This window comes from Paenibacillus sp. F4 (genome assembly GCF_002894905.1).
Classification (GTDB): domain Bacteria; phylum Bacillota; class Bacilli; order Paenibacillales; family Paenibacillaceae; genus Paenibacillus; species Paenibacillus polymyxa_B.
On sequence record NZ_POVS01000012.1, the window covers coordinates 254 to 206,716 of the forward strand.

136 protein-coding genes, 1 rRNA gene, 7 pseudogenes and 1 riboswitch (1 of these 145 running past the window's edge) are annotated in these 206,463 nt (G+C 43.5%); of the genes and pseudogenes, 118 read left to right on the forward strand and 26 right to left on the reverse strand.

From position 1 onward, the window contains the following. From rrf to C1T21_RS12490, 4 genes are all read left to right on the forward strand, one after another. Positions 1-72: ribosomal RNA gene (gene rrf / locus C1T21_RS12475) — 5S ribosomal RNA — on the forward strand (it extends 52 nt beyond the left edge of the window). Between the two features lie 274 nt (positions 73-346). Next, a complete protein-coding gene (locus tag C1T21_RS12480) occupies positions 347-1,198 on the forward strand; it encodes an alpha/beta fold hydrolase (protein WP_103048491.1) in 852 nt (283 codons plus the stop codon). A gap of 273 nt (positions 1,199-1,471) precedes the next feature. Beyond that, the gene (locus tag C1T21_RS12485; protein WP_103048492.1) at positions 1,472-2,197 is read left to right on the forward strand and encodes a YjjG family noncanonical pyrimidine nucleotidase; all 726 of its coding nucleotides are present in this window, start codon (positions 1,472-1,474) and stop codon (positions 2,195-2,197) included. Continuing rightward, positions 2,194-2,739 (forward strand): GNAT family N-acetyltransferase, encoded by a 546-nt coding sequence (locus C1T21_RS12490; protein WP_103048493.1) that lies wholly within the window; start codon positions 2,194-2,196, stop codon positions 2,737-2,739. The genes C1T21_RS12485 and C1T21_RS12490 overlap by 4 nt, the downstream gene beginning before the upstream one ends. 133 nt (positions 2,740-2,872) lie before the next feature. Here the strand turns inward: C1T21_RS12490 and C1T21_RS12495 are convergent, their stop codons facing one another. Further along, on the reverse strand, positions 2,873-5,149 hold the full coding sequence (locus C1T21_RS12495; protein WP_103048494.1) for an alpha-galactosidase: 2,277 nt from the start codon (positions 5,147-5,149) through the stop codon (positions 2,873-2,875). 82 nt (positions 5,150-5,231) lie between these two features. Continuing rightward, complete coding sequence (locus tag C1T21_RS12500) at positions 5,232-6,218, reverse strand: LacI family DNA-binding transcriptional regulator (RefSeq protein WP_103048495.1); 987 nt, start codon at positions 6,216-6,218, stop codon at positions 5,232-5,234. Positions 6,219-7,379: 1,161 nt separating this feature from the next. Between C1T21_RS12500 and C1T21_RS28465 the strand changes: the two genes are divergently transcribed. The 11 genes and pseudogenes from C1T21_RS28465 to C1T21_RS12545 all read left to right on the forward strand — a co-directional run bounded on the left by C1T21_RS28465 (position 7,380) and on the right by C1T21_RS12545 (position 17,931). Then, entirely contained in the window at positions 7,380-7,769 is a 390-nt protein-coding gene (locus C1T21_RS28465) for a HAMP domain-containing protein (protein WP_374703724.1), read from the forward strand. Further along, positions 7,735-9,138 carry an ABC transporter permease gene (locus tag C1T21_RS12510; protein WP_258012441.1) on the forward strand — a complete coding sequence of 468 codons (1,404 nt, stop codon included), beginning with the start codon at positions 7,735-7,737 and terminating at the stop codon, positions 9,136-9,138. The genes C1T21_RS28465 and C1T21_RS12510 overlap by 35 nt, the downstream gene beginning before the upstream one ends. Positions 9,139-9,331: 193 nt before the next feature. Continuing rightward, the gene (locus C1T21_RS27970; protein ID WP_258012442.1) at positions 9,332-9,793 is read left to right on the forward strand and encodes a hypothetical protein; all 462 of its coding nucleotides are present in this window, start codon (positions 9,332-9,334) and stop codon (positions 9,791-9,793) included. A 212-nt stretch (positions 9,794-10,005) separates the two neighbouring features. Beyond that, positions 10,006-11,040 carry a TolC family protein gene (locus C1T21_RS12515; protein ID WP_258012443.1) on the forward strand — a complete coding sequence of 345 codons (1,035 nt, stop codon included), beginning with the start codon at positions 10,006-10,008 and terminating at the stop codon, positions 11,038-11,040. A 108-nt stretch (positions 11,041-11,148) separates the two neighbouring features. Further along, positions 11,149-12,621 (forward strand): efflux RND transporter periplasmic adaptor subunit, encoded by a 1,473-nt coding sequence (locus C1T21_RS12520; RefSeq protein WP_103048497.1) that lies wholly within the window; start codon positions 11,149-11,151, stop codon positions 12,619-12,621. After that, entirely contained in the window at positions 12,618-13,355 is a 738-nt protein-coding gene (locus C1T21_RS12525) for an ABC transporter ATP-binding protein (protein ID WP_103048498.1), read from the forward strand. The genes C1T21_RS12520 and C1T21_RS12525 overlap by 4 nt, the downstream gene beginning before the upstream one ends. Then, a pseudogene (locus C1T21_RS12530) lies at positions 13,352-14,565 on the forward strand (ABC transporter permease). The gene C1T21_RS12525 and the pseudogene C1T21_RS12530 overlap by 4 nt, the downstream one beginning before the upstream one ends. A 65-nt stretch (positions 14,566-14,630) precedes the next feature. Continuing rightward, positions 14,631-15,572 carry a polysaccharide deacetylase family protein gene (locus tag C1T21_RS12535; protein WP_103048499.1) on the forward strand — a complete coding sequence of 314 codons (942 nt, stop codon included), beginning with the start codon at positions 14,631-14,633 and terminating at the stop codon, positions 15,570-15,572. Between the two features lie 40 nt (positions 15,573-15,612). Further along, a complete protein-coding gene (locus C1T21_RS27975) occupies positions 15,613-15,789 on the forward strand; it encodes an RNA polymerase sigma factor (RefSeq protein WP_258012445.1) in 177 nt (58 codons plus the stop codon). 140 nt (positions 15,790-15,929) lie between these two features. Continuing rightward, positions 15,930-16,088: an RNA polymerase sigma factor gene (locus tag C1T21_RS27980; protein WP_258012452.1), complete on the forward strand. Its 159-nt coding sequence runs from the start codon at positions 15,930-15,932 to the stop codon at positions 16,086-16,088. Positions 16,089-16,329: 241 nt separating this feature from the next. After that, positions 16,330-17,931, forward strand: a complete 1,602-nt coding sequence (locus C1T21_RS12545; protein ID WP_103048500.1) for an alpha-amylase family glycosyl hydrolase — start codon at positions 16,330-16,332, stop codon at positions 17,929-17,931. A 332-nt stretch (positions 17,932-18,263) separates the two neighbouring features. On the opposite strand, the gene C1T21_RS12550 is transcribed toward C1T21_RS12545, so the two are convergent. The 4 genes from C1T21_RS12550 to C1T21_RS12565 all read right to left on the reverse strand — a co-directional run bounded on the left by C1T21_RS12550 (position 18,264) and on the right by C1T21_RS12565 (position 22,720). Continuing rightward, entirely contained in the window at positions 18,264-19,046 is a 783-nt protein-coding gene (locus tag C1T21_RS12550) for an HAD family hydrolase (protein WP_103048501.1), read from the reverse strand. 29 nt (positions 19,047-19,075) lie between these two features. Then, complete coding sequence (locus C1T21_RS12555) at positions 19,076-20,125, reverse strand: zinc-dependent alcohol dehydrogenase (protein ID WP_103048502.1); 1,050 nt, start codon at positions 20,123-20,125, stop codon at positions 19,076-19,078. A 35-nt stretch (positions 20,126-20,160) separates the two neighbouring features. Next, the gene (locus C1T21_RS12560; RefSeq protein WP_103048503.1) at positions 20,161-21,399 is read right to left on the reverse strand and encodes an aspartate aminotransferase family protein; all 1,239 of its coding nucleotides are present in this window, start codon (positions 21,397-21,399) and stop codon (positions 20,161-20,163) included. Positions 21,400-21,511: 112 nt separating this feature from the next. After that, positions 21,512-22,720, reverse strand: a complete 1,209-nt coding sequence (locus C1T21_RS12565) for an MFS transporter (RefSeq protein WP_103048504.1) — start codon at positions 22,718-22,720, stop codon at positions 21,512-21,514. A gap of 490 nt (positions 22,721-23,210) precedes the next feature. On the opposite strand from C1T21_RS12565, the gene C1T21_RS12570 reads away from it, so the two are divergent. The 14 genes from C1T21_RS12570 to C1T21_RS12635 all read left to right on the forward strand — a co-directional run bounded on the left by C1T21_RS12570 (position 23,211) and on the right by C1T21_RS12635 (position 77,483). Next, positions 23,211-24,119 (forward strand): AraC family transcriptional regulator, encoded by a 909-nt coding sequence (locus C1T21_RS12570; protein ID WP_103048505.1) that lies wholly within the window; start codon positions 23,211-23,213, stop codon positions 24,117-24,119. A 117-nt stretch (positions 24,120-24,236) separates the two neighbouring features. Next, positions 24,237-25,301 (forward strand): Gfo/Idh/MocA family protein, encoded by a 1,065-nt coding sequence (locus C1T21_RS12575; RefSeq protein ID WP_103048506.1) that lies wholly within the window; start codon positions 24,237-24,239, stop codon positions 25,299-25,301. A gap of 670 nt (positions 25,302-25,971) precedes the next feature. Continuing rightward, the gene (locus tag C1T21_RS12580) at positions 25,972-28,563 is read left to right on the forward strand and encodes an alpha-amylase family glycosyl hydrolase (RefSeq protein ID WP_258012446.1); all 2,592 of its coding nucleotides are present in this window, start codon (positions 25,972-25,974) and stop codon (positions 28,561-28,563) included. Positions 28,564-28,905: 342 nt separating this feature from the next. Further along, positions 28,906-29,934: a helix-turn-helix transcriptional regulator gene (locus C1T21_RS12585; RefSeq protein ID WP_103048507.1), complete on the forward strand. Its 1,029-nt coding sequence runs from the start codon at positions 28,906-28,908 to the stop codon at positions 29,932-29,934. 136 nt (positions 29,935-30,070) lie between these two features. Further along, positions 30,071-30,865, forward strand: coding sequence for an SDR family NAD(P)-dependent oxidoreductase (locus C1T21_RS12590; protein ID WP_103048508.1), 795 nt, complete (start codon positions 30,071-30,073; stop codon positions 30,863-30,865). A gap of 91 nt (positions 30,866-30,956) precedes the next feature. Next, positions 30,957-31,259 (forward strand): putative quinol monooxygenase, encoded by a 303-nt coding sequence (locus C1T21_RS12595; RefSeq protein WP_103048509.1) that lies wholly within the window; start codon positions 30,957-30,959, stop codon positions 31,257-31,259. A gap of 526 nt (positions 31,260-31,785) precedes the next feature. Next, positions 31,786-32,313 (forward strand): GNAT family N-acetyltransferase, encoded by a 528-nt coding sequence (locus C1T21_RS12600; protein WP_103048510.1) that lies wholly within the window; start codon positions 31,786-31,788, stop codon positions 32,311-32,313. After that, complete coding sequence (locus C1T21_RS12605) at positions 32,310-33,020, forward strand: SAM-dependent methyltransferase (RefSeq protein WP_180984583.1); 711 nt, start codon at positions 32,310-32,312, stop codon at positions 33,018-33,020. The genes C1T21_RS12600 and C1T21_RS12605 overlap by 4 nt, the downstream gene beginning before the upstream one ends. Positions 33,021-33,473: 453 nt before the next feature. Then, on the forward strand, positions 33,474-34,259 hold the full coding sequence (locus tag C1T21_RS12610; protein WP_103048511.1) for an S-layer homology domain-containing protein: 786 nt from the start codon (positions 33,474-33,476) through the stop codon (positions 34,257-34,259). Between the two features lie 625 nt (positions 34,260-34,884). Then, positions 34,885-36,105 (forward strand): ACP S-malonyltransferase, encoded by a 1,221-nt coding sequence (fabD, locus tag C1T21_RS12615; protein ID WP_103048589.1) that lies wholly within the window; start codon positions 34,885-34,887, stop codon positions 36,103-36,105. Next, positions 36,080-42,166: an aminotransferase class III-fold pyridoxal phosphate-dependent enzyme gene (locus C1T21_RS12620; protein ID WP_258012447.1), complete on the forward strand. Its 6,087-nt coding sequence runs from the start codon at positions 36,080-36,082 to the stop codon at positions 42,164-42,166. The genes fabD and C1T21_RS12620 overlap by 26 nt, the downstream gene beginning before the upstream one ends. 711 nt (positions 42,167-42,877) lie before the next feature. Then, the gene (locus C1T21_RS12625) at positions 42,878-51,745 is read left to right on the forward strand and encodes an amino acid adenylation domain-containing protein (RefSeq protein ID WP_483874464.1); all 8,868 of its coding nucleotides are present in this window, start codon (positions 42,878-42,880) and stop codon (positions 51,743-51,745) included. A 23-nt stretch (positions 51,746-51,768) separates the two neighbouring features. Further along, complete coding sequence (locus C1T21_RS12630) at positions 51,769-56,394, forward strand: non-ribosomal peptide synthetase (protein WP_103048513.1); 4,626 nt, start codon at positions 51,769-51,771, stop codon at positions 56,392-56,394. 56 nt (positions 56,395-56,450) lie between these two features. Continuing rightward, positions 56,451-77,483, forward strand: coding sequence for a non-ribosomal peptide synthase/polyketide synthase (locus C1T21_RS12635; RefSeq protein ID WP_180984584.1), 21,033 nt, complete (start codon positions 56,451-56,453; stop codon positions 77,481-77,483). Positions 77,484-77,762: 279 nt separating this feature from the next. Here the strand turns inward: C1T21_RS12635 and C1T21_RS12640 are convergent, their stop codons facing one another. Then, positions 77,763-79,148: an MFS transporter gene (locus C1T21_RS12640; protein ID WP_103048515.1), complete on the reverse strand. Its 1,386-nt coding sequence runs from the start codon at positions 79,146-79,148 to the stop codon at positions 77,763-77,765. A gap of 111 nt (positions 79,149-79,259) precedes the next feature. On the opposite strand from C1T21_RS12640, the gene C1T21_RS12645 reads away from it, so the two are divergent. Beyond that, positions 79,260-80,147: a LysR family transcriptional regulator gene (locus C1T21_RS12645; protein ID WP_103048516.1), complete on the forward strand. Its 888-nt coding sequence runs from the start codon at positions 79,260-79,262 to the stop codon at positions 80,145-80,147. Positions 80,148-80,316: 169 nt separating this feature from the next. Here the strand turns inward: C1T21_RS12645 and C1T21_RS12650 are convergent, their stop codons facing one another. Continuing rightward, entirely contained in the window at positions 80,317-81,159 is an 843-nt protein-coding gene (locus C1T21_RS12650) for a helix-turn-helix transcriptional regulator (RefSeq protein ID WP_103048517.1), read from the reverse strand. A 149-nt stretch (positions 81,160-81,308) separates the two neighbouring features. Between C1T21_RS12650 and C1T21_RS12655 the strand changes: the two genes are divergently transcribed. The 3 genes from C1T21_RS12655 to C1T21_RS12665 all read left to right on the forward strand — a co-directional run bounded on the left by C1T21_RS12655 (position 81,309) and on the right by C1T21_RS12665 (position 86,602). Beyond that, positions 81,309-83,369, forward strand: coding sequence for a beta-galactosidase (locus C1T21_RS12655; RefSeq protein WP_103048518.1), 2,061 nt, complete (start codon positions 81,309-81,311; stop codon positions 83,367-83,369). Between the two features lie 263 nt (positions 83,370-83,632). Then, on the forward strand, positions 83,633-84,562 hold the full coding sequence (locus C1T21_RS12660; protein WP_103048519.1) for an ArsR/SmtB family transcription factor: 930 nt from the start codon (positions 83,633-83,635) through the stop codon (positions 84,560-84,562). Positions 84,563-84,841: 279 nt separating this feature from the next. Next, positions 84,842-86,602: a glycoside hydrolase family 2 protein gene (locus tag C1T21_RS12665; RefSeq protein WP_103048520.1), complete on the forward strand. Its 1,761-nt coding sequence runs from the start codon at positions 84,842-84,844 to the stop codon at positions 86,600-86,602. Positions 86,603-86,754: 152 nt separating this feature from the next. On the opposite strand, the gene C1T21_RS12670 is transcribed toward C1T21_RS12665, so the two are convergent. Continuing rightward, positions 86,755-87,096: a winged helix-turn-helix transcriptional regulator gene (locus tag C1T21_RS12670; RefSeq protein ID WP_013310350.1), complete on the reverse strand. Its 342-nt coding sequence runs from the start codon at positions 87,094-87,096 to the stop codon at positions 86,755-86,757. Positions 87,097-87,202: 106 nt separating this feature from the next. Between C1T21_RS12670 and C1T21_RS12675 the strand changes: the two genes are divergently transcribed. Beyond that, positions 87,203-88,117 carry an arginase family protein gene (locus tag C1T21_RS12675; protein WP_103048521.1) on the forward strand — a complete coding sequence of 305 codons (915 nt, stop codon included), beginning with the start codon at positions 87,203-87,205 and terminating at the stop codon, positions 88,115-88,117. Between the two features lie 233 nt (positions 88,118-88,350). After that, positions 88,351-88,455 (forward strand): DUF6254 family protein, encoded by a 105-nt coding sequence (locus C1T21_RS27565; protein WP_023988604.1) that lies wholly within the window; start codon positions 88,351-88,353, stop codon positions 88,453-88,455. A gap of 212 nt (positions 88,456-88,667) precedes the next feature. On the opposite strand, the gene dapA is transcribed toward C1T21_RS27565, so the two are convergent. Beyond that, complete coding sequence (dapA, locus tag C1T21_RS12680) at positions 88,668-89,549, reverse strand: 4-hydroxy-tetrahydrodipicolinate synthase (RefSeq protein WP_103048590.1); 882 nt, start codon at positions 89,547-89,549, stop codon at positions 88,668-88,670. A gap of 102 nt (positions 89,550-89,651) precedes the next feature. Here dapA and C1T21_RS12685 point away from each other — a divergent pair, with 102 nt between their 5' ends. The 4 genes and pseudogenes from C1T21_RS12685 to C1T21_RS12700 all read left to right on the forward strand — a co-directional run bounded on the left by C1T21_RS12685 (position 89,652) and on the right by C1T21_RS12700 (position 92,943). Next, a complete protein-coding gene (locus C1T21_RS12685; RefSeq protein WP_374703725.1) occupies positions 89,652-90,533 on the forward strand; it encodes a LysR family transcriptional regulator in 882 nt (293 codons plus the stop codon). A 351-nt stretch (positions 90,534-90,884) separates the two neighbouring features. Beyond that, positions 90,885-91,458 (forward strand): annotated as a pseudogene (locus tag C1T21_RS12690) (SDR family oxidoreductase); the annotation flags it as partial. 163 nt (positions 91,459-91,621) lie between these two features. After that, positions 91,622-92,644, forward strand: coding sequence for an NADH:flavin oxidoreductase/NADH oxidase (locus tag C1T21_RS12695; protein ID WP_103048522.1), 1,023 nt, complete (start codon positions 91,622-91,624; stop codon positions 92,642-92,644). Positions 92,645-92,754: 110 nt separating this feature from the next. Beyond that, complete coding sequence (locus tag C1T21_RS12700; RefSeq protein WP_146032489.1) at positions 92,755-92,943, forward strand: oxidoreductase; 189 nt, start codon at positions 92,755-92,757, stop codon at positions 92,941-92,943. Between the two features lie 327 nt (positions 92,944-93,270). Here C1T21_RS12700 and C1T21_RS12705 read toward each other — a convergent pair whose 3' ends face one another. Further along, complete coding sequence (locus C1T21_RS12705) at positions 93,271-94,368, reverse strand: GerAB/ArcD/ProY family transporter (protein WP_103048523.1); 1,098 nt, start codon at positions 94,366-94,368, stop codon at positions 93,271-93,273. Positions 94,369-94,543: 175 nt separating this feature from the next. Here C1T21_RS12705 and C1T21_RS12710 point away from each other — a divergent pair, with 175 nt between their 5' ends. From C1T21_RS12710 to C1T21_RS12740, 8 genes are all read left to right on the forward strand, one after another. Continuing rightward, positions 94,544-96,067, forward strand: coding sequence for a spore germination protein (locus C1T21_RS12710; protein WP_103048524.1), 1,524 nt, complete (start codon positions 94,544-94,546; stop codon positions 96,065-96,067). After that, a complete protein-coding gene (locus C1T21_RS12715; RefSeq protein WP_103048525.1) occupies positions 96,054-97,277 on the forward strand; it encodes a Ger(x)C family spore germination protein in 1,224 nt (407 codons plus the stop codon). Before C1T21_RS12710 ends, C1T21_RS12715 begins: the two co-directional genes overlap by 14 nt. A 5-nt stretch (positions 97,278-97,282) precedes the next feature. Continuing rightward, positions 97,283-97,513, forward strand: coding sequence for a hypothetical protein (locus C1T21_RS12720; protein WP_023988612.1), 231 nt, complete (start codon positions 97,283-97,285; stop codon positions 97,511-97,513). A 103-nt stretch (positions 97,514-97,616) separates the two neighbouring features. Next, entirely contained in the window at positions 97,617-97,763 is a 147-nt protein-coding gene (locus C1T21_RS27330; RefSeq protein WP_179085971.1) for a hypothetical protein, read from the forward strand. 310 nt (positions 97,764-98,073) lie between these two features. Then, positions 98,074-98,484, forward strand: a complete 411-nt coding sequence (locus C1T21_RS12725) for a MarR family winged helix-turn-helix transcriptional regulator (RefSeq protein ID WP_023988613.1) — start codon at positions 98,074-98,076, stop codon at positions 98,482-98,484. A gap of 74 nt (positions 98,485-98,558) precedes the next feature. Beyond that, positions 98,559-100,322 carry an ABC transporter ATP-binding protein gene (locus C1T21_RS12730; protein WP_103048526.1) on the forward strand — a complete coding sequence of 588 codons (1,764 nt, stop codon included), beginning with the start codon at positions 98,559-98,561 and terminating at the stop codon, positions 100,320-100,322. Continuing rightward, positions 100,315-102,165 (forward strand): ABC transporter ATP-binding protein, encoded by a 1,851-nt coding sequence (locus C1T21_RS12735; protein WP_103048527.1) that lies wholly within the window; start codon positions 100,315-100,317, stop codon positions 102,163-102,165. Before C1T21_RS12730 ends, C1T21_RS12735 begins: the two co-directional genes overlap by 8 nt. A gap of 120 nt (positions 102,166-102,285) precedes the next feature. Beyond that, positions 102,286-102,594, forward strand: a complete 309-nt coding sequence (locus C1T21_RS12740; RefSeq protein ID WP_025723019.1) for a hypothetical protein — start codon at positions 102,286-102,288, stop codon at positions 102,592-102,594. 435 nt (positions 102,595-103,029) lie between these two features. On the opposite strand, the gene C1T21_RS12745 is transcribed toward C1T21_RS12740, so the two are convergent. Further along, positions 103,030-103,923: a LysR family transcriptional regulator gene (locus C1T21_RS12745; RefSeq protein ID WP_103048528.1), complete on the reverse strand. Its 894-nt coding sequence runs from the start codon at positions 103,921-103,923 to the stop codon at positions 103,030-103,032. Positions 103,924-104,268: 345 nt separating this feature from the next. Between C1T21_RS12745 and C1T21_RS12750 the strand changes: the two genes are divergently transcribed. The 3 genes from C1T21_RS12750 (at position 104,269) to C1T21_RS12760 (ending at position 108,144) form a co-directional block, all read left to right on the forward strand. Continuing rightward, the gene (locus tag C1T21_RS12750) at positions 104,269-104,709 is read left to right on the forward strand and encodes a DMT family transporter (protein ID WP_023988632.1); all 441 of its coding nucleotides are present in this window, start codon (positions 104,269-104,271) and stop codon (positions 104,707-104,709) included. Positions 104,710-104,730: 21 nt separating this feature from the next. Then, positions 104,731-106,176, forward strand: coding sequence for a glycoside hydrolase family 1 protein (locus tag C1T21_RS12755; protein ID WP_103048529.1), 1,446 nt, complete (start codon positions 104,731-104,733; stop codon positions 106,174-106,176). Positions 106,177-106,281: 105 nt separating this feature from the next. After that, a complete protein-coding gene (locus C1T21_RS12760) occupies positions 106,282-108,144 on the forward strand; it encodes a beta-glucoside-specific PTS transporter subunit IIABC (protein ID WP_103048530.1) in 1,863 nt (620 codons plus the stop codon). 350 nt (positions 108,145-108,494) lie between these two features. Here the strand turns inward: C1T21_RS12760 and C1T21_RS12765 are convergent, their stop codons facing one another. Together C1T21_RS12765 and C1T21_RS12770 are read right to left on the reverse strand one after the other, a co-directional pair. Continuing rightward, the gene (locus C1T21_RS12765; RefSeq protein ID WP_103048531.1) at positions 108,495-109,409 is read right to left on the reverse strand and encodes a dihydrodipicolinate synthase family protein; all 915 of its coding nucleotides are present in this window, start codon (positions 109,407-109,409) and stop codon (positions 108,495-108,497) included. Between the two features lie 213 nt (positions 109,410-109,622). Next, positions 109,623-110,267: a YczE/YyaS/YitT family protein gene (locus C1T21_RS12770; RefSeq protein ID WP_103048532.1), complete on the reverse strand. Its 645-nt coding sequence runs from the start codon at positions 110,265-110,267 to the stop codon at positions 109,623-109,625. 114 nt (positions 110,268-110,381) lie between these two features. Between C1T21_RS12770 and C1T21_RS12775 the strand changes: the two genes are divergently transcribed. The 4 genes from C1T21_RS12775 to C1T21_RS12790 all read left to right on the forward strand — a co-directional run bounded on the left by C1T21_RS12775 (position 110,382) and on the right by C1T21_RS12790 (position 112,315). After that, a complete protein-coding gene (locus C1T21_RS12775) occupies positions 110,382-110,834 on the forward strand; it encodes a MarR family winged helix-turn-helix transcriptional regulator (RefSeq protein ID WP_103048533.1) in 453 nt (150 codons plus the stop codon). Positions 110,835-110,859: 25 nt separating this feature from the next. Then, positions 110,860-111,378, forward strand: a complete 519-nt coding sequence (paiA, locus tag C1T21_RS12780) for a spermidine/spermine N(1)-acetyltransferase (RefSeq protein ID WP_103048534.1) — start codon at positions 110,860-110,862, stop codon at positions 111,376-111,378. Between the two features lie 84 nt (positions 111,379-111,462). Continuing rightward, positions 111,463-111,561, forward strand: a riboswitch (guanidine-I (ykkC/yxkD leader). Positions 111,562-111,655: 94 nt separating this feature from the next. Then, the gene (locus C1T21_RS12785; protein WP_103048535.1) at positions 111,656-111,997 is read left to right on the forward strand and encodes a DMT family transporter; all 342 of its coding nucleotides are present in this window, start codon (positions 111,656-111,658) and stop codon (positions 111,995-111,997) included. Positions 111,998-112,000: 3 nt separating this feature from the next. Then, positions 112,001-112,315 carry a DMT family transporter gene (locus C1T21_RS12790; protein ID WP_023988641.1) on the forward strand — a complete coding sequence of 105 codons (315 nt, stop codon included), beginning with the start codon at positions 112,001-112,003 and terminating at the stop codon, positions 112,313-112,315. A gap of 102 nt (positions 112,316-112,417) precedes the next feature. Here the strand turns inward: C1T21_RS12790 and C1T21_RS12795 are convergent, their stop codons facing one another. Continuing rightward, positions 112,418-113,053, reverse strand: a complete 636-nt coding sequence (locus C1T21_RS12795; RefSeq protein ID WP_103048536.1) for a helix-turn-helix domain-containing protein — start codon at positions 113,051-113,053, stop codon at positions 112,418-112,420. Positions 113,054-113,105: 52 nt separating this feature from the next. Between C1T21_RS12795 and C1T21_RS12800 the strand changes: the two genes are divergently transcribed. Next, a complete protein-coding gene (locus C1T21_RS12800; protein ID WP_180984585.1) occupies positions 113,106-113,564 on the forward strand; it encodes a flavodoxin family protein in 459 nt (152 codons plus the stop codon). A gap of 309 nt (positions 113,565-113,873) precedes the next feature. On the opposite strand, the gene C1T21_RS12805 is transcribed toward C1T21_RS12800, so the two are convergent. Then, positions 113,874-114,779 carry a LysR family transcriptional regulator gene (locus tag C1T21_RS12805; protein WP_103048538.1) on the reverse strand — a complete coding sequence of 302 codons (906 nt, stop codon included), beginning with the start codon at positions 114,777-114,779 and terminating at the stop codon, positions 113,874-113,876. 136 nt (positions 114,780-114,915) lie between these two features. Here C1T21_RS12805 and C1T21_RS12810 point away from each other — a divergent pair, with 136 nt between their 5' ends. Next, complete coding sequence (locus C1T21_RS12810; RefSeq protein WP_103048539.1) at positions 114,916-116,064, forward strand: epoxide hydrolase family protein; 1,149 nt, start codon at positions 114,916-114,918, stop codon at positions 116,062-116,064. A 667-nt stretch (positions 116,065-116,731) separates the two neighbouring features. Here the strand turns inward: C1T21_RS12810 and C1T21_RS12820 are convergent. Beyond that, a pseudogene (locus C1T21_RS12820) lies at positions 116,732-117,025 on the reverse strand (carbohydrate-binding protein); the annotation flags it as partial. A 343-nt stretch (positions 117,026-117,368) separates the two neighbouring features. Between C1T21_RS12820 and C1T21_RS12825 the strand changes: the two are divergent. The 11 genes and pseudogenes from C1T21_RS12825 to C1T21_RS12875 all read left to right on the forward strand — a co-directional run. Further along, on the forward strand, positions 117,369-118,352 hold the full coding sequence (locus C1T21_RS12825; protein ID WP_023988754.1) for a LacI family DNA-binding transcriptional regulator: 984 nt from the start codon (positions 117,369-117,371) through the stop codon (positions 118,350-118,352). Between the two features lie 200 nt (positions 118,353-118,552). Next, positions 118,553-119,788: an MFS transporter gene (locus tag C1T21_RS12830; RefSeq protein WP_103048541.1), complete on the forward strand. Its 1,236-nt coding sequence runs from the start codon at positions 118,553-118,555 to the stop codon at positions 119,786-119,788. Positions 119,789-119,799: 11 nt separating this feature from the next. Next, positions 119,800-121,281, forward strand: a complete 1,482-nt coding sequence (locus tag C1T21_RS12835; protein WP_103048542.1) for a glycoside hydrolase family 32 protein — start codon at positions 119,800-119,802, stop codon at positions 121,279-121,281. A 717-nt stretch (positions 121,282-121,998) separates the two neighbouring features. Further along, complete coding sequence (locus tag C1T21_RS12840; protein ID WP_103048543.1) at positions 121,999-122,967, forward strand: LacI family DNA-binding transcriptional regulator; 969 nt, start codon at positions 121,999-122,001, stop codon at positions 122,965-122,967. Between the two features lie 312 nt (positions 122,968-123,279). Next, positions 123,280-124,230, forward strand: coding sequence for an ABC transporter permease (locus tag C1T21_RS12845; RefSeq protein ID WP_258012448.1), 951 nt, complete (start codon positions 123,280-123,282; stop codon positions 124,228-124,230). Positions 124,231-124,243: 13 nt separating this feature from the next. Then, a complete protein-coding gene (locus tag C1T21_RS12850; RefSeq protein ID WP_103048545.1) occupies positions 124,244-125,140 on the forward strand; it encodes a carbohydrate ABC transporter permease in 897 nt (298 codons plus the stop codon). Between the two features lie 124 nt (positions 125,141-125,264). Further along, the gene (locus C1T21_RS12855) at positions 125,265-126,890 is read left to right on the forward strand and encodes an ABC transporter substrate-binding protein (protein ID WP_103048546.1); all 1,626 of its coding nucleotides are present in this window, start codon (positions 125,265-125,267) and stop codon (positions 126,888-126,890) included. Positions 126,891-126,914: 24 nt separating this feature from the next. After that, a complete protein-coding gene (locus tag C1T21_RS12860; protein WP_103048547.1) occupies positions 126,915-129,383 on the forward strand; it encodes a PfkB family carbohydrate kinase in 2,469 nt (822 codons plus the stop codon). Continuing rightward, on the forward strand, positions 129,380-131,653 hold the full coding sequence (locus tag C1T21_RS12865) for a GH32 C-terminal domain-containing protein (RefSeq protein ID WP_103048548.1): 2,274 nt from the start codon (positions 129,380-129,382) through the stop codon (positions 131,651-131,653). Before C1T21_RS12860 ends, C1T21_RS12865 begins: the two co-directional genes overlap by 4 nt. 190 nt (positions 131,654-131,843) lie before the next feature. After that, the gene (locus tag C1T21_RS12870) at positions 131,844-135,860 is read left to right on the forward strand and encodes a GH32 C-terminal domain-containing protein (protein ID WP_103048549.1); all 4,017 of its coding nucleotides are present in this window, start codon (positions 131,844-131,846) and stop codon (positions 135,858-135,860) included. A 633-nt stretch (positions 135,861-136,493) separates the two neighbouring features. After that, positions 136,494-136,687, forward strand: a pseudogene (locus C1T21_RS12875) (IS3 family transposase); the annotation flags it as partial. A gap of 176 nt (positions 136,688-136,863) precedes the next feature. On the opposite strand, the gene C1T21_RS12880 reads toward C1T21_RS12875, so the two are convergent. Then, positions 136,864-137,739, reverse strand: coding sequence for a LysR family transcriptional regulator (locus C1T21_RS12880; protein ID WP_103048550.1), 876 nt, complete (start codon positions 137,737-137,739; stop codon positions 136,864-136,866). Between the two features lie 133 nt (positions 137,740-137,872). On the opposite strand from C1T21_RS12880, the gene C1T21_RS12885 reads away from it, so the two are divergent. The 6 genes from C1T21_RS12885 to C1T21_RS12905 all read left to right on the forward strand — a co-directional run bounded on the left by C1T21_RS12885 (position 137,873) and on the right by C1T21_RS12905 (position 142,243). Next, positions 137,873-138,718 (forward strand): alpha/beta fold hydrolase, encoded by an 846-nt coding sequence (locus C1T21_RS12885; RefSeq protein ID WP_103048551.1) that lies wholly within the window; start codon positions 137,873-137,875, stop codon positions 138,716-138,718. A 390-nt stretch (positions 138,719-139,108) separates the two neighbouring features. Further along, complete coding sequence (locus C1T21_RS27985) at positions 139,109-139,426, forward strand: YbfB/YjiJ family MFS transporter (RefSeq protein WP_258012449.1); 318 nt, start codon at positions 139,109-139,111, stop codon at positions 139,424-139,426. Continuing rightward, positions 139,423-139,821: a YbfB/YjiJ family MFS transporter gene (locus C1T21_RS27990; RefSeq protein ID WP_258012450.1), complete on the forward strand. Its 399-nt coding sequence runs from the start codon at positions 139,423-139,425 to the stop codon at positions 139,819-139,821. Before C1T21_RS27985 ends, C1T21_RS27990 begins: the two co-directional genes overlap by 4 nt. 75 nt (positions 139,822-139,896) lie before the next feature. Beyond that, a complete protein-coding gene (gene murI, locus C1T21_RS12895; protein ID WP_103048552.1) occupies positions 139,897-140,685 on the forward strand; it encodes a glutamate racemase in 789 nt (262 codons plus the stop codon). 38 nt (positions 140,686-140,723) lie between these two features. Further along, a complete protein-coding gene (locus tag C1T21_RS12900; protein WP_103048553.1) occupies positions 140,724-141,815 on the forward strand; it encodes an NAD(P)H-dependent flavin oxidoreductase in 1,092 nt (363 codons plus the stop codon). A gap of 35 nt (positions 141,816-141,850) precedes the next feature. After that, positions 141,851-142,243, forward strand: coding sequence for a tautomerase family protein (locus C1T21_RS12905; RefSeq protein ID WP_013371236.1), 393 nt, complete (start codon positions 141,851-141,853; stop codon positions 142,241-142,243). A 596-nt stretch (positions 142,244-142,839) separates the two neighbouring features. On the opposite strand, the gene C1T21_RS12910 is transcribed toward C1T21_RS12905, so the two are convergent. Further along, complete coding sequence (locus C1T21_RS12910; protein WP_103048554.1) at positions 142,840-143,391, reverse strand: GNAT family acetyltransferase; 552 nt, start codon at positions 143,389-143,391, stop codon at positions 142,840-142,842. Between the two features lie 238 nt (positions 143,392-143,629). Beyond that, positions 143,630-144,091, reverse strand: a complete 462-nt coding sequence (locus tag C1T21_RS27335; protein ID WP_180984586.1) for a hypothetical protein — start codon at positions 144,089-144,091, stop codon at positions 143,630-143,632. A 1-nt stretch (position 144,092) separates the two neighbouring features. Between C1T21_RS27335 and C1T21_RS12920 the strand changes: the two are divergent. The 10 genes and pseudogenes from C1T21_RS12920 to C1T21_RS12965 form a co-directional block, all read left to right on the forward strand. Continuing rightward, a pseudogene (locus C1T21_RS12920) lies at positions 144,093-144,371 on the forward strand (tyrosine-type recombinase/integrase); the annotation flags it as partial. Between the two features lie 1,783 nt (positions 144,372-146,154). Further along, positions 146,155-146,457, forward strand: coding sequence for a PTS sugar transporter subunit IIB (locus tag C1T21_RS12925; protein ID WP_034095039.1), 303 nt, complete (start codon positions 146,155-146,157; stop codon positions 146,455-146,457). A 14-nt stretch (positions 146,458-146,471) separates the two neighbouring features. After that, complete coding sequence (locus tag C1T21_RS12930; protein ID WP_103048555.1) at positions 146,472-147,725, forward strand: PTS transporter subunit IIC; 1,254 nt, start codon at positions 146,472-146,474, stop codon at positions 147,723-147,725. A gap of 22 nt (positions 147,726-147,747) precedes the next feature. Further along, positions 147,748-148,413: a ribulose-phosphate 3-epimerase gene (gene rpe / locus C1T21_RS12935; protein ID WP_103048556.1), complete on the forward strand. Its 666-nt coding sequence runs from the start codon at positions 147,748-147,750 to the stop codon at positions 148,411-148,413. After that, positions 148,410-149,462: a galactitol-1-phosphate 5-dehydrogenase gene (locus C1T21_RS12940; protein ID WP_103048557.1), complete on the forward strand. Its 1,053-nt coding sequence runs from the start codon at positions 148,410-148,412 to the stop codon at positions 149,460-149,462. Before rpe ends, C1T21_RS12940 begins: the two co-directional genes overlap by 4 nt. A 9-nt stretch (positions 149,463-149,471) precedes the next feature. After that, complete coding sequence (hxlB, locus tag C1T21_RS12945; protein ID WP_103048558.1) at positions 149,472-150,035, forward strand: 6-phospho-3-hexuloisomerase; 564 nt, start codon at positions 149,472-149,474, stop codon at positions 150,033-150,035. A 162-nt stretch (positions 150,036-150,197) separates the two neighbouring features. Then, positions 150,198-152,255: a BglG family transcription antiterminator gene (locus tag C1T21_RS12950; RefSeq protein ID WP_103048559.1), complete on the forward strand. Its 2,058-nt coding sequence runs from the start codon at positions 150,198-150,200 to the stop codon at positions 152,253-152,255. 48 nt (positions 152,256-152,303) lie between these two features. Continuing rightward, positions 152,304-152,777 (forward strand): PTS sugar transporter subunit IIA, encoded by a 474-nt coding sequence (locus C1T21_RS12955; RefSeq protein ID WP_103048560.1) that lies wholly within the window; start codon positions 152,304-152,306, stop codon positions 152,775-152,777. A gap of 56 nt (positions 152,778-152,833) precedes the next feature. Continuing rightward, positions 152,834-153,037, forward strand: a complete 204-nt coding sequence (locus tag C1T21_RS12960; protein ID WP_103048561.1) for a hypothetical protein — start codon at positions 152,834-152,836, stop codon at positions 153,035-153,037. Between the two features lie 149 nt (positions 153,038-153,186). Beyond that, positions 153,187-153,783 (forward strand): class I SAM-dependent methyltransferase, encoded by a 597-nt coding sequence (locus tag C1T21_RS12965; RefSeq protein ID WP_103048562.1) that lies wholly within the window; start codon positions 153,187-153,189, stop codon positions 153,781-153,783. Between the two features lie 277 nt (positions 153,784-154,060). Here C1T21_RS12965 and C1T21_RS27995 read toward each other — a convergent pair whose 3' ends face one another. Together C1T21_RS27995 and C1T21_RS28000 are read right to left on the reverse strand one after the other, a co-directional pair. Continuing rightward, positions 154,061-154,240 carry a hypothetical protein gene (locus C1T21_RS27995; RefSeq protein WP_258012453.1) on the reverse strand — a complete coding sequence of 60 codons (180 nt, stop codon included), beginning with the start codon at positions 154,238-154,240 and terminating at the stop codon, positions 154,061-154,063. Next, positions 154,200-154,415: a PfkB family carbohydrate kinase gene (locus C1T21_RS28000; RefSeq protein ID WP_246772706.1), complete on the reverse strand. Its 216-nt coding sequence runs from the start codon at positions 154,413-154,415 to the stop codon at positions 154,200-154,202. The genes C1T21_RS27995 and C1T21_RS28000 overlap by 41 nt, the downstream gene beginning before the upstream one ends. Positions 154,416-154,938: 523 nt before the next feature. Between C1T21_RS28000 and C1T21_RS12975 the strand changes: the two genes are divergently transcribed. From C1T21_RS12975 to C1T21_RS13000, 5 genes are all read left to right on the forward strand, one after another. Beyond that, positions 154,939-155,913, forward strand: coding sequence for a cation diffusion facilitator family transporter (locus tag C1T21_RS12975; protein WP_103048563.1), 975 nt, complete (start codon positions 154,939-154,941; stop codon positions 155,911-155,913). A 2,207-nt stretch (positions 155,914-158,120) separates the two neighbouring features. After that, positions 158,121-158,438, forward strand: coding sequence for a thioredoxin (gene trxA / locus C1T21_RS12985; protein WP_023988721.1), 318 nt, complete (start codon positions 158,121-158,123; stop codon positions 158,436-158,438). A 245-nt stretch (positions 158,439-158,683) separates the two neighbouring features. Then, on the forward strand, positions 158,684-159,349 hold the full coding sequence (locus C1T21_RS12990; protein WP_103048564.1) for an ArsR/SmtB family transcription factor: 666 nt from the start codon (positions 158,684-158,686) through the stop codon (positions 159,347-159,349). A 575-nt stretch (positions 159,350-159,924) separates the two neighbouring features. Beyond that, positions 159,925-160,254, forward strand: coding sequence for a thioredoxin family protein (locus C1T21_RS12995; RefSeq protein ID WP_103048565.1), 330 nt, complete (start codon positions 159,925-159,927; stop codon positions 160,252-160,254). Between the two features lie 418 nt (positions 160,255-160,672). Next, positions 160,673-161,635: a zinc-binding dehydrogenase gene (locus tag C1T21_RS13000; RefSeq protein ID WP_103048566.1), complete on the forward strand. Its 963-nt coding sequence runs from the start codon at positions 160,673-160,675 to the stop codon at positions 161,633-161,635. 128 nt (positions 161,636-161,763) lie between these two features. Here the strand turns inward: C1T21_RS13000 and C1T21_RS13005 are convergent, their stop codons facing one another. Beyond that, positions 161,764-162,732 carry a LacI family DNA-binding transcriptional regulator gene (locus tag C1T21_RS13005; RefSeq protein WP_103048567.1) on the reverse strand — a complete coding sequence of 323 codons (969 nt, stop codon included), beginning with the start codon at positions 162,730-162,732 and terminating at the stop codon, positions 161,764-161,766. Positions 162,733-162,881: 149 nt separating this feature from the next. Beyond that, a complete protein-coding gene (locus tag C1T21_RS13010) occupies positions 162,882-163,550 on the reverse strand; it encodes an ArsR/SmtB family transcription factor (protein WP_103048568.1) in 669 nt (222 codons plus the stop codon). 997 nt (positions 163,551-164,547) lie between these two features. Here C1T21_RS13010 and trxB point away from each other — a divergent pair. The 9 genes from trxB to C1T21_RS13055 all read left to right on the forward strand — a co-directional run bounded on the left by trxB (position 164,548) and on the right by C1T21_RS13055 (position 171,893). Next, on the forward strand, positions 164,548-165,477 hold the full coding sequence (trxB, locus tag C1T21_RS13015) for a thioredoxin-disulfide reductase (protein WP_103048569.1): 930 nt from the start codon (positions 164,548-164,550) through the stop codon (positions 165,475-165,477). Between the two features lie 98 nt (positions 165,478-165,575). Then, positions 165,576-166,064, forward strand: coding sequence for an OsmC family protein (locus C1T21_RS13020; RefSeq protein WP_103048570.1), 489 nt, complete (start codon positions 165,576-165,578; stop codon positions 166,062-166,064). A 28-nt stretch (positions 166,065-166,092) separates the two neighbouring features. Beyond that, a complete protein-coding gene (locus tag C1T21_RS13025) occupies positions 166,093-166,434 on the forward strand; it encodes a thioredoxin family protein (RefSeq protein ID WP_103048571.1) in 342 nt (113 codons plus the stop codon). A 562-nt stretch (positions 166,435-166,996) separates the two neighbouring features. Beyond that, positions 166,997-168,058 carry an NADH:flavin oxidoreductase gene (locus tag C1T21_RS13030; protein WP_103048572.1) on the forward strand — a complete coding sequence of 354 codons (1,062 nt, stop codon included), beginning with the start codon at positions 166,997-166,999 and terminating at the stop codon, positions 168,056-168,058. A gap of 419 nt (positions 168,059-168,477) precedes the next feature. Next, positions 168,478-169,134: a carboxymuconolactone decarboxylase family protein gene (locus C1T21_RS13035; protein WP_023988731.1), complete on the forward strand. Its 657-nt coding sequence runs from the start codon at positions 168,478-168,480 to the stop codon at positions 169,132-169,134. Between the two features lie 24 nt (positions 169,135-169,158). After that, positions 169,159-169,887 carry a DsbA family oxidoreductase gene (locus C1T21_RS13040; protein WP_103048573.1) on the forward strand — a complete coding sequence of 243 codons (729 nt, stop codon included), beginning with the start codon at positions 169,159-169,161 and terminating at the stop codon, positions 169,885-169,887. 62 nt (positions 169,888-169,949) lie between these two features. Beyond that, a complete protein-coding gene (locus C1T21_RS13045) occupies positions 169,950-170,465 on the forward strand; it encodes an OsmC family protein (protein ID WP_103048574.1) in 516 nt (171 codons plus the stop codon). Between the two features lie 268 nt (positions 170,466-170,733). Further along, entirely contained in the window at positions 170,734-170,991 is a 258-nt protein-coding gene (locus tag C1T21_RS13050; RefSeq protein WP_103048575.1) for a YciI family protein, read from the forward strand. Positions 170,992-171,377: 386 nt separating this feature from the next. Further along, the gene (locus C1T21_RS13055; RefSeq protein WP_103048576.1) at positions 171,378-171,893 is read left to right on the forward strand and encodes an OsmC family protein; all 516 of its coding nucleotides are present in this window, start codon (positions 171,378-171,380) and stop codon (positions 171,891-171,893) included. A gap of 294 nt (positions 171,894-172,187) precedes the next feature. Here the strand turns inward: C1T21_RS13055 and C1T21_RS13060 are convergent. Beyond that, positions 172,188-172,578 (reverse strand): annotated as a pseudogene (locus C1T21_RS13060) (GerAB/ArcD/ProY family transporter); the annotation flags it as partial. Positions 172,579-172,651: 73 nt separating this feature from the next. Between C1T21_RS13060 and C1T21_RS13065 the strand changes: the two are divergent. From C1T21_RS13065 to xerS, 11 genes are all read left to right on the forward strand, one after another. Next, a complete protein-coding gene (locus C1T21_RS13065; RefSeq protein WP_258012451.1) occupies positions 172,652-174,373 on the forward strand; it encodes a sensor histidine kinase in 1,722 nt (573 codons plus the stop codon). Positions 174,374-174,484: 111 nt separating this feature from the next. Further along, positions 174,485-176,056, forward strand: a complete 1,572-nt coding sequence (locus C1T21_RS13070) for a response regulator (protein WP_103048594.1) — start codon at positions 174,485-174,487, stop codon at positions 176,054-176,056. A gap of 304 nt (positions 176,057-176,360) precedes the next feature. Then, complete coding sequence (locus C1T21_RS13075; protein ID WP_023988741.1) at positions 176,361-177,281, forward strand: ABC transporter permease; 921 nt, start codon at positions 176,361-176,363, stop codon at positions 177,279-177,281. Between the two features lie 18 nt (positions 177,282-177,299). Beyond that, positions 177,300-178,229, forward strand: a complete 930-nt coding sequence (locus tag C1T21_RS13080) for a carbohydrate ABC transporter permease (RefSeq protein ID WP_103048577.1) — start codon at positions 177,300-177,302, stop codon at positions 178,227-178,229. A gap of 76 nt (positions 178,230-178,305) precedes the next feature. Then, positions 178,306-179,835: an ABC transporter substrate-binding protein gene (locus C1T21_RS13085; RefSeq protein WP_103048578.1), complete on the forward strand. Its 1,530-nt coding sequence runs from the start codon at positions 178,306-178,308 to the stop codon at positions 179,833-179,835. A gap of 336 nt (positions 179,836-180,171) precedes the next feature. Next, positions 180,172-181,902, forward strand: a complete 1,731-nt coding sequence (locus tag C1T21_RS27340; protein WP_180984587.1) for a glycosyl hydrolase 53 family protein — start codon at positions 180,172-180,174, stop codon at positions 181,900-181,902. 669 nt (positions 181,903-182,571) lie between these two features. Beyond that, entirely contained in the window at positions 182,572-185,592 is a 3,021-nt protein-coding gene (locus C1T21_RS13095) for a glycoside hydrolase family 2 TIM barrel-domain containing protein (protein ID WP_308411640.1), read from the forward strand. Positions 185,593-185,724: 132 nt separating this feature from the next. After that, on the forward strand, positions 185,725-187,797 hold the full coding sequence (locus C1T21_RS13100) for a beta-galactosidase (RefSeq protein ID WP_103048579.1): 2,073 nt from the start codon (positions 185,725-185,727) through the stop codon (positions 187,795-187,797). Between the two features lie 470 nt (positions 187,798-188,267). Continuing rightward, a complete protein-coding gene (locus C1T21_RS13105) occupies positions 188,268-188,450 on the forward strand; it encodes a hypothetical protein (protein ID WP_103048580.1) in 183 nt (60 codons plus the stop codon). Positions 188,451-189,023: 573 nt separating this feature from the next. Continuing rightward, positions 189,024-189,155 (forward strand): efflux RND transporter permease subunit, encoded by a 132-nt coding sequence (locus tag C1T21_RS27025; protein WP_146032491.1) that lies wholly within the window; start codon positions 189,024-189,026, stop codon positions 189,153-189,155. Between the two features lie 80 nt (positions 189,156-189,235). Next, positions 189,236-190,306, forward strand: coding sequence for a tyrosine recombinase XerS (gene xerS / locus C1T21_RS13115; protein WP_103048581.1), 1,071 nt, complete (start codon positions 189,236-189,238; stop codon positions 190,304-190,306). Between the two features lie 530 nt (positions 190,307-190,836). Here the strand turns inward: xerS and C1T21_RS13120 are convergent. Beyond that, positions 190,837-191,640: a Shedu anti-phage system protein SduA domain-containing protein gene (locus C1T21_RS13120; RefSeq protein WP_103048582.1), complete on the reverse strand. Its 804-nt coding sequence runs from the start codon at positions 191,638-191,640 to the stop codon at positions 190,837-190,839. 342 nt (positions 191,641-191,982) lie between these two features. Here C1T21_RS13120 and C1T21_RS13130 point away from each other — a divergent pair, with 342 nt between their 5' ends. From C1T21_RS13130 to C1T21_RS28470, 10 genes and pseudogenes are all read left to right on the forward strand, one after another. Next, a complete protein-coding gene (locus C1T21_RS13130) occupies positions 191,983-195,759 on the forward strand; it encodes a hypothetical protein (protein ID WP_103048583.1) in 3,777 nt (1,258 codons plus the stop codon). A 188-nt stretch (positions 195,760-195,947) separates the two neighbouring features. Then, on the forward strand, positions 195,948-196,241 hold the full coding sequence (locus tag C1T21_RS13135; protein ID WP_025723560.1) for a hypothetical protein: 294 nt from the start codon (positions 195,948-195,950) through the stop codon (positions 196,239-196,241). Positions 196,242-197,727: 1,486 nt separating this feature from the next. Further along, on the forward strand, positions 197,728-198,366 hold the full coding sequence (locus tag C1T21_RS13150) for a hypothetical protein (RefSeq protein WP_025723561.1): 639 nt from the start codon (positions 197,728-197,730) through the stop codon (positions 198,364-198,366). Positions 198,367-198,546: 180 nt separating this feature from the next. Beyond that, complete coding sequence (locus tag C1T21_RS13155) at positions 198,547-200,178, forward strand: tyrosine-type recombinase/integrase (protein ID WP_025723562.1); 1,632 nt, start codon at positions 198,547-198,549, stop codon at positions 200,176-200,178. Next, positions 200,175-201,680 carry a hypothetical protein gene (locus C1T21_RS13160; RefSeq protein ID WP_103048584.1) on the forward strand — a complete coding sequence of 502 codons (1,506 nt, stop codon included), beginning with the start codon at positions 200,175-200,177 and terminating at the stop codon, positions 201,678-201,680. Before C1T21_RS13155 ends, C1T21_RS13160 begins: the two co-directional genes overlap by 4 nt. Positions 201,681-201,717: 37 nt before the next feature. Beyond that, complete coding sequence (locus C1T21_RS13165) at positions 201,718-202,224, forward strand: hypothetical protein (RefSeq protein WP_103048585.1); 507 nt, start codon at positions 201,718-201,720, stop codon at positions 202,222-202,224. A gap of 25 nt (positions 202,225-202,249) precedes the next feature. Then, positions 202,250-203,923, forward strand: a complete 1,674-nt coding sequence (locus C1T21_RS13170; protein WP_103048586.1) for a site-specific integrase — start codon at positions 202,250-202,252, stop codon at positions 203,921-203,923. Positions 203,924-203,962: 39 nt separating this feature from the next. Then, on the forward strand, positions 203,963-204,535 hold the full coding sequence (locus C1T21_RS13175; RefSeq protein ID WP_025723565.1) for a hydrolase: 573 nt from the start codon (positions 203,963-203,965) through the stop codon (positions 204,533-204,535). A 105-nt stretch (positions 204,536-204,640) separates the two neighbouring features. Beyond that, positions 204,641-206,077, forward strand: a pseudogene (locus tag C1T21_RS13185) (MFS transporter). 293 nt (positions 206,078-206,370) lie between these two features. Continuing rightward, a partial coding sequence (locus C1T21_RS28470) for a carbohydrate-binding protein (protein ID WP_374703726.1) occupies positions 206,371-206,463 on the forward strand: 93 nt, incomplete at its 3' end.

Below are 206,463 nucleotides of genomic sequence, written 5' to 3' on the forward strand. Positions count from 1 at the left end.
ACGACCGTTAAGCCCTCCAGCGCCGATGGTACTTGGACCGCAGGGTCCTGGGAGAGTAGGACGCCGCCAAGCAAATACAAGTATGACGTTAACATAAAAAACCGCGATTATCGCGGTTTTTTTGTTTCCAAAAAGATATGCTTGTCAAAAATCCAGTATGAATCCCTTAAGTCAAGAAAAGTAAGACAAAAGTAAACCAGTTTTGTTTTTGAAAAAAACATGTTAAACTTTTCTCATAAAAATTGTACTTTCTGAGGTGAGTTGAAGTGTTGGAACGTTCTATGGAGAATACAAGGGAATTACACAAAGGAAAGGGAGTGATTAAAAAAAGAAAAGGAGATTATAAATGAGCACTTATCAAACAGTTATTAGTGATGGATTTAAGCTGAAATATGCTATAAAAGGTAATGGAAGGCCGATATTGGTGATCGGTAGTAGTGTATATTATCCTCGCTTATTTTCAGACCATTTATATAAAAAGTTTCAGTTTATTTTTCTGGATCATAGAGGGTTTGCAAAACCGACTCGAGCTTTAAAACCAGAAGACTATACTTTGGATAAAGTTATTAATGATATAGAAACAGCAAGACAATGCCTTCATCTAAATGAATTTATCATATTAGGACATTCCGGGCATGCCTTTATGGCTTTGGAATATGCTAAACAATACCCGGACTATGTTCAAAAAGTTGTGCTATTAAATTCAGCACCTACGAACAGCCAGGAAAGACAGCGGCAAAGCTTTTCATTCTTTTATGAAACGGCAAGTCCAGAAAGAAAGGAACGTTTTGAAAAGGACATTGTTTTATTAGAGGAAGATATCAAAAGAGACCCTGATAGAAGATTTGTTCACATGTGTATACGTATGGGAGCCCAAAGCTTTTATGATTATGCCTATGATGCGGCTTACACGTGGAATGATGTGTACACGAACATGCCTATCATTGATTATTTATGGGGAGAAGCATTCGGAAACATGAATCTGATACAATCCTTGGCGGATGTCCATAAACCCGTATTTATTGGTTTGGGAAGGTATGATTATTTGGTTGCGCCAATTTCTTTATGGGACATGGTCGATGATAGCTATACGAACGTGAAAAAAGTGATTTTTGAACATAGTGGTCATAACCCAATGTTTGAAGAATCTCATTATTTTGATCAAACATTAACCGAATGGATGAATGAAAATCATTAGGATTTTTGCTAAATCATCTCTTAGATGCTCAGTAGCCCGTAAAATGAGAATCACGTTCATTTTACGGGCATTCTTATTGAGCGTTATCTACCTTTTGCTTCGTTGACAAAATACTATGTCTTTGTTATTAGTGACTTGACGGCTTAATTAGGTACTGTATAATAACCAAAAGGTAATAATGTATTGTTAGTTTTTTGTTGTACTTCTATCTGGAACAGCTCAAAGGATCAAGCGGACTGAACAATTTAGTAAAGCAATGATATGGAGGTTGTTATGAAATACGAAATTATTTTGTTTGATGTTGATGACACGCTGTTTGATTTTAAAATGGCAGAGAGTCATGCGCTACATAATACGTTTACCCAATTTGGATTGCCGCAAGGGGCCACGGAGTATAAATCCAGCTATGATGAAATCAACAGTTCGTTGTGGCGAGAGGCAGAGGAAGGACATATTACCTCGGCACAGCTACGGGTCGAGAGGTTTAAGCGATTATTTACTGTTCATGGTCTAGACTTCAATCCAGATGCCTTTAGTGCTGCTTATTTACGTTATTTGGGTGAAGGTGCTTTTTTGATGGACGGAGCGATTGAATTATGTAATGTACTATCCGACTGTCGTTTGGCGATCATTACGAATGGAATCAAAGAGGTGCAAACCTCCAGAATTCAGCTTTCGCCGCTGCGTGATGTGTTTGAGCAGGTAATTATTTCAGAGGAAGTGGGTTGTCAAAAGCCGCAACCTGGTATTTTCGATTACGCATTTACCAAGTTGGCCATCTCAAATAAAAGTAAGGTTCTCATGGTCGGCGATTCTTTAACCTCTGATATTCAAGGAGGGAACAAATACGGAATTGATACCTGTTGGTTCAACCCTTCCAGAAAAACAAATACGTCTGGGATTCAACCTACTTATGAAATAACAAGTTTGATGGAGCTGCCGAATCGTGTACTTTCAAAGTATCCCGTACTGAATCATACATCGGCTGAAATTAGATGAATAATGTCGAAATCAGAAGGCCGGAAATTAAGGACATCGAAAAGTTAAATGAATTGTTTAGAGTTGTGATTACAGACACGTTTGCTAAAGAAGGCATTGGTCATATGCTGGAAGACATAGAGGAGGAAATTGATACTAAGAGGTTATATTTGGAAAGTGACTTGGAGAGTCACGGTGAGCAGCGATATTTCTTAATCGCTGTAGATCGGAATCAAATAATGGGTTCTATTGAATATGGACCAGTAAATGAACTAATAAGTAAATCTACCAATGCTACATTTAAAAATTTGTGCGAGGTAGGAACTGTATTTGTTCACCCTGACTACCAGAAGATTGGGGTAGGGAATTTATTGTTGAAATCAATGTATCTGACGCTGAAGAATAGAGGAGTAGAAGAATTTTGTTTAGATAGTGGATATCGTATTGCGCAGAAAATATGGAAAAAGAAATTTGGAACTCCTGATTATTTATTAAAAGATTATTGGGGAGCAGGCTCTGATCATATGATATGGAGAATCAAAGTCAAGGATGCTATTAAATGATCAATTGCTTGGCAATCTCTTGTGTGTCTTTAATCTACAGGGACCAAAGTTATAAAACAAGGCAGGCCGGAAAATCGGCCTGCCTTGTTTTAATTTTTTCATAGATATTCACCGTTGCTAACTGCATTTGTTATTAGTTAGAGATAGCTTTAAGGCGGAAGGTAGAGCTGGCGAAATCTCCAGAGAGATCGGAGACAACAAGCCCAATTCTCATTAGGCGGTCACCTCCAAAAATTTCGCCATCAAATGCTACGCGGAAGGGGGAAACGCCATATTCCACTAAGATATTACCCGTATGGACTGCAGTGTTGCCCGTCGCTCCGTGTTCGATTACATACTTTTTATCTGGGTCAAGTCCTTTTAGAGTTAGTCGCCGGATGGGCCCATTCGGTTCAGCTAATACGCGGAAGTAAGCGACAAAAGCTTCGGACTGGTCCTCGCTAACGAACATCCAGGCCGTATCGCCTCGGCCCTCAAATGGACTAAGGAGTCGATACATATCTCCCTGCTGTACGAGGGAACGAATTTCCTTATACTGGGCGATTTGTTTGGCAGCTAGCTCCTTTTCTTCCTTTGTAAATGCAGTTAGGTCAAGTTCGTAGCCAAAATTCCCGCTCATTGCCACGTCGCCGCGTATAGCGAGGGAGGTGATTCGTCCCACCTGGTGATTCGGTACATTCGATACGTGTGCGCCCATGGTACTGGCCGGGTAAACGATGCTTGTGCCGTACTGGATAGCCAATCTTTCAATGGCATCGGTATCGTCACTGGTCCATGTCTGCGGCATATAGTAGAGCATTCCGGGATCGAATCGTCCACCGCCTCCGGAACAGCTTTCGAACAAGATGTCCGGGAACTGGGAGGTCAGACGTTCCATCAAATCGTAAAGTCCGAGCATATATCGGTGCGCAGTTTCCTTTTGACGTTCACTAGGAGCGGTAGCCGAAGCAATCTCCGTCATATTACGGTTCATGTCCCACTTGACATAAGTAATTGGAGCGATCGAGAATACGGAGCTAAGTGTCTCATACAAGTAGTCACATACTTCCTTGCGGGAGAGATCGAGCACCAGTTGGGATCGACCTTCCGTCCGCCGGCGGCCTTCCGCATGCAGGCACCAGTCGGGATGGTTACGATACAATTCACTATCAGGTGATACCATTTCCGGCTCAACCCACAAGCCAAACTGTAATCCTTGTTCATTAACCCGTTTTGCCAGGTCAGCAAGCCCGCCAGTCAGCTTGCGACGGTCTTCAAACCAGTCTCCAAGCGAACTGTCATCGTTGTCGCGCTTACCAAACCAACCGTCATCTAGAACAAAGAGCTCAATTCCAAGGGGTCCTGCTTCCTTGGCAATCGCTTCGATTTTGTCGGCGTCGAAGTCGAAATACGTGGCTTCCCAATTGTTCACGAGAATCGGACGTTCTTTGTCACGGTAAGCCCCTCGGCACAGACGTGTGCGATAGAGTCGGTGATAGGTGCGTGACATGCCTCCAAGACCTTCCTCGGAAAAGACCAGTACGGCTTCAGGGGTCTGGAATGACTGACCCGGCTCAAGCCGCCAGGAGAAGTCAAAAGGATTGATTCCGATACTTACACGAGTCTGATTGAATTGTTCTACTTCTGCCTGTGCGACGAAGTTGCTGCTGTAGATTAGACTGAAACCGTAAACATCCCCACGATCTTCAGTCGCATCAGGACGAAGCAGTGCCAGAAAGGGATTCATTTGGTGGCTGCTGGAACCCCGTCGGCTCTCGAGCCGAATGGAGCCGGGTCCGAGATCGCGGCGTTGGATATGTCTTTCACGAACCCAGGCTCCAGGTAAGTAGAGAGCTTGGTAGTTGGAATCGGCGAAGTCGACAGAGGCGCTCATGGCGTGTTCAATATTCATGGTAGCGCTTCCCTTTTGTTCAAAAAGAGTAGACCTAGCAATGGCACTGTGGTTCGCAAATACAGTATAGAGCAGTGTAGTCTTAAGCCCAGAGTATTGATCCTCAAGGATCAAAAAGAGGGTTGTGGCTTCATCATCCGATTCGGTATAGACGGAAGGAAGTCCCTCGAGCTTTGGTTTACCCGGTTCAATACGGTAACCACTATATTTCAGCTCCGTAGTCCGAGTTCCGTCCGCAAGTGCAACCTGGTAAGCTGGTTGACGAAAGTCGCTTGTTCCATACTGGGGGTATTCCTGAGGAAGCGTGTCCAAAGAAATTGTACGGTTGGAAGAAACGGGAGTGGGAGAGAAGGAGCAACGCTCCCTAAGCTCCAATATACTTGCAAGACTTTGGTCATGATGAAGTTGAGCTCCCCAATAGACATGTGCGGGATATCCTTCTACAAGCTGGATAATATAGCTGCAATCCTTGGACTGCAAATGAAACAAACCAAGCGCCTCGTTAACATGAATGTTCATGATATTCACTCCTTAGGGGGTTATCATTATTGTTTTACGTAAGGATACTGATCAATGACAACAAGACTCTCAAGTACTGATGTTAGCCTTTTTTGCATGAGCTCTCCCGAATGACAAGCTTAGTCCCGATCACGCTGTACGCAGGTGGTTCACGTCCCTCAAACCGTTCAGAGAGCAGTTGCACGGCAGCCTTTCCCATCTGTTCGGGATAAGCACGGACAGTGGTTAGCGGAGGCTGCACGAAGGCTGCCATCTCAATGTCGTCGAAGCCGACAACAGCCATATCTTCGGGTACCTTGACTCCATGTCCATGAAGGGCGCGAAGGGCACCAATAGCGAGCGGATCGCTTGCAGCGAAGCAGGCTGTCGGTCGTTCCTGTTGGGTTAGGAGTTCGTTCATCATGAGATAACCATCCGCGGTACTCCAGGCACCTATACGGACGAATTGAGGATTGTACAACCCCTGTTCCCGCATGAATCGTTCAAAATAATGCGCTCTTCGCTCACCGTCGCTCTTACCGCCGATAAATCCGATTTGTCGGTGGCCAAGCTCAAGTAGATGACCGAGTGCCTGATCAACAGCTTGCCGGAAATGAAGTCGTACAGAATCATACTCCAGCTGTTCATGGTACTGGTCGACAAGGACAATGGTGTTCTTGTCAGGATGAATCTTGAATACCTCTTCAGGGTCAACGCCGCCCACAACAATCAGACCGTCCGCCTTCTGCAGGGTGCCGATGGATGAGCGGCCTCGCAAGGTCTGGCCCAACGTCAGGCCAAGCTCTTCACAGCGCAGTTCGATTCCACGGCGGATCGAAGCGTAATACGGATCGTCTCTTTCCTCCTCAATAGAACACCACAGCAGGAGGGAGACCGTTTTCCCGGCACGTTCCGTATTCTGCTTTAATTGCCTTAGCCGGGTAGGCTTATACCCGAGTTGCTCGGCAACCCCAAAAATTCTGTTTTTAGTGTCTGGGCTTACGGACAGTGACAGATCGTTATTTAAAACCCTTGAAACGGTTGCGGCAGACACACCCGCTTCGCGGGCAATGTCTTTAATGGTTGCCAAAAGAGCTCACACCTTTTTAGTTAATAATTTTACTAAAAATCGACTTTATCCTAACATATCTCTAAAGCACTTTCAAGAAGAACGGTTGAATTTTTTTAACTTTATTTTTGATCTACTACTGTAGAGATTGTTTGTGTTAACATGATGAATATTCTCTTGATGACGGAGGGGTCCTAGTTGAATATTCTGTCACTAGCTCGTAAGTGGTTTGGTCGACTTCGCTTTAAAAGCAAGGTTATAACGGTATTTCTTCCGCTAATTATTGTTTCTCTGCTTATTCTTGGACTGTTGTCCAACCAACTTTTCAGCCGTTCTTTGATAGAACGAACCACCAGCAATGTGGTCGATGAGTCTCAGCTTATCTTGTCTAGGACCGATTACATATTCAGGAGTGTGGAAACGGCGGCCAATATTATGGTCACGAATATTAACCGGATGTATGATTCATACGGTGCCAAACCTTATAATGCCATGGAGCCTATTCAGTTTGGAAACTTGATGCAGAGCCGCCTATCCATTGATTTGTCAATCTTTCGTGAGGTGGATGCCGCTGTATTCATTAATAACGAAGGGACAATTTTCGCCTCTTATACCGAAAGCGGGGATGATCGCAAGATCTATAGCATGCTTAAACGGGTAAGGGAATCTGAAAGTTATGGACAGGCCCTCTGGTTTGATATGGAGAAGATGGATTTCCTAACACCAGAACCGAACTCTCCCGTTTTGACGCTGGGGAAGACGGTCATTAATATAGACACCGGCGAACCCTATGGAACGCTTTTTCTGTTAGTGAAGGAAGAAGGTTTGTCCGATTACTTTCGTTCCAGCGATCCAGATGCGCCCAAATCATATTATTTTTTAGATAACGAAATGCGCGTGGCTGTGGCAGAAGACAATGAGATGCTGATGAATCCGGTGAATCCACAGCTGGGTGAGGCCATCCAACGTTGTGCACCTAATGCATCCCATGGAACGTGCTCATTCGAGTATGAGGGCAATCTGGTAACGGTCACTGATTATAACCGAATGGATTGGAAGTTGGTCAATATTGTTTCTCTTAGCCTGCTTACGGCTGATGTCCGGCAAAATGTTAGATTATCGCTCTTAATCGGCGTGTTATGCCTTGTTTTTTCCTGGCTGGGCGCTAGCTTTCTATCTAAAATGGTCGTTAGCCCTCTCGAACAACTAACTAGGGCCATGCGGACTGTTGTAACCGGTGACTTGCAATCGGTTACAACAGTCCGCACAGAGGATGAGATCGGTACCATTGCTGAAGCGTTTAATTTTATGGTAAGACGAGTTCGGGAGCTGCTGGATGAGGTAAGGCAGGAACAGAACCGTGTAGATTATTCCACAATCGTGCTGGTAACACACGGTGCAATGGAAGCCAGTTATTGTGATCGGGTAATTTTTATTAAAGATGGTGAGTTATATAATGAAATCCACCGTAGTCATAGTCAGCAAATATTTTTTCAGGAAATCATAGATATGCTCTCCTTTTTGGGGGGAAGTAGACATGCACATGAGCTTTCGTCTGTTAGCATGGAATAATCTCAAACGCAATGTACGTGCTTATGTACCTTATTATTTAAGCAGCTCATTGATGATTTCGATTTTTTTCGTATATGCGATATTTATTTTTCACCCGGATGTCTCAAATGCAATCACAGCAGCTAATGTAAAAAAAGGATTACAAGTTGCTGATCTGTTGATTTTTGTATTTTCCTTTTTTTTCGTATTATACACAAACCATATCTTTGTTGCTGCACGTAAGAAAGAATTGGGTATACTGACCATTTTAGGGACACATCACAGACAAATTTATTTTTTGGTCGCATATGAAAATCTAATTATAGGCTTTTTATCCTTAATTACTGGGATTATCGGAGGATTTGTTTCAGCGAAATTCTTTCTACTTTTGGGCTCCAATGTCATAGGAATGTATTTAACGTTTTATTTTCCTTGGAAAGCACTGGCTTTCACCGTGGTGGGCTTTATGTTTTTGTTTATATTGATCTCATTTGTGTCTGTTTTCTTCATACGCCATTTTAAATTACAGCAGCCTTTTAGCAAGGTTCCACAGCTCAAAAAGGATTTAAAAGCTTCATGGAGCCTGTCCCTTCTTGCCATAGTATTAATAGGAGCGGCTGTATATTTGATGAGGATTGATTTTCCACCCTACATTTATCTGGCACCGTATCGTTTGGGGACTCTTTCTTTTTATATATTACACTATTCAGTTGGAGACACATTTAAATATACAATTGTAATGGGATTTATTGGTGTTTACTTATTTTACACTCAATTATGTGTACTATTCATTCAATTGCTTAGAGCTAACAGGAAATGGTCTTGGAGCGGAATACGCTTATTATGGTTATCTGAGATCACATACAAAATTAGGAATAATGCCGGGCTGTTTTCATTAATTACCCTAATTTCTATCATTTCCTGTGTAGGAGCAGCATCAACGTTTGACTCCATGCAGCAGCAAAAAAGATTTCTTAAGGAGCAATCTTATTCATTTGCACTTTCTTCTGATGTTGTAAGTTCTATAGAGCTTGAAAAAGAGATTGACCAAAATCTTTATACGGCTGGGGTGGATTATTCGAAAAGTGAAATACTGATCTTTCCCTTTCGTGAACAGCTCGCACCTGTGATGAAACAATCCAATTATGAGGCTCTTGCTTCCAGGTTTAAGGAACTAAAACAGGTAGTAGCGCTTCGGGATCATCAAGGCTTTTTCATTTTTGATTCAAACGGGATGTCTTTAGAAGAACAGAAAACCTTTTTTGAAAAAAAAGCTAACTTACAATCAAGGAAAATCTCAGATTATGAATATTCAGATTATGAATATTCAGATTATGAATATTTAGATTATGAATACTCAGATTATGAATACTCAGAAGTTGGACCATAGCATAAAGTTTGTTGAAAACATCATCTCTGAACTAGGACGGTTACTTGTTGTTCCAGATCGAACTTACGACCATTTAATTGAACAACGTTATTTCAATGATCCATTGGCATACAAATCTGTTTACTACTTTGTGCCAAAATGGAAGAATGGTCAACTTTCTTTAGATACTTCAGAAACTCAACAGGAGATATGGTTGTATTCCGTGTTGGCCAACAAGGTGAATAAAGGGGTGCTTAACTCTAGAGCAGTGGATTATTTGACATCGGAGATGGATCTGAATATTAGCGAATTTATTGGCGGATTTATCGCCATAATTATGTTGGCAAGCACTGTAAGCCTGCTGTATTTCAGATTGTATGTAGATCTTCAACGGGATGAGGAAATATACCGAGCTTTATCGAAAATCGGACTAAACTCAAGGGAAATGAGACGAGCTGCATCCAGACAAATTGCATTTTTATTTCTTCTGCCATTAGTCGTATCATCCATAGGAATAGTGCTTCGTTTATTTATATCAGAACCATCTGGAATAAATGCAGTACCCTTTCATCTTACGCTGATTCAGATTATGTTGTACTTCTGGGTAATCCAATTCTTTTCCTTTCTTATTGTACGGTTCCTGTACCTTCGTCAATTGGATTTGAAGATGTTATAAGGAACGATAAGCTGTGTGTAAAAAAGTTGCAGAAGGGGAGGGTTGGGTTCCTCCTTTCTGGAATCTCCACGAATTATAGACGATGCAGCTCTCAATTCACGATTTCCTTGGTGGGGAGTCATACAAAGAAATTGTAGTGTAGAGGAAGAACTTAGATTCATATAACAACGTATTTATTATACTTAATGAAACTTAGAAAGAGGGGGATATCTATGAAAAAAAGCATGTTCATTTTATTGTTGTTGGCCTTATCGGCCAGTTCTTTTACAGAGTCCTTTGTTCAAGCAGAGGAGGCGCAGCAGGTTACCAAAGCAAGTGTGAAATTAACACTGAGTCAAGCCCAGCAATGGGCACGGTCTAATAGCTTTAGCTTGAAAGAAGCCCAGCAAACGATAGATCGTAACCGGATTAACCTAAAAAATGCAGGTAAGAATCTGGATTTCATTCCAGCAGGTGCAGGCAACGGTGAAGAGGACGCGGCTAGTAGTTCAGCTTGGAAGGGGTATGCCTCATCGACGGTTTCTTATTTGGAATCCAAGAAGCAAATCGAACTTGCTCAAGATCAGACAGACTACACTGCAATGAAGAATTATTATGACGTACTTCTGGCTGATAACAAAGTAAAGAGTAGTGAGGATGCACTTTCGCTCGCGCTATTGGAAGAAAAAGCTGCTGAAGCGAAGGCCAACCGTGGAAAAATTTCACCAGGTGATCAAAGTACGATTATTCAGACTCGTATAGAGGCTCAAAAGAATGTAGACATTGCAAAGGCTGCACTGCAAAAAGCACTGGATTCGCTAAACACGCAAATGGGGCAGTCGCAAGGTACGGTATATGAACTGGTTGATCGACCGGCTTACCGGAAAATGGATAACACGAATTTGGATACGCTTGTGACGCGTGCAATCTCGGCGAGTCCTTCGGTATGGAGACAGGAGGAGGCTGTCAAGCTGGCAAAAATGGAAGTTAAATATTACACATGGAACTCGGGAACGGACGATTATGAAATTAAACAGATTGATGTAGACTCAGCGGAAGGCGGACTCAAAAATACCAAGGATCAACTGGCAGAATCACTAAAGAGTATCTACTTTAACTTACAGCAAAATGATGAACAATACGAACAAATGCAAAGTAATTTACAGAACGCTATTAAAGTGTTGGACATATCTCGTAAAAAAAAGGGAACGTGGATTTGCCACAGGTACGGAGGTCGCCACGAATCAGTTAAAAGTGAAGCAAATTGAACGGAATAAGGATGAACTCATTGTTCAAATGACAATGCTGCAACATGCTTTAAACAAACCGTGGAGCGTATAGGTTTTAGAAAAAATACATTTTAAGAGGATATAACATTGTCGGAAACAGAAAAGAAAGATGCATTGCAAGTGTTAAGAAGGAAAAAAAGATTGAAAGGGATCATAGGTATTCTTATCTTGATTATTATAGCTGGAATTGGCAGTACTGTTTATATGAATAGAAGTCAGGAAAAACCCGTGGAGGGTCCTGCGAACCAGATCGTACAGGTACAGAAAACAAACATGACCGAATCGCTTAAAGTAACTGGAACCGTTCAGGCTTCTAAGGAAGTCAATATCAATTTTACAAATGTCGAGGGTGCCAAGCTCATTGCTGTCAATGTCAAAGCAGGAGATAGTGTCAAAGCAGGAGATAGTGTCAAAGCGGGTCAGGTTCTAGCACGATTAGATGATTCGGATGCCAGGCTGCAAGTTAAGGATGCCGAATCCAATGTCGCGATTGCCCGAGCCAAGCTGGAGGAAGCCAAACGCGGACCCAAAACCAATGATATCGATCTTCAGAAAGCAAATGTCTTAAAGGCACAGATGGCAATTAAAACAGCTAAGAACGAGATGGAGTTAGAGGAAGCCGCTGCACAAAAGGAGGTAGCCAAGGTGACTTTGGATAAGGCCCAAAAGGATTATGATGACCAGGCTTATCTGGTTCAGAATGATGCGGCAGCAGAAAGTGACCTGGCGACAGCCAAGCAAAATCTGGATAAGGCAAAATTGGATATGAGTAATGCCGAGCTGCAGTACAAGAAGGCACAGACCAAACAAACTGAGGCGATTGAGGAAGCGGAAATGGGCTATAAAACCGCTTTAATACAATTAAAGGCTGCACAGTCCCCACCTGAAGCTTCTAACATCCAATCTGCACAGGCTTCTTTACAGCAGGCTGAAACAGCATTAGAGCAGAAGAAAAGTGTCCTGAGTAAATTACAGGTAACGGCGCCGTGGGAGGGGATCATTTTAAAGGTCAACGGCGATGTGGGTACCAGTCCTACTGCACCTTTTATTGTAATGAATAACTCCAACACAGGGGTTATGAAGGTTCTTGCCAAGGTTAACGAAAGCGATATTGCTAAATTAAAGACTGGACTTCAGGCAACAATGCACTCGAATTCATTCCCGGACAAAAAATTTAAAGGCGAAGTACTCTTTGTTTCTCCAGAACCAGTGACGGAATCCAATGTGACTACATACAAAATTGAATTGTCTTTGGATAGCCAAAAAATAAGGCTGCAACCGGGGATGAACATGGATGTATCCCTTCTGTTAGCTGAACACAAAGATGCGCTGTCTGTGCCATTGTTTGCATTGAGATCTGAAGGTGGTGTGGATGGAGTATATGTGGCGAAGAACGTGGCGAATCCGGCGGATTATGAGTTTAGACCGGTGAAACTGGGTGTCTATACTGCGGATCAGGCCGAAATCAAGTCTGGTGTCAAGGAAGGCGAAACCATTGTTATTCCTCCTCAGAACAGCAGTGCCGATCCGAATGACAGTGGAGGGGGGCAGGCACAATGAGCGAAACTCAATCCAATAAAACCGTTATTGAAATTAAAGAGCTGAAAAAAATGTATGAAGTAGGCGGCCAGGAGATTCAGGCTCTGCGCAGTGTGAACTTATCTATTAACGAAGGTGAGTTTGTTGCTATCATGGGGCCCTCTGGTTCAGGCAAGTCTACCATGATGAATGTCATTGGTTGCCTGGATCATCCGGATACTGGAAAATACTACCTGGATGGGTATTCCATATTGGATGCTCGTGAGAACGAACTTTCGGAGATTAGAAATCAGAAACTAGGTTTTGTGTTTCAGAAATTCTATCTGCTTCCTCGTACTACAGCTTTAGCGAATGTGGAGCTGCCTATGATGTATGCAGGTGTTCCTGCCAAGGAGCGCCGGGAAAGAGCTATAGAGGCGCTTCGAAGTGTAGGGCTTGCAGAACGGATGTACAACAAGCCTAATGAGCTATCTGGTGGTCAGCAGCAACGTGTCTCCATTGCGCGTGCGTTGGTGAATAATCCTGTTATTCTGCTGGCGGATGAGCCTACGGGGGCACTAGATACAAAGACGAGCATCGAGATTATGGAACTCTTCCAAGGCTTGAATGAACAAGGAAAAACCATTGTCCTGGTTACTCATGAGCTGGAAATAGCTGAATATGCCAAACGATTGATTAGCTTTCGAGATGGTAATATTGAGCGAGATGAGCCTATTACGAATAGACGAATTTCATCAAGGATGGTAAGCCTATGAATTTGATGGAAACGATCCGTGTATCAATGAATAGCTTAACCACCAACAAGATGCGCTCATTTTTAACAATACTTGGTATTATTATCGGGGTGGCAGCTGTCTTGCCATTATGGCGATCGGAAACGGCTCGAAGGCCAGTATTAAGGAGGAAATCAATAAATTAGGGAATAACGTGCTTATGGTTGCTCCAGCCATGCCAATGACCGAGGAAGAAGCAAATACGGACAACTTGACCTCCTTTACGTGGACAGATGTCGAGGCATTGGAACAAAAGAGTTCGATTGCAGCAATGATGCCCCATATTTCAAGCAATTTAAAAGCTGTATGGGGTCGATATAACTATAATGCAACCATTGTAGGGACATCTGCTTCATTTTATAGAGCCAAAAAGCTTTCCTTTGCCGAGGGTAGAACATTTACCAACGATGAGATGGATAAACGCATGAATGTCGCCATTCTTGAAAGCCAAGCGGTTCAACGTCTTTTTGGTGGAGATACCCAAAATGTATTGGGACGAACCTTTCAAATTAAACAGATTCCTTTCAAGGTAATTGGAGTATTAAATACTCAGCCAGTAACGAAATTAAGCTACAGCACTAATGAACAAATTTATATCCCTGCTACAACCATAATGAACCGTCTGGGTGAGAAGAACATTACAGGATTGGACGTGTCCGCCAAGTCACCAGCTTTGATGGATCAGGCTCGTTCAGACATATTGGAAAGCTTGCGTTTAACGCACCAGCTAAAACCCTCGGAACCGGATCAATTTCAAATTATGAGTCTTTCAGAAGCAGCAGGTGCAGTTTCCGGTGTAGATAATATCATGACCAGCTTGCTGGGTGGTGTAGCCGCGATATCGCTCGTGGTAGGGGGAATCGGAATTATGAATATTATGATGGTTTCAGTTATAGAGCGTACAAGAGAAATAGGTATTCGAAAAGCCATTGGTGCCAAGCCGAGAGATATAATGATTCAATTCCTGTCTGAAGCGGTCATCTTTGGTCTATTAGGAGGTACAATCGGGGTTGTGACAGGCATAGGAGCGTCCAAGATACTTGAGGCAACTGCACATATGACCATTGAATTTACGATCTCGCCGATCCTATATTCGTTTCTTAGCTCTGCGGGCACAGGCATCCTATTTGGAGTATACCCGGCTTATAAAGCAGCAAGTTTGAAGCCTATAGATGCACTGAGATATGAATAATTATATTGGCACATGGTCGCAAAATGAAACGTCAATAGCTTCTAGATTTTGGAGGAACATATATTATGGAAAAAAGCTATACGCATAATAGAACCAGAGCTCATCGGATGAAGAGAAATAGAAGAAGACTACTGTTTATTATTATCATTTGTATTGTTCTAATTATTATAAAACTCTTTGACATGTTCAGTAGTAAACCACAGCCAGTAAAAACAATTGGATTTGCAGAAAAAATAGAATCAGTATCAACCGACAAATTAAATAACGAATCCAAAGGGAGCGAATCCCATCTAAAAAATGCTTCGGGTGTTGAAGATGCAGCATTTGTTGAAAAGTACTTGAATCAGCAAATGCAAGGGCACCGGCCTGAGGGGATAGACGGTAAAAAAGTAGTCTATTTATCTTTTGATGATGGTCCATCGGTTACCGTAACGCCTAACATATTAGATATTCTTAAAGAAGAAAATGTGAAAGCAACGTTTTTTGTGGTAGGAAAAGCAGTAGAAGAAAATGAAGTGACTAAAAAAATAACAAAAAGAGTGATTAAGGAAGGACATGCTATCGGAAATCACACCTACTCACATGACTACAGTTATTTGTATCCTAATCAGACTGTGAATTCGAGCATTTTTATGAATGATATTGAAAAAACAAATCAAGTTTTAAAACAAATATTGGGACAGAATTTTTCCACACGAGTGATTCGATTTCCAGGCGGCCATATGACATGGCAGAGAAATGATCCCGATGGTATGGAAGTACTGGACAAAGCTCTACAGGATAAGGATTATCATCAGATTGACTGGAATGTGTTACCTAAAGATGCAGAAGGTGCACCTAAGAATGCTGAACAATTAATTAGCGAATTCATGAGAAATATGGGGACTAGAGAAAAAGCAGTGGTACTCATGCATGACACTTATGGGAAGGAAGAAACAGCCAAAGCCTTGCCTGAAATCATAAGATATTTAAAAAAGCAGGGATATGAATTTAAGACTATCAAGTAAAGTACCGATTCCAGTCAAAACAGAAAGGATACGCAATAATATGGATATTAAAGATGTGGAGGATCTATATTTATCTTGCAAATCAGACCTCTTGGGCTATCTACTGAGGATATTGCATAACAAACAGGATGCCGAAGATTTGTTGCATGAGTGCTTTATTCGGTTTATAAGAGCTTCCCTGACTTGCCCCAAGATCGTATTCGGTTTTACCTTTTGAGAATTGCCAAAAATTTAGCTATAGATTTAATCAGAAAACGAAAAAAGATGGAGGAATACATTTTACGTAAGGAGCTGTTCCACTATCACTGGGATATCCTCGATTTTGAAATTCAGGAGGAGGTCAATCGAATTCTTTTGATGGCAAGTAATATCGAGCAAAGGACGGTACTTGAATTGCGTTTAGTCCGAGGATACTCCATAAAAGAAACGGCTAGAATCTTAAACAAGAGTGAAAATTCAGTGAAGTCTTCGCTGCACAGAGCTTCAAAACGCATTAAATTAAGATATATTTCCTGAACTGATTTGGACGATAGCAGACAAACTTTTATTCAGCAAATCGAAAGTACTGAATCTAAGAAAAAGAATGATTTTTTAAAGAGGAGTAGACATAGAGTCTGCTCCTCTTTTCGCTTGATACAGAGATATAACAATAAGATCGATATTTTCCACCATAATAGATAATAAATATCCCCTTTTTTTGGATTGTTTCTATTTATAATAAAAGCGCACCCACAACAATCAAAGGAGCTGATTTGTTTTGACACGTAACAAACGCTTAAGAAGATTGTCCACCGCCATGTTAACGGTGCCTATGCTCACGATGTTCGCTTCAGGTGCGATGGCAGAGCAGGAAATGAACGGACATAAGCCTCCGGTTTCTACTGGAAGCGGCGTATTTTATGAAATTTATATCAATTCTTTTTATGATTCGAATGGAGACGGACACGGTGATTTGAAAGGAATCACACAAAAACTTGATTACTTAAACGATGGCAAACCCCATTCGGGTAAGGATTTGCAGGTCAGCGGCCTCTGGCTTATGCCCCTAAATCCATCTCCAAGCTACCATAAATATGATGTAACTGATTACTATCAGGTGGACCCGCAGTATGGGAGTCTAAATGATTTCCGCACCTTGATGAAAGAAGCGGACCGAAAGGGCGTCAAGGTGATCATGGACCTTGTTATCAATCATTCGAGCAGCGAGCACCCATGGTTTAAGGAGGCCAGTGCCAACCCACAAAGCAAATACCACGACTATTACGTATGGGCGGATGAGAACACAGATCTGGAAGAAAAGGGCTCGTGGGGTCAGCAGGTATGGCATAAGAATCCGAATGGCGAAGGGTATTTCTACGGTACATTCTGGTCGGGCATGCCAGATCTGAACTTTGACAATCCCGAAGTCCGCAAAGAAATGATCAAAGTCGGCAAGTATTGGCTGCAGCAGGGTGCAGACGGGTTCCGGCTTGACGCGGCGATGCATATTTTTAGAGGACAGACGAAGGATGGTGCAGATAAGAACATCGCCTGGTGGAATGAATTCCGTTCCGAGATGGAGAAGGTAAATCCAAATGTATATCTGGCAGGAGAGGTATGGGACAAACCGGAGACCATAGCTCCTTATTACGGACCGCTCCACTCCCTGTTTAATTTTGATCTGGGTGGAACGATTTTGAACTCCGTGAGAAACGGCCGGGATCAGGGTATCGCGACATTCGCCGAGAAAACGCTGAAACTGTACAAATCGTATAATAAGGCGGCACTCGATGCTCCGTTCCTGAGCAACCATGACCAGACCCGTGTCATGAGCGAACTGGGCGGGGATGTGCGCAAAGCCAAGCTGGCCGCTTCCATTCTTTTGACGCTTCCGGGTCAGCCGTTCCTCTATTACGGGGAAGAAATCGGTATGAAGGGAGAGAAGCCTGATGAGTATCTTCGTGAGCCTATGCGCTGGTACAAGGGAGATGGCCCTGGTCAAACGACGTGGGAGAAACCCAAATACAACACAGGCGAGGTATCGGTGGAAGCGCAGCTGAGGGACGATGATTCCCTGCTGGAAAGCTATCGCACACTCATCCGTCTGAGGGAAGAACATGAAGCATTACGCAGCGACAGTCTGCAACCTATACAAACAGGTTCTGCCAGCGTGACCGCATTTAAACGTACTTCAGGTAAAGAAACAATGTATGTATATCATAACCTGTCTGGAGAGCCGGTTACCTTGCAGATAAAAGATTTCGATAAGGGTAAATGGAAAGTGGTCTTCTCCACCTCAAAGGAAGTGAAGGTGAAGAAAGGAACAGTTACAATTCCGGCTTACAGTTCTCTAATTACCGAAGAAGACAAAAAGAGCTGAATATACGCAAAATTACCGTTTAGATGAAGCAGGGTATATATCGATGAATCCAGTTTGGGGTGTTAACAGCACCCCATTTTTCTATATGAGTTTTGCTGCATACGAATAGAGGATTTAAAACCGTCAGGAGATCAGTTATATGTCAAAAAGATAGTTTTTACGACGGTTGTGTGTTGAATCGGGAAACTAGTCGTTTCAACTAGACCACTTCGATGTAAAGCACGCCCCTTGGAGTACACACAGGGAAGGATAAATGACATTCTCCAGTGTATATTCCAAGGGGCATTATTTAATACCCTCAATCATAGTAAAGATCGGACGATTCCATATGATTATAAAGGGGGGATGCCTTCCGGTACATTTCGGCTCTTGCTCTTAGCAAGCAACTGCTCATCGAACGGCAGATTCTCTTTGATCGCCCACAGGTCGTCATAGCTGAGAATCCAGCGATCGGCTCTGGACAGATCCTGTCGGCCGGAGCCGGGGTTGTGAAAGCCGATGCAGTGCATTCCGGCACTTTTGGCTGCCTGGACACCGTTCTGTGAATCCTCAATAACGATGCAATGGGCCGGTGCAATGCCTAGCTGTTCGGCGGCGTATAAGAAAATGTCCGGTGCCGGCTTACCCTGCAATACCTCTTCACCGGTGATTCGAATGTCGAAGTAACGGCCAAGTCCTGTCTTTTCCATAATGAGATCAATTAGCACCCGTGGAGAGGAAGAGGCTACCGCGACCGGAATCCCTTTCTCTTGCAGCCAGTCCAGCCACCGTTCCAGTCCGTCGATCGCCACAAGGCCCTCGTGTGCAATCATCGTCTGCATCACATTTTTTCGGTGATAGGACAGGGCCTCTTCCACCGTATTGGTGAGCTGATGTCTGTCCAGTACCTGACGCCACATAGATTCGAGTGTCACTCCAACATAGGTATGGTGCTCTTCTTCCGTCATGGACGCACCGAAATGGGCAAAGGAATTGCGCTCGATCTCAAAATAAATCGGTTCGCTGTCTACTAGGACCCCGTCCATGTCGAAGATGACTGCCTTGACCGGAACGGACGCTGATGGGCCTCCCAAGCATTCATTATTTGGTTGCGCATCATGATGAACGGTTGTCATGTCCATTCTCCTCCTTGTTCGTATCTGGATTAGTTACCGGAGCCGTTCGATTGCAGCACAACCTTGATTGCCTGTGAAGAAGGCTGAAGGGTCCGCTCGTTAATATTGCATCCGAGGGTCAGAAAAGCCTCACGGTAGTCTTCCAGCGGATAGGAGTGGGTAATGATTTTTTTGGCGGGAACGATCTGCTGCTCAATCAGGTAATGAGCCGTGGAGAACGTTCCCAGTGAATCAATCGAGCCGATGATTTTGAGGCTACGGTCAACTACCTCTTTCGGATTGAACGTGCTTGTCCCATCTCTCAGCCCCACCAGCATCAGATATCCGCCGCTCGTAAGCTGGGACAGTACCTGTGTACCGACCACGCCTGTGGTATCCACAATCATGTCTACCTGATTTTTTAACGGTGCCAACTCATGAATGGCTGATTCCAGTGTGGCGTGCACGGACCACCGTTCAGGGGCCACGGAATCCGCTATGGCGAGCCGTTCCTCCGAGATGTCAACGAGGCAGCCTGTGACACCTTTGGAAGCAAGAGCATAACTGTACAGAATTCCAATTGGGCCTGCACCAAGAATGATGGTTGTGAAGTTCGGCAGCAGGTGAATCTGGTTGATTCCGGTCAGCATACAGCTCAGCGGTTCGGTCAGTGTTGCTTCTTCGTAGCTGATATGATCCTTCAGCTTGTACAGAAAACGATCCTCCGTCACATAATAATCGGTGAACGTCCCGTCGGCGCTGACTCCGGTCTCGGTTACGGATTTATGTGTGCAATGATTCTGTCTTCCGGTTCGGCACATATCACATTGACCACAGTAGTACGTCGGATCAATCACGACCCGGTCCCCGGGCTGCATTGAACTAACGGCTGATCCTACAGCGATGACTTCCCCCGCTGATTCGTGGCCTAGGATAGTGGACGACACGGCATGATATTTGCCACTGATGATGCCTAAATCCGTACCGCATACGCCTGTCGCCCGGATCCGGACGAGTACATCGTTATCTTTTTTAATCTCCGGGACAGGTCTTTCCTCAAGTGCGACATCCCAAGCTGATTTGTATACCAGTGCAAGCATAAATAAGTCCTCCTTTTTGCCTATTAGGCAGATAGTTAGTGAAGGGTGGCCAGAACCGCGTCAAGCCGTTTAACAATTTCGACAATCTCATCTTCTGTAGCCGTGAGGGAAGGTCTCACTTTAACCACATTGCCATAACCGTAACGGGAACCTCTGAGAATTAATTGCTGTTCGTCAAATGCACGATCGATAATCCCATTGCTTTTCACTGCATCCGGGGCATCGTCCTCGTCGACAATTTCCAGTCCCCACATCAGTCCGACGCCACGAGCCTCACCAATGCAATCGTGCTTGTCGGCCATCTCCGTCAGCAGGGTTCCGAGCAGGCTTCCTTTGGACCGAACGGTTTCCAGAAAACCGGGCTCAGATACAACCTCCAACGTGGCTTTGGCTGCCGTAACCGAGATTAGATTGCTGCCTGAGGTGAAGGAGTGCTCGTGCTTCTCGAGGACATTAAGACGAGACTGCATCAATACCGCTGCTACCGGTACACCAATGCCGCCGAGACCCTTAGCGAGAGTAATGATATCTGGTTGGATATCAAACAGTTCACTTGCGAACATGTAACCTGTCCGCCCAATCCCAGTCTGCACCTCATCAGCGATCAGGATCAGCCCGTACTCGTTGCACAGCTGACGGAGGCGCTTAAAATATCCTGCAGGTGGGATGATATTGCCTCCGTTGCCTAGGATGGGTTCAATAATCATGCAGGCCACAGAGCCTGAGCTTGCATACTCAATGGCATCCGATATGGCTTCGACGCATTGATAGCCACACTTGTCAGGCGAAGAATTAAACGGGCAGCGATAGCAGTAGGGAGCAGGTACATGCAGGGAATTTGCTGCGGCCGAGTTGGGAAATTTCCTCCGCCGGAAGGCGTTGCCGGATATGCCTGTTGCGAACTGGGTCTGCCCATGATGGGATAAATACAGGCTGATTATATCGAGCGCACCGGTATATTTCTGGGCTAGCTTCACAGCGCATTCGTTCGCCGTAGAGCCAGTAATATCTCTCATCCATCCCGCGTCGATGCCGTTCGGCGTATACTGGATCAGATGATCTAGGACTTCCTCGACGTAAGGCTCGGTAAAGGATGAGGACATGTGGGCAAGATTGGCGACTTGTTCCTGTACTTTGGTGACGACATGAGGGTGATTGTAACCGAGTGAGAGATTGAAGGTGCCAGATACGCCATCTAAATATTCCTTACCCGAATCGTCAATCAGAGTAATGCCTTTTCCGTATCTGAAGCGTTCTTTGGTTAAGGTATGCACGATGTTCCCCTCCATATCAGATATACATTCTTATTAAGTACATCCTTAAAAAATGTACTGCCCTGCTACTACATAAAGCGGTGGGCCTCACCTCCCCCAAGAATAAAGAATCTCATCCTTCCTTGCCCTGATGGACAAGGGAGTCAACTACCCGTCTACTCCTGCCATTCCATAGATGCGAGAGAATGACCGCAAGCAGCAAAATTAGGCTGAAAGCCGCCAAAATCCAAAGGGTAGCCGTCACCGACCATTCGCTCATGCTCCAGCCTGTTACATATTGAAGCACTGCTCCGCCAATTCCGCCTGACGCAATCAGAATGCTGGTCGTTCTCTCAGTCATTCCCGGAATCAGCACGTTCGCATAGACGAGGGCAATACAGAAGAGACCGGACATGAATAACCCTGCACCAAAAATCAGAAGGTATGTAGCCCACTGACTGGAGACAAACGCCATTGCGACCAGAAAGCAGAAAGTTCCGATTCCGCTCCACAGCAGGAAAGGAATATATCCTGCTGACTCTGCAATCTTCCCTGAAAACATGCGGCCGATGATCATCGCAATCCAGAGTATGCTAACACCCAACGAAGCTACGGATTCCCGAATCTGCAGGGTCTCGATCAGAATAGAGGGCAGGAAGTTCATGAGCCCCAGTTCAAGCCCCATGTAAACAAAGAAGAATACAATGAATATTCCCAGTAACACACGGTGCTGTACCGAGTACCGGGCTTGTTCGACCGATCGCTCAGAGGTTTGGAGATCCGCTTGGATAAGGTGGGAAGAGGAGGAAGCAGGCATGGTAATCCAGAACAGTCCCAGAATAAATGTCAGAAGGGAGATGGTGTAGAAGGTCAGATACCACATTCCAAGCCAGATATACAGGCTTACCACCGCGGGAATGAGCAGTGCACCAAGTGCAAAATAGACATCCAGCTTGGACATGGCTACGGCTTTCTGTTCTTCGGTGAACTCAATCGTGAACGCTCCGATGGACGACTCAATGATGCCTGAGCCGAAGCCAACCCAGATGGTCATCACGATAACCCAGGTCCATGAGGGGAGTACACCCAAGAAGGCATACCCTGCTACGATACTAACCAGGGCAATGGACAGCATAGACTTGCGACCGATGTGTAGAGCCATGAAGGGGGAGAACAGAACGCCGACAAGAAATCCGAAAAACTGAAGGAACAACAATAATCCGCCATCGCTGTACCCACGTCCATAGTAAGGCAGTAGAACCGGCAGTAATGCTCCAAGCACCACACTAGTAATGCCGATTAACAGATAGAAAGCACAACTTAAAGCGAATAGTCTCTTCAAGGTCCGTCCCTCCATAAGTCTATATTTTTTATATGGATTCTGTTGCTTTACTAGATTATACCTTTTTCTTGGAAATGTACATACGTATTTATATAAAAAATGTAAAAATAATCGTTCGACAATTTTACACGTATTTGCTTAATCCAGTTAAGGCGAACCCTGTTTATCTGAAGAAACTGCATGCGGAAGGGAGAAATAAGATCAGCCCAAATTGTTTTCGGGCGCCAAACCGCTCATAATTGAGGCATAACTTTGTGTTTGCAAAATTAGGTTAGTAAAGATACCTAACAGTTGTTTTTCTTAATAAAACTATGATTGATAGGGTAGGAAAATGAATGTTAACCGCTTACAATTCAAAAGGGAGAGGGAATTTTATTCGAAAGTTGAGAAGGAGAAAAATGAAGAGGAGAAGAAGGAATGCAGTGCAGCATAATTATCAATAGTCATGTGTACGGCTTTTTTGAACTTTAAACAAAAGGAGTCTACCAAAATGAATTTTTATTTAGAAATCCCGGAGCTTGACCGACATTTTCCTTTCCGGAGTTTTATTAATAAAGGCGACGTGCTTTGCTATCCTCATTGGCATAAAGAAATTGAAATTATTTATGTGACCCAGGGAACCCTTGATCTGGGAATTAACGATATTTCGATACGCATGAAACAAGGTGAAGTTCAGTTTATAAATGGGGGTGATGTTCATTATTTCTTGGCTTCTCCCGACAGCGAACGGATGGTTATTCAATTTGATCTGAGCTTTTTTCAAGAGGTTTCCACATTAAGTGATCAGAAACGCCCTCTTAGATATATATTTACGGAGATGGAGCAATCAAGCTGGAACTGGCCAGAAGAAACAGCAGCTAAAATGCTTCCTCTGATTCAAAGCATTTATGATGAGAACGTCAACCACCACGAAGGTCATGCCTATATGATCAAAGCCAAGTTGTTTGAGATGTTGACTCTTATTATGCGTGAAGTGCCAAGAAGCATGACGCCAAGGCTTCCTGAAATCTCTGAAAGACCCTTAACACAATCAAAGGACACCCTTTATAAACTGGAACGTATTTTTGAGTATGTGGAATGCCATTATCATGAAACCATTTCGCTGAAGAATGTCGCTGATTATATGGGGTTCAGTCCCTATTATTTCGCCAGGCTATTTAAGAAGAATACGGGGATGACCTTTGTAGCATTTTTGAATGATTACAGACTGAATAAGGCAAAATGGATTTTGTTGAATGAAAACAATCCGATCACTGAGGTCGCAGAGGCAGCAGGGTTCAGTAGTGTAAAGACGTTTCATCATCTCTTTAAGGAAGCAACAGGAACATCACCATTGAAATACCGCAGGACAATATTCGGGAATAAAACAGCAAGAAATGAGGAGGAAAGCTTTTCATGAGATTTGTATGATAGAGCTATCCGACGAAGGGAAGGGAGAGTTACGAGAACATTAAAACTTATTGATCTATGAGCAACCACTTGATATGCGGTGGGCTTAAATCAGGAGTGGAGGAAGATGAAAATGGGCAATCGTATATACAATGTAGTCATTATCGGTTATGGAGGCATGGGAAGCTACCATGTTCAATTGATCGAATCTAATCAGCAACTTGCCGTTGGCGGTGTATATGATATTGTCGATTACCGAATGGAACTGGCTGCGGCTGCCGGCTATAAAACATACCCTAGCCTGGATGCCGTTCTGGCCGATCAGGCCGTGGATATTGTTTTGATAGCAACACCTAATGATGTTCATAAGGAAATCGCGATCCAAGCACTACAAGCCGGAAAACATGTCATTTGTGAAAAGCCGGTTACGATAACGAGCGCGGATTTATTGGACATTGTTGAGGTGGCGAAGAAAGAAAATCGTGTGTTTACAGTACATCAGAACCGTAGATGGGATGAAGACTTCCGAATTATCAAAGATATAATTGGCAATAAGACCGTGGGTGATCTTTTCCACTTGGAATCGCGAGTTCAGGGGGCTAATGGCATCCCAGGTGACTGGCGGCAACTAAAGGCGTATGGAGGAGGAATGCTACTGGATTGGGGAGTACATCTGTTGGACCAGCTGCTTCAGATTACGGACAGCAAAATAGAAAGCGTAGCTGCTACCCTTAGCTATATTTTGGGGACTGAAGTGGATGACGGCTTTACCAGCTTTATTGAGTTCAAGGACGGTCTGACCGCAGTCATTGAAGTGGGTACAACCAATTACGTAAAGCTGCCGCGCTGGTATATTAAAGGAACTGAAGGAACCGCAATGATTAGAGATTGGGATTTGAGTGGAGAGATCGTCACCCGAAATCCAGATGTCGCTCACGTGGAACCCAAGCCGATTCAAGCAGGTCAAGGATTGACGAAAACGATGGCGCCGCCGTCTGAGGAATCCACCCTTAAATTCCCGATTGAGAAAATACCTGCTGCTGCAGAAAGCTTTTATGAGAATTTTGTCTCTACCATCGAAGGAAAAGCGGAGATTGCGATCAAAAATGAAGAAGTACACCGTGTATTGGTGCTGATTGAGACGATTTTTGAGGCGGCAGCAACCAAAAGCGTGATTCGAAGAACTATTTAAATCCGCTCTTTTTTTCGATCCATCATAAGAGAGAGATATAGGATCCTGGAGAGAACCAAACAGTATTGATCTACTGAAATTTTGGAATGCATTTTAGTAATCAGTAAACCTTTGAAATGGTGAGCAAAATAATTTTGCCCACCATAAAACACAAGCGAGCATCGCTCCACATCCGCATTCTATTGCTTGATCATTTTTAAGTTGCTGAGATTTCGAATAGGTTTAATTTACACGTAAAGAGAAAAAGAAGCTTTTACATAAAATCCGCTATGTCCTCCTTATAAATCAACATATTCCACTCTAAATTCTTCCATATAAAACATAAAATAATCCATGAAAGTGCTAGCATAATCATTTGTATGAGAAAAGAGAAGGGAGAGATCGTTTATTGTAGTGTGCGACCAGAAGAATATAGATGAAGGGACGTAGAGAATGAGGAGTTATAAACGAAGATCCTGGAAACGCTTATTTTTACTCATGATCACGGGAATACTTGTATTAACATCAGTAAGTGTTGTTACGCCGATCAATGCTGATGATTTGCCTAAAAACGTTACAGGTACATCAGTAAAGCTTTCATGGAAAGCCTCCGAAAACATCGCCGACGGTAGTAGAGTATCAGACTACGATCTCTATCGCAACGGTTCTCTCATCAAGCAAAATATCTCCGATGCAACATCCGAAAAACCTTGATTTGACAGCCCTTCCAGACAACCAAGCGATAGTTTACTATTTTAAGAAAAGCCGTGGCTGGAGCGATGTAAATATCCATTATGCTCCCGATGGTTCATCCTGGACATCCCCGCCGGGTATCAGCATGAATGAAAGCGCTTGCTTGGATTGGGCCAAAAAAACTATTGATCTTGGCTCTAAAACATCGATGAAAGCAGCATTTAACAACGGCTCTGTCTGGGATAATAATAAAGGCGCTGATTATCATTTAGTTGCTGGTTTAAGTACTATCAAAGACGGCATTGTCACAACAACAGGAGCTAAGAATCCGTGTAACCCTCCAGTTATTGATTTAGAAGCACCTTCTATACCTCAAGGATTGACAGCCAATGCGGATCGACTACGAATCCAATTAGAATGGGATCCTTCTGTTGATAATGTTGGTGGAAGTGGGATCGGCGGGTATGAGATCACTCGCACAGGAGGAACTAAAGGCAAAAAGGTCTATACGACGACCCGTACTACCTTCCAAGATTCATTATTGGAGGCGAAAACGACATATACGTATACAGTTAAGGCATACGATAAAGCAGAACCAGCCAACAAATCGGAAAGTAGTATTGAGGTAAGTGCAACAACAGGAACTTCACCACCTCCTGCTTCAAAGGGAAGCCCGATCGGAACAGATATGCGTGAAGATTCAATTTACTTTGTGATGACTGCCAGATTCTATGATGGGGACCCTTCGAACAACCGAGGTGGTGCGAATCATGTTTCAAGTGGCAATGCAGCCAACAATGATCCAATGTTTAGGGGCGATTTTCAAGGGTTAATCAATAAACTGGATTATATCAAGGCTCTTGGCTTCTCAGCGATTTGGATTACACCAGTTGTATTGAATCGATCTGACTATGACTTTCACGGCTATCATGGTTACGATTTTTTTCGAGTGGATCCCAGGTTAGAGTCACCTGGTGCAACATACCAGGATTTGATTAATGCTGCACACGACAAAGATATTAAAATCATACAGGATGTTGTGTACAACCACTCTAGCCGCTGGGGTGCAAAAGGTTTATTCACGCCAAAGGTATTTGGTATTCAAGATAATCAGTGGAGCTGGTATTATGACGAACCTCAAGAAGGAATCGAGTATGATGGCCTTCAGCAGAATAACGTAGGTAAGCCGTATAACGGTGACCTATGGTCAACGAAGGAACCAGAGGGCAACACATGCCGGAATTGGGGAATCCCAATTAACTCAAAAACATACAATTGCCAATGGCCAAACCCCACCACTGGCATGTTTCCTTCACAGTACTATCACAGTTGCTGGATCGGCAATTGGGAAGGGGAAGATTCACGGAGTTGTTGGCTGCATGAGGATCTGGCTGACTTTAATACAGAGTCAAAGCCTGTCCAAGATTATTTAATTGAAGCGTACAATCGATTTATAGATATGGGTGTGGACGGCTTTAGGATAGACACCGCTGTGCACATTCCTCGCGTTACCTGGAACCGTCATTTTCTTCCTGCAGCGCAGGAGCGGGCCATTGAGAAGTTTGGTGAAAAAGGACGTAATTTCTATATGTTCGGTGAAGTAGGCGCTTTCGTCAACGATAAATGGAACCGAGGTTCTGTGAATCATTCGGCTCAATTCTTCACCTGGAAGGAACGCAAAGAGTATAGCACCAATGATGAAGCAGCTGCGCTGAAACAATATCAACACGAAAATAATCTTGGTACAGCCAATCAGCCTTTATCCGATAATGCATTCCTCAAAGGGAATTTGTATCATGAACCGGACCATTCACAATCCTCCGGGATGAATGTAATTGATATGAGGATGCATATGAATTTTAGTGATGCGAATAACGCATTTTGGAATGGCAAGGATTCGGATGACAGTTATAACGATGCGACCTATAACGTAGTGTATGTAGATAGCCATGATTATGGACCTAACAAGTCATCGACTCGGTATATGGGGGGCACGGCTGCATGGGCTGAGAATATGAGTTTAATGTGGACTTTCCGTGGAATTCCAACATTGTATTATGGCTCAGAAATTGAATTTCAGGCAGGCAAGCCAATCGACTGTGGTCCAACGTGTCCATTAGCAACCACAGGACGTGCTTATTATGGAGATCATATTGAAGGTACAGTAGTAGCCTCCGATTTCGGACAGGTAGCTTCTGCTTCAGGTTCGGTTGCTCAAACCCTGCAGCACCCACTAGTAAAGCACATTCAGCGACTGAATCAAATTCGAAGAAGTATTCCTGCCTTGCAGAAAGGTCAGTATTCTACGAAGGATGTAAGCGGACAAATGGCGTACAAGCGACGTTATACGGATTCGTCGAAAGGCATAGACAGTTATGCTTTAGTTACTGTTAGTGAATCAGCTGTTTTTCGGAATATTCCTAACGGCACTTATAAAGATGCCATCACTGGAGACGTCAAAGAGGTCACGAATGGGACGCTCAATCTGACAGTTTCGGGCAAAGGAAACTTAAGGGTATATGTACTTGATCTCCCGGGTAATCCTACTCCCGGTAAGATTGGTGAAAACGGACCTTTCTTGAAACCTTAATTTTTAAATATAAGAAGCATGGAGGGAACGACATTCCTAGGAGTGTCGGTAATTTGAGGTTTTAAAAACACACTCATAAACATATGGGTGTGTTTTTTTTGGTGTTGAGGATGAGTCGTTCATGCCATTAACAAAAATTTATCATGATTAAGTAATTCGCCATATTCCTCTTCATTGATTGAAAATATCATAGATAACAAGAAGATGTAACATTTTCCGCAGCGTAGTACGTTAATGTAGACACCTTAACGTACTTAAGAGTATTCTTATGTGTACTTAAGAGGGACCCCATCGCAACCAAAACTAATGAATATGTAAGTAGATAAAGGAGGCCCCGTACGTATGAAGTCTCATACCTCTGACCGTATTAAAATCCCGCCAGGATTGTGGGCAGGATTATGTCAATTAGGGTTTGGCGCCCACGATGTAGCTCGCAAAGCACGACTGCCGATCGCCATTATTACTGAACCAGTAGTCACCACCACCCAATATTTCGCGATCTGGCAGGCATATTCTGATCTCATGGGTGACACTGCCCAAGGAATCATCAAGCTTGCAACCGTCTTTGATACAGCGAAGTATCCACCGACTGTCTTAGCGACTTACCACGCTCGGGACTACCGCGACGCTCTAAACCGAATGGCTCGGTACAAACAACTGTGTCCCCCGGAAAACCTACATATCACTGAGGAGGGCGAGCACTGTACAATTGATCTGGAATGGCTGTCTCCCGAGCAATCTGGTCCGCCGATGCTGGTTGGTATCACGCTGGCTTGTCTTCTGGAGATTGGACGCCGGGGCACAGGTCAACCTTTGACAGCGCAGCTTGTTGAATTTTCGCACTCCATGGGCGATGTACAAGCCCTTGAAGCTTACTTTGGCTGTCGTATCCGGATTGGTGCAAAATGTAACCGATTGACGCTACACCGAAGAGATCTGGACCGCCCCTTTGCCTCGTACAACGAAGAGTTGCTGGAAATCCTGACTCCTGTTCTGGACCGATCGTTGAATGAACAGCAGCGCAGCCGCTCAATTACTGAGATGGTCAAATGGATCATGAAACGTAGCCTTACAGGAGGGCGTCCTGACATTCAGGCTGTGGCGAAGGAGCTCAGTATGAGCGATCGTACCTTGCAGCGCCGGCTTACTGACGAAAATACGAGCTTCAAGTTTCTATTGACACAAGCTAGGCATGAGCAGGCACGAGAGTACTTGGCAGACCCCTCGCTCGATATTAAAGAGGTGGCATTCTTGATTGGATATGAAGACCAGAACTCGTTTTATCGCGCCTTCCGCCTATGGGAGGGGGATACACCTTCAAATTGGCGGACTGAACATTTAGGTACAAACTCGATATCAGAAGCACGCTAGGACTGCCTAATTAGTTTTATCATTTGGCGTGTTAAACAAGAACTTTGGCGCAATATGCTAGTTACTGGACAATCCAGACAAGATAATATAATCACTATCCGGAGCACAAGACTATTTTAAAAAGGAGAAGTGTATTATGGATATGGGATTAAACCATAAAACAGCTTTAGTTACAGGATCAACGAAAGGCATAGGTAAAGCAATTGCCATTGAACTAGCCAAAGAAGGTGTTAATGTACTAATTAATGGACGAAATTATGAAGAGGTAGAACGAACTGTAAATGAAATTAAGTCAGATTTCCCAGCTACCTCCCCTCAAAATGCTACAGCCGATATTGTAGATATTGGACAAAGAGAAGCCTTATTTGAAAAATACCCCGAAATTGATATTTTAGTTAACAATATGGGTATTTATGAAATTATGCAATATGAGGACGTAGACGATGAAGTATGGGAAAAATACTTCCGCACTAACGTTCTTGCTGCAAATGGATTATCAAAATTTTATTTACCTAAAATGTTGAGAAATGGTTATGGTCGCATTATTTTTATTGCGAGTGAAGAAGCAATTATGCCTTCAGGACAAATGCCTCAGTATTGTATGACAAAATCTATGTTGTTGTCATTGTCAAAAAGCTTATCTAAATTAACAATAGGAACAGAAGTTACAGTCAATACGATCATGCCAGGACCAACACTCTCTGAGAATGTACACCAAATAATTGAGAGTATGTATCCTCATGAAGATATGACTTTTTCAGAAAAAGAGAAAGATTTTATGGTTACAAACCTGCCTCAATCTGAAATACAGCGATTTATCAAGCCTATTGAAATAGGTAGACTAGCTACATTTGTATGTAGTCCTTATGCATCTGCATTTAAAGGTTCTCCAATCCGTATGGATGGAGGAATGGTACCGACTATCTTTTAGCGCTTGTGGAGAAGCTTGCTGAAATTAGCGCTGACATTGCGGAACATTATGATAAGATGATCAAATATCACTCGAGGGTAGGATGAGGATCATGAACCATTTTGCTATGTATGGAAAGTTGACGGCACGTCCAGGGCAAAGGGACACTCTTGCAGACATCTTGCTAGAAGCGGCCGATCTGTTGAAGTCGAATAATGACTGCTATTTGTATATAGTCAATGTGTCAGACGACGACCCGAATGCGGTGTATGTGACCGAACTGTGGAAAGATGCAGATGCCCATGCAGCCAGTCTTAAGAATGAAGAGGTACTGGCGTCGATACAACGCGGCCGACCGTTGATTATCGGAGCGGAGCCCATTAAACTGCGTGCTCTAGGGGGAAAAGGCCTGTAGGGTCATGATGCAATTGCTGCTACTACAGCAGCCGATCACTCGGTTGCTTTTAAGCTAACCAGCAGGATTGTCCTAATGAAACGCTTTTGTAACATGTGAAAGGTTGGCAGATAAAATTGGCCCTGGTATAATAAGGGTAATTCACTAAGGAGAGATTTTTTTGTCTGGAGCTGTTCTTTACTAATCCAATTCCATAAAAAGAGGTTTTCATGCACCTACTATTCGTCTGCCCAATTTTTGTATTACGGGTGGGATTTGAAAGCTTCGGAATTAGTTAAGAACAACGGATATTACCAGATCCTTAGGGATACCTGTTATAATGAGTCCAATCCGTGCTGGTTCAGCGCGGATTTTTTTGTGGCTCAAATAGCAGGTGATATGAGGGTAGGAATGACGTATGTTCATTCCTGCCCTTTTTTAATTTTTTGCAAAGGGGGATAGAAGGGAATTACTCCAATTTGGTCAAATACATCCAGACTTCTTGAATGAAAGAATCAATCTAAGTAAATAGAAAGGTGGACAATACATGAAACTTCAAACGAATCGGCTCATATTAAAAACACTTGATCTTAATTTAATCGAAGCAGCAGCCCGACGTGATATAGGTGCTATTGAAGCTTTGGGTTATAAAACCAGTGATGAATGGCCGGGTCCTGATTTCTTTGAAGCTTTACCTTATTTTCGAGAACTTTTGATAAAAAATAATGGCACTAGAGGTTTTGACTCTTGGATCATTGTGGAGAAGGGTACCCAAGAAATTGTTGGAGGGATTGGTTTTTTAGGAGATCCTGATCAGAACGGTATGATTGAGATCGGTTTTGCAACGAATGAAAGCCATCGCCGCAAAGGCTATTGCTATGAAGCTAGTCAAAAATTAATAGAGTGGTCCTTAAATCATGAAGAAGTTCAAATCATAACGGCAAGATGCGTACCTGACAATATCAGCTCTAAGAATTTGTTATTGAAGTTAGGGTTCGAAATTGATCACAAAGATGAAGAATTGCTTTATTGGAAATATGAAATGAAGAAAGTAGGAGGGGGTCAGCAGAAATGATCCGTCGAGATCTAGATGACGTAGATTTCATAAGAGCAAATTTAATGGGGCCTAGTTCGATTATCATGCTCGAGGAGCTATCGGAAAATTTGCCTTTGCAGAAAGGAATGCGAGTGCTGGATTTGGGCTGTGGGACCGGACTTACTTCTATCTATTTGGCGCAAAAGTTTGGCATAACCGTGTTTGCTGTCGATTTATGGATTAGTGCAACTGAAAACTATAGAAGATTCAGAGAGTTTGGTTTGGAAAGCCAAATTATCCCCATCCCTGCAGATGCCTGCCACTTGCCTTTTGCGGAACAATACTTTGATGCAGTTATAAGCGTAGATGCGTATCAATATTTTGGAGCGAATGAGCAGTACTTAGATGACCATCTTGCGCCGCTAGTTAAAGAAGGAGGTAAATTGGCTATAGCGATGCCAGGGATAAAGATGGAGTTTGATGGGGTTATACCCGTGGAACTGCAGCCGTTCTTGTCACTTAGTGAGGTTGATAATCAGTGGCATACATGCGATTGGTGGCGGAAATTATGGCAACAGTCGCCAAATATTTACGTTGAATCGGTAAGAGAAATGAGATGCTTCTCGAAAGCTTGGTATGAATGGCTTCAGTGCAACAACGATTATGCACGTGCTAATAATGCATTGCTGAATGCAGATGACGGGAAGTATATGAACCTAATCTCGCTGATTGCTACTAAGAAATAGCGATATCCAGGGACAAAAGTTCCCAGTCCTATGGGCTGGAATTCGCTAAAGACTGAGAACGATAGTTCAACTCTACCAAAAACAGCCGAGCACTCGGCTGTTTTTTAACTAACGGGCAGAGTACACTAATGCAGATTCCTCATCGCATGAAGCGGTTAATTGATGCCAGGGTCGGACTTACAGGCTTAGGTCGAAAGAGTAATACGGGAAAAGTTGGCCCATGAAGGCCTCCACAAGCTTTCTCAATTCCCGACGGGTCTAACTGAATATGGAGAAGCATTAGAACTTGTATCCATAGCATTTTTCAAACACTGTTTGTCGATATTCCAAAATACTGTTTAACAGTACTTTTTCTTCTCTCTAATATCATCATTTTCTTTTGAAATGCCGATATAAAATTGAGTCTAGAGAACTATTTCATACATAAATTTTACCTAAAGGAAGTGTAAAGAGATGTTGAAAAAGAAATGGCTTATCACCCCGTTGGTTGCGACGACACTGTTTTTCGGTCAATCTGCATTCGCTGCAAACACGTTTTCTGATGTGGAAGGAACAAAATATGAATGGGCTGCCGAATCGATTCGTTCCATGGTCGACAAGGGCGTTGTCAAGGGCTATGCAGATGGGACCTTCAAGCCAAGCAAAACCATAACGAAAGCAGAATTTGTACATATGTTTCACAAGCTTTTTCCAGAAATCGATCATTCTTCCGGCGAACCTTCCGACTTTGTGGATGCGCGTAAACACTGGGCGAATAAAGATTTTGCAGCAATATTCAACGGGGACTATGTTTGGCCGTATGCTGAAAGTGTTAGCGGGAAATATCCAAATTATCAATTCTATGTCAAGCCTGACAAACCATTGACCCGCTGGGATGTGATGATGATTGCCTCTCTTCGGACGGATTATACCAATCAGACGCTTCATCCTGAGATTGAGGAAGTGATTTCCGCAGCTGCGCAGTACAAGGATATGAAAGTTCGTCAGGCGAATTACAATGACAATTTCTCGGCCTACTATCCGGTGTTGTACATCGACAAGACTGGAGAAGAGTACGATTATGATGGAGATTTCCAAGATCAAAAGGCAGAAGCATTCTACACCCTAACCAAGATGGGGGTCCTTACCGCTAATGAAGGATACCTTCACCCGAAAGCGCTAGTCACACGCGCCGAAGCTGTTACCATTTTACAGCGTTTGAACGAAGCCACAACCAAGTCAGTGGATGATCGACACTAGCCGCTTGCGTATTGTAGTCATCAAGGAAACTGCATAAGGAGATAGACTGCTTTGGAGTTTTCTGCTCATTTAGTTACGTATCTATGACGACACCTAACCGTCGATTACTGTCGAAGGACAACAACTATGTATAAGAAGTCGCCGAATTGGCGGCTTTTTTGGTTTAACGATAGATGCCAGTCAATAGTTTAGAATATGAAATTTTCATGTAAATTCATTTAAAAGCTGAAAACAATTCCTTTTTTTAAACAAAAGAGGGTATTCTTTTTGTTTATAAAATATATGTAGTATATATCACTGTACTTTAATTCATTTTAATGTTTATAATAAATTAATAGCTTTAATCTATGTCTTACACTCATCTATGATGCTGAAGTTTCTAAGTATCAACTCTGAACTTCCAGCACACTCCATTTTTCTACACTTCCAAGTCTACTTACACACTTTTATTTCTAACTACATCATGAAACTCAAAAACGATTTACTTTAACATGTCGATTACTGTTTGTGGCAAGACATTTTGTTGTTTTTGCTGTATCTATCTTAAATACATAGGAATGTGAACATCTGAATCCCATAAAACATTTGTTTTACCGCTTTTTTATGGTGAGGAAAGGGGTTGGACATGAATCGCATGACTTTGCTTTTTTCGGGACAAGGGTCTCAGTATATCGGGATGGGATCGGCATGGTATGGTGGTTTTTCAGAGGCAGATCACATCTTTGAAGAGGCTGCTGATATTTTGGGGTATGATTTGAAAACTTTATGTATGGAAGGACCCATCTCCCAATTATCGAGAACATCCTACACCCAGCCGGCACTTCTCACGATCAGTGTAATCGCATTCAGACGTTACATGCACGATGTTGGGATTATTCCCGAATTTTCGGCAGGGCATAGTTTGGGTGAGTATTCTGCATTGGTAAGCAGCGAAGTCCTGTCGTTTGGCGATGCTTTGCGGGTGGTACAAGAACGGGGACGCTTTATGGAAGAAGCCTCAGAGGCCGGAGTGGGTTGCATGGTTGCTGTTCGTGGGGCTGATTTAAACCTGCTAGAAGAGCTGTGCGATCATTATGCCGTAACCAGTCAGCCTATTACCATCGCATGTTATAACTCTTCCTATCAATACGTCGTTTCTGGTCATCATGCCTCTGTTGCTGCGTTGGCGGAACAATTAGAGCAACGCGGGTTCCAAATTACCCGTTTGCAGGTAAGCGGCCCTTTTCACAGTCCGCTTATGCAGCATGCTGCTGACCGATTAGCATTGGAGTTGCAAAAATATACGTTCCATGAACCACGGTGGCCTGTCATTTCTAATGTTACAGCACTGCCATATACGGATGCCAACAGCATTCGTCAAGGCTTGCATTTGCAAATGGTCCGTCCAGTGCGGTGGATACAAACAATGCAGTATATGGAGAAACATGGGGTGAAGCAGGGAATTGAATTAGGACCGCGAACGGTACTGAAAAACTTGGCTAAGGAAACAAACATCGCTTTTGAGGTGCTTTCCTTGGACAGAGACTTGGATCGGATTGAACTGGAACGTCGTTTTTCGATCCGTGATTGGTTGGTCAAACCGCTGGCGGTGGCGGTGTCCACACCCAATGCGAATTGGAATGAGGATGAGTATCATAAGGGGGTTATTTTGCCTATTCGCAGGTTGGAGGAGTTACTCAAAAGTATAGAATCGGGCAAATCTTCTTCTGCTTATGAACTAAGACGCGAAGCGCTGGAGTGTATTCGCCTGATATTGCAAACCAAACAAGTATCTGCAGGAGAGCAGGAGGAAGTTTTAGACCTTTTGAGGAGGGATCAGGATGGAGCAGTTTCAAACTTTAATTGAAATCATTCAGGACCGAGCCAGTAGAGCTGAAAATGGAATTATTTTCATTTCGGGTGATACACAGGAGGAGTATGTAAGCTACAGTCAACTTCTGGAGCAAGCACTGCAGGTACTTCATCAATTGCAGGAAAAAGGAGTAGAGCCTGGCAATAAGCTAATTATGCAAATTGAAGACAATCATACCTTTGTGAATGTGTTTTGGGGCTGTCTGCTCGGGGGAATCGTCCCCGTACCTGTAAGTATCGGAAATAATGATGAACATAAAATGAAGCTGTTTAAAATCTGGAGTACCCTTACTTGTCCTTACATGATTGCGGATCATAAAGTATTAGAGCAGCTAGAAAAGTATTCTCACCAGCATGAGATGCTGGATTTCTTTGATTCTGTAAAAAAAGCGACCTTTTCTAGTCATGATTTTGATTATTCCGATCAGAACAAAGGGACCATACATGAATCCAGACCGGAGGATTTGGCGTTTATTCAATTTTCCTCTGGTTCGACAGGTGATCCTAAGGGAGTCATGCTGACGCATGAGAATCTCGTATACAATATTCGGGATATCGCCAGTCAAACGGGAATGACTTCAAGTGATACGTATCTGGGCTGGATGCCACTCACACATGATTTGGGATTGATCGCTTTTCATTTAACTTGTGTCATCGCCCATGCCAAGCAGCTTATTATGCCAACAGCTCTTTTTATAAGACGTCCTTCATTATGGCTAAAAAAGGTGTCGGATCATAAGGTGACTCAAATCTGTTCTCCTAACTTCGGCTATAAATTTTTCCTTGATCAATATAAATCTAAAACAGCGGATAACTGGGATTTGTCAAGTGTTCGCATGATTTTAAATGGGGCTGAGCCCATATCGGTGGAGCTTTGCCATGTTTTTATGGAAGCCATGAGTGTACATGGATTAAAAAAAAATATCATGTATCCTGTATACGGCTTGGCAGAGGCAAGCGTAGGTGTTTCCACTCCACCTTTGGATAAAGATAATTTTGTTACCATTCATTTAAATCGGCAGCAGTTGCATGTAGGTGAACCTATAGAAGAAGTAGATTCATCCGATAAGCGTTGTCTTACGTTTGCGGATTTGGGCTACCCCATGGCCAGCACTTCCGTTCGCATTTGTGATGAGCAAAATCAGGTGCTAAAGGACAATGTAATCGGATACACCCAAATTCGCGGCAAAAATGTGACTGCCGGGTACTATAACAATCCCGAGGCTACCGCAAAGGTCAAGACAGAGGATGGCTGGCTTATTACCGGAGATTTGGGTTTTATGAGAAACGGACGACTGGTGATTACAGGCAGAGCCAAGGATATTATTTTCGTGAACGGCCAGAACATTTATCCGCATGATATTGAAAGGATTGCAGAGGAACTGGACGGGGTGGATCTGGGGAAAATAGCTGTCTGCGGTGTACATGATGCACAAACTAGACAGGACCGTATTGTTGTTTTTGTGATGCACACGAAAAAAATAGAGTTATTTTTGCCACTAGTCCAAAGGCTGAAAAGCCATTTGAATTATCGGGGAGGATGGCATATTCAAGATGTAGTTCCAATCCGCCGTATTCCCAAAACTACTAGTGGAAAGGTTCAGCGCTACAAGCTGGCTCAGAGCTACGAGCAGGGAGAATTTGATGTAGTTTTGGCATCCCTGACCGAGGCCGCTCGAAATATACAGGAAGCGAACCATGCCCCTGTACCTCAAGGTGAGATCGAGCAAAAACTGATTGGGATTTGCCAAGCTATTTTAAATGTACAGTCAATTGGGAAGGAAGACAGCTACTTTGATATTGGCGTAACTTCCTTACAACTCGTTCAGATCGTGGACCAATTAGAGGAACAACTCGGGATTCATATTGAGGTAACGGACTTCTTCTCTTATCCGACTATCGCCAAGCTAGCTGGATATATATCCAGTCAGGGCTTAGGTCATAAGGTGAACACAGAACCGCAGTTTGAATCCAAGGAGGAGTCGGAGGACCGGGATATCGCCATCATCGGCATGTCAGGTAAGTTTCCTCAAGCGGAAACATTGGAACAGTTTTGGGCGAATGTGGCATCAGGCGCTGACAATATCGGCCCGTACAGCGACGAAAGAAGCAAAGATGCCGAAGATTTCATTTCTCATCTGAATACGGAAGGACGGAATATGCAAATCGCCGAAGGTGGCTATCTGGATGAAGTAGACAAGTTTGATTACTCCTTCTTTAAGTTGACTCCACGGGAAGCCTCACTCATGGACCCGAATCAACGTTTATTTCTGCAAACTGCTTGGAGCACGATTGAGGATGCGGGGTATGGAGGGAAGCAGCTGGCTGGCAAAAAGGTCGGTGTGTATGTCGGTTTTTCCAAAACCAGCTTTGAATACGAGCGTTTGTTGTCCGAGGTGGAACCAGGCGCGCTGCCGAACTTTGCCATTGGTAATTTATCGTCCATTATTTCCAGCCGGATTGCGTATTTGCTTGATTTAAAAGGTCCAGCACTGACCATTGATACGGCATGCTCCTCGTCACTCGTGGCGGTACATCTGGCGTGTAAGTCGATTTTGAATGGAGACTGCGAGATGGCTTTGGCCGGTGGAGTGAAGACCATTTTGCTGCCGTTGAAAGCTGGCATTGGTATGGAATCCTCCGATGACCGGGCACGAGCATTCGACGATCAGTCGGACGGCACAGGCTGGGGCGAAGGCGTTGGAGCCGTTCTCTTAAAGCCGCTTCGCCAAGCGGAAAAAGACGGAGATCACATTCTGGGTGTGATTAAAGGAAGCGCGATTAATCAGGACGGCAGTACGATTGGAATTTCTGCGCCTAATGCACTGGCTCAATCAGAAGTCATTTCGCAGGCGTGGCGTGATGCACGGATTGATCCCGAGACAGTGAGTTATATTGAAGCTCACGGTACCGGCACCAAGCTAGGCGATCCCGTTGAGATTAAGGGCATTACCCAGGCTTTCCGCAGATTTACACAGCGCAAGCAGTTTGTGGCGATAAGCACGGTCAAAACGAATATTGGGCATTTATACGAAGCTGCTGGGATTGCGGGATTGATCAAATGTGTGCTGTCGATGAAGCATCAGCAGATTGCACCGCTCGTTCATTTTCGCACACCCAACCGGAACATCCATTTTGAAGAATCTCCGGTGTATGCCAACACTAGACTGAGGGAATGGAAGACAGACGGATTCCCGAGAAGATGCGGGGTGAGTTCCTTTGGCTTCAGCGGGACAAACTGTCACGTGGTGCTGGAAGAATATATAGCGAAAAAGGGTGCGGACCAAGAAACCACCGACCGAAAAAATGGATCATCGCCATTGCTGCTGACACTGTCGGCGCGAACTGAAGGAGCTTTAAGTGAGTTGATTGCACGGTACGTGGATCGCTTTGAACGTGAGGAAGAATTGCCGATGGAGGATGTCTGCTATACGGCTAACAGGGGCAGAAGCCACTTAACATACCGAGTGGCTGTGATAGCAGAAGGAGCGGAGGCTCTGAAAGCAAAATTACTTCAGCTTCATGAGCAGGGCAAGGCCATTGAAGGTGTATACATTGGAAAAGTAGATAGCAGTGGTGGTACAGAAACAGCCGTCGGAAGCTCGGACACTTTGCAAGCACTGGAGCAAGTAGCAGTGAAGTACGTACAGGGGGCACAGATAGACTGGGACACGATATACGCAGGTCATCCGTACAAAAGGGTTTCTCTGCCTACGTATCCGTTTGAAAGAAAAAGGTGCTGGATTCATGTACCAGAACAGGTTCGAGCGGAGCAGACTGCACCCTATAAAAATACAATAGTAAGGGAGTCTGAAATTATGGAGAATGAGTATTCGACGTCAGCGTCGTTTACGGAAAAGCATAAATATTCCATTCAACAAAAGCTAGCGAAAATGATCGGTAATGTGTCACAACTTAGTCTTGAGGAACTGGAACCGCGAACACATTTTCTAGAACTAGGGCTGGACTCCATTAATTTGTCCCAGGTCCGCCACAGCATCAAGGATACATTCGACCTGGATGTCCCAATGAATAAATTTTTTGAATCGCTGACCACGCTCGAACTGTTGACTAGTTACGTCGCAGATCAGGTAAGTATTTCCTATTCAGACGAGGCAGCGGTGGGTGCTGTGGAAAACCAACCGAAAATACCCCTTCATCGGGTAGAAGCTACTACGGTATCAACCTGGACAGGGCAGGATTCCAGCGCAATTGGTACATCGTCTCATGGAATAGTTACGTCCGGGCAAGAGCCATTTCAAAGCACAACAGTAATAGCGACTTCTGCGAGTGTCGAGCAGATCTTGCAGCAGCAGCTGCACGTGATGTCACAGCAGCTTGATGTGCTCCGAACTCAACCGACTCCTCCGACCTCCGTTTCCCAATCATTTCAACCGGAAAGGGATTTGCCGTCAGCAAATAGAGAAAGCGCAGAGATTGAAACCAAACAGGAAGTCGCAACTGCATTAGCTACTGTACCACCGATACTAGCTGTTCCGAAGAAAGCGGGCCATGAAGCAAAACCGTTTACGCCTTATAAAAAGCTGGAGGTCAAAGCCCATGAATTGCTTTCACACCGACAAGAACAACATCTGCAAGAGCTGATTGAGCGCTATACTGCTCGGACGCGAAGCACCAAGCAGTACACTCAGCAGTATCGGTCTGTCTACGCGAATAACCGTAATGTAGCTGGCTTCCGGCCTATTTTAAAGGAAATGGTCTATCAAATTGTATCTCAACGTGCAGACGGGTCCAAAATTTGGGATTTGGATGGGAATGAATATGTAGATTTGACCATGGGCTTTGGTGTTAATCTGTTTGGACACAATCCAGCCTTTATTCGTGAAAAAATTGAGGCAGAGCTAAAGAACGGCATGTGTGTCGGACCCATGTCCAACATGGCAGGACAAGTCGCCGAGAAGATTTGCAAGCTGACCGGTGTAGAACGGATCGCCTTGTACAATTCCGGCACCGAGGCGGTTATGGTTGCCCTCCGTTTGGCGCGTGCTGCCACCGGGCGAGCTAAAGTAGCCATTTTTGCCGGCTCCTATCACGGTACATTCGATGGTGTGCTTGCGTTGGGTAGTGCAGGCAATAATAAGGAGAAATCCACACCTTTGGCGCCTGGCATCTTGCAGCATATGGTGGACGATATCGTTGTACTTAACTATGGAACGGACGAATCGCTGGATTATATACGTACACATGGGCAGGAGCTGGCTGCTGTGCTAGTGGAGCCGGTGCAAAGTCGTCGTCCTGATTTTCAGCCGAAGGCCTTTTTGCAGGAGGTTCGTAAAATCACGGAGCAATCCGGTACAGCTTTTATTTTTGATGAAGTGATTACAGGCTTCCGAATTCAACCGGGAGGCGCTCAAGCGTGGTTTGGTGTACAAGCTGACCTTGTGACCTACGGTAAAGTTATTGGCGGAGGGATGCCAATCGGTATCGTAGCAGGGAAAGCCGCCTTTATGGATGGGATTGACGGTGGCACCTGGAGCTTCGGAGATGGTTCCTATCCTCAGAATGAGCATCGGCGAACCTTTGTAGCCGGTACGTTCTGTCATCATCCGCTGGCGATGGCGGCATCCCTAGCAGTGTTGGATTATTTGGAAAACCACGGCGAACAGCTGCAAAATCAGTTGAACAGCCGTACTTCGGCGTTGGCAGTAGAGTTAAATAGTTACTTTACCAATGAGCAGATACCCATGAAGATTGTTCACTTTGGTTCACTATTTCGCTTCGTACTCAAGGGTGATCTGGAGCTTTTCTTCTATCACATGCTGGAAAAGGGTATTTACATCTGGGAAGGGCGGAACTGCTTCTTGTCGACCGCTCATACGGAGGAAGATATTGCGCGAATCATACAAGCTGTCAAGGACAGTGTAGATGAGCTGCGTAAAGGGGGATTCTTGCCTGATCTGACCCCGAACGGGAAAGGCCCAGGTCCAGGTAAGCAAAGTGTGTCTATAGCCGACCCTTCAGAAGTATCGACAGTGGACGTGGATGAAACGGTCATCCCACTAACCCCAGATCAAAGGCAGTTCTGGTTCGCTTAATGTCAAGAAACGAAGTGGCTTCTTGACATGCGAACGTATATTAATGTGAGACGTTAAGTGAATTGGCCACTCCCGTATTGATTTTGCCGAAAAATTGAGTAAAGTGCACTTCGACGTCTTTACGCTCCAAATTTGATAAAATGTCAGGTTCTATTCTTAGGACTTGGCATTTTTAGTAGTATAGGCATCAGTTATGAAAGAGTCGGTCGGAGAGGAAGAAAATCGCAATTGGGCCGTGAGGCTGCGCTGAATCGACAGGAGTCAACAAAGGTCATATTTTTCAAGTGGTTGTAATCGCTCGCAAAGGGCAGAGCAACCATATTCAAGCCTTTGAGTCTTTAATTTGAGCTTTAAGTGTCATAAATTTTAAAGTTTATGAGGATGCATGTCAGCGAGTAAAAGAAAAGATTTGAGTTTTTAAGAATCAATACTGGAAAAAAACTATATCTTGCATAATAAGTTGAATAAAAGAATTTAGCCATTAATGGTTTAATAAAACAAATTAGATCCTCGTTTTACCAGATGGATAATTATATTTTATTAGTATAAGGATGGTTCCTTATACAGTGGACCGTTCATATTTACCTTCCTATGAGAACTTTATCTTGTACCCCTAGCTAGGTTATATCGTGCTTTTTAGGCTAGCGTCACAGTTGGAAAGGATAAAATTAATTCCTTGAATACCCCATAGTAAAGGAGTCTGAAAAGATGGTGAATGAGTATTTTTCGACGGAATCTGCTTCCAATCCGCAAAAATCTACGATTACTAATAAACTGTCAAAAATAATCGAAAGTGTATCCCAACTCAGTCCAGACGAATTAGAGCCGCAAAAACATTTTTTAGAACTGGGTTTAGACTCTATTCTTCTATCTCAGGTTAGACACAGCATTAAAAGTACGTTTGGCTTGGATATCCCGATGAACGAGTTTTTTGAATCACTGACTACGCTGGAGTTGCTGACAAACTATATTGCTGATAGGGTAGCCTCGACCTCTGAAGAATTGTTCCAGAATTCGGAGGAGCCTCAGCTGGCTGCGTCGTCTAGTATCACTTCTTCGGTACCTTCCGTTTTGTCGGGCTGGAGTCAAAAATCTACTATCCCTATAGAAGGCCCCGCACCACAAGAAAGCAAGCTATCAAATAAGGATGTATTTGCGGGGAGAGAACGAATTTTAGAAATGCAACTTCAACTCATGTCGCAGCAGATGGAAATACTGTGTCAATCTAGGCTTGCACCAGTGGCAATGCCTGAATCGCTTTCACTACAAACTGCTGTCGAGCCTCAGACATCCGCGATGAAGGAGATAGCTGCCACAGTTACTTCTGTTTCCCCCGTACAGGCTTCTGTGTCAGCTGTTTTGCCAGACAGAAAAAAATCGAAAGCATTTGTTCCTTATCAAAAAATAAATGTACAGGCCCATAATTCACTTTCACTTAGGCAGGAAAAGCATCTGCAAAAGCTGATTGAACATTACACGATGCGCACACGAAAGACCAAAGAGTATACTCAGCAATACAGGTCTGTATACGCCAATAACCGGAATGTGGCCGGATTTAGGCTTGCTCTCAAGGAAATGGTGTATCAGATTATATCCCAACGTGCAGAGGGTTCTAAAATTTGGGATTTGGATGGTAATGAATATATTGATTTGACGATGGGGTTTGGGGTCAATTTGTTTGGTCACAACCCATCCTTTATTCGTGAATCGATAGTAAAGGAAATACATAACGGGATGTGCCTTGGACCGATGTCTAATATGGCCGGGCAGATTGCCGAAAAAATTTGCAAAATGTCAGGCATGGAACGAATTGCGCTATATAACTCGGGGACAGAGGCGATTATGGTGGCTCTTCGGTTAGCACGGGCTGCCACCGGGCGGGATAAAGTGGTGATTTTTTCTGGTTCCTATCACGGTACCTTTGATGGAATATTGGCATTGGGGGGGACAACGGATGACAGGGAACAACATTCCACTCCTCTGGCACCTGGAGTACTACAGCACATGGTGGACGATGTCGTTGTGCTCAGCTATGGAACGGACGAGTCACTCCAATATATCCGCTCCCATGCCCATGCACTGGCTGCTGTTCTCATAGAGCCAGTGCAGAGTCGCCGCCCTGATTTCCAGCCCGCAGCTTTTCTGAAGGAAGTACGCCAGATTACGGAGCAATCCGGGACCGCGTTCATTTTTGATGAAGTAATTACGGGCTTCCGTATTCAGCCGGGGGGTGCGCAGGCGTGGTACGGCATTGAAGCCGACCTTGTAACTTACGGTAAAATCATTGGCGGCGGTCTTCCGATCGGTATCGTGGCAGGGAAAGCATCGTTCATGGATGGAATTGATGGAGGAATGTGGAGCTTCGGAGATGACTCTTATCCACCGCGTGAGCAACAGCGAACGTTTGTAGCGGGAACTTTTTGCCATCACCCCCTGGCTATGGCAGCTTCGCTGGCCGTACTAGAGCGGTTGGAGAAGGACAAGGGGCAACTGAATAACGAGCTGAATAGTCGTACGAAGGCGCTCGCAGCAGAACTGAATCACTATTTTACGGAGGAACAGATACCTATAAAGGTCGTTTACTTCGGTTCCTTGTTCCGCTTCGTCCTTAAAGGTGACTTGGAACTATTCTTCTATCACATGCTGGATAAAGGAATTTATATATGGGAAGGCCGGAACTGTTTTTTGTCAACGGCTCATACTTCGGAAGATATAGTGCGGATTGTACAGGCAATTAAAGAGAGCGTTAATGAGCTGCGCAAAGGAGGATTTCTGCCGGATCTGCACCCTCATGAAAACGATCTAAATAAGGCTTTTTTTCCTGCAACTGCAGACCTTAAGGAATCGACGATTAAGCTGACTCCGGATCAGAAGCAATTATGGTTCGCCTCGGTGTCGGATTTTAAGGAATCGCAGTCGCTTCATGAGACTGTTTTACTGCGTTTCCGGGGTCCGCTACATGTTAAGGAATTTAATGAGGCTGTCCATCGCATCGTTAAACGCCACGAAGCCTTACGCACCTTTATGGGGGAGGACGGAGAAACGCAGATCATCGCCCCAGCAATGGCTGTCAGCATTCCGCTACATGATATCAGCAGTCTTTCTGTAGAGGAACAGAAACATGATATCCGTGCTTGGATGGATAAGGACAGGGAGACCGTATTCCCAATAAGTGCGGGGGAACCTTTATTCCGTATCCAGCTTTTAAAAACGTCGAATGAGAAGCACATCGCTGCATTTACATTTCATCATCTGATTGCAGATGGCTGGTCCATAGGTGTGTTTTTCCATGAATTGGAACGATTTTATTCTGCTTGTGTAAGGGGGGAACGCTGCACGCTTCCCGATCCTGTTCCGTTCCGAGTTTTCGCAGCATGGCAGCAAAACCAGTTAGAGGCAGGTGGAGCAGCTGCCCTTGCTTTTTGGTCGGATGTACTTGCGAAGCCATTGCCAGTTCTTGACTTGCCGTCCCTCCAACGCAACATCAGCTCTCCTTCTTCGCGCGGAGCACGGCACACCATTGTGGTGGATGCGCCTCTGGTGAAGCAACTGAAATCAGTCAGTATTCGGCTTGGCAATAGCTTGTTTGTGACGTTATTGTCTGTTTTTCAGCTTTTCTTGCACAGACTGACAGGCCAAAATCAAATAATAGTAGGTATTCCAACCGCAGGGCAATCTCATATGGGTGTGTCCCCGCTAATTGGCAACTGCGTTAACTTGCTTCCAGTAATTTGTGAGGTAGACTCTGGAGCAACGTTCACGGAATTCACGCAGACGGTCAAGCGAGTAATGCATACGCTGGATGCTTATCTGAATTACAGCTTTGCCGGACTTGCCCAGCTAGGATTAAGCCATTTGCCCATTCTTAAGGTGTTGTTCAATATGGATAGGCCCATTCCGGAGTTTCACTATTACGGACTGGAAACAGAATTGTTGGAACATGAAATATTGTCCTGTCAATATGAGTTGTTTCTGAATGTTACGGAGTCTGGTCAGCAGTTGCGGCTTGATTTTGACTATGCTGCGAGTCTTTTTCAACAAGACACTATGGAAGTATGGGCGCAATACTTTTTACATCTGCTGAGCTCGATTGTGCAGGAAGACGGAATGCGTGTATCTACGCTGTCTTTGCTTAGAAGTACGCAAAGGGAGCGGCTTCTGGAAGTGTGGGCGACACACGCGGATTCTAAAGGGAATTATCCTTGTGTCCTGGACAAATATAAACATCCGTCTCCTACGGGTACCATCGGACAAGTATATTTGGCCACATCCGCTGGTTTACTGGGAACGACGCTGGAATGGGCTTATGTCGAGGTTGGAGGGAGAATTCGACATATTGGTGCAGTTAACCGAGATGTTCTTATTCGCGGGCATCAAGTGAATCTTGAACAGATAGAGAAACATCTTTTGCGAGCACTGGATTTGGATGCCTGTGTTTTGATGGCACGGAAAGACGGCGAGAGCAGTAACTCATCGTATCTAGTGGCTTATATAGTGGACAATAATTCTAATTCGTGGGATATAGCGAAGTTGAAAGAGAGTGTTAGCTCAATACTTCCTGATTATGGGCAACCTCGCTTTTGGGTTTTGATGGATAGCATCCCTCTTTTGGCTGATGGGAAGCCGGATTTTCAATCATTACCGAAACCAGAAGATATCAGGATAGAGGACTCGCAGAAGCAGGTTTCTGACGGTAATATGATTGAGGACAAACTGATATCCATATGTATGGAAGTCTTGAATGTATCTGATATCGGATACAACGATAATTTTTTTCAAATGGGTGGAGACTCCTTAAAAGCGACTGTTATTCTAAGCAGAATTAACAAGGAATTCGAAGTATATATTCCGCTGGTACAAATTTTACATTTGCAAACGATTACACAACTGGCGGCACATGTAAGAGGAGGACAAAAGCGAAAGTTTGAGCCGCTTGTTCCGGCAGATTTACAGCCCTTTTATCCGGTATCTCCCGCTCAAAAAAGAATGTATGTGCTGGATCAACTGGGTGGAGGTGCAGCGTATCATGTATCGGGTCAACTGCATATAGAGGGAGAGTTACACGTTTCCAGGTTCATTGATGCAGTGAAGGAGGTTTTTTCACGGCATGAATCCTTTCGGACGTATTTTGAGATAGTAGACGGGGAAACCGTGCAGAAGGTACAGGATATGCTTTCACTGGACATTCCTGTTACTCCAATTTCCGAAGAGGATGCTAGTCACGCCCATGAACTGTTTATTCAGCCTTTTGACCTGAGTAAGGCTCCTTTAATTCGTGCTGAGCTGTTCGCAATCCATCGTGACCAGTTTATGTTGCTGATCGATATGCACCATATCATTTCAGACGGCTTCTCAATGGCAGTATTAATGGATGAGATCAGCACGCGGTATCAGGGGATGCCACTTGCCCCCATTGACGTGCACTACAAAGACTATGTCGTTTGGCAAAAACAACATTATGCCGGAGACAGCCAAGCAAAGGATGAAGCATTTTGGTTAGACACGTTGGACGGCGAGCTCCCTGTATTGGACCTGCCAACTGACTTTGCTCGTCCGCCAAGTCAGAGCTTCGCAGGGAACAGCCTTACCGTCATTGTGCAATCCAAGCTGACGGATAGACTTAATCAATTGGCAAGAGACACGGGAGCAACGCTCTTTATGGTGCTTTTGGCAGCTTATAATGTGCTGTTAAGCAAATACTCCGGGCAAGAGGACATCCTTGTAGGTACACCGGCAGCGGGTAGAGGGCATGCGGATACGGAAGCGATGATCGGCATGTTTGTGAATACTTTAGTTTTCCGTAATCGACCGCTGGCGTCCCAGCCATTCAGTGCTTTCCTGGAGGACGTCAAACATAACACTCTGCTTGCGTTGGAGCACCAGGAATATCCATTTGACCAACTGGTCGACAAACTGGATCGAGTACGCGATGTAAGCCGCAATCCCATCTTTGATACGATGTTCAGTCTGCAAAATAAGGGAACAGAGGTCATTGAATTCGAGGGACTTCGTTTGCAACCGAATGAGTTTAATGCAGGAGTATCAAAGTTCGATCTTTCATTACATGTAACGGAAACTCAAGACCATTTAACTTTCACCTGGGAGTATTCGACCAGCCTGTTTAAGTTGGAGACGATTGAGAGATTTGCCCTCCATTATATAAAAGTGTTGGAAATCGCAACTCAAGATGTCGGAATTCGCTTGGCTGACATGGATATGCTGACAGAAGAAGATAAGCACTTATTACTATATGAGTTCAACAACACCTCTGCCTATTTCCCACGGGATGCAACGATTCATGGAAGGTTTGAGCAGCAGGTTAGCAGGACTCCAGATGACATGGCAATCATATTCGGAGATAAGTGTATGACTTACCAAGAGTTGAATGAGCTGACGAATCGTTTAGCACGAACGCTGCGGGCGGAAGGAGTGGGACCGGATCAGCCGGTGGGGATTATCGCTCAGCGTTCACCTGAGATGATGATTGGCATCTATGCAATTCTAAAAGCGGGTGGAGCTTATGTACCAATTGACCCGGGATACCCACAGGAAAGAATTCAATATATGCTTGAAGATTCAAGAACACAACTGGTGCTGACACAATCACAGTTTGCAGAACAGCTGAAGCAATATGCGGACTGCAAGGTAATGGTATTGGATTATGCTTCCACGATCATGACTTTGCAAGCGTCCAGGTCGACGGAGCCTATGACCGACTGCATGAGTAGCTGGCATGAAGATGCCTCCAACCTTGCGCCTGTAGCAGAACCAAACCATGCAGCCTATATCATCTACACATCCGGTTCCACAGGGAAACCGAAAGGGGTTATTGTTGAGCACCGCTCAGTCGTGAATCGGCTCTGCTGGATGCACAATAGATATGGCCTGAGCGAAGAAGATACGATTTTGCAAAAAACTGCCTTTACTTTTGACGTATCCGTATGGGAGTTGTTCTGGTGGTCGATGGTGGGCTCTAAAGTAAGCTTGTTGCCAATCGGCGGAGAAAAGTCTCCCGAACAGATACTGAACACGATTAATGCAGACAAGGTGAGCACCCTTCATTTTGTACCCGCGATGCTGCATATTTTTCTGGAATATCTGGAGCAGCAGCCAAGGGAAACGGTGCAAGCAAAATTGAAAACGTTAAAACATGTATTTGCCAGCGGTGAAGCATTGCCTCCTCAGCAGGTGGCGCGTTTCTATCGAATTATGTCAGGGATTGGAAGCGCAAAACTAATTAACTTGTATGGTCCAACAGAAGCTACTGTAGACGTTTCATTCTTTGAATGCGAGCCTGTGGAAGAGCACTCAGTGATCCCGATCGGTAAACCGATTGATAATATTCATTTGTATGTTGTACAGGAAGGTACGGAGCGATTGCAGCCGATTGGAGTGGTGGGAGAACTTTGTATCAGTGGTATAGGAGTAGCCCGTGGCTATCTTAATAGACCGGAATTGACCATGCAGAAGTTCGCTGCCAATCCGTTTAACAGCGGAGCGGAGGATTATAAGCGGATGTACCACACAGGAGATTTGGCGCGCTGGATGCCTGATGGCAACATTGAGTATCTGGGTCGGATCGATCAACAGGTAAAAGTGAGAGGATATCGTATTGAACTGGGCGAGATTGAAGCGCAGTTGCTGTCTGTAGACGGAATCCAATCAGCAGTAGTCATAGCGCGGGAGAACAAAGACGGCTACAAGGATTTGTGTGCATACTTTGTGGCTTCTGAGCCATTAAGTCCGCTGGACGTGCAAAATGCGCTCAAGCAGAAGCTGCCGTTTTATATGATTCCAGCATATGTGGTGCCTATGCAGCAGCTTCCTCTTACGGCTAATGGAAAAACTGACCGAAAAGCTTTACCTGAGCCGGACCGTCATGACTCTTTACAAACGGATTATGTTGCTCCAAGAACTGATGTGGAAAGGGCGCTGGTCGGGGTATGGCAAGACGTTTTGGGATGTGATCATATAGGCGTTCGAGATCATTTTTTTCTGCTTGGCGGCGATTCTATTAAGGCCGTTCAGGTGGCCTCACGTCTGCGTCAGCATGGTTATTCCCTTGACATTTCTCTTTTGATGGAGCACCCGTTCATTGAGGATCTCAGCAAGCTTGTGACAACTTTGTTCCGCTACACAGACCAGAATTCGATACATGGAGAGATTCCAATAACATCGATTCAGCGGCAGTTGAATGAACTGGGTACATTTTACACCTTGCGTACGACAACATCCATGCTATTTGCGGGTAACCCGGACTTCGATGAGGATCTGTTACGGTTTGTGCTGCAAACATTAACTACTCATCACGAGGGACTACGGCTTGGTCTGGCGTCGATCGATGAACCGACTACCCTTAAGTACCGAGATGAAAATGAAGAACTGTTCACACTTGATGTGTTCTCACTTGCAGATGATGACCATCAAGCTAGCAAGCAATTACAGAGCGAATGCTTCCGGATTCAAAACAGTTATGGAATGTTTGAGGGACCCAGAGTACGCGCAGGCTTATTCCGGATGTCGGGCTCCGACCAGTTCTTCCTTTCTGTAGATCCGCTAGTGGCTGATCCCACATCTTGGCGTATCCTGCTTGAGGATTTCACAACTGCCTATGAACAAGCTCTTAACGGGGAACCGATAGTGCTTCCTGACAAAACAGATTCTTACCGCTCTTGGATGCGGTGGCTAGAAGACTATGCAGACAGCAAAAAGCTGGCCAAAGAGAAACTCTACTGGCTGGATAAGGTTAATTTCGATGGCGAATTTATACCGAAGGACCATAAGGCACCTGCAGATTCAGAAACACTTCGTCCAGTAGAACATTGCGTCATACCGCTTTCGGACGAGAAAACAAGCCAGCTGTTGACACGGGCTAACCAAACCTATAATACGGTGACCGCTGATTTACTGCTTGCTGCATTGGGACTGACTATAGCGGAATGGTCCGGACAGTCTAAGATTTCTATTGGATTTGAACATTATGATCGGGAGCAACAAACTGTGACTTCGGACAAACCGGACCTTTCAAGAACCATAGGTCAATTCGGTTCCATATATCCGCTTGTCCTGGATATGGAGCCTGGGGGAGACAGTTCTCTTTTGCTCAGAAACGTAAAGGAGACGGTCCGGCAAGTACCCAACCAGGGTTTAGGATATGGATTACTAAAATATGGTTCTGCAACCTCCGTTAGATCGGAATTTAATGCTAAGTATTACCCGGAAATTGGCTTCCGCTTGATTCATTCTGAATCGGTCAGTTCCTCTCACTTTCATACATCGCCTATGGATGTTGAATTATGGTCCGGCCAGAATTGTAGCGTTTCAGATTTAGCCTATCCCCTCTATCTGGATGGGCGGCTGAAAGACGGTAAGCTTTCCATCTGCATGCTTTATAACCGTCACGCGTTTGAAGCAGATACTATCCGAATGCTTCAGTTGCGTTTTGAACATCATTTGTCGGGCATTATTCAGCATTGTCTGGACCAATCCGGACGGCAACTAACACCATCGGATGTGGGAGCACGTGGTTTGGATCTGGATGAGTTTGAAGACATGAAGCAGTTTTATGAGAATCTATAACGATTCGTACGAGGAGGATATCCATGATCAAAGGACTTGAAATTGAAAAAGTGGTCAACTTGACTCCCTTACAGGAAGGAATGCTCGTCCATGCGCTGATGGAACCAGAATCACAGGCTTATTACGAGCAATTACGTATTTCTATTCGGGGAGATCTGGATTGGAATGCCCTGCAAAAAAGCTTTCAGCTACTGGTTCAGCGTCATGAAACGCTGCGCTCGAACATTTATCATAAATCCGCTTCTCGTTCGCGGCTGATTGTTTTTAAAAAGCGAAACACGGCGATTACTTACGAAAATATGACAGAGCTGACCGGAAAGGAGCAAGCCGACGCTATACGTAGATTTATGGATATGGACCGTAACACCCATTATGATTTGAGCAGGGATATGCTTATCCGGATGGCTGTACTTCAAACAGATAAAGATGCTTATACGGTGCTTTTAAGTTTTCACCATATTATTATGGACGGCTGGTGTCTTGGCATCATAATGGACGAGTTGTTAACGGCCTATGAAGCCTATCGTACAGGCCGTTCCGTTCAATTGCCTGAACCACGACCTTACACCGGGTATGCCGACTGGCTTGAAGAACAGGATCAGGAGGCGGCCAAGGACTACTGGAGTTCTGTCTTACAAGATTACGAACAAACGGCTGGACTTCAGATGCTAAAAACTCCAGCTACAACTTCAGAAAAAGGCGGCTATCTGCTGCAGGAATATAGAACGACGCTGACGGAAAAAGAGACCAGTAGTTTGCGTGCGATTGCTGAATGCAATGGGACCACGCTCAGCAGTCTTTTTCTGGCCGCCTGGGGAATTGTACTTGGTCGTTACAACGGAAGCAAGGACGTAGTTTTTGGCACGGTGGTATCTGGCCGTCCGTCGGAATTGGATGAAGTAGAGCGAATTGTGGGATTGTTCATTAATACCATTCCATTACGAATTAGATTAAATGAAGAAAATAGTTTTGTTGAATTGTTGCGCGATGTCCAGAGAGCCTCTGTCCAAGGAAGGATGAACGGATACTGTTCACTTGCTGAAATCCAGTCGCAATCTGCACTCAAGCAACGCTTGCTTGATCATATCGTTGTATTCGAGAACTATCCACTGGAAAACATGATCGGGAGACGGGACTGGCAAGACAAACTCGGATTCATTATTGAAGACGCCCGGTTATTCGAAGAAATACCGTATGACTTTAATATTGAAGTTGAAGACAAGAAGGCAATGAGTTTCATATTGTCCTATAACGGCAAGGTCTATAGCAGTGAAGCGATGAAGCATCTGGCCCATCATTTGAGGCATGTCTTCCTCCAAATTGCCAGCAATCCAGATGTTTGCCTCCGTGACGTTCGGCTGTTAACAACCGAAGAAGAGGCTACTTTGACGAAAATATGGAGCGGACCCGTTGTCCAGTTTCCTGCACTTACTTTTCACGGGATATTCGAAGCGCAGACGGAGCGTACACCAGAACGAGCGGCCGTCATATATGAAGATACGATGCTCACTTACAGACAACTTAATGATAGAGCAGACGCTCTTGCCCATCTTTTGCAGAAGCGTGGAATTACACGGGAGAGCCTGGTCGCTGTCATGGTTGACAGATCTGTTGAGATGATAGTGGCGGTGCTGGGAATTATGAAAGCAGGAGCTGCCTATGTGCCAGTAGATCCCGTGTATCCAGAAGAACGTATTGAATATATGCTGCGTGACTGCGGAACGACGATTGTGCTTACGCAATCTCACCTGACGGGCTGGCTGAAAACAATGGATTTCATGGGCGAGGTAGTCGATCTCGCTACGTTGCCACTCCAGTCCGAGATGGATTTGGACGAGCAGTATATCTCCACATATGAACCCGGCTCTTTGGCGTATGTCATTTATACATCGGGTACCACAGGTAAGCCCAAAGGCGTTATGGTAGAACATCAACAATATGTCAACACCGCACTCGGTTACAGACACAGCCAAGGGTTTAAAGATTTCCCTGTTAAGCTACTACAAATTGCCAGCATGTCGTTTGATGTGTTTGCATGCGATTTGGCCAAGGCATTTGTCAATGGAGGTACCTTAGTCATTTGTCCTGAAAGCGTGAGAAATGATCCAGCTGCCCTGGCTACACTGTTGGAGCAGCAGGAGATTACTACGTTTGAGACGCCTCCTGTGCTTTTAGCTCTGCTATTGAATTACATCTATGAGCACGGTACAAATATCAGTTCCCTAAAGCTGCTTACTACTGGAGCAGATAGCTTGGCTGTTGCAGATTACCGTAAGATGTTGACCCGATTTGGCAGCAAGATGCGAATTATTAATACGTATGGAGTTACCGAAGCCGCAATCGAATCTAGCTTTTATGAGGACGAGCTGGAAGAATTGCCTCTGTCCGGTATTGTCCCTATCGGCAGAGCTCTACCGAATCATAAGTTATATATTGTTGATAACAAAATGCGTCCGGTCCCTGTGGGTGTAACGGGCGAGCTGTGTATTGGTGGAGCTTCTGTAGCACGGGGATATCTGAACAGACCGGAGCTTTCGGCTGAGAAATTCGTGTCTGATCCGTTCTCGCCCGGTGGACGCTTGTATCGTACGGGGGATCTGGCGCGCTGGAAGCCAGATGGGAATATTGATTTTATCGGGCGAGCTGACTACCAATATAAAATTCGCGGATACCGAATTGAGCCTGGAGAAATCGAATCTATTTTGCTCGAAATGGAAGGAGTACGCCAGGCGGTTGTAGTTGATCGACTGGACACAGCGGGACAAAAGTACTTATGTGCCTATGTTGCAGGTACAGCTGAGAAAGATATGCTGCGAGATAAACTGGCTCAGCAGTTACCAGTCTACATGGTTCCAGCCCAAATCATTGTATTGGAACAGTTACCATTGACCCATAACGGGAAAATAGACCGATCCAATCTGCCCGAACCGGATGAAATAGCACTGTTGGATAGCGTGTATGAGGCACCACAGGATGAATTGGAAAAAACAATCGCTTTGATCTGGGAAGAAGTGATTGGTGTTAAACCAATCGGATTACACAACAACTTTTTCGAGCTTGGCGGGGACTCGATTAAAGCATTGCAAATTGCAATCCGCTTAAATGCCAAAGGCCTGAAAATGGAAGTGAAGGACTTATTCCGTTACCCTGAAATTCACTTGATAGCACCGTTTATAAAAAAAATCACCCGTATCATTCCCCAGGGGATTGTAGAGGGTGAGGTAGAATTGACACCCATTCAACTCGATTTTTTTCAGCATCATCGGAGAGATCGTCACCATTATAATCAGGCGGTCATGCTACAAAATGACGGAGGATGGAATGAATTATGGCTGAAAAACGCTATGGACAAGCTGGTAGCCCATCACGATGCATTACGCATCATTTTTGTGGAAGAGGAAAAGGGAGCCCCCGCCTATAACAGGGGAGTGAACGAAGGTGAGTTCTTTACATTAACGAGCTATGATTTGACACAATCAAGCCAGCCTGAAGAAGAAATCCGACACCTAGGCGATGAGCTGCAAAGCAGTTTGGATCTGCAACGAGGTCCTCTCATACGTTTGGCTTTATTCCGTTTGTCCGGTGAAGATCATCTGATGATCATTATCCACCATCTTATTGTAGACGGTGTGTCTTGGAGAATTTTGCTGGAAGATTTGGGCACCGCCTATGATCAGGTAGCTCGCGGTGAGATACCGAATCTGCCTGCCAAGACTGATGCTTACAAAGAGTGGGCTTCAGGGCTGACCACTTACGCCGAAAGTGTACAAGTACGCCAAGAAATCAGCTACTGGAACAATGTAGATTCACGCAGGATACGTCGATTGCCAAGGGATCATGAAATCGCGGTTAGCCTGATACAAGATCGACGCCTAGCGGAGGTGGTACTCAACAGGGATGAGACAGAAAAGCTGTTGAAGCATGTACATCATGCCTATCATACGGAAATGAATGATCTGTTGCTTACAGCCTTGGGCCTGGCTTTTTATGAATGGAGCGGTTACAACGAAATCCCGATTTTGCTGGAGGGACACGGCAGGGAGGAGATCATTAAAGATTTGGACATCTCTCGTACAGTCGGCTGGTTTACCTCCCTGTATCCCTTTGTAATCGAGGTCAACAGACCCGAGAACTTGGCCTATCAGATCAAAATGGTTAAAGATAAGCTGCGGCGGGTGCCTAATAAGGGCGTCGGTTATGGTATTTTACGTTATTTGACCAAGGACCAGACTAAAGCCGCTTCTCTAGTCGCTGCACCATTCCCGGAAATCAGCTTCAATTATTTGGGACAATTCGACGAAGAAAACAAGACAGACATGCCTTGGCGTATTTCCCGATTAGCAGACTTAGCCAATGGTGAGAGAAGCCCGCGTGCGGAAAAGACGAATACATTTGACATTAACAGCATGATCACGAACGGAATCCTTCGGTTTGAATTTGAATATAACGGGCTTGAATATGGTGTAGCGACGGTAGATCGATTAACGATCGGCTTTAAAAAACATCTATTGAATATTATCCATCATTGTTGCACTAAAGATCAGGCGGAGCGCAGCCCTACGGATTTTACATATAATCAATTGTCTATGGGGCAATTTGAACAAATATCAAGCCGATTATCGGATAAGCTGGGAAATCTGTTGAAATAAACGGAATCCGCAAGTTGAAATTCAAATTCTGCATGGGTAAAGGAAAGGTGAATGATTTGGCACAGGTAAATATTAAAGATATCTATCCGCTGTCCCCGATGCAGGAGGGAATGTTGTTTCATTCCATCCTCGACGCAAAATCAGAAGCTTACTTTGAGCAGACCGTTATTACCTTTAATGAAGTGCTGGACGTTCATCTGGTTCAGCAAAGCTTGCAGCAGCTCATGAATCGATATGATATATTCCGTACCATTTTTATGTATAAAGAAACAGAACGTCCGCTTCAAATTGTCTTGGAGGAACGTGATGCGTTGCCTGTTCATTTCGAGAATATCAGTGCTTTTCCCGAAGCTGAGAAAAGGGAGCGTTTTACGGCCTTTTTAAAGGCAGAGCGCCAAGCGGGTTTTGACTTGGAAAAAGATGTTCCGATTCGGCTTGCTCTGTTTCAATGGGATGATGAGTCTTCCAGACTTGTCTGGAATGTTCATCACATTATAATGGATGGTTGGTGCATGGGAACGGTAGCCCAGGAATTTTTTACTATGTATACTTCCCTTCGGTCTGGAGTGCCTGCGCAATTGGATACGGTATATCCGTACAGCAGTTTTATTCAGTGGCTGGAGCAACAGGACAAGGAAGAAGCGACAGCCTATTGGCGGGGGTATTTAAATGGACTTGAAAATGAAACAATTTTGCCGGGTTATAACCGTCCATTGAATCCAATCTTCGAAGCAGACCGTTACACATGCAAGCTGGGGAAAGAACTGACTCAAGGAATGGAGAGAATAGCTAAACACTACCACACGACAGTCAGCACTGTATTTCAAACGGTATGGGGATTATTGCTTCAAATGTACAACCACAGCCGGGATGTTGTGTTCGGGTCCGTAGTATCCGGCAGACCAGATGAAGTTCCGGGAATTGAAAATATGGTTGGATTGTTCATTAACACAATACCAACACGCATAACCAGTGATGTGGACCAGAGATTCTCAGATCTGCTGATATCTGTGCAAAACTCCAACATCGAGTCTGGGCAGTACCCCTATTCTTCCCTGGCAGATATTCAGAATCACACGGATTTGAAACAAAATTTAGTCCGTCATATTGTTGTTTTTGAAAACTACCCTTATTCAGAGGAGCTTATTCATGCGGAAAAAGGGCCTGATACACTTCAGGTTACCGACGTAGAGGATATTGTACAGACCAACTATGATTTTAATGTGATTGTCGTTCCTGGATCACAGTATGAAGTTACATTTAGTTACAATCGGCTAGTTTACGATGAAAATTGGATTAAGCTAATTGCAGCTCATCTTAAACGGGGACTGGAGCAGATTGTTCAACAGCCGGATCTACTGATTTCCGATTTGGAATTTCTGACGACGGAAGAGAAAAGTCAGGTTTTAGCTCAATTTAGCGGAGTACAGATCTCATATCCTTCTAGTGATACCATTCATCTTTGTTTTGAAAAACAAGTAGAAAAGACACCGAAGACAACAGCAGTTGTCTGTGAGAACTCCAGTCTGACTTATGCTGAGCTGAATGAACGTGCTAACCGATTGGCTCGTACCCTGCGTAGTTACGGCACCACAACTGATCGGCTGGTTGGACTTATCACTGATCGTTCTATAGATATGGTGGTCGGCATCCTCGCTATTCTTAAAGCAGGAGGGGCATATGTACCCATCGATCCGTCATATCCAGAGGAACGTATCCGTTATATATTTGATGATTCCGGTGCAGACCTGCTTTTGACGCAAAGCCATCTTGTGGAAAAGGTCAAAGAGGCCGCCTTTGGAGGAAAAGTCCTGGTATTGGATGAAGATCCAACTGTGTATCACGTGGAAGGATCAAATCTGGAGGCCGTATCAGGAGCAAACGATCTAGCCTACGTCATATATACTTCAGGTACTACAGGACAGCCTAAAGGTGTAATGCTGGAGCACCATGGATTGTGTAACCTGAAGACGTATTTTGATGAAACATTGCAGATAAGTCCGTCAGATCATGCCCTACTGTTTGCGAACTATGCATTTGATGCTGCCTGCTGGGAAATATTTCAGGCGCTATTCTGTGGCGCGACACTTTATGTGCCTACTTCGGAAATCATTCTGAACTACACCCAGTTTGAACAGTACATGGCGGATCATAAAATTACGGTAGCGGCATTACCTCCTACCTACGCCGTGTATCTAAACCCAGAACGAATGCCGGATCTGCGTATTCTGTTCACCGCTGGTTCCGCTTCCTCGATGGAGCTCGTAACCAAGTGGAAGGATCAGGTCGCCTATTTTAATGGTTACGGACCGACAGAAAACTCGGTAGCAACGTCCATTTGGCCGGTGTCGGAGCACCCCGGAGCAATCGATACCATTTCCATAGGACGTCCCGTACCCAACCACCGGGTGTACATGATCGATGCTCTTGGTCATCTTTTACCTGCTGGCATAGCAGGGGAGTTGTGTGTATCCGGCCCAGGACTGGCACGCGGTTACCTGTACCGTCCGGAATTAACGGCTGAACAATTTGTGACCAATCCGTTTGCAGGTGGGGAAGCGGGCTATGAACGCATGTATCGGACAGGCGACCTGGCAAGATGGTTGCCTGACGGCAACATTGAGTACCTGGGCCGGATTGACCATCAGGTCAAAATTCGCGGTTACCGGATTGAACTGGGCGAAGTTGAGGCGGCTATGCTGAAGGCAGGTCGCATGCAAGAGGTCATCGTACTGGCACATGCAAACAGCCAAAACCAACACGAACTGGTTGCCTACTACGTGGCGGAACGGGAAGTGACGGGGAGCGAGCTTCGTAAGCAGCTGAGTGAAGAACTTCCAAATTATATGGTTCCCTCGCACTTTGTTCAGATGGAGCAAATGCCGCTCACACCCAACGGCAAAATCGACCGTAAGGCATTGCCAGCACCGGAACAGATTTCCCGTTCCACGCAGGAATATAGGGCTCCGCAGACAGCAGAGGAACAGGCTCTGGCCAGTGTATGGGAGGCTGTGCTGGGCGGCGGTCCAGTCGGACTGACGGATCAATTTTTTGATCGGGGCGGGGATTCGATTAAGGCGATTCAGGTGTCCTCACGCCTGCTGCAGGCAGGATACAAGCTGGATATCAAAGACTTGTTTAAGTACCCTGAGGTTGCTGAGCTAGCTACGCACCTGCGTGTGTCGGATACCCAATTAGCTGATCAGGAAGAGGTCAGCGGAGCCGTGGCGCTGACACCGATTCAGCAGTGGTTTGTGGAACAAGGGCAGCCTGTGCCGGACCACTTTAATCAGGCGGTTATGCTTCACCGGGAGCAAGGATTCGAGGAAGAGCCGCTACGTCAGGCACTGACGCAGTTGGCGGTGCACCATGATGCGTTGCGGATGGTGTTCCGCAAGGCGGAGCAAGGCTGGGAAGCGTGGAACCGCGGAGTGAAGGAAGGGAAGCTGTATGATCTGGAAGTGGCCGATTTCAAAGACGTGCCGATCGGTCCCGTATTGGGTCAAGCTATAGAAGCCCGGGCTAGTACTATTCAGAGTAGCATCCGACTGGATGAAGGACCTCTGCTGAAAGCGGGCCTGTTCCACTGCGCTGATGGGGACCATCTGCTACTGGCTATTCATCATATGGTGGTAGATGGCGTATCGTGGCGGATACTGTTGGAGGATTTGTCGAATGCCTATGAGCAGGCTGTACGTGGAGAAGCCATACAGCTCCCGACCAAAACAGACTCCTTCCGGGTCTGGTCGGAGCGGTTGTCAGATTATGCCGACAGCTCTGAGATGGAAAGTGAGCACGCATACTGGCAGCAAGTGAATGAATTGGCGGCATCCGAGTCTTTAAGACTTACAGAATTGGATTCTAAAAAAACATTGACCATAAATAACACGGCTACTTTGAACTTGAAATTCACGAAAGAAGAGACTGATCAACTACTGAAGCAAGCCCATCGCGCGTACAACACAGAAGTGAACGATCTGCTGCTGACGGCGCTCGGCATGACATTAAGCACTTGGACTGGCAGTGAGCAGGTTGCAATTCTTCTGGAAGGCCATGGCCGGGAAGATATCATGAAGGATACGGATATATCACGAACGGTTGGCTGGTTCACGAGCCAATATCCGATACTGCTGCGGATTAACGGGGAAGATCATATCTCCGGGAACATCAAACGGATGAAGGAGATGCTACGCGGCATCCCGCATAAAGGGATAGGATATGGCATCTGGAGATATCTCAGCCAGAACGGACCGTCCGGGGCAACATACGCCGAGCCACAGATCAGCTTTAATTATTTGGGTGAATTTGATCAGACGCTGCGGCACAGCGAAACGCGCATGTCACCGTACTCCAGTGGAGCAGATGTTAACGAACAGACCAGAATGCCGTGTTCCCTGGATGTGGGGGGCATTGTAACAGATGAAATGCTTGAGCTGGATATTCGTTATAACACAAAAGCATTACAGGAAGATAATGTAATAAAACTAGCCAGGGAACTCAAGCAGAATGTGCTGGAAGTGATCCGCCACTGTATATCACGGGAGCGTTCTGAATTGACGCCGAGTGATGTGTTGCTTCCGGGTCTAAGCCTGGAAGCATTGGACCAGATGGTGGAGCAGATTCAGCCTGAAGGAGAGCTTGAGAATATATACCCCATGACGCCGATGCAAAAAGGAATGCTGTTCCACAACATGCTGGATTCCCAATCGAACGCGTATGTGGAGCAGTCCACCTTTGAATTGAAGGGAAAGCTGGATCTCGTGGCATTCTCCGCCAGTCTGGATTTGTTGGTACAGCGTCATTCAGCACTGCGTACCAACTTCCGGAGCGATTTGCAGGACGAGCCGTTGCAAGTGGTGTACCGGAATAAACGCGGAGAACTGTACGTAGAGGATATACGTGAGAAGGAGAAGGTGGCGCAAGAGCAATATATCGAGGAATTCGCGCGTCGGGATAAGCAGAAGGGTTTTGATCTGGCAAAGGATACACTAATGCGGGTATCCATCTTACGTACATCAGACGATGCATACCATTTTGTATGGAGCTTCCACCATATCATAATGGATGGCTGGTGTTTGTCGCTGGTTACCAACGAAGTCTTTGGAGGATATACCGCCCTTACAGAAGGGAAGCCACCGCAATTGCCTGTGGTAACACCATATAGCCGATACATCGAATGGCTAGAGGGGCAGAACCGTCAGGAAGCAGCGGAGTATTGGAACGATTACCTGCGGGGCTATGAGGAGACGGCGGTCTTGCCGCAGGCCAAAACAGGGAAGACCCAGGGATATGAGGCCGAATATCTGGAGTTTGATTTGGGTATAGACCTGACAACGGCCCTACTGCAATTGGCAAAGCAAGAACAGGTAACGATAAATACGCTGCTGCAAACGGCCTGGGGCGTTTTGTTGCAAAAGTATAATCGCACAGAGGATGTCGTTTTCGGGAGCGTGGTATCGGGACGTCCAGCGGACATTGCCGGAGTAGAGCAGATGATTGGACTATTCATTAACACGGTCCCCGTCCGTATTCAAGGCGGACAAGCAACTGCATTTACAGAGCTGATGAAGCAAACTCAGCGACAGGTGCTTGCTTCGGGAACATACGAAACCTTCCCACTCTATGAGATTCAGGCACAGGCAGAGCAGAAAGTGGAACTGATTAATCATATTATGGTATTTGAGAACTATCCGGTGGATGAACAAATTGAGCAATTAGGTGAAAGAGAGGAAGCTGATTTTAAAATAACCGGAGCAGGAGCGGTTGAGCAGACGAATTATGATTTTAACATCGTGGTGTTACCGGGAGAGACGCTACGAGTTCATTTTGGTTACAATGCCCAGGTATATGACTATGAAAGGGTAGAACAGATCCGGGGGCATTTGCTGCAACTGCTGGAGCAAATCAAGATCAATCCAGCTGGCCGGATTTGCGAGCTGGATATATTAACCCCTCGGGAACGCGAGCAACTGCTGGGTGCTTGGTGTGACACGACAGCAGCATATCCACGTGAGCAGACAATTCACGGGTTGTTTGAGGAGCAGGTCAAGCAGACACCGGAGCAGGTAGCGGTATATTTTGAAGGAGCACAAGTGACCTACCGTGAATTAAATGAGCGAGCGAACCGTCTGGCGCTTACTTTACGCAGTAACGGTGTGATAGCAGACGGCCTAGTCGGCCTGATGACAGAGCGATCAATTGATATGATTGTCGGCATCTTGGGTATTTTGAAGGCAGGGGGCGCCTACATTCCAATCGATCCGACTTATCCGGAGAACCGCATCCGCTATATGCTGGAAGATTCAGGTACGGAACTGCTGTTAACGCAGCAGCATTTGGTTGAAAAAGTGGAATTTAGGGGCAAGGTCCTGCTGCTGGATGCAGAAATGGACGAAGCCACTGCGGATGCAAGTACGGCTGAAGCAAAAGGAGAACCCGTGTCCGTATATCACAGGGATGGTACGAATTTGGACGCTATATCCGGTCCTCATAACCTAGCGTATGTGATTTATACGTCCGGAACCACAGGTCAGCCTAAGGGAGTCATGCTTGAGCATCGTGGACTCTGCAATCTGCATACGTACTTCAGGGAGACGTTGCGGATCAGCGGCTCGGATCGTGTCGTATCGTTTGCCAGTTATTCCTTTGATGCTTCGATCTGGGAAATGCTTCAGGCGCTCTTCAACGGGGCTACTTTATGCATCCCGACATCAGAAACCATTCTCAGTTATGACAAGTTTGAGCAGTATATGGCGGATCATCGAATTACAATTACGATATTGCCGCCGACCTATGCTGTATACTTGAATCCGGAACGAATGCCGGATCTGCGCATCCTGTTTACAGGCGGCTCGGCTGCCTCACCAGAATTGTTATCCAAATGGAAGGATCATGTGACATACTACAATGCCTACGGTCCAACGGAAAATTCCATAACAACGTCTATTTGGCTTGCACCGGAAGGTCCCGAAGCAGGAGTGTCTATTTCAATCGGACGCCCTGTACCGAATCACCGCGTGTATATGGTCGATGCACATGGGCAGCTTGCACCAGCAGGAATCCCCGGTGAACTGTGTGTATCCGGTCCAGGATTGGCACGCGGTTACCTGCACCGCCCGGAATTAACGGCTGAACAATTTGTGGCTAATTCGTTTGCAGATGGGGAAGCGGGCTATGAACGCATGTATCGGACAGGCGACCTGGCAAGATGGTTGCCTGACGGCAACATTGAGTACCTGGGCCGGATCGATCAGCAGGTCAAAATTCGCGGTTACCGGATTGAACTGGGCGAAGTTGAGGCGGCTATGCTGAAGGCAGATCGCATGCAGGAGGTCATCGTACTGGCACATGCAAACAGCCAAAACCAACACGAACTGGTTGCCTACTACGTGGCGGAACGCGAAGTGACGGGGAGCGAGCTTCGCAAGCAGCTGAGTGAAGAACTTCCAAATTATATGGTTCCCTCGCACTTTGTTCAGATGGAGCAAATGCCGCTCACACCCAACGGCAAAATCGACCGTAAGGCATTGCCGGCACCGGAGCAGATTTCCCGTTCCACGCAGGAATATAGGACTCCGCAGACAGCAGAGGAGCAGGCGCTGGCCCATGTGTGGGAGGCTGTACTGGGCGGCGGTCCTGTCGGATTGACGGATCAATTTTTTGATCGGGGCGGGGATTCGATCAAGGCAATTCAGGTATCCTCACGCCTGCTGCAGGCAGGGTATAAGCTGGATATTAAAGACTTGTTTAAGTACCCTGAGGTTGCCGAGCTAGCTACACACCTGCGTGTGTCGGATACCCAATTAGCTGATCAGGAAGAGGTCGACGGAGCTGTGCTGCTGACGCCGATTCAGCAGTGGTTTGTGGAGCAAGGACAGCCTGTGCCGGACCACTTTAATCAGGCGGTTATGCTTCATCGGGAGCAGGGATTCGGGGAAGAGCCGCTACGTCAGGCATTGACGCAGTTGGCGGTGCATCATGATGCGTTACGGATGGTATTCCGCAAGGCGGAGCAAGGCTGGGAAGCGTGGAATCGCGGAGTGGAGGAAGGGGCGCTGTATGATCTGGAAGTGGCCGATTTCAAAGACGTGCCGATCGGTCCCGTATTGGGTCAAGCTATAGAAGCCCGGGCCAGTACTATTCAGAGTAGCATCCGACTGGATGAAGGACCTCTGCTGAAAGCGGGCCTGTTCCACTGCGCTGATGGGGACCATCTGCTACTGGCTATTCATCATATGGTGGTAGACGGCGTATCGTGGCGGATACTGTTGGAGGATTTGTCGAATGCCTATGAGCAGGCTGTACGTGGACAAGCCATACAGCTCCCGACCAAAACGGACTCCTTCCAGGTCTGGTCGGAGCGGTTGTCAGCCTATGCCGACAGTCCTGAGATGGAAAGTGAGCACGCATACTGGGAGCAAGTGAATGAACTGGCGGCATCCGAGTCGCCCCAACTTCCAGTGTCCCAAGAGCATAGCGATAGGTTTATGCAGCAAGACATGGGTATCGCAAATGTGAGGCTTACGAAGGAAGAGACTGATCAGCTACTGAAGCAAGCCCACCGCGCGTACAACACAGAAGTGAATGATCTGTTGTTGACGGCACTCGGCAAGACGTTAAGCGCTTGGACTGACAGTGAAAAGGTTGCGGTTCTTCTCGAAGGCCATGGCCGGGAAGAAATCATGAAGGATACGGATATATCACGGACGATTGGCTGGTTTACGAGTCAATACCCGGTACTGCTGCGGATTAACCGAGAAGATGATATCTCCGGCCACATCAAACGGATGAAGGAGATGCTGCGCAGCATTCCACATAAAGGAATTGGGTATGGCATCTGGAGATATCTCAGCCAGAACGGACCGTCCGGGGCAACATACGCCGAGCCACAGATAAGCTTTAATTATTTGGGCGAATTTGACCAGACACTGCAGCATAGCGGCATGCATTTTTCTCCATATTCCAGCGGAGCTAATACTCATGAACTGACCCAAATGTCCTGTGTTATGGACGTGGGAGGACTCGTTACAGATGGCATGCTGGAACTAAGTATTCAATACAACAATAAGGCACTCCAACAAAATGCTGCTGAGCAACTAGCAGAGCAATTCAAGCAGAACGTGCTGGAAGTGATTCAGCATTGTGTATCTCGGGAGCAATCTGAATTGACGCCAAGTGATGTGCTGCTTTCGGACTTAAGCCTTGAAGAACTGGACCGGATGGTGGAGCAGATTCAGCCTGACGGAGAGCTTGAGAATATGTACCCCATGACGCCGATGCAAAAAGGCATGCTGTTTCACAACATGCTGGATTCCCAGTCGAGCGCCTATGTAGAGCAGTCCACCTTTGAACTGAAGGGAACGCTGGATCTCGTGGCATTCTCCGCCAGTCTGGACTTGTTGGTACAGCGTCATTCAGCACTGCGTACCAACTTCCGGAGCGATTTGCAGGACGAGCCGTTGCAAGTGGTGCACCGGAATAAACGCGGAGAACTGTACGTAGAGGATATACGTGAGAAGGAGAAGGCGGCGCAAAAGCAGTATATCGAGGAGTTCACGCGTCGAGATCAGCAGAGGGGGTTTGATCTGGCCAAGGATGCACTGATGCGGGTATCTATTTTGCGTACATCAGACGATTCATACCATTTTGTATGGAGCTTTCACCACATCATAATGGACGGCTGGTGTTTGTCGCTGGTCACTAATGAAGTCTTTGGAGGATATAGCGCCCTAGCAGAAGGGAAGCCACCGCAATTGCCTGTGGTAACACCATACAGCCGATACATCGAATGGCTAGAGGGGCAGAACCGTCAGGAAGCAGCGGAGTATTGGAACGATTACCTGCGGGGATATGAGGAGACGGCGGTCTTGCCGCAGGCCAAAACAGGGAAGGCGAAGGGATATGAGGCCGAATATCTGGAATTTGATTTGGGTATAGACCTGACAAAGTCCCTGCTGCAACTGGCAAAGCAAGAACAGGTAACGATAAATACGCTGATGCAAACGGCCTGGGGCGTTTTGTTGCAAAAGTATAATCGCACACAGGATGTCGTTTTCGGTAGTGTGGTGTCGGGCCGTCCAGCGGACATTGCGGGAGTAGAGCAGATGATTGGACTATTCATTAACACGGTCCCCGTCCGTATTCAAGGCGGACAAGCAACTGCATTTACAGAGCTGATGAAGCAAACTCAGCAACAGGCGCTTGCTTCGGGAACATACGAAACGTTCCCACTCTATGAGATTCAGGCACAGGCAGAGCAAAAAGTGGAACTGATTAATCATATTATGGTATTTGAGAACTATCCGGTGGATGAACAAATTGAGCAATTAGGTGAAAGAGAGGAAGCTGATTTTAAAATAACCGGAGCAGGAGCGGTTGAGCAGACGAATTATGATTTTAATATCGTGGTGTTACCGGGAGAGACGCTGCGAGTTCATTTTGGTTACAACGCCCAGGTATATGACTATGAAAGGGTAGAACAGATCCGGGGACATTTGCTGCAACTGCTGGAGCAAATCAAGATCAATCCAGCTGGCCGGATTTGCGAGCTGGATATCTTAACGCCTCAGGAACGCGAGCAACTGCTGGGTGCTTGGTGTGACACGACAGCAGCATATCCACGTGAGCAGACAATTCACGGGTTGTTTGAGGAGCAGGTCAAGCAGACACCGGAGCAGGTAGCGGTATATTTTGAAGGAGCACAAGTGACCTACCGTGAATTAAATGAGCGAGCGAACCGTCTGGCGCGTACTTTACGCAGTAACGGTGTGATGGCAGACGGCCTAGTCGGCCTGATGACAGAGCGATCAATTGATATGATTGTCGGCATCTTGGGTATTTTGAAGGCAGGAGGCGCCTACATTCCGATCGATCCGACTTATCCGGAGAACCGCATCCGTTATATGCTGGACGATTCCGGTACGGAACTGCTGTTAACGCAGCAGCATCTGATGGGAAAAGTGGAATTTAGGGGCGAGGTACTGCTGTTGGATGCAGAAATGGACGATGCCACTGCGGATGCAAGCACGGCTGAGGCAAAAGGAAAAGCTATGTCCGTATATCACAGGGATGGTTCGAATTTGGAAGCCATTTCCGGTCCTCGTAACCTAGCGTATGTGATCTATACATCCGGAACGACAGGCCAGCCTAAGGGCGTAACGCTTGAGCATCGTGGACTCTGCAATCTGCATACGTATTTCAGGGAGACATTGAGGCTCAGCAGTTCCGACCGTGTTGTGTCGTTCGCTAGCTTTTCCTTTGATGCGGCATGCTGGGAAATGCTTCAGGCGCTCTTCAACGGAGCCACTTTATGCATTCCGACATCAGAAACTATTCTCAGCTATGACAAGTTTGAGCAGTATATGGGGGATCATCACATTACAATTGCAACGCTGCCCCCAACCTACGCCATATATTTGAGTCCAGAACGAATGCCAGAACTACGTATTCTGTTTACGGCCGGATCGGCGACCAGTACTGAGCTAGTCACTAAATGGAGAGACCGTGTGACCTATTTTAATGCCTATGGTCCAACGGAAAATTCCATAGCAACGTCTGTCTGGTCAGTACCGGGAGATCCTGAAGCAGGGGTTTCTATTTCAATCGGACGTCCTATACCGAATCACCGTGTGTACATGGTCGATGCACATGGGCAACTTGCACCGACAGGAATCCCAGGTGAACTGTGCGTATCCGGCCCAGGGTTGGCACGCGGATACCTGCACCGTCCGGAATTAACGGCTGAGCAATTTGTGGCTAATCCGTTTGTAGATGGGGAAGCGGGCTATGAACGCATGTATCGGACAGGCGACCTGGCGAGATGGATGCCGGATGGCAACATTGAGTACCTGGGTCGGATTGACCATCAGGTCAAAATTCGCGGTTACCGGATTGAACTGGGCGAAGTTGAGGCGGCTATGCTGAAGGCAGATCGCATGCAAGAGGTCATCGTACTGGCACATGCAAATAGCCAAAACCAACACGAACTCGTTGCTTATTATGTGGCGGAACGGGAAGTGACGGGGAGCGAGCTTCATAAGATGTTAAATGAAGAACTCCCGAATTATATGGTCCCTTCTCACTTCATTCAATTGCAGAATGTACCTCTTACACCGAACGGTAAAATTGACCGTAAGGCGCTGCCGATACCAGAAGGTCGTTTGTCCGACCATGTTGCACCGCGAACGTGGATGGAAATAAAATTGGCAGACATCTGGCAGGATGTGCTGGGTCTACCGCAAGTAGGCATCAACGAAAATTTCTTTGAAATTGGTGGTCATTCGCTACGGGCGACGACACTGACTTCTAGAGTTCGCAAAGATTTAAACAAACCGATGGATTTGCAAAACATATTTGAGGCACCAACGATCGAGCAATTGGCGGTCTTGCTTGAAGAACAGGATCAAATCACATATGCATCCATTCCGGTGGCGGAAAAACGCGACACTTACCCGCTTTCTTTCGCACAGACACGGATGTATGTGCTTCACCAGCTGGATCCGGATGGAATAAGCTATAACACCACATCAGCACTGAGAGTAATCGGTCCGATAGATGTGAACCAGGTGGAAGAGGTATTCCGTCAATTAATTTCACGTCATGCGTCACTCCGGACAAGCTTTGAACTGGTGAATGGTGTGCCGATGCAGCGGGTGCACGATACGAATCAATTTGAGTTGGAATATGCCACAATATCAGAACTGCGGACAGAATCCAATGAACTTATGCTTGAAAATTTAGCAGAAGAACATGCCCGTTCCTTTGTACGCCCATTTGACTTGAGGATGGCTCCGTTGCTACGCGTAAAGCTGGTTAAATTGGGATTGGACGAGGAAGGACAGGAGCCGCAGCACTTATTGATGCTTGATATGCACCACATCGTTTCAGACGGAGTATCCATTGAAATATTAGCTGGTGATTTTGCCCGCTTATATAGCGGTGAAGTATTATCTCCGCTGCGTATTCAATATACGGACTATTCTGTGTGGCAGCATAGCAAAACTCAGCAGGAGCGAATAAAGAGTCAGGGAGAGTACTGGCTGAATAGATTTAGTGGTGACTTGCCTCAACTGGATTTGCCAACTGATTTTGAGCGTCCGGTAACACGATGTACGAAAGGTGACGCTGTTGAGTTTAAAATGGGACAGAAATTGACTCAGTGTTTAAAAGAACTGGCGGTGCATACGGATTCTACGCTGTACATGGTACTTATGGCTGCATACACAGCATTGCTGCATTATTACACAGGGCAGGAAGACATCATTGTTGGTACTCCGATTGCAGGTAGACCGCATGCTGACCTGGAGCCTATGCTCGGTATGTTTGTCGGCACGCTCGCATTACGCAATCATCCTCACGCTGAACAGACGTTTTATAACTGCATTGAGGACGCTAAGACGTGTGCACTGCAAGCATATGAGCATCAGGATTATCCTTTTGAGGAGCTGGTGGAAAAGCTCGACCTGAAACGAGATATGAGCCGTAATCCGTTGTTCGACACGATGTTTGTATTGCAGAATATGGAGAAAAAGGAAGTGAAGTTGGACAAGTTGTTCTTCCGCTCTTTTGACATAGATCAGGTTTCTGCGAAATTCGATCTGACGCTTGAAGTTAGTGAGGAGGAAGCATCTATTCAACTCCAATTTCTGTACGCTACATCTTTGTTTAAACGGGAAACGGTAGAAAGCATGGCAAGGCATTTTGTACAGTTGGTTAAAACTGTTGTAGCCAATCCCAATACTAAGCTGGGCGAATTGACGCTGATTTCGGAAGAAGACAAAGGGATTCTAAAAAAACATAGGGACACCCTAAAGGCTTCTCGCTACTGGAGTACTCTGCTCGAAGGCTATGAAGAAGCACCTCAATTGCCATATGCCAATCTGATGGGACGTAGTCCATATCAGACAGAGCATCTGGAGATTAATTTGGATGTTGAACGAACGGTGGCACTGCAGCGAATTGCACAAAATGAGCAGGTGACGATAAATACGCTGCTGCAGACAGCCTGGGGAATTTTATTACAAAAGTATAACGGTACAGATGATGTGGTGTTCGCTTGCTCCATATCAAGTCCTTTGACAGATAAATTGGATTCGAAGCATTCAATTGGACTGGGTAACCACACCTTACCAGTTCGCATTCGAACCGAAGCAGGAGCTAACTTTATCGGGGTGATGAGAAATGTGCAGCAGCAAACCGATGAATCTGCGGTATATGAACATTTTCCAATGTGTGAAATGGTTACAACGAAAGTGCAACAACTGGCACTTTTTGGACATAGAATGGTCTTTGAGACTACTTTGGAAGAGGCCAATACTGAGCAAGAAAGCTACGATTTAAGCATCATAGTACTTCAGGGAGATACGCTACGAATTGATTTTTCCTACAATGCCCAGGTATATGATCATCAGAGTGTGTCGCAGATTCAAGGACATCTACTGCAGTTGCTGGATCAAATTATAGCGAATCCGGATAGTTTAATTGAGACAATGGATCTGTTGACTAAGCAGGAGCGGGAGCGCATCATCCAGGTGTGGGGAAATACCACGGCAGAGTATTCGCGTGAACAAACAATTCACGAACTGTTCGAGGAACAGGTTTTGCAGACTTCGGATCAGACAGCGGTATATTTTGAAGGTCAACAATTGACCTACCATGAATTGAACGAGCGCGCAAACCGTCTGGCCCGTACTTTACGCAGCTATGGTGTGAAAGCCGATAGTCTGGTTAGTCTGATGACAGAGCGTTCTGTAGAAATGATTGTGGGCATATTGGGAATTTTGAAGGCGGGGGGAGCATACATCCCGATAGACCCAACCTATCCGGAGGAACGCATCCGCTACATGCTGGACGACTCAGGTACGGAACTGTTGTTAACGCAACAGCACCTGACGGAAAAGGTGCTTTTTGGAGGCAAAGTGCTGGTGCTTGACGGTGAACAGGACGGAGTCGCTTCCGATACAAGAAAAGCGGATGTACGCGGGGAAATGCTGCCCGTATATCATCAGAACGGTTCGAATCTGGAGGCTGTATCGGGTCCAAACGATCTAGCATATGTCATCTATACGTCCGGGACGACAGGTCAGCCTAAGGGAGTAATGCTTGAGCATCACGGTCTTAGTAATCTTAAAACCTACTTCGAGCAAAAATTGAGTATTGGCTTGTCCGATCGGGTTGTCATGTTTGCCAGTTATTCGTTTGATACGTCATGCTCGGAAATAATCCAGTCTTTACTATGCGGAGCGACATTGTATATACCTTCCTCCGAGACTATTTTGAATTATGAACGTTTCGAGCAATACATGGCTGCCTGCAGAATTACAATTGCAACGCTGCCGCCAAACTATGCTGTATACCTGAACCCGGATCGCATGCCTGATTTGCGTGTTCTGCTTACAGCAGGATCGGCCTCTACCGCAGAACTGGTGTCCAAATGGAAGGACCGGGTGGCTTATTACAATGCGTATGGTCCTACCGAAAATTCCGTTGCAACGTCTCTTTGGCCGGTATCGGAAGAAAATTCTGAGCTAGGTGGAATCATATCCATCGGACGGCCAGTATCTAATCACCGCGTGTATATGGTGGATACACACGGAAATCTTTCACCTGCAGGAGTCCCTGGTGAGCTGTGTGTATCCGGTCCGGGGCTGGCACGCGGCTATCTGCACCGTCCAGAGCTGACAAAAGAAAAATTCGTAGCCAATCTGTTTGCAGCAGAGGAAGTTGGCTATGAGCGAATGTACCGTACAGGTGACTTGGCACGATGGTTGCCAGATGGGAACATTGAATATTTGGGTAGGATTGACCATCAGGTCAAAATCCGCGGGTATCGGATTGAACTCGGTGAGATTGAAGCGCAAATTATCAAGGTAGACGGTGTTAAAGAATCTATTGTCATGGCTCGTGCAGATCAGCAGGGAGACTATCATTTGGCCGCTTACTACGTAGCTGAAAAAGAAATCAGCGGCAGTATGATGTTGAATTTTCTGAATGAGAAATTGCCGAACTATATGGTACCGTCGTATTTTATACAACTGCAGAACATGCCGCTGACACCGAACGGAAAAATTGATCGCAAGGCACTATCGGCATTCGAGGAACATGCTGATTTGACTGCAGAATATGCAGCGCCGCGCACAGCCATGGAGGTGAAGTTAGCACAAATCTGGAGAGAGATACTCGACATTCCGTCCGTTGGGATTCATCATAATTTCTTTGCCATTGGCGGACATTCACTTCGTGCGACTGCATTGGCCGCAAAAATTCACAAAGAACTGAATATTGAGTTACCGTTGCGTTATGTATTTGACTTTCCAACAATTGAGCAAATGGCGCAGGCTGTTCATGAATTATCTCCAAATCCATTCGCAGCGATTCCTGTTGCCGAATTGAGAGACAGTTATCCGGCATCTATAACTCAAAATAGACTATACGTTTTGAGCAGCATGAATAACTACAATATGTCTGCCATGCTTTTGATGGAAGGAGAACTGAATTTTTTAAGATTAGAAAGAGCGCTTAAGCAATTAATTCAGCGTCATGATACATTGCGAACCTCTTTTGAATTCGTAGATGATAAATTGGTACAACGGATTCACGACCATGTCGATTTCAATTTGGAGGTTATGCAGGGACATGGCGAGAACGAAGCAAGAGCAATGATGAGACAATTTATCAGACCTTTTGATCTTGGGAAGGCACCGTTACTTCGAGCTGCTCTGTTGCAAGAATCTCCACAGCGCCATTGGTTTATGTTTGACATGCATCATGTGATTTCAGATGGTGTATCCATGAGTATATTGCTGAACGAGCTGCCCGCACTGTATGAAGAAAAAACGTTGCCGGCCTTGCGAATTCAATACAAGGATTATGCGGTATGGCAGCAAGGAGACATTGGTAGCTCATGGATGGAAAAACAAGAAGAATACTGGCTCAAGCAAATGAGCGGCGACATTCCGATTTTGGGTATCCCAGTCGACTTTGAAAGACCTGCAACACGTAGCACTTCGGGCAGCACCGTTTCCTTTGCAATTTCATCTCAGGACGTGGACAGTTTGAAACAAATCAGTTTGCAGGCGGGAGCTACCTTATTTATGGTATTACTTGCGGCCTACAAGACCCTATTGTTCAAGTACAGCGGTCAGGAGGATATCGTTGTTGGAACACCTATTGCAGGTAGACAGCATCACGATTTGCAGCCTGTCGTCGGCATGTTTGTCAACACGCTTGCATTGCGGAGCTTTCCTGAAGGGGACAAGTCATTTTACGAATATGTTCAGGAAGTAAAGGACCAGGTGCTTGATGCCTTTGAGCATCAGGATTATCCGTTTGAATTGCTGGTGGAGAAGCTGAATGTACAAAGGGACCTGAGCCGAAATCCGTTATTCGACACTCTTTTTGAGCTAGATAACATGGACTCTGGTACGACGGAATTCCAAGACTTGCAGGTTACTCTGTGCCCAGGCGAACAGAATATGGCAAAATTCGATTTGACACTTACGGCCATGGAAAGCTCTGAAGGTTTGGTTTTCAGCTTCACATATGCCGACAGCCTGTACAAGAGAAGCACGATTAAACGAATGGCCGATCACTTCATCCAGTTGATTAAAGCTGTTGTAGATGAACCACAGACAAAGCTATCTGAAATTGAGATCATTACGCCACAGGAAATCGAAATGATATTGGATGTTTGGGGAAATACCGCGGTGAATTACCCATGTGAAAAAACCATTCATCAATTATTCGAAGAACAGGTAGAGAAGACTCCAGATCAAGTAGCTGTAGTTTTTGGTGGTAGCCAGATCACATATAACGAATTAAATGTGCGTGCAAACCAATTGGCTCGCGTGCTAAGAGCAGAAGGAGTTCAGGCGGATCAATTGGTCGGAATGATTATGGAGCGCTCTATCGAAATGATTGTAGGGATTTTTGGTATTTTAAAAGCTGGTGGGGGATATGTGCCTATCGACCCTGAGTTTCCGCAGGAACGTATGCTCTATATGTTACAAGACAGCCATATTAAGCTTATGGTTGCCATGCCAGAAATGGCCGCGAAGGTACCGTCGGATGTGCTGGTCATTTCACCTGATAGTCACAGGCTATCTGCAGAAGACTGTTCCAACTTGGCTGAAGTTTGTGACCCTGGCCATTTGGCTTATGTGATGTATACCTCAGGTACGACGGGCAAACCCAAAGGAGTGATGATTCAACACTCTAATGTCGTGAATATGACAACCGCATTTAGAGAACAAGTATATAAGAAATACAAATCGCCAATGCGGATGGCATGGCTATCGCCGTATGTATTTGATGCATCAGTGAAACAAATTTTCCCATGCCTGCTTCTCGGGCATGCGCTTCACGTAGTACCGAGAGAGATTAGCACCAATGGTCATCGTTTGGCTGACTATTTCAGATCCCAACGGATTGATTTTACTGATGGTACACCGGCACACATGCATATGCTGACAGAAATGCAAGACTCCGTTGCAGACCTGAATGTACAGCATTTTATTTTTGGAGCAGAGGCGCTGCCCGGTCATCTCGTTAAAACATTTTTGAGCACCCGACCCGGATATCGTCCGCAAATAACTAATGTTTATGGTCCTACCGAGTGCTGTGTAGACACAACTGCATACGACATTGACGGGGAAACGATGACAGCTTGGACACATACGGTGCCGATTGGCAAGCCAATGGCTAACCAGCACGTATATATTATGGATATGAATCGGAAGTTGGTTCCGATAGGAATTGCAGGCGAGATCTACATCGGTGGTGATGGAGTAGGGCGAGGTTATATGGGAAATCGTGAGCTGACAGATGAGAAATTTATAGCAGACCCCTTCAAACCAGGAAAACGTATGTACCGCACAGGAGATTTGGCGCGATGGATGGCAGACGGAAATATTGAATATTTAGGCAGGATGGATCATCAGGTAAAAATTCGGGGTTACCGAATTGAACTTGGAGAAGTGGAAGCGCAAATAATGAACCTGCCTGCGATCCGTAAAGCGGTGGTTATTGCTCGTGAGAATGAATCAGGACAAAAAGATTTATGTGCTTATTTTGTGGCTGATAGCGATCTGACCATTCAGGAACTTAAAGCAGCGTTGGTTCCAAATCTTCCGATGTACATGCTGCCAAGCTATTTTGTTCAATTGGAGAAGATGCCGTTGACCACTAACGGAAAAATTGATCGTAAATCGCTTCCTGCGCCGGACGGAGACATTCAAACAGGTGTTGAATATGCAGCCCCGCGAAACGGCATGGAACGGCATATGGTAGATATTTGGAAGCAGAATCTGGGTGTCAGTATTGTTAGCATTGATGATAACTATTTTGATTTAGGCGGACACTCCCTAAAAGCCATTCAATTGGTTTCACAGGCTCAGGCTGTTGGCATTGAAATAGGGATTAATCAGGTGTTTCAATATCAGACTATTCGCCAAATGTCAGAGTATATGCGAGCAGACACTTCGATGTCGTGTATGCTAACACGTGATATTGCCGAGGCAATCGACATCATCGAAAAAGCTTATGACGTACATGCTCATTTCCAATCAACAGCTGTCGAAGGGCGAGATCAATTAACTTTGCACATAGATCCTTTCGATTCTATACAAGCAGAGGACCTGAAGAAAGTCATTTTGTCACGCCTTCATCCTGACCTTCATCCACATCATTTGCTTCCTTTTGAAGCAGCTGCTCAAGTACCTGACTGTGAAAAGCTGTACACAGATACGATGGTAGATGATGAAGCTGTGAAGCGGCATGCTGAGGAATGGCTGGAACATCTGCTACGGATGAATGACCAATGGAACAGCACGATGCTGGCAGGAGAGCCTTTACAACGCTATGCGCTTGCTCCCGCTCAACATTATCATTTGGAGCATCCGCAATCCTCAGGAGGTGTCATTCCTTTTGATAGTTACCTGCTGGATGTAGAACGGTTATCTGCAATCATGCAACGCCTGATAGAGCGCCATGAACTCTTTAGAAGTGTGTTGGTCCAAACGGATGTCGGATGGGAATGGGAAATGTTGTCCATGAAGGAGCGTATGGACATTCCAATGATAGATTTATCGAACTACGGTTCAGAGATGCAAAATCGTATACTCTCACATATATTGCCTGCATTCTTTATGAACCCTTATGAAACAACCGGAAACTTGTTATATCGTATTGCGCTTGTTCGCCTTAATTTACGGGATCATTTGCTGTTGCTCCCTTGTTCACATCTCATCTATGATGGCATGAGCGGAGAGGTCGTTAAGAGTGAGTTGTACCGTGCATATGATGACATGAGCAATGTAAAAGGGCAACTAGCAGGAAGCTACCGTGATTATGTGAGTCAGGTTCGCAAAGGACCTCAGGGCATGGACGATCAAGAGATTGTCGACAAATTTCGCTTGTCCGCATTTGCTGCTGCTTCGGATGCTGTAGTCCTCGCAATTGATGAGCGCAACCATACAACGGGCACAGATGTGACAGTAGAACTTGCAGATTGGAATGATTCTGACGCAATTGGAGACATGTGGAACTTGGCTATACGCCTAGCTAACCGCTTTTTCCGCAGATATTTGCAAGTGGACGAGATTCCTATTCTTCTCACCAATTATGGCCGGGCATACGAGGAGAAGCAGTATTTTGATATTATAGGTGAATTTATAGACCAAATCCCTGTACTGCTTACAGATGCGGACGAACATGGGCATGAGATCAGAAACAGTATGCAGTTGGCCGTAGCGCGTAACCTGAATTTTCTAAATCTCATATACAATGATGAAATGGCTTCGTTGTATCCGCAGTCTAACCGGTATCTGAAGCATAGCCTGAATAAGCTACCTATTGTCTTCAATTACCTTGGCGAAGCGTCGGATAAATATCAGCTGTTTAAAAATATCGAGCCAGAAGAGAGGGACATCTATCGGGATTCAATCATTTTCTTTACTGTTCAGCATGTGGAGAATGTATTGCAAATCTCGCTGGAACTTCCTTTTGAAGAAAATCCAGAAGCCGTTAAAGCGATGTTGGAAACAGAGCTAGCGAACTTACTAGTAACAGATGGAAATGGAATAATGTCCACCTAATTTTTCACTTTAGAAATTAAAAACAAGCTCCGAGTTCAAAATAGGGAAACTGCCCCAAAGCTTTCAAATGGCTTTGGGGCAATCTAAACAAACCACAAAAGCCGCAAGTCTCCAATAACCCCGGAGATTTACGGCTTTTGTGGTTTGAATGTAGCGAAGTTTTATGTAGCAATGTCGCTGAATTAAAACTTGTTGTAGTAGATCTTTACGCCAAATAAATGACATTTGATGCATGATGATTGGTACCGCGCAATGGTTTGAGATATGAACTTGGTGGACCTACGACTCATGCAATTGCGCTGACTTCCGGTGCTGCCGACTCATGAATACCAAAGACAATGCAATTACCGTGAGGATAATCCCAAGCATTTGAAATCCCTTGAAGCTAAACGTACCTCCCATAACAATAGCTATCAATAATGAAGAGATAATGGTTCCCAGATATCTTGATGTGTTAAATAATCCGGATGCTACACCGATTATTTCTTTTGGAGAACTTTGGAACAGGGCTGCTTGCATACCTACATTGTTCAAACCGTTGCTAATACCGAATGCAGCTAAAGCCAAACACACGCTGATAACCGGTGAAGTTGGATTCAATGTCACGAGCCACACTGACCCCAATGTCATCAGAATTGCGGACACCAGCAATGCCGGTCTGGGTCCTGATTTATCGATCCATCGTCCTGCAATTGGAGAAGTAATTAGCGAGCACAAGCCTAAGCTTAGCATGAGAATGCCTGTTTGGAACTCACTGACATGACGTACCATTTGCAAGTAGGACGGAAGCCCGAAAAAGAGCGAGTAATATAGTATATTAACGAGCATGAATTCAACATTAACCCAAGTCATCGCAGGGTACTTGGCAAATGTACGTAAAGGAATAAAGGGTGATGTCGCTTTTAACTCATGTCGTACGAATATCCCCAGCGCAACGAGACCTATCAGTCCGACAATGACATTTCCTAATGAGATATGTCCAGATGATTTTGCTGAGAGTAATCCAACGAGCAGGGTAACCAAAGCCACTGTGAAGAGCAGAATTCCTAATGCATCAATCAATTCAAACCATTTACGAAAGGACATGTTGCGTGCTACGGATGTTGGCAGTTCGTCCTTAGGAATATTCCTCCAAGCCAATACAAAGCTGGCCACCACAAACGGAATATTGATGAAAAAGATAGCAGGCCAATTCCACCAATGAATCAAGACCCCACCAATAAAGGGGCCAATTGCTGCCGCTCCAGATAGGAATATGGACAAAACAGACAACGCAGTTGCTTGTTTATCTGTAATATGAATTCGAACAATAGCCATTCCAACCCCAACCATCATGCTTGTTCCGATGGATTGCACAATGCGGAACACGATGAGCCACCCGAAATTTGGTGATAATGGAGCTAATAATGATGCAATGAAGGCTACAACAAGCCCGGTAAGAAATATCTTCCTACGACCGAATAAATCGCTGGCTTTCCCCATGACAGGTTGAGCGATGCTACTTGCAATGTAGAAAGAAAAAATAATCCAGGAAACACCTGTAAAATCAAGTTGGAACACATTTTGCAGACTTGGAATAGCAACAGAAACCATCGAAGAATTTAATGGGTTCAATAGTATCCCAAGGCCAACTGAAATCATTAACCACCAGCTGCGAACGCTCATTTCTGGTCCCCCCATAGCGAATTAATGTCATCGTACTTGAAATCGATTATTTATTCCAACGCATTTGATGTTATAATCTCATTGACTTGAGGGAATGAATGGGGGGTCATAATGGAACTTCTTCAACTGCAATATTTTCTGACGGTAGCTCGTTTGGAACATGTGACCGAAGCTGCACGAAGTCTGCACGTTACTCAATCGTCGCTGAGCAAAACGATTCAACGCTTGGAGGAAGATCTGGGGGTTCCTCTATTCGATCGAACAGGGAGGAAACTGCGATTGAATGAGTTCGGAAGCAGATTCCTTCATCGTGCAGAGAGGGCTTTATTTGAATTGGAGCAGGGGAAGCAGGAGCTTAGTGATTTATCCAGCCCGGAACATGGCACTCTCGAATTGGCAGTGACCACCGCAAGCACATTACCCAATATCCTGCGAGAGTTTCGGAAAAAGCGACCCTATATTCAATTTCATGTGCAAATGCTGACCACGCAGGAAATGGTAACGCTTCTTCATAGAGGCGAGGTCGATTTTTGCTTGTCCTCACCTCCAATAGAGGGAGATGACATCGAATGCCAAATCGTGTTTATCGACCCAATCCTTGTAGCTGTTCCAAAGGGGCATCGGCTGGCAGATCGAAGCAGTGTAACGTTGACAGATCTAAGAGATGAATGGTTTGTCGGTGTAAAGAGAGGCTACGGTACTCGCGATTTAGTGGACTCTGTATGCAAATCGGAAGGTTTTGTACCTAAATATGTGTATGAGGGGGATGAACCAGCAAGGCTTAGTACGCTTGTGGAAGCTGAAATTGGCATAGCCTTCATACCAAGCACGGCAAGGAATTCACGGGAACATCTTAAATATCTCCAAGTAGAAAATCACGAATTGGTACGGGAGATCGCTTTATTATGGCACAGGAGTCGGTATATTTCGCGGGCTGCTCTGGAATTCCGTGAGGTAGTTGTAGAATATTTCGGAGCGATATCCAAACAGACAATATAATCCCATATATAAGCGAATAAAAAACATTAACAGAAGCGGTAGCGTAGGACATGTTAACCAAACGTCCTAAGCGGCCGCTTATTCTTTTATTCAACTGCAAAATTTGTAATTTCGATTTGTACGCTGCCATACACACATGCCCAGCTATTGAAGGAGTTTTTAGATTGTACTAACCCATCCTTCTCAGCTGGCGAAACTGCTCCGGCGTGATGCCTGTATGCTCCCGAAATCTCTTGATAAAATAGCTGCTTTGATGAAAGCCAGTTTCCAGTGAAATCTGCTTTACAGTGAGCGCCGTGGATACAAGGAGATGTTTGGCCAGCGTTATTCGGCATTGGAGCAAATATTGAGCTGGGGTGCTGCCCATGATCTGATGGAAGAGCCGGCTAAAATGAAAGGAGCTATAACCTGACGTCGCAGCCATTGTCTTCAAATCGAGCATATCTCGACAGTGCATACGAATATATTCCGCCGTATGACGAATCCTCTCCTGGACGGTGCCGCCGGGAGAGGTACCAAAAATTTGGTGAGAATGGTGGGCGATCTCCAGAAGAACTTCATAAAGCAGGGAAGAGATCCGTACATCATAGTCATGACGGTAAGCTTGGGCAAGTTGCAACATTTCCTCCATTAGCGGCTTTAAACGTTCTGGCCGGTGGAGCGAGAACAGATACGGTTCGTGTATGCTTCGACCTTGTAATAGCGAATCTACGTACTGCCCGTCAAAATGAATCCATCGGGCATCCCAGGGATCCTCGGGTTTAGTTCGATATTGCTGCGTCGTATGCTTGCCGAAAAGAAAGCCCATGCCAGGGGTAAGCTCGATTTCCTTCCCATCATGCACAATAACGCCTTTGCCTGCAAAAATGATATGTAAATTGTATTCTTTCAGTAATCCTGCATTCCTTCGCTCCCCATGATTAGGGAAGTTCTTGTAACGCCCTAATGATTCGGGAAACAGCACACCTTTATTTAAAATAGGCGAAGGAAGATAACAATCTATTTTAATCACGTATCCATCTCCTTGAGTAAGTTAGCAAAAAAGTAATTCAATTAGCAAAATCGAGTTATTCTACTTCTTTTATTCTTATATTACAATAGATACGATTATCAGAGAATCACATTTTTGTACTATCATTTCTACTGAAGGAGAATTGGAGTATGCCGAAATCCTTATCTTTAGATCGCTTTCATTTGGGAGCTTGTTATTATCCTGAACACTGGGACGAATCGTTGTGGTCGGACGATCTCATAAGAATGAAGGAACTGGGCTTCAGCATCATTCGGATTGGAGAATTTGCTTGGTCGATCTTCGAGCCGGAGGAAGGAAAGTTCGAATTCACGCTGTTTGACCGTTTCTTGGAGCAGGCAGACGCGAACGGGATTCAAGTGATCATGGGCACACCAACAGCTACGCCACCAGCATGGCTTACTTATAAGTATCCCGAGGTGCTGAACGTATCTATGGAGGGGGTCACGTTCCAACATGGTCAGCGTCGGCATTATAACTACAGTAGTCCCATTTATTTAGAACTTTGCGCACGTATTACAAGAGAGATGGCACAACATTACAAAGATCATCCAGCCATCATTGGGTGGCAAATTGATAATGAGCTGAACTGCGAGATAAACGTCTTCTATGCCGAGGCAGATCATCAGGCTTTCCGGCGCTGGCTAGAGGCAAAATACGGTACGTTGGAGCAGCTCAACAAGGCCTGGGGTGCTGTATTCTGGAATCAAACTTATGACAGCTGGAAGCAGGTCCATCTAACTCGTCCGACCGTATCTGGGTCAACGAATCCTCATCAGGCTTTGGACGAGAAACGATTTATATCCGATAACACCATTTCGTTTGCCAAGCTACAAGTGGACATACTTCGGTCACTGGCGCCTAATCAGTGGGTGACAACCAACGGTGTATTCGGGCATTTGGATAGCCATAGGATGACGGATCAACTACTTGATTTTTTCTCGTACGATTCTTACCCTCAATTCAGTACCATTTATCCGGACCAAGGGGAGGAGCCATTGCTGGATCGCAAGTGGGGACTTTCTTTAAGTAACGTTAGAGGGATGTCACCAAATTTCTGCGTGATGGAGCAGCAATCCGGTCCGGGAGGATGGGTGAACAGGATGGAGATGCCATCTCCGCGCCCGGGGCAGATGCGATTGTGGACCTACCAAAGCATTGCTCACGGGGCAGACATGATTTTGTATTTCCGCTGGAGAACGGCAACGTTTGGTACGGAAATGTACTGGCATGGAATTAATGATTATCACAATCAGCCGAATCGTCGGATCGCAGAAGCAGGCCGCGTCGGAAAGGAGCTGCAAAAGGTTGGAGGGCGGATTCTTGGCAAACGCTACGTGGCAGAGGTTGCTCTACTTCGCGATTATGATAACGAGTGGGATGGCGAGTTGGATAAATGGTATGGTCCCTTGACAAAGCAAAGTGAGCTCGGCTGGTACAAGGCACTGCAGTATGGACATATACCTTCGGATATGGTTACAATCCGTCCGGGTATGGAATCAGAACAGCTGCGGGAACTGGCCAATTACAAGGTGCTGGTATACATGCATCCGGCGATCCTACGAGACAGTACGGCAGCTATGTTACAGAAATATGTAGAGGATGGGGGCATCCTGATCTTCGGCTGCCGTACCGGTTATAAGAACGAGTTCGGTCACTGCCGCATGCAGCCGCTCCCAGGCCCTGCAGCCGCAATGAGCGGCGTTCACGTAGAGGACTTTACGATGATAAATGGGACGGCATCACCTGTATCGGTGCGATTTAAGGATCAAGAACTTGATTTTTGGGCTCCAGGCTTCAACGATATATTGAATGTTCATGCTGATACGGTAGAAGTACTCGCAGAGTACGCATCAAGCTACTATGAAGGGAAACCGGCCTTGACCGTCAACCGTGTCGGTGAGGGACTGGTCTACTATTGGGGTGCAACTTTTGACTTAGCGTTAGCGGCTGAGCTCCTAAGACAGCTGCCGGTGACATCTCCGCTTGCGGGGTGGTGCCAAGCTCCTTCGACGGTAGAAGTCGCTATTCGTGCGGATCTACAAGAAGAGCTGGTATTTCTACTGAATTACAGCGGAGAAACGGCTCAGATTAAACTGAGTGTTGAGACGGAGGAACTCCTTTCCGGTAGCAGGCTTACTGGTACCGTAACTTTGGAACCGTATGGAGTATGGGTATTAAAGAAAGTTTAAAATAAAGAGAGCATCAGCCGCTGATCTTAGTTCGAAGATCAGTGGCTTTTTATTGCATAAAGCAAGGGAATAACGTGTTGCTTTTGTGTACAGGGTTCGGCTCAATAATCGCTGTCTTTCTTATGGGTTCTTGAACCAGAAAATTCGAAGATGATCGGTATTTAATACAAAAATAATAATTTAATACAATATTATTGACTGTTTCAAAGCATACAAGTAAACTTATTGTAATATAATCAAAGTAAAATGAGATGAGTGATGCAATGCTTGAGCTTAGTTTTGATGATCCGGACAAGCTGGTAACGGTTACGCATGCTTTATCCACCCGTTCCCGAGTTGATATTCTCCGCCTCTTGATTTCCAAAAACCTTAATATTGTAGAAATAGCGGAAGCTCTTCAACTTCCGGTGTCTACGGTAGCCAACAATATCAAGGTTCTGGAGGCGGCTAGACTGATTAATACAGAGCTGCTGCCTGCCTCTCGCGGCGCGATGAAGATGTGCAGTCGCAATTATGATGACATTCATATTGCGCTGAATCTTGAAAAAGCAGTACCTAAAGGGGATGTACAGACCTACGAAGTGGACATGCCGATCGGTCATTATAGCGATTGTGAGGTTTCACCGACGTGTGGTATGGCTGATGCCGACGGGATGATCATACGTGAGGACGAACCGGCGAGTTTTTTCCACCCGAAGCATATCGGAGCCCAGATGATATGGTTCCGCAAGGGCTATGTCGAGTATTTAATGCCGCTCGAAATACCGGCAGAAGCGCGAATAGAATCGCTTGAGCTATCGATGGAAATGTGCTCAGAAGCACCGAACTATGACAACAATTGGCCTTCCGATATTTCCTTGTGGATTAATGGCGTGGAGATTGGCATGTGGACGTGTCCCGGTGATTTTGGAGACAGGCGCGGCAAGCTGAATCCTGCCTGGTGGTATGAGTGGTCTACCCAGTATGGTCTGCTCAAGACCTGGCGAGTAGATAAAGAGAAGACTGCGCTGGATATGGAGAAGGTTTCCTCGGTTACACTGGATCAGCTCAACCTGCAAAACAGCCACAAGTTGCGTTTGCGGATCGGAATTAAGCCAGATGCGGTGCATCAAGGTGGGCTTAATCTGTTCGGAAAGCAATTTGGAGATTATGATCAGAATATTAAAATGACTGTGAATTATGTCATGGATTGAGATATGGGTGAGGTAGATAGGCTTTAGTTGCAGGTGTTCTGTAGCTAAAGCCTTATTCAGTTTATAGTTACATAAAATTAACTTGAAAGCGTTGAGATTAAAAATACATCGCTATATAATCCCCTAAAGATACAAAAATAATGTAACAAATTGATTTTATTGTTTGTATTTCGAAGCGGAAGTAAAGGATGACGATCGGACCTACAGATGATAGCAATACACTGTAAAGTCATCAGGCTAAGGGGACTAATTATATATCAAAGGATAGGTGGAAACTGTATGACTACAAACGCTTATATCAAAAATTATCCAAGGCCGCAATTTGTCCGCAAAGAGTGGCTGGATTTGAATGGGGAGTGGGATTTCGCCTTCGACGACGGCAAAATGGGTGAAAGCGAGCAATGGTATCATCATTTTCCGAAGGGAGCCAAAATCCTCGTACCTTTTACTTATGAAACCAAGGCAAGCGGGATCGGAGTCGAGACCTTCCATCCGGTGGTCTGGTACTGCAGGAGCGTGAAGGTCCCGCAGGAGGCAATAGCGAAAAGGACAATTCTACATTTTCAGGGTGTAGATTATAAAGCGAAATGCTGGGTGAACGGAATTATGGTTGGTGAGCATGAAGGAGGTTATGCTGCGTTTTCTTTCGACATCACACCCTATATCACTTACGACTCGGAGAATAGCATCGTGCTTAAAGTGGAGGATAGTCAGAGCTGCACGCAGCCCCGGGGAAAGCAGCGCTGGGTGGATCAAAACTTTGAATGCTTTTATGTACAGAGCACCGGAATCTGGAAAAGTGTGTGGATTGAATATGTGAATGAGGTAAGAATCAATGAGGTCAAGATAACACCGGATATCGACCGTCATATGATCCGCTTTGACTTTCAGCTCATGGGTATCGAGGGTAAAGATAATTTACATCTGGAGACACGGATTGCGCTGAAAGGACAGCATGTGAAAAAGGTCAGCTTATCTGCCGACAGGCCCTGGATAACGGTAGAGGTCCATGTATTTCATGAAGCGGGTGGTCCATGGAAGCAGTGCTTGTGGTCACCGGAATCGCCAAATTTGTTCGATGTAGAGTTTGCTCTGTATGAGGATGAGAAAGAGAGCGACAGGGTGTATTCTTATTTTGGCATGCGGAAAATATCGATTGAAAACGGGCAGATTCTATTGAATAATGGCCCTCTTTACCAGCGGCTGATTCTGGATCAGGGCTACTGGCCGGAAACTCATCTGACTCCCCCTTCTGAAGAAGCTCTTATCGAAGATATCGATAAAATAGCCGCGATGGGATATAACGGGGTTCGTAAACATGTGAAGCTGGAAGACCCTCGCTTTTTATATTGGTGTGATGTGAAAGGCATGCTCGTCTGGTCGGAAATGGCGTCGACCTTTGAGTTCAATGATCAGGCGGTTAGCCGCTTTACGAAGGAATGGTTGGAAATCGTGCCGCAGCAGTACAATCATCCAAGCATCATAACTTGGGTCCCGTTCAATGAATCGTGGGGCATATCGACCATTGGACATGATGTAAGGCAGCAGCAGTTCACGCAAACCATTTATCATCTGACGAAGACGATTGATCCGCATCGTCCGGTGGTTACCAATGACGGATGGGAGCATACGGTCTCGGATATTTTAACCCTTCATGATTATGTGGAGACGGGCGAAGAGTTTCTGGAGCGATATCAAGACAAGGAAAGCATCGTAAACAACAGCATCTCCTTTAACAATTGGAAATATGCCTTTGCAGAAGGATATGCCTACCGGGGACAACCGATTATCATAAGCGAATTCGGCGGCATTGCCTTCCAAACGGAAAAGGGCTGGGGATACGGAAACCAAGTGGATTCAGTCGAAGCTTTTATCGAACGTTTCCGTGCAATCACCGGAGCAATTAAAGCGACCCCCTATCTCTCGGGCTATTGCTATACACAAGTAACCGATGTACAGCAGGAAGTCAACGGGTTGTTGACGGAAGACCGAAAACCGAAGGTTCCGCTTGAAGTGATTCGGGAAATAAATCTGGCTTGAAGCGATAATTAAGTTAATAGAATTTGCGGAACGGCTGCATGCAGTTATTCAGTCATTGCTGGATTCACTTAACTATAGAGTTTAAACTTGGAATAGCAATGTTGGAAAACAGGACAACTTTTCGCATACAGGATTTTAGTAGAAAACTGGATTTAATTATTTTGGTTTTTTGTTCCCCACTCACATAACCCTTCCAAAACAGGTAATAGCGTTTCTGCTTTATCTGTGAGACTGTACTCGACTTTAGGGGGGACTTGAGGATATTCTTTTCGATTCACCAGACCATCCGCTTCCAATTCTTTTAGTTGTGAACTCAATGTTTTATAAGTAATAGCCCCTATCTGTCTTTTCAGATCATTAAAGCGAACTGTTCGGTTTTCGGCTAGGAGATAAATAATAACCATTTTCCATTTACCACCAATCAGTGAAACTGTATAACCAAAAGGTGTATCTTGAATGTTTTTAACTTTACCTTTAAATTCAGCCATACTCATGTTTACAATATCCTTTCGGGTAGTACCTATCAAAATAGTGCGTACTATGTTTTTATTTGTGTTCAGTTTATACTAACCTTACTTCTGAAGTAAAGGAGAGAAAAACATGACTAAAAAAACAATACGCCTCTTAATGCCACAATGGCAAGGGGGAAACAATCCTAATTACTCCTTTGGAGCCGAGCTGCTTGCTTGGCTAGCTCCGGATAATGATCAACCCCTTATTCATGTTCCAGTTCAAGCTTATAATGGTACTCCGCTTGAAAACGAAAACGGTATGAATGCGAGAAAACAGCTACTTGAACAGTTAGAAGCTGCTCAGCATATCATTGATGCTCATAAGCCAGATCGTATTGTAATGTTTGGTGGTGACTGCTTAGTGGAACAAGCTCCATTTGCCTATTTGAACGAACGATACGGTGGGGAATTAGGTTTAATTTGGATCGATGCTCACAGTGATTTAGTTAGATATGTGGGCTATGATAACGGACATACATTACCGCTCGGAAATCTTTTGGGAGAAGGAGATGAGGAGTTCGCAAAACATGTGAAAATTCCACTAAAACCTGAAAATGTCTTTATCGCGGGATTAGCGGCTCCTACAGAACAAGAAACAGAAGTTATTTCAGAAGCGTTTCAAAGACTAGGTATAGCTCCTGCAGAATCAGACACAGAAGTGATTCAAAGACTAGGGATTAAAACTGCAGGAACCAAAGAGTTAACGAATAGTACTGAATCTATTAGAGAGTGGATTAAAGAAAGTGGCATTAAGCATCTAGCTATTCACCTTGATTTAGATGTGCTTGATCCAAAAGCATTTCGTTCTTTACTGTTCGCCAACCCTGAAGCACCCTATAATTTTTCTCCTGCGGGAACAATGCAAATGCCTCAGCTACTTAATCTGATTAAAGAACTATCTGAAGAAACAGATGTAGTTGGATTAGGTATAACAGAGCATATGCCGTGGGATGCTATTAACTTAAAGAATCTGCTTGGAGAGATACCTATTTTAAATAGGTAAGTTCATACATGGATTATAATAGAACAATGATCTGCTTAATCATAAAAATACACCCCCGCAAATATAAAGTGCGTGAGTTTATTTTTATGATTAAGCGATTTTGACATCCTATATTTGGGATTGTGATATTTAGGAGAAAATTCAACGATTTTAGTTTTATGAATGAACAGAGCTGAGAAATGACAACTTAAGAAAGTAGTATACATCACAATTTCCAAAGGAGGATATCTGTTATGGCTCACCAGAAGAAAAGGAAAGAAGCAGCCTGGAAGTCACGAAAGCAAGAACAGCATCCCCATGGTAAAGTCAAATCGCTCAAGGAGCTGTCCAGCGAATAGGAGTGAGGAGTATACTGCTTGAAAGAGAAGGACTGTCGGTGAAATTCATCGGCAGCCCTCTTTTTGCAATAATTTCGCTTACAGGAAATAATCCCTTTAATGCAAATTCGTTTTTCTGAAGGTTGTCAGTTCCGGCTAAAAATTGAAGCATCTCCTGTCCAGGAGATGCTTCTTCTACGTTATAATTGGCTAGTCTGAGATAAGCTGATTTATCAGGATACGATTGAATTCAGGAGACCCTGCTTCACCTGATCCGACAGTGGCATAAGTGGCAGACGCAATTGCTCGGCAGCAATAATCTCTTGCTGGGTAAGCCACCACTTGATCGCGGCCGGGGCTGGCTCGGCAAATACATGCTGGATCATCGGTTCCAGTAGCATGAAACTGTCTCGCGACCCGTTCATGTCGCCAGCCACAAAACGTTGGTATATATCCACATACTTCTGGATATGGAGATGAGCGGATGCAAGCATACCGCCGGCAGCTCCCTGGCATAGCATGGCATGGAAATAGGCATCCTCTCCGCAGAGGACAGGCTTGGTCTCGTACTGGGTCAATTTTAAGAGCAGATCAAGACCGCCCGTACTGTCCTTGAGCCCAATTACGCCATCCAGGTCCAGCACTTTGCGTATTGTATCTATTGTCATGCGACTACCCGTGCGAACCGGAATCTCATATACTAGCACAGGCAGGCCTACACGTGATACGACACGGAAATGCTCCAATATTCCTTCCTGTGTCGGCCGGTTGTAATACGGAGTGACCACCATGGCTGCATCCGCTCCTAATTCAGCCGCCATTTCCGTCCGATGCACCGTTGAATAGGTATCGTTCGTTCCCGTGCCAATGACGATCGGAATGGTTTTGTTCATGCTCTTCAGAACATCCTGCGTCACATGTACCATCTGCTTCACTTCATCCCAGGATACGGTTGGCGACTCTCCTGTCGTACCGTTAACGACCAGACCCTGGATGTCATGGCCTGCAAGATAGGCAACATACTTCCGGTACGAATCGATGTCCAACTTATAGTCACGCGTAAAAGGTGTAATCAGCGGTATGAAAATCCCATGAATATGTTGTTCGTTCATCATCATCAGTTATCCCTTCCCGTTGAATTAAATCTAATGTAACATAGGAAACAGCATCAGAGTTATCTATAATAAACGATGATTCTAATCAAAATTTTCGATGGGGTGGCCAGATTGGATTTCATTTATCTTCAAACATTTCGGGAAGTTGCCATTCGTGAAAGTTTTACAAGAGCAGCAGAAGTGCTCGGTTACGCACAATCCAGCGTCACGACCCAGATTCAGAAGCTGGAGAAAACGTATCAAGTTAAATTGTTCGAGCGCTACAATAACAATAAGATTCGTCTTACCTCCGCCGGAGAAGAGCTGTTCAAGCTTGCTGGACAAATGCTGGAGCTTTTCGAGCAATCGAAAGAAAAATTGGCCAAGCAGGGCGGGGGCTCCATGACGATCGGTACTATGGATTCCATCGCTTCGTATTTTCTGCCGCCGTATATGCAGGCGACTCGCAAAGAATACCCTGATCTGAACATACGATTGCATACGGATCGCGAAGAGATGATTTTGCACCAGGTGAGGGAAGGGGAGGCCGATGTTGGGTTGATCCTCGCGGACGATTCAAGCAATCCGGCGTTGCAGTGGATTACCATTCGAGAAGAACCGCTTGTGCTGATTGTCCATCCGAACCATCCGCTTATCGCTAAAGAGCGAATCGACCTGAATGATCTGGTGGATGCGGAGTGGATCATGCCTGAGCATACGTGCAACTACAGACAACTGCTGGAGAGAGTGCTTCGAGCAAATGGAATCACCTATCGCGTGAGTCTGGAGCTGGGTAATCCGGAAGCGATCAAACGGAGCATCAAAACTGGAGAGGGTATATCCATTCTACCTCTAATGGCTGCGCTGGAGGAGATTGAACGGGAAGAGCTAAAGGTGTTACCCTTTGAGCATGCTGAGCTCAAGCTGGAAATTCAGCTTGTTCTTCATCCCAAGAAGTGGGTGTCCAATGCATTGAGCTTTTTTATGGAGAGCATGAGAATGTAGATTTTCCTCCACATCAATAATATACAGTACGAGCGCTTCCTAGTGGATACCAGAAGCGCTCAAAGTTTAACGAGCCGAAGAGGATGAGAGCTTAGAATGCAAAGATGAACCAAAGCTAATTCAAATCATCCACGTTTTTTTGAAAATAAGCAATCAATATTTGTATTCAAAACTTGACAGCAAGTAATTTTTTTACTAAATTAAATGCATGCGCATGTTTTTTTAATTTGGTTATGCTAAACCATTCGGTTACTTAATGTTTAATTAGAAGAAGATGATCGACCTTACTGCCCAAGAATGGTGATTTAAGTTAATGGGAAAGGAAAAAATATAATAATGAGGAGTGATTAGATGAAGGTTTTGGTGGTAGGTTCAAATGGACAAATTGGACAACATCTCATCCATTTTTTTGGAAGTAAATAAAGAACACACAGTCCGTGCGATGGTTAGGAAACAAGAACAAGCTGATGCTTATCAAAAACAGGACGTTGAAACGGTCCTTGCAGATTTGGAAGGGGCTGTAGACTCCATTGCAGAAGCCGCTAAGGGTTGCGATGCTATAGTGTTTACTGCTGGCTCTGGTGGAAAAACGGGATATGAAAAAACGTTGTTAATCGATCTTGATGGTGCTGGGAAAACAATTGAAGCGGCTAAAAAGGCAGGTATTGATCGTTTTATTATGGTCAGTGCAATTCAGGCGAATAACCGGAAGAACTGGCATGACAATATCCTCCCCTACTATGCAGCAAAGCATTATGCGGATAGAGTGCTGGAAAGTAGCAGTTTGAACTACACAATCATAAGACCGGGGATTCTTTTGAATGAAATCGGTACGGGAAAAGTGGCTGCCGCGGAGAATATCACCTATGGCAGTATTCCTCGTGAGGATGTAGCAAGTGCCATTGTGGCAGCTTTAGATGAGGATCAAGTGTGAATCCAAACAATAAAGAATTATTTGCACCAATTACTTTGAAGTTTTGAAATCATGCCTAGAGTTGACAAATGAAACAAACATGTTAATGTATATGCTTGTGCATGCATTTTATTGATGCATTTCATAATATAAATCAGAGAGGAGTCTTTCTCACATGAAAAATTTATTTAGTCCCTATACAATTAAAGGTTTGGAATTGAAAAATCGTGTAGTTATGCCTCCAATGTGCCAATATTCGGTTGACAAAAAGGATGGGGTCGCCACAGATTGGCATTATATACACTACGTTAGCCGGGCGGTAGGCGGAGCTGGTTTTGTCATAATTGAAATGACAGATGTAGAGCCAGATGGTCGTATCTCCGATTTTGATCTTGGTTTATGGTCAGATGAGCAGATTCCTGCTCTCAAACGGATTGTAGATGCTTGTCACAGCTACGGTGCCAAAGTGGGAATCCAGATCGCGCATGCCGGACGCAAGGCGGAAGATGCTGAAGTCCCTGTAGCACCATCTGCTATTGCATTTGATGAAAATTCAAAACAACCTCACGCGCTAACAACAGAAGAGGTTAATGGAATAGTTGAGAAATTTCGTGCTGCTGTAGCTCGCGCTGTTAAGGCTGGATTCGACAGCATTGAAATTCATGGTGCACATGGCTATTTGATTCATCAATTTCATTCGCCGCTTACGAACAAACGGGAAGATAAATATGGTAAAGACTTTACCCTTTTTGGTCGGGAAATCATTCAGGCAGCGAAGAGCGAAATGCCGGAAGATATGCCGCTCTTGATGCGTATTTCTGCCAAAGAATACGTAGAAGGTGGATATGGTATTAAGGAAAGCATTGCTTTTGCCAAGGAATATCAAAAGGCAGGGGTAGATATGTTTGATATTTCATCTGGCGGTGAGGGACCTATAGCTGCATGGGGCAGACCAGGAACTCACGCAGCGTATCAAGTCCCCTTGGCAAAAGAGATCAAAGAAGCTCTGGATATTCCGGTGATGGCCGTTGGAAGACTGGAAGATCCAATTTTGGCGAATGCAGTTATCGGAAATGAAGAGGCCGATCTGGTTGCTGTGGGTAGAGGGATGTTGAGAAATCCTTATTGGTCACTGGAAGCCGCATCAAAATTGAAAAAAGAAACTGCAATCCCTACACAGTATACTACAGGGTTCTAAGACCGACTGTATGCATTACTGGTTGATCCTGCTTGAGTCAGCAAAATTCGGGACGGAAGATTGGACGATTTAATTTTGTAGAACTAAAAACATCAGGAGGTTCTTGGATAGTGCCTAACACAAGCATATTGTTCGAAACTACAAAAATAGGAAATATAGTGCTGAAAAATCGATTAGGTGTTGCACCTATGACACGCACGAGTGCTTCTCCAGAAGGCTTTGCAACGGATCAAATGGCACAATACTATGAGATTTTAAGACCGAATGCAACAATAAAGGATTTTGAATTGGTCGATTAAGAAAAAAGTACGTCCTTTAGACCTTCTGTAAAGTATTCTATCAAGGTACTCTACAAAAGGTCTAATTGAATGAACTCTGCGATCACGGAGAGCATGGAAGAAGGTCTGCAATTGTGGAGGGAGAAGTGTGTAAGATTGCCGAATACGCTTTGAATCTGTGGGCGGAATCCATGACCAGACGGTTCATCAAAGTACGGCATGTAGAGCCTGACCTGGCAAGCAATAATAAATATGTTCAGAGGAAGATACATAAGAAGAGATTCAATTTAAGCTCTTACTAAATTAGCCATCCCCCTATGAAATTCCATCTTTGCCCCGAAAGTTACGTTAGTGACTGATACGTTTCCTGATATGATAAACAACGAGCAGGATTAACGGGAAAGCGATGGCATGGGTGAAATCCCAATCTACCCAGTAGGCTGGGATCTCCTTGACGTAGAAAATAATATTTTTTGCAATCAGATGCGACAGTCCGTAAATCAGAAATGCCACTGGAAAGATCAATGGCCGATAGGACTTTAGCTTTAGTAGCTGAGCTGTCCCCAAAACAAATGCGTAAAAGAAAAGCGCTGTTTTGAAATAGGTGCTAATGATCCACGTGGTGGCCATTAAAGCCTCAATCCGCTGCAAAAAATTAGCAATGTTGATTCTCTGGGCAAGAATATAGGCAGCGTAAAATTCGTGTTCTGAGAAATATGCCCCGAGTACTGTTAGGGAGAGAAACAAAATGAGGTTGAGTCCAACAGCCCCGATCAACAAAGAAATGAATATATTGCGGCTCGTATTGCTTTGTTTTTGGACATAGGGATACACCATGAAGAACACACACATTTCTCCAAAGGGATAAAATACACCGAACATAATGGTGTGCAGCATGTCAGGAAACGATGTATTCAAAATAGGATGGATACGCTCTATCTGGACATCGGGGAACAGGAGAACGATTAGGCAAATCAGAAAAAACGCAAAGAAAGGAAAAAAAATCTGGGCTGCTCTGCCCAGCGTTTCAAGACCCAGCCGCAAGCCATACACCAACAGAAAAATCGCCATGAAGCGAATGACCCCGCCGGGTGTCCCTTCGTAAATCTGTGTGCACATGAAATCTTCGATTTCTCTGATATAGGTGGAGGCTGCAATCAGGAAAAAGAATAAATAACTCAACGCTACAGCTCCACCCACCCATTTTCCTAATACTTGTAATGAAAGCTCAATAATCGTTTTAGTTGGATCAATATTTGATGTAGATATCATCAGCTTTACGCATGCAAGTCCTAGTGGAATACTAATCAAGGCGGCAATCCACGCGTCCTCGTGGGCTCCGGTTGTCATTGCCGCAGGATAAACAAGTGCCATTTCCCCGATGAGCGAGAAAAAACCAAGCATTATCATTTGAGCCGTACTGATCCGGTCTTTTTCAAGATTCATGAGATTCCTCCAAATCTGCTGCAAACTGCCCCTCAAGTTTTCTTTTGTCATTTCCATTAGTATGTGATTTTATAACATAATTATTAATTGATAGTTGAAAAGGAATGGTAAGGGGATAATTATCAACTTCTTCTGTCATACTATTTTTAGTTTCATGGAATGCGGAGGTTGTGACATGAAGGATACAATTACTGGCACATTATCACACCGCTTGGAGGACAATTTGGTGCAGTTGGTTCAACTGCTCGGGACAAGCACCGACTTTATCACTAAAAAGCTGGAATTGGATGAGTCTACGCATATCGCTTTGCTTTATATTGATGGTCTAGTGGACACACAGGTTCTGCATAACTCCATATTATTTTCGCTTCAGGAACGCTGTACCCCTGATCAGATGAGAGATCTTGATGCCAATCAGAAGATTGAGCTTTTGCAAAAACGTATGCTGATTGCGGGGGATCTATCCGTCACGCATGACCTTGGGCAATTTGTTCATGAGCTGTTATCCGGTAATATCATGGTGCTGGTTGACGGAACATCCAGCGCCCTACGGATTGGACTGCCTGGATGGGAGGACCGCAATGTAGGCGAACCAAGCTCACAATCAGTTGTACGTGGGCCGATGGAAGGGTTCACGGAAAATATGCGGACAAACACGGCGCTGATTCGGAGGAAAATTAAAGATAGTCAGCTATGGCTAGAAACCTTCCAAATTGGTAAGGTGACTCAAACCAGTGTATCCATTATGTATCTCGCCAACATCGCTAATCCTGACCTGGTGCAGGAAGTGAAGCGCAGATTGGCCAAAATAGATACGGACAGTATCCTGGAGAGCGGATATATTGAGGAGTTTATTCAAGATACGGCTGCTACGCCGTTCCCCACGATCTATAACAGCGACCGGCCAGATACTATTGCAGCGGGAATCCTGGAAGGCAAAGTGGCGATTCTTGTGGATGGAACACCATTTGTCCTATTGGTGCCTACTTTTTTTGTTGCTTTTTTCCAATCTGCCGAAGATTATTATCAGCGGGCCGATATTGCCACCTTGCTGCGGTTTATCCGTTTTCTTTCCTTTTTTATTACGTTGCTTGCCCCTTCTTTTTATGTGGCGGTTACGACTTATCATCAGGAAATGATCCCTACCAATCTGGTTATTAGCCTTGCTGCACAGAGGGAAAACGTTCCTTTTCCCGCATTTGTGGAGGCGATGCTGATGGAATTAACGTATGAGATTCTGCGGGAAGCTGGAGTAAGGATTCCGAAAAATATAGGGCAGGCGATATCCATTGTTGGAACACTTGTCATAGGCCAGGCGGCGGTTGCCGCGGGCTTTATCTCTTCAGCAATGGTTATCATCGTATCCATTACGGCCATATCCAGTTTTGTGATACCAGAGACGGGCATGTCGATCGCTGCAAGAATCATTCGCTTTGTTCTTATCGGACTAGCTGGCTTTATTGGACTATACGGAATACTATTCGGTGTCTTTTTGATTGTGCTGCATTTAGCGGGTCTGCGTTCTTTCGGCATGCCCTATATGAGCCCGATCGGGCCATACCGTTCAAATGATCTGAAAGATTCCATCTTCCGTTTTCCTTGGCCGCTTTTAAAGACAAGGCCAGCAGATAGTATGATTCAAAACCTTGACCGTCAAAGCACAAACAGGCGAAAGGAGTCGGCAGATGAGCCCAAATAACCGTAAAACTGTTCCGCGACTGCTGCTTGCCCTTTTGGTCCCTATGCTGCTCAGCGGGTGCTGGGAAAGACAGGAGTTAAATGAAATGGCCTTTGTGCTGGGAATGGGGCTAGATAAGGCTGAATCTGGCTATAAGGTTACACTGCAGGTAGTTATTCCTTCAGCAATTGCCTCGCAGGCGGCAGGAGGGACGGGAGGGCCCGGGGTGCCGGTGATTGTATCTACCTTCACGGTCCCCACGATTTATGAAGCCCAGCGCAAGTACAGTCTTGAGAGTGCGAGAGCTGGCTACTATGGACATATCCGTATACTGGTGATCGGAGAGGAGCTTGCCCGGGCCGGAATTGGCGAGGCACTTGATATGCTGAAGCGGAGCCGAGAGCCGCGTAATGACTTCTACGCTATGGTCGCCAAAGACACCACTGCCGAAGATGTCCTGAAGGTCCTTACCCCGCTAGAGAGATTGCCGGCAAGTAAATTGTATAATTCCCTGGACAAATCATATAAGTCATCAGCAAAAACAGTCGCTGTTTCTTTGAACAAATTTATTGAAGATTTGCTGTATGAGGGGATTAACCCGGTGTTGACCGGAGTGAAGATGTCCGGCAGTGTTAGTGAGGGCAAAAATAAGGGCAATGTGGAGGATAGCTCGCCCACAGCCAGATTACATTACAGTAATGTAGCCGTATTTCGGAAGGATAAGATGATCGGGTGGTTAAGCGATAACGAGACGATCGGCTACAATTATATCACCAATAACGTTGTCAAAAGCTCAGGTCCTGTAACAGGAGACGACGGACGGCCCATCGTCATTGAAGCACTACATACAGACACCAAACGTAAAGTCAAGATGATTGACGGCGAACCACATATTTACATCCATGTAAAGGCATTGTGTAATGTTGAAGAGGTAATGAGCAAAGATAATCTGGAGGCAGAGCGCGTGATTACAGAGCTGGAAAGGAAATCGGAAGAACGAATTATCTTGCGGATGAAAACCGCAGTTAAGCAAATTAGTAAGCGCTATAATGTTGATATTATGGGCTTTGGACAGTTGATCTACCGTGCCAACCCCCAAGCTTGGGCTAGGCTACAACAGAAAAAAGGGGACAATTATCTAAAATCGCTACCTATCCATTACAAAGCCAGCGTGTCGATTAACCGAATTGGTATTACAGACAAATCTTTTATTGAAGATATCAAGGAGTGAGCGCAATGGTGTTACTGCTTTTTCTGGCAACAGCAGCGGTTTGTGCGGTCATCGATGTACCTTTGCTGACACGAGGAAGCAGGCGCCGTGACCTTCTGGTCTGGGGCTTGTTTTGGATCACGGGCATTGGTGTGGTGGTCTGCTCCTTGTACAAGATCAATGTGCCGAGCCCATTGCTTCTGGTCATGATGATCTATAAACCGGTTAACAATCTGTTTACATCCTGGTTTTATTAGGTTGTAAGGAAATTCACCTTTTGTACCTCGGAAAGCGCTCCGTTCCTAGTACTTTGATCTTGTTGATATCATTGGTCACAGTTGAGTGGCGGGAGATGGTTGCTTGAACAGCGAAATGCTGCTATCAGAAATGCTTTTAAAAATAGTAGTAGTATCTTTGATTTTAATGGTAGAAGTGAATGTTGGTAATAGCAGCAGCAGTCTAAGACTTTATTTTTCAAGTCCTAGTGAGCTGCTGCTTTACTTTTAGAAGCAGTCTCTTACATATCCCCGATAAGCGAGAAAAGCCCAAGTAATATCATTTGAGCCGTACTGATGCGGTCCTTTTCAAGATTCATGAGATTTCTCCATATCTGCTGCAAACTGCTCCTCAAGTTTTCTTTCGTCATTTCCATTGGATTTTTGTGTAGAAAAATTGGTAAAATACAAGCTGGTTACGGAGGATTGTTTGTATTCCATATTTTCTCTAATTGACTTTGTAACCCGACATTATTATTATCTTATACTATAAGATTAATTATCTCATACTATAAGGTATTAGCGAGAAGGTGTTGTGACCATTGGATTATAAAGCATTAGCGACAGAACTATTCGAGTATATCGTCAAATCGCGGAAACCGGCATTAGAGGAACGAGGGCACTTTTCACGTGGCGAAATGGGGATTCTCATTTGTCTGAATTTCAATAAGGACGGGGTTACCTCTGGCCACTTGAGCGAATACTTGTCCGTCAGTACAGGACGGGTGGCAACGGCACTGAAGAGCCTGGAGAAGAAAGGACTAGTTGTACGGCGTACTGATGTCAACGACAAACGTAAGGTGATTGTATTCATTACGGATTCAGGTAAGCAATTTATGATTGATAGGTATAATGAAGGAATCGCATGGACCGAGAATGTTCTTCGAAAGTTAGACGAAGAAGATGCCAAAGAACTGATCCGACTCATTAAGCTTATTGTCTCTAGAAGCTGAATTTCTATGCAGATGCAGGATGCACCATACTTCACCAAACATCAAAGACTATCAGATAAAAGGAGAGCAACAGAATGCTAAAGATATTCAAATATCTCAAGAAAAATGAATGGATGCTCGTGCTTTGCAGCCTAGCTTTCATCGTTGTGCAGGTATGGCTTGATCTGAAGCTACCTGATTATATGGCGGAAATTACGACCAAGCTGCAAACGGAAGGAACGCCTGTGTCCGAACTGCTGATTCCCGGCAGTTACATGTTGTTTTGTGCCGTCGGCAGTATGATTGCATCTATTATTGTGGGCTACTTCGCGGCAAAGGTGGCTGCAGGGCTGGCTATGCGTCTGCGTGCGATGGTCTTTGACAAGACCTTATCCTTTTCGATGGAAGAGATGAACAACTTTTCGACGGCGAGCCTCATTACCCGCTCCACTAACGATGTTACTCAGATTCAAACGGTGGTTGCGCTGGGGCTGCAGGTGATCATCAAGGCACCTATTCTGGCCGTATGGGCTATTGTGAAGATTGCGGATAAAAACTGGCAGTGGACCGCCTCCACAGGAGCGGCCGTGGCTGTTCTGATTTTAATGCTAAGTGTCATTGTTGTTTTCGCTCTTCCAAGTTTTCAGAGAATCCAGCGTCTCACCGATAATCTGAACAGGGTAACACGTGAGCATCTGATCGGACTTCGGGTAGTACGCGCTTATAATGCAGATCAGTATCAGCAGGAGAAGTTCGAGCAGGCTAACGTTGAGTTGACGAATACAAACCTGTTCGCGAACCGATTAATGACGATGATTGGCCCAGGTATGACCTTTATTATGTCAGGTCTGAGTGTCTCTATCTATTGTATCGGCGCTTACCTGATTAACGGGGCGGCCGTACCAGACCGCATCACGTTGTTCTCCAATATGGTCGTATTCTCCTCTTATGCAATGCAGGTGGTTATGGCCTTTATGATGGTAAGTATGATATTCATTCTGATGCCTCGCGCCTCGATCTCTGCCAAACGGATCATGGAGGTTTTGAATACCGAATCCAGCATCGTTAACGGGCATGAGACGACTGGAGAAGAGAGCGTTATGGGGCAAGTGGAATTCCGTAATGTCAGCTTCAAATATCCAGACGCGGAGGAGGCCGTGCTTCGCAACATTAGCTTTACGGCGAAACGAGGCGAGACGGTTGCCTTTATTGGCGCTACAGGCAGCGGAAAAACCAGCGTGATCAATCTGATTCCCCGTTTCTATGATGTGACCGAGGGAGAGGTACTCGTGGATGGTGTGAATGTCAGGAACTATAATCAGCAGGCACTCCATAACAAAATCGGGTATGTCCCCCAGAGAGCTGTACTGTTCAACGGTACGGTTGTATCCAACGTTTCGTATGGCGATAACGGAAGAGCAGGAGCTTCGGAGAAACTCGTTAAAGAAGCCGTTGGTATTGCTCAAGGAACGGAGTTTGTTGAAAAAATGGATGGTCAATATCAGGGTAGAATTTCGCAAGGTGGAGCGAACGTGTCCGGTGGTCAAAAGCAGCGGCTGTCCATTGCGCGTGCCATCTACCGTCAGCCGGAAATTTATATTTTCGATGATTCCTTCTCGGCATTAGACTACAGAACAGACCGGATTCTGCGCTCCGCTCTCAAAAAAGAAACCGGCCACGCTACGACACTTATCGTTGGTCAGCGCATAGGTACTATCAAAGACGCTGATCGGATTATCGTGCTGGACCAGGGAGAGATTGTAGGGAGCGGCACGCATGAAGAGCTGATGACGAACTGCAGCACCTATCAGGAGATCGCATATTCGCAGCTTTCGAAGGAGGAACTCATACATGGATAAGAATGAACACACCGTCGACAGCCAGCAAATGAAAATGAATCAGCGAGGTCCCATGGGTAAAGGACCAGCGGGGGGCAGTGGTGCTGGTGAAAAAGCGAATAATTTTAAAAAGACCATCAGCCAGCTTGTATCCTACAGCAAGGCCTATGTGCCTATGATTATACTCGCTATGGTACTGGGCCTGGTCGGCTCTACCCTCAACGTGATTGGCCCCGATAAGCTCAGTGATATTGCCAACCTGATTCAGGAAGGAATCGTAACCGGGATTGATGTAAGTGCTGTTCAGAAGATTGTTCTTGTATTGGCGCTTTTATATGGATTTGGTCTTATTTTTAACTATTTCCAGGGCTTCATTACGGCAACCGTCTCACAGCGTCTTACAAAGAAGATGCGGACAGAGCTGTCTCGAAAAATCGATCATATGCCTTTGAAGTATTTTGACTCTACGAGTTACGGTAATGTGCTTAGCCGTGTAACCAACGATGTCGATACCATTGGACAAACGTTAAACAACAGTCTCGGCACGCTTGTCAGTGCGCTGGCTACCTTCGTGGGCGCCTTGATTATGATGCTTTATACGAACTGGATCATGACCGTTACCGGAATTATAGCTACGCTGATCGGCTTTTGCCTGATGAGCGTGATTATGAAGCATTCACAGAAATACTTTGTAGCACAGCAAGCGGAGCTTGGCCAGATCAACGGTCATATCGAAGAAACCTATGCTGGTCATAACGTAGTCAAGGTATATAACGGGGAACAAGCAGCCAAGGAAGTGTTTCATGGTATTAACAGCCGCTTATATACAAATGCATGGAAGTCCCAATTCATGTCTGGTCTGATGATGCCAGTCATGATGTTCATTGGAAATTTTGGTTATGTCGCGGTTTGTGTCGTGGGAGCTTTGCTGGTCAACCAACAGACTATAACTATCGGAACTATTGTCGCCTTCATGGTGTATATTCGTCTGTTTACACAGCCCTTGTCGCAGCTGGCACAGGCCGCAACCAATCTGCAGTCGGCGGCTGCCGCCAGTGAACGTGTATTCGAATTTCTGGGTGAAGAAGAATTGGCAGATGAGCGTCACAAGACCATAAAGCTGGACACCGCCAAAGGGGATGTCGAATTCAAACATGTCCGTTTCGGCTATAATACAGATCGTATGATTATCAAGGACTTCTCCATGAAAGCTGAAGCTGGTCAGAAAATTGCCATTGTTGGTCCGACAGGTGCTGGTAAGACCACGCTCGTGAATTTGCTCATGCGGTTTTATGAGCTGAACGATGGAGAAATCTACATTGACGGAACCCCGATCAGCCAATTAACGCGTGAGAATATTCATGAATTATTCTGTATGGTGCTTCAGGATACCTGGCTGTTCGAAGGAACGATTCGTGACAATATCGTCTTTTCCAAAGATCATGTTACCGATGAGCAGGTGGAAGCTGCTAGTAGAGCGGTGGGGCTGCACAGCTTCATTAAAACACTGCCGCAGGGCTATGATACAGTGCTGGACGACAAAGCCAATCTCTCCGCTGGTCAAAAGCAATTGATTACCATTGCAAGAGCGATGATTGAAGATTCACCCATGCTCATTCTGGATGAGGCCACAAGCTCGGTCGATACGCGTACGGAATTGCTGATTCAACAAGCGATGGACCAGCTGACTGTGGGGAAAACCTCCTTTGTGATTGCTCACCGACTTTCGACGATCAAGAATGCGGATCTGATTCTGGTCATGAAGGACGGTGACATTATCGAAATGGGTAACCATGAGGAATTGTTGGCTAAAGGCGGCTTCTATGCCGACCTATACAACAGTCAGTTTGAACATGCATCTTAAAAGTAACTGCTTGAAAGTATAATGAATATCCATATAATTCCAAAGAAATTGACAGCAGCATGTGGACATTATAAGGTATGAAAGCCAGAATTTTTTAATCATAATTGTGGAGGCAGATCAATGAACCAGCGTTTTCGAATCACCCGTTCCATGCAGGAAAGTCCTGTGGAACAATCTATTTCCCTGGAGGAGTGCAAAGATTACTTTGCATCCCAGCCAGACTTTTCGTATTCACGAGTGCTAATCATACAAGGTGCTGAGAGCACCATGTCGATCGAGGGAGATTTTTTCATGTGGAAGTATGCTGATGTAGAAATACCTTTTCGTCATTACATGGGTGATGTGTATGTGGCTATTTCCGATGAGGCTGTCGTGCCTAAGATGATTGAAATTGCAACAGATTTGCAAGCAGATGTGGTGGATGGGTGAAGAACTATTCACTATTCTTATTCTGCTGAAGGTAGTTGACTTCGTAGTATATCTTTACAGCAAATTGACAGTGCTGATTTCTGCCTGCTGACATCGAGTTACATAGATGTCAGCATTTTTGTTAACCACGCAACTGCAGTTGACATAGTAAAGCTACAAAATGATAGACTTCACCCGCTGATCGCCTCTTATTTGACGGTTTTTTTGTTTTAAGAAATCAAGTTCTTGCTCCGAGCCAAGGACAAGAACTTGATTATTCCATTGCCGATTAGATATCTACCTATTTAATGCTCACTATACCGACCATCCAGTTGTCGCAGGAGCAGACGACCTTATTCTGGAGCGGTTGAAGCGAGGTTCGTTGATTGTCAAATAAGAAGCCCTTAGTGAGCTTTTTTTTAGACAATTCTTTAATAAATAACCCAATTTATAAATTTATACTGTGCAGCTTTGAAAAAGCTCAATAAACTTCTGAGCTGCTGAAGAAAGGGGCAGGTCTTTTTTGATAGCAATACTTAAAAATCTTTTAGGTATGATTTCTTGGATGGGCACTATGAATAGCTGTTGTTGATCCAAATCGCTGCGAACAAAATCCTCGATTACACACGATATGCCCAAACCTTTTTTAGCAAATTCAATTAACAGTTCCATGGTACTCAATTCTACTTTAGGTATTACTTTTAAGCCATATGAAGTGAAAAAGTTGTCAATATATTTTCTTGTATTAAGTCCTTTCTGCATGAGAATGATCGGGTAATTTACTACTAGTTCTTTTAAGAATATTGGTTTATCACATATTTCTTTAAATCTCTCACCTACTACAAAACAATCTTGTATTTCTATTTTTCCAATCACCGTCAGAGAATCTCTGCTTCCGTTCAGATTGATGATTCCTATGTCAACTTCGCCTGACTCTAGCTGCTTAATTGTAGAATGAGTAGATTGATCTTTGATATAAATCTCGATATTAGGGTAAGCCAAGGAGAATGTCTCTAGGTATTGCATCAAGAAGTTACTACAAGCTGTTGTGCTTACGGCTATTCTTAGTTGGCCAGCATCTAAATTCCTTAATTCCAAAAATTTTCTTTCAGCCGCCTGTAATAACTCATAGCTTTGTTCTACATATTGAAATAATATCTCTCCTTCCGTAGTAAGGGACACTCCTTGTGCTCTTCTATGGAACAATTGTCCACCTAGCTTATTTTCAAGTAGTTTTATGGACTGACTAACTGCCGATTGTGATGTAAACAGTTCCTTTGCCGCATTAGACATACTTCCAGCTTTTACTGTGATATAGAAGATCTTATAGAGTTCATAATTAATATCCATATAAGTATTTAGTATGCCTCCTATACTTATTATTAATTTTACTTATTATACTGCGTGAATTATACTCGGGTTGTCAATGATTAATCGATAAATTGAGAAGGTGACCAATCTAGTATTCCCATATTTAAGTTATATTATTGACTCACCTGTAGGGATATTCAATCTTCAGAATTTGAGAGGGGATAATACTGTGAGGCGGGATTACTTTTGCAATGGACACACTTGAAACCGTTCTTTTGGTATTTTCTTTTCTCGTGGTTCTAAAATCGGATAAACGATTTATTGAAGCACTTCGTTCAATTTCCGATTGGCTAATTGATCAAAGTAAGAGAAAGGGGAAAATACATGGCTATCATATTCATAATTTTCGCATTATTGGCAGGAATGGCCTTGCCTACACAATTTAGTGTTAATGCGCAGCTAAGGACGGTGGTGGGATCACCTATTGTTGCTTCGGCCATTTCTTTTACAGTAGGTGCCATCTCATTAATAATCATATCTTTTTTTGTAAAAGGATCGTTGTTCAAAAAAGAATGGTTTGAAGCTCCCTGGTGGATGTGGACAGGAGGACTACTGGGTGCTTTCTATGTATTGGCGACAACCATTCTCATGCCCAGAATAGGAGTAGCAGCTACGGTTGGATACGTTTTAGCTGGACAAATAATCGTGTCGGTGATCATTGATCATTTTGGATTAATTGGTGCTAGTATGCACACTTTGAATATTCCTCGATTATTGGGAGCTCTTTTGGTTATTGCAGGAGTCTTTATCGTACAAAAATTTTAAATACATTTGGGGGAAACATACATGAGCAAAATAAGAAAAGACTTTCTGTGGGGAGGAGCTATTGCTGCTAATCAAGTAGAAGGTGCACATCGCAGGGATGGAAGAGGGTTAAGTACCGCTGATATTCAGCCGTTTATTCCAGGAGCTGATCCTATTGATCTACATTTTAATAACATGGATTCAGAAACATACGAAAAATACAAACATGGGACATATTATTTCCCTAAGCGCCAAGGAGTACATTTCTACGAACGATACCGTGAGTATATCGATGCGTTAGCAGACATGCATGTAAAAACATTGCGGTTGTCTATTTCTTGGAGCAGGATTTTTCCGAATGGAGATGAAACTGTTCCAAACGAGCAGGGTTTGGCCTTCTATGATCGATTATTTGAGTACATGAAAGAAAAAAATATTGAGCCGATCGTCACGATTTTCCATTATGAAATGCCTTTAAATTTGGTTGAGCAATATGGCGGTTGGACAAACCCGAAACTGATTGATTTCTTCGTGAAGTATGGGCAAACCGTCCTGCGAAGATATCATCAAACCGTTAAATATTGGATCATTATCAATCAAATTAACCTTGTCCACAAAGAGGCATTTGCCTCCCTTGGCATACTGAAAGATAAAGTTGATCATTACGAGCAGTCTCAGTTTCAAGCGGTTCATCACCAATTCGTTGCTTCTGCAAAGATTACTGAGTTTGGCCACAAGCTAAATCCATCCCTTCAAATGGGAATGATGTTGGCCGATACATTAACCGCCCCTTATTCATGTGAACCTGCAGATGTCGAACTGAATTTCAGACGGAATCGAATGCAATATTTCTACAGCGATGTTCTGATTCGAGGGGAGTATCCAGAATATGCATTGACGTATTTCGAAGACCATGACATCCAGCTGGAAATTACGGAATCGGAGAAAGAGTTGCTTCGGAACAATACAGCCGATTTCCTTGCAGTCTCTTATTACTGGTCAAATACTGTTAAAGCTAGTGAGAATACGATGGACCCTAATTCTACCGTCAAAAATCCCCATTTGAAAGCGAATCGCTGGGGCTGGTCTATAAATGCTTCAGGATTATATCTCTGCATGTCTAAATATTGGGACAGGTATCATGTTCCCATGATGGTGGCTGAAAATGGTCTTGGATTTAAAGATGTTTTAACAGCGGACAATAAAGTTCATGACGATTATCGCATCGAATACCATCAGGAGCATATTGCAGCACTGAAAGAGGTAATACGTGAAGGGGCAGATGTTTTTGCCTATTGTACCTGGGCCCCTTTCGACATTATCAGTGCAGGTACTGCTGAAATGAGCAAAAGATATGGCTTTATTTATGTGGACTATGATGATGAAGGTAATGGAAATGGGCAATTCCATTATAAAGATAGTTTTTACTGGTATAAGCAAGTTATTGATACAAACGGCGAGGATCTTTATAGAACCACCAACGATTAGGATGAGAATTACTAAATGATTAAGGCACCCCCGGACCATTTTGTATCGTTTCAGTAGTACGGTATGTGGAAAATGGTTCGGGCATTTATAATAGGGGGGACAACTATGAGTTATCAAAAATTGGCAAAGGATATTCTGGATGGCGTAGGAGGAAAAGAGAATGTAAATGCGGTGTGGCATTGTGCCACTAGGTTGAGATTTAAATTAAATGATGTGAGTGCTGCAGATACCAAAAAGATTGAAAACACAGACGGGGTCATTACCGTCGTCAATAGTGCCGGACAGTATCAGGTGGTTGTTGGTAATTCCGTTGCTCAAGTCTATGATGCACTAACATCATTACCTGGAATGGCATTACATGTTTTTAGCAACAATGAAAGCGCTTCAGAAAAAATAACTGGGAAATTTAATCCTGTCAGTCAGTTGATGGATTTTGTTTCGGCCGTATTTACGCCATTTCTGGGAGCCTTGGCTGGATCCGGAATTTTGAAAGGCATTCTAGCTTTATTTACAACAATGAACTGGATATCGACCGACAGTGGTGCGTATAAAATATGGAATGCAGCAAGTGATGCCATTTTCTATTTTTTGCCGATTTTCTTGGCATTTACTGCGGCCAAGAAGCTGAAAGTCAACCCATTCGTAGCCGTTTCGTTAGCTGGTGCACTCATTCATCCGTCTTTAGTAGAGATCGTATCCAATTCACAAACGATTGATTTCTTTGGCATACCGATCATACCAATTACGTATACGGCGTCTGTGTTTCCCATTCTGTTGTCGATTTGGGGCCTCTCTTACTTAGAACCTTTGTTGAACAAATTCTTTCCGGAATCAATTCGTAATATGCTAACCCCTCTGGTTTCTCTAGTGATCATGTTGCCTCTAACTTTGGCTGTTATCGGCCCTGTAGGCACAAAGATTAGTGACCTGTTCGCCATGGTATTGTTGGCAATCTTTGGTTTCTCCCCATTACTTGCTGGGTTGGTTTTAGGAGCGTTCCATCAGTCGATTGTCATTTTTGGAGTCCATTGGGCGCTGATTACGCTGATGATAAACAATGTCGCTAATCAAGGATACGACCAATGGTTGCCAATTGTATGTGCAGCCGTACTTTCTCAAGCAGGTGCTGCTCTAGGCGTATTTTTGAAAACCAAGGATGTCAAAATCAAAGGCCTATCGGGTTCTGCAGCAATCACAGCCATTTTTGGTATCACTGAACCGGCAATTTACGGCGTAACCCTTAAATTAAAGCGTCCATTCTACTGTGCAATGATCGCTGCTGGTATTGGGGGCGCTGTCATTGGATCATTTGAAGTACATGCATCCACATTTACATTTCCTAGCTTGTTGGCTATTCCAACTTATTTAGGCCAAGGTTTCATTGGAGAAGTCATCGGATTGATTATTGCATTCTTTGGAGCCGTCATTTTAACTTATTTCTTCGGTGTTTCGAATAAGAGTGTGACGAATTTGAGTGATCAAGCGAATCCAAACGAGGTTGTGGTACCTGTGAATGGCCAAATTGTTCCTTTAAGCAGTGTAAGCGATGAGGTGTTTGCTTCTCAAGCGATGGGTAAAGGAGCAGGGATTGTTCCAGTTAGCGGAATTGTTACAGCTCCGGTAAACGGAACGGTAAGCAGCGTGTACAAAACCGGGCATGCGATTGGCATTGTATCTGATTCCGGTATAGAACTTTTGATTCATATCGGTATTAATACTGTGAAATTAAAGGGACAACACTTTAAACCATTGGTTGAGGAAAATGACAGAATTCGCATTGATGACAAATTAGTTGAGTTTGACTTGGAGCAAATTAAGGCTGCGGGTTATGATCCTACGGTAATGGTTATTGTTACGAATTCATTTAATTATGATCAAGTGCATGTGAATCTGGAGGATCCAAATTCAAAACAGTTATTACATGTGATTCCTGCAAAATCTAGCGTTTCATCTTCAAATTTGGTTTAACACAGGACAGCATGGATTTGATCTTGGAAGTAAATTGAAAAAACGTATAACAGCCAGCTATAGCTATTATAGCTGGCTTTTTTTAGTAGATAGTTCTGTTGTTAACGAAGAAAAGGATTAAGATATTACGAATGCTTGGGTAGTTCAGCAAAGTATTGGACAATAAGGTCTCGAAATAGCCTTATCGACTTCGAGAGGTAATGAGTCTGCTTCTAGGGCAATGTAATTCAAAGCCTCTGGAACACGTTCAGCACCAATTGCAAATGTGAACCACATCTGTTGTTCCTCCAACACTCATAACGAAAAATTTTACAGCAAACGTGCTTAGTAGTCTTCTCTTCGAAAAGGTATTAGCCGAATGGCCAACAGAATGTTTCTGTAGACTGAAGATCCTTTAGTATGAATTCCAAGTGTTCTCTAGCTGATTGATTCAATGGTTGTAAGGGTAAAGGAAGACTGGGACTTGAAGTCAAGCCAATTATTTCTGCTGCTGCTGAAACAACACGAAGGCTACCATATAGATGAAATAACGTCCAAATCGGTTCAAGTAGCGCCGAGAGTTGTTTCGCTTCTTCAGCAAAACCGTCCTGGGCCAAACGGGTCATTTTTAGGCACGCCTTTGGAAACAAACCACCGAAAACCGAGTACCATGCTTCACAGCCTGCATTCAAGCCAGTGACTGCAAATGAATCTCCACTTACTCCTATAGTTACATGGGGAGGAATGGCTGTTCGCAGTTTTCTAATGCGTGCCTTGGCTGCTTCAGCATCAGAAGGCACTCCAGGAATCTTGATAGAACGAACGTTAGGCAGCTCAGCAATCCGACCGTGCAACTCATCACTGAAATGAAAATGCGAGGTACTCGGATTATCATATACACAAAGTGGAATGGAGAGTGAACTGGTCACCTGTTCATAGAGTAAAAATACTTCTTCATTCGTTAGTGTTTGATAGGAGATAGGGGCTAGCAACACTGCGCTTGCTCCTGCTCTTTGTGCATCTTCCGCTAATCGAAGTACTTCAGAAGTACGAATCGCACTTATACTTGTCATTACGGGAATCCCCTCAGATGAATGGACAGCAAGTCGAAGAACACGTAAACGTTCTTCTCGATTAAGATATGCATAATTTCCAGTTGAACCCAATGCACCAATTGAGTCTACACCAGCTGCAACTAATCGTTGAATTAGTGTCACAAATGCTTTTTCGTTAATACCTGTCTCGTTAACTGGGGTGAGTGGAAAAGCAGATAATCCACGGAACATAAAACTACACTCCTTTATTAATTGACCTTCAAAATACAAACACATTATAAAAATGAATTAGACACAATTAAAGTACCAATTGTGAGACAAATAACAGTACCAATTCTTCTAGACAAACTTAAGTACAAAGTACATTTCTGTATCGAAATCAACGTTATGATATTACATCTTTTAACGGATCAGGTTAGTTGAACAAGAAAGATAAAAAGCTTTCTATATAGAATGCTTTTTATCTTTCTCATGAATTAGTGATGTATTAGAGTGTGTTAATATGCGGTCAAGTACTTTTTCAGTAAGTGGCATAAAGTAATTGAGTATTAGCCCCCCTAAACAAACGGTTAACAAAGTTCCAATGCCAATGGGTCCATTTAAAATGAATGCTATGATCAAGAATATAAGATAGATGAATGTTCTCGAAAAAAATAGATTTGTTTTAGTTAATTCTTGTATGATTAATGTTAATCGGTCAACTGGAATTGGTGCAAAATTTGTCTGTAAATATGTTGCAGTTCCTAATCCTACAACAACTAAACCAATTCCAAAACAAACAACTTTGCTGTACCATAGTTCAGGTGTTATCAAATTGTGTAATAAAAAAAGCCACATATCAATACCAATACCCGTTATAAATGCTGTTAACAACCCCAAAACTTCTGGTCTTTGTCTTTTTAAAAGCGAATTACAACATATCAATATTATAGCTATTATGATTTCCCAACTTCCCACAGTAAGCCCCACATTTATGGACAGTCCTACCAAAAGTGCATCAAAAGGTGAAGTCCCAAGGTCTGATTGTATAGTGAACGAAATTCCAAGGGATAATATAAAAATTCCTAATACGAAAAAAACATATTTCACTTTACTCGACCTCTTTAGTATAATTTTATGTTGCAAATGCAATAAAAATAAGGTAAATTCAATATATATCATTTTTATTGCATTTGCAATAAAATAGGTGCGAAGGAGTTAACTATGAAGGAAGTACTTCGTGAAATTGGAATGATCGCAAGGGCATTAGATTCTATAAGTAATATAGAATTTAAAGAATATGACCTTACAAAAGGGCAGTATTTGTACCTTGTGCGAATATGTGAAAACCCAGGAATCATTCAAGAAAAGTTAGCTGAGATGATAAAAGTAGATCGAACAACTGCATCTCGTGCTATAAAAAAACTTGTAATTAATGGATTTATTGAAAAGAAAAAAGATAACCATAACCAAAAAATTAAAAAACTCTTTCCAACAGAGAAAGGGAACAATGTTTATCCTTTTATAAAAAGAGAAAATGATTATTCCAATAACGTTGCATTGGAGGGATTTTCGGAAAGAGAGATAGAAACCATTTTCAATCTTCTTCAAAGAGTGAGAGAAAATATAGGGGAAGACTGGGAATTTGTAAAAAAGGGGAACAAGAGAAATTATTGATTTTCATGAAGGAGCGATACATTAAGTGACTGTAAAAATAATAAAGTGCAGCCGTGAAGATTTACAAATACTCCAGGAAATAAGTATTGAAACATTCAACGATACTTTTAAAGATCAGAATTCACCTGAGAATATGAAAACCTATCTGGAAAGAGCATTTAACTTTAAGCAGTTGGAGGAGGAATTGTCCAACGTCTCTTCAGGAATCTTTCTCATCTATTTTAATGAAGAACTTGCTGGATACTTAAAGGTAAATATGAATGATGCTCAATCCGAAAAAATGGGTGATGAGTCGCTCGAAATTGAGAGAATTTATATAAAAAACAAATCTCAAAAACATGGGCTTGGTAAATATCTGCTAAATAAAGCTATGGAAATTGCGATGGAACATAATAAAAAGAAAATCTGGCTCGGTGTATGGGAAAAAAATGAAAACGCCATTGCTTTTTATAAGAAAATGGGGTTTGTTCAAACTGGCGTACACACTTTTTATATGGGTGATGAAGAACAAATTGATTTCATAATGACCAAAACAATGATATAAGTTTAGGATGATATACGAATTCTTATTATTTTTTATATTGTAATTGATTCACTACTGTGTATAATGTTAACTAAAATTGAATTCAAAAATGTTTTCTAGGGTTCCGCGATGTAATATCGGCTGGTCCGAGAGAAAACTCACAGTCGTTGTACTGTGCCACGGAGGGATAAAAGCCTGGGAGAAAAACTGCTGTATGCAGTATTCTCTCAGGCTTTTTTTATTGCTGCTATAAATCCATACTACATTTGCAGCATTATCAAAAAGGAGGAAGCACAGAATGAACAAGACATGGTTATCTGTTGTAGTTGCGGCATTATTCGAAGTTGGATGGGTCATCGGCCTGAAACATGCCAGCGGCTGGTTAGAGTGGGGGGGCACTTTAGTTGCCATTTTAGTAAGTTTCATACTCATGATTATGGCTTCCCGTACGCTTCCGGTAGGTACGGTGTATGCAGTATTTGTCGGGTTGGGAACGGCCGGCACTGTATTAGCAGAAATTTTGTTGTTTGGTGCTGAGGTACAGGGATCTAAATTGTTGCTAATTGGGGTGCTTCTGCTCGGAGTTGTAGGGCTCAAAATACAGAGCAAAGAGAAGAAACAAGGAAAAGAGGTGCACTAACGTATGAACTGGGTATTTCTTATTTTGGCAGGCGTATTTGAGATGATGGGAGTTCTCATGATTAATAAGCTCCATAAAGACCGGAATTTCCTGTCTGCTTTTTACTTGCTTGCAGGCTTTGGATTGAGCTTCTTGTTTCTATCCCTGGCCATGGAAACACTACCAATGGGAACGGCCTACGCTGTCTGGACCGGTATTGGAGCTTCTGGCGGAGCCATATTGGGCATGATCTTTTACAGTGAACCGCGTAATACCGCGAGAATTCTGTTCATCGCGATGGTACTCGGTTCAGCAGTTGGCCTAAAGCTGGTAAGCTGAATAATGATGGAATTGGAAAAATTAAAGAAAATAGATAGAAAAGACCAGAATGCAGACAAAGTATCGATAAGAAATTTTGTCTGCATGTTTTTTTGCATTTCTTTACCCTTCTATACTCTGATCTTTAGGATCGCCGCGTTGTGTTTTCAGTTTTAGAAAATGAAGAGTCAATTGAAGTTTCAGGCGAATATCACCATCGCTTAGATCAATCTCAAAAAGCTCACGTATCCTGTTGATTCGATAGAACAAAGTATTTCTATGAATAAAAAGTGTTTTAGCAGCAATATTTGGAGTATCCACATATTCAAGATAGGCTTCAAGGGTGGGCAGCAAACTTGTTTTGTGGGCATTGTCATAAGCAATTAACTTTTGGATAACCGGATGGCAGAAGTCAGCGAGATCGTTCTGTTCCGATATGATCTTTCCAATATGCTCGCAGAGATAGTCCTCATACATATACACTGGCTTGTTAGAATTAAGTTGGAAACCAATCTCAATGGCGGTTAGGCATTGCTTATAATATTTTCGCAAAAAAGTTAAATGACTAAAGCAGTCACTTAGCGAAGCAGTTAATCCGTTTACTTGGAGAAATTCCAGAATTCGTTTGTCTTCAGCAATGATTTTACAGGATGAATCAACAAGGGAAATGAGAAATACAATACGTCCTTGATATACGATCCAACGGCTATCCGGAAGTAATTTATGCGAAATCAGTGGGAAAAGCTGAAACTCTCGCATGGATCTGCTTCAGAATCTATGCCTAACAACTATAAACTGCAGGAGGACATTAATGAAAATTTTAGGGATCAGTTGCGGTAGAAGAATGAGTAATTCAGAAATCCTTGTCAAGGAAGCTCTGATGGGTGCTGAAGAGATAGGTGCTGAGGTAGAGCTTATACGTCTTAATGACCTGCAAATTAAACCTTGCACTGGTTGTAATGCTTGTGTAGTGAGCTTGCTTGAAAAGTGTGGCTCAGGAGATTGTGTGATAAAGAACGATGATTTTGGATTTATTGAAGAAAAAATAATGGAATGCGACGGGTTAATTTTGAGCTCAGCCATTTATGAGAAGAGTCCGAGTGGACTGTTGAAGACTCTGAATGACCGGATGGGCCCCTCCCATGACATTGCCTTCCGAATGATTGCCAAGAAGCAACGCGAAGAAAGAGGAATAACTACGGGTAAAGGCCCAGATGAACGAAGCTTTAAACCAAGAGTGGCTTCTCTTATAGCTGTGGGGGGGGAGTGAGTGGGATACACTTGCACTGCCAATGCTCCATCTTTTCACGCTGCCGATGCAAATCAATGTTGTAGACAAAATGCTAGTCAATTGGGTTGGTTTGCCTGGATCGGAGTTTGGAGAAAAGGGACCAGTGATGTTACACGCAAAAAAAAGGGCCTCTTTTGAAGGATCCAGCATGAAGGCCGTCTTTTTAATGTCCTCCGAATACCATTACTCAGATGTCATTTTATTACCTAAAACGATATTTCATGCAGCCAAAGGCAAAAAGAATATTATGATTCGAGTAGATAATACCAATTATCCAACAAATGGTGATCATCTTGATCTTTCGATCCCGTTATCCGTTTCACGTATCGACTTTATAACAAGTTCAGAGAAAGCTTTCACTGTTGGAGATAGCCACTTTTTCTTTTTAATCAGCATATGGGAGTATATCGGATCGAACTTTTCGGAATGACTTACAATTTTAAGTTTTCCTCTATCCACGTCTTCTTTAACTGTAATATAAGGCAAAAAAGAAAATCCAAGCCCACTCATAACGGTTTGTTTAATCGCCTCTATACTCCATAACTCCATGGTTTGAAATGGATGAATATCATGCTTTACAAGATATCTTTCAAACATGGTCCGATAACTACAGCCTTCTTCATTCGTAATAAAAAAATGGTTGGTGTTCTCTCTCTTATATTCATCGAAATGGTCTGGGCCGTCATTGCTGCACACCAGGACAATGTTCTCCTGGGTCAAAGAATAATGGATGCATTTTTCCGGATGTATTTCAGGGTAGACCATCAAAGCCACATCTACGCGTCCACTGATTAAGTCAACCTGGTTTTGTTCACATGTACCGTTGGTAAGGATGAATTTGACATGAGGATATTTCAAAGAGAATTCCCTTATAATCGGACTTAATCTAGAAATCGTTAAAGACTCTGGTGCAGCCACCTTAACAACACCTTTAACTTCCTGGTTACTTCGTATATTTCTAATCTGGTCATGAGTAGCCAGTAGATCTTCTGCCAGAGGTATTAATTCTCTCCCTAATGGAGTAAGTTTCAAATGCCTTCTTTCGTAAGTGAAAAGCTCCCCGCCAATCTCTTCTTCAAGCGACTGTATATGGGCAGTGATCGTGGACTGAGTGTATCCCAATTGCGATGCAGCCCCCGTATAACTTCCGATTTCGATAATCGTCTGAAATGTAATAAGGTGTCTAATTTCCATCGGTGTTCTCTTTAGGTTTAATTTCTATCGATAAAAATGATAATGATTTTGAATATTTCAATTTTATTAATGAACAGATCCATCATACAATAGAATCCTTCTGATCGTAAATAATCTACAAGGGAGGAAACAATGAATGGAACCGTTCAAAATTTCAATTCCAGAGCAACAATTGCACGATCTATCTATCAGACTAAAACAGGTTCGATGGTCTTCAAGTTTCTCTATAGAACCATGGGCTCTGGGGACAGACTATTCCTTTTTGAAGAAATTAGTTGATTATTGGGGCACGGAATACAACTGGCGTGAACAGGAAGCATGGTTAAACCGTTTCCCGCAGTTTATGGAACATGTGGATGGCTTCGATATACACTTTGTGCACGTCCGGGGTGAAGGCACATCCACACAACCACTGTTGTTGACTCATGGATGGCCAGGATCATTTGTAGAGATGTTAGAACTAATCCCTTATCTAACAACTCCGTCGCTATATGGTGGACATGCTGAAGAGGCTTTTGACGTGATTATTCCCTCATTGCCAGGCTTTGCATTTTCGAGTAAACCCACACGACCAGGAGTGGGGTCCAAATACGTAGCCACGCTTTGGGCAAAACTTATGGGTCGTTTGGGTTACGAAAGGTATTTGGTTCAGGGAGGGGATATTGGAGCAGGGGTTTCAACATGGTTAGCATTCATGTACCCCGAACGGGTAAGGGGACTTCATCTCAATTATATTCCTGGAAGCTACAAGCCACCCCTCACTCCGAATACACCATCTGTTAGCGAAGAAGAGCAAGCTTACTTTGACATCGTAGCTGAGTGGTTGGAGCGAGAAGGTGCTTATAGCGCCCTTCATAGAACGAAGCCGGAAACACTGGCTTTTGCACTAAGTGATTCCCCAACCGGTCTTGCCAGCTGGATGGTAGAAAAATTTCAAGGTTGGAGTGACTGTGACGGAGATATGGAAAGGTCTTTTTCACTTGATCATATCCTCACCAACATATCGATTTATTGGTTTACCAATTCGATTGCCTCTTCCATACGAATATATACTGAAGGTACCAAAATGCCACTGCATTTCACCGAAGGTCAGCGTGTTACTGTTCCAACGGGGGTTTCCTTGTTTCCCAAGGAGCTGCCCACGCCTCCCCGAAGCTGGGTAGAACGCGTCTATAATATTACGTACTGGGAGAAAGCGAATAAAGGCGGTCATTTCGCCGCTATGGAAAATCCTAAATTGTTTGCCGAACATCTAAATCATTTTTTTCATTCACTAAGCATCTGATAGTCTCTATCCTTGAGAAGGTTATGAACCACCAGTACCAACTCCAAAAAGGTATAAACAATATAATGGATCTTGAGACGCAATTATCAGAAGTTTCAAATAATTATGATTTTAAAGGAATCAATATATATTGATTATCCAGCAATTAGTCACAAGTAACTTTTGAAGCTACGGGTAAATGAAAAGGAGATTTCTCGTCTTATAAAAAGACGTATGATCCGGTTGTGGGAGTCATCGTTTGCATAGGTGTCATAAACATGGTTTACAATCTCCCAGTTCACGAGATCGAAGGATTTCAAAATGGGAACATCGGCATAGATAAAAGGATTGTTGAATGTGGAAACGGACGATATGCTGTCCATAGAGAGCATTGTCATAAGCAGTGGAAGTACTACTAAGAGTGAGCCTACTTTTTTCAACATATTCTTACCTCTTGATCGTTGTAGTATCGTGATCCTGTTCTCCGAAGAAGTGCAGAGCTATATATGAAGGGACCCATTAAGATAAAAGTATGCTCGAGATTACTGCTGGGAGCTTCCATAGCAAATCCCGAGCACCAGAGGGTGTTTTCCATAGGCTGCACTTGCAAGTCACTGAGGATGAAGTATCCAGACAGTCTCAATCTAGTCAACAATAGGACTAAGACAACTACTGTTTTTACGAGCGATTACAATGAAAATTCAATGAAATCCACGTAAGCATCCCAGGTTCCGTCATCGCTCGTCAAGGTGAGTTTGACCTCCTGATCTCCGGTAGCGTGAGTAATGTTGGACAAGGTTTGGACAGTCGGCGTTTTGCTCGTGAAATAAAAGGAACCTACAGTTGCTCCTCCAATAACCAAGTCCACTTTGGCCGTACGAGCATTGCTTGAAGCCCCCCGTACTGAGATATTATGCGTAGGGTTGGCAAAATACTGTGAGTATGATGCGTAGTCGTCAGTGCCATACAAAGCAACCCCTTCACTTGATAGGTTTATTCTACAAGCCCTTATTTTTTCTGTCCAACTAAGTGTAGCCGATCCATGTACACTTCTCAAATTTCTGAAACCTCAATTCACTAAGAGGGACAGAGAAGAAATTTAGAAGGTTGTTGTAACATATGAAGAGCATGATGTACGAAACATCAGCTAACAATATATTTACGTATTATCCTATTCGTTCTTCTGTCGCCAAAGAGATTCTTATAGGGGGACAAATCTGAAGAATAACCCATAAGATTGCTCCAGCATGTTTTTTCCCATTTAACCATGTTAAAATGAAAAAAATAATTAGAGATATGGCATGGAGAGAAGGCAGGGAGAATCAATGAAACCAAAACTTAACGATGTTGCACAATTAGCTGGAGTTTCACCGACTACGGTTTCTCGCGTACTTAATAATCGTGGCTATATCAGTCAAGAAACGAAGGATCAAGTTCATAAAGCGATGCAGGAACTGAATTATTTACCAAATGATGTGGCTCGGTCATTATTTAGTAAACGAACAAATCTGATTGGATTAATCATTCCAACTACAAGCAACCCATTTTTCGGAGAGCTGACTTTTCATATAGAGAATATTTGTGCGTCATTAGGCTATAAGTTATTGCTTTGTAACAGTTTGAATCAGTTGGATAAAGAAGAATCTTATGTGGATATGCTTATGCGAAATCAAGTTGACGGTATTATCGTTGGTACACACAACCGAGGTATCGTAAATTATGAACAGAAGAATATTGCCGTCATTGCGATCGATCGCTTCCTATCCGATTCAATCCCAGTTGTAGGATCGGATAATTATATGGGTGGAAAGCTGGCGTCAGAACTGCTTATTGAAAAGGGGTGCAAGCATATCTTACACATAAATGGCCCTGTTGAATTAGAGACACCGGCAAGCTTAAGAAGAAAAGCATATGAAGATGTGATGGAGCAGTATGGTCGAAAGGCAATTACCTATGAAGTACATGATCCCTTCCACCAACAGAATCACGATGAACCGATTAAACGCTTGCTCGATGAACATCCTGAAGTAGATGGATTGTTTGCGAGTAATGACTTGGTGGCTGCGTCTTTTATTGCTAAAGCAAGAAGAAGAGGAAAACGTGTTCCTGAAGATATTCGCGTAATTGGATATGACGGAACAGAAACAACCCGCAATCTTCTCCCTGAATTAACGACAATTCAGCAACCAATACAGGAGATCGCGAGATCTTCCATAGAGTTACTTATTAAAGAAATTGAAGGTGGATTCAGTGATGTCCCGCGAGAAACCTATCTACCAGTGAAACTGATTGAAGCTAGTACAGCTTAATACAATTTCCATAGTTCTCAGCATTGTGATATAAGGTGGAGCTATCCTTATTAGAGTAATTGAAATCAAAGAGGAGAGCTCTTTTTCTTTCGGAAATATGTCAAGCGGTTGACATATGAAAGCGGTTGACATATAATCGATCTGTAAATACGGAAGTGCTTTCATTTACATTAAATGTTCAACTTAGAGGAGCGTTCGATATGAGAAAGTCAAAGAGCATGTACTGGAAACTAAGTGCCTATTTCTTCTTTTTCTTCTTTACTTGGTCAGCAAGTTATTCATTGTTCTCCATCTGGCTAGGGCAAGAAATCAGTCTGAATGGTGCTGAAACAGGTGTTATCTTTACTGTAAACGCTATCTTTGCGCTATGTATGCAACCGCTTTATGGCTATATATCTGATAAAATCGGATTAAAGAAGCATATTTTATTTCTAATCAGTTCTTTGCTCTTATTTGTTGGTCCTTTCTATATCTTTATCTATGGGCCGTTACTTCAATACAATGTATTCCTCGGCGCCATTGTAGGTGGATTATACTTGGGTATTTCTTTTTTGGCAGGGATCGGAGCCATCGAATCTTATGTCGAGAAAGTCAGCCGAAAATATGACTTTGAATACGGAAAATCTCGTATGTGGGGCTCGCTAGGTTGGGCAGCAGCAACGTTTTTCGCTGGTCAGCTCTTTAATATCAACCCTAACATTAACTTCTGGATTGCATCCGTATCTGCTGTCATTCTGTTTATCACTATGATGACTATTAAAGTTGAAATGACAGATTCCGAGATGGAGCGAGCAGAATCCGTTAACTTTAAGCAAATCGGCCATTTGTTTGCAAATAAGCATTTGTGGTTCTTCATTTTATATGTTCTTGGTGTTACCTGTATTTACAATGTGTATGACCAGCAGTTCCCGAATTACTTTTCATCGACGTTCTCAACGGTTGCATTAGGCAATCAAGTTTACGGTTACTTAAATTCCCTACAAGTGTTCTTGGAAGCAGGCATGATGTTCCTAGCGCCTTTCATTGTCAACAAAATTGGAGCAAAAAAGGGTCTGATATTGGCAGGGTTTTTGATGGCGTTCCGGATCATGGGTTCAGGCTTAGTTATTGGACCTTATGGAATCTCAGCTATGAAATTGATTCACGCATTGGAACTGCCAATCATGCTGATTTCTGTATTTAAGTACTTGGCTGCAAATTTCGATACGCGTCTGTCTTCGATCTTGTATCTGGTGGGATACCAGTTTACGAGTCAGGTAGGAGCTTCGATCTTCTCGCCAATCGCCGGTATGTCTTATGACATTAGAGGCTTTGCAAATACGTACGTGATTATGGGTGTTTTCGTATTTGCCTTTACAACAATCTCAATCTTTACCTTAAAGAAAGAACCGAAAAGGCTGAATCCCAAGCCTAACAAGCATATTGAAACAGCATAGGAGGAAGAAAGATGAACACATATAATAACAATACGAAGCAAGCTGAGGAAGCATTGAAACAGGCAGAAGCGAAAATGAACAAGCGGTACCGATTAGGTTATCATATTATGGCACCAGCAAACTGGATTAACGACCCAAATGGATTAATTCAATTCAAAGGTGAATATCACGCCTTCTATCAGCATCATCCTTATGATGAGAACTGGGGCCCAATGCATTGGGGCCACGTGAAGAGTAAAGACCTTGTACATTGGGAGCATTGTCCGATTGCATTAACGCCTGGAGATGCGTGTGACCTTGATGGTTGCTTCTCAGGAAGCGCAGTAGATAATAACGGCGAACTGACATTGATCTATACTGGCCATCACTATATTGATCAACCAAACAATATCTTTTTCCAAAATCAAAATGTGGCAGTAAGCACAGATGGCATTCATTTTACAAAACTAAGGCAGAATCCTGTAATCGCTGAACCTCCGACAGATAGCTCGCAGCATTTCCGTGATCCGAAGGTATGGAAGCATGAGGATACATGGTACATGATCCTAGGTAACAGCTCGAAAGAAGATCTGCCGCGTGTTATTCTATATACATCTCCTGATCTTAGAACCTGGACCTATCATGGTGTGCTTCTGCAGGGAGATAAGAATATGGGCTTCATGTGGGAGTGCCCTGATTTCTTTGAACTGAACGGTAAGCATATATTTATGTTCTCCCCACAAGGTATTGATGCGCAAGGAGATAAGTACAATAACTTGTTCCAGACAGGATATTATGTTGGCGAATATAATTATGATAGTAATGAATATAAGCATGGAGAGTTCATCGAGTTGGATAATGGTCATGACTTCTATGCGGTTCAAACTTTTCTAGATGATCAAGGTCGCCGCATTGCGATTGGTTGGATGGATATGTGGGAAGCGGATATGCCGACGAAAGCAGACGGCTGGTGTGGAGCAATGACGATCCCACGTGTAATTACGTTGGGTGACAATAATAAAGTACTGATGACTCCAGTTGAAGAAATGAAGTTACTTCGTCAAAGTAAACATGTTTTGTATCAATATGGCGCTATTTCTGGAAGTTACTTGACGGAAGTTGAAGCGGATCTGCTTGAAGTGAAGGTCGTGTTCGACCTGACGAAGTCAAGTGCAGACCTGGTAGGCTTGAAGCTTCGCGGAACAGGTGAGGAGGAAACAGTTATCACTTATTCTATCCCGGGTCAGAAACTTATGCTTGATTGTTCTAAATCAGGCAAAAAGACGGATGGAGTACGTCAAACAGCCTTCAATGCTGAGGGACAGCTGACATTGCACGTATATCTGGATCGCTCATCCATTGAAATGTTTGCGAATGAAGGGCAAGCTACGATGACAAGTCGCATCTATCCGAGTGAGAAATTGCTAGGCATAGAAATCATAACAGAGGGTGGAGAGGCACTAGTAAATGGGCTGACATATTGGAAATTGAAAGATATATGGCAAGCTGAATAACTCAATGAAAAGGTTGCTTTCTGAGTCCTTGTAATGACTTAGAAAGCAACCTTTTCTTGTTGATCTATACTTAAAATTCTCCGTTTTGCATCCAAACGTACAGACCGTTAGATAAGATGAGTGGAAGAACAGACCCCGATGTACATTGACACAAAGTTCCCTGCTGTATAAAGGAAAGGGGGGTAAGATGTATCGCTTATTAATTGTGGATGATGAAATGTGTATCGCGGATGGAATAAAATCAAGTGTGCAGTGGGAGCGTGTCGACTTTGCGTTGATGCTGAAGCCGATCCTCAAAGATTAATTCCGATTGCGCCGTGCTGGAAGTGGAACGCCTCCATCTATTACGCACATTGTGAATATGCAAAAGAAAGCGCAGCAACAACAATTATTGATTTTCTACAACCTTGCGGGAAGATCCCGAAATACGAATAGGTGCGATTGAAGCACAGACATGAAATTCATATGCGAAGTCGGCAGCGTAGGCATATTTCCGGGACCAAAGTTGATACAGATTTTAGATCGTTCTAATGATGATTCATCACAAGCCTTGGTTTTTCAAGATGCATCATGCAATCTGACAATAGATGTTCATTAAAGTGGCGGCATCCTTTAGGAAGCATGAAAACGGTCAGGGAAAAAAGCGCTTCAAAAAATAATTGAAACGTTTCCAACTTAGTGCTATTATAATTTTCATAAGAGAGATGGGGGGGTTAAATGCCAAGTATTAGAGATGTAGCTAAGATAGCTGGTGTTGCTGTGGGAACGGTGTCCCGCGTTATTAATAACTCGGGCTCTGTAAAACCAGATACACGCAGGAAAGTGGAGAAAGCTATACAAGAACTGAATTATTTTCCTAATGAAGTCGCTCGAAATTTTAAAATGAGGAAATCCAAGATGGTAGCCTTGCTGCTTCCAAGTATCTGGCATCCTTTTTTTTCTGAACTGGCTTATTACATTGAGGATGAGTTGGATCGGGAAGGCTTTAAGCTCATGTTATGTAATAGCGGCGGCAAGCCCGAAAAGGAACTGTATTACCTGGATATGCTACGGCAAAACAAAGTGGCTGGTATTGTCGGCATTACTTACAATGATATAGAAAATAGCGTAAGCAATGACATTCCAATTCTAAGTATTGATAGGCACTTCAACAAAAAAATCACTTGTGTGACCTCAGATAATTATGAGGGAGGCCGTCTAGCTTTGAGGGAACTTGTTAAAGCAGGGGCCCAAAAACCGGCTTTTATGGGAAGCGTCACTTCCGTTTTTAGTGAAACCATGAATCGAAGAAAAGGTTTCATTGATGAGGCAAAAAAATTAGGTGTAGACTATGTTGTATACGAGAAACCAGATCCTATTGTGGACGACGAAGCCTATTTTGGCGAATTTCTATCTAAGCATCAGGATGTGGACGGCATTTTCGCTATTACCGATATGTTTGCCGCCAAATATATAGAAAGAGCAGGTAGGCAGGGGATTCGTATTCCAGAGGATGTAAAGGTCATCGGTTACGACGGCATTCAGGATCATCGTTATTTTCATCCGATATTGTCTACAATCAGGCAACCAGTGGAGGAGATGGCACGTCTGACAATCAGACTACTGTATCAAAAGATCGAAGGTGAAACTTTAGATCAGCAAGTGTATCGTCTCCCCGTTATCTTCAGGCAAGGCGAAACTACATGATTTTAATTGTAAAAATATTAGCTCGTAAAGTCGGATCACAGTCTGGATATGAAAACGTTTCCAATTTTCTTATAGAAAATTGGAAACGTTTCAACTGACAATCAGACTACTCTGTTAAAAGATCGAAGGAATAAGTTTGAATCAGCAAATGTATCGTCTCCCATTATCTTAGGCAAGTTGTTTTTGACTTTAGAAAAACTTCAGCTCATTTGGTGGATTTATGGTATGGATCACCGACTGACGTTTTTCTTATAATAAATTGGAAACGTTTCAAAAATGAAAATATCCTTTTACAAGAAAGGGAGTGTAGTGATGAATTCAAGAACTAGTGAGCTGGATCATTCCACAATCAAGCCAAATCGCAAAATATGGAACCAGATCAAACGTGACTATGAACTGTATCTGTTTTTGCTGCCAATCATTATTATTTATCTCGTATTTAAGTACTATCCAATGTATGGAATACAAATTGCTTTTAAGGATTTTTCACCAAGTCGGGGGATCTGGGGAAGCGAGTGGGTAGGCTTTAAGCACTTTATTGATTTTTTCGATTCCTATAACTTCTGGACGATTATGACGAATACACTTACACTCAGTGTCCTATCGCTTGTGTTTAGCTTCCCAGCTCCGATTATTATAGCGATTATGTTGAATCAGATGCTGGCCAAAAGATACAAGAAAATTGTACAAACTGTAATTTACGCACCACACTTTATTTCTACCGTAGTGCTCGTCGGTATGCTTAATGTTTTTCTGTCTCCAAACAGCGGAATCGTGAATCACATCATCACCTTGTTCGGAGGAGACCCCATTATGTTTTTGGCCGACGAAGGTTGGTTCCGTCCATTGTATATTTTATCAGGGGTTTGGCAAGAGACAGGTTTTGCTACCATCATTTACCTTGCTGCGCTGGCAGGGGTCAATCCAGAATTGCATGAAGCCGCGATAATGGATGGAGCAAGCAAATGGAAGCGCGTAATGCATGTGGATATTCCAAGTATTTTGCCGACGATCGTCATCTTATTGATTCTCGCACTCGGTAACATTATGGGCATCGGTTTTGAAAAGGCTTTCCTTATGCAGAACGATTTGAATTATGCCACTTCCAATATCATTCCGACCTATGTTTATGAAATCGGGATTCAAAAGGCACAATACAGCTTTTCTACGGCAATTGGTCTGTTTAATTCAGTTGTAAATATTATCCTGATAGTCACCGTCAACCGGATCGCCAAAAAGTTGACTGAAACCAGCCTGTGGTAAGGGGGAGTTCATTTTGAATCAATTATTAAAGAGAAAAAGCAAGGGAGACATGTGGTTTGACATCGTCAACTACGTCATGTTGACCATAGTGATGCTGCTTGTATTATTCCCGTTGTATTTTGTGTTGATTGCTTCACTCAGTGACCCCAATCTCATCTACTCAGGAGAAGTATGGTTTTTTCCAAAGGGTTTTACGCTGGATGGATACGGGCGGATATTCAGTGATTCATCTATATGGATTGGTTATGCCAACTCGATTTTATATGCGGGCCTAGGAACATTAATCGGAGTAGCCGTGACCGTATGTGCAGCTTACCCGTTAGCTCGTAAAGGACTGGCGGGAAAATCGGCGATTATGTGGTTTTTACTGATCTCCATGTTTTTTAGTGGAGGGCTGATCCCAACCTATTTGCTGATCAAAGATCTTCACATGCTGAATACGATCTGGGCACTTGTTATTCCTGGAGCAGGTGGTGTGTTCAATGTCATTATCGTAAGGACTTTTTTTCAGTCGACCATCCCGGATGAAATGTGGGAGGCAGCTTCGATTGATGGTTGTTCCAATACCAGATTTTTTTGGAGCATTGTATTGCCTTTGTCTAAGTCGGTTATAGCCGTAATGGTACTGTATCATGTTGTCGGCTTCTGGAATGGTTTCTTTGACGCTTTGATCTACTTGAACGACGAAAACAAGTATCCGTTGCAACTGGTTCTGCGCAACATTCTTGTCCAGAATCAGGCCAACTCGGGCATGATGATAGACGTGGAATCTTACGCAGCGAAGATGCGCGTTACAGAGCTTATCAAATATGGTGTCATCATGGTATCCAGTCTACCATTGCTGATTTTGTATCCTTTCCTGCAAAAATACTTTGTTAAAGGCGTGATGATCGGCTCGATCAAAGGCTAACATTGTCATGGTGCCTGAAAGGGGGAATGTGCAACAGAATTGATAGATCCAGCATTCAGACAAATATATAACAAGGCAAGGGAAGTTTTCAGCTTGTGGAATGACATAAAGGAGGTTATGTTCGATGAAATTATTCAAAAGTGCTGGAATTCTAATGCTGGCTGGAGTGTTTGCACTTAGCGGATGTTCGGGAGGCGGTGGCGAGTCAAAAAATCAGATAGTAAACCCGGATCAGGATGCGAATTTTAATAAAACCGGTCTTCCGATTGTTAAAGAAGCGGTGACATTAAAGATGGTATCCCCAAAAGCTGCTTTAGCGCCGGATTACTCGAAAATGGAAATTTTTAAGCGGCTGGAAAAACAAACAAACGTAAAGATTGATTGGGAAAACATTCCAGACACTGACTTTGCAGAGAAGAAAAATTTGTTGTTGGCCAGCGGAGATTTGCCAGACGCCTTTTACGGAGCCGGATTCACAGATTACGATCTAATCAATTACGGTAAAGACGGAACCATCATTCCGCTGGAGGATTTAATTGATAAATATGCGCCTAATTTGAAAGCGCTTCTCGATCGTCGGCCTGACATTAAATTAGCTATCACAGCGCCAGACGGGCACATCTATGGGCTGCCGTCGTGGGAAGAGAATAAGCTCGATACCAACCCCTTCTTTCACGTCATCAATAAAAATTGGCTCGATAAGCTGGGCCTGAAAGTCCCTCAGACGCTGGATGAATACACGCAGGCTTTGATTGCCTTTAAAACGAAGGACCCGAACGGCAATGGCAAGGCTGATGAAATCCCATTAAGCTTTATGCATATGCAATGGTGTAGTGACATTGCCGGCATATTCGGAGCTTTCGGTCTTCCGGATAATTTGGAACACCGGATCGTACGCGAAGGTAAAGTGATCTTTACCGCTTCGCAACCTCAATATAAGGAAACATTAAAATATATTCATGATAACTGGTATAAGCAGGGCCTGATTGACCCTGAATCGTTCACCCAGGACGCTGCTCAGTATTTAGCAAAAGGCAAAACACCAGATGAAACGCTTGGCTCCTACGTTTGGTGGGAAGTCGAAGAGGTTGTCGGACCAGAGCGTAGTAAGGATTATGCTCTGTTGCCCCCGCTTAAAGGCCCAAATGGAGATCAAATGATCGGCCGCAACAACGGCGGCGGTCCGGGACGAGGTGGCTTCGTGATTACAAAGGAGAACCGTTATCCGGCAATGACGATGCGTTGGATCGATCAACAGTATGACCCTTACATGGCGGCTCAAATTCACTGGGGTCCGTTGGATGTCGTATTCAAGAAGGACGAAAAAGGAAAATTGGTGAACCTGCCGCTTCCTGAGGGAGCCTCCGCAGGTGAATTCCGTCAAAAAGTGGCTCCAGGCACAGGAAATCCGGGCGTCATTACTTTCGATGACTTCGGAAAAGTTGTGGATATGGAACCCCGGGCTCAGAAGCGTGCTGATTATTTGAAGAAATATTACACTCCATATATGACAAAGGAAAACTATCCGAGTATCTTCTTTGAGCCGGATGAACTAGATAAAATCAATCGGATTGAGCCAGAACTTATTAAATATGTAAATACCCAAAGAGGCAAGTTCATCGTCGATGGCGGCGTAGATGAAAAGTGGGACAGCTATGTGAAGACACTAGAGAAGATGGGGCTGAACGAATTAATGGAGATCTATCAAAAAGGGCTGGACCGTTATAATGCAAATTTAATAAATAAATAATCAAAGGATAGGTGGGGAGAAACTGTGCTTGATGTAATAACCATTGGGGAAGTATTGATAGACTTTACTCCATCAGGTCGTACAGCGGGAGGCAACGAGCAGTTTGAATGCAATCCTGGAGGGGCTCCGGCTAACGTAGCAGCTGCTCTATCCCGTTTAGGAGCTAGAGCGACGTTGATTAGCAAAGTTGGGGATGATCGATTCGGTTCCTTGCTGCACGATACCTTGATGAACGGCGGCATCGACGTGTCTGCGCTTTCGTTTACAGATGAAGCCAATACAACGCTGGCATTTGTCCATCTGGATGACAACGGAGACCGATCGTTCAGCTTCTACCGGAAGCCAGGAGCGGATACATACTTGCGCACGCAGGATGTCCCGTTCGATAGGATTGAAAACTGCCATGCACTGCACTTTGGTTCTGTGTCGATGACCCATGAGCCGGTCCGTACGGCAACAAGAGCAGCAGTTGTGAAGGCTAAAGAGGCAGGAGTCCTGCTTTCATTCGATCCGAATATCCGGTTTGCTTTATGGGAGAGTAAAGAGGAGGCGAAACAGAATATCCTTTGGGGCATGAAGTATGCCGACATCCTGAAAATATCGGAAGATGAACTCTGCTTTATAACTGGTACAACTGATGTGGAAAAAGGCTCGTTAGAGCTGCAACAACAATTCGGCATCGCCTGGATCGTCGTAACTTTAGCGGAAAAAGGCTGCTATTACCGGTTGGCTGGTCATGACGGATATGTGCCGGGTTTTCAAGTGAAGGCCATCGATACGACGGGAGCCGGCGACGCTTTTCTGGGCTGCTTGTTATATAAGATACTGGAAGCCGGTATTTCTTTGAATCAGCTGACCAAACAGCAAATCATCAGCATGCTAACTTTTGCTAATTCCGGCGGTGCATTGGTAACCACACGGAAAGGAGCTCTTCAATCTATGCCGACGACAGATGAGATTAAACAGATGATTGAGACAAATAAACAGCACGATGACGATATATTAAGGCCGGGTTTTCATTTTTCACCTCACTCCCATTGGTTGAATGATCCGAACGGATTAGTCTATTACGAGGGAATCTATCATCTGTTTTATCAGCACCATCCTTATAGCAACCAATGGGGGCCAATGCACTGGGGGCATGCCGTAAGCCAAGACTTGGTTCATTGGGAGCATATGCCTATCGCTCTGTTCCCGGATGAGCACGGCGCTATTTTCTCCGGTTGCTGTGTGGTTGACTGGAATAATAGCAGCGGACTGTTCGATGGTTCCCATGGATTGATCGCGCTCTTCACTCATGCAGACATCTGTCCGGAGACCGGACAACCTCGTCAGCGGCAAAGCCTGGCTTACAGCAGCGATACAGGCCAAACTTGGCACAAATATGAGGGGAATCCAATACTCGATGAGCAAGATCTAGTTGACTTCCGGGACCCCAAGGTGTTCTGGCATTCGCAAAGTAAGCGGTGGATTATGGCTCTTGTCGGGGGAGATCACGTTCGGTTTTATCGTTCGGACAATCTGCGTGAATGGTCGTTGTCAGGCAAATTCGGAAAGAGTGAAGGCTCACATGACGGAGTTTGGGAATGCCCTGATCTCTTTGAATTGCCGGTTGATGACAGCGGGCGTTCCAAATGGGTACTTATCGTAAGCATCGGGGACAATCCCAACTGTCCAGAAGGATCGCGCACACAATACTTTATCGGAGAGTTCGACGGATATACGTTCATCAATGACAATCCGGCCAACCATATCCTGTGGCTGGATTATGGCCGGGACAATTATGCCGGGGTCACTTGGTCGGATATAGCTGAGCAAGACGGACGGCGCATGATCATCGGATGGATGAGCAACTGGAAATATGCCAACCAAACGCCTACCGGAGCCTGGAGGGGCGCAATGACTCTGCCTCGCGTCTTGTCATTGACCAGCCGAGACGAGGGCGTAGTTCTGACCCAAATGCCTGTTCGGGAAATAGAGCAGCTGCGGAAAGAAACGCTCTGCTGGAATGAGGTCAAGGTTACGCCGGCAGTGCCGTTTACGCAAAAAATGAATGATGTTCTGCTTGAGATTGAAGCGGATATCGACATTCGTTCCGGGGATGAGGTTCATATTAAAATGAAGTCTTCTGGGCAAAGTGAGACTATTATCGGATATGACCCTGTGCGCCAATGGCTATTCATCGACCGTTCGAAATCAGGCCTGACTGACTTCCACCCGTCGTTTGCGTGCAAGCACGGTGCTAGAATGGTTCCGGAGAATGGAAAGATCAAGCTGCATATCTGGCTGGATCGCAACGCGGTTGAAGTGTACGCGAATGAGGGTTTGGTTGCACTGACGGATCAAATATTCCCTGATGCTCCGATGGATCGTATTGAGATAAGTGTGAAATCAGGGGAAGTTGTACTGAACTCGTTTCATATGCATGCTCTTAACTCCATTCATATTCCCAATGGCCCAACGGAGCAGACATCAAGGAGGGTTGAAGTATGAGCCATGCAACCGATAATCGGGGATTGATCATGTATTGGGCGTTCAATGAAGGAACCGGTACAAGCGCTCTGGAGAGCGTATCCCAAGTCCAGGATAATATCCAGTACGTATTTAACCAAGCGGAGTTTACTAAACCTTGCCCTCCACGGTGGAGACAGGGAGTAATTGGAAATGGGCTTCTGTTCGATGGTTATTCGACTTACATTGCGCATTCGTTCGATGAGGGAAATCAGAACACCGAGCCAGAGTATCGATCAGCGCTAAGCATAGGAGTATGGGTAGCCCCACGCTCCTATGAATGGGGGGATGATGGCAAATTGTCCGCTATTGTGAACCGCTACAACCTGGATCGTAAGCAGGGTTATCTGCTCGGCATGTTCCGTCACGGTTCCTGGTCCTTCCAAGTCGGGCTGGAAGGAGGGGACTGGAAGGAACTTTGGTCGCCGGATGGCCATGAACTGCCCAAGAATGAATGGTCATACGTGAATGCAGTGTTCGATGGGAACCAAGGCGAAATCAAGCTGTATTTGAACGGCAGTGAAATTGCTTCGGCAGCCTTGCCTCGTGGTTCCCGCCTGGCTGAGGCGACGGATTCGGAACTTCTTATCGGCAAGAATAACCATAGCAGCCTGCTGGCGGAAGTGTTCAGCCTGCACATGTTTAGCGGTATCATTGATGAACTCAAGATTTATAATCGGGCGCTGAGTGCGGAAGAAGTGGCCGCTTCTTATCGGCATGTACTGGATACCTTTCACGAAGGAGTCCGGCCGCAATTAAACTATGACGAGATCAAGCTGGACCGGACGCCACTGCTGCTTGACCGGCACAGACCGCAATATCATGTTAGCCCGCCAGCCCATTGGATGAACGAACCCCATGCACCGATCTATTTTGACGGGCAATATCATTTGTTTTATCAGCATAACCCGCATGGGCCGTTCTTTCATCAGATCCATTGGGGACATTGGGTAAGTCAGGATTTGGTGCATTGGCGTGATCTACCCGTGGCCCTGGCGCCTGAAAAGGATCAGCTCGCACCGGACGGGATCTGGTCGGGAAGCGCAACCTATGATGCAGACGGCCTGCCTGTCTTGTTCTTTACGGCAGGTAATGACAGCGCTTCGCCGAATCAGAGCGTGGCGCTTGCCCGAAGCACCTATACCCTTGATGGAAACCCGGATCTGGTTCACTGGGTCAAACATCCGGAGCCGTTGATCGTGCAAAAGAAGGGAATGGGCGCATTTGGGGATTTCCGGGATCCGTTCGTATGGAAGGACGATGACGGCTGGTATGCTCTGGTCGGGTCCGGAATTGAAGGCGGAGCAGCACTGGCATTTGCGTCACAGGATATGCTGAATTGGACGTATAAGGGGCCATTTTTTAAAGCGGATATTCAGAAGTTTCCTTACCTTGGACCCATCTGGGAGCTCCCTGTGCTTCTTCCCCTTGGCAGTGACAAGCAGGGAGTGAACAAACATCTCCTGCTTGTAAGTCCTGTGGGAAAGGGAGCGGATGTCGAGGTGTTCTATTGGATCGGACAACTTGACAAGCAAAATCTTTTGTTCATCCCCGATCAAGAAGAGCCTCAATTAATTGACGTCGGGGATTTCCATTTTACCGGACCGAGCGGAATGGTTGATCCGAAGACCGGCAGAAATATCGTCTTTACGATAGCCCAAGGCGACCGGACGTCCGAGATGGAATATAAATCGGGCTGGGCTCATAACGGCGGCTTGCCGTTAAGCGTGTATTTGAGGGATGACGGACGTCTGGGAATAGAGCCGATTCAGGAGCTTCAATCGCTGCGTGGCGCCAAGCGGCTATCACTTCGGGACCAGTCATTGGCTGAAACTAATGTACAGCTCAGGGATGTTCATGGTGACATGCTTGAGATTCAATTGGAATTCGAGCCCGGCAGCGCCAAACAATTCGGAATCAAGGTCCGTTGTACGCCGGACGGAGAGGAAGAAACTCTGCTGTATTATGATTGGAATCAAGCGATGCTCATGGTCGACCGCTCGAAAACGACGCTGCATCCGGGAGAAAAGTGCGGAGGGGTTCAGGGCGGTAAGCTGGAGCTACTCGGGGAGAATCTGAAGCTTCACATTTATTTGGACCGCTCCATGGTTGAAACTTATGCAAACGGATTGAAAAGCCTGACAACCCGGGTGTACCCGAGCCGTATGGATGCTTTGGGACTCAAGATTTGGGGAGATGGAGAACCATTTGTTAAATCCCTGGAAATATGGGATATGCAGTCCATTTGGTAAGACGATTGCTTAGGCACCGATTACCAATAGGGCTAACCACCAGAAAGTTAAGTAACTTTGCTTTTCTCTAATTGGAAACGTTTCATTTATTTTCTCCTTTCTTCTTGACTTTCAGCTTTGTACTAGGAGAGCATTTCGAAATGAAGTATCGATGTTTGAAAGTGTAAGAAATTTCGAAGGAGGAGCTAGAATGAGAAAGGTGAAAACAGGGGAATATTGGATAGCAGGAATACTTATATGGGCTATGGTGCTCCAGCTTGTTGTTCCAGGAATCTCCGCAGTAGCCGAATCTAGAACTGATGCTGGGAACACGCTCATTCCTAAAAATGACGTGGACTCGTCGGTTACGGATGCGGTTTATCAAATCAAGGATCCGGGATTTGCAACCATCTCTAAGAATCACGCGGGATTGTCAGTTACGGATTCGGTCTATCAAATCCGGAATCCTGGATTTGAAACAGGAGATTTGACGGGATGGACTGTTGTCAAAGGCAAAGCGTTTGGTCCGAATAGCGTATCAAACGAAACAACTTGGTGGGCGGAAAAAATACCATATAACCAGGAAGGCGCTTATCATTTAAACGGCTGGAAGTATGACGAATCTGCGACAGGTGTACTTCGTTCCAGCACTTTCGAGCTGGGCGGCAGCGGCTGGATCAGCTTCAGGCTTGGCGGTGCGAAGAACCCAGACAAGGTATTTATAAATATTGTGGAAGTCGATACGGGACAAGTTATTGCCCGGTACGGAAATAGCGCATTCGCCGACATTGGCTTCCCGGATCCTGCGCAGGGCATGCGGCTTGCCAATATGGTGCAATACAAGGCGGATCTTTCCACACATTTGGGCAAGAAACTGTATGTGGAGGTCGTCGATAATGCAACCTCGGATTGGGGAATAATTTTTGCGGACGCATTCTCCCTGTACCATGAATCGGAGCCAACTGAAGGAATTGTTGCGACGGATATCAAGCCAGATTTCAAACGCTATGAAATCGATAATCCAAGCTTTGAAACCGGAAATCTCGATGGCTGGACGGTTGAGGGAGATGCTTTTGAAGTGACCGACGAAGCTCATGCGAGCAAAGAAGGGAACTTCTATGCCAAATCCTCCGTGCAAGGTAAGGGCTCCATCACCTCTAATACTTTCACGCTTCAGGGAACCGGAACAATTAACTTCACTATTTTGGATATCCTCAAACCGGAAAACGCCTATGTCGCACTTTACGATGCGAATAGCAACACATTGCTTATGAAAACCGGGGATGTCAGTGCGAACGAGAAAATCTCATGGAAAGCGCAGGAACACTACAACAAGAAGCTTTATGTAAAGGTCATCGATCATTCCAATGAAGCCAGCATTGCCGTTGATGGGTTCCAAGCAAGTGGTGTGGGTACCATTTTCTACTTAAACCTTGATGAAGGCGCAGGAAAGAAAGTGTTGGAGAATGTACGCAATCTTAAGCATAATCTGAACTATGTATTTAACAACGCCAGGTATATGGCATCGAAGGATCCAAGATGGACTCCGCGTGGAATAAAAGGCGGTGCCTTGTTGTTTGATGGATACTCGAATTATATTGAGGTCAATGCAAAGGATACTGTGCCTGTAAGCGACGCGTTAACCATCGAAGCTTGGGTTGCACCGCGGAGCTATGAATGGGGAGACGGAAACAAGCTATCTGCGATCGTAAACCAATCCGATCAGGATAAAGCGGAAGGCTTTTCTCTTGGAATGTATCGGCACGGTACATGGTCGATGCAGGTAGGCATTGGCGGCCAGTGGATTCAGGTATGGGTAAAGGATCACCCGTTGGAAAAATACAAGTGGAATTATGTGGCTGCTACTTTCAGTAAAGAAGATGGAAAGATTAAGTTATATCTAAACGGTGAGGAAGTGGCTTCACAAGCAACCCCCGTCAACGTTCCGATCACACCATCTACCGAAAGCCTGATCATCGGAAAAAATAATAAACCAGTAGAGTTGGCAGGGTTGTTCTCCTTCAATATGTTCAGCGGACTCATAGATGAAGTGAAGCTGCATAACAAAGCTCTTACGAACCAGGAGATACTTGCTGGATATGAGAGCGTGAAGGCGCTTCACGGGGGTTCGGTTCCGAAAATTCCGAATGCGGACATTGATGAGGAACCAAGTGTATTTGACGGAGATCAGCACCGTCCCCAGTACCACGCAATGCCTCCGCAAAACTGGATGAATGAAGCACATGCACCGATTTATTATAACGGCAAATACCATTTATTTTATCAACATAATCCGCAAGGTCCATACTGGCATCAAATCCACTGGGGGCATTGGGTGAGCGACGATATGGTGCACTGGGAAAATGTAAGGCCTGCTCTTGCGCCCGAAGCGGGCACCCTTGATCCGGACGGCACGTGGTCAGGCAGTGCAGCGTATGATCGAAACGGCAATCCCGTTCTGTTCAATACCGCCGGCAACGACTCCCTGTCGCCGAACCAAAGAACCGGGCTGGCAACTCCGGCGGATTTGTCCGATCCCTATTTGGAAAAATGGGTGAAATATCCTAAACCGGTAACGGAGCAGAACGGAAAAGGCATCCACAACGAGTTCCGCGATCCATTTGTATGGTACGACAAAGAGGTGGACAAGTGGTATCAATTGGTGACGTCTGGCCTTCCAGACTTCAGCAGCGGCACAGCTTTGGTGTATGTATCCGACGATATGTACAATTGGGAATATAAGGGGCCTTTATACGTTAGTGACAGAAGCCGTTATCCGGAGTTGGGTACGGTATGGGAGCTGCCAGTGTTATTGCCGTTAGGCACGGATAGTACGGGCAAGCAAAAATATATTTTCATGATTAATCCCCATGAAAAGCCGGAGCATGTTCCTCCAGCGAACGATGTGCAAAGAGATGTTGAGGTCTTTTACTGGATCGGGACCTGGGACCGGGATAACTTTAAATTTATTCCTGATCAGGAGGCACCCTCCAAAATGGATGTAGGTGACGGCTATTTAACCGCAGAGAGCGGTCTGGTCACACCTGACGGAAGAACAGTCGTATTCTCCATGGTGCAAAATGTAAGAACACCACAAGCTGAATATCAATCCGGATGGGCTCATAATTTATCTTTGCCAGTTTCCCTAAGCCTCGATAAGCATGATAAATTGCATATCGAACCGATTAAAGAACTGCAGAGCCTTCGAGGGAAAAAACGGGTTGATGCTTCGGACAAAAATTTGGAGAGTGCCAATCAATTGATCCAAAATGTCAAAGGCGACATGCTAGAGGTTGTGATGGAGATTGATCCGCGTGAGGCCCAGAAATTCGGTCTCAAGGTGCGGCGCTCGGAAAAAGGCCAGGAAGAGACGCTCATTTACTACGACAAGACGAACGGGACCTTCAATGTGAATCGAACCAAGAGCAGCATTGATCCGGACGTGCGTGTGGACGGCATTCAAGGAGGATATGTAGATCTTGACGGAGAGAACTTGAAACTCCATATCTTCCTCGATCGCTCGGTCATTGAAGCCTTTGCAAATTACAAGAAGAAGCTGACAACTCGTGTCTATGTAGGCAGATACGACTCCTTGGGCTTGCAGATCTGGGCCGATGGCGATATCACTGTCAAGTCTATGCAAGTATGGGATATGAATGCCTTAACGGGTAAACCGGCTGCTCCGGTCTATGTGCCCGATAACTGGGATAACTCCGTGTATAAGGATATTACAGAGCTGCCTAACCATGATTTTGCTACAGGCGACTTAACAGGATGGATTACGGAAGGAGACGCCTTCCAGAATGTCCATGTGACCAATACCCAGTTCTTCTGGGACACCATTTACTTCAACCCGTCGCATAAAATTCCGGGCGGCTACCATTTATGGGGCTTCAACGAGCAAGCCGGCGGCGACAGCTTGACAGGAGCGCTAAGATCTCAAAATTTCGTCCTTGGTGGGAACGGTAAGATCAACTTCCTTATCAGCGGCGGCCGGGATATAGACCGTCTGTATGTTGCGCTGGTTCGGGCGTCGGACGGCAAAGAGTTATTTAAAGAGACAGCGACCAATTATGAAGAATATCAACGGAAGATTTGGGATGCATCAAATTATATTGGAGAGGAGCTTTATATTAAGGTGGTGGATCAATCCAAAGGCGGATTTGGACATATTAACGTCGATGATTTCAACGTACCGGTTCAGATAAACAAGAAGATCAACAAATAACTGGTTAAAGGTACGTCAGATGGTCAAGGCTGTAGGTCGTACACCATAACTATCAGGCTTTCTTATGAAAGTGCCGTGGGTCGCTTAATTGATGAGGAATCGGATTAGATGAAGAGTAAAAGCAGATTGCTGCTTTTGGTCAAAGTATAGAATAAAAAAAGCACGTTTATGAGGCGACCGATCACCTGTATTCTTCAGGTGACCGGTCCCTAGTTTTTTCTGCAATCGTCTATTGTTGTAGAAGCGAAAATACTGCTTAATCATAGAATCTAGCATCTGATACTACTAACATCTGCGGCTTCTCCAGATAGATTTTCTCGGCTTTAAGATGCGAGAAGAAAAATTCTACACAGGCATTGTCGGAGCCAATACTACAACCATTTCTATAATAATTCGGGGGCAACGAACAGTTCCTCTCGTCTGCTAAACGGATCTTTTACCTGGTCTCGACTGATCTTTCCGATATGAAAAAATTTAGTGGCTACAGCATTATTATTGATTTTTGCTCGATTTCTAATTGGATATGCTTACTTTCCTGAGATTGAATGGGCGGTATGGGATGTCATTTATTTTGACAATGCCAAATCTCATTTTGCTTAAATGGGTGAGGGAACGCTTAAGTAATTTGATAGAATGAAAGAATTAGGATTGAATCAGTGGTTCGCATGAAGAAATATCGTTCCTATAATGGGACAGTAGGTAAGATTGCTCCTAACGTACTTGATCGTAATTTTCAAGCAGAAAAACCCAATGAAAAGTGGGCAACCGACATTACTGAATTTAAGTTGTTTGGAGAAAAGCTTTATTTATCATCTGTGTCAAAATTAAAGGGCATGAGTCCGGTGCAATACCGAGCGCACGCCCAACAGGTTGCTGAAATAATACATGTCTAACTTTAAGGGGTCACTCTACTGCTGGCTGCTTTTACTTTAGGTTGTTATTTTGAGGGGATGTTGACGCTGCTCCAAAATGCAGGATATTGTCGATAACTTTCGATGGCAGGTTAAGTAAGATTAAACCTCTGTCTTGAAATCCGGATAAATTCGGATATAGCTGCAGTTTCATAAGTATCTTTACGACGTATGAATAGAGTCGGAACTTTATAGAATTCTTCCGAGATTTCTTGAGATTGCAAATTATATTGAACCATGGCTCTCTCAATTACTGAGCGAGGTAAAAGGGAGACACCAAGACCGGCGTGGATACATCCGAGGATCCCCTCCAATGTTCCGAATTCCATGATCTTTGCGGGTATAATTCCTTTCAGATGTAACCAGTTCTCGAGTTTTTGACGATAAGAACAACCAGTACGGAAAACCAGTAAAGTCAGATTTCGTAATTGTTCGGGTTGACTGATTGAGGGAAACTGTTCTCCTGATATGAGTGCAAGTTCCTCAACCCCTACCTCAGTAATATCGAGCTCAGCATGATCAACTGGCGCAGCTACGAAAGCTCCGTCCAACTCATATTTCAAAACTAAATGGATAAGTTCTTCCGTCGTTCCAGTTTTTAATGCCAAATCCACCTCTGGATAAGATTTATGGTAATCGGTGAGAATAGATGGTAGCCGAATCGCAGCTGTGGTTTCAGGCGATCCGATCCGAAGCGGGCCTCTTGGGGTTGAGTTATCTGCCACGACTCGTTCCGCCTCTTGAGTAAGAAAGACAATTTTCTCAGCATAGGACTTGAGTGTCTCTCCGGATGTTGTGAGCCGAACCCCTTGCCGCCCACGACGAAATAACGCTGTTTTCAGTTTCTTTTCAAGCTGCTGGATACGGATGCTTATACTCGACTGAACATATTCCATTTTTTCGGCTGCTTTGGTAATGCTTCCTTCGTTCGCAACCGCCAGAAAAATCTGCAAGTCTCGGATGTCCACCGTCATTCCTCCATTTAATTATTGATTATTTTAATATTACCAATCGTATAAGTTCATTTTACACGATATTTGTGAGGAGTTACAATTAGTTTAGTAAGCGGCAGGTCTTATGAAGAAAACAGGAGGTTGTAGTATGACGACTTATCATTCATTAGAGATAGAAGGATTAAACGTATTTTATCGTGAGGCTGGTAATCCGAATAATCCAGTCATTTTATTGCTTCATGGCTTTCCATCCGCAAGTCATATGTTTAGAGAGCTAATACCTATTTTAGAAAAAGACTACTATTTAATTGCTCCTGATTATCCGGGGTTCGGGAATACCTCATCCCCTGACAGAGAAGAGTTCCAGTATACATTTGACCATATTACCGAAATTATCGAAACTTTCATCGATAAACTAGGGCTTGCTAAATATGCGTTATATGTCTTTGACTACGGAGCCCCTATTGGCTTTCGTATTGCCAAGCACCATCCAGAACGTGTAACAGCAATAATAAGCCAAAATGGCAACATTTATCGTGAAGGACTAGGAGAAAAATGGGCGGCACGAGAAGATTATTGGCGTTATCCTACACAAGAAAAAAGGGAAAGTTATAGGACAGCATTTGCGCCTAACACAATCAAGGGCCAATATGTTGATGGAACAAAGGAAAGCCAAGTTTCCCCAGATGGTTATACTCTTGATATTGCATATATGTCCCGGCCGGGAAATGATGAGAAACAATTGGATTTAATTTTTGATTACCAAAATAATGTGAAAATGTATCCGGAGTTTCAACAGTATCTCCGTGAATATCAGCCACCCTTGCTGGCAGTGTGGGGTGAAAATGATGTTTCCTTTATTCCGGCTGGTGCTGAAGCCTTTAAGAAAGATTTACCTAAAGCAGAGATTCATTTATTAGATACTGGGCACTTTGCATTGGAAACACATGCATATGAAATTGGAGAACTAATGTTGAATTTTTTGGGGAAATAATAGAATTTGACGAATCAAAAGTTGGTAAATACCGGATGGTGTCTGCCGTCATTTCTTTGTTTTAGGAATTGATTTTTTTAATGTTAACCAGGATTTATGTTCATATTAATTGATGTATTGAGAGGTAATTTGAATTTTAGAAGGGTGACAGGTCAGTCTCATGGAGAATTCAGGAGCTAACAATGCGAAATTGTTTAATTCCACAAAGACCATGATCGGTGGTTTAGTTATGCTCATTATTGCAATGGGAATCGGACGTTTTTCATATACTCCATACTTCCATTGATGTAATCACAAGCTCATCTATCCGCTACGGAATCCGGATATTTGGCAGGGTTACTTACGCCTGATCTTAGCATTTTCACTTGGAGGGGAACTTGGATCGGGCTTTTGATCATTAGTATCATCCTCATCATACCTGTTTGGTCATTTATCCACGATAAAGAGCCAAAACCTATAACTCAAAATGCTGCATCCCTGAGTTCATCAGCGGAAAATCCATCTATCTTCGGCTGGCTACTTGTTGCTTATGGACTTGCGGGGTTAGGTTATATAGTAAGCGCGACGTTTCTTATGGCGATGGTTAAGCAAATGCCTCATATGTCAATTTTTGCTGACTTTAGCTGGATTATCGTTGGGATAGCGGCGGTACCATCAACAGTGATCTGGTCCTGGTGGGCGAGTAAGTCGGTTACATCAAACCATTGATTATTGCGCTTATCCTGCAAGCTGCTGGGGTCATACTACCTGTATGGCTTCCCAATATATTCGGCGTGACGTTAGGATCTGTCCTTTTTGGTGGCACGTTTATGGGTATTTCCATGCTCGCTCTCGCCGCAGCACGTATGTCTAGACCATTCAGTGGTAATAGAGCAATTGCTTTGATGACAGGATTTTATGGTATAGGTCAAATACTCGGTCCAATCGGAGCCGGAATCGTGTTGGAAATGGCGCATAGCTACAACCTATCATTACTTCTTGCCGCTTTGGTACTTGTTACTGCTGCTATTATATTGCTATCCGTTATAGTCATTTCAAGTCAAAAAGGAGTGGTAGGAAATGAAAACCATGCTCGCATTCATCCTGATCAAGAGCTTAGTTAGATCCTGGGCAGTTTGCATTGGAATCAGATACAAATGGAATTGGTGAATTGATTCCTTTAATTGGAGGAATGAAAAATGCAAATAGGTTTTTTTGATTCTGGTATTGGAGGCATTACTGTATTGCATGATACATTAAAAGTTTTACCTAATGAAGATTATATGTATTACGCAGATACATTAAATGTTCCATATGGGAACAAAACAAAAGATGACATTAAAAAGTATGTTTTAGATGCTATAGAATTTATTAGCCAGCAAAAAGTAAAAGCGATAGTAATTGCTTGTAATACTGCCACAAGCGCAGCAATCGAAGAAATAAGGGCAAAATCCAGTATTCCAATCATTGGTATGGAGCCTGCTGTAAAACCAGCTGTTAAAACAAAAAAAAATATAGATAAACGAATTTTGGTAACTGCTACTGCTTTGACTCTAAGGGAAGAAAGACTTCAAAATCTTATTACTAAATTAGATAACGAACATGTTGTTGATTTATTACCTCTTCCGAAATTAGTTCAGTTTGCAGAAAGTTTTGAGTTTAACGAGCAAATAGTGCTGCCTTATCTTCAAGAACAATTATCTATATATGATTTAAGTAAGTATGAAACCATTGTTTTAGGATGTACTCACTTTTCTTACTATAAAAATATATTTAGAACACTATATTCATCGGATGTTAATATCATTGATGGAAATAATGGAACTGCAAAAAATTTAAAAAAAGTATTGGAAGAAATGAATTCTTTAAATGAAGGCAACGGCAATATTTCATTCTATTGTTCAGGGGTCAAAGTCGAGGATAAGGCTAAATTAAAAGATTTTAATAACCTGTTCAAAAGGTTGGATGCTATTAACGAATATAATTAAAAAATCTGAGATTTTACAATAAAAGGAGGTTTTTAAAGGTGTTTGAGACTGATTTGACGCGTGCTCTTAAAATTCGATACCCGATTTTTCAAGCGCCGATGGCTGGTGGCGTTTCGACACCCGAATTAGTAGCGGCAGTTTCAAATGCCGGTGGGCTAGGTAACCTGGGGGGCGGATACTTAACGCCGGAGCAACTCCGTAGCGAGATCCAAAAGATCAAGCAACGAACGGACCAGCCTTTCGGAGTAAACTTGTTTGTGCCTGAGCAATCAGAAGAGTCGGAAGAAGCCATTTACCGGATGACAGATTATCTGAATAAATACCGCATCAAACTTGGCACTGCTCAAAATCCAGCGATTATGAAGTTTTCAGAATCATTTGAGGAGCAGGTACAGGTACTGTTGGAGGAGCGTGTCCCCGTATTTAGTTTCACTTTTGGCATACCATCTCAAGACGTGATCCAAACCATGAAACAGCATGGGATATTCGTTATTGGAACTGCAACAACTGTGGATGAAGCCAAGCAATTGGAAGCAGCTGGTGCAGATGCAATTGTGGCTCAGGGGAGCGAAGCAGGCGGGCATAGGGGGACCTTCATGAAAGACCCTTCCCATGCTTTGATAGGCACCATGGCTATTGTTCCGCAGATCGTTGACCATGTGTCGATCCCGGTCATCGCAGCAGGGGGAATCATGGATGGGCGGGGACTTGCAGCAAGCCTTGCATTAGGAGCCGCTGCAGTACAGATGGGCACTGCGTTTCTAGCCTGCCCCGAGAGCGGCGCCCACGAAACGTACAAACAGAAAATCCTCTCGACAAATGAGGACTCCACTGAAATTACGCGTGCATACTCCGGAAAAGCTTCAAGAGGCATTCAAACAAAATTTATGATTGACATGCATCGGTATCCAGGAACAATCCTAACTTACCCCATTCAAAACGCGATGACCCAGGACATTCGTCAGGCGGCTGCAAAAGCGAACAACCCCGAGTATATGTCACTTTGGGCGGGCCAGGGTCTTCGGTTAGCAGGCGACCAATCTGCCGCTTCTATTGTAAAACAAACTATTGATCAAGCCATTGTACTTGTCCGGAAATTTTCTTTTATTAGAATGGTTGATGATAAATAGGGAAAAATAATTTTTATTAAAGGGAGGAAGTTAAAATGCCATTACTTCGTTTTGATCTTATTAAAGGACGAGATAAAGCAAGCCTGAAAAAACTTTTGGATGTTGCCCACCAAGTTGTTGTGGAAGCTTTTGATGTTCCTGAGCGAGATCGTTATCAAATCGTTCACGAACACCCGGCGGACCATATGATTATTGAGGATACTGGGCTAGGATTTAACCGTACCGACAGTCTAGTTATTCTCTCGATAATAAGCAAAGCCCGTCCAAAAGAGAAGAAACAAAAGCTCTATTCCTTACTGGCTGAAAGGTTAGAAGCTGAATGCGGCATCGCACCAACCGATTTAATGGTATCTATTGTTGAAAATAATGATGATGATTGGAGTTTTGGACTGGGGGAGGCACAATTTTTGACCGGTAAGTTAAGCTGATTCAACGCTAGCCGTTTCGATCTCAATCGGTAATATAACCAATATTAATCGCCCTTAAATTGGCCTGGTAGGCTAGTTGAAGGGCGATTTCCATGAGTCTTGGTATTGAGATGATAAAATAGGCTTATGGATGTTCAAAAATTACAATTACATACAAAGGGTAGCATCTAAATTTGAGTTTCGATTCTTACTGATGCCGGATATCATCAGAATCTCTTCAGAACCTTCTACGGCTAGATGGAGAACGCGAAACAGACGTTCATTCTGAGTAAGATAAGCATAGTTACCTATTGAGCCTAAAAATAAGGTATCTTGTTGCGGCTTACAATACAGCATCTCTTCCTCATTGACCGAGTATAGGCAAAAGTATCTTGAATTTTGGGGACAAAAGGCTATAATCATAATTTTCCGATAGTAGAGATCTGAATTATCTGGTCTCTAACCATCGGAGGTGTTTTTTTGCATATGGCAAATCCCTTTGTGCTCAATTTTCATTTATAACTGCAAATTGGAAATCTATCGTGTTATTCAGTAGAGCTAACGGTGCACCGCCAATGGTTTAACGGGCAGGGCAAGCAAACAATATGTTTATCCAATCATTCTGATGTGTAACAACCCAATTCATAGTAAGTATTATTGTTGAAATCAAAGCTTTTAATCACGTCAAGACCAAGCTTTTTGGTATGGGCAGCGTATGATCTGTGATTGATGTGGTTTATAAAAGTTATCAATATCGGATATTTTTTACTCATTTGCATTCTGGAAAAATCAAAAACCTTTCGGAGTACTTCCGTACCCCTGTAATCCATATCAATGCAAATTGGCCCATACTGATAAGTGTTTTCTGTAGAAAGCGTAATTCCCTTATATTCTGTATCTTTCAAATCGTCAATCATATATTGAAAAAGAGGCCACTTAGCCCAATACTTCCACGAGGCAGCCATTGCATAAGCAACAATCTTCTTGCCATGACATGCAATTGTAATTCCATTTTCCTTTTCAATTAATTCCTTAAACTGTTCTTCTGTAAATAAGGTTGTAACGAAGCCATCGGGTTTGTCTTTTTCACTAATGGTTGTAATGTGATATTTTTTTTGTAATTTCACTATAGCAGATATATCATCAACAGTAGCATTTCTATAAATCATTGTTATCCTCCTACATGAAATGAGCTAAAAAACTTATACCTCAGCATACATCATATTTGAAACCATTTTAAATGACAATTATTGAATTGTTTATGGGTACAGCGCCTACACATTTGGTTTGCAGTTATTTCATTCATTCCAGTCGATTGCTATCCGCTTCCCGGAACCTTGAAATCAAGGCAGACGTAATTTTTACTAAAGTTATATGAGTGTTTTGGACATTATAAAATATATTTTATCACCCCCGGATTTCTTCCCGTAACGGATCGATATCTTCTGTAATTGCAATATTCGTAATGTCCGCTTGTGTCAATTGAAACAGGAAAGGGAGGCATTTTTTCAGAACCGCTTTTTGTATCATATTCAGTGCAGGCAGGTAGAGATTAAAGAAAATTTCAAAATTTTTTAGATGCAACGCCATATCCGACATCCCATGACCTTCATCCTTGTAAAGCGGGTGTTCTTCGCCATCTTCATCGCGTAGAGGGGGGCGAATCTCCATGGGGTTCATTCTGCCATTGAAGTCGCCCCCCGCATTGATCCAGTCCCCATTCAGGTTCATACACAGTTCCCGATATTCGGTTTCAGGATCGACAAAGATAATCTTAATCAGGATTTCTATACAGATAAGTCGCTGAAATCGCGGCTTTTTTTGTTTTAACGATGCAAGTTCTTGTCCCGAGCTAATGACCTGCGCCATTTTGTTTATTGCAGCACCTGTAGGACGCAAAGGTAAGAATAGACGTTTAACACAACGTTCTATCGAAAAACTTGTTGAGAAATATGCAACAGCATTCGGAAAGCCAGCTTTGACGGTTCATTCTTTGAGGCATTCATTTGCAACGCGTTATCACATAGAGAATAATGATGTTCCAAAATTAAAGAATCAATTAGGACATTCTTCAATACAAACTACAATGATTTATACGCACTTAACAGATGATCAAATGAAGGACGCTGTAAATAATATGGATAAATGATTGAGAAAAAACAGAATTGTGACACAAAGTTTAACCTGTAAAGATAAATAGACACAAACATCAGCTCTTTAAGAGACAACGATGATATACACACATTTAACTGATGACGATCTGAAGACAGCGGTCAATAAAATGGATTTAAATTTTTTCATGCAATAACTTTAAGTTCAATTGTTAACTCAACAACATTTAATGAAGATAAAGTTATTGCATTGGGATAGGAGAAATGATTTATGCTATAACTATAAATTCACTAATGCAATAAAGTTAACTTCAACGGACATCAACGGACAACAAGCTGCTGTCGGATGATAAAAACATTATCTCATTAATTGCTGCGGAAATCGCGGCTTTTTTATTTTATGAGATAAAGTTCTTGTCAAAACCAAATGACAAGAACTTTATCACATCACCGATTTTGACAAGAATATTATCCCATTCCCAACAAAACAATTCGGGTTATTGTACCATTTCACGATAGGAGCTACCCTTGAGTCACGGGCTTGATCGTTCACAGCCGAAAGTGGAAGATCTATAATCTTAGGATCATCATCGGAAGTATTGAGAAGCACATAGACGAATTGAAGACTTTATACATTTTTACAATAAGATACGTGCCTGTTATCTTCTGTCGCAATTTCAAATCGGGAGACAAGAACATGGTCCCATTGAAAGTCACTATTATAGCGGCTTTTTTGTTTTATCGGTACAGGTTCTTGTCCCGATTGCCGTAATGAACACAAACATGATCCAATTAACAATTAGACATTTATCTATACAGTTGTAAAATAGCAAATGTCGTTATGCTTACCTCAGAAATTTCAGAGTAAGACTTTAAATTTCATCAGTGGGGAGACGATTGCCCCTGATCCGCCCCAAATGCTCTTCTACTGCCATCTGCAGGAGCGCTAGAAGCTTTACTACAAAACCGCAGTGAAAGAAACAGACCACTTCAGATTGAAGTAAAAGTAATTTAAGTAATTTAGTTTAAGAAAAAGGAATGCTTAAAGTCGATCTGAAAAATGCCTGTTAGTGGTCGTGGAGCACTTAGTGATTTTAATGCACCTTCATATCTATTCTCTATATTAACTGACCCTCGCATCAAAAACATCGAATAAGATTGATCAAGGAGTGGATTTTGAATAATGATGTCTTTAACCCACAGTAACAACCATCATAAGATTCCAAGTGGTTTTTCGAGCACATTTTAACAACCTGCGAAAATGATCGTCAATCGAATTGATGTAATTTGACATAGGCTTAACAATTAATAAAATTCTTGGTTTCGAGGGGGGATTGGAGAAATGTAGCTGTAGTTCAGCAAACCTGGAGCTGTCATATATACGAGTGAGACAAAATGGAATCAACCCGGGCAATACCAAATCTGCGCTGCTAAGTGTCATTTCCTCCGTTGTGGCAGATGTGGGTTCCTCTCCATAGGACGTCATGTACCAGGATTCATCCTCTCTCACGTCTACATGTTGCAGCTCAGCCTCATCTACCGTTGTACCCATACCGGAGTTGATACGATTGAATTCATTGGAATAGATGGATTTTAACCTGAAAAATATCGAGGGAAAATCATTTTTTCATCACTATATTGTACAACCGGTTGTCTATAAAGTGGGATGTAAACGAATACAACAATTGAATTCATCATGTTATTATGAATCCACAGCAAGAAAGAAGTTAATCCTGCTGAGTAAAAGGAAATATAAAACAATTTGCAAGGAGGATTTTTTCAACCCTAGCTTCGAAAACTAACATACCAGGAGGAATTAACATGTCAAATTCAAAAATTAAAATCGCCGTAGCTTGTGGAAGTGGAGTAGCAACTTCTACTATCGCAGCAGATGGAGTGAAAGAGGTATTAAAAGAAGCAGGAATTGAACATTACGATATCATTAAAACGAGTATGACGGAATTACCGAATATTATTGACAACGTCGATATTGTTCTGACAACTAATAATTTTAAAACCGATGAAAAGCCATATATGAACATCATGGGATTTGTAACAGGGCTTAATGAAGAAAAATTGAAAAATCAATTGGCTGAAAAACTGCTGGATTTAAAAAATAGTTAAGGTGGTAGATCATAATGGATACTGTGCATAATATTATTAAATCTATTACTGATATGGGAGCAACAGCTATTTTACCAATAATAATCACTGTATTAGGTCTAGTTTTTCGAATGAAAGTTGGAAACGCTATCAAATCCGGTCTTTTAGTTGGGGTAGGCTTCTTAGGTTTAACATTAGTTGTTGGCTTGCTCAATTCCTCCCTAAAACCGGCAGTTGATTATTATGCAAAAATCGGTTCTGGATTTACAATTGCAGATATTGGATGGCCAGCTGTAGGGGCGGCATCTTGGGTGCCTCCTTTTGCAGCATTAGCAATCCCTCTTGGTTTAATTATTAATCTAGTATTAGTTCGACTTAGATGGACAAAAACGTTAAATGTGGATATATGGAATTACATGCATTTTCTAATCCCAGGAGCTTTGGCTTACTTTCTTTTTGACAGTTTCTGGTTAGGGTTGGTAGTAACATTGGTGATGTCTGTTATTGCTCTATTTGTTGGTGATTTAATTGCTTCAAAATGGCAAGAATACTTTGGTTTAGAAGGTACAACCTGCACAACTATTATTTATTCAGCTTGGGGTTATCCGATTGCCTGGCTGGTAAATAGAATCATTGATTTCATTCCTGGTTTAAATAAATTAGAGTTTTCTCTGAGTAAAATTAATAAAAAAATAGGCGTTCTCGGGGACCCAGTTATTATTGGATTTATTGTTGGGTTAGTTTTAGGGGCAATTACTAAAAGACCTGTTACAGAGATAGTGACTATGGCCACAGGGATAGCTGGAGTTATGGTATTAATGCCTAAAGTTGTTGGAGTGATGATGGACGGGCTATCCCCAATTGGGAAATCGGCAAAAGACTTTATGATTAAACGCATGGGGAATAACTCCAATCTAAATGTGGGGATGGATATTGCGCTAGGCTTAGGCGATCCGACTACTATTACAACTACAGTCGTTTCTATTCCAATTGTTATGTTATTGGCACTCATTTTACCTGGAGTTCAGTTTTTTCCAATAGGATTGTTAATGTCTGTTACCTATATTTCTGTAATGTGTACGTTAACAAGTAAAGGAAATCTATTCCGTTCTATTGTGTCGACAGTAGTATTTTGTATTATCACATTTTATTTGGCAGGATTTGTTGCACCAGGTGCAACACAGATGCTTAACAGCGCAGGTGTCGAGTTAAAAGGTTTAGGGACAGATGTTACTTTTTCTGAGATATGGAACTTATTAATTTATTGGGCAAGCACTTTAGTTAAATAAAGACTAGAGAAGAGGAAAAATAATGAATCTGATTTTACCTTCAATATTTGCAGCTGATTTAATGAACTTAAAAAGTGAATGCGATGTTTTATATGAAGAAGGATTTCAAGTACTTCATGTAGATATGATGGACGGAAACTTCGTCCCTCATATCGCATTTGGACCAGAACAAATTAAAAATATAAAAAAACAAGTGAATATGAAATTAGATGTTCACATGATGGTATCAGCCCCAGAGCAGCATATAGCGAGTGTGTTGGACACTGGAGCAGAAATGATATCAGTTCACTATGAATCAACTCCTCATATTCGTTTTGTCATTGATCAGATTAAGCAACATGGAAGGAAAGCAGGGATCGTCATTAATCCTGGGACGGACACCTTTTTATTGAAACCTTTTCTAAACATCATTGACTATATTCTAGTTATGTCGATCAATCCAGGAAGACCTAATCAAGTTTTTATGGAAGAAACGATTGATAGAATAAGAGAACTGAAAGTAATGATAGGTCAACGAGATATTCAGATCGAAGTTGATGGTGGAGTCGATGAGAGTATAGCTAGTCAATGTATCGAAGCTGGAGCATCTTTGGTTGTCATCGGATCATATTTATTTTCGAATAACAAAGCACATGTGAAGAATTTGAAAAGTCTAGAACATAGAGAGAGAAAGGATGAGAGAAAATGAAATCATTAAAACTGTATGGTGCCAGAGACATACGTTTTGGAGGAGCGGAAAAACCTCAAATACTGGATGGAAAAGATGTCATTGTAAAAATCAAAGCATGTGGCATTTGTGGATCTGATATCTCTCGATATAAAAAATTGGGTGCAGTCACGCCTGGTCAGGTATGGGGACATGAATTTGCAGGTGTTGTAGAACAAGTTGGCGATCAAGTAACAGATCTAAAAGTTGGAGACCATGTTGCTGGATGTCCAGCACTAATTGAAGAAGATGATTATTATTATCGAGCAGGTCAACCAGCTAGAGCGAATTCATTGCATGCAATAGGTGCTAAGGAACCTGGTGGATTCGCCGAATACATTAAACTCCCAGAGAAGAATTTAGTTAAAGTACCTGATGATTTGGATTTCGAATCAGCTTCAATGGTAGAACCTTCTACTGTAGTTTTACATGGGTATTATCGAACCAATCTATCGGTGGGCGACGATGTGGTCATTGTTGGAGCAGGGGGAACCATTGGGTTGTTTGCTGTTCAATGGGCAAAAATATTTGGCGCGAAAAAAGTAATTGCGGTTGATATTGATGATGAAAAACTTCAAATTGCGAAGGAATTAGGCGCCGATTATACGATAAATTCTCTGAATGAAGATGTTCTGACAAAGGTCGCTGAATATACGGATGGCATGAATGCAGATATTGTAGTTGAAGCAGCTGGAACGCCACATACAGCAGCAACTGTGTTTGGTTACTGCAAAAAAGGCGGCGGAGTTGTGTTCCTAGGTATCCCTTATGCAGACGTTGCGGTGGAAAGATTTTATTTTGAAAAAATCCTAAGAAGTGAGTTAACCGTGTGGGGATCATGGAGTTGTGTATCCGCACCATTCCCAGGTAAGGAATGGGCAACGACTGTTCACTTTATGCACAATAACAGATTAAATACTAAAAAAATGATTACACATCGTATACCGCTTGAAGAAGGTTCAGAAATGTTTGAACGATTAATGGAAAGAAAAGAACTTATCGGCAAGGTAATCATGTATCCAGAAAGCTGAAGGTGACTTATGGACAAATTAATTAAACAAATGGAAGTCATTATGAAAGAATTAGAAAGAAGTATTTCCTTAATGAATGTTGGTGAAAGTGAACAAATTCTGCAGGCCTTGTATAATACAAAGCGGATTTTCCTTGCTGGTTCAGGGAGATCAGGTTTAGCGATCCGTGCTTTCGCTAATCGACTGTTGCACTTAGGTAAAACGGTTTATATTGTTGGTGATATTACTACTCCAAGCATTCAAGCAGAGGATATTTTATTTATTGGTTCTGGTTCAGGAGAAACCGCTGGTCTAATAGTAAATGCAAAAAAAGCAAAGCAATCAGGAGCAAAGGTAATTCTTAATACAACGAATTCGCAGTCGACTTTGGGGAAACTAGCTGATTACATGCTTTTAATTAATGTTGACAATAAAGAAACGGATACTGATTTAATGGAATCTTCTATTCAACCAATGGGATCGGCATTTGAGCAATTAAGTCTTCTCTTGTATGATGCGATTGTTTTGGAATGGGTAGCTACTTTTAATGAAACCTATGATGACATGAAATTAAGACATGCTAATTTGGAATAAACGTTTGATTTGGAGGCAGAACAAAATTTCAATTCTTCACAGAGCGCCTCCAAGAGCAAAGATTAAATTGAGTAATTTGAATACGACCTAAACTTGAAGCCTCTTATAAAATCCTCTGGAGCTGTCAATATTATTATTAACAAGGAAGGAGGAGAGAGAGCCATGCAGCTTGATGATAGAAGCAGCAGCTTGCTGCAAGAATTGTTATCAAATCCAAGTGTGAAGAGTAAGAACTTGGAACATAAGTATGGTTTAAGCCGCAGACAAATCAGTTACAGCCTTGAAAAAATCAATGACTGGTTAGAGGGCCAACGCCTACCAAAAATTGAACGGAATAAACAGGGTGTTTTTATTGTTGATGCTACTCTCTTCTCTGCTGTGCCTAATGAAGTAAACAAGCCTTCGACAAAAAAGTATATTTTTTCTGAAGCAGAGCGAGTAGAACTTATTATTCTGATCCTACTGAGTCGTAGTGAAGAATTATCTTTATTTCATTTTACCAGTTCCATTTACGTAAGCAAGAATACCATACTAAATGATCTAAAAGCAGCACAAGAATTAGTCGAACCTTATGATCTTAGTATCCGTTATTCCCGGTTATCTGGTTACTCAATTGAGGGTGTTGAATTTCAAAAAAGAAAGTTATTGATTGATGTCGTTAACAAAATTCATCACATGTACAATGGGGAAAAATGGGTTCAACAGTTAGCAGAGATCACTGAAAAAGAAGTGCAACAGATTCATGAACGTCTTGAAAAGATTGAAAGCCATCTGAGCTTAAAATTTACAGATGATAAGATGAAAACTTTGCCGCATATCCTACTGATCTTGCTGCGAAGAATCAAACTTGGGAAAACAATAAATTCCTTTCATATTAGCTATGAAGAATTATCGGATACCAAGGAGTACCAAGCGGTTCAAGAACTACTATCGGATTTGGAGCATATACCGACCGAGGAAAGATTATTCATCACACTGCAAATTCTTACGACGAATATTTCCTCATCTGAGCTCCTTGGGGAAGACATTGTATTAGATTTAAATCAGGCATTGAAAAAGATGCTGGAGCGATTCGAGAAAATGTCCTGCATCCTCTTACAAGACAAAAAGCAGTTGTTGCATATGATCATGCTGCATATAAAACCTGCATATTATCGCATTAAATACAAACTTACTATTACTAATCCACTACAAGAAACAATTAATAGTGAATTCATAGAACTGCACCACCTTGTAAAAAAGTCAGCAAAACCTTTAGCTGATTACATTGGCTGTGATATTCCAGATAGTGAATGCACTTATTTAACGATGCTGATAGGCGGTTGGTTAACAAAGCAAGGAGACAGCATTCTGAGTAAAACAAAAGCAGTAGTCGTTTGCGCTAACGGAGTATCCGTTTCTAAGCTTTTACTAATTACTTTGAATGATTTATTTCCTGAGTTCATTTTTCTGGATTCCTTATCTGTGAGAGAATTCAAGATGTATGATTTGGAATATGACATTGTTTTTTCTTCCGTATATCTGCAAACGAACAAACGACTATTTATAGTCAAGCCAATATTACAAAAGGAAGAAAAGATCTCTCTACGAAAACAAGTGATGGAATTATTGCATGGATTCACTCCATCTGAATTAAGTTTGAAAAATATTCTGGAGATCGTTGAGAAATATGCAACCGTTCAGAACAGGCAACTTCTTGCAAAGGAATTACAACAATACTTTACAAGCCATCACTCGTTGTCTTTCAAATCACAACCCGAATTACAAAAGACAAATTTGCATGATCTGATAATGCCGGAGAATATTACATTGCTTCCTTCAGTATCATCTTGGGAAGAGGCTATACGATTAGGGGCGCTACCGCTGGTGCTTCAAGGGAGTATCCAACCTTCTTATGTAGAAGCTATGATCCAACATTACGATGTGGAAGATCCGTATATCATTATTAGTCCAAATGTGGCAATTCCTCATGATAGTCCCGAAAGTGGCGTAAACGAAGTAGCTATGAGCTTGCTCCGCTTAGAGCAAGGCGTTGAATTTGCAAGAAATAGGCCGATAAACATCGTTATTATCATAGCCGCTGTTGATAAACAACAGCACTTAAGGGCATTAGTTCAGTTAATGAAACTTGTTGAAAGTAAAGATGATTGTGAAGCTATCATTCAAGCCCAAAGTGCAATGGATATCCATAGTATCATCAAAAAATATGGTGCGGATTAATAAAAAGATATCTATGTTTTCTGATTTTTATAAAAGGGAGTAATTATTATGAGCGCAAAAACGATAAATGGACTCGTGTTTGATCAGGATTTAATTCAACTGCACGCACATTACGATTCGAGGGAAGAGCTTATTAAAAGCTTTGGTAAAAAGATAGAAGAGAAAAATTATGCCAAAAAAGGATATACAGAATCATTGCTTCAACGTGAAATCGAATATCCGACCGGAATTAACATGGGGACAATTGGTATAGCAATTCCACATACAAATAAAGAATTCGTTAACGAAACTGCTATTGCCGTTGCAGTTTTAGATAATAGCATAGAGTTCGAGGATATGGGGGGATCTGATGAAACTGTCAACGCAGAAATCGTGATGGTACTTGTAGTGAAAAATCCTAAGATGCACATCTCATTTTTAAAGAACTTAACAAGTTTGTTTCAAGAAGAAAAATTCGTTAAACGTTTTCAAAATGCAACTAATCCTGCCGAGATCGAGGCAATACTCTTGAAGTTGCTTTAATAGAGACACATAAAATAATGTTGTAAAATTAATTAAATTTGTTGATGGGATCGGATATGAAATTGCAACATTTAACAATGATGGAAAACTGGATTACAGCCAAATACAGATTATCATCTCAAAGTAGAAGCGCAAGGCAATACACTAAGGTTTATTTGAACAATAAATTAGTTATCGACACAAAAGATCAAACTTATAAAGAAGGAAACTTTGGTCTCAATGTTTGGGATACAACGGCTTTTTTAATGATGTTAAAGTGAAACTAAAACATAAAGATGAATGATTAAGAAAAGTTAAATAATGATATTTGTATCTCTATGGATTTAGTTTGTGTCGCCGCACAGCGACACAAACTTTTTTTAATTATATTGAACAAACCAAACATAACTAAATGATGGGGGCATTATCAATGAATAAGGATGATGAGAAATTACTGCAATATTATCTGGAACTCAAAGATCCGAATGCGGGGGAATGGAACTCCTCTCCACAGTGCCTTCACACACAGTTGGTGACAAGAGATTACGTAAAGAAGACATTCGATATTTTTGATGAAATCCAAGTATGTAATGTTGGTATCGGAACTGGAGATTGGGACGATTACCTTGGATATTGGCTTAAGGGAAGAGGTGGTTTAACCAGCATTGATATTGACGAAAGTATTTGCGAGATATTTGAGTATAGACAACAGAGGGAGCGGCATCCCAATCCATCAAAGGTTTTATGCAGGAGCATATTCGATTCCGATTTGCCTCAAGAAGCCTTTGATATTGTAACCCTAATTGGGTCCGCCATTAATGAAACAGGGGACTTCAAAAAATGCTTAGATTTGTGTTTTATTTTAATCAAGCATGGGGGATATTTGATGTTTATGGCAAGTTTAAAATATACACCCGTTGAAATGTTAGAGGAATACATAAGTAATACTAAATATCATATTGTGCAAAAAAATGTATACGAAGTGTTCCCTGAATATCCGTTTTTCATCAGCAAAATCAGAAAATAATCAGGCTAAGTGTAAATTGACTTACTGCAACCACTCTAATTGTATAGGCTTGGTTGCACAATCTTTGGTACTTCGCGAATAATTTTTCTTTCATTTGCGATATAAAAGTTTTCATTTGTAAAGTGATTATATATATATTCTTACCTTCATTCAGTCATTTTCATCGACCTATCAATTATAAGGACGCGATGCTCTCGCTTCATTTTATTAATCGAGAGCAACAGGATGCGCATCATAAATAATAAGTTTAAATTTTCACCAAGCTTTCCGTCATTCATTAGAAGGTGCCCTGATCAGTAGCATCTTTCCAATGAATGACGGACCTCATCGCTCCAACTTTAGTGCACACGATGGCGCCGACTTTATTGGCAAGTGTCACAAATTCCTGCTGCTGCTTCGCATTGGAGGTAAATGCCTTAGGCTGACTCAGCTGGCTGATTTGCTCCGACGAAGGCATCTCCGGCACCAGTAGAGTCGATCGATTTGACAGCAATACTGCCGATTAACGAATGGGAGGCACCACTTGAGATGAGAGTTCCTTCTTTCCCCAAGGTAACTGCCACCGTCTTGGCTCCCAACCCATGCAAAAGATCCAATGAAGCTTCGCGGTTGCTCACTGGAATCGAACGCAAGTATCGGACAATCCTGCAATAGGTTAACCGAGTGGGAACAAGTTATCAATTCATCCAAGGATGGATTACCAAAGTTAGAGACGTGAGCCGTGGATAATGTGCTGAATCAAATCAGCTTTGAATGATTGGGTATGCATCTAATGGAATGCCACTAGAAAAGTTGTATCGTTGAAAGTTCTTTACCTCGGTTGGTGACGGTAAAGAACTTGCCAACGAGATCTGAAGGGGTTACCTATAAGAGCGATACCTTGCCCCGCTCCGATGCAGTTCGGCATATTTCTGCGTGTTTGTCCCATATAATTTCCACCTTAGGCTTAGATTTTGTTCAATCAAGAATGAGGGTTGACACCTATATCGGGAACAAATATAATAAGGCTAATCAAAACATATGAACAGTTGATCATATGTTTATATCAATTCAATTCGTTTCTTTCAAACTGTATAGAGAGGGAATGAAAAGTCGATCGAAACAGTGGAAAGGTATTATGACAAACCATTCAATTAGTATAAGGAGAGGATAACGGTGTCCGTAAACAATCATGGTCATGACCATGGACATAACCATAAGCATGTACATACCAACAATAAAAAAGTACTCCTGATTTCATTCATCATTATTACGGTGTATATGATTATCGAAGCGGTTGGAGGTGTGATTACCAACAGTTTGGCTCTGCTTTCCGATGCGGGTCATATGTTGTCCGATTCCATCGCTTTAGGGGTGGCTTTGCTTGCATTCACATTTGGCTCCAAAGCTGTAAACACAGGGAAAACATACGGCTACAGGAGATTTGAAATTTTAGCTGCAGCCCTTAACGGTGTTACGTTGATCGGCATTTCACTTTACATTTTTTACGAGGCGATTGAGCGGTTTATGAATCCTCCGGAAGTAGCCACCCTTGGCATGTTGATTATCAGTACCATCGGATTGCTTATAAATCTGTTGGTTGCGTGGATTATGATGCGTGGAAGTGACACCAAGGAAAACCTGAATATGCGCAGTGCCTATTTGCACGTACTCAGTGATATGCTGGGGTCAGTTGGCGCCATTGCCGCAGCTCTTATGATGATGTTTTTTGGCTTGGGCTGGGCAGATCCGCTTGCTAGTGTCGTTGTCGCGGGACTTGTTTTACGTAGCGGTTACTTTGTCACAAAATCGTCCTTGCATGTTTTGATGGAAGGGACGCCCGAAAATGTTGATATGAACGAAATTGTCAATTCGATCCGAAGGGTAGATGGTGTTAAGGGAGTCCATGATGTACACATTTGGTCCATTACAAGTAGCATGAACGCTCTTACTGCTCATGTTGTCGTTAACGGAGAAAAATCGATCTATGAAACCGAAGTGATTCTAAAAAAAATCAAACACATGCTGGAACACAAAGAAATCTGGCACGTGACCTTACAAGTTATGTCCGAACGGCATGCTCACGATAGCTCGATTTTATGTACCGTCAAAGCCGATGTGACGGATGCGCATGCTCATCATCACCATTGATGGACAAGGAATCGTCAACATCAACCGCTGTAGACGAAATGAATTTATTCCCCCACAAGCGGCCTCTCCACTCCATAGTGTGATGAGGCTGTTCTGCTACTTATGGAAACAAAGTCAATCAAATCAAGATGACTTGTATAATGAGTTTTTAATAAAGGTGTCTGGCCTACATTCAAGTTCGGAATTAATTCTTATTAAAATAGTATCTCAGTGTAATAGAAAAAGTACTTTTATCTAACTGGAATGTTATAAAAACTAAGTCTCAAAGGATGTTATAACCCATACTACTGCGAGTATTACGGCAGGCCAGTAAACAAGCCGGAGCTGCTGTTTCGCTTGCTGTTTTTGCAGATCCTATACAATCTCTTGGATAACCGAATGATTTAGGAAGCCAAAGTGAATCTGGCTTACAAGTGGTTCATCGGATTAATCCGAAGGATCCGCTGACAGATCGAGTTTGACCTTAGAGATACGTTCAAGAAATGGATCAAGCGCAGGCCGATCATTGAACACAAAAACGTGGAGGTGAAGAGATTCGGTATGGATACAGCCCCAGGTACTAGGGTCTCTTTCGTATGTGATTACAATCCTACCTCACCAAGTTCGTTGTAAACGCGAAACGGAGGTGAAGCTAATAGAGTAAAAGCAGCCCATCTTCGGGTAGAGGATGGGCTACTTTTTTCGTCTCATTGTATCCATTTTTCCTGTCTGAGCTTTCATAACTATATAAGCGAGGGTTTGCAGGAATCTCCTAATTCGGGCTGTTTTTACGTTATTGATGGTAGGTGAAATGGTGAACCGTTTTTGGGGGAGTGTTGCCCTCATTCAAATCTCTTTCTGCTATTTGGAAGCTACATCCATCGATACTCAGGAAAAGTTTGTCTTTAGCTTTCGGGGATATTTAGATAATTAACAAGCCTGTTTTTTATTGTATTTGTTAAGCTGGGATGAAAAAGTGTCCATCAGTTTTTCATATACGGGTATAATGATGACGAAAATGAAAAGGGAGGAGATTAAGATTAATTATAAAGATATATAATTTACATATTCAGCTTCTTGATATATATGAGAGGAACCAACAGGATCGCCATCCTTATCAAAAGGATATTAATTTTTATAAACGACAGCTTAACTTTTTTTGTGAAAATATTGTACAAAAGATTTTTGTTTTAAACCAACTAATAAAAATTTATGAGAAGAATAGAGAGCCTAAAATTAAGTGGTGCTCAGAGACTTATTATTCAAAACAACATGAGGATATTGAAAAAGTAACAGATTGAAAGATGATAAGACCAGTGGGTGGTTTCATTTCAGCGTAATTGAAATAAGATTTTATATGAATAAATAGACATGCCAAAGAGAAATATTCAAGAAAAGCAAAATCACAGATGAGTTCCCAGTTTGGGATTTGATTCTGTGATTTTTCTTATTTCACGAGCGGAAAAATGTTTGAATTGGAGGCTATTACAAAGAAAATATAACGAAAATTACCGCTAGAAGCAGGCTAAATTGCTGCTCAAGAGCCTGTTTCTACAAGTAGTCACCATAGTTTAGACCTGCAGGAGAAGTTAACCTCGTATGCAAAAGATTAAATCAGATCTACAACAATACAGAAACAACCTCTCGCAAGTATTGCTAAGTAAAAAGGGACGAAGCGGGCTATCGTAAAGCTTAGCAATAAATCCAATTACTAACTCGGGTATCGTTTCTTTGTCCTCTGAGAAATGAATACGAACCCATTTCTCAGAATGCAGGCGAAAATTAGGGAGTTTGATCACTTCATCTGGATCCTAAAATTCCAGTCTGGGTATACCAGATGAACCAAAGCCAGTAGCTCCGTTTTCCTTGGCTGTGGAATAGGGCGGTTATTATCTTTTTTTTCCATATGGGCTTTATTTAATCTTGGCAGCAATATGGTGTGGATTACTTGAGTTTGAAGACACGCCCTAGTTAATTAAAATCTTAAATAAGTTGAATCTTTAGCCGTTGATCTAAATCAAAAGGTCTTCGGATTTTTGGTTTGGTTTAAGAACAAAATAGACTTAGTAGTTTAAACGGGAAAGTAATACAGGTGCTGTAAATTGAACTTAAGTTCTATTCTGAGATATAAAGATTAGATATAAAAACGTTGACTAAATTCAATTTCAAAAGTATAATTCAATTAATCGATTGAATAATTGATAAATTAATTGAGGAGGATTCTATTTATGGGAGCAGTATCTTTAACAAAACAGAATTTTGAATCGAACATTAAAACCGGAGTGACACTAGTCGATTTTTGGGCACCGTGGTGTCCACCTTGTCAAGTGCAACTTCCAATCGTGAACGAGCTAGCTGATGATTTAGCCGGACAAGCAACAATAGCCAAAGTCAACGTTGATGAGGAAATCGAATTGGCTTCACAATTTGGAGTTAGAAGTATTCCAACGCTACTCTTATTTAAAGATGGTAAACTGGCTGAAACAATGGTGGGGATCGAGCAAAAGCAAGCTCTTAGAGAAAAAATTCTAGGATTGCTTAATTAACAGAGTATTCAACAAATCCATTTTTGTAATAATCATTGAAATACATGTGAAGAGAGCGACGGATTTGGATTTTTCTGAACCGTCGTTTTTTTCAATTTATTAAGTGAATTTTTGAGTTAGAATCAAAATGAACGGAAAGTAAATGTTGGATTGCTATTTTATACTTGGACATACTAGTGAGTAATTCGAATGCAGGAAGGCATAACCCGAAAATCCAAGGTATTGCAACAAAGAGGAGGTTCCAAATGGAAAGTAGATGTCCTGAATCGGATATTAAAGAACGTTTATATCAGCAATTTGCTCGAATTGGGAAATGTTTATCCAGTGACAAAAGACTTGAGATTATGGATCTCTTATCAAACGGACCAAAATCTGTTGAAAGTTTGGCTACACAAACTGGTATGAGTGTTGCGAATGTATCCCGTCACTTACAAATTTTGCTGGAAGCGAAATTGGTTAGATTTCAAAAGAAAGGTACTTTCGTCATATATAATATTAGTGATTCATCTGTAACTCATTTTTTGTCCTCTTTATGGAATTTGTGTGAGGACAGACTCTCTGACATAAAACAGATTAAAGATGAGTTGAAAAGGCAATATGTAGGTGTTCAAAGTATCACAAAAAATGACCTCTTGGCAAAAATGAAGCAGGATAACATGGTTCTCATAGATCTTCGACCAGTTGAGGAGTATAACACATCTCATATCCCAGGTGCTATATCTGTACCTTTAGAGCAGTTGGAAGAATACCTAAAAACATTAAATAAAGCTGATGTAGAACTTGCTGCATACTGTCGTGGCCCTTATTGTTCTCTTGCATCTCAAGCTGTTGATTATATTCAAAAACAGGGCTTCACAGCGTATCGAATAGAAGAAGGAGCCCGAGAGTGGAATGCTTACGATGGAGAATGAGGAACGAAATTTTAATAATAGATGCAATTGGAAAATATAATACTTTTAACATTTAAAGTTCGATTTAGAGAGTTGAGCATACTGAAAATTAATCATTAAATTCAACTGTTCAATTGATTTTATGGAATCCCTGAAAAATAGTTTTTTTTGTTAAATTTACTGGCTAATTCAACATTTCTGCTTCTTTCGCGGTGTAAGATGTTATCTTTAAAATCAAACCCAATCCAGGTGCCTGATCATATTAAATGGCTTGACATAAGAGATAATTCCGATTTTGAAAAGGAGCAAGTTCCAGAATCCATCAATATCTCTAGGGCGATTGTCTTTTGTTTGGAGAAAAGATAAGTCTCCCACAGATAGATAGTGTAATTATATTGACCGATCAATATTTTAAAGGAAAAAAAGCGGTACGTATTTTACGAAAATAGGGATTTCATGATTTGTATTTATTAGTAGGTCCAGTTCCTCAATTAAATGAATGGAGTTAGAAAAGTAAATTAGAACAATATTGCATTGAATATTATTGGATCTGTAGCTATTCAGTTCCGAATAACATACAGTAAGGCGGGAGATTAATGATAAATGTCCAAGAAATAACTTCAGTGAATGAAATAGATTCGTTTATTCAAGATAACCGATTAAGTATGCTATATGTATCTCAAGAGGATTGTAATGTATGTCATGCAATTTATCCCAAACTAAAAGAATTACTCAACAACTATCCAGAAATAAAACTTGCGCATATAGATGCTAGTCAGGTAGAGGCGGTTGCAGGCAAATTATTGATTTTTACAGTTCCCACGATCATCTTATTTTTTGATCAAAAGGAATATCTTCGTGAAGGACGGTTTGTTCAGTTTGAACAATTAGAAGCACGATTAGAACAGTTGTACAATGCGGTATAAATTATAAGGCAATATCAACATGAAAATAAAACTATTTAATACGATGGAGAAAGAATGGAGAATCCCGTGATTATTATTGGTGTTGGTTTAAGTGACCTGCGAGCTGTCAATTTACTTACGGAACAAAGAATCTGATGCCCATCAGCAAAAAAAGTAAGGACTATTTTTTATAAAGATTGTTCTGCGGATGCCGATACGGCTATATCCAAAGAGCGTATTTCACTTCAAAATTTTTCACATTAAGCACCTATACCTGTATCTGGAATGGAACATCCAAAAACTAACAAGAAGTTACAACGAATCTATTCATCCGTAATGAAAATAATTAATTCAAATATACAATTAATTAATTGAATGTTTGACCCGTTTAAATTATACTAATGGAATATCACTATTTTAAAACTAAGGAGGTTTATTCATGAAGAAAATGAAAGCCATGCAAATTCCAGCTGCAGGAGAAAAAATGCAGTTAGTTGAGGTACCGGTTCCGCAGCCGGCAGAAGGGCAAGTATTGCTCCGCGTTGAAGCTTGCGGCGTATGTAATGGAGATTCAATGGCCATGGGCGGTGCGGCGTCAGCATATCCCCGCATTCCTGGACATGAAGTGATAGGAATCGTTGATGAGCTTGGATCAGGCTCGTCAAAATGGAAAATTGGAGAACGTGTCGGCATTGGATGGCATGGGGGACATAGCCATGTGACCGGATTAACAATGGACGGTGGATATGCTGAATACATGGTTGCTTATGAGGATAGTTTGTCCAGTATTCCAAATGAAATTTCGGCAATGGAAGCTGCTCCACTAATGTGTGCTGGAGAAACGACCTTTAGTGCCATCAAAAATAGTAAAGCTCGCCCTGGTGATCTGGTAGCGATTCAGGGGATTGGTGGACTGGGACATCTTGCCGTTCAGTTTGCAAGCAAAGCCGGATATCGCACCGTGGCTATTTCACGAGGAAATGATAAAGAAGCTCTCGTACGTGAACTTGGAGCCCATCACTACATTGATTCGGCCAAAGAAGATCCGGCTGAGGCATTACAAGCATTAGGCGGTGCTAAAGTCATCCTGGCAACTGCACCTAACGCGAAGGCCGTTTCCTCTCTGATCAACGGGTTGGGTCAAGACAGCGAGCTCCTCATTGTGGCAACCTCCACTGATCCACTAGAATTGTCAGCGATGGACTTTTTGAAAGGATCTAACACGGTCAAAGGTACGTTAACAGGCGGAGCGGAAGAAATCCAAGCGACGATTAATTTCAGTGTGCTGACGGATATTCGCCCCATGATTGAGTCATATCCATTAGATCGTGCTAGCGAAGCATACGATAAAATGATGTCAGCATCGACTCGATTCCGTGCTGTCCTGAATATTTCCGAGTGATAATATAATTCTATAGGTGGGTAGCCTACGACTCACGGGTTAATAGAACCACTTGTTCAATTTGGACAAGTGGTTTTTTTAATGTACTGTAGGATTTACCATACGCCTGTAATACTAAAGATACTGCGTTATGTCGAACTTCGCTCAACTAACTTGTATGTTAAAGTGTTTAGCCTGTTTTTGGTGTTATTCAACTTATTTTGCAAAACAAGAAATGCATTCTCAGCTTGCTGGTCGATAGGATAGTCAATCGTTGTCAAATCGAGCAAGTGAGCCACCTCTGTATTATCGAAGCCCATAATCCCCAAATCTCCCGGAATGGAAAATCCCAATCGACGCAGGGCTGTCATAAGACCAGCTGCCACTTCATCATTGGCACAAAAAATAGCATCAGGTCGGTCTTCCTGCGATACCCACCATTTAGCAAGCTCCTCCCCATCACGAACTAAAGTTTTATCTTCGAAATGAGGAAATGGATACGCCATGAGATTGTGTTTCTTAACGAATTCTGTATGGGCACGAATGCGTTCCTTTGTATTCAGTCCTTTGGACATCGGATATATGCTAAGTATTTTTCGGTAACCTTTGGAATGAAGATATTCAAGACCTGTCGAATAGGCATGAAATTGATCCATATAGACAGAAGGAAGATTCTCGTTTTGAAGACGTTGCCATATAACAATGGGGCCATACCGGACATAGGATTCAATGACATCCCATTCATTGGACCGTATCAAACACACGATAGCATCTAATTGCTTCCGTTTTAGCATTTCCAGGGCGATAAGCTCCTTTTCAGGTTCTCCATTCGTGATAAAAAGAGTGACGATAAATCCGTTTTTCTCAGCAAAAAGAGTGAATGCACGAACAAAATTAATAATAATGGGACTAAAGGAGATCGTCATTATTCCAATCTGACGAGTTTTACCTTTTTTTAGAGAGATCGCATTAGCATTGGGGACATAATCAAGCTCCTCGATAATTTCTAAAACTTTTTGTCTGGTTAAATCACTTACGTAGCCGTGTTTATTAATTACTCGTGATACAGTTGCTGTGGATACTCCCGCTAAGCGAGCAATTTCTTGAATATTCGCCACTTCTAACCACCTCTTAAGAGAAATCATATCATGTTTCCTAAGTTTGTCTTAACTAAAAAGGACTTCAGAGCCTAATAATATTGGCCTTGAAGTCTTTTAGTTAAGAATTGGAGAAATTCATTGTTCTTCGTCTGTTCTTAGAAGTCAGCTTAGTGTAACTGAAAATGTTCTTGCCACTCATTTAAGCCCTCTTCCATGCGAAAAGCCGTAAAGCCTTCAGATTGTAATTTCTGGGTCGCCAAAGCTGAGTAGACACACAGTGGGCCTCTGCAATATGCGATGATTTCTGTGTTTTTCGGTATCTCTCTTATTAATGCATCTAACTCTTCCATCGGCACCGAAATTGCTCCCGCAATATGATCCATATCATACTCTTCTTTAGGACGTAAATCGACCAAAATTATTGAATCATTATTAATCTTCTCCCTAACTTCATCCATCGTAAGCGTTTGAACGTTATCAAGATTATTTAGGAAATCATCTTTCATTCTACTAATGTCAGGGAGCTGTTTTTCACTGATTCGCCATAAAGAGGAAAGAAATTCGATGATTTCTGGATCAGCCAAGGAATAGATCACATATACTCCTTTTTTTGTGAATTTAACCAGTTTTGCATCGAGCAGAACTTGAAGGTGGCGGGAAACATTCGCAATATTCATGTCTGTGCAGGTAGCTATTTTTTCTACGGTTCTAGAACCATTGGATAGCACATTTAAGATCTCAAGACGCTTATCACTGGATAAACATTTTCCGATTCTAGCCAATTGTTTATAGAGATCTTCCTTAAAAATTTTCGCAGAGTTCAGCATATCTTCCATTATTCTCAACCTCTATTCTTGTCGTATTATAAAACGGGAATCCCCAATTTCAATTCATGCATAGCAGAAGCCTTAGAACACACCTTAAACTATAATCCTTAAATGAAGAATCATAATGAGGAAATTAGATACTAAAAATTTGACTCTACTCACGAAATCGAGCTCTTGGTCATTCAATTGAATATTAAAATTTTAACATGAACATCCCGAGTGGAGTCAAGTCAAAAGGATATACTTTAATAAAATTTATAAGAATACCCTATTTAGAAAGTTAAAAAGAAAGCCTTTCTATTTCATGTATCTCATAAACGCATAGACGACCAAGGCTATAACATATAAGTTTGGGCTAAGCAATTCGTTCCAATCTATTGATAGAGGACCAAAGCACATCTTAGTTGATCTCCATCCGAATGGATTATGATTAAAGGCGCCAAACTTGCCTTCCACAACCACCAACACGTCTTGAACCATCAATTCCGCTGTGCGACTCTGGGGATTTCGACTCCACTCTAGGGGCGTGAGCTGTAGGGTACTGCGAAAGCAGTTCTTCATGAGGAATTTGCTCAATCAGGTCGAGACGATCAGACAAGATTATTTTCTTTTATGACCAAGGCCCGCGGTATCGCCGCGGTGACTGGCAAGCTGCTGCTCGATGACTATTGGGCGTGCAGAACAGCGTCCCGGTAGATCGAATCTGTATATAAAAGAAAATCTTAAATTCTGGATTACATATCTAACATACAACGCATATGAAACATAAACTCTCATAAAAAAGGTTGACACTGCCATTGCGCTCTGTCAGCTTTTTTCATAATGCAAAGATTAGTCAAACATCCGCCCCCAAATATATGTCTACAATGTGTGTCTCATTTGTAGTCATTTTCTATCCGTGTATTGACGAACAGATTTCCTAATGCTATAATTCAATTAATCAATTGAATATTAAAAAAGTCTGTTATAAACAACTGTAAGAACAATCATTTTTGGAGGGATCAATATGTATAAATCTGTAATTGTCGGAACTGGTCCAGCAGGACTGACCGCAGCGATCTACCTGGCTCGTGCTAATATGAATCCGCTCGTCATTGAAGGACTTGAACCAGGAGGACAGCTTACAACAACAACTGAAATCGAGAATTATCCTGGATTTCCAGAAGGCATCATGGGCCCTGAATTAATGGATAATATGCGTAAACAAGCGGAACGCTTCGGGGCTACATTTCTTAATGGTTGGGTAAAGACGGTAGATTTGGAAAAACGACCGTTTAAACTGGAAGTGGAGGGCAAAGGTGAAATCATAACTGAAACTCTGATCATTTCCACCGGTGCCAGTGCGAAATATTTAGGAATACCAGGCGAAACAGAAAATGTAGGCCGGGGCGTGAGTACTTGTGCCACTTGTGATGGGTTTTTCTTTCGAAATAAGGAACTCATTGTAGTGGGTGGAGGCGATACTGCATTGGAAGAAGCAAACTTTCTAACACGATTCGCTTCCAAAGTTACTGTGGTGCATCGTCGAGAAGAACTGAGAGCCTCAAAAATTATGCAAGATCGCGCTCGTTCAAACCCTAAAATTGAGTGGGCTTTAAGCAGGACCCCGCTTGAAGTTGTTGCGGAAGAGCGTGGAGTGACAGGATTGAAAGTCCTGAACAATGTCTCAGGCAAAGAGGAAATCCTACATGCACATGGTGTATTTGTAGCCATCGGCCATCACCCGAATACGGACTTTTTAAATGGTCAAATTGAAACGGATAAGAACGGCTACATCATTACAGTACCCGGCACATCAATGACAAATATTTCAGGTGTGTTTGCTTGTGGAGATGTACAGGATACTCGTTATCGTCAAGCTATTACAGCAGCAGGAACTGGAGCCATGGCGGCTATGGATAGCGAAAAGTTTATCGATTCTTTGGAGAATAATTAAAAACGTGTTAACCGAATAGATCCTTGTGAAATTCTCGAAATCGAAAGATTTTAGTGACAAGTACAAGTGTTAAAATATGGAAAGAGGAGCATATTAAAATGCCGAATCAAAAAGTGAACATGAATACGGTTTGGTTCAAAGACGCGAAAGGTTTTGGTCGTATGAAAGGCGACAATTTACAAACCCAAATTGCTATCCCTGTTATGAAAGGCGGAAGTGGAGAAGGTGCTAATCCACAACAACTCCTGATGTCCTCTGCCATTGCTTGTTATGCTCTGACACTGGCGTACATGCTCGATCGCAAGAAACTACCTGTTGCCGGGTTCTTTATGGACACAGAAGGGGACATAGCTAGAGGGGACCAACTGAGCATTACACATCGTCCGCATGTTGTTTTATCCTCGAGTGCATCAAAGGAAGATATCACTGTGGTCGAAGCATTATTCTTACAAGCAGAAGAAAAATGCCACATTGGTCAGCTGCTTGTCAAAGCAGGTGTGCCGGTAGGTACCGAAGGTAAGGTATCGATTGATGCTGGAGATGATCTGACAAGTAACTATATTGAACAACATCAAATTGAATGGTAAACCATCCATTAAAAAAGGAGAAATTAAAATGAAAAAAGTTACCTCTAAATCAGAATTTGATACAGCTATCCGTTCCCCCAAAATTACAGTTGCTGTTTTTAAAGCAGACTGGTGCCCGGACTGCAAATTTATTGATCCATTCATGCCTGAAGTTGAAGAAAAATTTGCGAATGATCTGGATCTCATTGAGGTGGATGTAGATCATGTAGGCACTGTAAGTGAAGAACAAAATATTATGGGTATTCCAAGCTTTGTAGCCTATGTCGACGGTAAAGAGCTTACTCGTTATGTCAACAAGCTTCGTAAATCACGCGAAGAGATTGAACATTTTCTGCAAAGTGCTGTTGAGGTATATAACAAACGTTCATAAGGGATTTTTCGCTATTTCGTATCAATATAGAAACTACTCGAAGAAGCCGCGTTTACCTCAAAAAGCAATTTGGCATAAAGAACGGTATGACACCAACTTAGAAGGCCTCATTAAAAAATATGAACAAACGATCTCTAACTACATGGATAAACGTACAAATGGAAAAGAAACAAGAGGTTGGAGTCAAGAAGTATCCTTCTTCTATAACCACATTTTTTTTATTATCCTGAAGTGAGAAGAATGTTGCAGCAGCAAGGATTTAATTTCAAGTAATTTCATTGATGGAAGCCCAAATTACATGAAAATCAATCTCTTAGGTTAAACAAGCCCTAAGCTGAAGATGGAGCCGATTTGGATATCTGCTCTAATGGAGGAGAGCTGTCCTATTTAACAGGCTTCTGTGGTGGTGTAGCCATAACTTGGTTCTCAGTTCATTTTATAAACGTTAGAACGAGAGTCTTTTTATATGCACTGTTAGGGATTAGATAAGTTGATTTAATTATTGCTAATATACGAGCGTCTACGTTATAAAATGACAATAATAAAACTTGGAGGTTTTTTTGTGAATAATTCTCAATCTGTTGAAGCTCTTTTTAAACCATTCGAAATGGGAAATCTCAAACTATCTAATCGTATTATATTGGCACCTATGACTCGAAATTTTTCTCCAAATGGAGTGCCGGGGGAGGATGTCGCTGCGTATTATCGTCGAAGAGCTGAAAATGGTGTTGGACTTATTGTGACAGAGGGTACGTTTATCAACCATCCTGATGTTGCATCCGAGGTGCCAGCATGGCAGGAGGACGTACCACACTTATACGGAGAAGAGGCGCTAAACGGTTGGTCAAAAGTAGTTGATGGAGTACACGAGGCCGGTGGGAAAATTTTCTCTCAAATGTGGCATATGGGTGCACGAGGCAACGTTAATAATTACTCAAAACAAGAAATTTCGGAATTGGTTGAAGCTTTCGTACAGGCAGCAGTCAATGCTAAAAAAGTTGGTTTTGATGGCATCGAGATTATGGCAGCCCATGGATTTTTAATCGATCAGTTCTTCTGGGAAAAAACAAACTCGCGTAACGATGAATACGGTGGCGACATTGTCAAACGTGCACGCTTTGCTAGTGAGGTTATCGCAGCTTGCCGACGTGCTGTTGGACCAGAATTTCCAATCGTGTTGCGAATCTCACAGTGGAAATATGATGCCTATACAGCAAAATTAGTTGAAACTCCAGAACAACTAAAACGTTTCTTAACACCATTAGTTGATGCAGGCGTTGACATCTTTCATGCCTCTCTTCGTCGCTTTTGGGAACCAGCTTTTGAAGGATCTGACTTGAATCTCTCAGGATGGATAAAAAAACTGACAGGGAAACCAACAATTACAGTTGGATCTGTCGGTCTTGACGCTGATTTTTTGGATTTCTTTGCTACCGGGGAAGAGGCTAATGGCAAAGCCAACAAGATGGGCGATTTAATCGAGAGATTGGAACGTGAAGAATTCGATTTGGTCGCAGTCGGGCGCGCATTATTGGCTGACTCTGACTGGGTAAACAAAATCCGCGATGGACGAACAGAAGAATTACTTCCGTTTACGCGTGAGGCAATCGAAACATTGTATTAAACGGGAGTATGAAAATTAACGAAGAACCTATATCGATTTGAAATGCACCCCCTAGAATATATTAGATAAACCCTGGGTTTAACCAATGTATTCTATGGGTTCATTTTTTATAGCTATTCGCATGCATATTTTGGAAGGTTGGATATAAAAGATTCATTAAATATCTGGATATTCATGGCTTCCAAGGTGTCCTCCTGTTCGCATAAAAAGGACTTGACTTAAATGCCTACACATTCTATAATTCAATTAATCAATTGAATAATGTTTTCTTGTTTCGACTAAAAGGAGGCATTTAATGAGAGAAACTTGTTGATTCAATCGTAGGATCTATGAAAAAGCGTAAGTAAGGAAAAAATTCTGAGCGTGATGAATAAAAGCTCAGCGTACACTCAAATTTCTAATGAATAGAGGGGTTTTCTATGAGTCATCAAGACAGTTTATTTAAAAAATCGAATTTTAAACGTATTGGAGAATTTAACTCGGTTTCTCCAGAGATATTCAAGGCGTTTGTAGCCTTTGAAAAGTTAGCATTGGCTGAAGGTAAACTTACAGCAAAATACAAGGAACTAATTGCAATTGCTATAGCCCACACCACGGGTTGCCCTTATTGCATTGAGGTTCATGTAAAACAAGCTAAGAAACATGGTGTTTCAAAAGAGGAAATGGCAGAAGCTATAATGGTTGCCACCGCGCTCAAGGCAGGTTCGGCGATGGCTCATGGCGTTAATGCTTTAAATGCGTATGATGGTACCGATGACGACGAGTTATACCGTGCATCTTATATTAATAGACTGCGGGAGTTTACCCAATTAAGTGATTCGTTTAAATCCTTTGCTTCTTTTGATCAGCAAGCGTTGAAAGCCAGCATACTCAGTACCAAGGAAAAAGAATTGATTGCGGTTGCGGTTGCCCATACCACTGGGTGTCCATATTGCATTGATATTCATACGAAAGCAGCTAAAAAAGCCGGAGCAAACAAAGAAGAACTGGCTGAATCGATTATGGTAGCTACTGCTTTAAAAGCTGGTTCCGCTCTTGCTCATGGAGTAAATGCACTGGTTGCATTTGACGAATAACTAAAACTGAGAAGGGGTAGAAACATGAAAATTGAAATCTGGTCTGACATTGCATGTCCATTCTGCTATATTGGTAAACAAAATCTGGAGCGAGCCTTAGATGGATTACCGTATAAAGATGAAATAAGTATTGAATACAAAAGCTTTGAGCTTGATCCGGGAGCTTCTTCGTATGATGGAACAAGTTTTGTAGAAAAATTAACCCCTAAATTTGGCGGAAGAGAACAAGCAAAAGAATTTCTTAGCCACTTAACTCAACAAGCCAAGAACGTGGGATTATCCTTTCAATTAGATAGTCTTAAACCCACCAATACACTGGATGCTCATCGTTTATTAAAATGGGCAAAAACGAATGGCAAAGAAACAACGTTGAATGAAAAATTACTTATTGCACATTTCACTGAATCAAGGGATGTAGGAGATTATGATACACTGGCCGATATTGCAGAAGCGGTTGGATTAAACAGAAAAGAAGCCCTCGGAGTATTAAAAAATAAGGATCTTTATAAAGATCAAGTACGAAAAGATCAAGATGAAGCTCGTAGAGTTGGGATTAGCGGGGTACCGTTCTTTATATTCAACCAAAAATATGCAGTTTCAGGGGCACAGCCGACAGAATCTTTTTCTCAAGTGTTGGAGAAAGTTTGGGAAGAAGAGCATCCGGCAGCTAAGTTTGAAATTCTTTCTGATGAAACCTCTAGTGAAGGACTATGTACTGATGAAGGGTGTGCGATCCCGCCTAAAAAGTCATAAAGGACAAGCCAGGATTCAATTAAATTGGTCTATGAAAAATATAAAATAGAGGAGTCCTAAATATGAGTAAAATGAACGGTGTAGATGTGAATATGCTCGGAAGCTTGGCAGAAAAATATAAGGAAAATCCTGAGGATGCGATTACAAGTTTTGCTTCTACAGTAAAATGGAAAGATGGGTTTTACTCGGAGGCCGAGGTTGGGGACTATAAGCCGGTACCCATTGATGAACCAGAGTGGCTATCTGGAACTGGAAAAGGGCCTAATCCCGTTGAGCTTTTGTTAAGTGCACTTGGCGCTTGTGTAGGTGTTGGATTCATTGCAACAGCTAGTGGTATGGGGATTAAAGTAAATTCGTTGGACGTTGATGTTACTGGCGAAATAGATCTGAACGTTTTCTTTGGCTTAAAAGAGGGGAATTCTGGCTTTGATGAAATAAACGTTCGTTTCAATGTGGACAGTGACGCAGATGAAACGCAGGTTGAAGAATTGGTTGCACAAGCCATAAAACTATCACCTGTGAGAAACACCATTGAAAGAAACGTTAAAGTGAATTCGACGTATACACTTAACAATTAAAACGTAAGCGTCAAACCTAGTACACCTGTAAACCCAACACCAGTCATGAGATCATAGGCATATCTTAACGATTTGCCAGATGACCAGAGCAGAACGACACCAGCAGCAATGGACGGAGCGCATCACGGACTATGAGCCAGTGGCCTCACTGTATGAAAAACGTGAAGATCACGAAACTGTGTACTAATTCAAAAGATTCGTGCTATTAAGAATATAAAGGCTTCATAGACTTGGTAATCTATTTTTCATTCACTTAAGGAGTGATACAATGGCACATTACGCAGCAATCTTGCACATAGTTGACCCGGTAAAAAGACAAGAGTTACATCCTAAGCACCTGGAATTTTTGAACAAAATGAAGGAACAGGGGAAAATTTATGCCATGGGACCTTTTGTTGATGGGGCCGGCGGTCTAGTCATTTACGTTGCAGATTCATTGGAAGAGGCACAGGCGATGGTTGAAAAAGACCCGTATGTGTCGGAAAAAGCGCTTCGCTTGGAACTTCATGAGTGGAAAATGGTATAAATGAACATACATTTCTCTTTTAGGTTTCGTTAAAAAGCCATCAACGCTACTACAATATCAAGAGGCCCCCAGTATAGGGAGCCTCTTTTTTTGGTGCACCTCACAGTCGCATCATTAGGTGGTTCAAATCCACCGGGTACTTTACCCTTTAAAGTGCCGTAGCCGAAGCAGACATCCGGCAATCCAAGGTTTCGGATGGGCAGGGTGGAGAAAGTTTGGGAAGAAGAGCATCCGGCACCTAAGTTTGAAATTCTTTCTAATGAAACATCTAGTGAAGGACTATGTACTGATGAAGGGTGTGCGATCCCGTCTAAAAAGTCATAAAGGACAAGCGAGGATTCAATTAAATTGGTCTATGAAAAATATAAAATAGAGGAGTCCTAAATATGAGTAAAATGAACGGTGTAGATGTGAATATGCTCGGAAGCTTGGCAGAAAAATATAAGGAAAATCCTGAGGATGCGATTACAAGTTTTGCTTCTACAGTAAAATGGAAAGATGGGTTTTACTCGGAGGCCGAGGTTGGGGACTATAAGCCGGTATCCATTGATGAACCAGAGTGGCTATCCGGAACTGGAAAAGGGCCTAATCCCGTTGAGCTTTTGTTAAGTGCACTTGGCGCTTGTGTAGGTGTTGGATTCATTGCAACAGCTAGTGGTATGGGGATTAAAGTAAATTCGTTGGACGTTGATGTTACTGGCGAAATAGATCTGAACGTTTTCTTTGGCTTAAAAGAGGGGAATTCTGGCTTTGATGAAATAAATGTTCGTTTCAATGTGGACAGTGACACCGATGAAGCGCAGGTTGAAAAGTTGATTGCAAAAGCCATAGAAATATCACCTGTGAGAAACACCATTGAAAGAAACGTTAAAGTGAATTCGACGTATACACTTAACAATTAAAACCATGAATACTTGATTGTTTTACTAGAAGCGTAGACATTATGCGAGGAACACATAGCATAATGTCTACTTTTTTTATAATATTAGGATCAGGGTGCTTTCGTTTTCCCTTGTGGCTAAGGACATGTGTGCTCCCTTTTGCCAAACGTCCTACATACGTCAGTAGTTAGTATTTTTAAAACAGCCGACAGGCCGATGTACGAACTATTCTACAGTGGGAGTGGAGAAAACAGATTTGCTGCTCCAGCAGCCGACTTGAGTTATAAGTAGAACAGTAAAGATGGGATAGGTCGTCTACACATTTTGCTTCATTCCCTTCTTTCTGATCACGAACACGATGGAAAGAAGTACCGGAACCAGAAAAAACAAAATGATTCCCATGTATTCGACCGCACCGCTCAGGCTAAACACGTCCATCATACGAACAGGAGTCATTGTGGAGATAAAGATAATCGGAATTAAGCCAAAAATTGCTAACGATATTCAAGACCGAATACCTGTGAGACCCCTAAGGATGCATTGAAGAAAAAACTACAGAAATTACAAAACATTTGCAGCATCCAGATCACCAGCAGCGGAAACTCCAGACGTTCAAAAAGAAATCGGGGATTTCAAAAGTGCGTATTAAATTAATGGTGGGCCAAGTACTTGTCACAGTGGAGTCCATCGATAACCCACCGATCACGGAATCGAAATGCTTGTGGTTAGAACATGGCCAGATTTATTATTAGAACGAGGAATGGGAAAGGAACTTACCGGTGAAATCATATGTGCCTTTTACCTATAAAATGATGGTCCCCTACTTGCTGCTAGTGTTGCTTACGGACGTGTTGATCGGCTATATTTCGTATTCGATGCTTGTTCATTCGCGGACGGAGATGGCTGAGACGAATATTCGGACTGGTATGGAGCAGACAAGGAACAATATTCTTTATCAGATGGACGAAATTCAGCGCATGTCCGATTCGCTGTTCGGCAGCCTAGCGTTCCAGCACGCCATTCAGAAGAAGGGAGATCCACTGGACATTTACTGGACGATGCTGGACGAGATCATCCCGCAGATGACAGCGCCGCTGCAGCTATCTGGGAACGATATTCGCCTTATGCTTTATACACTGAACAGCGATTTGAACATTGTGAGTGGCGATAACCTCGCGGAGCCGATCGCGCAAAACGATTATTATATCCTGCCGTTCGATGAGATTTCCCATTCCGAGTGGTTTCGTTCGCTTCAAGCCACGGAACGGGACAACATCTGGCTGCAAATCGATACTGACAGTAAACTTGGTAATATATCACATTTTCGCCGTTTGGTATCGTATGCTGATTATAAGACCGAAATTGGCTATGTGCGTATCACTATGTCACTCGAAGACCTGTTGGGCGATTTCGTGGCCTTTCCGCTCGAAGAAGGGATTACGCTACGTCTGGTCGACCGTTCCACTGGCATATCGCTTTACCATCGAGGAAAGGCCGAACAGAACGCCTCGCGCGAAGCGTATCTAAGCCTCCTGGAAGAGATCCCGGGTACTGATTTCGTAATCGAGACGCTGGTGCCCAATTCGTACTTGTCAAAGGATGCGGGTAGGTTACAGCGAATCATCATCACCGTATGTGCCATTAGCTTTGTTGTCATGGCCTTCATTGGCTATATCGTCGCCCGCCTTTCCGGGCGTAGGATGTCGAGGATCGTCAACCTTGTTCGTTCGTTCCAGGAAGGGAATTTTCTAAAGCGGATACAATTCTCCGGCAATGACGAGTTTGTACAAATCGCCGATGCGTTCAACGTGATGGCCAGTAGTATCCAAAAATTGATCGATAGCGTCTATATTGAAGGCATCCAAAAGAAACAAGCTGAGCTGGAGGCCTTGCAAGCACAGATCAATCCTCATTTCCTCTATAACACGCTGTCGACGATTGGAAGCTTGGCGAATCTCGGAGAGACGGACAAGGTGACGGAGATGGTGCAAGGGCTCTCCCGTTTTTACCGTCTCACCCTCAACCAAGGCCGTGTCTGCATTGAGCTGGAGAAAGAGCTGGAACAAGTGACGACCTATCTTGCGATCCAAAGGGTAAAATATGCGGACACGTTTACGGTGCATGTCGATGTCGAGCCCGATATTCTGCAGGTGCCGGTCATCAAGCTGATTCTGCAACCCTTCGTAGAGAACGTCTTTAAGCACGCTTGGTTCGGAGATTCTATCGCGATCCTGATTAAGGCGTGTCGTATTGGCGATCTTATCGAGCTTAAGGTCATCGACAACGGCATTGGCATGAAACCCCATACGGTGGAGCGATTGCTAAACAACTCGAGGCAAGAGGGCGGTTACGGTGTCAAAAACGTCGACGAGCGCATCAAACTGTTATATGGAGATCCTTACGGCGTCCAGATCGCAAGTATTTATGGAGGAGGAACGACGGTTCGTATTCTACTCCCGGCTGGGCATCAGGATGGGCAGGGCGGCGAACCACGGCAGTAACCGTGAATTTGTATCCGTTTTCATTGAAGACCGCCATGTTGTCCTTCGGGGGGAAAAGGTATGATACATTCAGGCATAGTGCAAATGAGTGAAATGATCGGAGGCATGTACATGAGTGTTAATCTGTTGCTAGTTGATGATGAAGTGGTCGACCTCAAATGGCTGCGCCGACGCGTCCTCGAGAGTGGGCTGAATGTCCGCGTGGCGGGCACGGCCCATAGTGGTTTTCAGGCATTGAAGCTCATGAAATCCGAACCGATCGACTTGATCTTATCGGACATTCGAATGCCGATCATGACGGGAACCGAATTCGCCCGGAAGGCGAAGACGATCCATCCGAAGGTTAAGATCGTATTTATTAGCGGCCACGAGGATTTCGGCTACGCCAAGGAAGCGATCGAGATCAATGCTTCAGGGTATTTGCTGAAGCCGGTCGAAGACCAAGAATTATTTCGCATACTGACGGAGCAGGTCGCGAAAATTGAGCAAGAACTGGAGCAGGATCGTTCCTTTACGGAAACCCTGTCGCTCGTGAACGAAGAGCTACTCCTACGGTGGTTTGAGGAACGAACGCCCGCGCCGGCCACATCGCACGTTAGTGGCGTGCTCGCGCATTATTTGGAGAAGGGGACGTCCGTGGCGCTCGTGGAAATTGACGACTTAGAATGGAAGATGCGCAACTTTCCGCCGGAAGAGCAACGCGCAGAGATTCGAAAGATCAGCCGGACGATCAAGACATTTGCAGCGGACATCAGGTTCGGTACCGTCATCGAGGGGCAGGGAAACCGATTCGTGATTCTTGCAGCCGTGCCGGAGTCTAGGTTCAATAGCTTGCTTAAGGAGCTTGTCGAACATGTGAATCGAAGCACTTCTCGCACGGTCACGATCGGCGTCGGTCGTTACGCATCCAACGAGACGGAACTCCACGAGTCTTTTCGACAGGCGCTGGCGGCGCTTGGCGCCAAATGGCTGCTCGGCAAAAATCGAATCATTCAAGGAGTGATCGATGCGCATCCTCAAAATACGCCGGGCAAGTGCATGGAAGAGAAGGTCAATCGAATGCTCGAAGCGATCTTGGACTACGACCTGGTCACAATTGACGACTGTTTGATGGAGTTGCTTCAACAGGATGTGACACTGACTGGCAAGGAAGGCGTGTACGCGCTTATCATACGTATGACGTCCAAGCTGCATGCCGATCTTCAGCAGCGAAAAGAAAATTTATACGAGCTGCTGGAATGGGAATCGCGCCAACCAGACGTACTATTTCAATTCGAGACGGTGCATGACATTCTGTCTTGGCTTCGCAGGGGATTCTTCGAGCTGTCTGAGATGCTGTACATCAAGGGACAAAGGCAGATGCGCAAACTAATTGAAGAAATCATGCGATACGTGGAGAATAATCTGGAGAAGAAAATTACGCTTAAGGAAGTCGCGGCGCATTTAGATTTTACTGCGAACTATTTGGGCCAGTTATTCAAAGAGGAGACGGGCACACATTTCAGCGATTACTTGATCGGCCTAAAGACGGATCGTGTGTGCGAGCTGCTCAAAGACCCGACGAAGAAAATTTATGAAATCGCTGATCAGATGGGCTATAAGAATATAATTTATTTCAACCGGAATTTCAAGCAAGTAATGGGCATGACGCCAGGCGAATACCGCAAGAAACACAAAATTTGATAGCTATATGTGTGATTGAGGTCCCGGTCGAATCATGACCGAGGGTCTTTTTTTTCTACGCCTAATCAATGAACTCACTGACCTTATTTTAAATGTTTATTAGATAATTTTGCTTCTTATAAAATCTCTGTCGTTTGGTTCCATCCGCCTTGTTAATCAATGGGGCAGTGTAGTTTTTATGGAGGTAAACGGCACGGTTCGACAGATCGGTGAAAAAGTATAGTTTTTTGTTGCTTGGCTAAATTTTCAAGGCCTATAACGCTCGCCTATAATGGGGACAAAGAGGAGAGAGGAGAGGGAGCATATGAACCTGCATGGATTTTGGAGCGATGTCAGGAAGTATAAAACCCTGCTACTGATGCTCACGCCAGGCGTACTTTTTATTTTTCTGTTCGCCTACGTGCCTATGGCGGGAATCGTATTGGCGTTCAAGCAATTCAACTTCGACGGCGGTGTATTCGGGAGCCCCTGGAATGGTCTCGATAATTTCCGGTTTCTTTTCGAGTCAGGTGACGCCTGGCGCGTAACACGCAACACCGCGCTTTACAATATCGCGTTCATTGTCGTGAACAACGTAGTGCAAATCTTTGCCGCGATCCTGCTGTTCGAGGTGGGGGGGAAGTGGTTTCGAAAGTTGACTCAAACGGTGTTTTTCCTGCCTTACTTCATCTCGTGGGTTGTCGTCGGCGCCATTGCATTCAACTTATTTAGCTACGACTTCGGGTTTATTAACGCGATGTTGACGAAGCTGGGCATGGAGCCGATCGACATTTACAATACCCCCGCGTATTGGCCGTTCATTCTGGTCATCGTATCCACATGGAAGGCGTTCGGTTACGGGACGATCATGTATCTGGCTACCATCACGAGCATCGATACCGAGATGTACGAGGCGGCGGAAATCGATGGAGCCAACGTATTCCAGAGAATCCTTAAAATCACTGTACCAAACCTGTATCCAACAATGATTATCCTGGTGTTGCTGGCGATCGGCAATATTTTTCGTGGGGATTTCGGGATGTTCTACAACATGATCGGCAACAACGGTCTCTTATTCTCAAATACGGATGTCATCGATACGTTTGTCTTCCGCCTGCTGATGAGCTCAAATGAGATCGGCATGTCGGCCGCAGCGGGCTTCTACCAATCGTTGCTTGGCTTCGTGACCATCATGATTGCCAACTACGCGGTTCGCAAATACGATAAAGACCGTGCATTATTCTAAGAGAAGGAGGGAATGCCCATGTCTACGATAAATACGAGCCCAGTCGCCCAAGCGGTAGGCAGAAAACGCGTGTCTGCCGATCGTGTATTGCTCAATATTATCGGCTACGTCTCGCTTACTATTCTGGCTTTATTCTGCATCTTGCCTTTTATTTTGATCGTGTCCTCCTCGTTGACAGAGGAGAAGAGTATTATTGAGAATGGCTTTCAGTTGTTCCCGACGGTCTTCTCGATCGAAGCGTATAGTATTCTGTTCAAATATCCCTCGCAGATGATCCAGGCTTACGCCGTCACGATCGGGGTGACCGCCATCGGGACGCTGGTCGGGCTGTTTTTGACCGCAATGACGGCCTATGTTCTGGCTAGGAAGGATTTCAAATGGCGAGGAACCTTCTCGTTCTACTTCTTCTTTACGACACTGTTCAACGGTGGGCTTGTCCCCTGGTATTTGCTCGTCGTTGAATACTTGCACCTAAAGGATACTTTTCTGGTATTGATTCTTCCCTTATTGATGAATGTGTTCTACATCATTGTCATGAAGACGTTCATGGGCAATATCCCGGAAGCGATTACAGAATCCGCTAAAATCGACGGAGCAGGCGATTTCAGGATCTTTATCGAGCTGATCATCCCTTTGTCGAAGCCGGCACTGGCGACCATAGGATTGTTCATCGCGCTTGGTTACTGGAACGATTGGTATAACCCGCTGCTCTTTATCTCGCAAGAGAATTTGATGCCGCTGCAGTACTATCTTTATCGCATGCTTGGGAATATGGACGGCATGCGCAAGGCGATGATGGAATCGGGGGCGGTTGTCAATTTAAATATCCCGACCGAAAGCTTGAAGATGGCGATGACGATTGTAGCGACAGGACCCATCCTAATCGCGTATCCGTTCATTCAGCGCTTTTTCGTCAAAGGCTTGACTGTCGGTTCAGTGAAAGGATGATCTCAGGGTAACTTGGTTATCGATAGCATGTCCGTTCACATCAACGCCATTATCTGAATTAGGGGGAGTATGGATCATGAAACATAAGAAGAGGAATGCCATGTTGCTTCTTGTCATCGTGTTGTTGCTTAGTACGCTAATTAGCGCATGCGGTGGAAAAAATGGAAATTCAGGGGAGGGGAACGGTACAGACGGCGCGAACGACGGCACGGTTAAACTGAAAATGCTGCTGCTGGGCGCCAAGCCGGCGGATTACGACGAAGTGTTCGGTGAGGTGAACAAACTGCTGAAGAAGAAGATCAACACGACAGTCGATGTCGAATTCCTCGACTGGTCCGATTGGTCGCAGAAATATCCACTCAGGTTCGCAGCGAAAGATGATTTCGACTTAGTGTACACGGCGAACTGGGCATTCTATTCCAATCAGGCGCTAAATGGTGGCTTCTACGAACTGACCGACGAACTGCTGAAGTCCTATGCACCTATGACATGGAAAGCGATGCCGAAGCTCTCTTGGGACCAGGCGAAGATTAAGGGCAAGCTGTACATGGTGCCGAACAACAACCAAGAAATTATGGACAAAGTTCTGCTGATTCGTGAGGACTTACGCAAGAAGTACAATCTTGAGCCAGTCACCAGTCCCGAGACGTTTGCCGCCTACGCGAAGACGATTTCGAAGAACGAAAAAGGGATGAGCGGCTTCGCCGCAGCGGCAGGCGGAGGGTATAAATGGAACGAGCTGGATAATGTGCTGCTCGAGCAGTATAACGAATGGAAACTCGTAGATCCGAACATGCCGTTCGCTTATAAGCTCGACGATGCAACAGGTAAAGTTTTTAACGTTTATGATACGCCGGAATTCAAAAAATTGCTCATTTATTATAAAGACTTGGCCGATAACGGTGGTTGGTCCAAGAACGTTGTCAACAGCAAGAACGATGTTTGGCAGGAAATGAAGGCTGGCAAGGCCGCATCGTACAAACGTAATCTCGGATCTGTGGGCTTCGATTTGGCCGAGGCTCGTCGTACGCTTCCTGATGCCGACATGGCTATCGCCGACCTCACCCCGAATCAGAAGAAGACGGCTTCCATCTCGACGCAGAATGGCATGGCGGTTCATGCGACGACCAAGCATGTAGAGCGTTCCCTAATGGTGATCGACCTATTGCAGAACGACAAGCAAATTCATGATTTAACGATGTACGGCATCGCAGGCAAGCACTACGAGCCGGTCGGCGACGACAAGTTTAAACCAGGCGCGAGCCAAGCGAATTTCACCGGTTTCTCCTACTGGGGGTGGAATTCGGCACTCAATCGGACGGATGCTTCCTACCCTCAGGAAGCGACGAATATGGAAGCTGACTGGAAGAAGAAAGTTTATCACTATCCGCTTGAGACGTTCGTGTTCGACGACCAGAAGGTAAAGAATGAAATGGCTAGCATCGGCAACGTGATGTTACGATACGGCGTTCCGTTAGAGTACGGCCTGGTTCCGGATTTGGAGAAGGGTCAAGCCGAATTGATCAAACAACTTAAAGTTGCAGGCATCGACAAAGTGCAAGCGGAACTGCAAAGCCAGATCGACGCCTTCTTAGCAGGGAAATAATGTAAAGGGGGAGTCATTCCCTCTTTCTTTTTTCAACGAAAGGCGGGTACAGCAATGGCAACTTTCGAATTTTTAAAAGGGATAGATATCTCGTTTGCGGACGAAATCGAAGCGGCAGGAGGTACGTTTTACGAAGACTAGGTGCAGGACGACATGCTGCGATTAAAGCGGAGCGTGTGAGTTGATCAGGTTGCGAATTTGGAACTACCCGAATCGGCGGATTCTGAAATCCAAGTGGACGATCCAGTTGGCGTGGAACGGGATGTGATCCATAGAGGTTTGTGAAAGCGCTTCAATCCAGATGTGTTGATGCAAATAAAACAAGGAGGTAGTACAATGATAAATAGAATAATTGCTATGATTCTTACGTTTGCAATGATTATATCCACGACAGCCTTTATCTTACCGATAAAGGTAAGCGCTTCATCTATCCCTGGCTTGTTCGCCAAAGGCGCAGATATCAGCTGGCTGCCACAATTAGAGGCCCTGGGTTATAAATTCTATAATGATAATGGGGAAGAGCAAGATCTTCTTCAGATTTTAAAGGATCACGGAATTGATTCCATAAGAATACGGGCTTTTGTTGATCCGTCTGATGATCCTTCCAATGGTCATTGCAGTACAGAAGAAGTAGTTGCATTAGCATCTCGTGTAAGCGCCTTCGGATTTAGGGTTATGATTGATTTACACTACAGTGATACTTGGGCTGACCCGGGAAAACAGATAACACCTAAAGCATGGGCCAACGATAATTTAGATCAATTAAAAGTACATGTATCGGAATACACTTCTGAGGTGATGAATGCTCTAAAAGTAGCAGGCGTAGCACCAGAGTGGGTACAAATCGGGAATGAAATTAATAATGGAATGATGCATCCCTTGGGGGAGTATAGCAATACGTCCAACCTCGTTCAACTGATTCAAGCCGGATCGAGGGCAGCCAAAGCGGTTTTTCCTGGGATTAAGGTTATCATCCATAGAGCAAGCGGAGCAGAAAATGGCGTTGAACCGTTTTATGCCGGTCTGGTTGCAGCCGGTCTTAAAGATAGCGATTATGATATCATTGGCTTATCTTATTATCCGGATTCGGTCTTTACTTCCTCAATTAATGAATTAACTGAAAACATGAATAAACTCGCAGAAAAATATAGGAAGGAAGTCATGATTGTTGAAGTCGGGGGGGAAGTTGCCAAGGATGCTGATAGTGTTTATAACATGCTTGTAAATGTTCAAAATAAATTACATGCAGCTCCGAACGATTTGGGAACGGGTGTATTTTATTGGGCACCTGAGGGGAATTATTTTGGGTATCCTAAATCTGCATGGGACCCGGACGGTACGCCCTCATTGGCATTAGATGCATTTATTGACGGTGCTGTTGAAAATAATCGGTATCCTGTGCAATCTTTAGCTCTGGATAAGCACACGGAATCGATTGAAGTAGGTGCTACTAGTAAGCTAAATGCTATCATCAATCCTGCTAATGCAACCTATAAAGGAATTACTTTTACGAGCTCAAATCCTGATATTGTAAGGGTACATCCGTATAATGGGACTATTTCCGGACTTGCTGTTGGGACAGCAACCATATCGGTGGTTTCATATGATGGGGGTTTTACTGACTCTTCCAAAGTTACTGTGGTGCCAAGCACAAGTATGATTCAAAATCCTGGCTTTGAGATGGGATTAAAACCGTGGAAGGTTACTGGGGATACAGACGCGGTTAGTACAGATATTGACGTACACTCCGGCACATTAGCATTACACTATTGGAGATCAACAGCCACAGAATTCAAAGTTTCCCAAACTATCACAGGGATTAAAAATGGCACCTATCAATTATCTGCTTGGGTCTACGGCGGAGGAGAAGAAGAGATATCTGAGATTTTTGCTGGAGGCAAGAGGAATATTTTCACAAATACCGGACAATGGTCTAATCCAACAATAGATAATATTGTAGTTACAAATGGAACTCTGACTATTGGCGCCCATCTAAAATTTCCCGGCGGGCAGTGGGGCAACATTGATGACTTCAAACTTATTAAGAAAGCCGATGCTGTAAAGTAACAAGATCTTTGGATCTAAGCTAAAGACATCGAAATTAAGTTATTGGAAAAGCGGGTCCCCATTCCTTGGAATGGGGACCCGTTTCTTTCGTTTTGACTCATACTATTCGAAAGGGACTTTTTACGAGCAAGAGGCACAAGATTTGAATAGCTGCATGTGTGAGCGAGACCCTAGTTGAATCATGAACGGGGTTCTCTGTTTTTTGCTCTGAGGGAAAATACATGGTTCGACAGATCGGTGAAAAAGTATGGGTTATTGTTGCTAGGCTAAATTCTCGAGACCCATTACGCTATCCTATAATGGATACATAGCGGAGAGAGGAGAGGGAGAGCATGAACCTACACAGATTTGGAGTGAGGAAGAATGAAACCCTGCTTCTAATGCTCACGCTGAGCCTATCGTGATCGGGTATCAGATGTTTCTGCTGGGTTTTCCGTCGATATCATCCTGCCGCATTTCAATCATGCTGGATGAGTTACCGAATACAATAAAATCGTATCGACGGCAGAGGCTTACGACATGGCGCTAGCTCACCGCAGTCACTCCATACCGATCGCTTTGACTGCTTGCCTGCAAGTAGATCAATAGGCATTCATTATAACAAAGCAAGTATCGATTACAAGGACGAAGCGTGGACGAGTGGTGAGCGTAAAGGACGAAAGGGCGTGGATGATTATGGTTAAGATCGAGACGTATTGGGAGGACTTGGGTGTAAGGCAAATCAATCGCGAGGAATCCAGGGCGTATTTTATTCCATATGGGGATACGCGGCGGGCGATGGAGGGGAAGCGAGGGCGATCTCCCTTTTACCAAACGCTGAATGGCAGCTGGAAATTCCGCTATTATGCCAGTGTACAGGGGGTTGAAAACGGGTTTTATGAGGAAAGGGCAGATGTCGGCGGATGGGACGATCTTCTTGTACCTTCCTGCTGGCAAGTGAACGGATACGACCAGCTGCATTATACGAACATCCACTATCCTTTTCCGTATAATCCGCCGTATGTGCCGGACGACAATCCGGCAGGGGTCTATGTCAGGGACTTCAATGTGCCGGTTAGCTGGGAGAAGAAGAAGCCGTTCATCGTGTTCGAGGGCGTGAACTCATGTTTTTACCTATGGGTCAACGGCCGGTTTGTCGGCTACAGTCAAGGAAGCCGGATGCCAGCGGAGTTCGATCTGACGGGCGTCTTGCGAACGGGATCGAACCGGGTTACTGTCATGGTCTTAAAATGGTGTGATGGTTCGTATATAGAGGATCAGGACGTTTGGCGATTTTCGGGTATTTTCCGGGACGTCTATTTGCTCGCACGCGATTCGCATTACATTCGGGATGTCTACAACAAGCAAGAGTTGGCGAGTGATTTCAGCTGGGCCGTGCTGCGCTGCGAAATCGAGGCGATTGGCTCTGTTGGCGTAAAAGCGGAACTACTTGACACGGACGGTAAGCAGGTCGGCTTCCAATCGGCGGCGATCGACGGGAAGGGTATACTAGCGTTCCATGTCGAAGCGCCGGTGCTGTGGAACGCGGAGTGTCCTTATTTGTACCAGTTACTCGTATACTCCGGACAAGAAGTCCTCCGATTCCAGGTAGGCTTCCGCAAAATCGAAATCAAGGACGGCGTCTTTCGAATTAATGGACAGGCCGTTAAGCTAAAAGGGGTCAATCGGCATGACTCTCATCCCGAGCTGGGACAGACCATTCCCGTTCCCCACATGGTTCAAGACCTTGTCTTAATGAAGCGGTATAACATCAACACGATTCGGTCTTCACATTATCCCAACGACTCGAAATTTTTGGAGCTTTGCGACGAATACGGATTTTACGTCATCGACGAGGCGGACTTGGAATGCCATGGAGTGCTGCCCGCGACGGGAACCTACCATGCCCTGACGAAGAATCCAGCCTGGCGGGACAGCTTTGTCGAACGCGCGGAACGGATGATCGAACGGGATAAAAACCATCCGTCCGTCATCATTTGGTCGATGGGGAATGAATCTGGTTTCGACGCCAATCATATCGCGATGGCGGAGTGGGCGAAAGTGCGCGATCCATCCCGTCCGATTCACTACGAAGGCGCCGCACCACGCCATCAAGGCAGCACCGAAACGAGGTGTTTGGACATGGATAGCCATATGTACGAATCGATCGAGTATATTGAGAATTATGCGAAGGACGAAACGGCTACGATGCCGCTCTTCTTATGCGAGTACAGCCATGCGATGGGCAATGGCCCCGGGGATTTGAAGGATTACTGGGACGTCATATATAAATACCCGAAGCTGATGGGCGGCTGCGTCTGGGAATGGTGCGATCACGGGATTTTGACGCGGACGGAGGACGGCACACCTTTCTTCGGCTACGGAGGCGACTTCGGGGATCGGCCAAATGACGGAAATTTCTGCATTGACGGACTCGTGTCGCCGGACCGCGTTCCGCATACCGGTCTGCTCGAGCTGAAGCAAGTCATCGCTCCAATTCGCGTGGAAGCAAAGGCGCTTGAGGAAGGAAAGGTCGATGTCACGAATCTATACGACTTCATCGACTTGTCCCACGTCATCTTCCATTGGAAGGTCGAGAAGGACGGCCAAGTCGCGGGACAAGGCCTGCTCGAAGGGCTGTCGACGCCGCCGCACGCAACGGAAACGATATCGATCCCGGTATGCTGGCCTAAGGAGTCGGAGAGCCGTTATTTCCTGACGATCTCATACCGATTGAACCGCGAGACGTCATGGGGCGACTTGGGGCACGAAATTGCGTTTGAGCAATTCGAGCTACCCGTCATCCGAAAGAAAGTAGACGTCGTTGCCGTTGACCGGCCCAGCATCTTGGCGCGGGAGGAGGATGGGATGCTGACGATCAAAGGCTTCGATTTCGTCCATCACTTCGATTTATGCAAGGGAGCATTCACGGCGATTTCCCGGCACGGCGTGTCGCTTATCCAAGAACCGGTTGTCTTCTCCGTATGGCGTGCGCCAACCGATAACGACCGCTTTGTGAAAGAAAAGTGGCTTGAGGCCGGATTTAATCGGGCGGTCACGAAGGTGTATCGCGTGGATTGGAAGCAGGAGGAAGTCGGTTCGGTCACCATTCAAGTCTCTTTCTCATTGGGCGGCCATAGCGTACCGACCATTCTCTCAGGAAACGCCGAATGGACAGTATTGGCGACGGGGGAAATCGCGCTGTGCGTAAAAGCGAACGTGAAGGAGGACCTGTTGTATTTGCCTCGCTTCGGGCTTCAACTCACGATGCCTGCCGGCATGGAGGAAGTAGAATACTTCGGACTCGGCCCGCACGAGAGCTATATGGACAAACGTCGAAGCGTAAAGAAAGGGCATTACCTGACGACAGTCGATGAGATGTTTGTTCCTTACATTAAACCGCAAGAAAATGGCTCACGATTCGGAACAGAATGGGTCACTGTATCCAATTCACTAGGCATGGGCCTTCGTTTCAAAGGGGATGAGGCCTTCTCGTTCAATGCGGGGCATTACGGCATGGACGATCTTGCGGCTGCGGGGCACCTCTATGAGCTTACCAAGCGCAAGGAAACGTTTATCCATCTTGATTACAAGATGAGTGGGATTGGATCGAACTCTTGCGGTCCGGAGCTGCTCCAGCCATATCGTCTGGATGAAAAGGAAATTGAATTTGGTTTGTGCATCATTCCGGAGTTTAAAGCAGATGAGTAGCTATTCCTGCCCAGCAGCACAAATACGATAAGTTCAAACGGATTCGTTTGATTCCAAGATCTAGCTGCATTTTTGCAGGTAGATGCCCGATTTTGTCCATAGTTCACCATTACACGAGGAGAGATAGACACTATGAAGAACACGCAAGTATTCCCACCCGTCAGCGACAAGCTTCCCGTCATGATGCACGGCGCTGATTACAATCCAGATCAATGGCTTCGTTATCCGGAGGTGCTCGAAGAAGATATCCGTCTGATGAAGCTTTCCGGCTGCAACGTCATGTCGATCGGCATATTCGCATGGGCCGCGCTCGAACCGACGGAAGGCACGTTTACCTTCGATTGGCTGGACCAGATGCTCGAGCGCTTTGAAGCGAACGGTATTTATGCTTGGCTGGCGACGCCGAGCGGCGCACGTCCGGCTTGGATGTCGGAGAAGTATCCTGAGGTTCGGCGGGTCGAAGCGAATCGCATCCGCAACCTGCACGGCATGCGTCACAATCACTGCTATACATCACCGGTTTACCGCGAGAAGACTTCCATCATCAACCGGAAGCTGGCGGAGCGTTACGGCGACCATCCGGCGGTCGTAGGATGGCATATTTCCAACGAATTCGGCGGTGATTGTCATTGCGACTATTGCCAAGACGCCTTCCGGGAGTGGTTGAAAAATAAATACGGCACGCTTGAGGCGTTAAACCATGCGTGGTGGTCGACGTTCTGGGCGCATACGTACCTCGATTGGGGGCAGATCGAATCCCCTGCTCCGCACGGCGAATCCGCGGTACACGGCCAGAATCTCGACTGGCGCCGCTTCGTGACGGACCAAACGATCGATTTCTGCCGGTACGAGATCGAAGCAATACGGAAAGCAGGGTCAGCGTTGCCGGTCACGACAAACATGCATATGTTCGAGGGTTTGGACTACCGTAAATTCGGAGATTTGCTCGACATCATTTCTTGGGACGCTTACCCGACGTGGCATGAGCATCAAGACGACGCCAAACTGGGAGCATTCGTCGCGTTCTATCACGACCTGTTTCGTTCTATCAAGGGGCGACCGTTTCTGCTGATGGAAAGCACGCCGAGCCTGACCAACTGGCAGCCGGTCAGCAAGCTAAAGCAGCCGGGCATGCACAAACTGTCCTCGTTGCAAGCCGTGGCGCATGGCTCGGATTCCGTCCAATACTTCCAATGGCGCAAAAGCCGCGGCTCCAGCGAGAAATTCCACGGCGCGGTTGTGGACCATGTCGGTCACGAGCATACGCGCGTCTTCCGCGATGTCACGGAGCTTAGCCAGACGCTGGCGGGATTGATCGAGGTCGTTGGGACTTCGACGCCCGCGCAAGCGGCAATCCTGTTCGATTGGGATAACCGTTGGGCAATCAAGGATGCACAAGGGCCGCGCAACATGGGTCTCCATTACGAAGAGACCGCGTACGCTCAGCACCGCGCGCTGTGGTCGCACGGCGTGCCAACCGACGTCATCGGCTCCGAGGACGACTTCGCGCCGTACAAGCTGATCGTCGCGCCCATGCTATATTTGTGCCGGGAGGAAACCGGAAAGAAGCTAGAACTTTTCGTCGAGAACGGGGGGACGCTGGTCGCGACGTACTGGTCCGGCATCGTCGACGAACATGATCTTTGCCACCTAGGGGGGTTCCCGGGACCGCTACGTATCACGCTAGGCATTTGGGCGGAGGAGATCGAGGGCTTGTACGACGATGATCGCAACGGCGTCGTATTGGCGACAGATAATCCGCTCGGCCTGGCTGGAACATTTGAATCGCATGAACTTTGCGAGCTGATCCATACGGAGGGTGCGGAAGTGCTTGGCGTCTACACGGACAGTTTCTATGCAGGCCGTCCCGCGCTGACGGTGAATCGACTGGGCAAAGGGCGCGCCTATTACATGGCGACCCGGCTCAAGGACGATTTCCTGAACGCTTTCTATAACCTATTGGCTAAAGAGGCCGGCCTGGAGCGGGTAATCGATACAAAGCTTCCTCATGGCGTTACGGCGCAGGCGCGGACGAACGGAACGGCCGACTTCGTGTTTATCCAGAATTTCGGAGGCACGCCGCAGCGCGTCAAATTGGACGGCCAGTCCTACACGGATATGGAAACAGGCGATGCCGCGGGCGATGCCGTCGAGCTCGGTGTAAACGGCATTCGCTTGTTGAAACGACAAGCGAAATCCTGGTAATAAGGGGAGGCAACTAGTATGACGCAAATGATCAAGGTAAAGAACATCGACAGGTGGAATCTATCCTTTCACCCTTAGGCTCGGCGTACAGATCCGGCAGGTCGACGCATCGGCTTTACGAACTATTATGTGGAAATGGAGGGCAAATGTGTCTTGTTAGTAAAGATGGTGACTGCATAGGGTAAAAGAATACAATCTGAAGCCCCGATTGAAATCAATCGGGGCTTCAGATTGTCGATGAGCATTTCAAATAGTAAAAATTTGGTTCTCCAATCAGCTTCTGCAGGAAGATGCTTTGCCTTAAAACCCGAACATTAAAAAGATGGCCAACATACTGGCTACAACTATATAAAGAAATAGGTAAGGCAGGAAGTTTTATTACAAGATTTCCACCAGGCTCGTGGCCCACTACAACTTCTAGAGCTATCGACATGATCAGGTGTTAACGTTGTGGCGGGGAGGAAATTGTGATGATGGATGCCACGATTGTGCGAGTTCATCAGCATGGATTAGGCACTAAAAGGGGGAAAACAAACAAGCGATCGGACGTTCCCGTGGAAGATGCGTTAGGCAACCCATTTCGCTTTGAATTGACCGGAGACGAGGCGCATGATTCCATCTATGGATACGAAATGCTTAAAGCCATGAACTGACCATGAAACAAGTCTAGCCAACCGGGCTTACGATACGAATGCATTCCGGGCTTTTTTTGGAAGAACAACAGGCCATTCCCGTGATTCCGGGTAAGAAAAACCGCCGAGTACCATCGAAATATGAATATGATCGGGATATCACAAAGAACGTCACTTGGTAGAATGTTTCTTCAATAAGGTAAGAACTACCATCGACTGGCGACTCGCTATGATAAATTAGTAGGTATCTCACTTCATATTACAATGAATAAACAACAGTTTATATAGAAAAAGTACTTATATGTGCAGAGAGGAGTAAAAATCGTTTGAGTTAATGAATTAGAAGGAGAAGGGTAATCTGTGTAGCGAATGCGAATAGCAGACAAAGGGAGTAAAAAAGTCGAGCAAGAATTCCATTTATCCTTGTGCTCGACTTTTTTAGGGCCTTTCTAAAAGCGTATTACGATATTAATTGGTGCGCCGAACCATTAATTCCGCATGAATTACTTCTTCGACAGGCGCGATGTGCTGCCCGTCAGACTCAATGGATCCTATCATCAACTTTGAAGCGGCCTCAGCCAGTTCGTTGATAGGATGCCGGATAGTAGCTTTATTACAGGTATGCCAATCGGCTTTATGAGTATCATGGGTATCATTTCACTTGCCGGTATCGTCGTGCGTAATGGTATTGTATTGATCGAGTTTATTGAAGATGCACGCCCTTGAAGTCTTTATTATTACGTAAAATAAAAATTTGACGAATAATTATTGAGAGATTATAATTACATAAGGAGGTTAGTATACATATGGATAAGCAAATGAAATTACACTATATGAACCGCGTTGATGAGAAACTGTCTGAACTACCTTGGTTCGTTACGGAATTTATAGATAGTAAAAAACGCAAGCTTTCACCTACAACACTTCTTAATTATTGTCACGATTATATTATATTTTTTGATTGGTTAGTTACAGAAAACTTTACCGCAGACAGCCGCAAAAACATTAATTTAGTCACTTTAGAGAAACTAACCATTCGTGAAGTGGAAAATTTCTTATCATTTTTGGAGTATCAACTTGGCAATACTAAGCTAACCATTAACCGTAAATTGTCATCACTAAAATCCTTATTTGATTACTTACAGAACAAGGCTGAAACAAGTGACCTAAAGCCATATATCCAGCGCAATGTTATGGCCAAAATGGATTTAAATGTGGTTAAAGAAAGCCAAGAAACCATTGCCAATCGTATTGATGGGAAAATTCTCAGAGAAGACGATTTTGAATCGTTTAGGCTATTTGTAGCCCATGATTACGGAGAAATCAATAAAGAGAATAAACGTATTTTCAATTTCCATCAATTTAACCGTGAACGAGATACAGCCATTGTTTCCCTCATTTTAGGATCAGGTCTTAGGCTCTCTGAGGTAGCAGGCATTAACATTGAAGATCTGGATATGACTAAAGCTTTAGTGAGGGTTATACGCAAAGGTAATAAAGAACAATATGTGTATTTCAGCAAGCAAGCTCTACTGGATTTAGAAAATTATCTGCAGATCAGAGAATCTAGATATATCCCAGAAAAAAACGAACCCTTTTTGTTTATTGCAGCTCCCATAGGTCGTAAAGGAAAAAGCAGACGCTTAACTCAGCGATCCATAGAGAAACTGATCGAAAAATATGCTACAGCTTTTGGAAAACCAGCTTTAACCGTGCATTCTCTGAGACATTCATTTGCAACGCGTTATCACTTAGAGAATAATGATGTACCCAGATTAAAAAATCAGTTAGGACATTCTTCAATACAAACGACAATGATCTATACACATTTAACTGATGAAGAAATGCGAAACGCGGTTAATAATATGGATAAGTGATGTAAACCTTGATAGAGAACAAAAGTAATTTATAACTACTTGTAATAATAATTTTGTTCTGAAAATGTGACAACAAGTTTATACCTTTCAAGAAGAATGATACCAAAAATATGGAGTTCAAAAATATTATTAGGCTTGTTCCAACAAAAGTCATATAAGAAAAGGGGTAAACTTGTTGTCACTGGACAGGACAACTGTCGGGTGATAAAAACAATATCTCATTAATTGCTGCGAAAATCGCGGCTTTTTTATTTTATGGGATAAAGTTCTTGTCAAAACCAAATGACAAGAACTTTATCCCATTTCCGATTTTGACAAGAATATTATCTCATTTCCGACGAACCAATCATCGAAAGTCTCTATTTTAGCAGCTTTTTTGTTTTATCGGTACAAGTTAGTGTCCGGAGTCGACAACAAAAACTTGTACCGGTTGCTGAAAGGACAAGAACATAGTGTCATTATTGATTTGGTATTTACCTAAACAGCTTAATTCGGCTTATGTGTAAGAAAAGTGGACGTATCGGCAGTTATTAATAAGTTGCTTTTCCAACAACTGCCTTAGCAGTATCATAAAGATTATCATAATGCAGAAGTTCAATCTTTTGTTCCGTTTTGGTACGACGCTTAGTTCGGTAAGTTTTTTCGTTAAAGTCTGCCCGACGGCCTGCAACAACGACGAAATGCATTCTCGTCCTGTCGGGTACCATAAATTCTAAAGGTAATTGTTGTGCCGCGTTCTTGTACTTTAGAATAGCTTCTTGAAAAGATGTATAGTACGATTCGAGCCAATCAGACCAGTCTTTTACTTGACGAATACCCTTTCTGAAAGCATCGCCTAAATCACCGTCACTCAAAGTGATTTTCCCGTACCGTGCTTCTAACTCAACAAAGACGAATTCATAACCGCCTGAATTTTTACCGATTATCAAGAAATCAACTTGGATAGTTGTACCTAACTTAAGCTCTGGAAAGATGAAGGCATCGTGATGACCAAAGTTATAATTTTGTAAAATGGAGGCGATTATGAAATAGGATTTATTCTCTCGAATCCAATTTAAAACTGTTCGCTCAGGCGTTCCATGACTATCTAACATTTCAGCATATTTTTCGCATAAGTAGTTAAGCTCCGACTCGTTTTTCAATTCTTCAATGTCTAGGTAGTTATTTGGAAAAAGGCTCATGAAATGGCGTGCAGCTTTCGGGTACTCTCTGAACAAACTTTTGCGTATCCACTTCCCCCCCAACTTCCCAACCTTCTCCGCTTCCTTTTTCTCATCCCACAGCTTCAATTCTTCATCGGTAAGGTAAGTATAGTCTCGTTCGTATATTTTCATATGTGGTCCTCTTTTTCGATAGTATTAAACATACCTAATTTTAGCATAAGAGCTTTAATTATCATTATATAATCAGCAAGAATTACTGGAGCTAATAGTGTTTGGTTGCTCTCAATACCACGTAAACTAAATTGTTGACCGTTCCCAATAAAACCGGGTAAAGGTTGATAGTTATTTCTGTTGAAAAACAAAGTAAGTATTAAAATCCGTCACTACCAAAAGAATGTTCTCTTCGTGGAACATAGTTCTCGAAGTGTTGAATTTTCAATGGTAATATATAGATTGAGTACAAGTCATAAGCACAAGAAGTCTATACATGTGTATACAAAACGGGGGATAAGTATGCTTGAAATAACAGGTGATGAAATCGCTCAACTTAATGATACCGACCTAAGATCCTTGGTAGGCCTTCTTTGTGAAGCAGAACTGACATCTGCACAAATCACGACAGCAGGAGTGACTTGGGGAGGTAATCAAAATGCTAAAGATGGCGGAATAGATGTGCGTGTTGAAGTGAAATCAATAATGGATAATGATGGTTTCATCCCGAGATCAAACACGGCATTTCAAGTGAAGAAACCTGATATGCCTCGGAGCAACATTTTGGATGAAATGCGGCCAAAAGGAATACTAAGAGAAGTAATAAGAGATTTAGCCGATAATAAGGGAGCTTACATTATTATAAGTAGTCAGGGATCTACTTCGGATTCTGCATTAAGTAGCAGAAAATTAGCCATGCAAGATGCTATTTCAGATTATGCCAACGCTTCACAATTAAAAGTTGACTTTTATGATCGTGAGCGTATTGCCAGTTGGGTAAGAAGCCATCCTTCTATGATTTTATGGGTTAGAGACAAAATTGGACAACCTCTACAAGGATGGCGATCATTTGATAACTGGGCAGACCATTCTGAGAGTGATGATGGAGGATATCTATTGGATGGAACCTCTCGTTTGTCTAACTCATCAAGTATTGCTGCAAAAGGAATGGATTTGTTACAAGGTATTCAGGAACTAAGAACAATTTTAAAGCGTCCTGGTAGTTCTGTTCGGCTAATTGGATTGTCAGGTGTGGGGAAAACACGCCTAGTTCAAGCTTTATTTGATGATCAAGTTGGTGAGAAAGCTCTAAACAAATCACTAGCTTTTTATACAGATCTTGGAGATGCCCCACTTCCTGACCCTAAATCCTTTACTGCAAGACTTAAATCGCTTGGAAAACGGGGAATCTTGATAGTCGATAATTGTCCTCCTGATCTACATAATCAACTAACTAAATTAAACTCAAACAATAGTCTCATTAGTTTAATTACAGTTGAATACGATGTTAGAGAGGATCAGCCCGAACAAACAACTGTTTTCCGGTTAGAACCTTCTTCAATAGAGCTATTAGAAAAAGTAATTTGTAAGAAATTCACGCATATAAACAGTGTAACCTCAAGAAAAATAGCAGAAATGTCTGGTGGGAACGCACGTGTTGCTGTTGCCATAGCAAGAACAATAAAGATGGGAGAAAACATATCCCACCTAAGGGATTCTGAATTATTTAATAGATTATTTCATCAACGACATGATTCAGACTCAAAGTTACTTAAAGCTGCCGAAATCTGTTCACTCGTCTATTCATTTAATATTGAGACGGAAGCAACAAGAAATATTGAAATGACCATTCTTGCTGAATTAGCAGGAATGAGTGTCTTGGAACTGTATCAAAATGTTGCCGAATTAAAGAGGAGAGATCTCGTACAGCAGCGGAGCACGTGGAGAGCTGTATTACCACATGCTATAGCAAATAGGTTAGCACAGAGCTCATTAGAGAATTTTCCACTCCCGTTACTAAGAGATGTTTTTGAAAAGCGTGCTAATAAGAGGTTATTAATATCATTTTCCAGAAGGCTTGGTTATCTTCATCACAATCAAACTGCTCGAAAAGTTGCTCAAGAATGGCTCTCAGATGGGGGACCGTTGGAGGATTTTCGCAAACTCGATAATGCTGCTGTGACTATGCTTGGTAATGTTGCACCACTTCACCCCGAATTAGTCCTAGCACATATGGAGGAAATTTTAGATCAAGATCGAGACTCAACTTTCTTTTCCCGTCATAATGAAAATTTTAGTTACTTTACAAGTTTGTTAAAGTCTTTAGCATATGATGTTGAGTTTTTTGATAGATCTGTTCAATTATTATTTCATTTTGCTTTAACAGAAGATGTTAACGAGAACAAAAACTCGATACGCAGTACATTAAAATCATTATTTTACATTTATCTTTCTGGAACACACGCTACTGTAGATCAAAGATTAAAAATCATTTCTAATCTAATTGAGTCAGATTCAGAGCAAAAAAATGCATTAGGACTTTCCCTTTTAGATGCAGCACTAGAAGCTTGGCATTTTACATCTATTAATAGCTTTGATTTTGGAGCTCACGTCCGAGACTATGGGTACCATCCAACATCTAATGATGAAATCAGATCTTGGTATGAAACATTCATTCAATATGCTGTGTCAATAGTTTTATCAGAAAAAATAATATCTACTGAGATAAAGGCAATCCTCTGTAGAAAATTCAGGGGGATATGGACTAGAGCAAAAGTTTACAATGCGTTAGAATCCGCTGTGAGAGAAATTTCGGCTAAAAATCCATGGTATGGGGCTTGGTATGCTGTTAAAAACACTATAGGGTTTGATTCTGACAAAATGTCAAAAGAAGCTGTATTTCGACTTGAATCATTAGCTACATTACTGGGACCCCAAAATTTATATGATGAAGTAATGCTGCTAACATTGCCCGATCACGGAAGTCTTCTTAACATAGTAGAAGCAAAAGATACTGAAGAGGCATTGACTAAGATTAGAGATTTATCGCAAGATTTTGGCTATAAAATTAGTTCTCAAGAAGATACCTTGAATGCCTTGTTGATACATCTCATGAGTACTAATGGAAGAAATGTATTTCAATTAGGACAAGGCCTGGCCAAAGGGACTAATGATCCCAAAAAACTATGGGCTACAATGGTTGAAAAACTAAGTACGATCGAACACAATAAACGTAATTATCAACTGCTACAAGGCTTTCTGGATTATCTTACTTCAACTGATAACAGCAGCACTAAAGAACTACTAGATGAAGCAATAGATCACGAGATACTTTCGGAAGTTTTCCCAATTCTTCAGATTGTGATAATTGACATAGATGGAATTGAACGTATAAAAAGATCCCTCCAGCTAGGGAAAGCACCAATTTACTTATACGGGAATCTAGCTTACACACACACATCTGAACTAAATAACGAAGACTTATTCTGCGAGTTAATTCGACTAATTAGCTCTAAACAGAATGGATTGGCCGTTGCTATAGATATCTTTAATATGAAATTTCACCAAAACAATAATGAATTGAGTCCAAGAATACTCACTTTGGGCCAAGAATTAGTTTTAGGTTACGATTTTTCTCAAGAAACTAATAGCGATTCATATCAAATATCAGAAATAGTTAAATCATGCTTTCAAAACAAAGATGCTGCTGATAAAGCAAAACATCTAGCTGTAAAACTCTATACTGCCATTGCAGATAATCGTGTTTTTCACACCAACTTTGATTATATTTATAAATCTCTAGTTGAGGCCCATCCGTTTGTATTTTTGGATGTATTTATAGGAGATCATAACGAATTAGATTACTACATCGAACAGATATTCAGTGGACAATTGATGGTGAGTCCATTGAGAAGCATCCCCCATGAAACATTTATTGAATGGTGTAACATCAAAGGAAAAGCACATTATCCTTTAATAGCATCGGCTATTGAACCGTACATGCATGTAGCCGATCAATTGCAATGGACACCCGTAGCAATATTCCTGATCAATCATTATTCTGATCCTTCAGTTATTTTAGAAGAATTTATGCATGTCTTTCATCCAAATCAATGGGAAGGATCACTAGCAGATAAAATGGTAAAACGCCTTCCACTGTTAGAAAGCCTTATGATTCACGAAAATCCAGTTGTCTCACAGTGGGCCAAAAATAAAGAACCGATTTTGAAGAAAGAAATTATCAGAGTCCATGAATGGGAACAATCACGAGAACAGAATCAGAATGAGCGTTTTGAGTAATGATGGAGATATTCGCTATGTTCACAATTTCTTACCATCAAAAAAACTTAGAGCCTACTGATTTAAATAGCTTATAGATTCTGCAGAGGCGTCGCCAGATTGGCGACTTCTTTGTTGTAAACTACCAGTTTCTATATGTAAAAATTTTTAATTGAAAATATATTACTCATATAAAAGAATTGATATGTATGAAAGATAAGCAACTGAGCAATCCATTTGCATCCGGGAGCGGCGGTGTACACTTTGAAGCTCATATCCAAGCTTCTTTTGTTACATTGATGCTTACAGGTGGATTTGCGCCTTGTTTATCGCGATGGCCTGTGGTCGAATTAAAGCTTCAAGGGAAAATCGATGGGTTTAATACCGATGGCTTAATTGTTTTTGTTGAGGAACCTGTTTCGAAGAGAAAAGCTAAAATGCTTACACAAATTAAGCATAACAGGTTAGCTTACTTGGTATATAAGAAACACTTGAATGTCTAAATAGTTCTTTTAAATCATCCGGAATCTTTTTAGTGATAATTGTTCCAGCATTTTGATTCCATGTTTATACAATATCGACAATACGAGGCCAAACCCAATGCGGATATTGTTGATCAAACTATGAAATATGTGAATGCAAAAGCGGTAACACAACATTTCATTAATTGCTGCGAAAATCGCGGCTCTTTTATTTTGGGATAAAGTTCTTGTCAAAACCAAATGACAAGAACTTTATCTCATTATCGATTTTGATAAGAATATTATCCCATTCCCAACAAAGCAATTCGGGTTATTGAACCATTTCACGATAGGAGCAACCCTTAAATAACGGGCTTGATCGTTCACAGTTGAAAGTGGAAGATCTATAATCTAGGATCATCATCGGAAGTATTGAGAAGCGCATAGACGAATTGAAGATTTTATACATTTTACAATAAGAAACGTGCCTGTTGTCTTCTGTCGCAAACCTATAAATCGGGAGACAAGAACATAGTTCCATTGAAAGTCGATAATATAGTGCCTTTTTTGCTTTAACGGTACAAGTTCTTGTCCCGACTCGAGGAGAAGAACTTGATCCCATTGCCGATTTGATACTCATCTAATAAGATTCAAAGGATTTCGAAAGATTCTGGTTCTTATAACTCTTTTCTCTTTTTCTTCGTAGTCTTGGATGGTGGCCGCAGGATAGGCTGGAGGTGCTGCGGAAGCAGTAACACGAGGCTTTGCGCGCCGGCTGCCCGCGACGCAGTTGCGGTTCTCCTGGTGCCGAACCGAGAAGGAGAGGCTCAGTCGCTCATCTGAAGGTTGTCATTTTAAATTTCCAAAAAAATATATCGCATTAGATGACAGTTAATTATTTGTGGATGTAAAATATAACCGACAGGTAATAGGAGTTTACAGTATTTATATCAAGGCTTAAGGTTTAGGTGCTGGTTCCAATCATCAGTTTTTTTATTTCCAGAAAACAACGCTTAGCTGGCTAGGTAAAAAGATTATTTGATGGGACAATACGTGGATGATGCCGAGGACAAGAACATTGTCCCATTAAAATTCGCTATTTTGGTCATAACCTTGTGAAGTAGACAACCCCTAAAAAACAACCCTATGCTGCGACCGTTTCCCATTTCTGAAAGCGCCAATGGTTGTAAATCTAATCGTAATTTTGGATATCCTGCTATAGCTCCAATAATGTTTGAGGTTTAGTTAAATAGATCTTTTCGGTTTTGAGATGCGAAAAGAACGACTCAATACAAGCGTTGTCAAAGCAGTTTCCAATTCGGAATGGCTGATAATAACCCTAAACTTCGTGAGTTTGTGATAAAACGGTTTCGAGGTGTATTGAAATTCTTGGAGATGGCAGGGGATTTGTGGAAAATATTGAATATTAAAATTAACAAGCGCAATTTGATGAAAACTGTTTTGCGACTTATACTTACGTTAAGATTGATAAGTTATAAAACAAAGTATTCTGTGAGGACAAATTAATATGAAGGATAAACAACTCAGTAATCCGATTTCTACGGGAGGCGGGGGAGGACATTTTGAGGCCCACGTTCAAGCTTCTTTTGTCATCTTAATGCTTACAGGAGGAGTTGCACCTTGTTTGCCTCCTTGGCCTATTACTGAAATAAAACTACAAGGAAGAGTTGATGGGTTTAATACTGATGACTTTATTGTATTAATAGAAGAGCCTGCTTCAAAGAGAAAGCGAAAGTTACTTGGTCAGATCAAGCATAGGATTAAAATCACTCAAGGAGATGAAATATTCTCGGAAGTCATTCGAGCAGCGTGGAGTGATTTTAATAATCCTAAAATTTTTAATAAAGAAAAAGACATTATTGCACTAATCACGGGTCCACTGAATGCAACAGATTTTCATAATGTACAGTGGCTATTGAACCAGGCACGGCATACGAAAGATGTGGAGGAATTTGAGAGGCAGGTAACTCAAGCCAATTTCAGCCCTTCTAAAAGTGAAGAAAAGTTGAACGTGATAAAGTATCATTTGAAGCTAGCCAATAATAATCAAGAGGTGTCTGGCAAAGAACTTTATTCTTTCTTAAATCATTTTTATTTATTAGGGTATGATCTTGGAGAAGAGGAAGGAGAAATGGGAAGTAAATAATGTAAATCTCGAAACCCCTTATCTTATCTATGGATAGGGGGTGAATTATTGTTGTCAGAATGCAACGTATTGTGTAGAATTAAAGAAAATTATGGAAACATAATTGAGGTGGGGGTGGTCCCTCTATACTCAACTTATACAGAGGAATGAATAAAAATGCTTGGGAGAGGGGGGGAGTGTGTGTATAAAGAGCTTCTGAGCATAGCACAGCTAATGGGGGAAACAATGCGATTGGTTGGGTATGCCCGATACTACAAATCCCTTAACATTGATGGTTTACATTACATACATCAAGTAGAAGGTACCCAAGTGATCGCTATTGTTAAACCAAATCATAGTACTCATCATGAAGCTACAACATTTTTAATGAATCTATTATTAACGGAAAAGCTAAAAATGAATACGGTTACATGGCATGCCCAGAATCTGAAAAAGTTCTTGGATTACATGATGTTCTGGAGGCTAGAGGAAGATTTTGAACATATCCATAATATCGAAGTAAAAGCAGGTGGACCGTATCCTATTGAAGTAATATTACTGGGATTTGCGGATTACCTTCGATGTATTCCAAAAGGTTACAAGCCATTTGAAGATTTAAAGGTGGCGACTCACGGGATTCATTGGTCTATGTTAAAGAATATCCCCCTTAACAAACATGCAATGGCAGAAGGGAAGCTATCAACCGTAATTCGAAGCAGTCATAACGATTTAAAGAAAACCAACTGGTGTGAGTACCCGTCTGGTGCACTTGCTCCGATCATCTATACTGCATGTGCATATCTGAAGTTCTTGCGTGATAGAACAACAAGATTTAAATACCTGCCATTAGAGCAGGTTCCGAGAAAAGAAATAAGAGATAATCATTCATTAATAGCGGGTACTGCGGGTAGTAGGGTGCGGATAGTGTTTGATGTGGAAAATATTGCTCGAGATTCCGGTACTGCAGGACCTGGAGGAGGGAAGAGCAGGCAAGCCTCTCCCATTAACCACGACAAGGTCTTTAGTGAGACCGAAGCAGACATGTTCTTTGAATTGATCGATCCGTATGAAAATGCTTTGGATCTTCTTCTCTTTGCGATATTGCGTTACTTTGGATTACGCCCTGGTGAAGCAGCTGAGATTCGAATTGAGCCGTCAACAATTCCTTCCAACTTAAACGTGTATCATACAGCAAGAGAGGAATTAACCGAGTCTCTTTCCGGGAACTTGCAGTTTGTAAAAGAACGCGGGTTGCGGGGGAATTGGGTCATTGATACGGGATGGAAAACGAAGGCTTCCTGCAGGGACGTGGCGTTGATAACTCACAAAACAATTGATCCATTTAGCAGGAAAAATATCCGATTTCCAACACAAGAGGAGTTCACTGATCTTCTGTATTGGGCACTTCTTCAGCGGCGGGAACTTTTGTCTTATTACACAAGTGAAGATCATGGCTATCTATTTGTATCAGAGTCAAACAATTCAAAAGGGAAGCCATTAAGTAAGAAAGGCGTTTACAGTAAGTATAATAATTTGGCTGATGACTTATTTCAACGAACTGGGGGAAGCGTAGACCTACGTTCCTACTATCCACACACCTTCCGACACTTATTCGCGACATCACTTCTCCTAAGATATCGCAGACCAATCGAAGAGATCAGCAAGTGGTTGGGGCATTCTTCTGTCGTGATTACGCGCGATACATATATTCATTGGATACCTGAGTCAAATAATGACACAGAAAAAGGTAAAGTAGATCATTTAGGGAGGGTATTTATGCGACAGGCGGAGATCTCAGAGGGAATCCACGCGCATGAGGAGGACTCGGAATGACACTAGAATGGACTCCATTATCGGAATTTCGCAAATTTTTAAAAAACACGCTGCGTTTGAATCATGTGAATCAAGTATTTTCTTCTATAAAAAATCCCGTCCTTCAATTATTTACTACATTTCCGGCCCCGGATAACTGGTTAGCTGTACCGCCTGAAGAGAGACCAACCTTTCGGCATCGCGACAGTCGAGACCTATGGTATGTCATTTTCTGGGCTTGGCATACAGGTTTTTGCAAGGGAAATGATGTAGTAGCACAATATCGTCGAAACGACTTGGTTTGTTACCTGTCAACCAGAGGTCGTGTTAATCTGTCGGATTTCCCCGTCAAAATGGGCCTCCTCAAAAATTCAGAAGCAGAACACATCCGCAAAAAAGACTCAAACCGTATAGGTTTGTTCAACAAACTATCTATACACCTTCTAGGTGTTATGAAACCGCTGGGCGATTTCACGGAAGAAGATATAGCGTTAGCGGATGTAATGCGTCCGAACGACAAACGTTATAACGCCAAGTGTTTAAAGGACATTCTTTTTGAGCTTGGATATTCGGATGAACCAGGAAGACGTAGGCAAAGAATACTGTTTGACGATTGCTGTGAGCATCCAAAGTGGGGGGATATCGCACGTGAGTTTCGCGAGCATTTAAAACGAAGTAATTCGCTAGACTATTATATTCGTAAAGCGGGCAGTGCTTTGCATAAATTTTTCAAATGGCTTGACCAGCACGGGGAGTCGGATGCTTCATCTCTCGAGTATGAAGATTTTCTCGATTTGTTTGATTACATTTCAAAGAATAACGATGGAGAGGAGTTTTCAGCTAAGTATACCGGGAACAATCTTCTACACATAAAGTTATTCTTTGATTGGGGGAAAGGTTCTCATACATTTTTTCCAACATACGTTGACTGGCCCAGTGATTTATATTCTGGAATTCATCGTGAGGCCCAAGAAGAAACATATTCCGGTGATGGCCTCGCTTTTGATGACCCAAACTTCCCGATGCTCATGAAGGAAGCAATTGAAAATTATCATCCCGAAGATGATGTTGAAGTTTTATGTTGCGCTTTTTGGTTAATTATTGCCTCATCACCGGTGCGTAAAACGTATCTGCTCAATCTTCAGGCTGAAGAATGTATGCTGCCATTGCCTAATGCTCCATCAGCGGTAGGATTATACAGCCCATATTCAGGTATTGAGAAAGCTAAACATCGTAACGGCCAATTTCCTATAATTGATTCTGCAGGTCTTAGAGCGGTCGAATTTTTACAGAAAAGATCGAGCGATAAAGCCTTCCGACCGATACGGAACGAAAGAGCGGATGCATCGTATGTGCATCTTTTTCAATTGGAGAAATATCCCTGGATTTTGAATGAAAGACAAATATATAGGTTTTTTGATAAGATAGCAGAATTTATTGGACATGGAGATAAAAAAAGGGAAGGCTCATGGTTACAGACACTATCTCATAACTCACATTGCAATCGAAACCGGGAACAGTGAGTTAGCACGACTTGCTGCAGGTCATGAAAATCAAACCATGCTGAATCGATACTTACGAAGTAATCTCTCCCGTCAAGCATTGTTATTTGCTACTATTAAGAAATATCAGGATGGTGAGATTGCGGGACGGTTTATTTGGCGAATCTTCGAAGCACTTGCCAGCGAACAAACTGAGCCTGACGAATTGATAAAAGCTTTGGGATCTGAAGAGCTATCTTTAGATGAATTCTTTGCAAAATTCGGGCTTCCAGCTCCTACAGGTGTAGGAAGATGTTTAATACAGGGGGCTTGCCTTTTTGAGGCAAAGTGTTTTTCCTGTCATCATTTCGCCATACGAAAAAGTGAAGCAGCACAGGCATTTCATACTTTGGCCAGATTAACCAAGGACATGTGGAACATGATGCGAGGCAGTCGGGATTTTACAACCAAAAACGCCAAGGCGGCCGGATTAGCTACGCAAATAGCGTTGCTTGGGGACATGATTCGGCATTTCGGCTATAGTGACGAACAGATTCAAATAGAGGTTATCAGTCGACTAGTCTGAGCTTAGATTGGAAAGAGGTGAAATCGTGTCGCAAATATTAGCTTGGCAATCCCTGAGATTTGGACCCATTACTGTAAGGCGAAAGGGACAATTCGAGAGTAGAGAGCATCTGACAAGATCGGAGTATGAACAATACAGATCGGCAGAGACTTGGGGACGGGTTGAACCTATTTTATCAAGCTCCTTAACGGAAATGGTACAACCCACAATATTTTTCAAGTTACCCGGCACCCAAAGAGATTACGTATTACTGCTTGCCTTTTTACAACGGATCAGTTTGCCTTTAGAGATCGTATTTCCAACCAAGACCGAATTCAATAAATTTCCTTTTCCCGAGTTACCGAATTTTGAGTACTTTGATGCGCTTTACGATAAATACTATCCGGTATTGTATCCGATGGATAGCGAAAAACAACTACAAAAGGCAAAGAAAAGGATTCCTTTGCTTCGAACTGTAGTTTGCTTATGGTTCGCAGGTTACGCCCTTAAGGAAGGGTTAGAGGGTAATCATATTATTACTTCCTCTGTATTAGCAAAAGCAAGTAAGATCGCTAAATATCATAAAAGTAGTTTAACCCTCCTAGGTAAGATGTTAGCTAAAGAAACAGATTCCTTGATTGAAAATAAACCGGTCATACCTTGCGATGAAGCGGAAAGAAGTCTCTGGATAGCCGCGGGAATATATCCAACCCAAACGCCGTTTGAGGAGAGTCTCTATACCTTTGCATTTTCTTACTTGAGGCAACGTGTGAATGATTCAATAACTGATGATTATTACGACGATGAAGGAAATTTACTTTTCAGATACGGTAAAAAAACTATCAGCATAAATTATTGGAAAGCGATAGTCAAGTACATCCGGTATTTTGCAATCAAATGTCGATCAAAAGGTCTTACTGACATAAGCGAGAATTCAATATCAGAAGTATACACAGAGATTTTTGGCCAGATGAAGGGACAAGAAGATAAGACGTTTTTCCGAGTGGCGCTTCGACATTGGCTTAGGTGGCTTATAAGAACTACAAATGCTTCATACAACATAGAACGGATTATGCCAAGACCTAGACGTGTTATGTCAAAAGATCATGGACGAGTATTTAGTATGTCCAAAGCTTATATTCTTGTGCAGACCTTAATGAACGATCAAACTCCTTTAATTAACGAGAACATTCTGATGGACTTTCGTCATAGGCGGGCTTGCCTGTTGATGTTATCAACTGCAGCAAGGCCTCATGAAATAGTTAATTTGCTTCAGAATGCTTTATTTATAGATTCGCAGGATAATTCCTGGATTCGTTTTCACAAAACCAAGACCATTCGCAATCAACCCGATCGAAACGGCTATGAATGGGTTCATCACGCTCTAGTGAAGAACGATGCTGCAAGATGGTTTAACGAATTGATTCATTTTGCCCCATCAGAACCTATATTTTTTCCAAGAGAGTGGGGTGGGGATGGCCTTACGGAACTTCGTTTACTGGCTTCAAAACATAATGATGGCCCTATACGAACTAGCGGACTGTATAATTTTTTAACTCGCATTCAATCGAAGTTATGGCCTGAACTTAGGAAGCCATATTTCACACCCCATAATCTAAGAGCGCTCCATCTTACTTATCGGCGTATCTTAGGAGACAATGATGAGCTACTAGAGAGGCAGGCCGGACATAGTCAAATGACCAAATGTTTAATATTTTAAACTTCAGGTCAAATCCAAAGGGTGAGGAGAACATATAGAATGGAAAAATTATTGGATCCGCAAAAAACAGCGTTAGTTGTCATTGATTTGCAAAAATGGCTTGGTAATCAATACGCCCCTTATTCCGCCGAGCAGGTAGTATCTAACGCTGCCGCCTTGGCAGATGCTTTCCGTGAGCAAGGCTCAATGGTTGCCCTGGTCCGGGTATCTAGCAAAGATCTGAAGGATATCCCGAGACCGAAGTTGGATTCGCCTGCACCACCACTGAATCTGCCTGAAGGATGGGATCAAATCGTCCCGGAAATGCGGGTCGCCGAAACAGACCACATCATTACTAAAAAGCAATGGGGAGCTTTTTACGGAACGGAGCTCGACCTGCAGTTGCGTCGCCGGGGAATCGACACCATCGTCTTATGCGGCATCGCTACCGGGCTTGGCGTGGATACGACCGCGCGGGAAGCGTTTATGAATGGGTATCAGCTGATTTTGGCGATCGATGCCATGACCGGGTTTTCTCAAGCCGAGCACGATCACGTGAAAAATTTTATTTTTCCACGCATCGGGCGTGTTCGGACAACACAGGAAATCATTTCTGCCTTTGCTGAAGTTTGAACCCAAAGGAGATGTGCCCTTGGATTTATCAGGTTCCAGGGGTCGTTTTTTTATTTCAGGAGGTTGGTCTCTATGACCCAAAAGAGAAGTCCCAAGTCCGATAGGATGTACCCCTGGTATGTCTTATCTGTAACCAGTCTCGGAGCGTTCCTGGTTCTGGTCAATATCGGAACGCTTAATGTCGCATTGCCGGAATTAAGCCAGCAATTTCATGCGAATGCGGCAGCTTCCAGCTGGATTTTACTTTCCTATATGCTGGTAAACACTATCCTGATTTTAATCTTCGGACAAATTTCGGATATTTTCGGAAGAAGCCGAATGTATTTAATAGGAATGGCCATCTTTACCGTATCCAGTTTACTACTCGGTTATGCTTTTAATGTAGAGGTACTAATCCTTCTTCGGATCGTACAGGCTGCCGGAGGAGCGCTCGTAGTGACGAACACAACACCGCTGATTACCGATGCGTTTCCCCAATCGCAGCTGGGCACCGGTCTCGGTCTGAATTTATTGTCCGCTTCCGTCGCGCAGGTGCTTGGCCCGGTCGTCGGCGGCGTGGTCACGACCGCCTGAGGCTGGAGGTGGGTGTTCTGGTCTAATGTTCCCTTCGGGATCATTGCTCTCATCTGGGGGCTCTGGATTCTAAGGGTGAAGCCCCTAGCGCAGCTCCATAAAAAAGTGGACGGATATGGAGGCATCATGATCTTTGTCGCTTTAGCGGGTCTAATCATTGCTTTATCCAAGGGGGGAGAACTGGGCTGGGGAGACAAGCAGGTGATCGGAGGTTTTGCGATATTCGCCATATTTACTACTATATTTTTATGGCATGAGCATCGTTCAGCATCACCTCTACTAGATTTAAGCCTTTTTGAAAGCTGGACGTTCAGTATGGGGAACATCGCTACATTCTTTAATTCTTTTGCCCGTACGGCGGTTGCTCTGCTCTTCGCTCTCTATTACCAATTTGCCTTCCACCAAAACGCGCTTAATGCCGGTCTAAGGATCCTTCCAATTACGATAGGGATGTTGGTCATTTCTCCGATTGCTGGCATGTTGACTAAGAAGGCGGCCATTCGAGTTCTGGCCTCACTTGGAATTCTTATTTCTATAGCAGGACTACTACTACTCCTATTCGTGGTCGGTGGAAATTTCTCTTACGGGGTCACCGCTTGCGGCATGTTGTTAATCGGGGTCGGGACCGGTTTATTCCTTACCCCCAATACGACGGAGGTCATGTCAAGCGTTCCGGAGCAAAGCCGCGGGGTGGCGAATGGACTGCGGTCCATGCTATATAACTTGGGTCAAGTGCTGAGTACGGCTCTTTCTTTAACCATCGTCGGCGCAGCGCTGCCAGCCCACCTGAAGAACGTGCTGTATTCCGGAAAGAACAATGTGATTTCTGCCGTTGATTTTGCTTTCGTCATTCACGGTTACCGCTGGGTCATCATCGCACTAATAGGGACTTCTCTACTCGCTCTTGCTGCCTCGTGGTTCCGTCCGCAACAGAAAAAAGCTTACGAAAGCTCTTCAGCGGCCTCTTGACTTTGACGCATTGATGCCGCGTCAATCCGTCCGATCCTCATCGATCGGTCCTGCGGCTGCCGCCATAACCCCAGCGCGTCCGGTAAGCCCAAACTTCTGGAGCTAGCGATATATATCCGGCGGGTAGTGGAGCGTTGCGATATACTTTCACACGACACCAAGATATCCTCTTCTCCTAAATTCCGCCTTTTGGAGGCGCGAAAAAGATGAGAGTTCTAAAGTTAGAACATGTAGGTGTTCTAACACATAACGAACATTGTTCTTTACGAACAATGTTCGTTATGGTATAAATATTGTATGAACGTCCAAATACTGCATATGCGGTAAATGATACAGTAACATATAGTGGAAGTACTTATACCTGTCGTCAGGCACATACTTCCCTC

Excerpts from the sequence above, each read along its gene's own strand:
- fabD (WP_103048589.1), top strand. The coding sequence starts at position 34,885 with ATGAATCGCATGACTTTGCTTTTTTCGGGACAAGGGTCTCAGTATATC.
- C1T21_RS13025 (WP_103048571.1), top strand. The coding sequence starts at position 166,093 with ATGAAAAAAGTTACCTCTAAATCAGAATTTGATACAGCTATCCGTTCC.
- C1T21_RS12910 (WP_103048554.1), bottom strand. The coding sequence starts at position 143,391 with ATGATTTATAGAAATGCTACTGTTGATGATATATCTGCTATAGTGAAA.
- C1T21_RS12605 (WP_180984583.1), top strand. The coding sequence starts at position 32,310 with ATGATCCGTCGAGATCTAGATGACGTAGATTTCATAAGAGCAAATTTA.
- C1T21_RS13105 (WP_103048580.1), top strand. The coding sequence starts at position 188,268 with ATGATGGATGCCACGATTGTGCGAGTTCATCAGCATGGATTAGGCACT.
- C1T21_RS12805 (WP_103048538.1), bottom strand. The coding sequence starts at position 114,779 with ATGGAAATTAGACACCTTATTACATTTCAGACGATTATCGAAATCGGA.
- C1T21_RS12995 (WP_103048565.1), top strand. The coding sequence starts at position 159,925 with ATGATAAATGTCCAAGAAATAACTTCAGTGAATGAAATAGATTCGTTT.
- C1T21_RS12735 (WP_103048527.1), top strand. The coding sequence starts at position 100,315 with ATGGATAAGAATGAACACACCGTCGACAGCCAGCAAATGAAAATGAAT.
- C1T21_RS12955 (WP_103048560.1), top strand. The coding sequence starts at position 152,304 with ATGAGCGCAAAAACGATAAATGGACTCGTGTTTGATCAGGATTTAATT.
- C1T21_RS12710 (WP_103048524.1), top strand. The coding sequence starts at position 94,544 with ATGAAGGATACAATTACTGGCACATTATCACACCGCTTGGAGGACAAT.
- C1T21_RS12960 (WP_103048561.1), top strand. The coding sequence starts at position 152,834 with ATGAAATTGCAACATTTAACAATGATGGAAAACTGGATTACAGCCAAA.
- C1T21_RS13010 (WP_103048568.1), bottom strand. The coding sequence starts at position 163,550 with ATGGAAGATATGCTGAACTCTGCGAAAATTTTTAAGGAAGATCTCTAT.
- C1T21_RS12640 (WP_103048515.1), bottom strand. The coding sequence starts at position 79,148 with ATGAGCGTTCGCAGCTGGTGGTTAATGATTTCAGTTGGCCTTGGGATA.
- C1T21_RS12905 (WP_013371236.1), top strand. The coding sequence starts at position 141,851 with ATGCCATTACTTCGTTTTGATCTTATTAAAGGACGAGATAAAGCAAGC.
- C1T21_RS12705 (WP_103048523.1), bottom strand. The coding sequence starts at position 94,368 with ATGAATCTTGAAAAAGACCGGATCAGTACGGCTCAAATGATAATGCTT.
- C1T21_RS12495 (WP_103048494.1), bottom strand. The coding sequence starts at position 5,149 with ATGAACATTCATGTTAACGAGGCGCTTGGTTTGTTTCATTTGCAGTCC.
- C1T21_RS12600 (WP_103048510.1), top strand. The coding sequence starts at position 31,786 with ATGAAACTTCAAACGAATCGGCTCATATTAAAAACACTTGATCTTAAT.
- C1T21_RS12610 (WP_103048511.1), top strand. The coding sequence starts at position 33,474 with ATGTTGAAAAAGAAATGGCTTATCACCCCGTTGGTTGCGACGACACTG.
- C1T21_RS12795 (WP_103048536.1), bottom strand. The coding sequence starts at position 113,053 with ATGCGAGAGTTTCAGCTTTTCCCACTGATTTCGCATAAATTACTTCCG.
- C1T21_RS12730 (WP_103048526.1), top strand. The coding sequence starts at position 98,559 with ATGCTAAAGATATTCAAATATCTCAAGAAAAATGAATGGATGCTCGTG.
- C1T21_RS12965 (WP_103048562.1), top strand. The coding sequence starts at position 153,187 with ATGAATAAGGATGATGAGAAATTACTGCAATATTATCTGGAACTCAAA.
- hxlB (WP_103048558.1), top strand. The coding sequence starts at position 149,472 with ATGGACAAATTAATTAAACAAATGGAAGTCATTATGAAAGAATTAGAA.
- C1T21_RS13020 (WP_103048570.1), top strand. The coding sequence starts at position 165,576 with ATGCCGAATCAAAAAGTGAACATGAATACGGTTTGGTTCAAAGACGCG.
- C1T21_RS12570 (WP_103048505.1), top strand. The coding sequence starts at position 23,211 with ATGAATTTTTATTTAGAAATCCCGGAGCTTGACCGACATTTTCCTTTC.
- C1T21_RS12590 (WP_103048508.1), top strand. The coding sequence starts at position 30,071 with ATGGATATGGGATTAAACCATAAAACAGCTTTAGTTACAGGATCAACG.
- C1T21_RS13165 (WP_103048585.1), top strand. The coding sequence starts at position 201,718 with ATGCTGAATCGATACTTACGAAGTAATCTCTCCCGTCAAGCATTGTTA.
- C1T21_RS13055 (WP_103048576.1), top strand. The coding sequence starts at position 171,378 with ATGAGTAAAATGAACGGTGTAGATGTGAATATGCTCGGAAGCTTGGCA.
- C1T21_RS13100 (WP_103048579.1), top strand. The coding sequence starts at position 185,725 with ATGAAGAACACGCAAGTATTCCCACCCGTCAGCGACAAGCTTCCCGTC.
- C1T21_RS13035 (WP_023988731.1), top strand. The coding sequence starts at position 168,478 with ATGAGTCATCAAGACAGTTTATTTAAAAAATCGAATTTTAAACGTATT.
- C1T21_RS12675 (WP_103048521.1), top strand. The coding sequence starts at position 87,203 with ATGACTAAAAAAACAATACGCCTCTTAATGCCACAATGGCAAGGGGGA.
- C1T21_RS12620 (WP_258012447.1), top strand. The coding sequence starts at position 36,080 with ATGGAGCAGTTTCAAACTTTAATTGAAATCATTCAGGACCGAGCCAGT.
- C1T21_RS12715 (WP_103048525.1), top strand. The coding sequence starts at position 96,054 with ATGAGCCCAAATAACCGTAAAACTGTTCCGCGACTGCTGCTTGCCCTT.
- C1T21_RS12670 (WP_013310350.1), bottom strand. The coding sequence starts at position 87,096 with ATGAGTATGGCTGAATTTAAAGGTAAAGTTAAAAACATTCAAGATACA.
- C1T21_RS12595 (WP_103048509.1), top strand. The coding sequence starts at position 30,957 with ATGAACCATTTTGCTATGTATGGAAAGTTGACGGCACGTCCAGGGCAA.
- C1T21_RS12580 (WP_258012446.1), top strand. The coding sequence starts at position 25,972 with ATGCAACATCCGAAAAACCTTGATTTGACAGCCCTTCCAGACAACCAA.
- murI (WP_103048552.1), top strand. The coding sequence starts at position 139,897 with ATGCAAATAGGTTTTTTTGATTCTGGTATTGGAGGCATTACTGTATTG.
- C1T21_RS12830 (WP_103048541.1), top strand. The coding sequence starts at position 118,553 with ATGAGAAAGTCAAAGAGCATGTACTGGAAACTAAGTGCCTATTTCTTC.
- C1T21_RS27995 (WP_258012453.1), bottom strand. The coding sequence starts at position 154,240 with ATGCCTTCGTCGGAGCAAATCAGCCAGCTGAGTCAGCCTAAGGCATTT.
- C1T21_RS12485 (WP_103048492.1), top strand. The coding sequence starts at position 1,472 with ATGAAATACGAAATTATTTTGTTTGATGTTGATGACACGCTGTTTGAT.
- C1T21_RS13130 (WP_103048583.1), top strand. The coding sequence starts at position 191,983 with ATGCTTGAAATAACAGGTGATGAAATCGCTCAACTTAATGATACCGAC.
- C1T21_RS12925 (WP_034095039.1), top strand. The coding sequence starts at position 146,155 with ATGTCAAATTCAAAAATTAAAATCGCCGTAGCTTGTGGAAGTGGAGTA.
- C1T21_RS13095 (WP_308411640.1), top strand. The coding sequence starts at position 182,572 with ATGATTATGGTTAAGATCGAGACGTATTGGGAGGACTTGGGTGTAAGG.
- C1T21_RS27025 (WP_146032491.1), top strand. The coding sequence starts at position 189,024 with ATGCCGGATAGTAGCTTTATTACAGGTATGCCAATCGGCTTTATGAGT.
- C1T21_RS13075 (WP_023988741.1), top strand. The coding sequence starts at position 176,361 with ATGAACCTGCATGGATTTTGGAGCGATGTCAGGAAGTATAAAACCCTG.
- C1T21_RS12845 (WP_258012448.1), top strand. The coding sequence starts at position 123,280 with ATGAATTCAAGAACTAGTGAGCTGGATCATTCCACAATCAAGCCAAAT.
- xerS (WP_103048581.1), top strand. The coding sequence starts at position 189,236 with ATGGATAAGCAAATGAAATTACACTATATGAACCGCGTTGATGAGAAA.
- C1T21_RS13050 (WP_103048575.1), top strand. The coding sequence starts at position 170,734 with ATGGCACATTACGCAGCAATCTTGCACATAGTTGACCCGGTAAAAAGA.
- C1T21_RS12535 (WP_103048499.1), top strand. The coding sequence starts at position 14,631 with ATGGAAAAAAGCTATACGCATAATAGAACCAGAGCTCATCGGATGAAG.
- C1T21_RS12855 (WP_103048546.1), top strand. The coding sequence starts at position 125,265 with ATGAAATTATTCAAAAGTGCTGGAATTCTAATGCTGGCTGGAGTGTTT.
- trxB (WP_103048569.1), top strand. The coding sequence starts at position 164,548 with ATGTATAAATCTGTAATTGTCGGAACTGGTCCAGCAGGACTGACCGCA.
- C1T21_RS12490 (WP_103048493.1), top strand. The coding sequence starts at position 2,194 with ATGAATAATGTCGAAATCAGAAGGCCGGAAATTAAGGACATCGAAAAG.
- C1T21_RS13135 (WP_025723560.1), top strand. The coding sequence starts at position 195,948 with ATGAAAGATAAGCAACTGAGCAATCCATTTGCATCCGGGAGCGGCGGT.
- C1T21_RS12765 (WP_103048531.1), bottom strand. The coding sequence starts at position 109,409 with ATGTTCCGTGGATTATCTGCTTTTCCACTCACCCCAGTTAACGAGACA.
- C1T21_RS13045 (WP_103048574.1), top strand. The coding sequence starts at position 169,950 with ATGAGTAAAATGAACGGTGTAGATGTGAATATGCTCGGAAGCTTGGCA.
- C1T21_RS12510 (WP_258012441.1), top strand. The coding sequence starts at position 7,735 with ATGCACATGAGCTTTCGTCTGTTAGCATGGAATAATCTCAAACGCAAT.
- C1T21_RS12745 (WP_103048528.1), bottom strand. The coding sequence starts at position 103,923 with ATGGATATTAATTATGAACTCTATAAGATCTTCTATATCACAGTAAAA.
- C1T21_RS12555 (WP_103048502.1), bottom strand. The coding sequence starts at position 20,125 with ATGCTTGCACTGGTATACAAATCAGCTTGGGATGTCGCACTTGAGGAA.
- C1T21_RS12720 (WP_023988612.1), top strand. The coding sequence starts at position 97,283 with ATGGTGTTACTGCTTTTTCTGGCAACAGCAGCGGTTTGTGCGGTCATC.
- C1T21_RS12790 (WP_023988641.1), top strand. The coding sequence starts at position 112,001 with ATGAACTGGGTATTTCTTATTTTGGCAGGCGTATTTGAGATGATGGGA.
- C1T21_RS12825 (WP_023988754.1), top strand. The coding sequence starts at position 117,369 with ATGAAACCAAAACTTAACGATGTTGCACAATTAGCTGGAGTTTCACCG.
- C1T21_RS12810 (WP_103048539.1), top strand. The coding sequence starts at position 114,916 with ATGGAACCGTTCAAAATTTCAATTCCAGAGCAACAATTGCACGATCTA.
- dapA (WP_103048590.1), bottom strand. The coding sequence starts at position 89,549 with ATGATGAACGAACAACATATTCATGGGATTTTCATACCGCTGATTACA.
- trxA (WP_023988721.1), top strand. The coding sequence starts at position 158,121 with ATGGGAGCAGTATCTTTAACAAAACAGAATTTTGAATCGAACATTAAA.
- C1T21_RS12760 (WP_103048530.1), top strand. The coding sequence starts at position 106,282 with ATGAGTTATCAAAAATTGGCAAAGGATATTCTGGATGGCGTAGGAGGA.
- C1T21_RS27975 (WP_258012445.1), top strand. The coding sequence starts at position 15,613 with ATGGATATTAAAGATGTGGAGGATCTATATTTATCTTGCAAATCAGAC.
- C1T21_RS12800 (WP_180984585.1), top strand. The coding sequence starts at position 113,106 with ATGAAAATTTTAGGGATCAGTTGCGGTAGAAGAATGAGTAATTCAGAA.
- C1T21_RS13070 (WP_103048594.1), top strand. The coding sequence starts at position 174,485 with ATGAGTGTTAATCTGTTGCTAGTTGATGATGAAGTGGTCGACCTCAAA.
- C1T21_RS13175 (WP_025723565.1), top strand. The coding sequence starts at position 203,963 with ATGGAAAAATTATTGGATCCGCAAAAAACAGCGTTAGTTGTCATTGAT.
- C1T21_RS13080 (WP_103048577.1), top strand. The coding sequence starts at position 177,300 with ATGTCTACGATAAATACGAGCCCAGTCGCCCAAGCGGTAGGCAGAAAA.
- C1T21_RS13160 (WP_103048584.1), top strand. The coding sequence starts at position 200,175 with ATGACACTAGAATGGACTCCATTATCGGAATTTCGCAAATTTTTAAAA.
- C1T21_RS13000 (WP_103048566.1), top strand. The coding sequence starts at position 160,673 with ATGAAGAAAATGAAAGCCATGCAAATTCCAGCTGCAGGAGAAAAAATG.
- C1T21_RS12645 (WP_103048516.1), top strand. The coding sequence starts at position 79,260 with ATGGAACTTCTTCAACTGCAATATTTTCTGACGGTAGCTCGTTTGGAA.
- C1T21_RS12755 (WP_103048529.1), top strand. The coding sequence starts at position 104,731 with ATGAGCAAAATAAGAAAAGACTTTCTGTGGGGAGGAGCTATTGCTGCT.
- C1T21_RS12865 (WP_103048548.1), top strand. The coding sequence starts at position 129,380 with ATGAGCCATGCAACCGATAATCGGGGATTGATCATGTATTGGGCGTTC.
- C1T21_RS12630 (WP_103048513.1), top strand. The coding sequence starts at position 51,769 with ATGATCAAAGGACTTGAAATTGAAAAAGTGGTCAACTTGACTCCCTTA.
- C1T21_RS13040 (WP_103048573.1), top strand. The coding sequence starts at position 169,159 with ATGAAAATTGAAATCTGGTCTGACATTGCATGTCCATTCTGCTATATT.
- C1T21_RS12655 (WP_103048518.1), top strand. The coding sequence starts at position 81,309 with ATGCCGAAATCCTTATCTTTAGATCGCTTTCATTTGGGAGCTTGTTAT.
- C1T21_RS12785 (WP_103048535.1), top strand. The coding sequence starts at position 111,656 with ATGAACAAGACATGGTTATCTGTTGTAGTTGCGGCATTATTCGAAGTT.
- C1T21_RS12515 (WP_258012443.1), top strand. The coding sequence starts at position 10,006 with ATGAAAAAAAGCATGTTCATTTTATTGTTGTTGGCCTTATCGGCCAGT.
- C1T21_RS12750 (WP_023988632.1), top strand. The coding sequence starts at position 104,269 with ATGGCTATCATATTCATAATTTTCGCATTATTGGCAGGAATGGCCTTG.
- C1T21_RS12940 (WP_103048557.1), top strand. The coding sequence starts at position 148,410 with ATGAAATCATTAAAACTGTATGGTGCCAGAGACATACGTTTTGGAGGA.
- C1T21_RS27980 (WP_258012452.1), top strand. The coding sequence starts at position 15,930 with ATGGCAAGTAATATCGAGCAAAGGACGGTACTTGAATTGCGTTTAGTC.
- C1T21_RS12550 (WP_103048501.1), bottom strand. The coding sequence starts at position 19,046 with ATGACAACCGTTCATCATGATGCGCAACCAAATAATGAATGCTTGGGA.
- C1T21_RS13120 (WP_103048582.1), bottom strand. The coding sequence starts at position 191,640 with ATGAAAATATACGAACGAGACTATACTTACCTTACCGATGAAGAATTG.
- C1T21_RS12665 (WP_103048520.1), top strand. The coding sequence starts at position 84,842 with ATGACTACAAACGCTTATATCAAAAATTATCCAAGGCCGCAATTTGTC.
- C1T21_RS13085 (WP_103048578.1), top strand. The coding sequence starts at position 178,306 with ATGAAACATAAGAAGAGGAATGCCATGTTGCTTCTTGTCATCGTGTTG.
- C1T21_RS12575 (WP_103048506.1), top strand. The coding sequence starts at position 24,237 with ATGAAAATGGGCAATCGTATATACAATGTAGTCATTATCGGTTATGGA.
- C1T21_RS12885 (WP_103048551.1), top strand. The coding sequence starts at position 137,873 with ATGACGACTTATCATTCATTAGAGATAGAAGGATTAAACGTATTTTAT.
- C1T21_RS12480 (WP_103048491.1), top strand. The coding sequence starts at position 347 with ATGAGCACTTATCAAACAGTTATTAGTGATGGATTTAAGCTGAAATAT.
- C1T21_RS12660 (WP_103048519.1), top strand. The coding sequence starts at position 83,633 with ATGCTTGAGCTTAGTTTTGATGATCCGGACAAGCTGGTAACGGTTACG.
- C1T21_RS12990 (WP_103048564.1), top strand. The coding sequence starts at position 158,684 with ATGGAAAGTAGATGTCCTGAATCGGATATTAAAGAACGTTTATATCAG.
- C1T21_RS12695 (WP_103048522.1), top strand. The coding sequence starts at position 91,622 with ATGAAAAATTTATTTAGTCCCTATACAATTAAAGGTTTGGAATTGAAA.
- C1T21_RS13150 (WP_025723561.1), top strand. The coding sequence starts at position 197,728 with ATGAAGGATAAACAACTCAGTAATCCGATTTCTACGGGAGGCGGGGGA.
- C1T21_RS12840 (WP_103048543.1), top strand. The coding sequence starts at position 121,999 with ATGCCAAGTATTAGAGATGTAGCTAAGATAGCTGGTGTTGCTGTGGGA.
- C1T21_RS12950 (WP_103048559.1), top strand. The coding sequence starts at position 150,198 with ATGCAGCTTGATGATAGAAGCAGCAGCTTGCTGCAAGAATTGTTATCA.
- C1T21_RS27565 (WP_023988604.1), top strand. The coding sequence starts at position 88,351 with ATGGCTCACCAGAAGAAAAGGAAAGAAGCAGCCTGGAAGTCACGAAAG.
- C1T21_RS12740 (WP_025723019.1), top strand. The coding sequence starts at position 102,286 with ATGAACCAGCGTTTTCGAATCACCCGTTCCATGCAGGAAAGTCCTGTG.
- C1T21_RS12585 (WP_103048507.1), top strand. The coding sequence starts at position 28,906 with ATGAAGTCTCATACCTCTGACCGTATTAAAATCCCGCCAGGATTGTGG.
- C1T21_RS12525 (WP_103048498.1), top strand. The coding sequence starts at position 12,618 with ATGAGCGAAACTCAATCCAATAAAACCGTTATTGAAATTAAAGAGCTG.
- C1T21_RS27335 (WP_180984586.1), bottom strand. The coding sequence starts at position 144,091 with ATGGCGCAGGTCATTAGCTCGGGACAAGAACTTGCATCGTTAAAACAA.
- C1T21_RS28465 (WP_374703724.1), top strand. The coding sequence starts at position 7,380 with ATGGTCGTTAGCCCTCTCGAACAACTAACTAGGGCCATGCGGACTGTT.
- C1T21_RS12930 (WP_103048555.1), top strand. The coding sequence starts at position 146,472 with ATGGATACTGTGCATAATATTATTAAATCTATTACTGATATGGGAGCA.
- rpe (WP_103048556.1), top strand. The coding sequence starts at position 147,748 with ATGAATCTGATTTTACCTTCAATATTTGCAGCTGATTTAATGAACTTA.
- C1T21_RS12775 (WP_103048533.1), top strand. The coding sequence starts at position 110,382 with ATGAAGGAAGTACTTCGTGAAATTGGAATGATCGCAAGGGCATTAGAT.
- C1T21_RS12870 (WP_103048549.1), top strand. The coding sequence starts at position 131,844 with ATGAGAAAGGTGAAAACAGGGGAATATTGGATAGCAGGAATACTTATA.
- C1T21_RS27340 (WP_180984587.1), top strand. The coding sequence starts at position 180,172 with ATGATAAATAGAATAATTGCTATGATTCTTACGTTTGCAATGATTATA.
- C1T21_RS12835 (WP_103048542.1), top strand. The coding sequence starts at position 119,800 with ATGAACACATATAATAACAATACGAAGCAAGCTGAGGAAGCATTGAAA.